At 44.2% G+C, this 230,686-nt stretch carries 214 protein-coding genes and 3 tRNA genes (2 of these 217 running past the window's edge); 106 read left to right on the forward strand and 111 right to left on the reverse strand.

The features are described 5' to 3' along the window. From G6047_RS12810 to G6047_RS12890, 17 genes are all read right to left on the reverse strand, one after another. Window positions 1-367, reverse strand: partial view of a hypothetical protein gene (locus G6047_RS12810; RefSeq protein WP_169528023.1) — the 5' portion only. 50 nt of this gene lie to the left of the window's left edge; 367 of the gene's 417 nt are visible here — the first part of the coding sequence; it begins with the start codon at window positions 365-367; the stop codon falls past the left edge of the window. A gap of 216 nt (window positions 368-583) precedes the next feature. Next, window positions 584-2,380 carry a BamA/TamA family outer membrane protein gene (locus G6047_RS12815; RefSeq protein WP_169528024.1) on the reverse strand — a complete coding sequence of 599 codons (1,797 nt, stop codon included), beginning with the start codon at window positions 2,378-2,380 and terminating at the stop codon, window positions 584-586. Window positions 2,381-2,451: 71 nt separating this feature from the next. Then, on the reverse strand, window positions 2,452-2,841 hold the full coding sequence (locus G6047_RS12820; protein WP_169528025.1) for a hypothetical protein: 390 nt from the start codon (window positions 2,839-2,841) through the stop codon (window positions 2,452-2,454). Next, window positions 2,822-3,190, reverse strand: coding sequence for a phage holin family protein (locus tag G6047_RS12825; RefSeq protein WP_169528026.1), 369 nt, complete (start codon window positions 3,188-3,190; stop codon window positions 2,822-2,824). The genes G6047_RS12820 and G6047_RS12825 overlap by 20 nt, the downstream gene beginning before the upstream one ends. Before the next feature lie 21 nt (window positions 3,191-3,211). Beyond that, window positions 3,212-3,445 carry a YtxH domain-containing protein gene (locus tag G6047_RS12830; RefSeq protein WP_169528027.1) on the reverse strand — a complete coding sequence of 78 codons (234 nt, stop codon included), beginning with the start codon at window positions 3,443-3,445 and terminating at the stop codon, window positions 3,212-3,214. A gap of 94 nt (window positions 3,446-3,539) precedes the next feature. Continuing rightward, a complete protein-coding gene (locus G6047_RS12835) occupies window positions 3,540-4,301 on the reverse strand; it encodes an MlaD family protein (protein WP_169528028.1) in 762 nt (253 codons plus the stop codon). Then, window positions 4,294-5,082: an ABC transporter ATP-binding protein gene (locus tag G6047_RS12840; protein ID WP_169528029.1), complete on the reverse strand. Its 789-nt coding sequence runs from the start codon at window positions 5,080-5,082 to the stop codon at window positions 4,294-4,296. Before G6047_RS12840 ends, G6047_RS12835 begins: the two co-directional genes overlap by 8 nt. Next, entirely contained in the window at window positions 5,079-5,909 is an 831-nt protein-coding gene (locus tag G6047_RS12845; RefSeq protein WP_235946544.1) for an MlaE family ABC transporter permease, read from the reverse strand. Before G6047_RS12845 ends, G6047_RS12840 begins: the two co-directional genes overlap by 4 nt. Continuing rightward, complete coding sequence (locus tag G6047_RS12850; RefSeq protein WP_169528030.1) at window positions 5,893-7,095, reverse strand: AI-2E family transporter; 1,203 nt, start codon at window positions 7,093-7,095, stop codon at window positions 5,893-5,895. The genes G6047_RS12845 and G6047_RS12850 overlap by 17 nt, the downstream gene beginning before the upstream one ends. A 109-nt stretch (window positions 7,096-7,204) precedes the next feature. Further along, a complete protein-coding gene (locus tag G6047_RS12855; protein WP_211165440.1) occupies window positions 7,205-7,735 on the reverse strand; it encodes a mechanosensitive ion channel domain-containing protein in 531 nt (176 codons plus the stop codon). Then, window positions 7,735-8,319, reverse strand: a complete 585-nt coding sequence (locus G6047_RS12860) for a Maf family nucleotide pyrophosphatase (RefSeq protein ID WP_169528031.1) — start codon at window positions 8,317-8,319, stop codon at window positions 7,735-7,737. The genes G6047_RS12855 and G6047_RS12860 overlap by 1 nt, the downstream gene beginning before the upstream one ends. Next, complete coding sequence (locus G6047_RS12865) at window positions 8,309-9,232, reverse strand: geranylgeranylglycerol-phosphate geranylgeranyltransferase (protein WP_169528032.1); 924 nt, start codon at window positions 9,230-9,232, stop codon at window positions 8,309-8,311. Before G6047_RS12865 ends, G6047_RS12860 begins: the two co-directional genes overlap by 11 nt. Before the next feature lie 77 nt (window positions 9,233-9,309). Continuing rightward, complete coding sequence (locus tag G6047_RS12870; protein ID WP_169528033.1) at window positions 9,310-9,840, reverse strand: KdsC family phosphatase; 531 nt, start codon at window positions 9,838-9,840, stop codon at window positions 9,310-9,312. After that, entirely contained in the window at window positions 9,833-10,579 is a 747-nt protein-coding gene (locus tag G6047_RS12875) for a Rossmann-like and DUF2520 domain-containing protein (protein ID WP_169528034.1), read from the reverse strand. Before G6047_RS12875 ends, G6047_RS12870 begins: the two co-directional genes overlap by 8 nt. A gap of 59 nt (window positions 10,580-10,638) precedes the next feature. Beyond that, window positions 10,639-11,826, reverse strand: coding sequence for a hypothetical protein (locus G6047_RS12880; protein ID WP_169528035.1), 1,188 nt, complete (start codon window positions 11,824-11,826; stop codon window positions 10,639-10,641). A gap of 72 nt (window positions 11,827-11,898) precedes the next feature. Continuing rightward, window positions 11,899-12,522 (reverse strand): response regulator transcription factor, encoded by a 624-nt coding sequence (locus tag G6047_RS12885; protein WP_169528036.1) that lies wholly within the window; start codon window positions 12,520-12,522, stop codon window positions 11,899-11,901. Window positions 12,523-12,587: 65 nt separating this feature from the next. Continuing rightward, the gene (locus G6047_RS12890) at window positions 12,588-13,931 is read right to left on the reverse strand and encodes a sensor histidine kinase (RefSeq protein WP_169528037.1); all 1,344 of its coding nucleotides are present in this window, start codon (window positions 13,929-13,931) and stop codon (window positions 12,588-12,590) included. A gap of 114 nt (window positions 13,932-14,045) precedes the next feature. Between G6047_RS12890 and ccsA the strand changes: the two genes are divergently transcribed. Together ccsA and G6047_RS12900 are read left to right on the forward strand one after the other, a co-directional pair. Beyond that, complete coding sequence (gene ccsA, locus G6047_RS12895; RefSeq protein ID WP_169528038.1) at window positions 14,046-17,219, forward strand: cytochrome c biogenesis protein CcsA; 3,174 nt, start codon at window positions 14,046-14,048, stop codon at window positions 17,217-17,219. Between the two features lie 127 nt (window positions 17,220-17,346). Next, window positions 17,347-17,766 carry a response regulator gene (locus G6047_RS12900; RefSeq protein WP_169528039.1) on the forward strand — a complete coding sequence of 140 codons (420 nt, stop codon included), beginning with the start codon at window positions 17,347-17,349 and terminating at the stop codon, window positions 17,764-17,766. A 53-nt stretch (window positions 17,767-17,819) separates the two neighbouring features. On the opposite strand, the gene G6047_RS12905 is transcribed toward G6047_RS12900, so the two are convergent. Further along, on the reverse strand, window positions 17,820-18,605 hold the full coding sequence (locus G6047_RS12905) for an anti-sigma factor (protein ID WP_169528040.1): 786 nt from the start codon (window positions 18,603-18,605) through the stop codon (window positions 17,820-17,822). After that, complete coding sequence (locus G6047_RS12910; RefSeq protein ID WP_169528041.1) at window positions 18,605-19,135, reverse strand: RNA polymerase sigma factor; 531 nt, start codon at window positions 19,133-19,135, stop codon at window positions 18,605-18,607. Before G6047_RS12910 ends, G6047_RS12905 begins: the two co-directional genes overlap by 1 nt. Window positions 19,136-19,260: 125 nt before the next feature. Between G6047_RS12910 and G6047_RS12915 the strand changes: the two genes are divergently transcribed. Beyond that, window positions 19,261-19,842 (forward strand): glutathione peroxidase, encoded by a 582-nt coding sequence (locus G6047_RS12915; protein ID WP_169528042.1) that lies wholly within the window; start codon window positions 19,261-19,263, stop codon window positions 19,840-19,842. On the opposite strand, the gene G6047_RS12920 is transcribed toward G6047_RS12915, so the two are convergent. Together G6047_RS12920 and G6047_RS12925 are read right to left on the reverse strand one after the other, a co-directional pair. Next, window positions 19,839-20,333, reverse strand: a complete 495-nt coding sequence (locus G6047_RS12920) for a GNAT family N-acetyltransferase (RefSeq protein WP_169528043.1) — start codon at window positions 20,331-20,333, stop codon at window positions 19,839-19,841. The two genes, G6047_RS12915 and G6047_RS12920, sit on opposite strands and share 4 nt — an antisense overlap. Further along, the gene (locus G6047_RS12925; RefSeq protein WP_169528044.1) at window positions 20,330-21,514 is read right to left on the reverse strand and encodes a thioredoxin family protein; all 1,185 of its coding nucleotides are present in this window, start codon (window positions 21,512-21,514) and stop codon (window positions 20,330-20,332) included. The genes G6047_RS12920 and G6047_RS12925 overlap by 4 nt, the downstream gene beginning before the upstream one ends. 109 nt (window positions 21,515-21,623) lie before the next feature. Here G6047_RS12925 and menD point away from each other — a divergent pair, with 109 nt between their 5' ends. Continuing rightward, on the forward strand, window positions 21,624-23,282 hold the full coding sequence (menD, locus tag G6047_RS12930) for a 2-succinyl-5-enolpyruvyl-6-hydroxy-3-cyclohexene-1-carboxylic-acid synthase (RefSeq protein WP_169528045.1): 1,659 nt from the start codon (window positions 21,624-21,626) through the stop codon (window positions 23,280-23,282). Here the strand turns inward: menD and G6047_RS12935 are convergent, their stop codons facing one another. After that, the gene (locus G6047_RS12935) at window positions 23,283-24,398 is read right to left on the reverse strand and encodes a C1 family peptidase (RefSeq protein WP_169528046.1); all 1,116 of its coding nucleotides are present in this window, start codon (window positions 24,396-24,398) and stop codon (window positions 23,283-23,285) included. A gap of 59 nt (window positions 24,399-24,457) precedes the next feature. Here G6047_RS12935 and G6047_RS12940 point away from each other — a divergent pair, with 59 nt between their 5' ends. From G6047_RS12940 to G6047_RS12975, 8 genes are all read left to right on the forward strand, one after another. Next, entirely contained in the window at window positions 24,458-25,297 is an 840-nt protein-coding gene (locus G6047_RS12940) for a 1,4-dihydroxy-2-naphthoyl-CoA synthase (protein ID WP_169528047.1), read from the forward strand. A 155-nt stretch (window positions 25,298-25,452) separates the two neighbouring features. Continuing rightward, on the forward strand, window positions 25,453-25,962 hold the full coding sequence (locus G6047_RS12945) for a PH domain-containing protein (RefSeq protein ID WP_169528048.1): 510 nt from the start codon (window positions 25,453-25,455) through the stop codon (window positions 25,960-25,962). Then, complete coding sequence (locus G6047_RS12950; protein WP_169528049.1) at window positions 25,962-27,467, forward strand: PH domain-containing protein; 1,506 nt, start codon at window positions 25,962-25,964, stop codon at window positions 27,465-27,467. Before G6047_RS12945 ends, G6047_RS12950 begins: the two co-directional genes overlap by 1 nt. Window positions 27,468-27,610: 143 nt before the next feature. Continuing rightward, complete coding sequence (locus G6047_RS12955; RefSeq protein ID WP_169528050.1) at window positions 27,611-28,555, forward strand: 1,4-dihydroxy-2-naphthoate polyprenyltransferase; 945 nt, start codon at window positions 27,611-27,613, stop codon at window positions 28,553-28,555. A 44-nt stretch (window positions 28,556-28,599) separates the two neighbouring features. Further along, window positions 28,600-29,277: a metal-dependent hydrolase gene (locus G6047_RS12960; protein WP_169528051.1), complete on the forward strand. Its 678-nt coding sequence runs from the start codon at window positions 28,600-28,602 to the stop codon at window positions 29,275-29,277. Window positions 29,278-29,447: 170 nt separating this feature from the next. After that, the gene (locus tag G6047_RS12965) at window positions 29,448-30,647 is read left to right on the forward strand and encodes a tetratricopeptide repeat protein (RefSeq protein ID WP_169528052.1); all 1,200 of its coding nucleotides are present in this window, start codon (window positions 29,448-29,450) and stop codon (window positions 30,645-30,647) included. A gap of 73 nt (window positions 30,648-30,720) precedes the next feature. Continuing rightward, entirely contained in the window at window positions 30,721-31,191 is a 471-nt protein-coding gene (locus G6047_RS12970) for a hypothetical protein (protein ID WP_169528053.1), read from the forward strand. Window positions 31,192-31,194: 3 nt separating this feature from the next. Further along, entirely contained in the window at window positions 31,195-31,674 is a 480-nt protein-coding gene (locus G6047_RS12975; protein ID WP_169528054.1) for a hypothetical protein, read from the forward strand. Between the two features lie 17 nt (window positions 31,675-31,691). Here G6047_RS12975 and G6047_RS12980 read toward each other — a convergent pair whose 3' ends face one another. Further along, the gene (locus G6047_RS12980) at window positions 31,692-34,154 is read right to left on the reverse strand and encodes an outer membrane beta-barrel family protein (protein WP_169528055.1); all 2,463 of its coding nucleotides are present in this window, start codon (window positions 34,152-34,154) and stop codon (window positions 31,692-31,694) included. Between the two features lie 163 nt (window positions 34,155-34,317). Between G6047_RS12980 and G6047_RS12985 the strand changes: the two genes are divergently transcribed. Together G6047_RS12985 and G6047_RS12990 are read left to right on the forward strand one after the other, a co-directional pair. Further along, the gene (locus G6047_RS12985; RefSeq protein WP_169528056.1) at window positions 34,318-35,271 is read left to right on the forward strand and encodes a CPBP family intramembrane glutamic endopeptidase; all 954 of its coding nucleotides are present in this window, start codon (window positions 34,318-34,320) and stop codon (window positions 35,269-35,271) included. Beyond that, a complete protein-coding gene (locus G6047_RS12990; RefSeq protein ID WP_169528057.1) occupies window positions 35,252-36,295 on the forward strand; it encodes an AMP-binding protein in 1,044 nt (347 codons plus the stop codon). The genes G6047_RS12985 and G6047_RS12990 overlap by 20 nt, the downstream gene beginning before the upstream one ends. On the opposite strand, the gene G6047_RS12995 is transcribed toward G6047_RS12990, so the two are convergent. Next, window positions 36,292-37,896 carry a M1 family metallopeptidase gene (locus G6047_RS12995; RefSeq protein WP_169528058.1) on the reverse strand — a complete coding sequence of 535 codons (1,605 nt, stop codon included), beginning with the start codon at window positions 37,894-37,896 and terminating at the stop codon, window positions 36,292-36,294. The genes G6047_RS12990 and G6047_RS12995 overlap by 4 nt on opposite strands. Before the next feature lie 259 nt (window positions 37,897-38,155). Beyond that, window positions 38,156-39,784 carry an acyl-CoA carboxylase subunit beta gene (locus G6047_RS13000; protein WP_169528059.1) on the reverse strand — a complete coding sequence of 543 codons (1,629 nt, stop codon included), beginning with the start codon at window positions 39,782-39,784 and terminating at the stop codon, window positions 38,156-38,158. Between the two features lie 683 nt (window positions 39,785-40,467). On the opposite strand from G6047_RS13000, the gene G6047_RS13005 reads away from it, so the two are divergent. From G6047_RS13005 to G6047_RS13015, 3 genes are all read left to right on the forward strand, one after another. After that, entirely contained in the window at window positions 40,468-41,112 is a 645-nt protein-coding gene (locus tag G6047_RS13005; protein ID WP_169528060.1) for a DUF47 domain-containing protein, read from the forward strand. 21 nt (window positions 41,113-41,133) lie between these two features. Next, complete coding sequence (locus G6047_RS13010) at window positions 41,134-42,207, forward strand: inorganic phosphate transporter (protein ID WP_169528061.1); 1,074 nt, start codon at window positions 41,134-41,136, stop codon at window positions 42,205-42,207. A 137-nt stretch (window positions 42,208-42,344) separates the two neighbouring features. Then, window positions 42,345-43,148 (forward strand): phospholipase A, encoded by an 804-nt coding sequence (locus G6047_RS13015; protein WP_169528062.1) that lies wholly within the window; start codon window positions 42,345-42,347, stop codon window positions 43,146-43,148. Here the strand turns inward: G6047_RS13015 and G6047_RS13020 are convergent. From G6047_RS13020 to G6047_RS13035, 4 genes are read right to left on the reverse strand one after another with little or no spacing between them, the layout of a single operon-like run. Continuing rightward, complete coding sequence (locus tag G6047_RS13020; protein ID WP_169528063.1) at window positions 43,145-43,690, reverse strand: DUF1697 domain-containing protein; 546 nt, start codon at window positions 43,688-43,690, stop codon at window positions 43,145-43,147. The genes G6047_RS13015 and G6047_RS13020 overlap by 4 nt on opposite strands. Continuing rightward, window positions 43,687-44,082, reverse strand: a complete 396-nt coding sequence (locus G6047_RS13025) for an energy transducer TonB (protein WP_169528064.1) — start codon at window positions 44,080-44,082, stop codon at window positions 43,687-43,689. Before G6047_RS13025 ends, G6047_RS13020 begins: the two co-directional genes overlap by 4 nt. After that, entirely contained in the window at window positions 44,079-44,915 is an 837-nt protein-coding gene (locus G6047_RS13030) for an endonuclease/exonuclease/phosphatase family protein (protein ID WP_169528065.1), read from the reverse strand. The genes G6047_RS13025 and G6047_RS13030 overlap by 4 nt, the downstream gene beginning before the upstream one ends. A gap of 3 nt (window positions 44,916-44,918) precedes the next feature. Beyond that, window positions 44,919-45,626, reverse strand: a complete 708-nt coding sequence (locus tag G6047_RS13035; protein WP_169528066.1) for a hypothetical protein — start codon at window positions 45,624-45,626, stop codon at window positions 44,919-44,921. Window positions 45,627-45,854: 228 nt separating this feature from the next. Between G6047_RS13035 and fabG the strand changes: the two genes are divergently transcribed. The 4 genes from fabG to G6047_RS13055 all read left to right on the forward strand — a co-directional run bounded on the left by fabG (window position 45,855) and on the right by G6047_RS13055 (window position 51,302). Then, window positions 45,855-46,601, forward strand: coding sequence for a 3-oxoacyl-[acyl-carrier-protein] reductase (gene fabG, locus G6047_RS13040; protein ID WP_169528067.1), 747 nt, complete (start codon window positions 45,855-45,857; stop codon window positions 46,599-46,601). A 91-nt stretch (window positions 46,602-46,692) separates the two neighbouring features. Beyond that, the gene (locus tag G6047_RS13045) at window positions 46,693-48,720 is read left to right on the forward strand and encodes a hypothetical protein (protein ID WP_169528068.1); all 2,028 of its coding nucleotides are present in this window, start codon (window positions 46,693-46,695) and stop codon (window positions 48,718-48,720) included. Between the two features lie 221 nt (window positions 48,721-48,941). Beyond that, window positions 48,942-49,367, forward strand: a complete 426-nt coding sequence (locus tag G6047_RS13050; protein WP_169528069.1) for a thioredoxin family protein — start codon at window positions 48,942-48,944, stop codon at window positions 49,365-49,367. After that, window positions 49,368-51,302, forward strand: coding sequence for an LTA synthase family protein (locus G6047_RS13055; RefSeq protein WP_169528070.1), 1,935 nt, complete (start codon window positions 49,368-49,370; stop codon window positions 51,300-51,302). Window positions 51,303-51,387: 85 nt separating this feature from the next. Here G6047_RS13055 and G6047_RS13060 read toward each other — a convergent pair whose 3' ends face one another. The 3 genes from G6047_RS13060 to G6047_RS13070 form a co-directional block, all read right to left on the reverse strand. Further along, window positions 51,388-51,789, reverse strand: a complete 402-nt coding sequence (locus tag G6047_RS13060) for a glyoxalase (RefSeq protein ID WP_169528071.1) — start codon at window positions 51,787-51,789, stop codon at window positions 51,388-51,390. A gap of 67 nt (window positions 51,790-51,856) precedes the next feature. After that, window positions 51,857-53,206: an OmpA family protein gene (locus G6047_RS13065; protein WP_169528072.1), complete on the reverse strand. Its 1,350-nt coding sequence runs from the start codon at window positions 53,204-53,206 to the stop codon at window positions 51,857-51,859. Window positions 53,207-53,369: 163 nt separating this feature from the next. Then, the gene (locus tag G6047_RS13070) at window positions 53,370-53,651 is read right to left on the reverse strand and encodes a DUF3817 domain-containing protein (protein ID WP_169528073.1); all 282 of its coding nucleotides are present in this window, start codon (window positions 53,649-53,651) and stop codon (window positions 53,370-53,372) included. A 71-nt stretch (window positions 53,652-53,722) separates the two neighbouring features. Here G6047_RS13070 and G6047_RS13075 point away from each other — a divergent pair, with 71 nt between their 5' ends. Together G6047_RS13075 and G6047_RS13080 are read left to right on the forward strand one after the other, a co-directional pair. Further along, window positions 53,723-54,232, forward strand: a complete 510-nt coding sequence (locus tag G6047_RS13075; protein ID WP_169528074.1) for a DUF6155 family protein — start codon at window positions 53,723-53,725, stop codon at window positions 54,230-54,232. A 115-nt stretch (window positions 54,233-54,347) separates the two neighbouring features. Next, window positions 54,348-55,877: a DEAD/DEAH box helicase gene (locus G6047_RS13080; RefSeq protein WP_169528075.1), complete on the forward strand. Its 1,530-nt coding sequence runs from the start codon at window positions 54,348-54,350 to the stop codon at window positions 55,875-55,877. A gap of 172 nt (window positions 55,878-56,049) precedes the next feature. On the opposite strand, the gene G6047_RS13085 is transcribed toward G6047_RS13080, so the two are convergent. Then, complete coding sequence (locus G6047_RS13085) at window positions 56,050-56,334, reverse strand: chaperone modulator CbpM (RefSeq protein ID WP_169528076.1); 285 nt, start codon at window positions 56,332-56,334, stop codon at window positions 56,050-56,052. Window positions 56,335-56,341: 7 nt separating this feature from the next. Beyond that, a complete protein-coding gene (locus G6047_RS13090; protein WP_169528077.1) occupies window positions 56,342-57,229 on the reverse strand; it encodes a DnaJ C-terminal domain-containing protein in 888 nt (295 codons plus the stop codon). Window positions 57,230-57,389: 160 nt separating this feature from the next. On the opposite strand from G6047_RS13090, the gene G6047_RS13095 reads away from it, so the two are divergent. The 3 genes from G6047_RS13095 to G6047_RS13105 are packed head-to-tail and all read left to right on the forward strand — an operon-like array spanning window position 57,390 to window position 60,774. Next, window positions 57,390-59,303 (forward strand): DUF294 nucleotidyltransferase-like domain-containing protein, encoded by a 1,914-nt coding sequence (locus G6047_RS13095; RefSeq protein WP_169528078.1) that lies wholly within the window; start codon window positions 57,390-57,392, stop codon window positions 59,301-59,303. 2 nt (window positions 59,304-59,305) lie between these two features. Continuing rightward, a complete protein-coding gene (locus G6047_RS13100; RefSeq protein ID WP_169528079.1) occupies window positions 59,306-59,902 on the forward strand; it encodes a 3'-5' exonuclease in 597 nt (198 codons plus the stop codon). Further along, window positions 59,902-60,774 (forward strand): pirin family protein, encoded by an 873-nt coding sequence (locus tag G6047_RS13105; RefSeq protein WP_169528080.1) that lies wholly within the window; start codon window positions 59,902-59,904, stop codon window positions 60,772-60,774. The genes G6047_RS13100 and G6047_RS13105 overlap by 1 nt, the downstream gene beginning before the upstream one ends. On the opposite strand, the gene G6047_RS13110 is transcribed toward G6047_RS13105, so the two are convergent. From G6047_RS13110 to G6047_RS13185, 16 genes are all read right to left on the reverse strand, one after another. Then, window positions 60,775-61,428: a hypothetical protein gene (locus G6047_RS13110; RefSeq protein ID WP_169528081.1), complete on the reverse strand. Its 654-nt coding sequence runs from the start codon at window positions 61,426-61,428 to the stop codon at window positions 60,775-60,777. Between the two features lie 60 nt (window positions 61,429-61,488). Then, window positions 61,489-61,968 carry a 4'-phosphopantetheinyl transferase family protein gene (locus G6047_RS13115; RefSeq protein ID WP_169528082.1) on the reverse strand — a complete coding sequence of 160 codons (480 nt, stop codon included), beginning with the start codon at window positions 61,966-61,968 and terminating at the stop codon, window positions 61,489-61,491. Continuing rightward, a complete protein-coding gene (locus tag G6047_RS13120; protein ID WP_169528083.1) occupies window positions 61,965-62,219 on the reverse strand; it encodes an acyl carrier protein in 255 nt (84 codons plus the stop codon). The genes G6047_RS13115 and G6047_RS13120 overlap by 4 nt, the downstream gene beginning before the upstream one ends. An 8-nt stretch (window positions 62,220-62,227) precedes the next feature. Then, window positions 62,228-63,499 carry a beta-ketoacyl-[acyl-carrier-protein] synthase family protein gene (locus G6047_RS13125; RefSeq protein WP_169528084.1) on the reverse strand — a complete coding sequence of 424 codons (1,272 nt, stop codon included), beginning with the start codon at window positions 63,497-63,499 and terminating at the stop codon, window positions 62,228-62,230. Further along, entirely contained in the window at window positions 63,496-63,939 is a 444-nt protein-coding gene (locus G6047_RS13130) for a 3-hydroxyacyl-ACP dehydratase FabZ family protein (protein WP_169528085.1), read from the reverse strand. The genes G6047_RS13125 and G6047_RS13130 overlap by 4 nt, the downstream gene beginning before the upstream one ends. After that, on the reverse strand, window positions 63,939-64,991 hold the full coding sequence (locus G6047_RS13135; protein WP_169528086.1) for a type III polyketide synthase: 1,053 nt from the start codon (window positions 64,989-64,991) through the stop codon (window positions 63,939-63,941). Before G6047_RS13135 ends, G6047_RS13130 begins: the two co-directional genes overlap by 1 nt. Then, a complete protein-coding gene (locus G6047_RS13140; protein WP_235946545.1) occupies window positions 64,988-65,707 on the reverse strand; it encodes a methyltransferase domain-containing protein in 720 nt (239 codons plus the stop codon). The genes G6047_RS13135 and G6047_RS13140 overlap by 4 nt, the downstream gene beginning before the upstream one ends. Beyond that, a complete protein-coding gene (locus G6047_RS13145) occupies window positions 65,704-66,828 on the reverse strand; it encodes an NAD(P)/FAD-dependent oxidoreductase (RefSeq protein WP_169528087.1) in 1,125 nt (374 codons plus the stop codon). Before G6047_RS13145 ends, G6047_RS13140 begins: the two co-directional genes overlap by 4 nt. Window positions 66,829-66,900: 72 nt before the next feature. Then, window positions 66,901-68,811 (reverse strand): acetate--CoA ligase, encoded by a 1,911-nt coding sequence (gene acs, locus G6047_RS13150; RefSeq protein WP_169528088.1) that lies wholly within the window; start codon window positions 68,809-68,811, stop codon window positions 66,901-66,903. 103 nt (window positions 68,812-68,914) lie between these two features. Then, window positions 68,915-69,274 carry a response regulator transcription factor gene (locus tag G6047_RS13155; protein WP_169528089.1) on the reverse strand — a complete coding sequence of 120 codons (360 nt, stop codon included), beginning with the start codon at window positions 69,272-69,274 and terminating at the stop codon, window positions 68,915-68,917. 5 nt (window positions 69,275-69,279) lie between these two features. Then, window positions 69,280-71,964, reverse strand: a complete 2,685-nt coding sequence (locus tag G6047_RS13160; RefSeq protein ID WP_169528090.1) for an ATP-binding protein — start codon at window positions 71,962-71,964, stop codon at window positions 69,280-69,282. After that, the gene (locus tag G6047_RS13165; RefSeq protein WP_169528091.1) at window positions 71,957-72,151 is read right to left on the reverse strand and encodes a hypothetical protein; all 195 of its coding nucleotides are present in this window, start codon (window positions 72,149-72,151) and stop codon (window positions 71,957-71,959) included. The genes G6047_RS13160 and G6047_RS13165 overlap by 8 nt, the downstream gene beginning before the upstream one ends. Window positions 72,152-72,276: 125 nt before the next feature. Next, window positions 72,277-72,495 carry a DUF6814 family protein gene (locus G6047_RS13170; protein ID WP_169528092.1) on the reverse strand — a complete coding sequence of 73 codons (219 nt, stop codon included), beginning with the start codon at window positions 72,493-72,495 and terminating at the stop codon, window positions 72,277-72,279. A gap of 9 nt (window positions 72,496-72,504) precedes the next feature. Next, complete coding sequence (locus tag G6047_RS13175; RefSeq protein ID WP_169528093.1) at window positions 72,505-74,052, reverse strand: MFS transporter; 1,548 nt, start codon at window positions 74,050-74,052, stop codon at window positions 72,505-72,507. Between the two features lie 112 nt (window positions 74,053-74,164). Beyond that, a complete protein-coding gene (locus G6047_RS13180; RefSeq protein WP_169528094.1) occupies window positions 74,165-75,541 on the reverse strand; it encodes a porin in 1,377 nt (458 codons plus the stop codon). Between the two features lie 128 nt (window positions 75,542-75,669). Continuing rightward, on the reverse strand, window positions 75,670-76,089 hold the full coding sequence (locus G6047_RS13185) for an IS1/IS1595 family N-terminal zinc-binding domain-containing protein (RefSeq protein WP_169528095.1): 420 nt from the start codon (window positions 76,087-76,089) through the stop codon (window positions 75,670-75,672). 221 nt (window positions 76,090-76,310) lie between these two features. Between G6047_RS13185 and G6047_RS13190 the strand changes: the two genes are divergently transcribed. The 14 genes from G6047_RS13190 (at window position 76,311) to G6047_RS13255 (ending at window position 89,926) form a co-directional block, all read left to right on the forward strand. After that, a complete protein-coding gene (locus G6047_RS13190) occupies window positions 76,311-76,919 on the forward strand; it encodes a flavin reductase family protein (protein WP_169528096.1) in 609 nt (202 codons plus the stop codon). A 229-nt stretch (window positions 76,920-77,148) separates the two neighbouring features. Beyond that, entirely contained in the window at window positions 77,149-79,458 is a 2,310-nt protein-coding gene (locus G6047_RS13195; RefSeq protein WP_169528097.1) for an oxidoreductase, read from the forward strand. Between the two features lie 64 nt (window positions 79,459-79,522). After that, entirely contained in the window at window positions 79,523-81,127 is a 1,605-nt protein-coding gene (locus G6047_RS13200; protein ID WP_211165442.1) for an AMP-binding protein, read from the forward strand. Further along, window positions 81,124-82,629 (forward strand): T9SS type A sorting domain-containing protein, encoded by a 1,506-nt coding sequence (locus G6047_RS13205; protein ID WP_169528098.1) that lies wholly within the window; start codon window positions 81,124-81,126, stop codon window positions 82,627-82,629. The genes G6047_RS13200 and G6047_RS13205 overlap by 4 nt, the downstream gene beginning before the upstream one ends. Before the next feature lies 1 nt (window position 82,630). After that, window positions 82,631-84,211 (forward strand): FMN-binding glutamate synthase family protein, encoded by a 1,581-nt coding sequence (locus tag G6047_RS13210; protein ID WP_169528099.1) that lies wholly within the window; start codon window positions 82,631-82,633, stop codon window positions 84,209-84,211. Between the two features lie 175 nt (window positions 84,212-84,386). Further along, on the forward strand, window positions 84,387-84,824 hold the full coding sequence (locus tag G6047_RS13215; RefSeq protein WP_169528100.1) for an acyl-CoA thioesterase: 438 nt from the start codon (window positions 84,387-84,389) through the stop codon (window positions 84,822-84,824). 8 nt (window positions 84,825-84,832) lie between these two features. Then, window positions 84,833-85,813, forward strand: a complete 981-nt coding sequence (locus G6047_RS13220) for a carbon-nitrogen hydrolase family protein (protein WP_169528101.1) — start codon at window positions 84,833-84,835, stop codon at window positions 85,811-85,813. Between the two features lie 29 nt (window positions 85,814-85,842). Then, entirely contained in the window at window positions 85,843-86,925 is a 1,083-nt protein-coding gene (locus G6047_RS13225; RefSeq protein ID WP_169528102.1) for a cupin domain-containing protein, read from the forward strand. A gap of 191 nt (window positions 86,926-87,116) precedes the next feature. Next, on the forward strand, window positions 87,117-88,034 hold the full coding sequence (locus G6047_RS13230; RefSeq protein ID WP_169528103.1) for a fumarylacetoacetate hydrolase family protein: 918 nt from the start codon (window positions 87,117-87,119) through the stop codon (window positions 88,032-88,034). Next, on the forward strand, window positions 88,024-88,191 hold the full coding sequence (locus G6047_RS13235) for a hypothetical protein (RefSeq protein ID WP_169528104.1): 168 nt from the start codon (window positions 88,024-88,026) through the stop codon (window positions 88,189-88,191). The genes G6047_RS13230 and G6047_RS13235 overlap by 11 nt, the downstream gene beginning before the upstream one ends. A 9-nt stretch (window positions 88,192-88,200) precedes the next feature. Continuing rightward, a complete protein-coding gene (locus G6047_RS13240; protein ID WP_317168287.1) occupies window positions 88,201-88,950 on the forward strand; it encodes a maleate cis-trans isomerase family protein in 750 nt (249 codons plus the stop codon). A 100-nt stretch (window positions 88,951-89,050) separates the two neighbouring features. Continuing rightward, the gene (locus G6047_RS13245) at window positions 89,051-89,206 is read left to right on the forward strand and encodes a hypothetical protein (protein ID WP_169528105.1); all 156 of its coding nucleotides are present in this window, start codon (window positions 89,051-89,053) and stop codon (window positions 89,204-89,206) included. A 140-nt stretch (window positions 89,207-89,346) separates the two neighbouring features. Further along, entirely contained in the window at window positions 89,347-89,571 is a 225-nt protein-coding gene (locus G6047_RS13250) for a hypothetical protein (protein ID WP_169527826.1), read from the forward strand. A gap of 172 nt (window positions 89,572-89,743) precedes the next feature. Then, the gene (locus G6047_RS13255; RefSeq protein WP_169528106.1) at window positions 89,744-89,926 is read left to right on the forward strand and encodes a hypothetical protein; all 183 of its coding nucleotides are present in this window, start codon (window positions 89,744-89,746) and stop codon (window positions 89,924-89,926) included. 80 nt (window positions 89,927-90,006) lie between these two features. Here G6047_RS13255 and G6047_RS13260 read toward each other — a convergent pair whose 3' ends face one another. From G6047_RS13260 to G6047_RS13275, 4 genes are all read right to left on the reverse strand, one after another. Beyond that, a complete protein-coding gene (locus G6047_RS13260) occupies window positions 90,007-91,470 on the reverse strand; it encodes a glycoside hydrolase family 130 protein (protein ID WP_169528107.1) in 1,464 nt (487 codons plus the stop codon). 312 nt (window positions 91,471-91,782) lie between these two features. Beyond that, window positions 91,783-92,139 carry a hypothetical protein gene (locus G6047_RS13265; protein ID WP_169528108.1) on the reverse strand — a complete coding sequence of 119 codons (357 nt, stop codon included), beginning with the start codon at window positions 92,137-92,139 and terminating at the stop codon, window positions 91,783-91,785. A gap of 24 nt (window positions 92,140-92,163) precedes the next feature. Continuing rightward, window positions 92,164-94,140 carry an alpha-ketoacid dehydrogenase subunit alpha/beta gene (locus G6047_RS13270; RefSeq protein ID WP_169528109.1) on the reverse strand — a complete coding sequence of 659 codons (1,977 nt, stop codon included), beginning with the start codon at window positions 94,138-94,140 and terminating at the stop codon, window positions 92,164-92,166. Between the two features lie 83 nt (window positions 94,141-94,223). After that, window positions 94,224-94,994: an alpha/beta hydrolase gene (locus G6047_RS13275; protein WP_169528110.1), complete on the reverse strand. Its 771-nt coding sequence runs from the start codon at window positions 94,992-94,994 to the stop codon at window positions 94,224-94,226. 349 nt (window positions 94,995-95,343) lie between these two features. Here G6047_RS13275 and G6047_RS13280 point away from each other — a divergent pair, with 349 nt between their 5' ends. From G6047_RS13280 to G6047_RS13315, 8 genes are all read left to right on the forward strand, one after another. Continuing rightward, complete coding sequence (locus G6047_RS13280; RefSeq protein ID WP_169528111.1) at window positions 95,344-96,297, forward strand: isopenicillin N synthase family dioxygenase; 954 nt, start codon at window positions 95,344-95,346, stop codon at window positions 96,295-96,297. A 112-nt stretch (window positions 96,298-96,409) separates the two neighbouring features. Next, window positions 96,410-96,760, forward strand: coding sequence for a translation initiation factor (locus tag G6047_RS13285; RefSeq protein WP_169528112.1), 351 nt, complete (start codon window positions 96,410-96,412; stop codon window positions 96,758-96,760). Between the two features lie 458 nt (window positions 96,761-97,218). After that, window positions 97,219-98,091 carry a nucleoside phosphorylase gene (locus G6047_RS13290; protein ID WP_169528113.1) on the forward strand — a complete coding sequence of 291 codons (873 nt, stop codon included), beginning with the start codon at window positions 97,219-97,221 and terminating at the stop codon, window positions 98,089-98,091. Continuing rightward, window positions 98,088-98,528: a DinB family protein gene (locus G6047_RS13295; RefSeq protein ID WP_169528114.1), complete on the forward strand. Its 441-nt coding sequence runs from the start codon at window positions 98,088-98,090 to the stop codon at window positions 98,526-98,528. Before G6047_RS13290 ends, G6047_RS13295 begins: the two co-directional genes overlap by 4 nt. 93 nt (window positions 98,529-98,621) lie before the next feature. Beyond that, window positions 98,622-99,476 carry a substrate-binding domain-containing protein gene (locus tag G6047_RS13300; protein WP_169528115.1) on the forward strand — a complete coding sequence of 285 codons (855 nt, stop codon included), beginning with the start codon at window positions 98,622-98,624 and terminating at the stop codon, window positions 99,474-99,476. 16 nt (window positions 99,477-99,492) lie between these two features. Further along, a complete protein-coding gene (locus tag G6047_RS13305) occupies window positions 99,493-100,425 on the forward strand; it encodes a transglutaminase (protein WP_169528116.1) in 933 nt (310 codons plus the stop codon). A gap of 48 nt (window positions 100,426-100,473) precedes the next feature. Continuing rightward, window positions 100,474-101,040: a DUF3575 domain-containing protein gene (locus G6047_RS13310; RefSeq protein WP_169528117.1), complete on the forward strand. Its 567-nt coding sequence runs from the start codon at window positions 100,474-100,476 to the stop codon at window positions 101,038-101,040. A 21-nt stretch (window positions 101,041-101,061) separates the two neighbouring features. Further along, on the forward strand, window positions 101,062-101,652 hold the full coding sequence (locus tag G6047_RS13315) for a hypothetical protein (RefSeq protein WP_169528118.1): 591 nt from the start codon (window positions 101,062-101,064) through the stop codon (window positions 101,650-101,652). Here G6047_RS13315 and ung read toward each other — a convergent pair whose 3' ends face one another. Continuing rightward, window positions 101,653-102,324: a uracil-DNA glycosylase gene (gene ung / locus G6047_RS13320; protein ID WP_169528119.1), complete on the reverse strand. Its 672-nt coding sequence runs from the start codon at window positions 102,322-102,324 to the stop codon at window positions 101,653-101,655. It abuts the gene before it with no gap. 98 nt (window positions 102,325-102,422) lie between these two features. Here ung and G6047_RS13325 point away from each other — a divergent pair, with 98 nt between their 5' ends. Together G6047_RS13325 and G6047_RS13330 are read left to right on the forward strand one after the other, a co-directional pair. Continuing rightward, entirely contained in the window at window positions 102,423-104,591 is a 2,169-nt protein-coding gene (locus tag G6047_RS13325) for an endonuclease MutS2 (RefSeq protein ID WP_169528120.1), read from the forward strand. Between the two features lie 118 nt (window positions 104,592-104,709). Then, a complete protein-coding gene (locus G6047_RS13330) occupies window positions 104,710-105,132 on the forward strand; it encodes a thiol-disulfide oxidoreductase DCC family protein (RefSeq protein ID WP_211165443.1) in 423 nt (140 codons plus the stop codon). Between the two features lie 52 nt (window positions 105,133-105,184). Here the strand turns inward: G6047_RS13330 and G6047_RS13335 are convergent, their stop codons facing one another. The 3 genes from G6047_RS13335 to aroC form a co-directional block, all read right to left on the reverse strand. Further along, entirely contained in the window at window positions 105,185-106,066 is an 882-nt protein-coding gene (locus G6047_RS13335) for a T9SS type A sorting domain-containing protein (RefSeq protein WP_169528121.1), read from the reverse strand. Between the two features lie 72 nt (window positions 106,067-106,138). Next, a complete protein-coding gene (locus G6047_RS13340) occupies window positions 106,139-107,404 on the reverse strand; it encodes a dicarboxylate/amino acid:cation symporter (protein ID WP_169528122.1) in 1,266 nt (421 codons plus the stop codon). Next, window positions 107,404-108,474, reverse strand: coding sequence for a chorismate synthase (gene aroC, locus G6047_RS13345; protein ID WP_169528123.1), 1,071 nt, complete (start codon window positions 108,472-108,474; stop codon window positions 107,404-107,406). The genes G6047_RS13340 and aroC overlap by 1 nt, the downstream gene beginning before the upstream one ends. Window positions 108,475-109,201: 727 nt before the next feature. Here aroC and G6047_RS13350 point away from each other — a divergent pair. Beyond that, window positions 109,202-110,035: a UDP-2,3-diacylglucosamine diphosphatase gene (locus tag G6047_RS13350; protein ID WP_169528124.1), complete on the forward strand. Its 834-nt coding sequence runs from the start codon at window positions 109,202-109,204 to the stop codon at window positions 110,033-110,035. Window positions 110,036-110,118: 83 nt separating this feature from the next. Then, the gene (locus G6047_RS13355) at window positions 110,119-110,655 is read left to right on the forward strand and encodes a hypothetical protein (RefSeq protein ID WP_169528125.1); all 537 of its coding nucleotides are present in this window, start codon (window positions 110,119-110,121) and stop codon (window positions 110,653-110,655) included. A 34-nt stretch (window positions 110,656-110,689) separates the two neighbouring features. On the opposite strand, the gene G6047_RS13360 is transcribed toward G6047_RS13355, so the two are convergent. From G6047_RS13360 to G6047_RS13405, 10 genes are all read right to left on the reverse strand, one after another. Continuing rightward, window positions 110,690-111,109 (reverse strand): protease complex subunit PrcB family protein, encoded by a 420-nt coding sequence (locus G6047_RS13360; protein WP_169528126.1) that lies wholly within the window; start codon window positions 111,107-111,109, stop codon window positions 110,690-110,692. Beyond that, window positions 111,106-112,239 carry an N-acetyl-alpha-D-glucosaminyl L-malate synthase BshA gene (bshA, locus tag G6047_RS13365; protein WP_169528127.1) on the reverse strand — a complete coding sequence of 378 codons (1,134 nt, stop codon included), beginning with the start codon at window positions 112,237-112,239 and terminating at the stop codon, window positions 111,106-111,108. The genes G6047_RS13360 and bshA overlap by 4 nt, the downstream gene beginning before the upstream one ends. Before the next feature lie 384 nt (window positions 112,240-112,623). Further along, entirely contained in the window at window positions 112,624-115,536 is a 2,913-nt protein-coding gene (locus G6047_RS13370) for a glycoside hydrolase family 3 N-terminal domain-containing protein (protein WP_169528128.1), read from the reverse strand. A gap of 2 nt (window positions 115,537-115,538) precedes the next feature. After that, window positions 115,539-116,021 carry an ABC transporter ATPase gene (locus tag G6047_RS13375; protein WP_169528129.1) on the reverse strand — a complete coding sequence of 161 codons (483 nt, stop codon included), beginning with the start codon at window positions 116,019-116,021 and terminating at the stop codon, window positions 115,539-115,541. A 129-nt stretch (window positions 116,022-116,150) separates the two neighbouring features. Further along, window positions 116,151-116,939 (reverse strand): (Fe-S)-binding protein, encoded by a 789-nt coding sequence (locus G6047_RS13380; RefSeq protein ID WP_169528130.1) that lies wholly within the window; start codon window positions 116,937-116,939, stop codon window positions 116,151-116,153. A 164-nt stretch (window positions 116,940-117,103) separates the two neighbouring features. Beyond that, a complete protein-coding gene (locus G6047_RS13385; RefSeq protein ID WP_169528131.1) occupies window positions 117,104-117,550 on the reverse strand; it encodes an LNS2 domain-containing protein in 447 nt (148 codons plus the stop codon). Between the two features lie 97 nt (window positions 117,551-117,647). Further along, window positions 117,648-118,970 (reverse strand): (Fe-S)-binding protein, encoded by a 1,323-nt coding sequence (locus G6047_RS13390; RefSeq protein WP_169528132.1) that lies wholly within the window; start codon window positions 118,968-118,970, stop codon window positions 117,648-117,650. Between the two features lie 9 nt (window positions 118,971-118,979). Continuing rightward, entirely contained in the window at window positions 118,980-119,945 is a 966-nt protein-coding gene (locus tag G6047_RS13395; protein ID WP_169528133.1) for an MlaD family protein, read from the reverse strand. Between the two features lie 57 nt (window positions 119,946-120,002). Next, window positions 120,003-121,265, reverse strand: a complete 1,263-nt coding sequence (locus tag G6047_RS13400) for an N-acetylmuramoyl-L-alanine amidase family protein (RefSeq protein WP_169528134.1) — start codon at window positions 121,263-121,265, stop codon at window positions 120,003-120,005. 206 nt (window positions 121,266-121,471) lie between these two features. Beyond that, entirely contained in the window at window positions 121,472-122,617 is a 1,146-nt protein-coding gene (locus G6047_RS13405; protein WP_211165444.1) for an N-acetylmuramoyl-L-alanine amidase family protein, read from the reverse strand. Between the two features lie 177 nt (window positions 122,618-122,794). On the opposite strand from G6047_RS13405, the gene G6047_RS13410 reads away from it, so the two are divergent. The 3 genes from G6047_RS13410 to G6047_RS13420 are packed head-to-tail and all read left to right on the forward strand — an operon-like array spanning window position 122,795 to window position 126,973. Continuing rightward, entirely contained in the window at window positions 122,795-125,440 is a 2,646-nt protein-coding gene (locus G6047_RS13410) for a putative LPS assembly protein LptD (protein WP_235946546.1), read from the forward strand. Between the two features lie 14 nt (window positions 125,441-125,454). Beyond that, window positions 125,455-126,573, forward strand: coding sequence for a dipeptidase (locus tag G6047_RS13415; RefSeq protein ID WP_169528136.1), 1,119 nt, complete (start codon window positions 125,455-125,457; stop codon window positions 126,571-126,573). 16 nt (window positions 126,574-126,589) lie between these two features. Next, a complete protein-coding gene (locus G6047_RS13420) occupies window positions 126,590-126,973 on the forward strand; it encodes a RidA family protein (protein ID WP_169528137.1) in 384 nt (127 codons plus the stop codon). A 173-nt stretch (window positions 126,974-127,146) separates the two neighbouring features. Here G6047_RS13420 and G6047_RS13425 read toward each other — a convergent pair whose 3' ends face one another. From G6047_RS13425 to G6047_RS13440, 4 genes are all read right to left on the reverse strand, one after another. Further along, window positions 127,147-127,998 carry a BadF/BadG/BcrA/BcrD ATPase family protein gene (locus G6047_RS13425; protein WP_169528138.1) on the reverse strand — a complete coding sequence of 284 codons (852 nt, stop codon included), beginning with the start codon at window positions 127,996-127,998 and terminating at the stop codon, window positions 127,147-127,149. A gap of 266 nt (window positions 127,999-128,264) precedes the next feature. Beyond that, a complete protein-coding gene (gap, locus tag G6047_RS13430) occupies window positions 128,265-129,269 on the reverse strand; it encodes a type I glyceraldehyde-3-phosphate dehydrogenase (RefSeq protein WP_169528139.1) in 1,005 nt (334 codons plus the stop codon). 125 nt (window positions 129,270-129,394) lie between these two features. Beyond that, window positions 129,395-130,381 carry a 6-phosphofructokinase gene (gene pfkA / locus G6047_RS13435; RefSeq protein ID WP_169528140.1) on the reverse strand — a complete coding sequence of 329 codons (987 nt, stop codon included), beginning with the start codon at window positions 130,379-130,381 and terminating at the stop codon, window positions 129,395-129,397. A 382-nt stretch (window positions 130,382-130,763) separates the two neighbouring features. After that, entirely contained in the window at window positions 130,764-135,215 is a 4,452-nt protein-coding gene (locus tag G6047_RS13440; protein ID WP_235946547.1) for a translocation/assembly module TamB domain-containing protein, read from the reverse strand. Between the two features lie 188 nt (window positions 135,216-135,403). Between G6047_RS13440 and tsaD the strand changes: the two genes are divergently transcribed. The 6 genes from tsaD to G6047_RS13470 all read left to right on the forward strand — a co-directional run bounded on the left by tsaD (window position 135,404) and on the right by G6047_RS13470 (window position 140,684). Beyond that, window positions 135,404-136,426, forward strand: coding sequence for a tRNA (adenosine(37)-N6)-threonylcarbamoyltransferase complex transferase subunit TsaD (gene tsaD, locus G6047_RS13445; RefSeq protein WP_169528141.1), 1,023 nt, complete (start codon window positions 135,404-135,406; stop codon window positions 136,424-136,426). Next, entirely contained in the window at window positions 136,426-137,130 is a 705-nt protein-coding gene (locus G6047_RS13450; RefSeq protein ID WP_169528142.1) for a 16S rRNA (uracil(1498)-N(3))-methyltransferase, read from the forward strand. The genes tsaD and G6047_RS13450 overlap by 1 nt, the downstream gene beginning before the upstream one ends. Window positions 137,131-137,207: 77 nt before the next feature. Beyond that, window positions 137,208-137,846, forward strand: a complete 639-nt coding sequence (locus tag G6047_RS13455) for a DUF4159 domain-containing protein (protein ID WP_169528143.1) — start codon at window positions 137,208-137,210, stop codon at window positions 137,844-137,846. A gap of 3 nt (window positions 137,847-137,849) precedes the next feature. Next, window positions 137,850-138,941 (forward strand): AI-2E family transporter, encoded by a 1,092-nt coding sequence (locus tag G6047_RS13460; RefSeq protein ID WP_169528144.1) that lies wholly within the window; start codon window positions 137,850-137,852, stop codon window positions 138,939-138,941. Next, complete coding sequence (locus G6047_RS13465; RefSeq protein WP_235946548.1) at window positions 138,941-140,116, forward strand: class I SAM-dependent methyltransferase; 1,176 nt, start codon at window positions 138,941-138,943, stop codon at window positions 140,114-140,116. The genes G6047_RS13460 and G6047_RS13465 overlap by 1 nt, the downstream gene beginning before the upstream one ends. A 1-nt stretch (window position 140,117) precedes the next feature. After that, window positions 140,118-140,684, forward strand: coding sequence for a hypothetical protein (locus tag G6047_RS13470; protein ID WP_169528146.1), 567 nt, complete (start codon window positions 140,118-140,120; stop codon window positions 140,682-140,684). Here the strand turns inward: G6047_RS13470 and ddpX are convergent. Continuing rightward, complete coding sequence (ddpX, locus tag G6047_RS13475; RefSeq protein WP_317168288.1) at window positions 140,660-141,301, reverse strand: D-alanyl-D-alanine dipeptidase; 642 nt, start codon at window positions 141,299-141,301, stop codon at window positions 140,660-140,662. The genes G6047_RS13470 and ddpX overlap by 25 nt on opposite strands. A gap of 181 nt (window positions 141,302-141,482) precedes the next feature. Here ddpX and G6047_RS13480 point away from each other — a divergent pair. The 7 genes from G6047_RS13480 (at window position 141,483) to G6047_RS13510 (ending at window position 149,552) form a co-directional block, all read left to right on the forward strand. Continuing rightward, window positions 141,483-141,566: transfer RNA gene (locus G6047_RS13480), tRNA-Ser, on the forward strand. A gap of 37 nt (window positions 141,567-141,603) precedes the next feature. Continuing rightward, a tRNA-Pro gene (locus G6047_RS13485) sits at window positions 141,604-141,678 on the forward strand. 632 nt (window positions 141,679-142,310) lie between these two features. Then, window positions 142,311-145,391: a DUF6493 family protein gene (locus G6047_RS13490; RefSeq protein WP_169528147.1), complete on the forward strand. Its 3,081-nt coding sequence runs from the start codon at window positions 142,311-142,313 to the stop codon at window positions 145,389-145,391. Window position 145,392: 1 nt separating this feature from the next. Then, entirely contained in the window at window positions 145,393-146,718 is a 1,326-nt protein-coding gene (locus G6047_RS13495; protein ID WP_169528148.1) for an SWIM zinc finger family protein, read from the forward strand. 139 nt (window positions 146,719-146,857) lie between these two features. Further along, window positions 146,858-146,931: transfer RNA gene (locus tag G6047_RS13500), tRNA-Arg, on the forward strand. A gap of 503 nt (window positions 146,932-147,434) precedes the next feature. Next, window positions 147,435-148,610, forward strand: a complete 1,176-nt coding sequence (locus tag G6047_RS13505) for an acetyl-CoA C-acyltransferase (RefSeq protein WP_169528149.1) — start codon at window positions 147,435-147,437, stop codon at window positions 148,608-148,610. 180 nt (window positions 148,611-148,790) lie between these two features. After that, entirely contained in the window at window positions 148,791-149,552 is a 762-nt protein-coding gene (locus G6047_RS13510) for a C40 family peptidase (RefSeq protein WP_169528150.1), read from the forward strand. Window positions 149,553-149,690: 138 nt separating this feature from the next. Here the strand turns inward: G6047_RS13510 and G6047_RS13515 are convergent, their stop codons facing one another. Continuing rightward, window positions 149,691-151,001: a tetratricopeptide repeat protein gene (locus G6047_RS13515; protein ID WP_169528151.1), complete on the reverse strand. Its 1,311-nt coding sequence runs from the start codon at window positions 150,999-151,001 to the stop codon at window positions 149,691-149,693. 8 nt (window positions 151,002-151,009) lie between these two features. After that, window positions 151,010-153,589 carry a DNA gyrase subunit A gene (gene gyrA, locus G6047_RS13520; protein ID WP_169528152.1) on the reverse strand — a complete coding sequence of 860 codons (2,580 nt, stop codon included), beginning with the start codon at window positions 153,587-153,589 and terminating at the stop codon, window positions 151,010-151,012. 267 nt (window positions 153,590-153,856) lie between these two features. On the opposite strand from gyrA, the gene G6047_RS13525 reads away from it, so the two are divergent. The 3 genes from G6047_RS13525 to G6047_RS13535 all read left to right on the forward strand — a co-directional run bounded on the left by G6047_RS13525 (window position 153,857) and on the right by G6047_RS13535 (window position 158,420). Continuing rightward, the gene (locus G6047_RS13525) at window positions 153,857-156,403 is read left to right on the forward strand and encodes an ATP-dependent Clp protease ATP-binding subunit (protein ID WP_169528153.1); all 2,547 of its coding nucleotides are present in this window, start codon (window positions 153,857-153,859) and stop codon (window positions 156,401-156,403) included. A gap of 108 nt (window positions 156,404-156,511) precedes the next feature. Continuing rightward, the gene (gene rimK, locus G6047_RS13530) at window positions 156,512-157,882 is read left to right on the forward strand and encodes a 30S ribosomal protein S6--L-glutamate ligase (RefSeq protein WP_169528154.1); all 1,371 of its coding nucleotides are present in this window, start codon (window positions 156,512-156,514) and stop codon (window positions 157,880-157,882) included. A 10-nt stretch (window positions 157,883-157,892) separates the two neighbouring features. Then, complete coding sequence (locus tag G6047_RS13535; RefSeq protein WP_235946549.1) at window positions 157,893-158,420, forward strand: DUF421 domain-containing protein; 528 nt, start codon at window positions 157,893-157,895, stop codon at window positions 158,418-158,420. 30 nt (window positions 158,421-158,450) lie between these two features. On the opposite strand, the gene G6047_RS13540 is transcribed toward G6047_RS13535, so the two are convergent. From G6047_RS13540 to G6047_RS13555, 4 genes are all read right to left on the reverse strand, one after another. Next, entirely contained in the window at window positions 158,451-158,741 is a 291-nt protein-coding gene (locus G6047_RS13540) for a hypothetical protein (protein WP_169528155.1), read from the reverse strand. A 113-nt stretch (window positions 158,742-158,854) separates the two neighbouring features. Beyond that, window positions 158,855-159,916: an agmatine deiminase family protein gene (locus G6047_RS13545; RefSeq protein ID WP_169528156.1), complete on the reverse strand. Its 1,062-nt coding sequence runs from the start codon at window positions 159,914-159,916 to the stop codon at window positions 158,855-158,857. A 42-nt stretch (window positions 159,917-159,958) separates the two neighbouring features. Beyond that, window positions 159,959-160,336, reverse strand: a complete 378-nt coding sequence (locus G6047_RS13550; protein ID WP_169528157.1) for a four helix bundle protein — start codon at window positions 160,334-160,336, stop codon at window positions 159,959-159,961. A gap of 148 nt (window positions 160,337-160,484) precedes the next feature. Further along, a complete protein-coding gene (locus tag G6047_RS13555; protein WP_169528158.1) occupies window positions 160,485-161,357 on the reverse strand; it encodes a carbon-nitrogen hydrolase in 873 nt (290 codons plus the stop codon). Window positions 161,358-161,812: 455 nt separating this feature from the next. Between G6047_RS13555 and G6047_RS13560 the strand changes: the two genes are divergently transcribed. Then, a complete protein-coding gene (locus G6047_RS13560) occupies window positions 161,813-163,594 on the forward strand; it encodes an ABC transporter ATP-binding protein (protein ID WP_169528159.1) in 1,782 nt (593 codons plus the stop codon). Between the two features lie 37 nt (window positions 163,595-163,631). On the opposite strand, the gene G6047_RS13565 is transcribed toward G6047_RS13560, so the two are convergent. The 3 genes from G6047_RS13565 to G6047_RS13575 all read right to left on the reverse strand — a co-directional run bounded on the left by G6047_RS13565 (window position 163,632) and on the right by G6047_RS13575 (window position 165,874). Next, entirely contained in the window at window positions 163,632-164,075 is a 444-nt protein-coding gene (locus G6047_RS13565) for a YMGG-like glycine zipper-containing protein (RefSeq protein WP_211165447.1), read from the reverse strand. Between the two features lie 121 nt (window positions 164,076-164,196). Then, window positions 164,197-165,366, reverse strand: coding sequence for a proline dehydrogenase family protein (locus tag G6047_RS13570; protein ID WP_169528160.1), 1,170 nt, complete (start codon window positions 165,364-165,366; stop codon window positions 164,197-164,199). A 193-nt stretch (window positions 165,367-165,559) separates the two neighbouring features. Next, the gene (locus G6047_RS13575; protein WP_169528161.1) at window positions 165,560-165,874 is read right to left on the reverse strand and encodes a ferritin family protein; all 315 of its coding nucleotides are present in this window, start codon (window positions 165,872-165,874) and stop codon (window positions 165,560-165,562) included. Between the two features lie 408 nt (window positions 165,875-166,282). Here G6047_RS13575 and aroB point away from each other — a divergent pair, with 408 nt between their 5' ends. The 6 genes from aroB to G6047_RS13605 all read left to right on the forward strand — a co-directional run bounded on the left by aroB (window position 166,283) and on the right by G6047_RS13605 (window position 171,845). Next, window positions 166,283-167,350, forward strand: a complete 1,068-nt coding sequence (aroB, locus tag G6047_RS13580; protein ID WP_169528162.1) for a 3-dehydroquinate synthase — start codon at window positions 166,283-166,285, stop codon at window positions 167,348-167,350. Between the two features lie 273 nt (window positions 167,351-167,623). Further along, window positions 167,624-169,027 carry an arginine decarboxylase gene (locus G6047_RS13585; protein WP_169528163.1) on the forward strand — a complete coding sequence of 468 codons (1,404 nt, stop codon included), beginning with the start codon at window positions 167,624-167,626 and terminating at the stop codon, window positions 169,025-169,027. 28 nt (window positions 169,028-169,055) lie between these two features. Then, the gene (locus G6047_RS13590) at window positions 169,056-170,027 is read left to right on the forward strand and encodes a deoxyhypusine synthase family protein (protein ID WP_169528164.1); all 972 of its coding nucleotides are present in this window, start codon (window positions 169,056-169,058) and stop codon (window positions 170,025-170,027) included. Between the two features lie 4 nt (window positions 170,028-170,031). Next, window positions 170,032-170,484 carry a DNA primase gene (locus G6047_RS13595; protein WP_211165448.1) on the forward strand — a complete coding sequence of 151 codons (453 nt, stop codon included), beginning with the start codon at window positions 170,032-170,034 and terminating at the stop codon, window positions 170,482-170,484. Between the two features lie 70 nt (window positions 170,485-170,554). After that, window positions 170,555-171,352, forward strand: a complete 798-nt coding sequence (locus G6047_RS13600) for a class I SAM-dependent methyltransferase (RefSeq protein ID WP_169528165.1) — start codon at window positions 170,555-170,557, stop codon at window positions 171,350-171,352. Between the two features lie 10 nt (window positions 171,353-171,362). After that, window positions 171,363-171,845 (forward strand): DNA-deoxyinosine glycosylase, encoded by a 483-nt coding sequence (locus tag G6047_RS13605; protein ID WP_169528166.1) that lies wholly within the window; start codon window positions 171,363-171,365, stop codon window positions 171,843-171,845. Window positions 171,846-171,854: 9 nt separating this feature from the next. Here G6047_RS13605 and G6047_RS13610 read toward each other — a convergent pair whose 3' ends face one another. The 5 genes from G6047_RS13610 to G6047_RS13630 all read right to left on the reverse strand — a co-directional run bounded on the left by G6047_RS13610 (window position 171,855) and on the right by G6047_RS13630 (window position 177,179). Beyond that, window positions 171,855-172,322 carry a hypothetical protein gene (locus tag G6047_RS13610; RefSeq protein WP_169528167.1) on the reverse strand — a complete coding sequence of 156 codons (468 nt, stop codon included), beginning with the start codon at window positions 172,320-172,322 and terminating at the stop codon, window positions 171,855-171,857. 22 nt (window positions 172,323-172,344) lie between these two features. Then, window positions 172,345-172,860 carry a DinB family protein gene (locus G6047_RS13615; RefSeq protein ID WP_169528168.1) on the reverse strand — a complete coding sequence of 172 codons (516 nt, stop codon included), beginning with the start codon at window positions 172,858-172,860 and terminating at the stop codon, window positions 172,345-172,347. A 1-nt stretch (window position 172,861) separates the two neighbouring features. Beyond that, window positions 172,862-175,435, reverse strand: coding sequence for a phosphoenolpyruvate carboxylase (locus tag G6047_RS13620; protein WP_169528169.1), 2,574 nt, complete (start codon window positions 175,433-175,435; stop codon window positions 172,862-172,864). Between the two features lie 74 nt (window positions 175,436-175,509). Then, complete coding sequence (locus G6047_RS13625) at window positions 175,510-175,989, reverse strand: Lrp/AsnC family transcriptional regulator (protein WP_091140893.1); 480 nt, start codon at window positions 175,987-175,989, stop codon at window positions 175,510-175,512. Between the two features lie 44 nt (window positions 175,990-176,033). Continuing rightward, the gene (locus G6047_RS13630) at window positions 176,034-177,179 is read right to left on the reverse strand and encodes a M14 family metallopeptidase (RefSeq protein ID WP_169528170.1); all 1,146 of its coding nucleotides are present in this window, start codon (window positions 177,177-177,179) and stop codon (window positions 176,034-176,036) included. A 247-nt stretch (window positions 177,180-177,426) separates the two neighbouring features. Here G6047_RS13630 and G6047_RS13635 point away from each other — a divergent pair, with 247 nt between their 5' ends. Genes G6047_RS13635 through G6047_RS13655 form a run of 5 tightly spaced genes read left to right on the forward strand, consistent with a single transcriptional unit; the run spans window position 177,427 to window position 182,290 of the window. Continuing rightward, a complete protein-coding gene (locus G6047_RS13635; protein ID WP_169528171.1) occupies window positions 177,427-178,092 on the forward strand; it encodes a spermidine synthase in 666 nt (221 codons plus the stop codon). 54 nt (window positions 178,093-178,146) lie between these two features. Then, the gene (locus tag G6047_RS13640) at window positions 178,147-178,647 is read left to right on the forward strand and encodes a nuclear transport factor 2 family protein (RefSeq protein WP_169528172.1); all 501 of its coding nucleotides are present in this window, start codon (window positions 178,147-178,149) and stop codon (window positions 178,645-178,647) included. After that, the gene (locus G6047_RS13645; protein ID WP_235946550.1) at window positions 178,622-180,913 is read left to right on the forward strand and encodes an acyl-CoA dehydrogenase family protein; all 2,292 of its coding nucleotides are present in this window, start codon (window positions 178,622-178,624) and stop codon (window positions 180,911-180,913) included. Before G6047_RS13640 ends, G6047_RS13645 begins: the two co-directional genes overlap by 26 nt. A gap of 40 nt (window positions 180,914-180,953) precedes the next feature. Next, window positions 180,954-181,304, forward strand: a complete 351-nt coding sequence (locus tag G6047_RS13650; RefSeq protein ID WP_169528173.1) for a hypothetical protein — start codon at window positions 180,954-180,956, stop codon at window positions 181,302-181,304. Next, entirely contained in the window at window positions 181,304-182,290 is a 987-nt protein-coding gene (locus G6047_RS13655; RefSeq protein ID WP_169528174.1) for a bestrophin family protein, read from the forward strand. Before G6047_RS13650 ends, G6047_RS13655 begins: the two co-directional genes overlap by 1 nt. Window positions 182,291-182,508: 218 nt before the next feature. Here G6047_RS13655 and G6047_RS13660 read toward each other — a convergent pair whose 3' ends face one another. After that, complete coding sequence (locus G6047_RS13660; protein ID WP_169528288.1) at window positions 182,509-183,546, reverse strand: o-succinylbenzoate synthase; 1,038 nt, start codon at window positions 183,544-183,546, stop codon at window positions 182,509-182,511. Window positions 183,547-183,727: 181 nt separating this feature from the next. After that, a complete protein-coding gene (locus G6047_RS13665) occupies window positions 183,728-183,907 on the reverse strand; it encodes a hypothetical protein (RefSeq protein ID WP_169528175.1) in 180 nt (59 codons plus the stop codon). 264 nt (window positions 183,908-184,171) lie between these two features. Between G6047_RS13665 and fumC the strand changes: the two genes are divergently transcribed. After that, window positions 184,172-185,569 (forward strand): class II fumarate hydratase, encoded by a 1,398-nt coding sequence (gene fumC, locus G6047_RS13670; protein ID WP_169528176.1) that lies wholly within the window; start codon window positions 184,172-184,174, stop codon window positions 185,567-185,569. A gap of 272 nt (window positions 185,570-185,841) precedes the next feature. Then, window positions 185,842-186,543, forward strand: a complete 702-nt coding sequence (locus G6047_RS13675; RefSeq protein WP_169528177.1) for a dihydrofolate reductase family protein — start codon at window positions 185,842-185,844, stop codon at window positions 186,541-186,543. Between the two features lie 105 nt (window positions 186,544-186,648). Here G6047_RS13675 and corA read toward each other — a convergent pair whose 3' ends face one another. Beyond that, a complete protein-coding gene (corA, locus tag G6047_RS13680) occupies window positions 186,649-187,731 on the reverse strand; it encodes a magnesium/cobalt transporter CorA (protein ID WP_169528178.1) in 1,083 nt (360 codons plus the stop codon). Window positions 187,732-187,809: 78 nt separating this feature from the next. Here corA and hutI point away from each other — a divergent pair, with 78 nt between their 5' ends. After that, window positions 187,810-189,048, forward strand: coding sequence for an imidazolonepropionase (gene hutI, locus G6047_RS13685; protein WP_169528179.1), 1,239 nt, complete (start codon window positions 187,810-187,812; stop codon window positions 189,046-189,048). Between the two features lie 49 nt (window positions 189,049-189,097). Here hutI and G6047_RS13690 read toward each other — a convergent pair whose 3' ends face one another. After that, entirely contained in the window at window positions 189,098-189,973 is an 876-nt protein-coding gene (locus tag G6047_RS13690) for a GAS domain-containing protein (protein ID WP_169528180.1), read from the reverse strand. Between the two features lie 108 nt (window positions 189,974-190,081). Between G6047_RS13690 and G6047_RS13695 the strand changes: the two genes are divergently transcribed. Together G6047_RS13695 and G6047_RS13700 are read left to right on the forward strand one after the other, a co-directional pair. Next, window positions 190,082-191,122 (forward strand): formimidoylglutamase, encoded by a 1,041-nt coding sequence (locus tag G6047_RS13695; RefSeq protein WP_169528181.1) that lies wholly within the window; start codon window positions 190,082-190,084, stop codon window positions 191,120-191,122. A 111-nt stretch (window positions 191,123-191,233) separates the two neighbouring features. Then, window positions 191,234-192,505 carry a DEAD/DEAH box helicase gene (locus tag G6047_RS13700; RefSeq protein ID WP_169528182.1) on the forward strand — a complete coding sequence of 424 codons (1,272 nt, stop codon included), beginning with the start codon at window positions 191,234-191,236 and terminating at the stop codon, window positions 192,503-192,505. 134 nt (window positions 192,506-192,639) lie between these two features. Here G6047_RS13700 and G6047_RS13705 read toward each other — a convergent pair whose 3' ends face one another. The 4 genes from G6047_RS13705 to holA all read right to left on the reverse strand — a co-directional run bounded on the left by G6047_RS13705 (window position 192,640) and on the right by holA (window position 197,948). Further along, entirely contained in the window at window positions 192,640-194,835 is a 2,196-nt protein-coding gene (locus G6047_RS13705) for an ATP-binding response regulator (protein ID WP_169528183.1), read from the reverse strand. A gap of 120 nt (window positions 194,836-194,955) precedes the next feature. Next, the gene (gene ettA, locus G6047_RS13710) at window positions 194,956-196,650 is read right to left on the reverse strand and encodes an energy-dependent translational throttle protein EttA (RefSeq protein WP_169528184.1); all 1,695 of its coding nucleotides are present in this window, start codon (window positions 196,648-196,650) and stop codon (window positions 194,956-194,958) included. 38 nt (window positions 196,651-196,688) lie between these two features. After that, a complete protein-coding gene (locus G6047_RS13715) occupies window positions 196,689-196,871 on the reverse strand; it encodes a CAL67264 family membrane protein (RefSeq protein ID WP_169528185.1) in 183 nt (60 codons plus the stop codon). An 81-nt stretch (window positions 196,872-196,952) separates the two neighbouring features. Beyond that, on the reverse strand, window positions 196,953-197,948 hold the full coding sequence (gene holA / locus G6047_RS13720; RefSeq protein ID WP_169528186.1) for a DNA polymerase III subunit delta: 996 nt from the start codon (window positions 197,946-197,948) through the stop codon (window positions 196,953-196,955). 105 nt (window positions 197,949-198,053) lie between these two features. Between holA and G6047_RS13725 the strand changes: the two genes are divergently transcribed. From G6047_RS13725 to G6047_RS13735, 3 genes are all read left to right on the forward strand, one after another. Then, the gene (locus G6047_RS13725) at window positions 198,054-198,512 is read left to right on the forward strand and encodes a type I restriction enzyme HsdR N-terminal domain-containing protein (RefSeq protein WP_169528187.1); all 459 of its coding nucleotides are present in this window, start codon (window positions 198,054-198,056) and stop codon (window positions 198,510-198,512) included. Continuing rightward, window positions 198,509-199,513 carry a glycosyltransferase family 2 protein gene (locus tag G6047_RS13730; RefSeq protein ID WP_169528188.1) on the forward strand — a complete coding sequence of 335 codons (1,005 nt, stop codon included), beginning with the start codon at window positions 198,509-198,511 and terminating at the stop codon, window positions 199,511-199,513. Before G6047_RS13725 ends, G6047_RS13730 begins: the two co-directional genes overlap by 4 nt. A gap of 77 nt (window positions 199,514-199,590) precedes the next feature. After that, window positions 199,591-200,430 carry an OmpA/MotB family protein gene (locus tag G6047_RS13735; RefSeq protein WP_169528189.1) on the forward strand — a complete coding sequence of 280 codons (840 nt, stop codon included), beginning with the start codon at window positions 199,591-199,593 and terminating at the stop codon, window positions 200,428-200,430. 94 nt (window positions 200,431-200,524) lie between these two features. Here G6047_RS13735 and G6047_RS13740 read toward each other — a convergent pair whose 3' ends face one another. The 3 genes from G6047_RS13740 to G6047_RS13750 form a co-directional block, all read right to left on the reverse strand. Beyond that, complete coding sequence (locus G6047_RS13740; RefSeq protein ID WP_169528190.1) at window positions 200,525-202,078, reverse strand: T9SS type A sorting domain-containing protein; 1,554 nt, start codon at window positions 202,076-202,078, stop codon at window positions 200,525-200,527. A gap of 114 nt (window positions 202,079-202,192) precedes the next feature. Next, window positions 202,193-202,813: an L-threonylcarbamoyladenylate synthase gene (locus G6047_RS13745; RefSeq protein ID WP_169528191.1), complete on the reverse strand. Its 621-nt coding sequence runs from the start codon at window positions 202,811-202,813 to the stop codon at window positions 202,193-202,195. A gap of 113 nt (window positions 202,814-202,926) precedes the next feature. Then, on the reverse strand, window positions 202,927-204,438 hold the full coding sequence (locus G6047_RS13750) for a S8 family peptidase (RefSeq protein WP_235946551.1): 1,512 nt from the start codon (window positions 204,436-204,438) through the stop codon (window positions 202,927-202,929). 117 nt (window positions 204,439-204,555) lie between these two features. Here G6047_RS13750 and smpB point away from each other — a divergent pair, with 117 nt between their 5' ends. Together smpB and G6047_RS13760 are read left to right on the forward strand one after the other, a co-directional pair. Further along, window positions 204,556-205,011 (forward strand): SsrA-binding protein SmpB, encoded by a 456-nt coding sequence (smpB, locus tag G6047_RS13755; protein WP_169528192.1) that lies wholly within the window; start codon window positions 204,556-204,558, stop codon window positions 205,009-205,011. Then, complete coding sequence (locus G6047_RS13760; protein ID WP_169528193.1) at window positions 205,011-205,367, forward strand: helix-turn-helix domain-containing protein; 357 nt, start codon at window positions 205,011-205,013, stop codon at window positions 205,365-205,367. Before smpB ends, G6047_RS13760 begins: the two co-directional genes overlap by 1 nt. On the opposite strand, the gene G6047_RS13765 is transcribed toward G6047_RS13760, so the two are convergent. Then, the gene (locus G6047_RS13765; protein ID WP_169528194.1) at window positions 205,368-206,009 is read right to left on the reverse strand and encodes a protein-L-isoaspartate(D-aspartate) O-methyltransferase; all 642 of its coding nucleotides are present in this window, start codon (window positions 206,007-206,009) and stop codon (window positions 205,368-205,370) included. A 373-nt stretch (window positions 206,010-206,382) separates the two neighbouring features. Between G6047_RS13765 and G6047_RS13770 the strand changes: the two genes are divergently transcribed. The 13 genes from G6047_RS13770 (at window position 206,383) to G6047_RS13830 (ending at window position 217,224) form a co-directional block, all read left to right on the forward strand. Beyond that, complete coding sequence (locus G6047_RS13770; RefSeq protein ID WP_169528195.1) at window positions 206,383-207,351, forward strand: Gfo/Idh/MocA family protein; 969 nt, start codon at window positions 206,383-206,385, stop codon at window positions 207,349-207,351. Window positions 207,352-207,361: 10 nt separating this feature from the next. Beyond that, complete coding sequence (locus G6047_RS13775; RefSeq protein WP_169528196.1) at window positions 207,362-208,249, forward strand: 3-hydroxyacyl-CoA dehydrogenase family protein; 888 nt, start codon at window positions 207,362-207,364, stop codon at window positions 208,247-208,249. Between the two features lie 61 nt (window positions 208,250-208,310). After that, entirely contained in the window at window positions 208,311-209,504 is a 1,194-nt protein-coding gene (locus tag G6047_RS13780; protein ID WP_169528197.1) for a DUF1015 domain-containing protein, read from the forward strand. Between the two features lie 46 nt (window positions 209,505-209,550). Next, window positions 209,551-210,222 (forward strand): YggS family pyridoxal phosphate-dependent enzyme, encoded by a 672-nt coding sequence (locus tag G6047_RS13785; protein ID WP_169528198.1) that lies wholly within the window; start codon window positions 209,551-209,553, stop codon window positions 210,220-210,222. 90 nt (window positions 210,223-210,312) lie between these two features. Further along, window positions 210,313-211,674, forward strand: coding sequence for an exonuclease domain-containing protein (locus tag G6047_RS13790; protein WP_169528199.1), 1,362 nt, complete (start codon window positions 210,313-210,315; stop codon window positions 211,672-211,674). 5 nt (window positions 211,675-211,679) lie between these two features. Beyond that, the gene (locus tag G6047_RS13795; protein WP_169528200.1) at window positions 211,680-212,504 is read left to right on the forward strand and encodes an ion transporter; all 825 of its coding nucleotides are present in this window, start codon (window positions 211,680-211,682) and stop codon (window positions 212,502-212,504) included. Further along, window positions 212,501-213,409, forward strand: a complete 909-nt coding sequence (miaA, locus tag G6047_RS13800) for a tRNA (adenosine(37)-N6)-dimethylallyltransferase MiaA (protein WP_169528201.1) — start codon at window positions 212,501-212,503, stop codon at window positions 213,407-213,409. Before G6047_RS13795 ends, miaA begins: the two co-directional genes overlap by 4 nt. A gap of 44 nt (window positions 213,410-213,453) precedes the next feature. Next, complete coding sequence (locus G6047_RS13805; RefSeq protein WP_169528202.1) at window positions 213,454-214,107, forward strand: hypothetical protein; 654 nt, start codon at window positions 213,454-213,456, stop codon at window positions 214,105-214,107. A gap of 4 nt (window positions 214,108-214,111) precedes the next feature. Beyond that, entirely contained in the window at window positions 214,112-214,783 is a 672-nt protein-coding gene (locus G6047_RS13810) for a hypothetical protein (protein WP_169528203.1), read from the forward strand. Between the two features lie 43 nt (window positions 214,784-214,826). After that, entirely contained in the window at window positions 214,827-215,564 is a 738-nt protein-coding gene (locus G6047_RS13815; RefSeq protein WP_169528204.1) for an acyl-[acyl-carrier-protein] thioesterase, read from the forward strand. Between the two features lie 20 nt (window positions 215,565-215,584). Next, a complete protein-coding gene (locus G6047_RS13820) occupies window positions 215,585-216,214 on the forward strand; it encodes a putative periplasmic lipoprotein (RefSeq protein WP_169528205.1) in 630 nt (209 codons plus the stop codon). A gap of 1 nt (window position 216,215) precedes the next feature. Beyond that, window positions 216,216-216,824: a porin family protein gene (locus tag G6047_RS13825; RefSeq protein WP_169528206.1), complete on the forward strand. Its 609-nt coding sequence runs from the start codon at window positions 216,216-216,218 to the stop codon at window positions 216,822-216,824. Continuing rightward, window positions 216,808-217,224 carry a hypothetical protein gene (locus G6047_RS13830; RefSeq protein ID WP_169528207.1) on the forward strand — a complete coding sequence of 139 codons (417 nt, stop codon included), beginning with the start codon at window positions 216,808-216,810 and terminating at the stop codon, window positions 217,222-217,224. The genes G6047_RS13825 and G6047_RS13830 overlap by 17 nt, the downstream gene beginning before the upstream one ends. A 55-nt stretch (window positions 217,225-217,279) precedes the next feature. Here G6047_RS13830 and G6047_RS13835 read toward each other — a convergent pair whose 3' ends face one another. From G6047_RS13835 to dapA, 12 genes are all read right to left on the reverse strand, one after another. Beyond that, window positions 217,280-217,996: a response regulator transcription factor gene (locus G6047_RS13835; RefSeq protein WP_169528208.1), complete on the reverse strand. Its 717-nt coding sequence runs from the start codon at window positions 217,994-217,996 to the stop codon at window positions 217,280-217,282. A gap of 9 nt (window positions 217,997-218,005) precedes the next feature. Continuing rightward, entirely contained in the window at window positions 218,006-219,589 is a 1,584-nt protein-coding gene (locus G6047_RS13840) for a sensor histidine kinase (RefSeq protein WP_169528209.1), read from the reverse strand. A 72-nt stretch (window positions 219,590-219,661) separates the two neighbouring features. Next, window positions 219,662-220,246, reverse strand: coding sequence for a dephospho-CoA kinase (coaE, locus tag G6047_RS13845; RefSeq protein ID WP_169528210.1), 585 nt, complete (start codon window positions 220,244-220,246; stop codon window positions 219,662-219,664). Then, complete coding sequence (locus G6047_RS13850) at window positions 220,243-221,244, reverse strand: glycosyltransferase (protein WP_169528211.1); 1,002 nt, start codon at window positions 221,242-221,244, stop codon at window positions 220,243-220,245. The genes coaE and G6047_RS13850 overlap by 4 nt, the downstream gene beginning before the upstream one ends. Before the next feature lie 85 nt (window positions 221,245-221,329). Then, window positions 221,330-223,717 (reverse strand): GEVED domain-containing protein, encoded by a 2,388-nt coding sequence (locus tag G6047_RS13855; RefSeq protein ID WP_169528212.1) that lies wholly within the window; start codon window positions 223,715-223,717, stop codon window positions 221,330-221,332. An 89-nt stretch (window positions 223,718-223,806) separates the two neighbouring features. Continuing rightward, on the reverse strand, window positions 223,807-224,997 hold the full coding sequence (gene fabV, locus G6047_RS13860; protein WP_169528213.1) for an enoyl-ACP reductase FabV: 1,191 nt from the start codon (window positions 224,995-224,997) through the stop codon (window positions 223,807-223,809). Window positions 224,998-225,039: 42 nt separating this feature from the next. Next, window positions 225,040-226,692 (reverse strand): DNA repair protein RecN, encoded by a 1,653-nt coding sequence (gene recN / locus G6047_RS13865; protein ID WP_169528214.1) that lies wholly within the window; start codon window positions 226,690-226,692, stop codon window positions 225,040-225,042. A gap of 58 nt (window positions 226,693-226,750) precedes the next feature. After that, a complete protein-coding gene (gene porD, locus G6047_RS13870) occupies window positions 226,751-227,638 on the reverse strand; it encodes a type IX secretion system protein PorD (protein ID WP_169528215.1) in 888 nt (295 codons plus the stop codon). Then, window positions 227,631-228,839 carry a bifunctional phosphopantothenoylcysteine decarboxylase/phosphopantothenate--cysteine ligase CoaBC gene (gene coaBC / locus G6047_RS13875; RefSeq protein WP_169528216.1) on the reverse strand — a complete coding sequence of 403 codons (1,209 nt, stop codon included), beginning with the start codon at window positions 228,837-228,839 and terminating at the stop codon, window positions 227,631-227,633. The genes porD and coaBC overlap by 8 nt, the downstream gene beginning before the upstream one ends. A gap of 5 nt (window positions 228,840-228,844) precedes the next feature. Further along, window positions 228,845-229,162: a DNA-directed RNA polymerase subunit omega gene (locus G6047_RS13880; protein WP_169528217.1), complete on the reverse strand. Its 318-nt coding sequence runs from the start codon at window positions 229,160-229,162 to the stop codon at window positions 228,845-228,847. 7 nt (window positions 229,163-229,169) lie between these two features. Continuing rightward, window positions 229,170-229,964 carry an outer membrane protein assembly factor BamD gene (locus G6047_RS13885; RefSeq protein WP_169528218.1) on the reverse strand — a complete coding sequence of 265 codons (795 nt, stop codon included), beginning with the start codon at window positions 229,962-229,964 and terminating at the stop codon, window positions 229,170-229,172. A 105-nt stretch (window positions 229,965-230,069) separates the two neighbouring features. Beyond that, window positions 230,070-230,686 carry the 3' portion of a 4-hydroxy-tetrahydrodipicolinate synthase gene (gene dapA / locus G6047_RS13890; protein WP_169528219.1) on the reverse strand. 286 nt of this gene lie beyond the right edge of the window, so only the last 617 of its 903 coding nucleotides appear in the window; the start codon falls outside the window, past its right edge — the gene reads right to left on this strand; it ends in the stop codon at window positions 230,070-230,072.

A 230,686-nucleotide genomic window follows, 5' to 3' on the forward strand; every position in this document is an offset into this window, starting at 1 on the left:
TTTTTGTAGAGTAATTTGCCGGAAACGCTTTTTTGTGCGCTTCGAGTTTTTCATATGGTTCATCTCCATCGTAATCTGTTATTGGGACACGTTTTCCGTTGCTCATCGAGTAACCGCGCAATCCGTTCGGCAGGTTTGAAGATTCGATCCAATCCTGACCGTTTCTTGTGTATAGATAAGTAGAAGTAGTCCTGTCAAAATAAGCCTGAAGATTCGGGTAGTAAAAATAACGAACATTGATCAATTCGTTTTCAGAAGCCACACTAGCCAAATCTGTTTTGGTTTGCTCATTGGTTACGTATGGTTGAGCCGATATCTGTAAAGTTGAAAAGGCTATAGCTGTGAGAAGGAGTGTCAAGGTTTTCATAGTTTTTGTCTTTATAATTTCTTATAGGACAAAGTAACGCCGACAATGATGCCAGATTATTACACCTTTTCACCCCGCAAATTATACGGTTTACAGTTGAACAAATAATTGCGTAAATCGGGAGGAAAATCGTGTAAATCTTCAGTCGGTTTTATCGAATTACACCTAAGTCTTGAGAATAATTCAAATTAACTGGATTCGTGTGACTTCACCACTTTATTTATAATCGACGAATTCAGGCTTCGCAAATTCAAAACTCATGAGTCCAAAATCCTCCGTACTGAAGGCATTGGTGGAATACATCCCGGCTTGTTCCGGCAAAGAAGGATAATAGGCAAACGATAGCTGGAACGAACTGAAAACCAGGTAATCGTTACTTATGATAAGGCCAACACCAATTTGCGAATAGGCCTTGCTTTTGGAAAAACCATGCTCGGCATCACCCAGCATCCCGATAGAATACCTGAAAAAAGGATTCAAGCGAAATCCCAGCAGATCCCAGGGTGAAAAAGACTGTGTCTGGGTTGTGACAAGCCATTTCTTGGTTCCGTAAAACCCGGTGCTCCTAAATCCCGGTATGCCATCCTCCCCCAAAAGCGTCAGTTCGTCTCCCCATGAATCCTGCCTGCGGTTTCCCACGACCATCCGGCCTTTAAGGAATTGCCGGAACTTCCATTTTCCGGTTTCGAGCAAAGGCGTAAAATAGTCTGCCTGTACCACAAGGGCGCTTCGATTGGAAATGCCATCCCTGAAAAATGAGCCGACTTCAACATCATAGGCGAGATAGCCAATGTTGGTGTACCGGCCTTCGGACATCTTTAATCCTGCGTAGGTCTGTTGGCCCTGATTTTTATATTGCAATCCGCCAACCAGGCCAAAGACACGACCAATAGGTACATCTTCGATGATTCCATAATTGAATAAATAATGATCCTGGATAAACTGACGCGAAGAAATTCCAAGGCCAATGAGGTAATTTTTCTCATCGGTATAAAACCTGGCCTGATCGTATTGTGGCAACGGACGATCGATGTAATTCAAATTATAATAACGGGCCGATGTAATCAGGTTTGTTGTCCGCTCGCTTTCTGAATCGCCTTTGAACAATTGAATGGAATGTCCTGCCCAGAAATCAGATGCATTCGATTTGAACGATTGGTATTCACGAAGTCCTTGCGTATCCGGAACGCTGTCCCGCCGAAACCATTGATCAATATAGGCACCGGCGCCCCAACGTGCATAAGGAGAGAAAAACGGACGCTCAACACCTATGCTTTTGCGATATTGGCCATACAAATCGATGTTGTATTTTATATCGGTCCGGATATAGGTATTCAATATGTTAGGAACCGTATAGTTAACGCTGTAAGCACTTCTTCCTTCGCCAAAATCCTGTTGGTATCTTTGGTAGACCTGATGGCCGATTCCTAGAAAATTACGCTCGGTAAGTTCGTAGCTCGCCTTTGTACCGGACAAAGCTGCATCAGGGACCAAACTCCAGGAATCCAATTCCCTAATGTCAATGTCTACCGAATCTTTATAAGGAGTAGGTATCGGACGAATAATGACGCGCCTTACGAACCGCTGTGCACGTATCAATCGTTCCGATTCCTTCACAAGCAATGAATCCAAAGGTTGTTTCCGCCTCAGCAATATAAGGTTCCAGATGGTAAGCTGCTTGGTTTTGAGGTGCATCCGGTTCCCGAACTTGGAAAGCGGCTTTTGTGGAAATCGGGTTGAATCCCTTTCGGAAAAACCAAAAGGATCGAGTGTGGTTATATTTATTTTGCGGATGATTTTTCCCTGGAATGCAGAAAAGCGGATGGCATCTTCCTGCTTTTTTTTCTGCAGCTTTTTAGGAGTCAACGGCTCAAAGATAAGTCCGTGGACGAATTTGGTGAACCGGCGTTTTTCCGAATACGATTGTATCCTTTTGTACATCGCGGCTGAATCCTGGGCTGTCTTTGTGTTTTCCTGCCCATAAACAGATAACACATTCAGTATCAGTAACAAAAAAATAAACGGCCGTTTCAGCAACATAGAATCAAATAAAGTCTGGCCGGAATTTATATAAAAGAGATGTATTACTCTCCGATTTTTAATTTCTTTAAGAATTTGGATAGGATAGGGGCACCTTTTTCCTTGAGTTTATCGGTGCTTTTATAGGCTAAACTTGTGGCACCGGTCTGAGCCAATGTTCCCACAACTTTTCCTACCAAACCCGGCGTCGAACCCATAATCAGGTTTCGCGTAAGAAATCCGGCCCCCAGGCTTAATAGACTTTTCAATAATCCGGATTTTATGTCGGAATTCGAGAACGCATCCTTGACACCGTCTTTCAATAAATTCGCTGGGGTGAATTCCACTTTCACCTCATTCCATTGTTGAATAAGTGCGTCACGTTCACGGTTGCGCTTGACCGTGAGTTCCATGATAGCTAATTGGAGTTCTTCGTTATTTTTGAGCCCCTTCATTGTCTTTTTCTTTAAAAATGAGACGAACTATGTAGTCGTTAAGGAAGTTTTCGAGGAATGATTCCTTGGTAACAATCAATATGATTCCAATGAGAAGATAAAATCCGGCAACAATCAGGAAACCATAATATAAATGACCTAAAGATTCGCCAATCCACAACGCGATCCCAAACGAAATCATGGTCACGAAAAACACAAAAATCAGGCTGATGATTATTGCCGAAGCTACCGATGAAAATACGTCCGTCCCTTTATCGATGGCCTTTAATTTATAAAGCTCGATGTTGGTTTTGGCAAATTCCTCGGCTTTCTGTGCCAGGTCTTTTACTATTTCGATTTTATCCTGCATGGCAATTTTGTTTGATCCGGTCTATTCAGCTTCCTGGGCTTCACGCTGGCTTTCGCGTTCTATTTCGTCCAGTTTTGAGGTCATCGCGTCAATCGACGAATTGTATTTGTCTTTGAGGTTTTTGAGGTAATCGCCGCCGTTATCGCGTAATTTGCGGCGCGTTTCAGATCCTTTGTCCGGTGCGATCAAAACACCCACTGCGGCTCCTACTGCGATTCCTATCAACGTACTAAGTAAAATTTTTCCGGTGCTCATACTATTGGTTTTAAAAACTAATGGAAAGTTAAGCAATGATTCCTATCCCACTTAGTAATATAATGGGAGAGTTTTATAGGATTAAGATACGATATTACTTTTTCTTCTTGTCAGATTTTTCTTTTTCTTTTTTCTCAGCGGCTTCTTCTGCAGCTTCCCTGGCCTTTTCTTCTTTTTCTTTTTTGGCTTTTTCCTGTTTCCTGAAATAACCTCGGAGCAGGAAATTATGTTTGGCAGCCTCCATGTTCTGATCCAGCTTTTTGGTACTTGTCCGAAGGTTGACAATAGTCTTGTCGATATTTCCCGCCATGGTCGTATCGCGTATCAATCGGCCTAAAGTACCGCGTCCGGAATTGATATTCGTAAGCATTTCAGATATTTCACCGGTTGCAACCGCTGCATTGTCGGCAGTAACCGAAAGGCTTTCGATGATAGCATCGGTTTCCGTCGGTTCGTTCGATGCGAGTAACTGACGCTCCTTGATTACCGGCGAAGTGGGCGCACCGCTTGAAATGGTGATTATACGGTTCCCAATAATCCCTTCGGAACCAATCGACGCTTCGGAATCTGTCCGGATAAATTTCTGCACATCTTTCTTGATCAGCATTTCCACACGCACCGTCGTATCATTCTTGATGATGATTCCTTCCACTGTTCCCACGTTGATTCCTGAAAACCGTACGGTATTTCCAACCTGCAATCCGCTTACGTTCTTAAAATAGGCGAAAACCTGGAAACGCGGATCGAACAGGTTCTTTTGTCTTCCGATGAAAAATATCGCCAGGAAGAATAACGCGATCCCGGCTGTGATGAACAACCCCAATCTCACTTTATAATTATTGCTTTTCTCAGTCATGGCTTTTGGTTTTTTTGTCAGTTTTTCTTTTTGAATCGGCAAAGAAGGAACGTATGTAATCATCATCTGAATCTTCAAATTCATCAAGGCTTCCTTCTTTATAGACTTTTCCTTCTTTGAGCATTACAATGCGGTCGGCGGTTATGCGGACACACGGAATATCGTGGGTGATAATGATGGCCGCCGTATTAAGCTTCTTTTGCAGATCGCGGATAAGTTCGCTGATTTCGACCGATGTCACCGGATCCAAACCAGTCGTCGGCTCATCATATAAAATGATTTCCGGATCTACGATGATGGTTCTCGCGAGCCCGATCCGTTTTCGCATCCCGCCTGAAAGTTCCGATGGCATTTTGTCGATGGCTTCCGGCAATCCCACGTTTTCAAGTGCCTGTATGACTTTCTTCCCGATTTCGTCATTTTTCATTTCCGGAAAGATTCGTCTTAACGGAAATTCAAGGTTTTCACGAACGGTCATCGAATCGTATAATGCCGCACTTTGAAACAGGAAACCGATTCGTTTTCTAACATCGTTGAGTTCCTTTTCTTTGAGGTCGGTGATTTCCTGGTCAAATATTTTTATCTTGCCCGATTGTGGCTTAAGAAGTTTGACCATGCATTTGATCAACACCGATTTTCCAGTTCCGGATTTTCCGAGAACGACCAGATTCTCTTTTTCATATACATCCAGATCGACACCCTGAAGCACCGGATTTCCGCCAAAACCAATTTCAAGGTCACGGATTTCTACGATTTCTTTATTTGATTTAGGTGTTTTCATCGGATCAGGTCTGTTATTTGGACGGCAACCAAATCCACAAGTATCACAAGGAACGATGCGGTCACGACGGCCGAATTTGCTGCAATCCCGACACTTTCGGTTCCACGGCCTGCATTGTATCCTTTATAGCATCCGACCAACCCGATTACCGTTCCGAAAAAGAACGATTTGAGTACGGCCGGTATAAAATCCATGAAACTTACGGAAGCAAATGCCTGTGAAATAAAAAGCGTCCAACTAATTGAACCTTTGATGTTCGCGCCCAACCAGCTTCCAATCAACCCCAAGCCATCCGCATAAAGTGCCAAAAGCGGAATCATCAATGTGGCGGCTAAAACGCGTGGTACAATGAGGAATCTGACCGGATTGACAGAAGAAACTTCCATGGCATCGATTTGTTCCGTAACCCGCATCGAACCTAATTCGGCACCCATGCTCGAACCAATTTTCCCGGCACAGATCAAAGCGGTGATGACTGGCCCCATTTCACGAATGAGTGATACGGCAACCATTCCTGGCAATAAGCCTTCGGCACCGAAATTTACCAATACCGGACGCGATTGAATGGTCAAGACCAGCCCGATTATAAGTCCCGTGACCGATATAAGCGTAAAGGATTTATTTCCGATCTCGAAACATTGCCGCAGGAATTCCCGGAATTCGAAGCCTCTTGCAAAAAAATTGCGGAATACACGCCCCAAAAACAGCGACACATCGGCCACACTGACGAGAAATTTGCGCATGAATCTTCCTTGTTCCATGGTATTGTCATGAACCGCGATGGACTGCTTGCTGGCGTAACCTCTTATTTTACGAACGCTGCTCATTGGTTTCTTCGGTTGTGGTTTTGGTGTATTCCAGTGTTGGATTTTCAGATGGCAATACCGCGGTTGTGTGTGCCGATTCTTCATCGTATCCGTAACGTGTCAGGCTGATCCGGTTCCATTGGTAATTCTTGGGCAAATCGTCCCCAAATAAATAACCCCAGGGTTCAAGCGGCTTGAAGTGATCGAAAATTACTTTGAGTATGGCAAAAAACGGAATCGCGAGGAACATTCCGGCAACTCCGGCAAGAGCGCCACCAATAATGATTCCGACAATCGAGACAAAGGCATTGATCTCTACCTTGGAACTGACAATCATGGGAACCAATAAATTGTTATCGATCAACTGGACGACGACATTGACTATGATGACGCCGAAAATAAGTGAGAAATCGGTATTGGTAGAAAGTGATGCGACTATCGAAAGAACACCGGCAATCGTAATCCCGATGTAAGGAATGAGGTTCAACAAACCCGTAATGCATCCGAGCAATATGGCGTATTCCAGACCGATAATCATAAAACCGGCACTCGTCAACACAGAAACCGCAATCATTTCTATCATCAATCCGATAATATAACTTTGGACCGATCCTTTGATTTTGATCATAATATCTTCCAGAACCGGCTGATGTGGCTTTGTAACCAATTTGGCCAGGAATTTCATGAAATGGGTCCGGTAAAGAAGGAACAGGAAAGTGTAGATTGGAATCAGCACCAGGCTCAGCAACATATCTGAAACAGAAAGAAGCGTTGAACTTACGATCTCTTTCCCCGTTTGCATCGAATCTTTTGTGGCATCATTAAGCATCTTTTGCTGTTCGCCTTTTGACAGGTTGAACTGGTCGTGTATGGCTTCCTGAAGATTCGCGATATGTATTGAGATGTTATGTTTTATTTTATCCCAGTCGTTTGCCATATCGGCAACCTGATAAGAGATAAACAGAAAAATGGCCACGACAATCAGGATCATAAATGCAACGGCAAATACAGAAGCTATGGCGTGTGGAAATTTCAGCTTCAGCCGTAAAAACCGCGCAATCGGACGCAGCAGTATGGCAAACAACAAAGCCATTCCAATTGGGACCAATATTCCCTGAGCGATGTAAATCAATCCTAACGAAAGCACAAGTATGATTAAAATACTGGCTGTGCGCAACGGAAAAGGCATATCGTAATATCCGGCCATAAATGATTGTTTAGCTTGTCGGAAAATACCAACATAGCGAAATTCATCAATTAGGAAATGGGAGCTCTTACAATGCTGTCCGTAAAAATTACAGTATTTTCATATTAAATTATTCCCCGTAAGTATCGTCGCTGTAGACTTTGACGATGGTGACTCCCTTTTGGAGCAGGAGGTTGTTGGGATACGTGATGATTTCACCTTGTTGGGTCCGGAGCAGAACATGGAACGTTCTGATGTCTTCTATTTCGGCCTCTATAGGAAAATCTTTGTCGTGTATCCGGATGATATCGCCAATCCTGAACGGAAAATTAAAAAGCAATAAAACGCCCGATGTAATATTACTCAGTATAGACCATTGGGCAAAAAAAGCCACACCAATAACGGTAATGACAGCCGAAAGCGTCCCAATGATGCTTTTGGTTTCCACACCCCAGATAATGACAAGGGCGACCAAACAAATAAACACCAGCAAAGCACTTACATGACGAAGAACAAGATTGCTTCTGTGTTCGAGAACATCACTGTCACGCGAAAACCTTTGGATTGCTTCTTTCGCCAGCATCCGTAAGGTTATGATGATGACAATCATGACCAATGTACTGATCAATTCGTGTCTGTGGTCGTTCAAAAATGCAATCATCACACAAAAGAAATTAGGTTCTTGTAAAACTTTTCAGTCGGAAGACCTACCACATTGGTATATGATCCCTCTATGCGAGAAATTGCCGTCAAACCTAGCCAGTCCTGAATACCATACGATCCTGCTTTATCAAACGGCTTGCAGGTTTCAAGGTAAAAAGCGATGGCTTCATCTGTCAGGTGGGAAAAAGTAACCTTCGTGGCATCGTTGAAAACCAGTTGGAAATCGATTTTAGTGAGGCAAACCGATGTAAAAACCTCGTGCGTCGAATCTGATAATTCCCGTAGCATCTTAAAAGCATCATCATAACCTGCAGGCTTTCCGAGCGCATGCCCGTTATGCCATACAATAGTGTCGCTTGTCACCAGGGTTTCATCATCCTTCAACTCATCTGCAAATGCCGAAGCTTTCAAAACGGCGAGATAATCCGTTATTTCAGCTGCTTTGAGATTCGGCGGATAGACTTCTTCGATCTCTTTGAGCCGGATTTCAAAATCAAGTCCAAGGTCACGCAAAAACTGCTGTCGTCTGGGTGAACCCGAAGCGAGGATTATTTTTTTATCCTTGAAAATTTCAGCCTGCATTGATTTTCATGTTTAGGGAGATGACACCAATGAGTAAAATGCCAAAAACCAAAATCCATTTAAGCAATTGGCCGCATTGGTAAAAGTCTTTTTGTTTTTCGGCCTGCCAGATCCTGACACAGAAAAATACCAGTGGCGCAATCAAGAAAACGAGTGAATAAACCACGACATAGACCAATCCAAACAAATAGGAATATAAATACCACCCTAACAGGATGACCAATACGATTCCCAAACCAAAAGAGATTTTCGCCGCCCTGTTAACCCCAATGGCAATTGGCAAGGTATTCATTCCTAAGTTGTAGTCTCCATTTACATCTTCTGTATCTTTAACTATTTCGCGCAGCAGGTTCAACAGGAATGCAAACAATGAGAAGTCGAGCAATACGCCAAATGTTGTTGCCATCATGATCCGGTTGTCATAATAAAGTGTCGGGAGCAAGTCATATAACCCTACGATAAGCACACTAAAGGCAAGCAATAGGGAAACGATGAAATTCCCAACCAACAAATACCGCTTGTATGAATTCGCATACATGTACAACAGTGACGCGACGATAATGAAAATAGAAGCAAAGCCCGGTTTTGAAATTTCATTCGAAATGTAAAATCCAAGCAAAACCCCGGTTACGGTCAGTCCAAAATAAATGTTGTAGGCAGTCGATTCAGAAATGCCGCGCCCTACAACAACGTCTTTCGGCTTATTTTCCATATCTGATTCCACGTCAAAGATATTGTTGATCACATAACCGCCAGCGGCGATGCACACGCATGAAAGTACCAGCAATAAAAACTGCCAGCCGCGAAGACCGAGCGTAATGGTTTGTTGTTCCAGAAAGACAAAATGCAATAGCAGTTGCATCAGGGCAATTAGGATAAGGTTTTGGTAGCGGATAAGCTTTAGGAATTTCAAGGCAATCAGTTTTAATTTTTATTTCGTGGATATAAAGGCTTTTCTTCCCGTCTTTTGAACTTCCGATCTTCCGGACTTCAATCAAACTTCGCATCAAAAGACAGCATCCATTTTCCCTGAACTTTCATCACCTGTTCAATAACATCGCGAACGGCACCGCGGCCTCCATTTTTATGGGAAATATATTTGCTGACCGATTTTATCTCGGGAACCGCATCCTGTGGGCAAGCCGGAAGCCCGACTTTTTTCATTACCCAATAATCCGGAATATCATCGCCCATATACAACACTTCTTCTGCGGTTATATTGTATTTGTCAAGCAGCATATCAAGGACTTCGATTTTATTGAAAGATCCCAGATAGACTTCCTGTATGCCCAGATTCTGCAAACGTACGCGAACGCCTTCATTGGTTCCGCCGGAGATGATGCAAATGCGATACCCGTTATCCACAGCTGCTTTCATGGCGTAACCGTCGCGGATGTTCATGATACGCAACATTTCGCCTTCGGTTGTTACGTGTACCGAACTATCGGTCAGTACGCCGTCAATGTCAAAAATAAAAGTTGTGATGTGATTGAGTAATTCCTTGTAATTGGTGTCAGCCATTTTGAATGGAGCGGGTTAAAAGTTCGTATAGCTCTTTTTTTGAAGCATCGTTTATAAAATCCAGATGGGCCGAAATAGTGGGTTCATCGCGACGGATTGCCGGACCTGTCTGGGCTTCGGAGGGCGAGAGGCTCATGATTTTCTGTGCCGTTTCCAAAATCAGCGGATGCAATGCATCGAACGGAATATTGTTGGCTTTGCAGATATCATCCGCTATTTTGTACATATGATTTGAAAAATTGCAGGCGAATACAGCCGATACATGAAGTGCCTTGCGCTGGTTCGTATCGATTTCAAAAACCCTTGCTTTTAGTGCTTTGGCCGCAGATTCCAATAGTGCGATATCTGCTTCATTTTCAGCTTCCACAAAAACAGGAAGGCCGCTGAAGTCGACTGATTTCGATCTTGAAAACGTCTGCAACGGATAAAATACCCCGCGTCTGTTGGTGTCAGGCAACGCATCGAACACAAGGCTTCCGGCGGTATGTACCACGAGTCTGTCAGTAAAAGGAAGTTTTGAAGCGATTTCAACCACAGATCTGTCTGAAACCGAAATGATATAAATGTCCGCAGGCTTAAGTTGCCCCAGATCATTTATGAACAGTTCCGATGGCAATGAAGACGGAAGGATTTGCGACCGATTGTAAACCTGGACAAGATTGGCATTTTCAGATGAATGAAAGCTATGCGCCAATTGCTGGCCCACATTTCCGTAACCGATGATCGAAACTGATATCATTCGGCTAAAATACTAATTTCACTTAGTTCCCTCCGAATGAAATGATGCAAAAAGCAAGACTAATTCGTAGGAATGGCCGTCAGCTGGTTCTCGCCCCAAAAACTGCTTCCAAGGCCGTTGATGTTGAACGTAGTCGGGGTGGTTCCATATTTGGTCAGGTTCGCCCACATATAATAGGTTTTGTTGGCTCCGCTGGTATTGTTGACTACAGTCTGGCCGTTAGCGATGCCGAATTCGTTCGGGCCGGAAAGTATGCCGGAAATCAATCCCCCCGACACAATATCCGGGCTTGAAGAATTTATTGTCGGTGAATCGCTGAGCGTCGACCGGATGAAAACGCTCGCGCCATTGGCAAGTATGGTACTGCCATTGAGCAGATAGGTCCCAAAAACCATCCATTTTCCCGGCGGCAAAGTAATATAGGCATTACAATAATAGCTTGCCGTTTGGCTGCCTGATGGCGTTCCGGTTCCGAATGAAGCACCTGGCCCTGTAAAAACACCTTGTTGGGCCGGTGTAATAGCGGTATTGTTGACCCAGGTTCCGACCCCGTTAACATCGCTTGAAAGCACGCGCCCGACAGCCTGTGTTCCGTCATTGATACGGATTTTGCCCGAAACGTCGAGTTTTTGGGTCGGATTGTTCGTCCCGATTCCCACATTGCCGTTTCCCTGTATGCGCATGAGTTCGTTGGAAGAAGTAGCCGAAGAAGCCGCAAAAAAAACATGGTTTGCACCAAGGTTGTCGGTCTGGTAGCGCAAGGTCTGTCCATTCACACCAAAACCATAATACTGGTTGTCATTGTTCCCGCCTTCATACATAACGATTTTGCGATTTACGGTGGTATTGGCGAATTGAAGCGGTGCATTTGGTGTCGTTGTGCCAATACCAACATTGTCGGAAAGTGTCGACGGATACAGGTAGCTTCCGTTCTTCTCCCAGTAATTGTCGGAACCGACCGAAAGTTTTGTCCATTGGCTTCCGTTCCAAAAATAATATCCGGCACCAGATCCGCCTGTAACAGCGGCGTTGGTATTGTAAACCAGCAAACCTGTCGCCGGTGTGTTTATCGGAACAACCGCATTGGTCACAGAGCCCAGATTTACCCTTGGTGGCAATAATCCGGAATTGGAAGAATCAATTTGCAAAGCTGATGAAGCATCCGGAGTGACAGTCCCGATTCCGACCTGGGCAAAATTTAAGAGCGGAATCAGCAGAAAAAGAGAGGAATAGAGGCGAAGGTTCATAAGCTACTTTTGTTTCCATAAAAGTAGACCTAGGCTAAAGAGCAATCAATCAACCGTTTGTATCATTAGCATTTACGCTTTTCCGTACAATTTGTTGACGGCTTCAGTCTTGTTCTGCACCTGAAGCTTGGTGTAGATATGATTCAAATGACGTTTTACGGTACTCAGCGAAATAAATAACCTGTCGGCGATTTCCTTGTATAAAAAGCCTTTGCTGAGTAATTCGAGCACTTCCTGTTCGCGTGGTGAAAGTATGTTTCCTAAATTAGAATTCGGAACTGCGTTGAAACTCCCGAGCACTTTCCTGGCGATGGTTGGAGACATCGGGCTTCCGCCTTCAAAGAGTTCACAAACGGCGTCGGCTATTTTATTTGGAGCCGTATTTTTAAGAATGTATCCGCTGGCACCGGCTTTAAGTGCTTCGAATACCTGTTCGTTGTCTTCATAGATAGTAAACATCATGAATTGGATCGACGGAAATTCGGGTTTAAGTTTGCCGACACAATACACGCCTGATTTTCCGGGAAGATTGATATCTGTAATGACCACTTCCGGCTGGATGATTGGGATTTGATCCAGAGCCGATTCGCCATCTTCAAAACACCCGAGCAATTTAAGCCTATCATCGGCTTCTATCACTGCTTTTAGCCCTTCGCGGATATCGGTAATGTCTTCTATGATGCAAACTCCAATCATGTAAGTGGTATTTTTTACAAATAAAACAGAAGATGGCTTATTGTGCAATGAACCGAAAGTACGATTTATTTCAAATCCAAAGGTATTTCGAAAACGATTTCGGAACCTTTGTCCGAATGGACTGACATACGCCCGTTTACGGCAGACATGCGTTTTTCCATATTTACCAGACCATTACCGGCTTTTCTGATCGTCTCCGGAAAACCGATACCGTTGTCTTTGATTATAATCGATAAGTTGTCATCTACTGAAATCCGCAGCGAAACATTCGATGCCGAAGCGTGTTTCACCACATTATGCAAGGCTTCCTTGGCCGAAAGGAAAATATGCCGTCTCCATTCGCCATTGATCATTTTTGCCGGGACAGATTCTGGTGTCCGGATTTCAAAGTCAAGATTATTGGTTTCGAGATATTCGGCCGTGTAGGTTTTGATATAGGCGATCAGGTCCTGAAGCGAATTGTTGTCTTCCTTCATCGCCCAGATAATCTCACTCAGGCTTTCCACAAGCCCGGATGCCGTCCGGTTGATCTTGAACCACACCGATTGGTCGCCTTCATTCCTGGCAAACGGCTGGCTCAGATAGGCTATTTTGGTCAGTCCGCTTCCCAGATCATCGTGCATATCCGCGGCGATGCGGCGCCTTTCATTTTCGAGTAATAATTGTTTCTCAAGCAATTCGTTCTGGACGACAAGCAGTTCGTTGGCCGCCTGTAATCTGTCGTTATTTATTGTTTCCCAACTGTTTTTGAAGCGATAACTAAGTGCTATCGAAAAAAACACGATGTCTACGAAACTCCCAAGAATCATCCATTCCGGCGGATAAATCCACATATCCGGACTCAGGTAAATGTTGGCGATGAAAGAGATGAGCCCGAAAATAAAATAACAGGCACTTCCGAGTAAAATGAATAATTGAAAGGTGATATGCCTTAGTTTGAAGCACTGATACAGCATTACTGCAGTCAATACAAAAATAAAGATCCGGATGCCCATAAAGGCGATCGGATAGGTTTTGAAATAATAGATTGACCTCAGTACAAAAAATCCGATGGCGTAAATAAGAAGCGTCGCCATAATGAAAACCCAAGATCGGAACAGGAAACTATCGGGCGATTTCGTCACTTCTATAGACTGAAGGATAAAATTAAAATAAAGCGACAGGTAGATGATCTGGGCCGGCTCATTGAGGTACGACAGCATATAATCGTCGAATTCCTTACTGACAAATGATTGCAGCAAGCCACTTCGGACAAGGGCAAAAAAGGCTGTCGCACCCAGGTAAAGCATATAGTGTATGAGTAATCTGTCGCGGCTAAACCAATAAAGTACCAAATGATACAGGAACGCCATGACAATCGCCCCAAGTATCAGGACGGACAACAAAGACGGGACAACAATTTCATGCATGCCACTAAAATAGCGAATTGTAAATAACCTCTGATGAATACAGCAAAATCGGACGGTTTAAAATGTCTAATTTGCTTACTTTTGCACTTGGTTTTCACCAGCAATATTCTCTTCATGTTAAAAAAAATAGTATCGGCGCTTTTTTCCACGCGCCTGATGGCAGTCCTCTTTATCGTTTTTGCAGTGGCCATGGCAGCCGGAACCTTCATTGAAAACGATTATAATACAGATACAGCCCGAATCTGGGTCTACAATACCTGGTGGTTTGAAGGAATCATGTTTATGTTCATGGTCAACTTCATCGGCAACATCAAACGATACAGGCTTTGGAGTAAGGAAAAATGGTCTACGTTATTGCTGCACCTGGCTTTTATCCTTATCATCGTTGGGGCATTCATTACCAGATACATTTCCTATGAAGGCATGATGCCGATACGTGAAGGCGCGACTGAAAACACGTTTTATTCAGAAAGCATATTCCTTTCCGTCATGGTCGACGGCATGCACGACGACGGCAAAAATAAGCCGGCAATGGCCAGACGCGTGTTTGAGAAAAAATTGTTGCTTTCACCTGTAGCTGATAATTCATTCACGTTGAGCAACAACTTTGACAAAAAGGATTTTTCAATCCGGTATAAAAAGTACATCATGGGCGCTACCGATACCATCATCCCAAAACCAAACGGAAGCACCTATCTCAAAATGGTCGAAGCCGGTGATGGGGAGCGACATGAACATTACCTCAAGGAAGGCGAGGTTACGAACATCCACAACCTGCTGTATTCACTGAACAAATTCACTCCCGGAGCCATCAATATTTCCACGGTGGGAAACCAGCCGACAGTCCAGATGCCTTTTGACGGACAATTTATGCGAATGGCGGATAAGATGCAGGGCTCGGTCAAAAAAGACAGCGTCCAGCCATTGATGTTCCGGTCGTTGTATACGGTAGGTGAGGCGAGGTTCGTATTTCCGGTTGCGCCTGTGAAAGGCGAAATGTCGTTCCGTTCGAATGGAAAACTCAAGGACAAACAATCGGAAGACGCCTTGATCCTAGAAGTGGAATCAGGCGGGAAGAAACAGGAAGTCACGCTTACAGGTTCACGCGGCCGTGTCGGCGCTCCACTTGCCATCAAACTCAACGACCTTGATTTTACATTATCTTACGGAAGCAAAGGCTACCAATTACCATTCACCATAAAGCTCAACGACTTCATCGCTTCTAAATATCCGGGGACTGAAAAAAGCTATTCGGCTTATGAAAGCCAGGTTACGGTCACGGACGGAGCCGATAAATTCGACACCAGAATCTACATGAATCACGTACTCGACCACAAAGGTTATCGATTCTTCCAGGCATCTTTCGATCCGGATGAAAAAGGAACGATACTTTCCGTGAACCACGATTTTTGGGGAACGTGGATTACGTACGTCGGATACTTCTTTCTGTTTGCTGGACTTCTGGCGATTTTATTCACCAAAGGGTCGCGTTTTGGTGAAATCGGGCGAAAACTCGATGCGGTCCGGAAAAAGAAGGCTAAACCTGGAACGACAATCATTTTGCTGCTGCTGAGTTTAGGGCTTCAGGCGCAACATGAACATGAAGAGTCAGGTGAAAAACCGTTATCTGCCAAAGAAATCGATTCACTTCTTAATAAATATAAGGTTTCAGAAGCACACGCAGCCAAATTCGGGCGACTTATCATTCAGGATGAAGGCGGACGGATGAAGCCTGTCAACACGTTTTCATCTGAATTGCTGCGCAAAGTTTCAAAATCAGACGAATACAAGGGACTCAATTCAGATCAGGTTTTTCTGTCGATGACCCAATTCCGTACAGCCTGGCTCAATATTCCGATAATCTATCTGGCGCGTGGAAACGAAAGGCTGCGAAAAATCATCGGCATTGGTCCGGAGGAAAAATACGCTTCGTTCATATCCTTTTTCGATGCCCAGGGCAATTATAAATTGTCGCCTTATCTTGATGATGCCTATCGTGCGTCGGTTCCGGATAAGTTCCAGCAGGATTTTATCGATACGGACAGACGCGTCAACCTGATGAATTCCGCCTTATTCGGAAGTATCCTGAGATTATTCCCGATTCCCGGAAGCGAAAACAACAAATGGGTTTCTTATCTCCAATTGAATGAAGCAGGCTTGAAAGGACAGGATTCGGTCTTTACCAAAAATATCCTTCCGATATACCTCAATTCACTATACCAGGCCGAAACGACGGGCGATTATAAAGGTGCCGATTTTTATCTGTCGGGAATTTCAAAATACCAGCACCGATATGGAAAAGCAGTCATGCCGAGCGATGAACGCGTGGATTCTGAAATCCTGTACAACAAATACGACGTGTTCAAACGATTGTTCTATTTGTACATGACCACAGGTATTCTGATGCTCTTTTTAACCATCGTCAATATTTTCCTTGAAAAAAAATGGCTGAAATATATCATCGGTTTTTTCCACGGAGTTACCATTCTGCTGTTCATCTTCCATAGCGTCGGGTTGGTTGCAAGATCTTACATTTCCGGCCACGCACCCTGGAGTGATGCTTATGAAGCTATGATATATGTTGGATGGGCGACTATGATAATGACGTTGATTTTTGGCCGTAAGTCAGCATTGACCGTAGCTTCCGGGACATTGGTCGCATCAATGATCCTGATGATTGCGCACTGGAACTGGATGGATCCGGCAATCGCGAACCTTCAGCCGGTGTTGGATTCGTATTGGCTCATGATACACGTGGCCGTTATTGTTGGAAGTTATGGGCCTTTCACCCTTGGGATGGTTCTTGGTGCCGTAAGTTTGATATTGATGTTGTTTATCAATAAGAATAACCGCAAAAAAATGGAGCTCCATCTGCAGGAACTTACTTACATCAATGAAATGACACTGACGATCGGATTGGTTATGCTGACCATAGGGAATTTCCTCGGCGGTCAATGGGCCAACGAAAGTTGGGGCCGTTATTGGGGTTGGGATCCGAAAGAAACATGGGCATTGGTATCCATAATGGTCTATGCTTTTGTGATTCATATGCGCCTGGTTCCCGGAATGCGTAGCAAATGGTTGTTCAATTTTGTAAGTGTCCTGGCTTATTATTCTATCCTGATGACGTTTTTCGGAGTGAATTTTTACCTGAGCGGAAAACATTCCTACGCAAGTGGAGATAAAGTTGTGACGCCGGCTTTTATATATTGGTCTTTAGCAATAGTAGGCACCTTAGGATTGGGATCTTGGCTTCGATATCGTCAAAACAAAAATATTGACAAATAATAAAAATCCCCATATCGAGAATTTTATTTTTAAAATATTCTCAATATGCGAATATTATAATTTCAGATTTATAATCTGTAAAGACAAAATCCAATTCCGGAATTAATTTCATAGAAAACAAATTATCATGATTTTCTATGCAGAAGATGATCCGGACGATTTGGAAACCTTCAAACAGGTGATTGAAGATCTTGGAAGGGAAGTTTTGGCTTTTACCAATATTAGGGATTTGATCCATCAAATGAAAAATCCGCCACCGGATGTGGCCATATTGTTCCTCGATATCAATATGCCCGTCCAAACCGGATTACATGCATTGGAAATTATCCGCCAATCAGACAAGTGGAACGACCTTCCGGTTATAATGCTTTCTACAGCTAATAATCATCACTATATTCTCGAAAGCCAGCAATTGGGCGCGAATCTGTTTATAGTCAAACCCAACTCTTATAAAAAGCTCAGATGCGCCCTCAAATATGCCCTGACGACAGACTGGAAAAAAAGGAAGGTGACCGTCGAAAACTTCCTGTATGAACCTACTTTATAAAAAACGGGCTGATTTTAATAATCAGCCCATTTTTTATCCAGTATCATTATGTGTTAACTGTTGACAAGGCCAAGGGTATATAATTGTTCCATTGTAGGTGATTTGCTTCCGCCGGCCGGTTCAAGTGTAATGCCGAAACCTTCTGCACCAGATGCGGCATCCATGGCAAACATGCGTAATTTATCTGTGTTGAAATTATCCATAAGACCAATGCTGGTTGGCGTAAGCGGATTCATTTTCAATGCCCAGACCTGATAAACCATTCCTTTTGGCGGTTCCGGCAATCCCGATGCGTCAACATAAACAGCTCCACTTTTCTGGTTGTAAAATACTTTTGCAGCAGATGTAGGTGAAGCCGCCTGCCCCGCAAGTGCAACCATTTTATTGGCAGGATCACGCATCACACCCAAAACCGTTTCGGTCTGTTTGTTCCGGATTTCCATATCGACTACGGTTTCCTGAAGTTTGTTTTTATCAGATTCCATGACAACGGCACGGTCTTCGGCACTTTGCCATTCCATAAATGAATATCCACCACCAAGTAGCAATATAACCGCAGCAGCCCAACCTAGCCAGGAAATACTTGATTTTCTTTGGATAGGGATAACCCCGTGACGTAAACCGATGCGTTCCTTTATTTTCAGGAAGTTTTCAGGAGACAGGAAAGGGGAGAAGCTGCTCGAGAGTTGGAGTACGGCATTCTCAATCTCCACAATTTCTTTCTCAACCTGCGCATTTGATTTGGCAAGCTCATCTATTTCACGGTTCTCATCCTCATTGAGAAGGCCGTAAACGTACAATTCAAGAATCCCTGAATCTATGTATTCATTCGTTTCCATCACACTTTTAGGAATTTTCTAAGGTCATTGATACAACTTCGGTTCTGCGTCTTTACGGTGCCCAGCGGAATCTCCAATTCGTCAGATGCTTCCTGTTGGGTATACCCCTGAAAAAACAACAGGTTGATCAACTGTACGCATTTGGGCTTCAGCTTGTTCACGAATTCACGTAAACCGATAGCATCGATTTTATAATTGAGTTTGTTTGGTTCTTCAATCAGACTTACGAAATTTTCGGCATCGAGGTTTTTTTTGCTGTTGCCATAACCTTTCGACCTTAGCTTATCTATGGCCGAATTACGTGCGATATTCAGGATCCAGGTATAGAAACGCCCTTTTCCGGTGTCGTAAGTATGTATGTTTTTCCATATTTTGACAAAGCTTTCCTGAAGTACGTCTTCGGCTTCTTCCGTATCACGGATCAAATTGCTTATTACGCTGAAAAGGCTCTTCGAATACATATTATAGATATGCGTAAATGCCTTTTCGTCTTTGTTGTTGATCAGTACGATGAGTTGATCCTGCGTCATTAGGTAAGTGGTTTATACTCAAATATAACCTTTTTAAGAATACGATTGCGTTGCATCAAATGCCAAATAAGATATAATTTATCCATAACCTCCGGACTTTCGATTAGCTTTGTCAAAAACAAATCATGAAAAAAATATTCCTGCTGCTTGTGGCAGTGACTTCGGTACATTCGTTTGCACAAAAAGAAAAAAATTCTGACCCCCCTAAAGCCAATCCCGCTATGGACAAGAACAGCATCTATCAGTTTAAAGTCGAGGATTTGAGCGGAAAGACTTTCGACTTTGCCTCGCTTCAGGGTAAAAAAGTCATCATTGTAAACACCGCTTCCAAATGCGGATTGACGCCACAATATGAAGACCTCGAAATGATTTATAAAAAATTCGAAAAACAAGGATTGGTCATCGTAGGTTTCCCGGCAAATGATTTCGCCGAACAGGAACCGGGCACAAACATAGAAATAGCTACGTTCTGCAAACAGAATTACGGCGTGACGTTCCCTATGATGTCAAAGATTTCAGTCAAGGGTGACCAAATGGCACCCATCTATAAATTCCTGACCCAAAAATCGCAGAATCTGTACAAGGATTCGGAAGTGCAGTGGAATTTCCAGAAATTTTTCATCGGCAAAAACGGGCATCTGGAGCAGGTCGTAGATCCAAGGACAAGATTGACTCCGGGCGACGTAGGCAAATGGATCCGTTCCTAATCCAATATCAACTGCATAAAAAGTAAGTCGAGCCAACGGTCGAATTTCCACGCAGCCTGATTTATTTTTCCGCACTGTAAAAAACCAAGCCTCTCGTGAAAACGGAGGCTTTCTTTGTTTTCGGCATCGATTCCGCCCACAAGACAATGGATTCCGGAATCTTTGGCAATGGAAATCAGCTGTTTCATAAGTTTAGTCCCGATGCCTTTTCCTTCCATTCCCGGGGCAACATATACCGAATGTTCAGCCGTAAACTGATAGCCTATTTTCTCACGGAAAGTTCCATAAGTGGCGAATCCGGCGAATGAATTTCCGTCGAATGCGCAAAGTATCGGATTGCCTTTTGTCGTTTTAGTCTGGAACCAATCCAATTGCTCTTCCAGCGTCTGAGGTTCATAATTATAATTGGCCGTGGAATACAGAATGGCATGATTGACGACTTTGAGGATTTCAGGAACGTCTTCTATGGTTGCGTTTCGTATGGAAATCATCCTTTGTTGCCTTTTAACCGATTGAGCATTTCAGTCGCTTCCTTTGAATCGAACCCGAGTTTGTTGCATAAATCGACGGCTTTTTGGGCAGATGCTTCGGCGGCGGCATAATCTTTCAGTTTTTCCTGAAGTTTCGCCGTCAATAAATAAGCGTCTTTAGATGGTTGCAGCATTTCGACCTTTTGAGCCCACGTGACCGCTTTTTCCAATGCCGCTTTATCGGTTACATCCTGAAGATAAATTCCGGCGACATCTTTAAGAACGTTTGTACTTTTTGCTCCATATTTGTCCGTTTTATCTATCGTCGCATTTTTATATCCATCCCAATCTTTCCGGATTTCGAAATACTGGCGGTCGTAAACGAACAATAACGAATCGCCTTTTGGCAGATTGGTTTCAGATACGAGCTTGCGTTGCGGCAGATACAAATCGGCCGATCCGGTTTCAGATCCGGGCTTCAAGGCTTCCATCATGATATTTTCCAGTTTCCGGTCGACACGTTTGCGGGATGAAACAGCCGCGTATGCCGACTGATTTTTGACCACATCCTGAAACTCACGTGAATTCAGATGCGTGATCCCATTGGCGAAAATCTTCCAGTTCATGTTCGAAACCAGTTTGTCATCCGGAACAGTGAGAAAATAGAACGATGCTGGTTCCTGTGTCGGTTGGCCGGCTTTGCGAAGCGTCGCAACATAGTCGAGGCATACATCGGCGTTTTTGGTATCTGCCATGAAAGCGGCTTTAAGACCCGGAAGCTGCTTTTTAGGGTTTGCCGCATCTGTAAGTTCCTTTTTGAATTCATCCACGGTCAGTTCGCCGCTGAACGCATATAGCAATTCACCTGTCGTGGAAAGAAAGGCAAACGTAGGGAAGGAGCGGAGTTTGTATTTTTTGATGATGGCTTTTCCGTCGGGCTTTTCGGCATCGAATCCGGAAATAACATAGGATGATTTGAGTTGTTGCTGGACGGAAGTATCTGTCAGCACCTCTTTTTTCATCTTATGGCAATGCGGACACCACGAAGCATACAACATGATAAACGCGGGTTTTCCAGCAGATGCTGCATCTGAAATAACCTTGTCAAGCGGCTTTTCCTCGAATTTGAATTCTTCCTGAGCCGTCATTCCGAATGTCCAAAACACGAGGAATAACAGTAAGATTTGGCTGGTGCGCTTCATTTTTTTGACTAATTTTATGGCCGGTTACGGCACTTCAGACAAATATAAGTTTTCTGCCGCAATCCTTTTTGGAAGCGTCCCAAATTTGACGTTCCGTTAAAACTACTTTATGGATTATCCCAAAATTCCGCTGGCGCAGAGCATTCTTCAAATCTGCCAGGCAAAAGGAGTTACCACCGTCGTAATTTCCCCAGGATCGCGAAATGCGCCGCTTACCATAGGATTTGCATCCAACCCTGATTTCAAATGCTATAGTGTAGCCGATGAAAGATGCGCGGCTTTCTTTGCACTCGGATTGGCACAGCAGCTTAAAACCCCGGTGGCTTTGTTATGCACGTCAGGTTCGGCCGTACTCAATTATTATCCGGCCGTAGCGGAGGCATTTTACAGCCAGATTCCGTTGGTTGTAATTTCGGCAGACCGTCCGCAGAGCAAAATCGACATTGGCGATGGACAAACCATCCGCCAGCAGAATGTGTTGAAATCCCACACCTTGTTCTGTGCTAACCTGACGGAAGAGGCATCGGAAGAAAACGACAAAAAAATCAACAAAGCCATCAATCGCGCCATTTCCAAAAAAGGTCCGGTTCATATCAACGCACCTTTTGAAGAGCCGCTGTATGAAACCGTGAACAAATATTCGGTCGATGCCATGATAGAAGGTTTGCCCCGAAAGGCTTCGAAACTTTCCGTAAAAGACATCATGGCCGCAACCAATATCTGGAATGTGGCCAAAAAGAAACTGATCCTTGTCGGAAGCCTTAATCCGGGTGAAATTGCACAGGAAATCCTTGAAGGCTGGGCGAAAGATCCGTCGATTGTCGTGATGACGGAAGTGACTTCCAATTTACATCAGCCTACATTCGCTTCACGCATAGACACGTTGATAACAGCATTCGGGCAAAAGGAATTCCGTGATTTCAGGCCGGATGTACTTATTACTTTTGGCGGCATGGTCGTTTCCAAGCGCATCAAAGCTTTTCTTCGCAGCTATAAGCCTGACCAGCATTGGCACATCGATCCGTTACGGGCTTACGATACTTTTGGGGCATTGTCGCATCATTTTAAAGTAGAACCGGCTCATTTTTTCGAGGCGATTTCACCTTTTGCAAAAGCGGTGAAAAGCAATTACTCCGCAAAAGCAGCCCAACTATTGGAATATCGCGGCAACAGGCATGACGTATTTACGGCTTCGGCTCCGTATTCCGATTTTACGGTTTACGAAAAAATATTATCGGCTTTGCCTGAAAATCGATTGCTCCATATCAGCAACAGCGCAGCAATACGATACGCCCAATTGTTCCCAATGAAACAACAAGTTGATGTATTCTGTAATCGTGGTACCAGTGGAATTGATGGCAGCTCGTCTACAGCTGTCGGCGCTTCTGTAGCTTCTGATAAACCAACTGTTTTGATTACGGGCGACATTGGTTTTTTGTACGACAGCAATGCACTATGGAACAATTATATTCCGTCAGATTTCAAAATCGTAATCGTCAATAATGGAGGCGGAGGCATTTTCCGGATTCTTCCGGGACATTCCGAAACACCGGTTTTCAATACCTTCTTTGAAACATCACATCATTTGACTGCAGAAAATCTGGCAAAGATGTATGGTTTCAATTATAGAAACGCGGCTGATCCAAAACAATTGGAATCGGAACTGAACGATTTCTACACTTCCGGCCAAAAAGAAATCCTTGAAGTCTTTACGCCCGAAAAGGAAAACGATAAAGTCCTCAAGGATTATTTCGAAGCGCTGGCTTGATTATATCTTCAGCGCCTTTTTTGTAGCTGGCAATAAGCCGTCTTTGTGCACCATGACAGAGATGGCTTTTAATTTCAGGTATGGGACACTCATATAAACGAACCCGCCGTTGGCAACGGATTTAGCATCTGTTCCCCACGAATTCTTCACTTTGTAATATAGGTTTCCTTTCTGGTCTTTCACCTTTCCAACAATATGCATGAGGTGATCGTCCTGTGTATCGAAATTCTCATATTCGTGCTGGCGGAATTCCTGGGTCACGTTTTTCTCTGGTTTGATTTCAGATAGGATGGCTGCTGCATCTGCTGTATTTTCCGGCAGTACGGCAACGCCTGCTTTTCCGGAGAATGTAGGTTCTGAAACATCCGTATCCAAAGCCAGCGTATAGCCTTTTTCTAGGGCGTTGTCTATGTTCTTCACAAACTCGTCAAGCGGCAGGTTGTAAAAAGATCCGTAAGCAAAATTATCTGGAATATCGAGGATGAAATTGGAATAGAAAGGAGATTGTGTGAAAGAGGTAATCGTTACATAATCAGACAAATCAAGCTTGGTCATCTCAAGAAAAGATTTTGCTGTGTATTTCTTTCCTTCGAATGTAAAATCTGCCGGTTCAACACCCATATATTTATCGAGGATAGTGGAAACTTCTGCTTTCCATTGAGCCGCATCGGGTGATTTTGAAGTGGCATTTTTCTTCGCGACTTCTTCGAGTTCCTTTTCGAGTTGCTGATGGTTGTACTTATCTGAACCAGGAGTCAAACCGGAATAGGCAGATTGTGGCATCAACCCAAATTCTTTCGCACTGTAAATCACATCGTGGGACAATCCGCCTTCACCAAACTGGGCATGGCCCTGGCGCATGACGTAATTGTAGACTTTTTTCGGATAGGTGTGGCGCACGTTGTACATTTCAGAAAGATCGACGTGTTTTCCAGTCTTGCGGAGGATTTCGGCCTCAAGAAACGAAGTGGTCGAAAAACTCCAGCATGTTCCCGTGGCATCCTGAGAAATTACAGGCTCACAAGGAATGTCTTTAACGGGTTGGAATTCATATTTTTGGGAAATGGCGTTGGCCGAAGCTAAAAAGAGTGCAAATCCGCACAGCAATTTTTTCATAAAAGGGTAAAATTAATGCGGCCTAAAAGTATTATTTTTACCCAAAAGATTTTCATAAAATGGCGGAAATTAACTGGCAGGAAGCCGGACAGTTCGAAGATATCACCTATAAAAAATCAAATGGCGTAGCGCGTATTGCCTTCAACAGGCCTGATGTACGCAATGCCTTCCGGCCTAAAACCACGGCAGAGTTATATCGGGCGTTTTATGATGCCCAGGAAGACACTTCAATCGGAGTGGTTTTGTTATCTGCCGAAGGGCCATCTTCAAAAGACGGAATCTGGTCATTCTGTTCCGGTGGCGACCAAAAAGCACGCGGCCATCAAGGCTATGTGGGCGAAGACGGAATGCACCGACTCAACATTCTCGAGGTCCAAAGACTTATCCGGTTTATGCCGAAAGTAGTGATTGCCGTTGTCCCGGGTTGGGCCGTTGGCGGCGGACACAGCTTGCACGTTGTCTGTGACCTGACGCTTGCCAGTAAAGAACACGCCATCTTCAAACAGACCGATGCCGATGTGACCAGTTTTGACGGCGGGTACGGATCGGCTTACCTCGCGAAAATGGTCGGCCAGAAAAAAGCCAGGGAAATATTTTTCCTCGGACGCAATTACTCCGCCCAGGATGCTTTTGAAATGGGAATGGTCAATGCCGTAATCCCGCATGAAGAACTTGAAACCACAGCTTACGAATGGGCTCAGGAAATCCTCGAAAAATCACCGACATCCATAAAAATGCTCAAGTTCGCCATGAACCTCACAGACGACGGAATGGTCGGGCAACAGGTGTTTGCCGGTGAAGCGACTCGACTGGCGTATATGACAGATGAAGCGAAAGAGGGGCGAAATGCCTTTTTGGAGAAACGGAAACCGAATTTTGAGAAGAAGTGGATTCCGTGATAATTGGACAATTAGACAATTTGGAAATTTGAAAATTGGGTAATGCTCGGTTTGTCCATACCTGAATTTTGACATTTGAATTTCAAAAAAAATCTAAATTATTTACACCCAATGCTCCCATCTCCAAATTTTCAAATTCACAAATTTTCAAATTAATGTTCACTAACGAAACCATCGATACTTCCAATCTTCCACGGTTTGAAGAAATTCCATTGACGAAACTCAATCTGGCTTACGCAAAAGTCATCGTTATCATGCTGACATTTTTGTTTGTGGTATTCATCGGATTGGCTATCGCAGGTTCTGTTTTCATTGACGAATGGCAACCGTTCCGTGTGTGGATTTTCTTGGGAGTAGTCTGTGCCATTGCGATTATTTCTTTGTTTGCAGGTATTTCGTTCGTTAAAAAAGGATTTGCGTTCCGCGAGCACGACGTGGTCTATCGGCACGGCATCATCGCTACGACAACCATGATAATCCCCTATAACCGCGTGCAGCACGTAGCCCTTCATGAAGGTTTCCTATCCCGGATTTTCGGTTTGGCAAAAGTCCAGGTCTTTACGGCCGGCGGGCATCAGAGCGATCTTGAAATACCGGGAATCGCAAAAGAAGAAGCGGAAAGTATCAAACAATTGCTCATGAGCAAGATCCGTAAAGAACTTTGATGCAGCCGGATTTCAGCAAACCACAACGACAATCGAGCATAGGCGTTATCGTCATGTTCGCGAACGTACTTGTGGAATATGGCAAGGCCATGGCTCCGTTTATCATCATCATGCTTATCAAGGCCGGAAGCATGACCGCATTGGTTTTCTGGATTTCGCTTCCTGCTGTTTTAGTGGTAATTGCACTGATTGCGTGGCTTCGGTTCCGGAATTTTACATTCCAGCTTGACGATATCAATAAGGAATTTGTCCTCACAGAAGGCATCCTCAACAAAACCCGAATCGTAATCCAATACGATAAAATCCAACAGGTAAATATCAAACAGACACTATTGCAACGATTGATTTCGGTGTATGCGGTAGATGTGGATACTGCCGGAAGCGTCGATAAAGAAGCAAGTATCAAGGCCGTTTCGCATCAGGTGGCTTTAGGTGTCAAGGAACATCTGATGCAGAATATCCGTAAAACATCCGTTACTTCATCGGAACAGACTTCAGATGAAACCATAACAAAAGAAGTTCAAACCGAAACGCCAATCCTCAAGATCAGTTTGTGGAGCCTCATCAAAATTGGCCTGACTTCTAATTATCTAAGGACTTTCGGAGTTATTCTGGCCTTTTTCCTCACCATTTATGAAAATGCCATGCGTGTCATGGATGGAACCGGTTACCGTCATCACGATGTTACCGGCTATGTAAAACAAGATTTTACGCTTTCTGTCGGAGCGATACTGGTTGCCGCGATCCTTATTTTATTCCTGGTCATCAACCTGTTGCGGGTCGTTATCCGATATTTCAATTATACGGTGTCAAAACAGCAAGGCTCATTGTTATTGTCTTTCGGATTGATCAACACCAAGAGTACTATCGTCAAGCCGGAAAAAGTCCAGGAAACCTTCGTCACCCAGAATTATTTCCAGAAAAAGCTCGACATCCTCGAACTGCGTATCAAACAGGCCACGAACGGACAAGGCGAGAAACACAACAATGCAATTGAAATTCCGGGTTGCGACAAAAAAGAAACCAACCACCTGCTTGAATTACTGTTCCATACGATTCCGGAAAAAGGAGTGATGCTCAAACCAAATTACCGCAAACTCGTATTTGCAATTTTCCTCTCGATTGTAGTACCTTTAGGATTATTGCTGATTTTCCTTCCGGAAGAATTTCTCATTGGTTTCTATTGGATTTTTCCGGTCTATGCAGCATTGCGATTGTTATTGCTGACGGTTGGGTTTTTCAGATACAGATTGTACATCAACGACCGGTTCATCATCAAGACGAGCGGTGCCTGGGACGTGACAGACCAGATCATTGTTCCGGAGAAGATACAGGCGGTTTCGGTTTCGCAATTGTTCTGGCATAAATCGGCAGACATTGGCTACCTGACGCTTCACACTGCTGGGGGAAATTTATCGTTCCAACTTGGCAATTACACGGTCATCAAAGGTTATGTGAATAAATGGCTGTATGAGATCGAGAGCGGAGATAGTAACTGGATGTGATTTCGGTTAACGGTTAACAGATAACGGTAAAGAGGAAACTGTCAACAATGATGGCATAAAAGTAAAAAGGAAACGAATATAAATTTATAACACCAGCAGTTCCAACTGTTACTTGTTAACCGTTAACTGTTAACCCCAAAAACATGAAACACTGGATCGAAGCCGCCCGCCTCAGAACACTTCCCTTATCGGTTTCCGGAATACTCATAGGCTGTTTTTACGCCATGTCGCAAAGTATCTTCAACTGGAAGATCGTCATACTGGCTTTGAGCACGACGCTCGGGTTGCAGATTCTTTCGAATTTCGCCAATGATTACGGCGACGGGGTCAAAGGAACCGACAACGAAGATCGCATCGGGCCCAAACGCGCCATCCAGAGCGGCGTGATTTCCCCGGCGGAAATGAAACGCGCCATGATACTCACATCGGTACTGACGATGATTTCGGCCATTGCCCTGATTTACTTTTCATTTAAGGAACAATACCTGATCTATTCCGTATTCTTCCTGTTCCTGGGCTTTCTCGCGGTGGCATCCGCTATTCGGTATACGGTTGGGAATTCGGCTTACGGCTATCGAGGATACGGCGATTTGTTCGTTTTGATCTTCTTCGGATATGTAAGCACGCTTGGGATCTACTTTATGTTCGCCAAGGAATTCTCGGCCCATTTGTTTTTGCCTGCGACCGCCGTCGGATTCCTAAGTGTCGGGGTTTTGAACCTGAACAACATGCGCGATGAAGCTTCCGACAAAAAAGCCGGAAAGAATACCATCGTAGTCAAAATAGGAGGAGAGAACGCCAAGAAATATCATTTCTTCCTGATTATTTCAGCCATGGTTCTGGTCATTGTTTTTTCTATCCTTGAAGATTTCAGGCCTGACCAATACATATACCTGATTGCTTATTTTCCTTTAATCAAGCATTTAATCCGCGTCTACAAAAACAAAGAGCCACGCGCCCTTGATCCGGAGTTGAAGAAATTGGCCATCAGTACGTTCCTGTTGTCAGTACTGTTATCGCTTTCGCTGATATCATTCATCCAGGATTGCATCGTCCAGTTTTTCACCGCCATATCGAATAATCTTTAATCCACCGTACCCATATTGATTGTTAACATTAATTATTAATTAAAATGAAAATCACCTATCTAGGTCACGCCTCACTTCAAATCGAGACCGGCGGACGTCATATAATCGTTGATCCATTTATCTCTGCAAACGAACTCGCGGCCCACATTGACCTCGATTCACTAAAAGCCGATTATATATTACTCACACACGCACACGGAGACCACATCCTGGACGTAGATGCCATTGCCGCACGGACAGGCGCACTCATCGTTTCAAATCCTGAAATCGCCGGACATTACGCTTCAAAAGGCTACAAAACCCACGGCATGAACCACGGCGGAACCTGGGAACTCGATTTCGGAAAGGTCAAATATGTCAACGCCATTCATTCCAGTTCATTTCCGGACGGTTCTTATGGTGGAAATCCCGGAGGTTTCATCATCGAATCGGAACACAAAACCATCTACATTGCAGGCGATACGGCTTTGACGTATGACATGAAACTCATTCCGTTGCGCTACAAACTCGACCTGGCCATTTTACCCATCGGAAGCAATTATACCATGGATGTCGATGACGCCGTGACCGCTTCGGATTTCGTGGCATGCAACAAAATCCTTGGGTATCATTTCGATACGTTCGGCTACATCAAAATCAACAAAGAAGATGCAAAGCGCAAATTCAGCCAAGCCGGAAAGGAACTCATTTTATTACCGGTTGGTGATTCCACCGAAGTTTAGTTAGATTTGCATTTTGAAGCTGTTTCCGGTATTCCGCTTTTAGCTTTTTTTGAAAAATGCTGTTTTGTTAACGGCAAAAGGAGCTTCTTTTAGTCGCTCTTTTGCCGTAACCCAACAACGCATTTTTCTGCAAAAGGCTAACCGCTGCAACCCGGGCTAGGCTGTATTCTATGAAAGCACCTTTTTTACTTCATTTTGCAATCGGTTTTTTTAGCCTGTCTGCAATCGCCCAAAGCGGCTATTGGGATCGCGAGCGCGCCACGACCAAGGAATTCATCGTTCCGGCCGGCGACCGCGTCATTGTAAAGACCCAGAATTTTCCGGTCGGCACTACAGAAGTCGTCTATCGCATCACCGTGCTCGACGACAACCAGAAAATGACCAATAACCTCGGCGCCGTACTCAAGGCAATCCCGGATCCATCGGGGATTTCACAAGGAACAGGTGCTTCGATCCAATTGCTTTCGACCGTATCGGGAAAAGACGAATGTACATATGCCATCTTTACCGACAAAGCCAAAGCAGATGCTTACAAAACTTCCGGAAAACCGGACGGTGCCTGTATCAGTCAACCGAACCCAATCAGTAAGGAAGCCAAAGTAATAGGTGGAAAATCGGCCTGTCTAAACAAGCAATTCCTGTATTTCGCTTTTGAAAGCGACAACTGGTTCATGCGCCAGAAAATCGTGCTCGAAGTAGTGCCATGGGTAGATTTCAAAGCCAGTACAGGCTGGACCAATGAGAACAAACTCGCCATCCTCAATCTGTGTAAAAGCTCGAACCTTGCCGGTTTGATGATCCGGCCGGACGATTTGTGCCTTTGTATTCTTGACAAATTCACCCAGAAATACACGTTTGCCGAATACAGCAATTTACTTGTGACGGAAAAATCAAAATTGTTCCGCGACTTCGGGGCAGCCTGTCTGGACAGCAAATCCACGTCGAATAAAAGCGTGCTTGAAACCGCAAGGCAGGATGCGGAGAAACACTTTACCAATAAAAATTACGAACAGGCGATCAACCTGATGCAATCGGCGATCATAGCCAGCGGAAACGGAACGGCTACCGATTACAATATGCTGGCGAAATACTATCTGTACAGCAGGCAATACCAACGTGCCAAGGCCGCTTTGGACGAAGCCGAGAAAAAGGACAATGCCGATTTACTCGTAAAACTCAACATGGCGCATTATTACCTGCTCACAGATGATTACAGGAAAGCGAAGGAAATCCACGAAAAATTCATGAAACAGAATATATCGGCCAAAGAAAGCTGGACTGACAGGACGCGAGAGGATTTCATCGACTTCAATAAAGCCGGGATCGCGAGTGAGGATTTTTACCGCATTTTGAAGTTGTTCCCGAATTAGTTGACGGATGACGGTTTTGGATTGCCGTCCTGAAATTTTGAGTAACTTCGGGTAAAAATCAGGCAGTTATCTTATGAAATACATAGCGGCTTTTTTACTGTTTTCTCTAATCGGCTGTAAACCGAAAATGCCACCTGATTTTTCCATCGTTGGAGATTTCGATGTCGACACATATAATTCTCAAACCGGAATTTTTACCAGATATTATGTGATGAAGCCTCTGGCTGTAGTCAAGATGGAATTGACGGCAGATGAAAAACAGGAACTCTTTGATTATTGTGAAAAAATTGATTTCTTTAGTTTTCCTTCTGAATTCCAATGCGATACATTGCATCCCGGTGGAATCATTCCAAGTTCATCCATAGAAATCCAGATTCGGGCAAACGGCATCATAAAAGGATCAAGAACAAGTACTTATTGTGATACCAAACTACAAATGGAAAAAGAAAAAAAACTCTATCTGCTATACGATAAGCTTTGGAATATGATTGAAAAAAAGGCCGCCTATAAATCAATCCCACCTGCAGATGTAATCCGACTGTAAACAATGAAAGTTATTGTGTACTTAGTAACAATTATACTGGTAATAGGCTGCAAGCCAGATTCCGCAATGCCGGATGATTTCAGCTTCCGGATCACACATGGAAAACAGGTATACGATTCAAAGTCCGGAATGTTGTCACGAAAGTACATTAAAAGCCATACGAAATCGGTTCGTATTGAACTGTCTGAAAGCCAAAAACAGGCTGTCTTTGACTATTATAGAAAAATAGGATTTTTAAGTTTCCCGGTTTCATTCGAGTGCGATCCGAAAAAACAAGCCTATGATCCGGGCCAGAGAGAACTTGAAATAGAAATCGTGGCGAATGGCATAAATAAAGCCTCGAAGTCAGAAAATCAATGTGCCTGTAAACTCGAAGCGAAAAAAGAACGTCAGCTTGTAAACCTTGGCAATTACATTTTCAATATTCTGGTCAAAAGCGAGGAATACAAAAAATTACCACCGACAGATTATACCCATCTGTGATTTCAGTATACTTTTAATTATCCCTGAAAATCATCATCGCCACCGCCATTCTCTCTTTGCGGACGGTTTTCCCTGTCATTCTTCTGACGGTTGAATCTGTAAGTCAATGAAAATGTCACCTGACGCACACGCCATTGCATTTCTGAATGAGAATCGAGAACGCCCGGTAAATACGTATCGGTAATCCTTTTACGCGAGTTGAAAACATCCTGTACGTTTAGGGCGACTGTCGCTTTATCTTTTAAGATGTCTTTACTGAAACCTAAGTTCATACTGGGCACACCAAGGTTTTTACCCTGAGCGGTTTTTTGCGGGCCGTTGTAGTTGAAATTCGTCTGCCAGTCAATTTTGTATGGAAGAGTCACTTTGGAAGACAGACGCGTGCTCCAGGTGTAGGCCGTATTGTCAAGGTTTTCTGTTATTACAATGCCATCAGAATCCGTATACGAATAATCGCCTTTGGTTTCTACCCGGAAGAAGTTGAAATTGGAATTGATCTTCCACCACTTATATGGGGAATAATTAAGCGTGAATTCAAAACCGAAACGGTATTCGAGCCCCAGGTTCACCGGTGTCGAAAGTATTACCGGTGTTTGCGAACCATCTTCATTAGTGACAAACTCGCCTGATTCACGTCGGATGAACTGGAATGAATCGGTAGTGCGGTTGATATAGGCCGATGTACTTAAGGTAAGCTTCTTCCAGCGTTTGAGATAGCCAAGATCGAAGGCATCGGTAAACGAAGGATCCAGATCCGGATTTCCCTTGAAAAGGTTGATATTGCTGGAATAATTGGAGAACGGGTTGATAAACCTGCCGCGCGGTCTTGATATGCGTCGGCTGTAGTTTAATGAAACTGTGCTTTCTTCAGCTATCTGATAGGTAAGGAAAGCGCTGGGGAAGAAATTGTTGTAGTGTTTGTTGTTGAAATCCTGGTTCTGCAACTGGTTGATATCGATATTGGAATCTTCCCAACGCAAGCCCAGCAAATAAGAAAACTTACCCACTTTAGAGCCGAATTGCGTATATATCGCATTGATTTTTTCTTTGTAGATCAAATGATTGGTATATCGCAAATCCGGATTATAACCTGTTCCGACTGCCAGTGTATCTACACGGAAATCCGTATCGAGGCTGTTGTATTCTCCTTTGAAACCCGCCTCGAACTGGCTGTCTTTCCCAATCGGAAGTACATAATCGGCCATGATGACGTTGCGGTTCTGGATTTCTTTGTTGGTGGTAAGCTGGTCTCCGTAATTTATAGCGGAATCGTCATGGTCCTGGTTTAGGGCAAACGAAGCATTCAAGGTAAGTTTGTGCCCTTCTTTCTTGAAATTGTGGACTAAAGTCGAGGTGTATTCCACATTTTGCTCGCCTCCGGTCTGATCGTTGAAGCGTTGGGTCTGGCCGGTGAAATTCTGATTGGCATCGTAATTATAGTAATCAACTGTTTCCGGGTTCTGGTTTGAATTGCGCCGAAGGTTGAGCGCATTGGTCCAGGTGGTCTTATCGGTCAGGAACCAGTCGAACCCGTAATTGGCATTATAACCTTTGTTGAGACGTTCGTTTTCACGGCGTTCGTCAATGTAGTTTCTGGTGGAATTATCCGCATTTAAATATCTGGTATCGACCTGCGTATTTCCGGGATTGTTTCGGTAGTTGTATCCGATGGTCGCAAAAAAATTGACTTCTTTCTGCTTGAAATTCACGTTGCCGGACAAACCGTAATTTTCAGGATCCCCGACGGTTCCTATCAAGGTTCCGTTCAATCCCATGTTCTTTCCTTTTTTGAGGATGATGTTGAGCAATCCGCCACCACCTTCTGAATCATAGCGCGCCGACGGATTCGTAACGACTTCTACTTTATCGATGGCATCTGCCGGGATAATCTTCAGGGCTTCGGTGATGTTGATGGCATTCGACGGCTTTCCGTCAATCAGTATACGGACATTTTCATTTCCGCGAAGGGCGATGGTTCCGTCCGGATCGACGGTCACAGAAGGTATGTTATCAAGCACATCGCTGACCGTTCCGCCTTTGACCATCAAATCCTGGCCCACGTTGTAGACTTTTTTATCGAGTTTGATTTCGACCGAAGTACGTTCGGCGCGTACGGTCACTTCACTCAGCATCTGTGCATCTTCCGACAGGCCGATGCTTCCCAGATTCGTATCGGAATTCAATACTTTTCCTGTCATCTTGGACGATTGGAACGATATGAATTCAAAGCTGATATCATATGTCCCGGCAGGAACATCTATGCTGAAACTTCCTTTGGAATCTGTAATGCCACCCGCAATGGGCTTGGTCTGTCCCGGCTGGAAGAACGTTATGGTCGCATATTCAAGTGGCTGCTTGCTGATTTTTTCAACTATGTTACCGCTTACCTTGATTTTTGGTCCCGAATTACCCGGTTGTGCATATATAAACGATGAAAGAAGGAGTAGAGAGGTAACGAACAGTACTTGAATGGATTTCATAAAGGGATTTTTCCGGTTGGCCCGACAGACCACAAAAATAGCCGATGGTTTAGGCGTCAGATGCTAAAGGTTTGTTAAAGATTGGTTATCAAAATGGCTATGGATTTGGCCGGAATCGTTTGAAAAATCGCTATCTTGGAGGCACAAAATTCCAAACAGCTTTATGTTTATAGAACAGGCATATAAAGGGGACAACTCGTTATGGAAAGTCATCCTTACGACCATTTTATCGGGAGGCGTATTCTTTTTGAATATCCTGGTTTTCATTTTTGTGCCCGATGATTTTCTCGAGCAGGCCTATGCCGCACAATCTGGTCCGCCGTCAATCGTCAATTTCCTTATCGTACTTTTGCCTTTCGCTTTTTTACTCGGACTGCTTTTCCTGTTGGTCAGGTTTCTGCACGAACGAAGCATCTTATCGTTGACCACATCACGCCCAAAGATTGACTTCAAAAGGTTTTGGTTTGCGTTCTTCCTGATCGTACTGAGTTCATTGATACTATTCGCGATTGAATATTTTTCAGATCCGTCGGCCATTTCGGTTTCTCTTAATATGCCGCGTTTCCTGATATTTCTGTTGATTTCACTTTTGCTGCTTCCATTGCAGATTGGGTTCGAAGAATATTTTTTTCGCGGGTTCCTCATGCAACAAATTGGGATTGCGAGTAGGAACAGATGGCTGCCTTTGGTACTGACATCGGTTTTTTTCGGCGTATGCCATGCGGCCAATCCGGAAATCAATGAAATGGGAATGTGGCTGCTTGTCTATTATATAGGCACCGGTTTTCTACTCGGGATTATTGTGTTGATGGATCAAGGCCTTGAACTCACGCTGGGTTATCATTTCGGAAATAACCTGATTGCCTCCATACTTATTTCTTACCAGCATTCGGCACTGCAAAGCGAAACCATCTTCAAATATGTAAACGATCCTGATCCGGCAGAAATGCTCCATTCCATGTTGATCGGGATGGTGATTTCCTACCCGCTGTTAATTCTCATACTTGCCAAGGTGTTTAAATGGACGAATTGGAAACAACGCTTATTCGGCAAGGTAAATCCACCGATTATTGAATCAGAACTTCAAACCCAATATCATGAAAACGCCCACCTATAAAAATGTACATCACCGTTTCAAGCTCAACGGATTCCATCTGGATGCAGACGATCTTTGCCGTGTAGCTTACAGTTTCATCAAAGAAGGCGAAGCCTATGAGCGTTCCGTCGGGACTTTTTTGCTCGATTGGTTTGACGACAGAAGCCATATCGAAATACATACATCAGGTTCTACAGGTGACCCCAAGAATATCTGGGTAGACAAACAAGCAATGGTCAATTCTGCTCTGGCCACAGGTGATTTCTTTGACCTTTCTCCCGGAAACCGAATCCTGCATTGCCTTCCGACCAAATTCATAGCCGGAAAAATGATGTTCGTACGCGGATTCATACTTGGACTTGACGTTGATTTTGTGGCACCAACTGCAAACCCGTTCGAATACAACGACCAGAAATATGATTTCGCCGCCATGGTTCCTATGCAGGCGGAACATTCAATCGACAGTTTGTCCAATATCAAAAAACTTATAATCGGGGGTGCAAGCATCAGTCCGTCGCTTGAGAAAAAGCTCATGAAAATTCCGTCTGAAATCTATGAAACCTACGGAATGACCGAAACCATCACGCATATCGCAGCCAAGAAAGTAGGTGAGGCGGCTTTCTCTGTTTTGCCAGGCGTAACCGTTTCTTATGACGATAATAATTGTCTCGTGATCCATGCACCGCGAATCTCAGAGGATGTCATCGTAACGCGGGATGTGGTCGAACTGATAAACGAAAACCAGTTCCTGTTCCTCGGTCGGGCAGATAATGTCGTCAACAGCGGTGGCATCAAGCTGATTCCGGAAGTCATCGAATCAAAATTATCGGGAAAGATCGGGCAGCGCTTTTTTGTCGCCGGCGTGCCGGATGAAACCCTTGGTGAAAAACTGGTTTTGTTCGTCGAAGGAACTCAAGTTGAAATTTCAACCGAAGTATTCTCAAACCTCGATAAATATGAGAGGCCGCGCGAAATTCGTTTTGTTCCTGCATTTTCAGAAACAGGCAGTGGGAAAATAATCCGGCGCGAAACCACAGGCGTTTAGAGACCTTTTACGTCTATCAGGAAATTTTCTGTCAGCACTTTGGGTTTGTCTTTTCCGTTTAGGAATTGCTTTTCAGGAGTCGGTTCTATACGCACGGTTTTTCCGTTTACGACAATATCTACCGGAAGAGAAAAGTGGGAGACGGTATTTTCGTATCGGTAGCTCCATTTGCCGTTTTCGTTTTCCCAAACAAGCAGCGGAATTTTAGTCGTATTCAGGTATTGCTCGAAAACCGGCCTGAGGCTTCGGCTCATTTCACGGCTGAAGTAATCACAAACCGTCCTGGTGTCTATGATTTGGTGTGCGAAACGGGTGCTGTACCTGTTGATGATTTTCCACCAGCGTTCGTCATCGTTCAGCACGTTACGGAGCGTATGCAGCATCCAGGCACCTTTGGGATACATATCGCCCGAACCTTCATTATTGACACCATATTGGCCTATTACCGGATCATAATTATGGATGTTCTTTCTAATGCCATTCATATAGGCATAGGCTTTTTCCTTGCCTTGGGTGCATTCCACATAAACCGCTTCCGAATACATAGTGAAGCCTTCGTGAATCCACATGTCTGCAATGTCTTTGGATGTGATGCTGTTGCCGAACCATTCGTGCCCGCTTTCATGGACAATGATATAATCGAATGACAACCCAATTCCGGTTCCCGATAAATCGCTGCCTTTGTAGCCTTTGAGGTAATCATTCCCGTAAGCTACGACGCTCTGGTGTTCCATTCCAAGGTAGGGCGTTTCAACCAGTTTATATCCATCTTCCTTAAACGGGTACGGCCCGAATTTATCCTCGAAACAATCAAGCATGGAATGGACTTCCTTAAAATGTTCCCTTGCTTTCGCCTCGTTTTGTTTCAGCACATAAAAATCGAGATCGAGTCCGTTGTGCGTATCGTGGATATGGGCATAATCGGCTATGTTCACGGTTATGTCGTAGTTGTTGATCGGGTTCGTGACTTCCCAGACCCATCTGGTCCAGCCGTTTCCTAAATCTGCCGAGCTTTCTAGTCGACCATTGGAAACTTCGGTCAAACCTGTCGGAATGGTAACGGCTATTCGGGCACCATTGTCCGGTTCATCGGTCTGCGTATCTTTTGACGGAAACCACAAACTGGAGCCTGTTCCTTGAACCGCAACTCCTATGAAATCCTTTCCATTCGAATCTTTTTTCCACACAAAGCCTCCTTGCCAGGGAGCGTGAGGAGCTTCGATAGGTTTTCCGTGGTAATAGAACCGAAGCACATCGGTCATACCTTCCTGCCACATTTGCGGAAAATTGATGAAAACCGCGCCAAAATCTCTTTTATAATCGAGTTTTTTTCCACGCGAGACAATGCTGTCGATTGTCATATTCTGGAACAGATCGAGCTGGATGCGTTGTGTATTTTCGGTAATAAGAAACGAAATTTCGTTATAGCCGCGAATACTTTTCTCTTTCGGGTCGATGGTGATATTGAGATCGTATTTCTTTACGTCGAAAGATGTTCGTTCCGGTCGCAATCCACCCTGAAGCGAATCTTTGCGTGTGAACGGTTGGCTGATGGCTGCGATTGACGATAAGAAAACAGCAAGAAAAAGAATACGTTTCATGTCCCGATTTTTCAGATGGGTCTAAAATACGGCAAAAATGTAACGGATGCTTAGTTAACGTGAGTTCGATATAAGAACTTCCCCTGACGCTTGAAATAGTGACTTCTTAAAAGGAAATCGGGAGCTAATTCCAGAAAACACACGTCTCCTGCGTTGGATTTTTAGCTGATAGCACCACTATCACCCAAAAATCCGTCTTGAATCCGTGTATTTTCTGAAATCCAGGCTTTGTACTTACATCGAACTCACGTTAGTTAAATCAAACCTGAATTACGCCAAGGTTGAATTTTCTTTCGATAGGAGCGTGGTTCGCGGCTTCGATACCCATGGAAATCCAGGTTCTGGTTTCTAACGGATCTATTATCCCATCTGTCCACAATCGTGAAGCGGCGTAATACGGAGAAACCTGTGCATCGTATTTGGATTTGATCTTATCGAACAATTCCTTTTCTCGTGCTTCGTCGACCGTTTCGCCTTTTGCCTTGAGTGAAGATGCCTCGATCTGCATGAGTACTTTTGCGGCCTGTGTTCCGCCCATTACGGCAAGTTCGGCATTTGGCCAGGCGGCAATGAGTCTTGGATCGTATGCTTTTCCACACATGGCGTAATTTCCGGCTCCATACGAATTCCCGACGATGACAGTAAATTTTGGAACGACCGAATTACTCACGGCATTGACCATTTTGGCCCCGTCTTTTATGATGCCGCCGTGTTCCGATTTTGATCCGACCATAAATCCGGTCACATCCTGAAGGAAAACCAACGGTATTTTTTTCTGGTTGCAGTTCGCTATGAAACGTGTGGCTTTATCGGCAGAATCAGAATAGATAACGCCACCGAACTGCATTTCGCCTTTTTTGGATTTGACCACTTTGCGCTGGTTCGCGACGATCCCGACGGCCCAACCGTCAATGCGGGCGTAAGCTGTGATAATCGTTTGTCCATAGCCAGCCTTGTATTCGTCTATTTCCGAATCATCGACAAGGCGTTTGATGATTTCCATCATATCGTATTGTTCCGATCTCGACTTTGGCATGATTCCGTAAATATCCTCAGGTTTTTCTTTTGGCTTAGCCGATTGTATGCGGTTAAAACCGGCTTTCTCATAATCGCCGATTTTGCCAACAATGCTCTTGATTCGATCCAATGCATCTTTATCGTCCTTCGCCTTGTAATCGGTGACACCGGAAATTTCACAATGTGTCGTGGCACCTCCGAGCGTTTCGTTGTCTATGGTTTCACCTATCGCGGCTTTTACAAGATAGCTTCCGGCCAAAAAAATACTTCCGGTTTTGTCTACGATCAAGGCTTCATCGCTCATAATCGGTAAGTAAGCCCCACCGGCGACACAACTTCCCATGACGGCGGCAATCTGTGTAATGCCAAGGCTGCTCATGATGGCATTGTTGCGAAAGATACGCCCGAAATGTTCCTTATCCGGGAAAATCTCATCCTGGAGTGGAAGATAAACCCCGGCGCTGTCTACCAGATAAATAATCGGGAGACGATTTTCCATGGCGATTTCCTGTGCCCGAAGGTTCTTTTTTCCGGTAATCGGAAACCAGGCACCGGCTTTGACCGTGGCATCATTGGCGACAACGATGCATTGTTTTCCGCTGATGTAACCCATGACGACAACCACCCCTCCAGATGGACAGCCGCCGTGTTCGGCGTACATTCCCTCCCCGGCGAAAGCACCGATTTCTATTTGTTTTGTTTTGTCGTCGAGCAGGTAATCGATACGTTCACGGGCCGTCATTTTACCTTCGGCATGCAGTTTTTCGATGCGCTTTTCACCTCCGCCGAGTTTTACTTTGGCGAATTTCTGGCGTAAGTCTGACAATAAAAGTTTGTTGTGATCTTCGTTGGCGTTGAAAGTAAGATCCATTTTAGCAGTGGGAATTTGGTGGCGCTAAAGTACGAAAACGATTGAGACAATTGTTCGCTTGCGATAGTAGACAATTTTTATTTTATATATGAAGATTTTCTTACTTCAAAACTTCAAATGATCACGAACGGTTTTAAATAATGAATTCACATTTGTCGGCAAAATCTATCGCTAGAAAATTAACAAAAAAGGCAGAAAAAATGTACTTATTAAAAAGCCGGATTTTTTAGGGAAACGATCGGCCCCTCCCCAGTGCCAAGTTAGCAAATCACAAAATAAAGAAGGTACAGAAAAACTACCTAACCCGAGGCGCAGCCGAACTGTATGGAACGAAGTGCAATAAAATGTTAAATAAACCTGAGATTACTTATTTGGAAAAGAAAGGAGGAAGGTACAATTTATTGTAAGACTAGCCCTGATCGCGGCGATAGCCCACAGGAACAATGGCTATTTTTTGCAAAACCGAACCGGCGTGGCGACAACAGAAGCCAACGCCGGTGCAGCAAAAAAAGCCATTGGGCCGAGGACTTAAGCCAAGAGCAGGAATATGCTCCAAACCAAAATAATTCATTACTTTAGTGTAGTAGCAGAAGCTTAAAACGGATGGAGTGGAGCCATGGAATTCTTAATATTGGCTTAACATTGGAAAGCTACCTTTGCACCATTAAAAAACCACAACAGGCATGAACCTGAATACGATCTTCCAGTTTCTGGTACCAAAAGATAAGAAGTTTTTTCCGCTTTTCGAGCAGGCGTCTTTCAACCTGACCTTACTTGCAGAAGCCTTGCACGAAGCCATAAATGCGCCAAAAGAGGAACGTGAGGAGTATTTCAAGAAAATCGAGGAACTTGAGGCCAAAATTGAAGACATCACTCACAGAACCCATCTGGAACTTTCCCGGAATTTCATCACGCCGTTTGACCGTGAAGACATCCACCTGCTTATAAAATCTATCGACAACGTAGCCGATTACATGCATGGAGCCGCGAGCCGCATGCGTTTGTACCAGGTTGAGAAAATCACAAAATCTATCCGTAAACTTACCGAGATCAACCTGGAATGCTGCCAGTTGATTGCTGTTGGCATCAAGGAACTCAAAGACCTGAACAACCATAAGAACATTGCAGACGTCTGCAAGAAAATAAACAAACTCGAAAGCAAGGCCGATATGGTTTTTGATAAGGCTGTTGCCGATATTTTCGAGAATGAGACCGATGCCAAGAACATCATTAAGTACAAGGAAGTACTTTCTGCGCTCGAATCGGCTTCGGACAAATGTAAGAGCGTCGCCAACGTGATCGAACAGATCGCAGTGAAACATTCCTAATTAGCTATTGCTTTTCCTTCTATGGATTTTACCCTGCTGATCCTGATTATAGTGCTGGCGCTGGTGTTTGACTACATCAACGGTTTCCACGATGCCGCCAACTCAATTGCAACCATTGTCGCTACCAAGGTACTGACGCCTTTTCAGGCCGTTTTATGGGCTGCGGCATTCAACTTTGTGGCTTATTTCATTTCGAAATACTGGATTGGGGAATTCAAGATAGGAAATACGATTGCCAAATCTGTAGATGAACATTTCATTACGCTTGAGGTGATATTGGCCGGATTGATTGCTGCTATTATCTGGAATCTTGCGACCTGGAAACTCGGAATCCCGTCCTCTTCTTCACACACTTTGTTAGGTGGATTCATGGGTGCTGCTGTTGCTCATGCCGGAGCTTTTTCAGAAGATGGCATAGACGTAATCAACTATGCTAAAGTAGTTCCTACATTCTTATTTATTTTCTGTGCGCCACTAATCGGTATGATCATGGCCTATTTTATAACGGTATTCATATTGAATGTCTGCCGAAGGGCCAATCCGCACAAGGCAGACAAATGGTTCAAGAAACTGCAGCTCGTATCATCGGCATTATTCAGCTTGGGACACGGAGGGAACGATGCCCAAAAAGTAATGGGAATTATCGGCGCGGCTGTAATCTGCTATAAAATAGACCTCAAAGATCCTGTTTTCATGGCTGCCGATTCCAAACACCGGTTCGATCTTTTTGTAAACGACGATTTCTGGTGGTGGGTTCCGCTTGCGAGTTTCCTTGTGATTGGCTTGGGTACGCTTTCGGGCGGATGGAAAATCGTCAAAACCATGGGTTCCAAAATCACCAAAGTAACGCCATTGGAAGGTGTCGCGGCTGAAACTGCAGGTGCCGCAACCCTATATCTTACCGAGCATTTAGGGATTCCGGTTTCTACGACACACACTATCACAGGAAGTATCATTGGGGTTGGAATTACAAAACGTATTTCAGCCGTTCGCTGGGGTGTTACGATAAACCTGCTGTGGGCCTGGATCCTGACCATTCCGGTATCGGCCATACTTGCCGGACTCATCTATGAATTATTCAGGATTTTCATGTAATCATACAATCGGCTACCAGGCCGATTTTGTATTTTAGCTCCATGCGGAATACCATTGCCCTGATTTTTTTCCTTGTTTCTTTATCGGTACAAAGCCAGATCGACGCGCTCCAACGGAACTCGACAAAACCCCGTTCAATGTCCCAACGTTGGGAGCTCGATTCAACGAGTTCCCGGGGGACATTCCTGATCACACCTTATAAGCCGATTTTTATTTTGCCTTTCCGGTATACGTCAAATCCCAACAGACAGCCTGTTTCAAGAAATGCCGATTCATCTTATGTAGTTTCCGAGCCTGTAGATTATAATCGGACGGAAGTTAAATTCCAGGTCAGTTTCAAAGTCAAGATTTTCCAGGATATGCTGTGGCGACACGCCGATCTATGGGTTGCCTATACCCAGGTTTCGCATTGGCAGATTTATAACTCAAAGATTTCCCGTCCGTTCCGTGAAACCAATTATGAACCGGAACTTATCCTCAATTTTCCGTTGCATTTCAAGCTTTTCGGGTTCGATGCGCGAATGGCGAGCGTCGGTTTCAACCACCAGTCGAATGGGCGCAGCCTGCCGTTGTCCCGAAGCTGGAACCGAATCATGTTCGTGTTTGGCCTGGAGCGAAAAAACTGGAGCATTTATGCGCGTCCGTGGATCCGGCTCAGTGATTCGGAAGATGACAATCCGGACATTTCGGACAATCTGGGCCGTGCAGACTTGAATGTGATCTATACACATGACGGCCACGTTTTTTCGCTCATCGGCAGCCACAACCTGAGTTTTGGTACGGCCGTAAAAGGAAACCTGACTTTTTCGTGGTCGTTCCCGATAAAAGGAAATTTGAAAGGCTATATGCAGGCGTCACACGGATACGGTGAAACACTTATCGATTACAATCACAAACAAACTACAGTAGGCGTAGGGCTTTCTTTAGTCGAATGGCTTTAATCTTTAGCAGATAATTCTATCAGCTTTTTGATTGTCTTTAAATTGCGTGCAGTCGTACGGATTTTAAGTTTTCGTTCGATGATGGCATTGTTGAGTTTGGTATTGGCAGCAGAATCGGCGTACCATACATAAATGACTTTACCTATGATGACGAATTCGTCGTTTTGGAAATCGACGGCTTGTAACGCTTCGTGATTTTCCGCCAAAGGTTCGTCTGACAAAAAAACTATGTAGGGCTGAACGGAATCTGTTGGTGTTTTAGCTGCAAACGGATTTTTTTCAATTGCCAGACCAAGAATTTCAGGCGTAACAACGATGACCGTAATTTCGAGCCCAAAAACTTCCGCAATCAAATCACCGATGGCCTTTTCAAGGACAACCGGATTTTTTTCATCGGATGTAAAAAGAATATTCCCGCTTTGGATGTAGGTCGAAACAGCTGAAATGGGCAAACTGGCCAACGCTTTCCGCAGCAATTCCATTTTAATGATATTCTTTCCGCTGACGTTTATGCCGCGGAGCAAGGCGATATAACGTGTCAATTTAATTGAATCGGGATTTGATAACTGCATCTTACGAGTCTCCCCTTTTGCATGGCCGGTTTCCATAGTGGGGATTTTTCCAAAACGCGGACGGCTTCTTTATCGAGTCTTGGATTTATGCCCTGAAGCACTTTAACATCTACTACTTTTCCGGTTTGGTCCACGACGAAAGACAGCAGGATTTTCCCTTTATCCTTTGTGCGTTTCTTGAAGTTGTCACCAATGTATTGGTACAACGCCTGTATGCCACCGGGAAATTCGGGCTTGAACTCAACACCTGTCAAAGAATCTGTATTTTCAGTCGCGTCATCGACATTCGTTTCCGAAGCCGGGGCTTGCTGTGCGTAAACAAACCCGGATAGCAAAAGGAACAGCAATGTAATTTTTCTCATTTGATTTTTAGTTCTGCAAGGACAGGCAAATGGTCCGATGGATATCTACAATCGCGTGAATCGCTTAAAACCGCGTATTTTTCAACGTCGATGCCTTTTGATACAAATATATAATCTATAAGCATTTTTACGGGTTCGTTGAATTTGAAACCGTTGAAGGTTCCGCTTGGCCCGAATGGTTTTTCACGACTGAACGATCGCGTATCGATTAATTCAGAAACCATCGTTTTATAGGCTCCACTCGACATTTCACTGTTAAAATCGCCTGTTACAATGACGGGAAGCTTTGATGTGTTGACCGATTTCATTCTTTCAAGAATCAGTTTGACTCCGTTGCTCCTGGCTAGTTCACCTATATGATCCAAATGTGTATTGAAAACATAAAAGCGTTTTTGGGAAGTTTTATCTTCAAAAAGCCCATACGTGCAAATTCTTGGATAGGCGCCGTCCCAGCCCTTTGAAGGTTTATCGGGCGTTTCAGACAACCAGAATGTATTTTCTGAAACCAAACGGAATTTATCCGTATTGTAAAAAATCGCGCTGAATTCGCCCTCGGTTTTGGAATTGTCGCGGCTGATGCCAAACCAGGAATGGTGCGTCATAAGGCTGTCAAGGTAATGCAGCTGATGGTATTTGCCTTCCTGCGTCCCCATGAAATCCGGATTGTTGTAATTGATCTGATCGGCTAAGAAATCACGGCGGAATTGCCAGTTGTTTTCGCCGTCGCCTCCAAAATCGACGCGGATATTATAGGTCATTACAGAAAGTTGCTGCGAAAAACAGGAAACAGCCAGAAGCAAAAAAGTAATGGAAGCCGGAATTTTTATCGTCATAAATCAACTATTGAAATACGGGCTTTCCCAACTATTGCTGCTGAACCGTTTACCCAATATATAAAAGCTGTATAAAAACGCCGCGAAAAAAGATTTGAACGCAAACAGGAATACGATGATTTTGGCCATTGGCACACGTCTGTCCAATTCTCCGGACGGGATGAGCATCGTAAAAACAATGCTGATTACAATACAGCTTACAAGGAAGTTTCCAATGTTGCGGACTGGCCAGCAAAGCCACTTCCGCCAAACGGACAACTCTTTTCCCCACTGATGCACCAAATAGTAGTAGCCGTTTGAAACCGGCACGAACAACAACGGATCGTTTATATTTTTGAGTGCGAACGCTTTTGAAGGCGCGGCAATCTTAAAACCTGAAATTTCTGTTTGGTGCGTCCTTTCCAATTGCTGGATTTTGTTCAGGGCTTCTGCCGGAATTCCATCTTTAAAATAAGAACTGTTTAAAAAACGTAATCGGTGATCAATACAGATTTTGCGAATCTGGTCCAGGTGAAAGATGCGCGTATGGTCAAGCTGTGTAATGTCGAACCTGTTCTCGGCAATTTCTTTCGAAACAACTAATCTTTGCTTTACAGCTTCACGCTGATCCTCGTGTTCGCTAAGAATCCGCATTACCTGATCGATTGTTTTTTGGCCGGCAGCACGATGCATTTCATGGAGCAGGTCTACGGTAAATGGGTGGCGTTTCATTTCTGTAGCAATTTCAGGATTCTAAATTTACTTCAATTTGATGAAAGGCAGAAACCACGCATTGTTAAAAAATCGTGGTTAAGTTGGCGATGCTCCATTTTTTTTGTTTACAGATTCACTGTTTACAAAAATTCGTAAACACGAAACCTGTAAACAAAAAATCCAACTCTTCGATGGGGAGTCACTATGACTTCTGTATCTTTGAATCCGAATAAACCAAATTGCAACATGAAATTACTTGAAGGAAAAACCGTGATCATTACCGGAGCCAGCCGTGGCATTGGAAAAGGTATCGCAGAGGTCTTCGCAAAACACGGGGCAAACGTCGCCTTTACCTATAGTTCGTCCGTTGAATCGGCTATGGAACTGGAATCTGCCTTGAACAACCTTGGCATCCGGGCTAAAGGATATCAATCAGATGCCGCCCAATTCGACCAGGCCCAGAAATTCGTTGACGATGTGCTTGCGGAATTCGGTAGGATCGATGTCCTTATCAACAATGCCGGTATCACAAAAGATAATTTGCTGATGCGTATGAGCGAGGAAGATTTCGACAAAGTGATCGACGTGAACCTCAAATCTGTCTTCAACATGACCAAGGCCGTCCAGAAGACGATGCTTAAAAACCGCGCCGGTTCCATCATCAACATGAGTTCGGTGGTAGGAGTGAAGGGCAACGCCGGACAAGCCAATTACGCAGCTTCAAAGGCTGGTGTAATCGGATTTACCAAATCGGTGGCGCTTGAATTGGGATCGAGAAATATCCGTTGCAACGCCATTGCTCCGGGCTTCATCGAAACCGAGATGACCGCCAAACTAAGTGAAGATGTCGTACAGGGATGGAGAGACAGCATTCCACTCAAACGCGGTGGAACTCCGGAAGATGTTGCCAACGCCTGTTTGTTCCTTGCTTCCGATCTTAGTGCCTACATGACCGGACAGGTTATGAATATAGATGGCGGAATGCTGACCTAAGAATCACACCTTTTTATATAAAGCTGCCTTAACGGTGGCTTTTTTTATGTCCTGCCTGCTATATTTGCACTTATTAATTTTTAACTGACCGATGACGGCAACCACTAGTGTCCTGATTATCCTTTCTGTTCTTGTTGCCGCCGGTATTGCGTACTATCAGTATATATTCCGATCGATCCAGGGAAAACGGCTTTCGTATTTGCTTGCAGGCCTGCGTTTCATTGCCATTTTCGGATTATTGCTATTGCTCATAAATCCGCGGATACTCAAGACATGGTACGAAGCTGAGAAGACACCCTTGCCTGTCGTCATTGACAATTCAGCATCGATAATTCATCTTAAAGCAGATGCACGGGCCAAGCAGGTTTTTGAAAGGATAACGTCCGATTCAAGGTTGAAACAAAAATATGATGTCCAGGCGTATCGGTTCGATTCAGAAATGGAAGCATCTGAAACCCCGGATTTCAAAGGAAGCCAGACGAGTATCGAAGCAGTGGCCAAAAACCTGTCTGCCATTTATCGCAATAAAAAATTCCCGACCGTTCTTATTTCTGACGGAAACCAGACGCGTGGAAACGATTACGTCTACCGGTTTGAAAATGGAAATCCGGTTTTTCCGGTTGTTTTGGGTGATACCGTAAAACAGACCGACATTCGTATTTCTCAGGTCAACGTCAACAAATATGCGTTCCTTAAAAACAAATTCCCTGTTGAAGCTTTTGTCCAGTATTCAGGTACAAAACCGGTCGAGACCAAATTCGAGATCCGCAACGGGCAAACGGTAATCGCTTCCCAAAACATTTCGTTTTCCGCCGACAAAAAATCGGCAGTCCTAAATTTATTATTGCCTGCGGAAAAAGCCGGGCTGCAATTGTATAAAGCCACTGTAAATGCAGTTTCCGGAGAAAAAAACACGTACAACAACACCAAGAATTTTGCAGTCGAGGTCATGGACCAACGCAGTGAAATCGCTATCGTATCGGCTATAAACCATCCGGATATCGGGGCGCTCAAACGTTCGATTGAAACCAATTCCCAACGACGCGTCACCTTACTTTCGCCGACGGATCAACAGGATTGGAGCAAATTCAATGTCCTTATAGTCTATCAACCGACTGCCGCATTCGGACCTTTGATGGATCGGCTTGAAAATTCCCAGTCGAGTTGCATGATCATTACCGGTGTCCGGACCGATTTCAACTTCCTCAACACAAAACAGAAGCTGCTTGCTTTTCGCATGAGCAGCCAATCTGAAAACTATCTTCCGGTACCGAACGACCAATTCAGTTTGTTTGAGCCCGAAGAATTGCCTTTTGTTGAATTTCCTCCGCTCGACAACGCATTCGGGACCATCAAAGCATCAGGGAATGTAAACGAATTGCTCGGATCAAGCATCCGGAATGTAAAAACCGGTTCACCGTTACTGGGATTTGCCGAAGAAAAGGGCAGGAGATGGGGCTTTTTATTGGGAGAAGGAATCTGGAAATGGAGGTTGCAGTCGTATGTCACGCTCCGGTCGTTTGAACAATTCGACCGGTTCATGGATAAATCGATCCAATATCTGTCCACGAACAACAGCCGGAAATCGCTTATCGTAAACCATGAAAGCTTTTACAACATGGGCGATCCGGTGGAAATCACGGCCCAATATTTCAACAAGAATTACGAATTCGATGAAAAGGCGCGTATCAATGTGACGCTGACACACAGGAAAACCAAAAAATCGCGTTCGTTCGACATGCTCAAATCGGGCAATTCCTTCAAAGTGAATCTCGACGGACTCGAAGCCGGCGCGTATGATTTCAAAGTCCGCGAACTCAATTCCAATGCTTCGTATTCCGGATATTTTGAATTGCTTGATTTTGAGATCGAGAAACAATTCGTCAATCCCGACCTCGAAAAACTGAACCAGCTCGCTTCCGTAACCGATGGAAAAACCTATCTGCCGGATCAGGCCGATGCATTGATTGACTTTCTTCTCAAAGACGAAACGTATAAAACCGTGGAAAAAGCAATCAGTCGACGTGTGCCGCTTATCGACAGCATCTGGTTGTTGCTTTTGATCGCAGCTTCATTGGCCGCGGAATGGTTTATCAGGAAATACAACGGAATGCTTTGATTTCTGATTGCCATGCCGATTTATATTTTTTTGTAGGTATTTACTACATTTTATTCTTTTGACATCTGACCCCGATTTTTATCTGAGTTAAGAAGCCGTTACTTTTTTGGCAGCAAATTCAGATTTTCTTCAAAATTGACCGATAATATTGTTAACATATTTAAAATACAACGCAAAAGCCGATGTTGTATTACTGTAAATTTGCGGTTAAATTATCGGTTATGAAACTTGGTTTGATCAGCACCTTCATTCTTTTTTCGGGTCTCGTCAATGGACAGCAATGGCATACGGATTTAGCTGAGGCTACCCAGGAAGCATCGGCTGCCAATAAAAACATATTGGTTTTCTTTTCGGTTGCAGATGCTTGCGATGCGTGCCGGCGATTGGACAATATTGTTTTCAAATCGGAAGAATTCCAACAATATGCGAATCAAAACCTGATCCTGGTAAAGATGGATTTCCAGGCACCGACCGATGCAGCTACAAAAGCAAAAAACCTCATGATTGTCGAAAAATACAACAAAGACGGATTTTTCCCTTGGGTCGTGGTCATCGATAAGAACGGTAAGGTTTTGGGCAAGGCGGATATGTATGACAACCAATCGCCACAGGAATATCTGCGGAAAATCAAAAACATAAACAACTAGATGCAAAAACTGGGTTTCCTCAAGCCGGCATTCAATTTCCTCTGGATTTCTTTATTGATCAGTTCCGTAAGCCGGTTGATACTTTTATTGTTTTTCTATGGACGTGTTTCACAGACACCGGATTTCCTGCTTGTTTTTCCGTTAGGGCTTCGGACCGATCTGATCCTGAATTGTTACATTATATTGCTTCCGACGTTGCTGCTGCTTTTCGTCCCTTCAAAAGCCCTGTTTAAATTGCAGCGATTTTTCAATAGCTATTTCATACTGTTCCTGAGCCTGATTTTTTTCATGGAACTCGCGAGCCTCGACTTTATAAAGCAGTACGACACACGGCCGAACCGCATTTTCCTCGATTACCTCATTTATCCCAAAGAAGTTTTCGGGACACTTTTCAAAAGTTACCTGCCCTCACTCATCTTATCGGTTCTACTCATGACGGCGTTTGTCTGGACTTTGGTCAAATTCAGGCAGCTATTGTTCGGGGTTCGGGAAGCTCGTTACAAATACAAACTCATCTGGTTTCCGCTGGTTATTTTCCTCATTGTCTTTGGGGCGCGCGGAAGCCTTACTTCAAAACGGCCGATTAATGGAAGTAATGCGGTGTTTTCTACAGACCAGCTTACGAATTGTCTCGGATTGAATTCGTTCTACACCGTTGCTTTTGCAGCCTATTCGATAAAAAATGAAGGACATGCGGACAAGATGTATGGTAAACTGGAACCTGCCGATGCCATTGCACGGGTCAAAAAATATATGAATGTTCCGGGTTCGGATTTTACATCGGACAGTATCCCGACTTTACATAAACAGCTTGCGGAAACACAACAACCATTGAATTTGGTCATCATACTTGAAGAAAGCCTTGGAGCAGAATATGTGGGTTGTCTTGGCGGATTGCCGCTGACACCGGAGCTGGACAAATTAAGCAATGAAGGCGTTTTGTTTACCAATATCTATGCTACGGGAACACGATCCGTTCGCGGTATTGAAGCCGTCGTGACTGGTTTTTTGCCTTCGCCGGCCGAAAGTGTGGTGAAATTAAGTGGATCGCAAACCAACTTTTTTACGGTTGCTGAATTGCTAAGACAATTTGGTTACGATACGAGTTTCATTTACGGCGGCATGTCCAATTTTGACAATATGGGTTCGTTTTTCAACGGAAATGGCTTTGACAGGATCATTGACGAAGATGATTTCGATGCGAAGAAAAGCGCTTTTCACGGAACCTGGGGCTGGTCAGATGAAGACGTATTGTTAAAGGCAAACGATTATTTCAAATCTGTCAAAGGAAAACCATTTGTTTCCCTTGTCTTTTCATCAAGCAACCACGAGCCGTTTGAATTCCCGGATAATCGGATAAAGTTGTATGACCAAAAGAAAAATACGGTCAACAACGCCATGAAGTACGCCGATTATTCCATCGGGAAATTTTTTGAAGCGGCTAAAAAAGAAGCGTATTATAAGAACACTGTTTTTCTGGTCATCGCCGATCATAACACACGGACTTTTGGAAAGAACCTGGTTCCGATAAAGAAATTCCACATTCCGGCCTTGCTCATTGGACCAGGTTTGGAAAAAGGAGGGAAGTATAACAAGCTTTGCAGCCAGATCGATATTTTGCCCACGACGCTTTACAAATTAGGCGTCAATGTAGAAACACCCATGGCGGGACGCAATTTGTTTACGCTTCCCGAAACCACTCCGGGCCGTTCCATCATGCAATTCAATGACATCAATGCATTCCGGGTTGAGGACAAAGTTTTGATCATGCAGCCTTTCCTGAAACCGCAGCAGTTCAGCCTTAAAAGCGATACCATCATGACACTGATGCCGCTTGACGAGGAATTCGCCAAAGACGCTCTGGGCCATGTTTCGGCCGCAGGTTATCTGTACAAAAACAATTTATACAGGTTGCGGAATCTGAGAAAAAAATAATCCGGTCATAATTGTAGCCTTGTAAAAAAAACTCTTGCTACTTATATAATAGCAAGAGTTATAAAATTGAAGGCATACTGCCGATTTACGCCGATGCCTGCTCAAAAAGCAACACCTGGTCTTTCAATCGTTCGATGACCATATTCATCATACGCTTGTTCAAACGCGAGGAATTCTTGATGTATTCTGCGTATTCGTCTACAGTAAACAAGCCAATCACCATCCCTTTGAGTGAATTCCGGAACTTGATGTCCTTTTGGATGGAATTCTCTATGTATTGAAGTTTCTTTTCGGTAGCATAGGAATTGAAGTCATTTTTGTACTTGCTGACATAATTTCGAAACACATCAAGCAACAAATCATTCTGTAATTTAAGTATCGGCCTCAGGATCTGGTTCTGGAAAGCTTCTTCCGAAGTGGAAAGATTCGATACGGTTCCAATGGCATCGCCACGGAAATCATGGATAAACAGGTCGCGCGCACTCATCGTTTTCTTTTAAAGTTAAAAAAAAAGCCGCTGTAAAAACAGCGGCTTTTCTATACTTGTTAACCGATTACTTGATGTGGAATGTGGCTTTACGCACCAATCTGCGCGCCATGTCGGAATTTTTATCAACAGAGGTATCTTCTCCTGCAGGTACGATTGTCAGACGGCTTCCGTCGATTCCTGCTTTGATAAGTACGTCGCGGATATTTTCGGCGCGTTTTCCGGAAAGTGACTTGTTGAAGTCTGTATTTCCAATTTCATCCGCATAACCTGTAATGTCAGCAGTCGCAGATGGATTGTTACGCATGTAGTTCAAAATGAAAGCTACGTTCTCTGTAGAAGCGAGTGTCGGTTTGGTACTTCCGAAATCGAAGAATACGGCAATGTAACCTTCGTTGATAAGTTCTTTGACGACTTCAGATTTAGCAGCGCCGGTAGATTGGGTCACGCCTTGTTGTACCGATTGGTTCACGAATTTTTCCAATTCATCAGGAATTCCGTTCTGGTTCAAATCTACCATTCGGCCTTTAGTATCAACAGCAACACCAGCGATAGAGTTGTTTTCTACGTCGAGGTAATCCGGAACACCGTCTTTATCGGCATCGTTCATCATGGTTTCGAGTTCGCCAATACGCTTGTCAAGCTGGTCGATCTCTTCCATGCGTTTGTCTTCGATCACACCCCAGTCGCCGTGCATTTTTTCACTTCCGAAAGAGTAGGAGAGACCCAGTTTTGCAGTAAGCAACTGACCTTGGAGGTTTTCATCCTGTGACGAATAATGTCCGTCCCATGCAAAATGCTGACGGAAATTATAAACGGTACTGACATCAAGGAATATGGCCAAACGGTCGATAACACGGAATTGTGGCGTCAGGCCAAAAACGATTCCGATGTTGTTTTCGGTACGGTCGTAATTTGAAGGCGGCGATTCAAGATCATAATCGTATCCTGTATCGAGTTTTGGAGTCATCCGGCTGTATGAAACACCAAAGTGTCCCAAAAGGCCAAAACGACCGATAACTTCTTCAAGGTTCAACAGACGTGATGCATTGACCACACCCTGAAGATCGAAACGCAATTGGTTTACTTCAAAAGGTTTACTGTCTGTTTTGGTATTGTTTTCGAATTTATCGAATGTTCCGTCAAGCCTAACCCCAAATTTCGGGCTAAGCATATAACGTGCTCCGAGACTGAATGAATTAAAGTTTATGCTCCCCAATACATTGTCCGGATTACTCGAATAATATCCTGTGGAATAAGGACGCATCCCTTTTGACTGACCGGCACTGGCTTCTATGGTCCATCTGTTGTAAGGAGTTTCTTCTCCAGATTCCTTATCTTCATTTGGGTCATTCTGCGCCGAAACATTCCCGAGGGTCAATAAGCCGATGGAAAGGAAAAGTAATTTTTTTTTCATAAGCGGTAGATGCATTTGTCCTATTTGTTTTTGGTTGAATTTCTTTAGGTTAGGCAAATATAAGGGAATAGGATGGAAATTAGGTTACGAAATCTGCAATAAATTCCTTCAAAACCCGCGGTTTGACCGATAATTTATAGCCTTTTATGAATTCAACTCCGGTTTAAGAAGCGCTTCTCAAATATTTCCAGTCGATATAAAAGGTTCCGAACGGCAATACAGACGCAAAGCAAACCAGTGCAAATTGTTTTGAATTCCAGCCTCTTTCAGATTTAAGCATGAAGGCTAATATGATGTAAAGAATAAATAAAAGTCCATGCGCCATCCCGACCGTACGCACATATTCCGGTTTGTCCCATACGTATTTCAAAGGCATGGCGACAAAGAACAAAAGTAAAAGGGAAATCCCTTCCAGAAGAGCGACAATCTTAAAAAATTTTAACATAGTATGTTGTTTTAAAGCGGTACAAAACTACGTAACATTGCACAGAAACCACAACGAAACAATCCTAAATAATGAGCCGTCGCGAATTAAAAAAATATCTTTCAGGGCTCGACCAGGAACAGTTGACAGGCCAATTTTTGGAGCTTTATGACAAATTCGCCAATGTCAAAACGTATTTCGATTTTGTTTTCAATCCGAAAGAAGAAAAACTTTCAGGCGAGGCACGGCAAAAGATTTTGCATGAATATTTCCCCGTTCGTGGAAAACGGCCTAAACAGCGATTATCTGTCGCACATAAATACATTCGCCATTTCAAATCGCTTGGTGTCGATTCTTCGGTACTGACTGAATTGATGCTTTTCAATCTTGAAACAGCCCTTAGGTTTTCTGCAAAACGCGAAACACGTTACGATTCTTTTACCACAAGTATGCTCAAATCGTTCCGCGAGCTTGTCGATTATACTTCGGAACAGGGAATTTCTACAATTTATAAAGATAAAATCCAATCTATTTCCCAAGAAGTGTCGCGGCAACGATGGAATAACAGTGAGTCCTTCAGTGAATTAGCAGATTCGTTATAAAACGCTCAACATCAATTCACAATATATTGTTCATATCTCTGTCATAAATTAACGTTAGGCTTAGTGCAAAAACCTGATTCAAGACTTATTTTTGCAAAATTGGTCAATTGAGTTAATGCAGATAGACAGCACATCCATAAACGTAGTTCCCAGAAAAGAGCTTTACGACTACCAGCGAATCGATATCGGTGCGATATTCGAACGCCTGGATACGGCACCGTCTAATTTCCATTTGTTGTATCAATTGCCTACAGGTGGCGGAAAGACAGTCATTTTCTCTGAAATCGTCCGCCGTTATCTGCAGACCTATCAAAAGAAAGTAGTCGTGCTGACGCATCGCATCGAGTTGTGCCGCCAGACATCTGAAATGCTGACCGGGTTTGGTGTCAAAAATAAAATCATCAACAGCAATGTAAAGGATTTACCGGATCAGGAAGATTACAGCTGTTTTGTCGCGATGGTCGAAACACTCAAGAACCGGATCAACGACGAGAAACTCCACCTGGATAACATTGGACTTTTAATCATCGACGAAGCGCATTACAATTCGTTCCGAAAACTTTTCAGTTCGTTTAAAAACTCATTCATTTTAGGTGTTACCGCAACACCTTTGAGCTCTAATATACGATTGCCGATGTATCATAACTACAATGAGTTAATTACAGGAGATTCAATAAAATCTTTAATCGGAAATGGATATCTTGCCAAAGCGACGACGTACACCTATGATGTTGGTCTGACATCTCTCAAAGTAGGCATCAACGGAGATTATACTGTCAAATCATCCGAAGAATTATACACGACCATGCTCATGCAGGAAAAACTCTTGCATGCGTATGCCGAAAAATCATTAGGCAAAAAAACCCTGATTTTCAACAACGGCATCAATACGTCAATGTATGTGTATGATACGTTTAGGGAGGCCGGATTTCCGATACGCCATTTGGATAATACTACCGGTTCCGAGGAAAGACGCGACATCCTCAATTGGTTCAGGCATACGCCGGATGCCATCCTGACATCGGTGGGAATTCTTACGACAGGTTTTGATGAGCCGACCGTGGAAAGCATCATCCTGAATCGCGCCACAAAGTCGTTAACGCTATATTTTCAAATGATTGGCCGAGGCTCCAGACGGCTTCCCGGCAAAAATGAATTTACTGTTATCGACCTTGGTAACAATGCCGCACGTTTTGGTTTGTGGGATGAACCTGTGGATTGGCAACTGATTTTCAGGTCGCCTGAATGGTATCTTGAAAACCTTCGCGACGATGCCGAAATCGAATTGTATTTCCGGTATCAGATGCCTGCAGAGTTGCGTGAAAAGTTCGCCAAGACGCCAAATGTCGATTTTGATGTTGATGAAGAACACCGGATCGCAATCCAGAACAATCAACGATCCAAAGTCGTTATAGACAAATCGCTTCAGCAACATGCCGAAATGTGTGTGTTTAACAGTGAGTCGCTTTACGAAGCCAAACAACTTTCAAAAGAACTTCACGAAGACATTCGTTCACGCATGAAACGATATGCGGCATGCCTGAGCCACACGAGTAAAAATTATCGCGAATGGCTGGTTGAGGATTATAAAACCAAATTGTCATTGCAGATCGGGAAATTGTTCCGTGAATCTATTGTCGACTAAACCATTGATTTTACTGAGGTTTTGTTCAAAACACTACTTTTTCAACCCAATTTAAATTGAACTATAATTTATATTATGTAAAATAGACATTTTGAACGAAACTCTTATCATCTATTCATTTCAAATTGTTTTTTTTATTCAATATGTCCTATTTACAAAGACTTTTAATCAATTATTTGAACAACGCCAATTGTCGTTTCAGTTCATCGAGATCAGAAATCAATTTATGTTGTCGCTGAAGCAATTGCCGGATCACATCGATTCCTTCCGGATTAATCTGCAATTCATATCTCCAGTACCGCAGCTTTTCCAATTCCGATAATTGCTCGTCATCTATGATTATTTCATTTTTCTCTGATTCAAAATCCATAATACCATGCGCAGCTAATTCCTCGAAGAATTCCGGATCGGTTTTATAGAACGAGCAAAACTGCGTAACGGTTATTCTATTTGACATAATACTGTTATTTTAATTCGGACAATTGATTGAAAAGCTCTTTTTGTTTTTCAGACAGATTCTTAGGAATTGCTACAGAATACGTCAGGATCAAATCGCCGAAAGTTCCTTCCTTTTTATAAACCGGCATTCCTTTTCCTTTGAGCTTCACCTTGGTTCCGTTTTGTGCTCCTTCAGCAATCTTTACTTTTACTTTTCCCGAAAGTGTCTCTACAGTTATTTCGCTACCCAGAACAGCCTGATAAACATCAATTTCGAGATTCTTATATAAATCATCACCTAAGCGTTTGAATTCGCGGTCTTCTTTGATATGGAATGTTATATACAAATCACCGGACGGGCCAGAATTGGCCCCCGGAGCACCAAATCCTTTTAGTTTTATAACCTGTCCGTCAGCCACGCCGGCAGGAATCGTGATACGTATATTCTTTCCATTGACCGTCAAAGTTTGTTTGTGGCTTTCAAGAATGTCGCGAAGATTGAGCTCGATCGAGGCCGTGTAATCCTGGCCTTTATACTGTGCCTGCCCAAAACCACGGCCCCTTGCACCGCCGAACATCGATTCGAAAAAATCCGAAAAATCACCTTGCCCAAAATTACTGTATGTGTAACCTTCATCGTTCGCTGTGGCTTGTTGCCTGTTCCTGCCCGCCTGTCCGTATTGTTCCGCATGTTGCCAGTTTTCGCCGTAAGCGTCGTATTTCTTGCGGTTTTCCTCGTTGCTTAACACTTCATAGGCTTCGCTGAGCTGCTGGAATTTTTTGTTTGCTTCGGCATCGTCCGGATTCAGGTCCGGATGTAGTTTGCGGGCCAGTTTCCGATAGGCCTTTTTGATGTCATCGGCAGATGCATCCTTATTCAAACCAAGCGTTTTGTAATAATCTATAAATGCCATACTGAAAATTTGTCCCTTAAATTTAAGCATTTCAATTGTTCATGAATGACAGATGCGCCACTATTTTTTGACTTCAGACGTTGAAAACTTCTTGTAATTTTAAAACCTCCCAAAGCGCCGGAATACAGGTTTTTTGTATTTTTAGGCATACGTACCAAACATGAGAAACAGCATTGCCGACAGAATAGCCGAATTCCTCAAGGACTTCCCTCCTTTCAACAAACTCAGTTTCGACGATCTTGTCAAAATCGCTTCGGAAATACGCGTAGTCAGTCTCGAGAAGAACCAGACACTGTTCAAAACAAATGACCAGTTACACAGCAGTTTTTACGTCGTAGCTTCCGGAATGGTGAATCTTACGGTTATTGCAGATGCCGAGGAAACCCTGTTGCACAAATGTATTCCCGGCGATATTTTCGGCTTGCGCCCGTTCTTTGCCCGCAACAATTACATGATGACGGCCAAGGCAAGAGAAGAAAGCCTCATTTATGCCATCCCAATTTCCATATTCCGACCGTATGTAGCCCAGAATCAGGAAGTCCTCAATTTCCTTCTTGAAAGCTTTGCGGCTACCAGCAGAAATCCGCTCGACCAGGATTTGAGAGGAAATCTCGTCTCAGATTCCATAAGCCTGCCGGAACAAAAGCAGGAAATGCAGTTTTTCCAATCACTGAATTACAACAAGAATCCGTTGCGTGTCAGTTCTGCCCAATTGACGCAGGAAGTCGCCACTTTGATGACGGAAAATCTGTTCGACAGCGCCATCGTCGTCCAGAACAGTTTTCCCGTCGGGATTTTGACAGATTCCGATCTAAGATCCAAAATCGCCACCGGAAGATATCCGATAAGTATCGCCGTAGATCGCGTGATGTCTGCACCCGTAATCACAGTTGGTGAAAACATATCGTTGGCCGAAGCTCAATTGCTGATGCTCAAAAACAACGTGAGCCATTTGTGCGTTACGGCTGACGGCACCGACCGTTCTGAAATAAAAGGTGTCATCTCCCAACACGATCTTATTGTAGCACAGGCAAGTAACCCCGGTGTCTTAGTTAAGGAAATCAAACGCTCGCACAGCGCCAAAGAACTGCGTCAGGTTCGCGAAAAAATGGGTGAGATTATCCGGAGTTCGATGAGCAAGAACATTCCGCTGACCCACATTTGTAATATTGCAAGTGAAATCAACATGGCACTTATCAAACGTTCTGTGGAATTATCGATCCTCGATCTCGGTTCACCACCCGCGCGTTTTGCATGGATGTCAATCGGAAGCCAGGGCCGTCGCGAACAATTGCTTTATACGGACCAGGACAGTTTTCTGGTTTTTGAAGACGTGGCCCCGGAAAAGTACCGCGAAGTCAAGGATTATTTCCTCAAATTGGCCAAGCGGGCTGTCGGCGTACTTGAAAAAATCGGTTATGCACCTTGTCCAAACGGCCATGTGGCAGGCAATCCGCAATGGTGTCATTCTCTATCAGACTGGACGAAACAATTTGAAAGCTGGATGAATGCCCCGGGCGAAAAAAGCAACCAGATCAGCAGTATCTTCTTTGATTTCGAAATTGCTTTCGGTGAACCTAAAATGGAAGAAATCCTGCTCGATGCCGTATTCCGCAATAACCGTAAGAATTCATTCTTCGATTATCTGGGTAACGATGCGTTGAGAAAACCGGCAGCCCTGAGCTTTTTCAAGAAATTCCAGCTCGAGGAAGAAGGCGAATTCCGCGATAAATTCGACATAAAACTGCGTGCCATCATGCCTTTGATTGATGGTGCCCGATTGATCTCGATAGCACAAGGTATCAGAGGCATAACCAATACGCATATGCGGTTCAAGCAATTGGCGATGTCCGATACCAAACATTCGGAAACCTACCTTAGTTGTGCCGAAGCGTTTTTATTGCTGTCGAAATACCGGACGCTCGAAGGGCTTAAAAATGACAACGACGGCAGATATGTCAACCTAGATGAACTTTCAAGGACCGATCGCGAAAAAATCAAATTCGCGCTCGAACCCATGGAAGAACTCCATGAAGTCATCAAGAGTAAATTCAGGTTAACCCAATTCTCATAAGGATGCTCGACTGGCTTAAAAATATCAATCGTGAATATCCCGGATTCTGGAAGCAATACCTGCAGAAATTCGAGCATCGCAGCAAACGTTTCGTCATCATCAGCCTTGAGAACTCGGGACAAAATCCGGACAAGGATGTGATTTTTTCGATCGGTGCCATTGCGGTGACTGAGAATTCCGTGAGCATAGGAGATGAATTTGAAGTAATAATTCCTCAATATAAATACCTGCACGACAATGATATTTCGAACGAATTCATCATTGAGAGTAAACTTGAAAAACAGTCGGAACCAGAAGCTATCGAGGCTTTTATAGATTACATAGGCAATGCGGTTCTAGTGGGTCACCGAATCCATTTCGACATCGACCTGATCAATATGGCATTGTCAAAATTGCAGTGCGGACGTCTTAAAAACGAAGCACTCGATATTGAAATCATGCACCGCAAACTCAACGATTTGCCCGAAAAACCATTTCCTCTCGATGAATTGCTGCGCCATTACAAAGTGCCCGGAACTGCACGTATTTCTGCCGCCGACGATGCCTACTCCAATGCGCTGCTGTTCCTCAAACTAAAATCCAAACTCGGAATCAACTAATGTCAAACGTAAATCTCATCATAGAAGAAAGACCGGCACGAATAGGAAGTTTCCTTGTAGGCCGATTGCTGCCATTCCGCGAAAAAAGAATGGTCGGACCGTTTGCATTCATCGATCATATGGGCCCGGCCGAACTTGGCCCGGATGAAAATTTCGATGTACCGCCGCATCCACACATCGGCTTATCTACATTGACGTATCTATTTGAAGGAAGCATCATGCACCGCGATAGTCTTGGAAGTTCGGTGGAAATCAAGCCCGGCCAGGTCAATTGGATGACGTCGGGCAAAGGCATCGTACATTCCGAAAGAACTCCGGAACATTTACGTCCATTTCCCAAAAAGCTACACGGATTACAAATCTGGGTCGCGCTTCCGAAACACCTCGAAGACATGGCGCCTTCATTTGCTCATGTCGAGGCAGCCGATTTGCCTTCGTGGACACAAGATGAAGTTGAGTTTCGATTGATTGCCGGAGAAGCTTTCGGCAGGAAATCAGCAGTTCCGGTTTACAGTGATTTGTATCTGATCGAGATAAAAGCCTCAAAAGATACACAACTGGACTTGTCCGGAAAACTCAAAGGTGAAAGCGGACTGTACATTCTTGAAGGAAAAGTTTCCGCATCCGGACATGGTTTCGGCCCCAAACAGTTATTGGTTTCCACTGAACCTGAAACCTGCGGATTCTTTATGTCTGCCGGAACGACGGTTTATCTTTTCGGAGGCGAGCCATTTCCGGAAGAGCGATTTATTTACTGGAACTTCGTTGCATCTGAAAAAGAAACCATCGAAAAGGCCAAACAGAATTGGCGCGACCAAACGTTCGATAAGATTGACGGGGAAACGGAATTCGTACCGCTGCCGGAGAGATGATCAATGTTTGCTCCATACATCGAGCAGCCTGTCATTATCCGAAACACTTCCAATCATAAAGAATTTGTTGCTTTTTAAAGCGTTCGATTTTTCTATCGGCTCTTTGACTACACCTATGTTGCCAATGTAATTTGAATGCAGGAAATACGGAATGGAGTCCTTTACGATATATCCCGTGTGGTAATCAAGTCCGATTATAAAGACAGAATTGTCAGGCTGTGTTGCCAGATATTTTTCCAGTGAAGCGAAATTGCGGAACGACTTTATATTGACACAAAGCTTTTTGATCATTTCACCAGATGCCACTTTGGCCAATTTGACGCGCTCAATTTCAAAGCCCAGATCACTCATGGTATTGGTAACGAAATAACCGCATGCAATGTGACCGGTTTTGGGTTGTCTGGTAGTTCCGTAAAAAGCCCACGGTGTTCCGTTCCAATAACAAAAAATATCGTTGCTGACCAGACTGAAAAGGTAGTTTCGCCTTTGAGTGTTAGGTGAAGGCAGCTTGCTTTTTATCGATTTCTTGAAATCACTGTAAGAGATCTCGGTTGAACATTTTTCCGGAACGATTTTTTGGTTCAGCGAAACTGATTTTTCCCTTGAGCAGAATATCAACAAAAGAAAGGTGGGAATAAACAGAAAAATTTTCATTCGGTGAGAGTTTGTAAGATTCTAACCGATAACGATTTAAAAAAAATATTGTTGTGTGGTTTATCGGTTCAGGTAAACACAACTTATAAATCTCCCGTGATGGCTGACCGAAGCAGGAAACGTATCTTCATTCTGTACAAAGACAGGAAAACCGTCCGGCTTTGAAATTTGAATCCGTGAACAATAGCCAATTTTTTCAAGCAACTTTTCACCTTCGGAACAAACCGTATGAATGCGCGATGTGTTATAAAAAGTCTTCGTCGATAAAATTTGCGATTGATACTTGATTTTCCCGTTTGCACCATCATCTAAACACTCAAAAGCGGTCGGATTGAAAAGCCTTTCGCCTGTTTCCCGATTCACGATTTTGTAAGCTGCTTCCTTCCTGCTCCACAAATCCCAGACTTTTTTTTCCGGATCAGCAGATGACAGGATCAGCTCTTTTTCAAAACCGGTAAACAGTTTGTCCAGAAAACGCGGTCGTTTCCAATTGCTCTGACGCGACGCCAAATCCAGATCGATGACGTCGTTGCCTATCATTTTTGGGCCCGTTTTTCCTCTATGATGGAAAGCGCTGCTTCGACTGTCAGCATACGCTGCATGGATTCGTTGTCTATTTCAATCCCGAAAGCGTCTTCCGTATCAAGCGCGATATCTACCAGATTGGCGCTGTTGATTTGGAGGTCTTTTACAAAATCGGTCTTTTCGTCAAGGGTTTCAAAAGCTTGCTGATTCTGTACGTAAGGTTTTACGATTGATTTTAAGGTATCGATGATTTCGGTTTGGGTCATTTCAGATGCTAATATTTCTTAAATATAACACATCCGTTGACATCGCCAAAACCGAAACTCGCCTTTGCCACAATATTGACCGGCATTTCAATTTTTTGAGTCGGGATTTTTGAAGCATCGATAAGCGCAGTTATTTCAGGATGAACGTCTTCACAATTGATATTCGGAAATACAAACTGGTGTTTTATCTGAAGCAACGATGCCACAATTTCGACGCTTCCCGATCCTGAAAGACAATGCCCGACCATGGATTTAAGTGAATTGATGTACGGGAAATCAGAACCTTTCCTGCCCAAAGCCTCGGCCCAGTTTGAAATTTCAAGCCCGTCTTTGATCGTAGCGGTCAAATGTCCGTTTACCATATCGATATCCTTTGCCGAAATCCCGGAATCTAAAATCGCATTGCGTATACATCTTTGGACAGCGACCGGATTCGGTGCCGTCATGCTTCCCTGTCCGCGTTGCCCGCCGGAATTGACTTCGCCACCTAAAATTTCGGCGTAAATATCCGCTCCCCGTTCCAAAGCACTTTCCAAATCTTCAATTACGTAAGCGCCTGAACCTGCAGCCGGGACAAAACCACTTGCCGTTTCGCTCATGGGTCGTGAACCGGCTTCAGGATTGTGGTTGTATTTATATGTACAGACTTTCAATGCATCGAAACCGCCCCAAATATATGGGCCCGAATCGCTCGTACTTCCGGCAAGGATACGTTTTGCCTTTCCGGATTTGATACGGTCGTAAGCCAATAACAACGCTTCGGTTCCTGTGGTACAGGCCGATGAATTTGTAGTGACGATGTTTCCAAGCCCTAGTTTCCCGCCTAAATAGGCACTGATTCCGGACGCCATGGTTTGTATGACGCTTGTACTTCCGAGGCGTCTGGTCTGCATATCGTCAATCTTGTAAATGCTTTCGCGGAATTTGTCGATGCCTGAAGTTCCGGTTCCAAAGATGACTCCGCTGTCAAAATCGACATCGTCATTCGGTTTCAGGCCCGCATCTTTCCACGCATCAAGCCCGGCGATAAGTCCGTACAGGATTCCGTTTGAATTGAACTGGCGTTGTTCGAGTTCGGTCAGGTAGTTTAGAATATAGCTTTCGGGAATTTGTGGTTTTCCAGAAATCTGGCAAGAAAAACCAAGTGCTTCCAATTGCGGATCGAAACGTATTCCGGAAATTCCGTTTTGGATGGAATGTAAAAACTCAGGTATGGTGATTCCATTCGGCGAACAAATCCCAATTCCGGTAATGACGACACGTTTTTTTTGAGGATTCATGGCACTATTTGATTAGTGATCATTCCGCTTAAAGTCGCTTTGCAGATTTTTTCGCCTGGTTCCGTTTCCATGATAACCTCGCACTTCAGTTTCCCGAACCGGAAATAGATTTTCCTTGAAGTTACAAAAACAGTTTCTCCGGGAAATACGGGTTTTAGGAATTCGGCTTCAGATGATGTAAAGACGAATTGCACATTCCGGTCAGTTTCATCCTTTATCAGATAAATGCCAAAAGCAGCGAGTCCAATCTGGGCCATGCATTCTATGAGGATTACGCCGGGAGTTATCGGATTATTCCTGAAATGACCTCGATAGAAATCCAGATTTTCATCAAACCTGAAACTTCCGAGAATCGAATTTTCATCTACCGAAATGATTTCATCGACAAACAGGAACGGTTCCGAATATGGCAATCTGGAAATGATTTTAGCAGATTCCATCAGAATTCAAGCAATACGCGTTGGGCCGAAAATCCGGGGCCAAAACTCAGCATAAGTCCCTTCTCCCCTTTTTTTGGTTTGCTGTCCAAGATTTCCTCAAGTACATAAAGTACCGTTGCGCTTGACATATTGCCGTATTTACGCAGGATTTCTTTTGTAGCATCGATGTTTTTTCCAAGGCCGTCGAACAATTCCTCTACGGTCTGGATGATTTTTTTTCCGCCCGGATGAAATATCAGATGATCGACATCGGCAATTTCGTAACCGTGTTTTTTAAGGAACGGATGCAAGATATGCGGAAAATGTGAAGCTATCGTATTCGGCACTTCAACATCAAGCACCATTGCAAGGCCGGAATTCGTCAGCTTAAACCCCATCATGTGTTCGTTATCATAAAAGTGGTACATTTCTTCGGCAAGAACGGTTGGGCCTTGGGCATCCTCTTCGGAAGACAACAACACACAGGCCGCACCATCGCCAAAAATCGCGGCACTGACCACATTTGCCATCGAATAATCATCAAGCTGGAATGTAGCCGTCGGGCTTTCGACTGCAATCACGGCAGCACGTTTTCCGGGATTGGCCTTGAGGAAATTCTTGGCATAAATCATCCCTGAAACACCGGCGGCGCAACCCATTTCGGTGACGGGTAAGCGAACGATATCCTGTCGCATTTTGAGTCGGTTGATCAGATATGCATCAAGCGATGGTATCATGATTCCCGTGCAACTTACGGTGATGATAAAATCTATGGAATCGGCATCCCAATTGGCTTTGAGCAAGGCTTTTGCAAGTGCGTGTTCCCCCAACCCGATGACTTCACGTGAATAGATGTCATTCTTTTCCTCGAACGATGTGGCCACGAAAACCTCCGACGGTTCCATAATGGAATAACGCCTGTCGACTGCCGCACCTTCGAAAATCATCTTTACTTTCCGGACAAAACGTTCGTCCTGCCCGTCGAGCCATCCGTCCAGAAACGAAATGATTTCCGGCGTGTCTTTATAATATTTCGGAAGTTCTTTTGAAACTGCTGTAATGCGTACGCTCATATGAAAGAAATGATCCATTGGTAACGGAAAGCCCATTTCCAGCGGATGCTATAGGTATTGAAATTTAGTTTTTTGGAGAAGTTACGAAGTTCTTTTCGTTTAAAACCCCTGAGGATAGAAATCAATCCGTCGTTTTTTGGCATTTTTCCAAGTGGAAATACCAGACAGACCAATTGAAACAACCGATAGGCCAAAGCGGAACGCTGTAAATCGTTGATGACCAATCCCATTTTCGCCTGTTTTCTAAATCGCTCCAGAATAGAGACAATTTCTTCATCCGAGAAATGATGAAGCGTCAATGTACAGATGATGATATCCGGTTTGAACGAACTGAATTCCTGGGAAAATAAATTCGTGGGATAATACCTGATGTTGGTATAATGTGTCGACAGATTCCTTGCATGATTGATGGTATCTGCATTGGCATCTATTCCTTCGAGTTTGACCGTTCTTTGTTCAGACACAGCCCATTCAGAAATATCGCGCAACATATCCCCGTTTCCGCAACCGACATCCAGAATATTTATTTGTTGATTTTTAGGAATGTTTATCAGGAGTTTGCGTACGCCATTGAGAGTTAATCTGTTGCCTCCAAGGAATCTGTTGATGGTCGCAATCTGATCCAGCGTCTTACGCAACTCATCGCCTTTCATGTCGAGATCGTCCATGATTTCAGCCTCCTGGCTTCGAAAATTGGTATCAATAGTCAGGCTCATGCTGCAACGTCTATGGGTTTGCCATGCGTAAATTTAATGATTCGCGGTAAAAGCGACGGAAACCGTTTCACCATTCCGAGCAAAAGTTTTGCTGCTGACGGATTCAGCAACGCCCGACTGAGCAAACGTCCGGTTTTGAGTCGACGGTTAAAATTCGTATGCCACAATAAAGTGTACTCTTTTTCGAGCAATTGGCGGTCAAGTCGATTTTGGCTTGATGCGATAATACATTCGCTTGCCATTTTGGCACTGTGGATAGCCATCGCCATTCCGTTTCCGCACAACGGATGGATGAGTCCGGCGGCATCACCAATCATGAGGATGTGGTTTTCGACGGCAGGTTTATCTTCAAAATTGATTTGGCTGATGGTTAACGGCTGATCGAATACACGCTTGCCTGAAGTCAATACCGATGCAAGTTCCGGATTTTGCATGAGGACAGATTGTTCAAAATCGTCCACATTCTTAAATCGTTTGAAGGATTCGAAGCTGACCAGATAACAAACGTTGATATTCCCATCTTCTACTTTCGATACGCCGCAATAACCGCCTTCAAAGTTGTGCAGGCCGACTGTATCTGCAGCAAAATATCCTTTGTAATGGCACTTAACAGCAAGCCAGGGTGAAGTGTGTGAAATAAATTTCCGGTCGAATTTCTTGTCGAGGTTCGATCGTTTGCCGTAAGCCCCCAAGACAACGGAAGCCTGTAATTTGGCATTGTCGGACAACGTCACTTCAAACGAATCATTGGAAAAACGGACTTCCTCGACCGTTGAAAAAATAAAGGAAACCCCGCGTTCGAGTGCTTTTTTGTACAGGAATTCATCAAATGCGAATCGGCTGATGCCAAATCCGCCCATCGGCAATCCACATAAAACGGAATCACCTGTGGCGGTTGAAAAATGGGCTTTGGAAATCGCTACAGGATTGAGTTCAGATACATCTGCTCCCAACCATTTCAAATACGGAAGCACTTCGTTCGACACATATTCTCCACACACTTTGTGCTTTGGATATTGGTGCTTTTCGACGACTGTAACCGAATGTCCAGCCTTCGCCAAATGCAACGCACTACACAAACCCGCAAGTCCGCCTCCAATTATGATTACCTGTTGCTGCATAAAACGAAAATAAGAATTTGCCCCAATCGGATGTTTACGGATAGGAGCAAATTCTTATATAATTACGGCAAGTTATTCTATTTTTCCTGCTTTGATTTCTTCTACGATTTCCGGGTTCAAAAGCGTGGTCGTATCGCCGAAGTTGGAATAATCGCCTTCTGCTATCTTTCTCAAAATACGTCTCATGATTTTGCCCGAACGCGTTTTTGGAAGACCGGAAACGAACTGGATTTTGTCAAGTTTTGCGATAGGCCCGATCTGGTCGGAAATAAGTTTATTGATCTCGCCTCTGAGGTTTTCCTGATTACGGGTTTCACCGTGTTCTTTGAGAATGATGTATCCGTAAAGGGCATTACCTTTTATATCGTGCGGAAATCCGACGATGGCGCTTTCTGCGACGGCCTGATGTTCGTTGATCGCATCTTCTATCGGTGCCGTTCCAAGGTTATGTCCGGAAACGATGATCACATCGTCGACACGTCCGGTAATCCGGTAATAGCCGACTTCGTCACGCAAAGCCCCGTCGCCCGTAAAATACTTGCCCGGAAATGTGGAAAAATAGGTTTCTTTATAGCGTTGGTGATCGCCCCAGATTGTCCTGGCGATAGACGGCCACGGGAATTTGATGCAAAGGCTTCCGACAACCTGGTTCTCCTCTATCTCATTGCGTTTTTCGTCCATAAGAACCGGTTGGATTCCTGGCAATGGCAACGTTGCATAAGTTGGTTTTGTAGGTGTGACGAATGGAACCGGGGAAATCATGATACCTCCGGTTTCGGTCTGCCACCACGTATCCACTACCGGACAGCGCTTCCCTCCTACATGGTCGTTGTACCAGTTCCAGGCTTCTTCATTTATAGGTTCACCAACGGAACCAATCACTTTCAATGATTTAAGTGGAAAACCCTGAACGTAATCGATGCTTTCTTTTGCCAACGAACGGATTGCAGTCGGAGCCGTGTAAAATTGTGTCACCTGATGTTTTTCTATGACTTCCCAGAATCTGCTGAAATCTGGATAAGAAGGTACGCCTTCAAAAATCACGGTCGTCGCCCCGTTCAGAAGCGGTCCGTACAAAATATAGGAATGTCCGGTGATCCAACCGATATCGGCCGTACACCAATACACATCGTTCTCTTCATAATTAAAGACATTCTTGAATGTATAGGCGGTGTAGACCATATAGCCTGCCGTGGTATGTAACATACCTTTAGGTTTTCCCGTCGAGCCGGATGTGTAGAGGATGAACAACGGATCTTCCGCATCCATGATCTCGGCTACATTATTGTCCGATGCCTCATCAAGCAACGGCTGCAGCCACATATCGCGTCCGTAAACCATGTTGACTTGTTCGTTCGTACGTTTGGCGACAAGTACTTTATGGACGCCCGGGCAATGCGTGAGGGCTTCGTCAATGATACCTTTGAGGTCGATGGTTTTGTTTCCGCGAAAACCGCCATCGGACGTAATCACCATTTTACAATCGCAATCGTTGATTCGTGTAGCAACGGCCGAAGCTGAAAATCCGGCAAAAACCACCGAATGTATCGCTCCGATCCTTGCACAAGCCAAAACTGCCACGGCAAGTTCGGGTATCATGGGTAAATAAATACACACGCGATCTCCCTTTTGTACACCTTGTTCGCGCAACACATTCGCCATTTTGCAAACGCGTTCGTGCAGTTGTGTATACGTTATATGTTGTGCTTCTTCTTCAGGATTGTTCGGTTCGAAAATGATGGCGGTCTTATTCCCGCGACGTGCCAGATGACGATCGATGCAGTTCTTGACAATGTTGACTTTCGCACCGGTGAACCATTTGATATCGGCTTCTGCCATATTGAATTCGACAACCTTTTCCCACATTTGGTACCAGGTGAAATTCTCTTCGGCGATCTTGCCCCAGAACTTGCGTGGCTCACGAACCGATTTATGATAATGCTTAAAATACTGCTCTAAATTTGCAATCTTGTAATAACTCATGTCTGATTTTTTTAGATGTGGAATTTAACCACCTAATTTTGTAAAGATAACAAACGTTATAGTCCGTCAGCATGTACTTTTGCTAAATTGTTATAGCAATGATTCACAGCAGTTCATTGACCTGTTCGACTATTTTTTTTATGGAAAAAGGCTTTGTCAGATAGGCATCGGCACCCAGCGACATGCCTTTTTCAATATCGCTTTCTTTATTTTTGGCCGATAGGAAAACGACCTTACAGTTCTTCAGTCGCTCATCTTTCCTTATTTCTGTCAGAATCGAATACCCGTCAACTTCCGGCATCATGATATCGAGCAATGCCAAATCCGGCACTTCGGATTCGAGAATGTCGAGTGCCTCTTTTCCGTTTCGCGCAATGAACACGTGGAAACCGTTTTTGCGGAAGGTATATTCGAGCGACATGACAATATTGGGTTCGTCGTCTGCAATAAGAATCTTTTTCATAAAAGCTAAGCTGGGATTTTCAGCATAAAAGTAACACCATTGGGCGAATGATTGGTCACCGAAATGCTGCCTTTGTGCATTTCTGCAATTTGTCGTGAAATGGCAAGGCCCAGGCCGCTTCCGATTGGTTTGTTTATGTTCTGGTTTCCCGATTGATAGAATTTCTCGAATATCGCTTCCATCTCTTCCGGATTCACATTGATGCCGTTGTTATAGACAGATACGATCCTCAAAGCATCCGTTTTATCGATACTGACGCGAATGTTCCCGTTCTTGGCATCGGCGAATTTGATGGCATTCGATAGCAGATTCGTCACGACCTGCAGGATCAGTTCCGGATCGTAGTTGGCCCAGACCGGTACATTTTCACCAATCACTTCAAAGAGAATATTTTGATTCGCCATGAGCTGCATCAAGGGTTCGGCAGATAAACGGACGGTTTCGCGCAAATCGCCTTCCTGCTTCTGCAATTGCTGCCTGCCCGATTCGAATTTCTCGAGATCGAGGATTTTGTTGATCAGACGGTTCAATCGGTCACTTTCCGACATGATGTTCTGGAGGAATTGCTTGCGAAGTTCTTCGGGGATTTCATCGTCATCGTGCAAAATCTCGCTCGCAGCCCGAATCGCGGTAATTGGCGTACGGAGTTCGTGCGTCACGGTATCGAGGAATTCGTCCTTTTGCCTGTCCTTGTGGATAAGCGACGTATTGGCGAGTTCGAGTTCGTTGGATAAACGACGCAGTTCCTGGGTCGTTTCGGTGAGTTTCCTGTTTGTGATGAGGTTTTCCTTTGATTCTTCGAGTATGCGCAACACTTCGGTCAGGCTGATGCGGTCTTCTTTGCTTACGCCTTCGATGAGGATTTTGGCAGATGCGGTTCCAATGTGACCTGTCAAGAGATTCTCCGCAAATTTGATCAGACGTGCATCGGCCATCGTGTCATCTTTATCGATATTATATTTCATCCGGAAGATACGCAGTGCGCGTGCCGTCCGTTCTTCTCCAAGGAACCGGACCAAAACCTTTTCGATATCACTGATGTAAGCCGTTCCTCTCCAGACGAAAGAATTTTCGTGGTTGACGATATGGCTGTCGATATTGACGAACATTTCGGCATAATTGCGCTCGCGGTAATCTCCTTTATAACTGACAGAAACCACGGCAAAACCGACGAGATTGAAAAACAAGCTCCAAAACAACGCATGCGGAATAGGTTCCAGCACAGGCATGCCGAATAAATGGAACGGCCGCAGCCACATTATTCCGAACGGCCCGTTTTCGTCTATGCTGTTGGCCGGAAAGACCACATCGATGACATATGGTACAAGTAAGGTATAAATACAGATTATGGTTCCGATGATCAATCCGGTCATCGCGCCTTTCTGTGAGCCGCGTGTCCAGAAAATCGCACCGAAGAACGACGGCGCCAACTGTGCAATGAAAACGAATGATATCATCCCGACCGAAACCAGCGAGAAGTTGACCATCAGGTAGCGGTAACTCAGGTATGACAATATAATCAGCATAAAAATCCCTAGGCGGCGGCTGCGGATGATGCGTCTGTTGTTACGCGCCTGTTCCGCCTGAAGCGACCCGATGAATCCATAAGGAATCAATAAATTATTAGACAACATGGTCGATAAGGTAATCGAAGCGACGACAATCATGGAAATCGCTGCCGAAAATCCACCGAGGAAAACCAGCATCGCGAGGAAATCGTTACCGAAAGCCTGCGGAATCATGAGTGCGTACATATCGGCGTTAAGCTGCAGCTCCTTGTCGAACATAATGTTTCCGCCCCACGCAATCGGGAAAACGAATAAATTGAACAGCAGCAAATAAAGCGGGAACAGCCAGATTGCCGTGCGGATATGCTTTTCGCGATTGTTCTCGACAACCGCCATATGAAATTGTCTCGGCAACAGGAAAATGGCGAACATGGCAAGCATGATATAGAAATACCAGTTGACTGCGCCTTCAATGCCGTGGATGGTATTTTTTTCTTTGAAACCTTCGAGTAATGAAGCTCTCTGGTAAATGTCACCGAATCCGTCGAATACAAAAAAGGTCACGTAAATCCCAAGAATCAGGAAAAAGAAAAGCTTGAGCGTCGATTCAAGTGCGACGACCGTTACGATTCCTTTACGTTTTTCGGTCGCATCCACATATCGGGTTCCGTAGAATGAGGAAAAAATCGCGAGGACCAATGCCACATAGGTTGTCGTATCGAGAAATACGTTGGAGTTATCGGGCGTTTTTGTCAGCACGTGGAAAGTCTCGGAAATCGCTTTGATCTGTAAGGCGATATACGGAATGATCGCAACAATCGTAATAACAGTGACGACTGCACCAAGCGCACGATTGTTTCCGTACCGAAGCGAAATGAAATCGGCAATGCTGGAAATTTTATTGACACGTGAAATACGGACGATTTTCTTGAGGATGTAAATCCAGGCCGGAAAGATAATGATGGGCCCGATGTACGTCGGGAAATACGTCAATCCGCTTTTGGCTGCCGTTCCTATGCTTCCGTAATACGTCCATGCCGTACAATACACCGCAAGGGAAAGTGTGTAGACATAGGCATTGTTCGTCCATTTGGAATTGCCTTTCTTCTCGGCCCATTGAGCAGCGAAAAACAGCAGCGCCAGATACGCAAGCAGTATGAGTAAAAGGACGGCGCTATTCATCGTATCGCTTAAAAATTACAAAGGATACAACGGCCGAGATAAAGAACAACGAGAAAAAATACATATAAATCACAGGCAACCCGAATACGCTTACCGAAGAATTGAACAACCACACCAACGGCATATTGAACGCCGCAAGCAGTAAGATGCTGAGCAAAATCATTTTCTGGATATGCCTTTTCTTCAAACTAAATCGTATTTAAAACCCAAAAGCCCCGAAGGGCCTGGTAATTAACAATTAATAAGTAACGATTAACAATTAGTAATTTATAAAGTACCACTCTTCATTGTTAATTGTTAATCGTTAATTTTTCATTCTTCCTTGTACTCATTGGTCAAGGCATAATAGCCGAACGTCGCCAGGCCGAGGCAGACCAAAGGTAACAAGATAAAAAAGATGATGATGCCGAATACCAGGTCATCCTGTTTTCCGGAAGAAAGTTTACCTCCGAAAATATCGATGCAATAGTAAGCTGTCGCGACCGCCAACGCAATCCAGACAATGCCAAAAAGTCTTTTAATGGTTTCCATATGTGTGTTTTAGTCGTGAGAATCGTGAGTTGTGTTGTTCTTTCTGCTCAGGTATATGAGTCCGATGATTAAAGATACGAAGGCGATGATGATCGGATACCATAAACCTTCGAGATAGAATTCCGGATCGCCGTTGTCTTTTGCCGCCGTAACAAAATAAGTCGAGATAGCCGGAAGCAGCCCACCGAAGATTCCGTTACCAATGTGATACGGAAGCGACATTGATGTGTACCGGATCCGGACAGGGAACATTTCCACAAGGAAAGCAGCGATCGGGCCGTAAACCATCGTCACAAAAATAACCTGTATGAACACCAGGAAAACTAAGTACCATTTATCCGCGGACGGAATCGTTTTGGTGGTTTTGGTATCGACCTTGTCTTTTCCTTTGTCGTCCTGGATGCGTTTCCCGTTGTCGAGATGGACGGTTTTGATTTCTTCTACAGCAGTTCCGTCAACAAAAGATTTTTTGGTGGTGTAGATGGAATCCGTCTTTGTCCCTTCGATTTCTTTAACGGAAAACGTGGTAATTGCACTGCCTGCGACTTCGGTTTTCAAAGCAAGATCTGTAGTTTCGTACATCGATTTGTAGATAGGGCGATAAAGCAAAATGGCCAGTAACATTCCGCCAAGGATGATGACTTTGCGTCCAATCTTATCTGAAAGCCAACCAAACACCACAAAGAAAGGTGTGGCAAAAATCAAGGCGATTCCAAGAAGGCTGTCAACCTGGGTCGCATCTACGGACATTACCGTCTTGAGGAAACTCATCGCGTAGAATTGTCCCGTATACCAAACGACACCCTGGCCCATCGTGGCTCCGAATAAGGCCAACAATACGAATTTGAGGTTGTATTTGTTCCCGAAGCTTTCCTTTAACGGATTGGTCGATGTTTTCCCTTCTGCCTTTGCCTTTGCAAATTCAGGCGATTCGTGCATGTTCTTGCGGATGATGTAAGAAACGAATACCATCAGGATAGAAATCCAGAACGGAACGCGCCAGCCCCAATCTTCAAAAGCTTCTTTTGAGATTACTGCTTTTGTTGTCAGTATTACCACAAGTGAAACGAACAGACCGACAGTTGCCGTAGTCTGAATCCATGAGGTCCAATAACCTCTTTGGCCTTTTGGGGCGTGTTCGGCTACATAGGTCGCAGCTCCGCCGTATTCTCCCCCCAATGCCAATCCTTGCAATAGACGAAGAATCAGGACGAGCAACGGCGCAAAGAATCCGATGGTTTCATAACCAGGGATACATCCGATGAGGAATGTCGCGCCACCCATGAGCAGCAAGGTGACCATAAAGGTGTATTTGCGTCCGATCAAATCTCCGAGTCGCCCAAAGAACAATGCCCCGAAAGGACGAACGACGAAACCAGCAGCAAACGTGGCCAGTGTGGACAGGAATGCTGCTGTCGGATTGTCTGAAGGGAAGAATTTGGTAGATAAGACTACCGCGAGGCTTCCGAATAAATAGAAATCGTACCATTCGATAAGCGTCCCGACAGATGAGGCCGAGATGACTTTCCAGATACCTTTTGTTGATGTATCACTCATTTTTTCAGTTTTAGTATTGTTTGGTTTTTAAGATTTTTAGAAATATAAATATTGATAATTTATTAAATGATTGCCGATATTAAATTATCATTTTACAATCTTTAATTAGCATTTATAAATAAATCTGTAATTGCAGAATAAATTCACCCTTTAAGGAAGAGTCGCTTTTGGTCACATATACCGGACGTGTGGAATATTGTGTCGTGATCTTGGCATGATGACCGTCGAGAAAGAAGTTTGCGCCTACATCGAACTGGCTGCTTGATTTATCCAACGCTTCGAAGTCTTTGTAAGTGTAAGCGCCGAACGGCTGGATACGAACCTTAGGTTTTTCTGCTGAACACGGCAAAAGAAACCCAGCCTGTGTATACCAGATATTTCCGGTTCCCATTGTTGGCTGCGTGTTTCCGGGACCGGCAAGTGCCGCTTGTCCTGCAAAATCGGGAGTGGCTGAACCTACGTTCATGATCCCAAGGTTCCTGAGGTAATTCGGCCCGAAATCATAATTATAGAACACACTGTAAGCCGTTATGGCCATTTTCTTTTCCTTTTTTCCGATTGGCATGTCCAGAAACGCATCGGCGGAGAGCAAGGTAATATTGTGTTTATCGATGACTCCGTTTACGGAAGTACGTGTAGCATCGGGCGCAGAATAGAATCCGGCACCCAGGTTAAAGACTTTCTTGGTTCCGACGTAGGTACCTACTTTATAAGGCAGCAGATTCGATTCGATATCAAAAAACTGATACTCGAAGTAACCTGCTTTTGACCATTTGGTATTTCCGTTGTTGTCGACAGCTACAGCAGCCGATGCATCTGTGACATCAACCGGAACCTGGTTCGTGGCAAAAGGCTTATTATAACTCAATCTGTATTCAAAGTGACCGTATTTTCCTTTGGCGAACAATCCCATCTGTCGGGCGAACTGATCTGAATTTTCAATCAACGGCCAGTTGAAAATTGGCGCATCGACAGTAAGATAGTTCAGCGTAGAGGACATCGTCATACGTGAAAGTCCCATGTAGTAATGCAATCCGCCACCGAGCGAAAGACTGAATTTGTTGGCTTCGCCTGGCAATACTACGGCGTATTCGTTCCACGCATCGGTAAAGAAAAGTCCCGGCTTCTTACCTTGTCCGTATGCGCCCGTTCCAGATGTTCCTGCTGCGCCACCATTGGTAAACGTTTGGTTGTTGATCCCAAAGTGCGTCACGATCATGTAGCGTTTGGACAATTGGGCATGAAGCAAAATCCGGAGGCGGCGGTTGCCAATGTCGGTACTTGAAGTAGCTTCTTCCCCATTTATGGAAGTCCCGGGGTTCATTTCGGTAGACCTGAGCCAGATTTGATTCCAGGCAAGCACGCGAAGGTATTTTGTGCCATCATCGTTGAGGTTGAATTTCATCCCGGCACCGTAATCGGGAGAACCCTGGGCAAATGCGGCAGTTCCAATACAGGATAAAATCAGCCCTTTTATTAGATTTCTCATAGTTGAATGAATTTGGTTGGTTTTAGACTGGAGCCAAATTCAGGATTTCAATCGTTTGAGAAAAGAATGCTATATTTTTTTGTAAATGAGTATAGGTTGATTGATTTCAGGCTCATTTTTCAATTAAGTCAATCTTTGAAACGCTCCCACTTGATCAGCATGAATTTATCGCCTAATTCCGTAATGATCATTCCGGCTCCGGACAAATGGCCTTTATCCTTTAAGTACTCTACAAGTTCCAAATGATTGAAAATCTTGTATGTAGGATGATAGTCCGTGTGCGATGGCTTCTTTACCTTGAATTCCTTAACCCAATTGCTCACCGTAACGTGTGAAACACCAATGATGCGTTCAATCTCACGGTAGCTGATTCCTTCCAAATACAACTGCAGCGCCTTGGTTACATAATAATTATCTATTCGCTTCCCAATCTTGTTTACCGTGAAATAGTAATTGCATTTTTTGCACAAATAGCGCTGCCTTTCGTTGACTACGCCGCTTTTTACGATGTTCTGGCTCTGGCATCTCGGGCATTCGGAAACAGTCATATATAAAAAATTTGCATAAATATAGCAATTTAGCAATTATACAAAAGTGATAACCGTAAAAAAATCACCATTAATTTTTCACATATATAATTTTTAAAGCTATTTATTAGGATGTTATCAACCATCAGTGGTAAAAACCCGAATAGCTAATTAATTTTTCACCTATTCCGAATATAGCTACCTGCCAAAAAAATCCGTTAATTTGTGAAAACCACCACCACATGCAATTTGACCCGAACCATTTAGATGGATCAGCTATATATAAATTGATTACCGGAGCCGTGATTCCGCGACCTATAGGCTGGGTTTCCAGTATCAGTACTGAAGGAATCGGCAACCTTGCCCCTTTTTCTTTTTTCAACGTCATCAGCGAAGATCCGCCACATTTAATGTTTTCATGTGCCAGAACCGGTGATCGAAACAAAGACACCTTAAACAACATACTCGCCAACAAACAATTCGTTGTCAATATGGTCACCGAGGAAACCGTCGAAAAAATGAATCTCACGGCCCAACTCGTTCCACATGACGTCGATGAATTCGAGCTTGCAGGCCTCACTCCCGTCCCATCGGTCAAAATAAAACCAGCCAGGGTCGGCGAAAGCCTTATTCATTTTGAGTGCGAACTCGTCCATCATTATTTCATCGAAGGCCACAGCAACGGCGGCGCGGTATTACTGGTCGGCCGAATCGTGATGATGCATTTTGACGACTCCGTTTTACTCGACGGCCATAAAATAAACCTCGACAACTATAAACCAGTTTCCCGTCTCGCAGGAGCCAACTATGCTACTTTAGGCGAATTATTCACTATAAAAAGACCGGTATGAATTTGGGCAAATCCTTTGGGACCGGGCTGACCCGCTTCACCCGAGCCGCAGGCCAACTGACCGAAGGTAATTCCTTGTTTATCCTTCGTTTTCACACAACAAAATTCCAGCTTCCGTTGGTCGCTGTTTTTAGTTGGTTCAAACAGTCGTCTAAACTGTGGGCTTTTGCTTCGCCAATTCGGCCTTTAGCCTCGTTTCACTCGCATCCCTTTTGCAAAACCGTCCAGATATGAAAATCAGCGTAATTGGCGGCGGCCCCGGCGGGCTCTATTTTTCAATCCTGACCAAAAAGGCCTTGCCACAAGCCCAGATCGACGTTTATGAACGCAATAAATCAGATGACGCTTTTGGCTTCGGCGTGGTTTTCAGCGATGAAACTTTAAGCGAATTCCTGACCCGTGATCCAAAATCATACGAACTCATCCGAAGCCGGTTTGCCTATTGGGACGACCTTGACGTAGCCCGCGATGGCGAAATTGTCCGTATCAAAGGCAACGGATTTTGCGGATGTTCACGGAAAACCCTTTTGGAATTATTGCAGCAACGTTGCCGCGAAGAAGGCGTCAACCTGCATTACGAACACAATATCACTGACGATTCGGAATTCAAAGACAGCGACTACATCATTGCTGCCGATGGCCTGAACAGTCAAATCCGCGATAGATACGCATCTGAATTCGGCACTTCAATAAAACTCCAACAAAATAAGTTTGTCTGGCTCGGTTCGACAAGACCACTTGATGCCTTTACCTATTTCTTTCGGTCGACAGATTTCGGCACTTTCGTAGCACACACCTACCAATACGAAAAAGGAAAAAGCACCTGGATTTTCGAATGTACGCCCGAAACCTGGGAAAGAGCAGGCTTCAAAACAGAAGACGAAGCAGGAACAATCGCCAAGCTTTCTGAAATCTTCAAAGAAGAACTAGACGGTCACGGCCTCATTTCGAACAAATCACACTGGCGCCAATTCCCTACGATCACCAATCAAAAATGGAGTCATGCAAACATTGCACTTCTTGGTGACGCAAAAGCCACGGCCCACTACTCTATCGGTTCAGGAACCAAATTAGCGATGGAATGCGCGATTGCTTTATCTGATGCCATCGTTTCAAACGGAACGGATAAACAAAAAGCATTCGCCCAATATGAAGCCAAACGCCGCAATCGGGTAGAAATGATCCAGCACGCCGCGGGTGTTTCACTTGATTGGTTCGAAAACATGGAACGCCACATGAAGCACGATTTCATGCAATTTGCCTTTGGGGTCATGACGCGTGCCAAAAAAGTCACTTTTGAGAATCTCGGCCTTCGTGACAAATCGTTTACAGATCATGTATTGACCGAGTTCAATTGCGCCATAGGTAACTTTAAAGTATCAGTTCCGGCCGCATTCACACCATTCTCGTTGAGGTCGATGCAGCTCAAAAATAGAATTGTCATGTCGCCTATGGGCCAATATTCCGCTGACAACGGTTTGGTTTCAGACTGGCATCTGATGCATTACGGTGCGCGTGCAACGGGTGGTGTAGGCCTCATAATCGCCGAAGCGACTGCCGTTTCAAAAACCGGAAGAATAACTATTGGTGATGCCGGATTATGGTCTGAAAAACAAATGCTTGCCTGGAAACGGATTGTAGATTTCATCCACCGGAACAGCAAGTCAAAAATAGGGATACAACTCGCACATTCCGGAAGGAAAGGTTCAGTCAAGGTTCCATCGTTTGGGCCGAATGTCCCACTTGACAAAAAAGGCTGGGAAACCATTTCGGCATCTGCAATCCCATTTCACGAAAACATGCCAACGCCTCGCGAAATGACCGAAGCTGATATGCACAAAGTCACAGCTGAATTTGTCAATGCCGCCGTAAATGCTGACGAAGCCGGTTTCGACATGATCGAACTCCAATCGCATCACGGTTATCTTCTCGCGTCATTCCTGTCGCCTTTGACCAACATCAGAACCGATGAATTTGGCGGAAGCATTGAAAACAGGTTGCGGTTCCCGTTACAGGTCTTTACGGCAATCCGTGAAATATTCAATCCGCAGAAACCAATTTCAGTCCGGATTTCAGCATCTGACTGGGCCGAGAATGGAATTTCTGAGCAGGACGTCATTGCCATAGCAACCGCATATAAAAAGGCCGGCGCAGACATCATCAACGTCTCAACCGGAAATACCGTTTCCCATCAAAAAATGCAACCCGGAAGGATGTGGCAAACGCCGTTTTCAGATTTAATCCGTAATACGGTTGAAATCCCGACAATCACTACTGGCGGAATCACAGATATAGATCAGATCAACACCATTCTGCTCAACGGTCGCGCAGATCTTGTCGCCCTTGGAAAACCGTTGTTGCTCGATGCGAATTTCGTCCGCAATGCACAGGCTTATGAAGGCTATCAGCCTGATGACATTCCGAATCAATACCTAAAAGGGACTGAATTTTTATATCCGCAGAAAAAATCAGAACGGATGGAAAAGGAAGGCATGAAACGGGCTTTGAAGCCGGAGAGCCACGGGAAAGTCAACAAGTAACGATTAACGGTTAACAATTCAAAAATAGCGTAAATAAAAAATAAAAATATCAATAAATAATATCTTGGTTTACGAGGATAATTTCGCCGAAAGACACTTGCCAGCGTTGGAATTGCAGCCTGATTACATTTGGGACGATCCGGATTTTGTGTTTCCGGATGACCTGAATTGTGTCGATAAATTGCTCGATCGCCATATTCGCGATGGAAACGGTGACAGGATTGCCATCCGGACGTTTGATTCGGTTTGGACATTCCGCGATTTATACGAAAAGTCAAATCAGATTGCTCAGGTTTTGACCTATGATTTAGGCTTTGTTTCCGGTAATCGGGTTTTGATAAGGTCGGCAAATAACCCCATGTTCGTGGCGTGTTGGTTCGGAATCCTGAAAGCAGGCGGAATTGTAGTCGCTACCATGCCGTTGCTTCGGGAAAAAGAACTGACCGTAATGTGTGACAGCGCTGAAATCTCGCATGCATTCTGCGATGAACGCTTACTTGATGCCTTGTGTGACGTTTCATCTGAACATTTAAAGAAAATCGTGGCGTTTGATGGAACAGGGCAAAATCCGTCCGAACTCGAACGTATGATGTTTGCCAAACCGACTCAATTTAAAAATTTCCCAACAAAGCAAGATTCCATTTCACTCATTGGTTTTACGTCCGGAACCACCGGAAAACCAAAGATGACGTCCCACTATCACCGCGACGTTTTGCTCATCTGCGAAGCGTTCCCGAAATATTCACTTCAACCTACGCCAGACGATATTTTTACCGGAAGCCCGCCGCTTGGATTTACATTCGGGCTTGGAGGCCTGGTACTGTTTCCGTTTTACTTTGGTGCCTCGACTTTCCTTATAGAAAAACCATCACCTGAATTGCTGCTCAAAGCCATTTCTGAACATAAAATCTCTATTATTTTCACAGCTCCGACAGCGTATCGCGTGCTGACTACCTTGGCAAAAGACTTCGATATTTCGTCATTGAGAAAATGTGTATCGGCAGGAGAAACATTGCCTTTGAAGGTCTGGCAGGATTGGTTCGATGCGACCGGGCTGAAAATCATCGACGGAATCGGATCGACCGAGATACTTCACATCTTCATCTCATCGACCGAAGAAAATATGAAACCCGGAGCCACAGGTTTGCCAATCCGCGGTTACGAAGCGAAAATCGTCGACCCAAACGGAAATGAAATCACAAACGGCGAACACGGAAGACTTGCCGTACGCGGAATCACAGGCTGCAAATACCTGAATGCGCCTGAAAAACAACTCGAATATGTAGAAAACGGCTGGAACATAACCGGCGATATCTTCCGTAAAGATGCAGATGGCTATTTCTGGTTCGTGACCAGAGGCGATGACATGATCATTTCATCGGGTTACAACATATCGGCGATTGAAGTGGAAAGCGTGCTGCTGATGCATCCCGAAATAGCGGAATGCGCTGTGACATCGGCTCCGGATGAAGAACGCGGCATGTTGGTTTGTGCCTATATTGTTCTTAGGGAACCGAAATATGCGTCGCCAGAAAAAGCAAAGGAAATCCAGGATTGGTTTAAAAATACTGCCGCTCCGTACAAATATCCCAGAATTATTACTTTTATAGAACAGCTTCCTAAGACGGAAACAGGAAAAATCCAACGCTTTAAACTTAAAAAGGCATGATCAGAAAATTACTTTTTGTATTGTCCATTTCGTCATTTTGTTACGGACAACCAGTTATTGAGTGGCAAAAATCTTTTGGCGGATCAAACGCCGACCAAGCTAAAACAATCATCCAGAGTTCAGATGGCGGCTATGTTTTTACCGGAACTACGGCTTCTTCCGACGGAGACATCAGTGGAGCTCACGGGTTGGATGATATCTGGGTCGTTAAAACCGATGCCTCAGGAGAAATGGAATGGCAAAAAACGTTAGGCGGAAGCCAATACGAATATGCTTACCGCGTATTGGAACTGACCGACGGATACCTGGTTTGTGGAGGCACCTTGTCCTGGAACGGAGATGTATCGCAAAATAACGGCCTCGTAGATGCATGGCTTGTGAAACTGGATCCGGATGGAAATCTGGTTTGGGAAAAAACAATCGGCGGGAACAATCTCGATCACGGCCTTGATATCAAGCCACTTCCGGGAGGCGGTTATATCATGGCAGGAGCCAGTGGGCCAACAGCTGCATCACCACTTCTAGACGCCTGGTTCGTTAAGCTGGATGAACAGGCGAATGTAGTTTGGCAAAAAACATACGGCGGTTCCCAGCGTGATGCCATGTACAGCGTTGTATTGACAGATGATGGCGGATTTTTGGGTGGCGGTTATACTGATTCGGCAGATGGAGACGTTACTGGCAGTCACGGCAATCGCGACAGCTGGGTGATCAAACTGGATCAGGACGGAAATCTGCAATGGCAAAAAACATTTGGAGGATCCGGTAACGAAGGAATAGACAATTTGATACGTCTCTCCGACGGCACTTACGCATTTACAGGCTCTACACAATCTAACGATGGCGACCTTGACGGAATTGTACTTTTTTCAGCCTGGTGGACATTGAAATTCGATGCCGAAGGAACTATTTTATGGAGCCGGGAACTCCGGTCTAATGGCGGATGTTCCGGATTGAGCCTGATAGAAGCAAATGACGGCTCTATTGTTACGGCCGGAAGAGCGGCCATGAATTCCCCTTATGTTTATGGAGATTTTCTGGATTGTCATGGAGATGATATGGCAATTGCCGGCTATACCGCATCGGGCGATTTGTTGTATAAAGACGTTTATGGCGGAACCGGGGCCGATTTGGGATCTATGATCGTGCAGACTTCGGACAACGGCTTTGCTTTTTGCGGAAGTTCCGGCTCGTCAGATCTTGATGCAACACAGAACCACGGCGATTACGATATGTGGATACTGAAGCTTTCACCCGCAGTATTATCTGATTCAGTTTTTACCGAGCCTCTATCATTTATGATGTATCCGAATCCATCAAAAAACTTGGTTCATCTGGATCATGAGACAGATTCTTATGAGATTTCAGACATGAACGGAAGAAAAATCCTTGAAGGCAAACGAACTTCTGACATTGATATTTCTGAGCTCACAACAGGTTTGTATACGCTGGAACTACAAACACAAAAAGGTCTTTTCAAAACCAAAGTCATAAAAAACTGAATTGAGAAAGATATTCGTCATATCGAGCCTGACCGCTCTGGCGCTGACTGCCATTTTATATTCCATCAGCTGGAAATTCATTTTCCTGCTGGTGTTTTTTATACCGCTTATTTTACTCGGGATTTATGACCTGCTTCAACCGACACAATCGATCCTGAGGAATTTTCCGGTTATCGGCCATATGCGCAACCTACTGCAAAAGATACGTCCGGAGATACGCCAATACTTTATAGAAAGCGACACCGATGGAAAACCATTCAGCCGTCTGCAACGCGACCTGGTCTATGAACGAAGTGCCAAAAGTTCAGATAACAAACCTTTCGGAACGCAGCTAAATGTCTATGACGAAGGCTACCAATGGATCAACCACAGCATTCGGGCCATCGCGTTTAAAGATGTCAATACGAATCCGCGCGTCAAAGTCGGGTCGTCCCAATGCACGCAGCCTTATTATGCGAGCTTGTTCAACATCAGCGCCATGAGTTACGGTTCGCTGAGCCGGAATGCGGTCATGGCTTTGAACGACGGTGCCAGAGAAGGCGGCTTTTACCATAACACAGGCGAAGGCGGCTTGTCTCCTTATCACTTACGCGGAGGCGATGTGGTCTGGAATATCGGAACCGGATATTTCAGCTGTCGTGATGAGAACGGAAATTTTTCGTACGAACATTTCAGCCAACGCGCGACAAAAGAAAATGTCAAAATGATCGAAATCAAGTTTTCACAAGGTGCCAAACCGGGTCACGGAGGTATTTTGCCAAAGGAAAAAGTCACCGATGAGATCGCGGATATACGATTAGTCGGCAAAGGCCATGATATTGTCTCTCCTCCTGCCCATACCGCATTTAAGACTCCGTTGGAATTGATGGATTTCGTGGAACTGCTCCGGAAAGGCTCAGGAGGAAAACCAATCGGGATGAAAATATGCATCGGGAATAAGTCTGAGTTCATTTCGATTTGTAAGGCGATGTCTGAAACCGGAACAAGATTCGACTTCATCACAGTTGACGGAGGCGAAGGCGGAACCGGTGCGGCACCACCCGAATATTCAGACCATGTCGGGATGCCGTTGCGCGAGGCGTTGGCTTTCGTATACGATTGCCTCAACGGATTCGATTTGAAAGACGAGATAAAGATCATTGCCAGCGGAAAGATCATTTCGGGATTCGACATTATTCGAGCTCTTTCCATGGGTGCCGATATTTGCAATTCGGCCCGCGGGATGATGTTCGCTTTGGGTTGCATCCAGGCTCTGGAATGCCATGCCAACACCTGCCCGACCGGAGTTGCGACTCAGGACGAGCGATTGGTGCGGGGTCTTGTCGTGGAGAAAAAGAGCGTCCATGTAACGAATTACCACAATGAAACCGTCAAGAGCGCCATGGACCTGATTGCATCGGCAGGAATTGACCATCCGGATAATGTGGGCAGAGATGTGGTGAGTATGCGGATAGATAAAACGAAGATCGCGACTTTTGAAGAGTTGTTCCCGGAATTGAAAAAAGGTTGCATGTTACAGCCGGAGAATGTTCCGGATAAATATTTTTACGATTGGAAACGGGCAAGCAGCTCCCAATTCTGATTGAAGATGGAATTGAAAAAATAGCGCGGCCGGGATTTAGTGGAAATCCTTTTGGATAATGAAGCTGGTTATGAGCGTAGATTAATACGACCAAAGGAAGCTTTAAGATGCGCATCAAAACCGCGAATTGACAAAAGATTGAAACGGAAGCCCGAACTGTCCGCCATAAAAAAACATGAAAAAATTTACAAAAACAGAGACGGTACGGTTCAAACACGTCGATTTTGCGGGTATCGTTTTTTATCCTCGGTTTCTCGAAATGCTCAACGATCTGGTCGAGGATTGGTTTGGGGAAGCTCTCGAAAGGCCATTTTCCAAAATACACACGACCAATGGTATTCCGACAGTTGACTTAAAAGTCCAGTTCAAAAAGCCGGCGCGTATTGGGGACGAACTTGAAAAGTCGCTTTGGGTAACGAATCTGGGTGGCGCATCGGTCACTTGTGGCTTTGCTTTTACCCATGCTGACGGAAGTATCTGCCTTGAAGGAGAAGTGACTTTGGTGAATGTAGGGCTTGATAAAGGGCCGAACCAAATCAAAGCCGTTCCTTTTACCGACGAGACCAGAAACCTCATTTCTGCATTCATAACTAATAATAATCACAATAAATAATAACCAAGGTGGATTTTCCAAAATTCAAAGCCGCTACAGTCCAGACTTCGCCTGTTTTTCTTGATGTTGAAAAAACGGTCGACAAAGCGATTTCATTTATCAAAGAAGCCGCTGGCAACGGAGCAAAACTGATCGCGTTTCCTGAAGTTTTCATATCCGGGTATCCGTACTGGAACTGGATCATGACACCGGTCCAGGGGAGCAAATGGTATGAGGGATTGTACCGGAATTCGGTATCGATGGACGATGTTCATTTGCAACGGATATTTGATTCGGCCAGGGAAAACGACATCCATATTGTCATCGGGATCAATGAACGCGGCGACAGTTATGGCGAAATCTACAACACGAACCTGATTATCGACAACGGCGGAAATCTTGTCGGAAAGCATAGGAAACTGGTTCCGACATGGGCTGAGAAACTGACATGGACAGCCGGTGACGGATCTTCGCTAAAAGTCTATAAAACCGAAATCGGGCCAATCGGAACCTTGGCTTGCGGTGAAAATACAAACACGCTGGCCCGTTTTACGCTACTGGCCCAAGGCGAACTGATTCATATTGCCAATTATATTTCGCTTCCGGTCGCTCCACCCGATTATGATATGGCGGAAGCGATAAAAATCCGTGCGGCGGCTCATTCGTTCGAAGGAAAATTGTTTACGATTGTCTCTTGTTCGACTATTTCCCAGGAAATCAAGGACAGATTGCGTGAAGATGTACCGAATGTAGACGAATTGCTCGATAGAAAGAATTCTGCTTTTTCCGGTTTCATCGGGCCTAATGGTGCTGTAATCGGACAACCTTTGATCGACGATGAAGGAATCGTTTATGCAAATATTGATTTATCGAAATGCATCCAACCCAAGCAAATGCACGATATTCTGGGACATTACAACCGTTTTGACATTTTTGATTTAAGGGTCAATACAGCGCCGACGAAAAAGATAACCTTTGTTGGTGAGCATTTCAACGATGATAAAAAATAAAAATAGTACTAAACAATAATTTAAATCAGGTGGAATCAAAACACTCAGATGACGTAATAGGCCGCGCCCGCGTCCAGGACACGCCCGAACTTGAAGCCTACTACAAAGAGCTCGAAACCCTCGGAGCAGGCGCGCTCTGGACAGTTGCCAACGATATCGAACCTTGGGAACCGCGAACGTCTTCCGTTCCTATGCTGTGGAAATACGATGATTTACGCGAACTCGTACTCAAATCAAGCGACCTCGTGACTCCCGAAAAAGCCGGACGACGTGTAGTCTATCTGGTTAATGACAAACGCAAAGATGTTTCGGCTGCCGTCGGTTGGCTGTACACCGGAATCCAGGTCACGCGCCCCGGAGAAAGTACCTCGGCACACCGACACAAAGCTTCGGCATTGCGGTTCATCATGGAAGGCGAAGGCGGCTACACGGTTGTTGACGGAAATAAAGTAACATTTGAAGTCAACGATTTCGTCATCACACCCAATTCCGCCTGGCACGAGCACGGAGTAGCCGAAAATGGAAAGACTTGCGTATGGCAGGACGGCCTCGACATTCCGCTTGTCAATGCACTTGAAGCCAATGATTATGCGGTTTACGACGGAAAGCAGCCTTTAATTGCACCGACGAATTTCCTTCCGCTGAGTTACGCCGGAGCCGGATTGCTACCTTCCGGACACAACTGGGACAAACCGTATTCGCCTTTGTTCAAATATGCGTGGAAAGATGTCTACCCTGCGCTGTTGGAGACGGCAAAAGTAACCGAAGATTCGCCTTTCGATGGCGTGTTGATGCACTATTCCAACCCGTTGACAGGCGGCCACGTCATGCAGACCATGGGAGCATCCATGCAATTGTTACGTGCCGGATTCAAAGGAAAACCTCACAAACACACCGGTTCCTTTGTATATCAATGTGCTAAAGGAAGCGGCTATTCCATTATTGGCGGACATCGGTTTGACTGGGCAGCACGCGACATTTTCTGTGTCCCGAGCTGGACCACACACGAACACCATAACGCATCTGAAAGCGAAGATGCCTGTTTGTTTTCGTTCAACGACTTGCCGGTGATTGAAAAACTTGGTTTGTACCAGGAATCAATTAACGATTAATAATTAACAATGGAAGCTGTTCCGGCTGTGCGCTGCAAGTCCTCATTTGGAAACCAAATTTTTATGTCGCCTTCGCGAGCTTCCGTTGGTCGCTGCGAATGCTCCTAAAAATAAAGGTTGCCAAACTCCGGGCTATCCGCTTCCATCCGGGCTAAACCAAAAAACATTAACCTATCAACACATAAACAAACTTGAAACTTCTCACCTTTTCCCATCAGTCCAAACAAAAAATCGGCGTCCTCCATGGCGATGTAGTTGTCGACCTCGAGACTCTTGGTTTCAAACATAACCTCGAATTCCCAAAATCGATGCTCGAACTTATCGACCTCGGTGAATCGGAAATCAAGCGAATCGAAGATACCATCAAGGCATCGAGTGAAAATGTAATTGCGGCATCGTCACTTCCAACCTCAGAAGTAACCATCCTCGCTCCTATACCAAAACCGCGTAAGAACATCATCGGCATCGGACTTAATTACACCGAACACGTTGCCGAAAGTGCCCGGACTTTGGACACGGACAATACGCTTCCGCAAAAGCCCGTCATATTTTCCAAACCGCCGACTGCCGTTACGGCTACCAACACAGACATCATCCACAACGAAAATCTGACCCAACAACTCGATTGGGAAGTGGAACTCGCGGTTGTAATAGGTAAAAAAGCAAAATATGTTTCCAAGGAAAATGCTATGGATTATGTCTTTGGCTATACCGTCATCAACGATATTTCGGCACGCGATTGCCGACGCGCCGGACAATGGATCGTTTCGAAAGGCCAGGATACGTTTGCGCCTCTGGGTCCGGTTATCGTCACTAAAGATGAAATCAAAGATCCGCATAACCTCAATCTTTCGCTGACTCTGAACGGCGTCGAAAAGCAAAACTCGAACACCAAATTTTTGCTGTTCCGGATTCCTGACCTGATTGAAGATTTGAGCACGGTCTTTACGCTTGAACCCGGCGATATCATTGCAACCGGAACGCCTGCCGGTGTCGGTGCGGGCCGTGAGCCACAGGAATGGATGTGGAACGGAGATGTGGTTGAAGCAACCGTAGAAGGAATCGGCACATTGACCAATCGCGTAAAAAAGCTGGATCGTGAAAAATAAATATGTGCTTTTGGTATTGGTTTTATTGAACGCAATGGTTCTTTTAGGTCAAATCTGGCCGGAAGGCGCACCGCCATTCGCGCGTAAAATCAACATTATATTTTTGATATGCAGCCTGCTTTACTTTGTGGTCGCATTTTCAAAAGGCAAAAAATAATCTTCCCAAATGAAAAAATACAGAATCGGGCAAATAGTCCCATCGTCCAACGTAACCATGGAAACCGAAATTCCGGCTATTTTCCGGGCACGCGAATCCATTCTTCCGGAAAGGTTCACGTTTCATTCCAGCCGGATGCGTATGAAAAAAGTGACCAAAGAAGAACTCGAAGCCATGGATGCGATGAGCCTCAAATGCGCCCAGGAACTTTCAGATGCGCACGTGGACGTCATGGGTTACGCCTGTCTCGTAGCCATTATGAGCATGGGACGTGGCTATCATTGTGTGTCCGAAGTCAATCTTCATCAGGAAACGGTCGCCAATGATTTCCCTACGCCCATTGTCACATCGGCCGGAGCTTTGATCAACGGACTCAAAGTCCTCGGTGCCAAAAAAGTCTCGATCATTACACCTTACATGCGGCCGCTGACTGATCTCGTGGTAGATTATATCGAGCATCAGGGATTTGAAGTCGTGGATTCCATCGCTTTGGAAATTCCTGATAATCTTGAAGTCGCGGCACAAGACCCAATGAACCTGCCCGAAATCTACAAACGGCTTGATTTAACTGGTGTCGATGTAATCGTAGCATCGGCCTGTGTCCAGATGCCATCGTTGGAAGCCATTGACTTAATCGAGAAAGAATCAGGAATTCCGGTTACATCCGCTGCCGTCTGTACTACTTATGAGATGATGAAAAAACTGGGCATTGAAGCCAAATCAACCATTGGAGGAAAATTGTTAAACGGCTCATTTTAAACCAAAATAGAAATTTTACAACATGAGGTAGGAATTCTGTAAGTCCAGCGAATACGTTTTCGTCAACTTTGTAAAACAACAACATCAAAAACGGCACAACATGGACACTACTTACAATCAGGAAGCTTACAGCGAAGACATGGATAACATCATCCGCATCAACAATTCAAACGACGATTCAGATGATTTCGATTATGACTTCGATTATGATCCGAACGAAATGTATTTTGCTCTTTTGAACGAGCCGAATGACTGACTATAACAAAATCAATTCAGGAAAACCGATTCAATTTTGAGTCGGTTTTTTTTGTCTAATGCTGTAAGTTTTGGAAAAAACTACGTAAGCCGAACGGTTTTCGAAGAGGTAACTTTAGTGTAATTCAAAAATCAATTCTTATGGCAACTGTAAATAAAGGCGCACAACAACGCCACGACGGACAAAAAAATTACGATCATTCGAACCAGAGAAATCCAGATAACGTTCGCAATGCAACCCAAAAGCATCACTATAAAGAACACGATGAAACTTTGACGAACGACGAAAACTTCAATATCGATACCAACCAGATCGATGTAAATATGGAGTTTTACGACAAAGATCAAAACGTCGAAAAGTCATAGTAAAGAACAAAATCAATGAATCAATAAATAAACACCAATCCAAATGAACGGACTTTTCAAAACCCTGATTGCTGGTTTCACCGCTAAAAAACTCGGAGGCGGATGCATAGGAACAATAATAGTATTCATCATTGTCTACTGGCTTTTAGGAAAATTCTAAATCAAAAAAGCTATGATACCGGAAGATAAAAGAAAAGCTGATGATCCGGAACTGAATCAGGACGCATCGACTTATGATAAAGATGAGTCGTTTGAAGATTCAGACGATTTCCATAAATATGACGATACGGCGAATTCGAATGCTTCTGGTGAAACCAAAGATTCAGGCAAATTCGACGGAAATAGCAACATTTGATTTTATATCAAAAAACTAAAAAAGCCGCAAATTACGTTGCGGCTTTTTTTATAAATAATAGTACTAAAAATAAATAATAATCATCCTCCTTTGACGAGTCTGTCAAGTAACAGATTCAAATTAACCGTAGCAAAACCCGAACTGTGATCGCTGAGTCCATACGGAATTATCAATTCACCATTGTGGATGATCGATCCGCACGAATACACCACATTGGGCACATAACCTTCGCGCTCGTCCGGATTTGGAATAATCAAAGGTTCTTTAAGGCGTCCGATTTCTTTTTCAGGATGATTGATGTCGTGTAAGGAAGCCCCAATGCAATAGCGTCGCATTGGCCCTACCGCATGTGTCATGACAAGCCATCCGTGGGCGGTTTCAATAGGTGAACCGCAATTTCCAATCTGCACCAATTCCCACGAATATTCCGGGCTTTGGATTTTTACCGGATTGTCCCAGATGTTGATATTATCTGAATACATCAGGTAGTTGTTCCAGCCGTCGATTCTGGAAAGCATGGCATATTTGCCGTTGATTTTTCGCGGAAACAACGCCAGGTTTTTATTCTTCGCTCCTTCTCCATTTAAAGGCGAAGTCTTGAAATCATAGAAATCGTTTGTCTGTAATAGTTTCGGCATGATATGGGAACCGTCGTACGCCGTGTACGTGGCGTAATACACAATCTGGCCGCTTTCCTTGACGAATTTTACAAACCTTGCATCTTCGATACCTTTCGATTCAAAATCAGAAATCGGAAAAATTACCCTGTCGCTAATATCGGTATCACGTGAAAAGCTTATTTTACGATAACTGTCGGAAAGAGCCAGAACCTGATTGTATTTGGAAATGACGTCTGCATCGGAAGTCTTCGATTTTGCAGCCAAAACAATCCGCTTCAACGATTCATAGTCAAAGCGCTCATCGAGTTTCTGATCGACTTCCTGTAAAAACCCGGCATCGATTTCAGCTTCTTCGCCTTTTTTGAGGAATAGTTTCTTCTGATAGATCGTCGTGTGCATCTTATCGGCCTCATCAATGTAATTTCCGGCAGGCATCACCGTAATTTCATTATGCTTATCAATCAACGCCCGACGGAAAACCACCGATGAAATATGTCCTTCGCCCACAGCCCGAAAACTGATCAGGACACGTAATTGCCCTTCTTCTATATTGCTCTGATCCGGATCCGGAACAATGGAAGGATTGAAAAACGCCGCTGATTCAATCGAATACTCATGCGTAAAATAAGACCCGATAAGGTATTTCTGGTAATCGGTCAATTGGCTGTAATCGGCTCCGGCCTTTTCGATATAAGGCTTGACACGCTCACAATGCCGCAACAGTTTTTTGGTGATATTCCTATGTCGTTTGGAAAAATCCTGAAGCAACGGCAGCGTAATCGAAGCCACGGTCTCGGCGTTCATCTCAAGAATTTTGCGCAAAAGTGAAACCGCACGTTCTTCACCGTTGAAGAAATATCGCGCGATCACCCGCTTTGGGTCGGGATACACCCGTTCGGCTTTTCTTTCAATCGATAATCTCATAAGCAATTGGGGTAAGGTTACATCCTAATTTACGAATATAAACCCAAGGGCTTCGTTACATCCTATTAAAATAAAGCCAAAATGTAAGTTTGGACTTTTTGGGCGCGTCGCCGGTTAACAAAAACTACGCAAAGGCTTGTTTTTCTAAACCGCCGTCAGGCTGTCGCCACTCGCTTTTTTGAGGTCGTTTTGAATGGCGGCTTTTTATGTAAAAAATCTACTGATCTTTTGGTTAAAAATCAGTTCCTCAAAAAGAGCTTAGACAAATGTCGCCATCCTTCGCGCGGCCCCAATCTTCGAATCGCCATCAAATCAAACTACGCCAGTACGATTTTTATTCTCGTATCGCCACAAAAAATAACACAGTAGTATATTCCAAATGAAATTGGCACCTATTATTCCAATCAAACCGGTTTCCCAAAAAAGCAAAATACAGTACAGAACAGATGGAAAAAAGATTCCGGCATACCGTTCCCACCGCTGTACAAAAGCCGGAATGATAAAGTAAAAAGCATAAAACACCAACGATAGTATTGCCCAACCAAAAACCATAAGGTAAAAAAGCTGCTTTTCACCTTCACGTTTTTCACCTGTAAGAGTCAGGAAAATCGGGATTACGGCATTCAGAAAAACAGATGCAAGATAAAAGGTAAGCATCCGTTTTTTCATGATGGTATGGAATATCGTTTTGTATTAAAAGGCGACAAGCTTTTTAAGTTCCTTTTCAAAACGCCCTTTCGGTAAATATTGGTCTTCGAGTGCTTTTGTAAAAGGAATCGGAGTATCAAGACTCGCCACGCGAACAATCGGGCCGTCAAGCCACTGGAAGCATTCTTCGGTGATCATGGCCGATAAATCACTCGCGATCCCACCAAACAAACTGTCTTCCTGAAGAATAATGACCTTACTGGTTTTCTTTACAGACGCATAAACCGTTTCTTTATCCAACGGCTGTAATGTCCTCAAATCGATAAGATCAGCAGAAATGTCCGGATTGGCTCCAAGTGTTTCAAGTGCCCAATGGACGGCTGCCCCAAAAGCAAGTATCGTCACATCCGATCCTTGTTTTAAAACAGCAGCTTTTCCAAGCGGCAAGGTGTAATAATCATTCGGGACATCCTGATAGATACTTCTGTATAACAATTTATGCTCAAAGAACATAACCGGATTCGGATCATTGATTGCCGCATTGAGCAAGCCTTTGGCATCATAAGGAAATGCAGGATACACTACTTTGAGTCCCGGAGTTTTAGTGAACCAGGCTTCATTGGTCTGTGAATGGAACGGGCCGGCCTGTGTTCCGCCACCGCAAGGCATCCGAACGACTACATCTGCTTTTTCATTCCATCTGTAATGGACTTTTGCCAGATAATTGACTATCGGGTTGAATCCTGTCGATACGAAATCGGCGAATTGCATCTCGACGATCGCTTTGTATCCGTTTATCGAAAGCCCCATTCCGGCAGAAACCACGGCGCTTTCGCAGATTGGTGTATTAATGACTCGTTCTTTCCCGAACAAATCCACAAAGCCATCGGTGATTTTAAATGCACCTCCGTATTCAGCAATGTCCTGGCCCATTATAACAAGATTCTGATGCCGTTCCATGGACTGACGTAATCCTTGTGAAATGGCATCGACAAAACGGATGTTGTCTTTTGCTTCGGTCGGTTCTATATTTTCAAAAGAATATGGAGCATAAACATCGCCTTCTTCCTCTTCAAAACTAGCTTCAATTTCTGCTTCGGCATTGGCAATCGCAAGATTTTCATCGATTTCCTGACGGATGGTATCGCGAAGCAAATCATCCATATCTTCAGTCAGGATTCCGAGTTTAAGCAGATAACGCCTGTAATTGTCAACCGGATCTTTCTGCGCCCAAATATCCATGAGTTCCTGGGGAACATATTTGGTTCCGCTGGCTTCCTCGTGTCCGCGCATCCGGAACGTCTTGAACTCGATCAGTACCGGACGCGGGTTTTCACGCATCGAAGTCACGATTTCCTGAAGCTCCGAATAGATTTCAAGAATGTTGTTGCCGTCTATGATGTGGGCTTCCATTCCGTAACCGATGCCTTTATCAGCGAGGTTTTCACAGCGGTATTGTTCATTGGTCGGGGTCGAAAGTCCGTAGCCGTTGTTTTCGATCACAAAGACTACAGGCAAATCCCAGACGGCGGCAATGTTGAGTGCTTCGTGAAAATCGCCTTCACTCGTTGCACCTTCTCCGGTAAAAACGGCGGTTACTTTTCCGTTTTTCTTGAGTTTGTTAGCCAAAGCAATCCCATCGGCGACACCTAATTGCGGGCCGAGGTGGGAAATCATACCTATTATCTTATAGTCCTGTGTCCCGAAATGGAACGACCTGTCACGGCCTTTTGTAAAACCGCTGGCTTTTCCCTGCCATTGGGAGAACAATCTGTGTAATGGAATGTCGCGGCCTGTGAACACACCGAGATTACGGTGCATGGGTAAAATATATTCGTCAGGCTCGAGAACGGCTGTGATCGCTGCCGAGATAGCCTCCTGCCCGATTCCCGAAAACCATTTGGAAACTTTCCCCTGACGAATCAGGATTAGCATTTTTTCTTCAATGAGACGCGGTTTGATGAGCCGCTTGTAAAGGAAAAGTAGTTGTTCGTCTGTCAGGTTCCGGCGTTCGAAATTCATTGGGTTTGCAATAATTTGCGGTAAATTTAAGATAATTCGCAAATAATTTACGTGGCTTCTTTATTAATTACATGAAGACGATATCAAACTGATTCTATCCATTGAAGGCAATACTCTACAATTTCCTCCCAACCCGGTTCGCCACATAAGAAATGGCTTCTTCCGGCAAATTCCTTGAAATCGACTTTGCTGCTTTTATCAGAATACTTACCTGCGATTCTTTTGGTCAGCGACGGTGGAAAAATAGTGTCCTTTTCGCCGGCTATAAATAATAAAGGAGCGTGTGGCTTGCTGAAATCGACTCTTGAAAATGATTTGAACAAAGTGTCTTTCCCGATTTTGCGGCTTTCCGGAACGGCGACTTCATCGTAGGCTTTTTGTTGTTCAGATGCCGGCAACGTATTGAAGAATGCCCTGTTATACCAATCCCTTGTTCCCAAATAAGGAGAATTTCCTTTGAGCAGATTTACGGCAGGCCAGACGATTTTTACGGTTGAAAATGGCGGAAAGACATTCTTTGGCGGCGCACCGTCTATACTGATCCCGGCTTCGGCGTGCCCGAGTTCGACCAGTTTAACGATAGCCAACCCAGCCATTGAATGTCCAATAACGATTGGTTTTTCGGGCAAAGTCTGGATGAGTTTGACAATGTTCATCACGACATCTTCGAAACCTGTTTTGGTCAAATCCGGATGGATGTGTTTGCGGAGTTCGGCCGGATCGCCATCGTGGCCGGGATTCGCTGGCGCGTAAACGTTATACCCTTTGTTCTCGAGATACGGCTTCCAGTTTGCCCAGCTGGCATCGTTCACGAACATGCCGTGGACGAGGATGATTGTTTTTGTGGTTGTCATGTTTGTTTGTTTTAGAGGTTGACTAATTTAGTTAAAACATTGATTATTAGATAATTTAATCGAATAAATTTAACTTAGGACGATGTGCCCGCGCTACTGATGCGAGCGGCTATCCTTTTGTGCTAAATGAATGCTCAAAAAATTTTGCCGGATATTTTAGGGGATGAAGCTGATATAGAGATCAGCACAAAAGATAGTAGCGGGCAGCAGGACGGCGGCTTAGAAAAACAAGCCTAAGCGTTAGTTTTTGTTAGCCGGCGGAGCGCCCATTTTTTTAATCTTTTAATGTTTCAATCTTTCAATCCTTTAATTACATTTGTTTCAGCCGCAAGGCTCTAATCTAATTTATATGCAAAATATCCCATCAGTGGACTTGCGTGATTTCCTTTCGGGTGACCCGGAACGCAAACAGAAATTTGTAAATGAAATCGGAAAAGCATACGAAGACATTGGCTTTGTAGCATTAAAAGGTCATTTTTTAGATGACAAATTAGTAGATGAACTGTACGGTGAGGTCCGGAATTTTTTCAGCCTTCCCGTAGACACTAAAAAGAAGTATGAGATTCCCGGAATTGGTGGCCAGCGCGGTTATGTTTCGTTTGGAAAAGAACACGCGAAAGGCCGTTCTGCCGGTGATTTAAAGGAATTCTGGCATTTTGGACAGTATGTGGAAAACAATCCCGCTTTGGAAGCCGAATATCCTGCGAATGTTACGGTAGACGAACTTCCCAAATTCAATGAAGTTGGAAAAGAAGCCTATCAGATGCTGGAAAAAACAGGCATTTATGTACTTCGGGCATTGGCTTTATATTTAGGCCTGGACGAATTTTACTTTGATAATTACATCAAGAATGGAAACAGCATTTTGCGTCCGATCCATTACCCGCCGATTACTGACGAACCGGCAGACGGTGCCGTACGCGCAGCAGCCCATGGAGACATCAACCTGATTACGTTGTTGATGGGCGCCCAGGGTAAAGGCCTTCAGGTGCAAAACCATGATGGCGAATGGATCGATGCCATAGCACAACCTGACGAATTGGTTATAAATGTTGGCGATATGCTGTCTCGTCATACGAACAATAAACTTAAATCTACGATCCATCAGGTCGTGAATCCGCCGCGTGAATTGTGGGGAACTTCGAGGTATTCGATCCCGTTTTTCATGCACCCGATAAGCGAGATGAAGCTTGACGTGTTGCCAGAAGCCATAGATGCCGATCATCCGAAAGGTTTTGAAGATATTACGGCTGGGGAATTTTTACATGAGCGATTGGTTGAATTGGGGTTGATTAAGAAATAGTTTGATAGACGGGAAAGTCCGGAAAGTCCGGAAAGTCCGGAAAGACCGAAAAGTTTCTACCAAAACTTGATTTTCCGGTCTTTCCGGACTTTCCCGACTCCAATAAAAAATTATGGCCAAAAAACTTACCTCCTTAAACGACCTCGGCGGATTCGTTTTCTCCACGAACAAAGATTTTGAATTCGAGGCTGTAGAAACATCGAACAAAACTCTCGATCCGAAACAGCAGCGCCTTGAAGCTCATCTCGATAAGAAGAACCGCGGTGGAAAAGTCGCGACTGTAATCACTGGTTTTCAGGGTTCTGATGACGATTTGAAAACGCTTGGTAAAATGCTCAAGACAAAATGTGGCGTCGGTGGAGCGGTTAAAGACGGCGAAATCATCATTCAGGGGAATTTCCGGGACAAGATTATGGAAATTCTGAAGGGTAAGGGATATTTTGTGAAACGGGTTGGAGGTTAACGGGTAACGGTTTACCTCACGGAGAAATAATCTAGAATACATTTTCTAATTTAAAATTGCTATCTGTTAATTCTTAAGCAATTATTGATATGCGGCAATTGGAATCACGAATAGATGTGGGACAATTATTTTAAGAATTTATACATTTTTTATGTACCTGGGTTATTTACCAGATGATTAAATTGCCACTGGGGAGGGGCCAATGGTGTCCCTACAAAATCCAGATTTAACTGAGATACAGAAAACATGTAATAAATGTTAATTTTATGTATTCTCTATTTTGTATTTGCATAGTTATTGGCGAGTTTTGGATGGAGTTAGCCTAAAAGTAAATCCGGATCTGTCTGGTTCCATTTTTCTAATACAAGTTCAATGACCATTATCTGATAATCACTTTAAGAAAACAAGCTATTATCTAATTGTCCAATTATCCAATTATCTAACTTCCCAATTATCACTTGATCCCTTCCTCCCAACTCATCATCAACCCAGACGGTACCATCTACCACATCAACCTAAAACCAGGGCAAATTGCCAATGACATCATCACAGTCGGCGATCCGGCACGCGTGGAAAAAATCACGAAGCACTTTGATTCCATAGAATTCTCGACCGTTAAACGCGAATTCAAGACCCAAACCGGATATTATAAAGGAAAACGACTGACGGTAATTTCAACCGGAATTGGCCCGGACAACATCGATATTGTATTCAATGAACTCGATGCTTTGGTCAATGTCGATTTCAACAAGCGTGAAATCAAACCGCAACACACGGCCCTGAATATCATACGCATCGGGACTTCCGGATCCATTCAGGCCGACGTGCCTTTGCACAGTACGGTGATTGCACGAAAAGCCATCGGAACCGATAATATGCTGCGTTCCTATATCTTAGGTGATAAAACAGACCCTGCTTTGGAAGATGCTTTTATCAAACACACGAATTGGGCGGCGGAAAAAGGCAGACCGTATGCCGTTACCGCATCAGAAGAATTGGCTTCTAAATTCGCATCTGAAAAAACCTTTGATGGAATTACCGTCACGAACGGCGGATTTTATGGGCCTCAGGGTCGCGTAATCCGGCTTGGCATACAAGATCAGGATTTGAATGATAAGCTCGCCTCTTTTGAAACCGGCGATTTACGCGTGACGAACCTCGAAATGGAAACGGCGGCAATTTACGGCCTGTCTGCCTTGCTTGGGCATAATGCGGTTTCACTCAGCGCCATCATTGCAAACAGGGCTTTGGAAACATTCAGCGACAATCCGGAAAAGCCGATAGCCGATTTGATTACTTATGTTTTGGATAAGATTGCAGCTGAAAAATGAAATTCGTTACTGAAGAAATAGCACGAATCCAAAAGGAAATGACGTCACTTGTGATGCATATTCCGGAGGAAATCTTTTCTGCCAAACCGAATCCGTCGAAATGGTCTAAAAAAGAAATCCTCGGGCATCTGATCGATTCCGCCCAACACAACCTGGTTCGGTTTACAGAAGCACAATATTTGCCGGAGCCTTATCTGCACAGACCTTATAATCAGGATGCATTGGTTTTGATAAATAACTATCAGCAAGCAGATTCGGAAGATTTACTGGTGCTTTGGCTCGGGTTGAATACCCGTATCAGTTATATCATCGAATCGGCTTCCGAAGCTGTACTCGAAAGAAAAGTAATCTTGCCCGACGGTTCACAGGCCAACCTCGAATTCCTCATGACCGATTACGTCAAACACCTGCAATCACATTTGAATCAAATCAAATAAATTTCACTTACAAATGCGAAGCATTATCTTAGTGTCTTAAAAATCTTTCTTTGCGACTTGGTGTCTTAGAGTCTTCGTGTCAAAAAATCTCATATGAATCTCCAGAAAATAACAATCTCCGGCGTTCCCGAACACTTCAACCTTCCGTGGCGCTTATGCATCGAAGAAGGCGATTTTGAAAATACAGGAATCGACGCCAAATGGACAGACGTTCCGGAAGGCACAGGTAAACTCTGCCAAATGCTCCGATCCGGAGAAACAGATGTTGCCGTTATCCTGACCGAAGGCATCATCAAAGACATCATTGCCGGAAATGATTCCAAAATTATCCAGGTGTATGTTGAAAGTCCACTGCTTTGGGGAATCCATGTGGCTGCTGCATCAGATTTTAAAGAGATTTCCGACCTTGAAGGAAAAATCGCGGCAATCAGCAGATACGGCTCAGGTTCGGAACTGATGTCATATGTCAATGCATCCGAACAGAACTGGCCGAAAGAATCCGTCAGATTCGAAATCGTAAACACGCTTGACGGTGCCATCGAAGCCTTGTCGAATGGAACCTCCGATTATTTTATGTGGGAACGATTCATGACACAACCCATCGTGGATAAAGGTATTTTCAGGCGAATCGGTGTTTGCCCGACTCCATGGCCGTCGTTTGTGATTGCTGTGAGGAATGAGTTTCTTGAAAAACATCCGGAGGCAATAGAAAAATTATTGTCCGTTATCAATCAAAAGTCGTCCGGATTCAAATCTGTATCGGGCATAAATCAAACACTCGCAAACAGATACGGGCAAAAAATCGAAGATATAAATCAATGGCTTACGCTGACAGAATGGTCCCGGGAAAACCTGTCGGAGGCGCTGTTAAACAAAATTCAAAATCAATTGCTCACCTTCGGAATCATGGATAAAAAGGGTACTTTTGCGCAATTAGTCCACTCCTAACCTGCCGAATTTCCGGATGATAAAAGCCAGCGAAATCTCTTTCCAGAAAATCCGGAACGCCCTTCAACTTCCAAAACCCTGGGACCTGGTAATTATTTTCCTGCTGAATATCCTCATTGCAATCCCTGTCTTTATACTGGCGCACCATTTCCTTATAGATCCGCAATGGCCATGGCAATTGGACAGAATTCTTTTATTCATAGGAATACTGGTAATCATCCAACTGATTTTGCACTTTATACGCAAAGTCATTATTTTGGGTATTGGATTATATCTGATAGCTCTCATTTGGGGAAGCCTTTTTGGAAGTTATGGTTTCAATAGTGTTTTTGAAGATTACAGATACATGGTTTACGGCATGAGCGACAGCCCTAATCCGCAGGATTTGATACTTTCCAAATTGTTGCCTTTTCCGAACAAATCCAAAATAATCAAGGCGGTCCAATACGACAATCCTAAAGTCCGTGATTTCTCACTCATGTGTACCCGGAAATATTTCAGCGACGTGAAAGGTTATGGTAGTTATTACACACTGATCCAGTGCTTTGCCGTTTTCAAGGAAATCAATTCGAGATGGAATTACGTAAGCGATCCGAAAGGACGTGAATACATTGCGACGGCTTCCGAATCATTGCCCTATTTGTCAGGTGATTGCGATGACCATGCGGTATTGATGGCCGCCTGCGTCAAATCTATCGGTGGCATTCCAAGATTGATTCATACCGGAGGACATATTTATCCTGAGATTCTCATCGGCAATAAAAAAGACCTTGAAACCGTGAATTATCTGGTCAAAAAAGTGCTTTTTCCCATTGAAAGTAAAGACAAGACACTCCATTACCATATTGACGAGCGCGGACAAATATGGCTCAACCTTGACTATACCGCGACGTATCCGGGCGGGCCGTTCATGCACGAAGAAATCCTGGGCGCACTAACGCTGAACTGATTTGTGCATCGGAGTAAATCACTATATTAGCCCAATCAAAATTGTCCCATGAAAAAATTGCTACTTCTATTGCTTTGCGGCACGCCACTTTTTGCACAGGAAACCGGCAGCCCGATCGCGGAAAAAAAGAACGAGGTGCGTCTGGATGTACTTTCCGCCGTCGCTTATGGTAAAGCCAACCTGTCTTATGAACGTTTTCTTTCTGACGATTGGTCGGTTGGTTTGACCGGAAGTTTTTCGTTTTCTGATAAATTCGACAAAGATTTCGATCGTGGGTACCGCAATACGTTGCCAAAGACCGAAATAATCCCATATGTACGGTATCGGCTGTCCGACAGTTTCAAATCGTACTATTTCGTAGAAGTTTTTGCTTCGCTGAACAGCGGTGATTACAAAGAGATGATCCGCGATTCAAATGGAGCTACTGCCATTTATCGAATCAATAAAGAAGGATATTTTGATGTGGCTCCCGGAGCTTCAATTGGCTACAAAGTTTATTTTGCAGAAAAATTCGTGCTTGAATTCCTTGCCGGTGCCGGTTTTAATCTGCTGGATCCCGATAAAAGTCCTGATGTCGTGACACGATTGGGAATCAATGTTGGCTATCGCTTCTAAAATCTACCACAAAATTCAGCTATGAAACAGTTTATAAAATATTTGTTCGCCACTTCATTGGTCCTGAGCCTTTTTTCGTGTGATGACGAGGATGGATTTTACAATGAGAAATATGTAGATACGACACAATTGGTAACTATTGATGGGGATTCGGAATTCCATGCCGGTGAAAACCTGTATGTAGGTTCGTCCATTCCACGCTACATCAGCGAACCCGGATTTTCAGACTTGCTCGATATTTATGGGACGACAGGCGGCGCAACGGCGTTTACGTTTTCTTATATTCTTGAAAAGCAAGATATCGACGGTGAATGGATATTCGTAGATTTTACAGATGTTTCCATCGATGTACAGGAAGGATCAGCCGAAAACGGAAGCTTTATCCTTGCCCATGCGGAATACTCACAAACTACCGATGAATACAACTATTATGGTGGCATTCCATTGGCATCTGCAGGAGAATACCGTCTCAGTTTCGGGGTAAACAGCGATTCGACGAATGAAGTCGAATTCAGGTCGGAATCTTCAGGAAACAACATCAACCTGAACCTGATTTCTGATATGGCCGGATTGGACGCTAATGGATATTACCATTTCACCGTGCTTCCGTAATCACCATTGAACCGGTTCCAGATTCTTTGATTTGAGGTATTCGTTGGCCTGGCTGAAATGCCGGTTTCCAAACCATTTGCCCTGATTTGCACTCATTGGCGACGGATGTCCTGAAGCCAGCACCAGATGTTTCGACTTGTCTATATTCTTTCCTTTTTGTTGGGCGTAATTTCCCCAAAGCAGGAAAACCACGTGTTCTTTATCACGCGATATGTGCGCAATGACAGCATCGGTGAACGTTTCCCAGCCTTTTTTCTGGTGGCTTCCGGGTGCACCTTCGCTTACGGTAAGGGTGGCATTGAGCAATAAAACACCTTGGTCTGCCCATCGTTCCAGATTTCCTGAATTCGGGACAGGTTTACCAAGATCACGGCGGATTTCTTCAAAGATATTGACTAAAGAAGGCGGTGTACGAACAGAATCGGCTACCGAAAAACAAAGCCCGTTAGCCTGCCCATAGCCATGATACGGATCTTGTCCGATAATGACCACGCGAACCTTATCGAACGGACAACGGTCAAAAGCAGCGAAAATTTGCCTGGCCGGAGGATAACATCGTTTGGATTTATCGAGGTATTCATTTCGGACAAAACCAATAAGTTCCTGGAAATAAGGCTTTACGAATTCATCCGACAATTCGGTTTTCCAAGATGATTCTATGTTGACATCCATTTTGTTTTTTCCCAAATATACAACGCCGGACTAAAAGCCATTTACACAAAACCTTCGATTTTTCCTTAAATTTGCACAGGCAATTGCCACCACACAGAATGATCAGCATTACAGATAAAACCCTTCAGGACCTTCAGTTCCCTACCATACTTGAAACCGTCGCTTCTTCCTGCATCACCGAATCCGGAAAGGAAAAAGCGTTGGCCATAAAACCGTTCCGGGACGAGGAAACTTTGATGGCAGCCCTGAGCCAGACTTCGGAATACGTTTCTTCTTTCCAGAATAACAATGCGTTGCCGAACCATGGTTTCGAATCGGTAGCGGGGGAATTGAAATTCCTGGCCATAGAAGACAGTTTCCTCGAAGCAGCCGCTTTCCGCAAGATTGCCGTGTTGTCTGAAACAGCGAATACGATGATCCAGTTCCTGAGAAAGTTCGACGATTATTATCTGAAATTAAAGCTCAGGTCTGATTCAGTTACGTTCACTAAAGACATCAACAAGGAAATCGATGCGATCGTGGATCAATACGGCGAAGTCAAGGACAATGCATCGCCTATGCTGGCCGAAATCCGGCAGAATATCAATATGGTCCGGGCCAAAATCAACCAGAGTTTCGCCCAGTCGCTCTCGCATTACAACAATCTGGGGTATCTGGACGACATACGCGAAAGCGTCGTGGAAAACCGGCGTGTGCTTGCTGTTCTGGCCATGTACAGGCGAAAGGTAAAAGGCAGTATCCTTGGCACTTCAAAAACCGGAAGCATTGCATTCGTAGAGCCCGAAGCAACACTGAAATATTCGCGCGAACTCAATAATCTGGAGTTTGAACAGCGCGAAGAAATTACCAGAATCCTTAAAAAGTTATCGGCTACTATCCGTCCGATGATTCCGATTGTTTCCTCTTATGAAGATTTCCTCAGCGATATCGACGTGGTGTTCGCCAAGGCCAAATATGCGCTCCGGATCAATGGTATTTTGCCTCACATAAACAAATCGCGACGGTTGTATTTCCGTGAAGCCTTCCATCCTATCCTGTTATTGACGAACCGTCAGAAAAAAGAACCGGTTTATCCACAGGATTTCGAATTGAATCCGGAGAACAGGATTATCGTGATTTCCGGCCCGAACGCAGGAGGAAAAACCATTTCGCTAAAAACGGTCGGTTTGCTTCAATTGATGCTGCAAAGCGGTTTGTTGATTCCGGTGCATGAACGAAGCGAGACGTTTTTGTTCGACCGGATACTGACGGATATCGGAGACAATCAATCCATTGAAAACCATTTAAGTACCTATAGCTATCGCCTGAAGAACATGAACTACTTCCTTAAGAAGTGTAATGACAGGACGTTGTTTCTTATCGATGAATTCGGAACAGGTTCAGATCCGGAACTCGGTGGTGCATTGGCCGAAGTCTTCCTTGAGGAATTCTATCATCGCGAAGCTTTCGGTATCATCACGACGCATTATGCCAATCTCAAAATGCTCGCGAATGAATTGCCATTTGCTGCTAACGCCAATATGCTTTTTGACGAAAAGTCCCTGGAACCGATGTATCGGTTGATTATCGGACAGGCCGGAAGTTCGTTTACGTTTGAAGTGGCTCAAAAGAACGGCATTCCGTACGGCTTGATCAATAGGGCCAAGAAAAAAATAGAAGGCGGCAAAGTGCGTTTTGACAAGACCATCGCAACGTTACAGAAAGAACGGTCGAAACTCGAAAAGACATCGCAGAACCTGAAAGAAGAAGAAACCAAAGCCCGAGAGGAAAGCCGTAAACTCGAAGACACGAACGTACGCATACGCCAAAAGCTTGAAAGTTATCAGGAATTGTACGATTCAAATCAAAAGACCATTTACCTGGGCCAGAAAATCGAGGACATGGCCGATAAATACTTCAACAACAAAAATAAAAAAGACCTTATCGGTGAATTTTTGAGGCTTGTTGAAATCGAGAATTCCAAACGTAAAAAGGCAACCCCGAAAGAAAAAAAGGCCGAAGAAGTCAAAAAGAAAGAGGTAGTCATTGAGGTCAAAGCCGTCGTAGAAGAAATCCGTCAGCAGAAAAAAGAAAAGAAAATCAAGGAAGCTGCGGCTCCAAAACCAAAGGCCACATTGAAAGTGGGAGACAGAGTCCGGATGCTTGAAGGAAAAGCCGTGGGCAGTATCGATTCGATTGAGAAAAACAAAGCGACAGTAAATTACGGCCTGTTCACTTCCAAAGTCAGCCTGGACGAATTGGAACTGGTTGAAGCCAAGAAAAAATAATTAATAATTAACGATGAATAATTAATAATTCCTTTATAATAAATTATTCTATTTAATCACCTGATCCACCCACAACGCCTTCATTGTTAATTGTTAATCATTCATTATTAATTCAACTATGAACATCCAAAACCTCCCGCAAGGAAAAAAAATAATCCTATTCGACGGAGTCTGCAACCTGTGCAACTCATTCGTGCAATATGTAATCGAGCGTGATAAAAAAGATACGTTCCGGTTTGCATCGCTCCAATCTGAAATTGGCGAAGAAATACTAAATCATATTGGCATTGACAGAAGCAAGACCGATAGCATCATCCTATACGAACCGGGAATCGCGTATTATTACAAATCGTCTGCGGCGCTCGAAATCGCAAAGTCACTAAGCGGCTTCGTAAGCTGGTCTTTCGGATTCAAAATATTGCCGACCGCATTCCGTGACTGGGTTTATGATTATGTCGCGAAGAACAGATACAAATGGTTCGGGAAACAGGAAAGTTGCTGGTTACCGACACCTGAGTTGAAAGGAAAATTCATCGATTGAAATAAAAAAGCCGGAATCATTCGTTCCGGCTTTGTCTTTATATGATGGTTTATCAATTCTTTACGATTTTCTTCACGGCTTTCCCTTGATTCGTTATGAGTTCCAATGCATACATTCCTGTAGAGAGTGTTGACAAATCAATTGCTGTATCAGTTCCTGTCAATTGCCTTGATAAAACGAGACGACCGTTAAGATCATAAATCCTGGCTTCAGAAGCGGTCGCATCTGTCAGGGAAACATTCAAAATATCTTTTGCGGGATTTGGATACACCTTGACCAACGAAGAAGCATAATCACTTACTCCAAGAATATCCGCATCGACCCTGTAACCATCCATTGCAATGAAATATTCATTAGTACAATCAAAATGACGGACGACGAGCCTGACACTCTGGCCTTGATATGCACTTAAATCCATAGTCCTGAATGATCCCTCTGGTTCGGCGAGCGTTTCCTCATAAAGCGGCTCTCCAAGTATGGCAACAATTTCTGAAACTTCATTGTAATCGTCAACTATATTCTGGATAAGTTCGGTTGTAGCCGCGTCGCCGGGAATGGCATAGATGGCAAAATGTTCTGCGAAAAAAGTAAAATCCAATGCGCCAATCTTAACCTTTGCTTCTACATTGGTCGCTCCTTCCGGAATAGAAACTACAGGAAGAAAAAGAAGATTGTCCGGAGTAAGTGCCGGATCTTCGGCATTTTCATCATAAGAAGCGGAATAGGCAAATCCGCCGTGTATGTTGAGCAGTTCCGAATTTGGAACAGATTCTTCGGTTATTCCCCACACAATTCCGTCACCGTCTGCATCGAGCGTATACATATCATCAAAATCCGAAGCCTGGTCAAAATCAAGATTTATGATATTGGTCTGGGCAGACGATTGTCCGTATGTGAGAAAGCCCAATGTGGCGATAAGTAAAATTCTTTTCATAGCTGTTATTTTCGTTTCAATCAAAATTAAAATAAAAACTTTTCAAAAAACAGGCTTTTGGACAAACAGCTCTTATTCCCGATTATCTGCCGATATGTGCTTTGGCTTACCTATAACACTTGTTGCCAATGCATTTCCAAGAACATTTGTCGCGCTGCGGAACATATCGCAAAAATGATCTATCGGCAGTATGAGTCCGATGCCCACGATCGGGATATCGAACATACCGCAAGTTGCGGCAACAACCACCAGACTGGCCCGCGGTACACCGGCGATTCCTTTGCTTGTAAGCATCAGCACCAAAAGCATGGTGAGTTGTGTTCCGATGTCGAGTGTGATGCCATACGCCTGAGCAATGAAGATGCTGGCAAACGTCATGTACATCATGCTGCCGTCAAGGTTGAACGAATAGCCTAGCGGCAACATAAAAGATACGATTCGGTTCGGGATGCCGAAGCGTTCGAGTTCACTGGTCAGCTTTGGGAACACGGCCTCGCTGCTTGTGGTACTAAAGGCGATGAAAAGCGGCCCTGCGATACGTTTGAGCAACGTGGTCATCCTTGATTTCAAAACCAGATAGCCAACAAGTAAAAGCACGACCCAAAGCGATGCGATACCTACCAGGAATGATCCGAAAAAGTAAGTGTACGTCTTTAGCAAATCGGCAAAATCACGGATTGCAAATACGGCAGCAATGGCTCCGAAAACTCCAATAGGCGCAAATTTCATCACATATCCAACCATCTTGAGTATGATATGCGCCAGACTGTCAAGTAACTTGATGATTGGTTTGGCGGCTTTCCCGATAGAGGCTGCAGCCAATCCGAAGAATATGGAAAAGATGACGATCTGCAGGATTTCATTGGTAGCCAACGCTTCAAAAACACTTTTGGGAAAGATGTGTTCGACGAAATTTTTAGCCGAAAACGCCTGTGTATTTCCCGAAACTTCAGTGGCTTGCTTGATGTCAAGATGCGGTAGGTTCAATCCTTTTCCGGGTTCGAGCACATTGACCCAAAGCATCCCGATAAGTAATGAAATGAACGATGCCGAAAAGAACCAAAGCAATGCCTTACCTCCTATTTTCCCGACTTCTGAAATATTGCCGAGCTTGGCAATCCCGACCACAAGTGTCGAAAAAACCAACGGCGCGATGATCATCTGGACCAAGCGTATAAAGACTGTCGCAAGTAATTTTATACCGTCACTAAAAGATTCGGCAGCTTCGGGCTCAAAACCCTGGCGTACATAAACACCTACGCCAATGCCAAGGACCATCGCGATAAGGATTTGTAAAGTCAGGTTTGAGAAAATTCCCGGTTTGGAAGTGCGCTCCATTATTTTGAATGCGGATAAGAGTTGTCAATCAGGTAAAAATCGGCCAGCACCATGGCGGCCATGGCTTCTACTATAGGTACTGCACGCGGAACCACGCATGGATCGTGTCGACCTTTCCCTTGTTGCATGACGATTTCACCGGATGCTGTCAGTACTTCCTGTTCACGTATCAATGTAGCCACGGGTTTGAAAGCCACGCGAAAATAAATGTCCATACCGTTGGAAATGCCGCCCTGAATTCCGCCGGACAGATTGCTTTTGGTAGAGCCATCTGGATTGAACAGATCGTTATGTTCACTGCCTTTCATTCGGGCACCACAGAATCCGCTACCGAATTCAAAACCCTTGACGGCATTGATGCTTAACATCGCTTTGCCCAATTGGGCATGCAATTTATCGAATACAGGCTCGCCCCAACCGGCCGGAACGCCTTCTATGACACAGGTCACGGTTCCGCCTATGGTATCACCTTGTTTGCGGATTTCACGAATCAGGGCTTCCATTTTTTCGGCAGTTGCGGTATCCGGGCAACGCACGTCGTTTGAATCTACGGCGTCGAGGTCGAGCTGCTGGTATGGCTTATCTATGAAAATATCCCCGACCGAAGAAACGAACGCACGGACTTTTATATGTGACAGGACTTGTTTGGCAATAGCCCCGGCAACGACTCGTGAAGCCGTTTCGCGGGCCGAACTTCTTCCGCCTCCACGGTGATCGCGATGTCCGTATTTTTCGTGATACGTGTAATCGGCATGGCTGGGACGGAATGCGTCTTTGAGATGGTCGTAATCATGGGATTTCTGGTCGCTGTTGCGGATGATGAACCCGATTGGCGCACCTGTAGTTTTGCCTTCGAAAATACCCGAAAGAAATTCAACCTCGTCTTCTTCCTTGCGTTGGGTGACTATGGCGGATTGTCCGGGACGACGACGGCGCATTTCTGTCCGGATAGCTTCAAGATCGATTTCGATATTTGGCGGACAACCGTCGATTACACCGCCTATGGCGGCTCCGTGTGATTCGCCGAATGAACTTAACCTATATAATGTTCCGAAAGAATTGCCTGCCATGTTTTGGTTTTGGACAAAAATAACGGATAATTAATAATTAACGATGAATAATTGAATTCCTAGTAGAATTAAAAGTCGCGTCATCCCGAAGATTAATTGTGAAAACTTCGGAGAAAATAGACGGGCGGAATTACGAGGTAATTTTCAAGGCAATAAAAGAATAAGTTGTTACCATTACATCACTGACAAATTTCAAAAAATAAACAGGAGCGGGTGGTTAGAAAATTTAACATTTTTTACAGGAAAAATGTACCTGGGAAATTTTCGGATTTTGTAGGGAACACCAATGGCCCCTCCCCAGTGGCAAAGTAACAATCTGCAAAATATGTCCGATACAGAAAAAATGTATAAAAAGTTAAATTGATATTTCGTGTCAGAGACGAAATTTCCTGTGCAAAAGATAAAAGCAATCTTGAAACAAATTGAATGTCTTGCCCACAAATCCCTGATCTCTATCAAATCAGGTTGCCATGTGTGAAATCACATATAAAAAATCATTTAACACAAAAAGCGTGTTAAAGCATTTTAAAATTATGATTTAACACAGAAAAAGTGTGAAACCATTTTTCAAATTTTATTTAACACAGAAAATCAATAACGAAAGAACTCAAATAAAGTCCGTAACCCAGATGCTGTAGCAACAGTTAACCATCAGTACCCATAACCTTAACCTTCGCTTGTCTTTCTTCTAAAACACAATGCTTTCATTTGTAAAACGTCAATCCAGATGAAAAAGAGAAAACCGGTAGTAGTAGTGTTGTCCGATGTCCATTTAGGCACCTACGGATGCCACGCCAAAGAGTTGTTGCATTACCTCAAATCCATCAAGCCGAAAATACTGATCCTCAACGGAGACATCATTGATATCTGGCAATTCCGCAAATCATATTTTCCAAAGACACATTTGAAAGTGGTACAGCGTATCATGGATTTCGCAGCCAAAGGCACGCAGGTGTATTACCTGACCGGAAATCACGATGAGATGTTGCGTAAGTTCAGCGACATGCGTTTAGGAAATTTACATTTGGCCGATAAACTCGTACTTGAACTCGACGGACGCAAAGCCTGGGTTTTCCACGGAGACGTTTTTGATTCCTCTGTCCAGCATTCCAAATGGATCGCGCGATTGGGTGGATGGGGTTATGATTACCTGATTCTGGTAAACCGAATGGTGAATTGGTGCCTGGCAAAACTGGGCCGCGAGCCTTATTCCTTCTCAAAAAAGATAAAAGGCAGCGTCAAAAAGGCGGTGAAATTTATATCAGATTTTGAAAAGACGGCTACAGACCTGGCCATAGAGAACGGATACGATTATGTAATCTGCGGGCATATCCATGAACCGAAGATTGTAGAAACTTCAAACAAGCACGGTAAAACGACGTACCTCAATTCAGGCGATTGGATCGAAAACAGGACGGCTTTGGAATACTATAAAAAAAGCTGGAAACTGTATTCCTATGATGAGAACAAACCTCAGGAAGACGAAGAGGATTTGTTTGAAATGGAGAATGAAATACTGTCGCTGGATTTGACCGGACGCAAAATGACAATTTCCGCCTGATCCCAAATGGAAATCATGTAACAAGAATTTTCTGTCGAAAAAATCTGATGGCTAGTTTTACAAAAACTAAAACACAAACCATCATGACAAAACGAATCTTGTTTTCAGTATTCCTTTTGGCCGGATTATCGGCAAGCACAAAAGCACAGACAATTCCTAAAAATGCCATCGGGCTAAGGCCTAATGCCGGAGACGGAATTGGGCTTGACGCTTCTTACCAACGCAAAGTTTTTACAAAAAACCGGCTCGAGTTTGATTTAGGTCTTCGCGAAGACGGACATTACGATGCCGTTAAATTCGCCGCCCTTTTCCATTGGGTATTCAAAATTGACAAAGGATTCAACTTTTACGCCGGCCCTGGAATTGGAGCCGGACACTGGAACGACGACCGCAATTATTACAACAACGGAAACGGGAATGATCCGCGCTGGTCAGATAACGGCGGTTACGGATTCGTTACCGGAGTAGCCGGAATCGAATATGTATTCTCAAACATACCGCTCCAATTGTCATTCGACATCCGTCCGGAAGTTCATTTTGGGGACGACCGTAAAGATTATGACAATGATTATCACGACCTGGTTCCCGATGTTGGTTTCGGCGTCCGATACACCTTCTAAAAAAAATCCCCGTCATCACGAACGGGGATTTTTTTTATTCGAATACAATCGGTTTCTTTGAATTGATTTTTACGATGGCGTACGGATTCGTAATAGCCATAGTCGCCATACCATCGGGTTTGGTTTCCTTGACTTTCACTACGATTTTGTCCGGGAATTCTTGTGCCGATTCCACTGTAATACTATATCCGCCGGTATTTTTTTCGCCCATGTTCAGTAAAACGAAATTGGCCGTCTGCACATCTGATGGCTGGACTTTGCCTTTGAGTTTTTTATCGTTGAGCAACATCTGAATTTCCTGTTCCGTAGTGAGGGTTTCATAGAACTGGAAATTCCCGCCTCCGTATTCGGATGTTGTCAGGACTTCAAACAATGGCTTTGTGCCAGTAGTCGCTTTTGGGGCAGAACAGGAAACAACTAAAATTACCGAGAACAGGCAGATGACTTTTTTCATGCTTTTACGTGTAAGGCTTCTTCGTACAACGCTTCGTAAAGCGGTAATATTTTGTCAATGTTGAATTGGGATGCGACTTCGCGTGCATTCTTGCGGAACTTCTGGTATATGGTTTCATTGCCGAGGATTTTTATCGCATTAGCGGCCATTGCATCTACATCGCCCACATCACTGAGATAACCTGAAATGCCGTCGAAATTCACTTCGGGCAAACCGCCTGAATTACTCGAAATCACCGGAATTCCCCAAACCATCGCTTCCAATGCGGCCAGACCGAAGCTTTCTGTTTCAGATGGCAGCAGGAACAAATCGGTATAACTTAAAATCTGGTCGATTTCGTTGCTGTTTCCAAAGAAGATGACTTTGTCCGAGATTCCGTATTTCTGGCAGAGTTTCTCAGCTTTCGCGCGTTCCGGCCCATCACCTACCATCATCAGTTTTGCCGGAAGCTGCTTTTGTACCTCGTTGAAAATCTTGATCACATCCGGAATCCGTTTTATTTTGCGGAAGTTACTGATGTGTGTCAGTATGCGCTCGTTTTCGTTGGCCATCACAGATCGCCTGCAACTGATGCTCGGATCTTTCATGTTCTTATCGAGCTCAATGAAATTCGGGATCACATGGATTTCCTTGCGGATATTGAAATGCCGGTACGTATCATCCTTGAGGCTTTGTGAAACCGAAGTCACGATGTCGGATTTGTTGATGCTGAATGCCACGGCCGGCTTATAGAACGGATGGCTTCCGACCAGAGTAATGTCCGTTCCGTGAAGCGTGGTCACGATCGGCACATAAATCCCTTCGTCTTTGAGCATCTGCTTGGCCATATAAGCCGCATAGGCATGAGGTATCGCGTAATGCACGTGAAGCAATTCGATGCCGTACAGTTTCACCATATCGACCAATTTGCTTGAAAGCGCCAGTTCATAAGGCTGATAATGGAATAACGGATATTCGGGTACGTTGACTTCGTGATAATGCACGTTCGGACTCAATTGCGAGAGACGAACCGGTTGGCTATAGGTAATAAAATGTATTTCGTGTCCGCGGCGGGCAAGCTCAAGACCTAGTTCGGTTGCAACAACGCCCGATCCGCCGAATGTGGGATAACAAACTATGGCTATTTTCATAGGTTAAAGGTAATGGAGAATTGGCAATTGGCAATGGATAATGTAAGAACTACGACAGGCACTACTGCGAGAAGTATTTATAAACCGTAAACAATCGCCTGGAAAAAATTTAACATTTTTTACATGAAATCTACAGCAGGAAAATTTTCAGATTTTGTAGGGTCACCATTGGCCCCTCCCCGGTTCCAAGATAGTGGTTTGCAAAATATACCCGATACATTAAAAATGTATCAAAAGTTAAATTCTCACCTTAAAAATCAGATAACGAGGAATAGTTAACAGATAAAAATAATGGTTAACGGTAATCGTTATTTTTGTTTATCAGACAACAGTCCGTACGAAAGATGCATTTGGCACGAATAAATAATACAAATAGCCACTATTTTATTTGGAAATAATCGCCTGCTCAATCACCTTCTGAATATCTTCACGGATGTTCTCTTTGGACAACGTATTCACAGTGGAATCCGGGAACGTCCTGTTTGAAAGGAAAACATAAACGATTTCAGTTTCCGGATCGGCCCAGGCCATAGTTCCGGTGAATCCGGTATGACCGAAGCTTTTCTCGGAAACACAATTACAAGTCGGGCCTGCCTGTTTCGGCAATTGCGGTTTGTCGAGCCCAATACCACGACGGTTTCCTTCTTTGCAATAATAGCAGGTATTGAAATCGTCAAAGGTTTTAGCTGAGAAAAACTGTTGCCCGCCGTAATTTCCTTTTTGCAGATAGAGCTGCATCAGTTTGGCCACATCCATCGCATCTGAAAAAATACCGGCGTGTCCGGCAACTCCACCTTCCATTGCGGCTTCCATGTCATGCACATACCCCTGTATCACCTGATGACGGAAATACGTATCGTTCTCCGTCGGCGGGATCATGGCCATATCGAACCGGTGCTGCGGATTATAAAGCGTATGCGTCATGCCGAGCGGCTTGAAGAAATTCCGGTTGCTCAGGCTGTCCAATGGAATCCCAGTCGCTTTCTGCAGATATTCCTTCATGATGATAAAAGCAAAATCACTGTATTTGTATTCCTTCTTGGGAAGCAGCTTACTGTCGGCGATCTTATGCAGGATTGTGTCGCGATAGTCATCACGCAAATACAGATTTTCCGTTACCTGAAGCGAAAATCCGGGTTCGATACCTTTTCTGTAATATTTATCAGATGGAAATCCGACAGAATCGAGCGTCGCCTTATAAAACGGTTCCCAAGCCTGAAGCCTCGCATAATGCGAAAGAAGTTCCTTTACGGTAATGTTCTTTTTATCGGTATGCCCAAAAAGCTGCGGCAACAATTCACCGAGTTTGCTGTCGAGCGTCAATTTTCCCTTATCGTATTGCTGCATCACATTCGGAAGCGTCGAAACGATTTTGGTCAACGAAGCAATGTCATAAACATCTGTATTTTTTACCGGAATAATATTGTCGTAGGTATGATAACCGAACGATTTCTGGTAAATGACCTTTCCCTTTCGGGCGACAAGAATCTGTATGCCGGGCGTCATTTTAGCGACGATAGCTTTATTCGCAATCATATCGATGTTTTCAAGTACCGATGAATTCATCCCGACATTTTCCGGTGCCGTGAAACCGAGTCGGTTCAACGTTTCCGTCGTCAATCCATCGCCCACTTTGAAGTTTGTCCCGATAGAAACCGGCAATTTCCCTTTGGCCCCGACTGACCCAAAAATAAGTTCCGCCGAAACAATCTGGGAAACTTCGCTGTTCTGATACGACACAATTACCGATTTGAACTTGGAATAATCGGTGACAGGCAACAACGCATATGGCTTGGCGAATACATCGAAAATGACCTCATGGTATTTGGTGATGCTGTCGAGTTTGGCCAGTTCGTCCGGCTTGAAATCGTGGTTCTTCCAGGCGCCGTCGGGTTTGTGATAACCTACGATGACCTTTTTGAAATCCTTGAGGCGGAATTCGATACTGTCGATACAAGGCTCTTTGATCTCGACCACATCGGCATATTTCTGGAGCGTGCTCAAAAAAGGCGTGCTGTCGTCGTCACCCAATCTGTAATAGGCGATCTTTTCTTTAGCAAGGTCACGTACAGGAATGGTTTGTTCGTCATTCTTGAGTACCGTCACTGCATTTTCATACAATTGATATTGCAACGCCCTGTTTTCGGCGGAATTGACATCGTTAAGCAATGTGGTTTTGTCTATCGGACGATACATATCCAACCCGACCTTGTATTTATAACTGAGGATTTTCTTGACCGATTGTGCCAGGCGTGTCTCTGAAATCAGCGAATCCTGATACGCCATGCAGATTTTCTCCAATGCCAAAGGAACATTTTCTGGAAAAAGCAGCACGTCGTTTCCTGCCAGAAAGGCTTCAAGGTCAATTTCGCCCGCTGTCTTGAAATTCGCCGCGCCTTTCATGTTCAGCGCATCGGTAAAGATCAGGCCGTTGAACCCGAGTTCGTTCTGGAGTGTATTCGTCACGACATTATAAGACAATGACGATGGAAAATTCGGACGCGGTTCGAGCGCCGGAACATTGAGGTGGGCCACCATGACAGAGGCAAGGCCTTCTGCAAATAATTTTTTATACGGATAGAATTCAACGTTCTCGAGTCGTTCCTTGGAAAAATCGACAGTCGGCAACGTGTAATGCGAATCGACAGATGTGTCCCCATGACCCGGAAAATGCTTTCCGGTTGCCAGGACGCCTTCGCGTTGTATGCCTTTCATCAGGGCCAACGCGCGGTCCGTTACCAAATCGCGGTCTTCGCCGAACGATCGGTTCCCGATGATTGGGTTTTTAGGATTGGTATTGATGTCCAGAACCGGCGCAAAATTGAAATGGACACCAATGCGTCTGCTTTGCTTTCCGTACAACTCACCAACTTTTTCAATCAGGTTCAGATCTTTGATGGCACCCAATGTCATATTCCACGGAAAACGCTGGACTGAATCGAGTCGCATGGCCAGGCCCCATTCGGCGTCGATGCCTATGAACAAAGGGATTGTGGATTCAGCTTGGTAACGATTCGTCAAAGTCGCCTGTCTTCCCGGCCCGCCCTGAAGGAACAAAAGCCCGCCGATCTTATAATCGCAGACCAATTTATCGATGGCATTGTAATGCACCGAATCGCGGTTGGAAAACGTATTGACCATGAACAATTGCCCGATCTTTTCCTCTAGGCTCATGTTTTTGTACAGACTATCGACCCAAACCGATTCTTTGATGCGTTCGATCTTGGTTTTGTGGAATTGCGAAAATCCTGTGCAGAAAGTCAATAACAGGAAAAGTAGGGCCGTATGTCTTATCATATTCAGAAAAATCGGCTGTGCCAGCTTTCGGTTGCGGGAACTTCCCAGAATTCGCGGTACTCGCCTACACTGTTCACCAGATTATTGAAAACGATAGTATTACCGGAAACCGCTTTTTCTTTTGCCATTTTCTTAAAATCGGCCAATGATTTATGGGCGATGAATTCTCCATTGCGGAATGTGACGTTCATTTTGTCGAGCAGGTCGACGTTATATTTTTTCTCCAGATGTTGGATGAACCGAACCGAATCATCTATCGAACAACCCGTCGCTGCCTGAGTTTCCTGATTGATACCGATAATGATGAATCGGTTATATTGGATTTCATACGACGCTTCAAGAGCCGTTCCGTGTGCAGCCCAGTTTTCAAGGAATGCTTCTATGCTTGATGCTATTTCTGCTACTTCTTCGTCAGAAAATTTCCGGTTGGACTGATAGATCCAGATTCGGCCTTCGTCGGGCAACGTATCGAATGGTACGTACATAATTAACAATTAACGATTAACAAGTAACAATGGATCTGAAAAACCAGAACCAATTGCTATTTTGGGCGGCAATCCCATACTTTAAAGCCTTTGACAATTATGATGATTGATCGCCAGAATAAAAATCAACTAAAGACCGGTAGCTTTTACAAGAAGTTCGGCGACGTCAAGTACTTTTACATCGGCTTCTTTTTCTTTGGCTTTAACGCCATCGGTCAGCATCGTATTGCAAAACGGACAAGCTGCTGCAATTATTTGAGATCCGGTCGAAATGGCTTCTTCGGACCTTTCGATGTTGATTTCCTTATTTCCGGGTTCGGCATCTTTGAACATCTGGGCGCCACCGGCTCCGCAACACAGTCCGTTTTTGCGCGAACGTTTCATCTCGACCAGATCGGCATCGAGTTTTGTCAGCAAATCACGTGGAGCCTCATAAATAGTATTTGCACGTCCCAGATAGCACGGATCGTGGAAGGTGATTTTCTTTCCGTTGAACGAACCGCCTTCGACCGACAATCTTCCTTCGTCGAGCAGTGTCTTGAGGAACTGCGTATGGTGCATGACTTCATAATTTCCGCCAAGCCCCGGATATTCGTTCTTTAAGGTATTGAAGCAATGCGGGCAGGCCGTCACGATACGTTTTACCTCATAGGCATTGAGTATTTCGATGTTCATGAGCGCCTGCATCTGGAACAGGAATTCGTTTCCGGCTCTTTTCGCGGGATCGCCCGTACAGCTTTCTTCGGCACCGAGTACGGCAAATGAGACTCCTGCTTTGTTGAGCAGTTTCACAAAGGCTTTCGTAATGCGTTTGGCGCGGTCATCATAGCTTCCGGAACAACCAACCCAGAAGAGTACTTCGGGCTGTTTTCCTTCGGCGAGCATTTCGGCCATTGTCGGAACTTGATCTTCTGACATACTTTTATTTTTTAGGCGTTCCGCCTGATTTTTGACACAAAGACACTAACTCAAAGAATATTTTTTTAAGGCGCTAAGAAAACTTCGCTTTGAAAGTTAATGTCGGAAATTCTTTTTGCTTTTTCCACGAAGACGTGAAGGCATGAAGAATTTCAGAACATTTATTATTCGTGCTTTCCGTCGTCGAAAACCTGTATCGTGACTTCTTTCTCAATCAGGTCTGTGAACTTTCCGCGGTAACGTGTCGCTTTTACCAAATGATTGTCGATCCAGTGATAGTTGCCACCTCTCGGTTTCCCGAAAAGGATTCCGTGGTATTTGAAACCGTGCTTCTTGAGCCAGTATTCCGTGATTTCGCGGTGCGCTTCTGTCCTTGAAGTAAAAAAGAAGATTACGTGGCCTTCATCATACCATTTGTTCAGCGTTACAAGCGCATCCGGATAAAGCTCTGCAGTTCCCATGCGCTCCGGCTCTTCATTCGGGATATCGTCGCATATTGTACCGTCAATATCAATCAGGTAATTCTTGATATCGGCTGGCAAAACCGGGCTTATGTGTTTTCCGTTTTCAGTTGCCGGTTGCAAATTGTCTTCGATCTCTTCTGTTTTCATGTCTGATTTGTTTTTAATGGGTCAGGTTAAAAACACCCTTAAGCTCACATTATAAGAGAATTTTTTATTCTTTATTTTTATTATTTATCGACTGGAATCAGTTTTCATTTTTCCAGTTCAGGCGATCCTGTTGGTTATAAGGCCACGGAGCCGCGTTGTTTTCTATATTCGACATCATGGCGTTCAGCGATTGTGGCGCTGCACTTTGTTCCATGACCAGGAATCGTCTCATATCCATAATGATGGAAAGCGGATCGATATTCACCGGACATTCCTCAACACAGGCATTGCAACTCGTACAGGCCCATAATTCTTCAGGCGTGATGTAATCGTTCAATAATGATTTATTGTCAGGGACGAATTCGCCTTTATTCGCATCTATATTTTTGCCGACTTCTTCCAGGCGATCACGTGTATCCATCATAATCTTACGCGGTGATAGCTTCTTTCCGGTAATATTGGCCGGACAGGACGAAGTACAACGGCCACATTCGGTACACGTATACGCATTAAGCAATTGCACCCAATTCAAGTCCTGTACATCGCTCGCACCGAACTTTTCCGGTACGGCATCGGCAGGAGCGGCTGCAAAAGGATCTGCGTTCGGATCCATCATTAATTTGACTTCTTTCGTGACAGAATCCAGGTTATTGAATTTCCCTTTCGGTTCCAGGTTAGCAAAATACGTATTCGGGAATGCCAATAAAATATGAAGGTGTTTTGAAAAATACAGATAGTTGAGGAATACAAGGATTCCGGTGATGTGAAGCCACCAGAACGTTCGCTCCAAAACCACGACGGTCGCTACAGGAACGCCGTTGAAAATCGGGGAAACCAAACTTCCTATCGGTGAAGCAAAATCGGTCTGGTAATGTGAAACGCCCATTTGGTTGAGCCAGACATCGGCCGCATTCATGAGCAGGAAAAGCGACATGAGCACCACTTCAAAATACAGGATGTAATTCGCGTCGCGCTTGGGCCAACCTTTTAAATCTGATTGGATAAAGCGTTTGATTTTGATGATGTTGCGTCGGACCAGGAATGTAATTACAGATAAGAGAACCAACAAGGCCAGTATCTCGAACGACCCGATCAGGAAACCGTAAAATCCGCCTAAAAACGAAAATACGCGATGCGTACCGAAAAGGCCATCGATGATGATTTCAAGTACTTCGATGTTGATGATGACAAATCCGAGATACACAAAAATATGAAGGATTCCCGCAACCGGACGGCGCACCATTTTGGACTGGCCAAGAGCTATAAGGGCCATGTTACGCCAGCGTTCGTTTGATCTGTCGGAACGATTCACATCGCGCCCCAACAGGATATTGCGTCTGAGTTTCCGGACGTTCATCCAGAAATAACCAACGCCAATGCCCAGAATAATCGCGAAAAAAATGCGGAGTACGTATTCCATCGGGAGAACTTATTTTGAAACTTTCACGCTGTCTGCCGCCGGAGCGACATAAGGCTTGTTCTTTTTGCCAAAAAGGGAAACGTTGACATATCGCGTCGGATTCAATCGCACGTCCTGCAAAAGCAATTCGAGTTCTTTTGAAGTCCTTGCCAGATTGTCGTACAATTTATCGTCTTTCATCAGTTTGCCTACTGTCCCGTTTCCGGAATTGATCTGAGCCATCAACGCATCTACCTTAGCCAGTGTAGCCTTTAGACTTTCCACGGCCTGATCTACATTCGCTTTTTCAAGTGACGTTGAAATCTTGCTGAAATCCTGGGAAACCTTGTCGAAATTGGTCAGTACGTTATCGATTTTCCCTTTGTTGTTGTCGAGGATTCCGTTTAGTGAATTGGCCGCTCCGTGGAATTGGGTCATCGTTTTATCCAATTCAGCAATCGTATGTTTTAAATTATCCTGGGTTTCCTTGTTGAGGATGTTGTTGACACTTAAAATAGTCTTGTTCAACTCTGCCAGCACTACATCAAGCTTTTGTTGCAGCGGTTCAAGCTTCTCACCTACCAAAGCCGTAAGTCCGGGAACATTTGTTCCTTTCAGTTTTTCGCCAGATTCCGCCATGTTTGAATCCTTGAGATTCGGGATAATCTGGATTTGTTTTCCGCCGATTAATCCGGGTTCGTAGATATTGACCTCACTCGATTTTGAAATAGGGAAATCTTTGTTGGTCACTTCAAGTTCCACAAGCAATTTTCCGTTTTCTGGATTCAGCGTAATTTTCCTGATTTTACCAACTACCAATCCGTTTATGGTTACAGGCGCCGATGGCAATAATCCTTCAACGTTGTCATATTCCGCATAAAAAACGCGGGAGCTGCTGAGTATATCGGAACCTTTTAAAAAACTATAACCCCAAATGAATAAAAGGATTGAAGCTATGACTAATATGGCAGTTTTTATTTCGCGGGTAACTTTCAAAGTGGTGTGTTTTGAGCATTTGAGCAAAAGTAAGATAATTATCCCAAATGCGCCGCCTTATTTAAGCGCCTCGTTGAGTGGAATCTTCTGCCCATTGCGGAATGCGACAATGTAAGCCGATGTAAACCCTTTTGCCTTAGCTTCTGCCAAACGGTCTTTAGCGCTGCCGTAGTCTGACGTTTCACCATAAAAATACTTATATAGTTTTCCGCCATCATTGCTCATGCTGACGCCACCAAGTCCGTTGAAATTACTTGGCGTCAAAGGCAAATTGCGTCCGCTTGCCGAAATCTGGACTTTAAAAATGATGGTGCCGGAAGCTGATGCAGGCTCGACCGTTTCTGCCGGAACAACTGTTTTTGGAGTTACCGATTGGGATGTTTCGGCGACAGGTTTTTCTACTGGTTTTTCCACAACCACAGAAGTCGTAGGTGTTGGCGTCGGTTGTGGCTCACGGGCCGAATCAGGTATTCGTTCCGATGGCTTTTCACCTACAGGCGCCACATTTCCATTTCCATAATATTCTTTTTTGTAGCTGACGATGGCTTTGGCAATAGATTTTGCAATTTCATCCTGGCCTTCTTCCGAATCAAGGTACGATCCGTCTTTAAGATTCGAAATAAAACCCATTTCAATCAGCACACGTGGCATGTAAGCTTTATGCAAAACCATATACGGAGCCTGTTTCACCCCACGGCTTTTCTTGTTCAGATCCTGGACAAAAATATCCTGTATCTTGCTCGCCAGCGTGATGCTGTTGTCGAGGAATTCTTCCTGCATCAGTTCCATCCCGATCATGGTTTCGGGCGAATTCGGATCAAAACCTTCGTACTTTTCCTTGTAGTCCTTTTCGAGAGTGATGACCGAGTTTTCTCGCTTTGCAGCTTCAAGGTTCGAGGCATTCTTGGTCATACCCATTACGTAGGTCTCGGTTCCTTCGGCGGCAGCATTTTTATTGGCGTTGCAATGGATCGATACGAATATGTTGGCATCGGCGCGGTTGGCAATATTGGCGCGTTCTACCAATTCAATGAAAACATCAGTCTGACGTGTATAAATTACCTGAAATCCGGAAGTTGACTCCAATATCTTTCCTACTTTTTGGGCAACTGCAAGTGAAATGTTTTTTTCGATATGACCGTTGTATGTCGCCCCGAAATCTTTTCCGCCATGACCAGCATCAAGCGCGACTTTAAACTTGCCCGATTGTGCCGAAGCAGAAAAACAGATTGCCAAAAAAAGTAGGTATATTGGATATTTCAATAGGTTCAAAAGACGATGCGGATTCGTTTTTAATGGAAGATATGTGGCGAAGTCCATTACTGAGTTTTTTGACAGATTAATTACAGATTTCGATTGATGCGAAGGGCAAAAATAATTAACAATTAATGATTAACAATGAGTAATTGACACGGAAAATGCGACAAGAATCCGAACTACATGAATAGCAGGAAACTAAATAATTCGCTATATTCCGAAAACGGATAACAGGTGTTTAAATTGCAATCGGCAAAAAGAAACTTATATCACTGAGGAACAGCCTCGTCCATACTGATGTTTTTGCCATTGCGGAATGCCACGACAAAGGCTGACGGATATTTCGACTTTACTTCTTCGCACTGTCGACGTATGGTGTCGATGTCCGAAGTCTTTCCGTAATAATACCTGTAATTTTTACCTTCCGTAGTCATGCTGACACCTTTAAGGCCTTTGAAATTCTTGGGCTGGAGCGGTAACTTACGGCTGCTTGAAGAAATCTGGACTTTGAAAACCACACCATTGACTACAGGAGCCGATTTCGATTCGGATACCGTATCTTTTGGCTCTGGTTTTACAGCAATCGTTTTGGTATCTGAATCCGGGATACGCTGGGAAGGCTTGATTTCCGGTTCGTCCTGTGATCCGCCGAAATATTCTTTTTTGTAACTGATGATTGCATTCGCGATTGCCTGTGCGATTTCTTTTTGCCCGCTTTCCGAATCAAGATACGATCCGTCGTTCGGGTTCGAAATAAACCCCATTTCAATAAGAACGCGTGGCATATAGGCTTTATGAAGCACCATATACGGCGCCTGTTTCACACCACGGCTTTTTTTATCGAGCTTGTTCACAAAAATATCCTGGATATTGTCGGCGAGGGCAATGCTGTTCTTCATGTATTCTTCTGCCATGATGTCGATTCCAATCATGGTTTCGGGTGAATTCGGGTCAAAACCTTCGTATTTCTGCTTGTAATCCTTCTCTAACGTTACCACAGAGTTCTCACGTTTTGCCGCTTCAAGGTTCGATTTGTTTTTGGTCATACCCATCACATACGTCTCGGTTCCTTCTGCCGCGCTGTTCTTGTTCGCATTGCAATGGATTGATACAAAAATGTTCGAATTGGCGCGGTTGGCAATATTGGCACGTTCGACCAATTCTATGAATACATCTGTTTTTCTGGTATAGATGACTTTGATTCCAGATGTATTTTCCAGAATCCGCCCCACTTCACGTACAACGGCAAGTGATATCTCCTTTTCGACATGGCCGTTGTAATTAGCTCCCGTGTCTTTGCCGCCGTGCCCTGCATCAAGCGTTACTTTGAATATATTCGACTGGCCCACAGATGCATTGAAGTAAAACATCATAGAACCTATAAATACTGCTTTTGCAAAGCCGGTAACTCCCATAAACCTAAACGTTAATTTTAATGGAATACAAAATCGCAATCTCATTATTTAATTATTTTTGACGGAAAATTATCTGTAAGTTTGGCCCGTAAAACCAAGCATTTCCTCATAAATCCGTACAAAATTAGCACATAAGATTTGCGACCAAACATAGTTCATATCGTTTTATCAGCAATCTTGCTAACACTTTTCGCTTCGAGTTCCTACGGTCAGGAAATCCCGCCTAAAAAAACCAGTATTTCTCCGGTAATTCCTTCTGATACTACCGTGGTAAAGGTTCCTGAAGTTGACAACATCCCGGATTCCACCCAAATCGAAGTGGCAAAAGTCCAGGATACGACAAAGCCGAAAAAAGGGGCCATTCTGAGCCAGATCAAACGCAAGGCAAAAGATTACGAACGCATCGACCAAAAGACCAAACAGATTACATTATACAATGAAGCCGAACTGTATTACGAAGACATAGAGCTAAAATCCGGCATCATAGTCATGGATTATGAAAAGCAGGAAATCTATGCCGGCCGTATCAAAGACAGCACAGGTGCGTACACCCAGTTTCCGGTTTTCAAGCAAGGCAGCAATGTCGTGGAGCCAGATTCCATAAGATTCAATTACAAGACAAAAAAAGCACTCGTCTGGAATTCAAGGACCGAGCAGATGGATTTTCGGATAAAGGCCGACATCACCAAACGAGAGAACGATTCCGTCTACTACATGAAAGGGGCACGTTTCACCACTTCCAAAGACATCGATGATCCCGAGTACTATTTTGTGACGAACAAAGTCAAATTCGTTCCCGGCCAGAAGGTCGTCGTCGGTTTTACGAACATGGTCATCGCCGATGTACCAACGCCAATCATTTTGCCTTTTGCTTTTTTCCCGATGACCGATAAAGCCCAGTCGGGTTTGTTATTGCCATCTTACGGAGAGAACAACCAGCGTGGCTTCTTTTTACAGAACCTTGGCTATTATCTGGCGCTTTCTGACAATTACGACTTAGCCGTTCTTGGGGATTATTACACAAACGGAAGTTATGCACTCCGTGGTGAATCACGTTATGCCTACAGGTATCGGTTTTCTGGAAACATTAACGTCCGATATGAAAACCTGATTACAAGTGAACGCGGATTGCCTGATTATGCACGGCAGAATATCTATAACATCCAGTGGTCGCATACCCAGGATTCAAAAGCGAGTTCAGGGTCACGTTTTTCGGCATCGGTCAACATGGGAAGCAGCAAATACTTCCGCCAGTCGATAAACCAGGTCAATGTTGGATCAACCATGAACAACAACCTGAGTTCTTCCATTTCCTATTCGAAATCCTTTGCCACTATTCCTGCCGTGAATATGTCACTTACGGCCACGCATTCGCAAAACACGAATACCGAGGAAATCAACATGACCTTACCGACGCTTCAGGCCAGTGTTGACCGTATCTTCCCTTTTGCACCCGGCGATGGACCTAAGAAAGGATTTATCAAGAACCTGAATTTCCAGTACTCGCTTCGGGGTGAAAACCGTATAAAAACCTATGATTCGTTGTTTTTCAAGCCGCAGATGTTTAAAGACGCACAAATCGGTTTGCAACACAGCATTCCAATCGCCACCAATTTTAAATTATTCAAATATTTCAGCGCTTCCACAACGGCCAATTACAACGAAGTCTGGTACATGAAAACAATCCGTAAGGATTATGACGCTACTACCAGGAAAGATACAACTACAACTGTAAATGGTTTCGATGCTTACCGGACTTACAATTTCGGAGCGAGTATCGGAACAACTATTTACGGTACGTTCAACTTTGGTTCCGACAAGAAAATACAGGCCATACGCCACGTTATGCGTCCTTCGGTTTCATACACCTATACGCCAAGCTTCGACCAGTATTATGAAAATTACACTTCTTACGCCACTGCAGAAGCCGTCGTAAAAGAATATTCCAGATTCGAAGGCGGAATTTTCGGATCGCCCGGAAAGAACCTGTCGAACAACATCGGGTTTTCCCTGAGTAACACATTCGAAGCCAAGGTGACTGAAAAAGACACCACGATAACCGAACCGCGTAAAGTCATGTTGCTCAACAACCTGAACCTTTCTACCGGATACAATGTTGCAGCAGATTCACTCGCCTGGTCGCCTTTGCGTATCAGCGGCGGGACACAGTTGTTCAAAAACAAGATGAATATCAACTTTGGCGCGACGCTGAACCCGTATGCCATAGACAATCAAGGGCGTGTTATTGACAAATTCAACATCGACAACGGCGGATCGCTTTTCCGCATGACCAATGCCAACCTCACATTGGGTTATTCGCTTGCAAGCAGTGATACCAAAAGCGGCAACAAGAAAACAGGTGATTCGCAGGGGGAACGCAATGGCGGCCGGGACGACGATTTGTTCGGGCGCAACGTAGATCCTTCTTCCAGAAATGATCAATCTGACGATGAGGAAAAAGATCCCATAAGCGAATTTTTCAAACTCGACATCCCATGGGACATGACCCTTGCCTACTCTTTTAATTATTCGAATACGGCGCGTGAAAACCGTATATCAGGTAACTCGTTAATGGTTTCGGTCAACAGCGACATTACTCCAATGTGGAAAGTAGGTGTCTCAACCGGTTATGATTTTGTCCAGAAAGGGGTCACATTCACCCAATTGCGTTTTGACAGGGATTTGAAAAGCTGGAAACTGAATTTCAGCTGGGTGCCTTTCGGAACCAATTCTTACTGGAGTTTCTTTATCGGAATCAAAGCCAGCGTGCTTCAGGATGTCAAGTATGACAAGAGAAGCGTGCCTGACCGTATCATACAATAACTACCCTAAAAGCTATGAGCAAATCACAACACTGGTCCAGACGTAAATTCGTATACACACTGTCAGGAGCCGGGGCATTGGTATTGGTCAATCCCGAATTTCTCTGGGCAGAGAATCAAATTGATCCGGGAATTGCGAAAATCGTATCCGAAACATTTGGCATCGATACCCATAACCATATCGATGTTCCCTTTGATAAATCGGCTGTCGCTCCAAAATTAGATTTGGCAGGTGATATGAAAAAATCAGGACTTTCCGCTATATGCATGACATTCGCCGTTGATCGTCCCGAACTAAAAAATCCGGGTGAAGCTTACGACAGATTCCTCAACGGATTGACCGCAATGGACGCGATTCTTGAAGCCAACGGCATAAAACGTTCGCTCAATCTGGGCGACATTCAAAAAGCCCATAAAAACAACCAATCTACCGTCATCCAATCTGTAGAAGGCGGCCATTTTCTCGAAGGTAAAATCGACAGGCTGGAGGTAGCTTATAATCGTGGCTTACGCCATTTGGGGTTGCTTCACGACAATGATGCTTCGGTGCCTTTGGGCGATGTGTTTACGAATCCGCCTCAATTTGGCGGGTTGACTTCTTTTGGGGCAGATGCAATCCGCGAAGCCGAACGGTTGGGAATACTTATAGATCTTTCCCATGCCGACAACAATACGGTCAACGGAGCTTTGAAAGTAGCGACGCGTCCGGTTTTGGTTTCACATACCGGTTTGGATACAAGATTGGGTTCCGATGAAAAGTTTGCCAAAATGATGCGACCGCGTCTCATAAGTGCCGAGCAAGCCAAAATTGTCGCTGATGCCGGCGGTGTCATTGGCGTATGGACTCATCTCGCCGATTCCGCAACTGCTTATGCCGAAAACATAAAAGCCATGGTCGATGTGGTCGGAATCGATCATGTGGCAATCGGAACCGATACAAAATTGAGTACTGCCGATACCAATCCCAGACCGGGACAATCGACAAACCAAGCCTTCAAAGACCAAAAGACCGGCTTCTATTATGCAGTGGTCGAAGCACTTTTAGGAGCTGGTTTCAATGAAGCTGAAATTGGTAAAATTGGCGGCGGGAATTTCCTGCGGATATTCGACACTGCCACAAAAAACAAACACTAACAACTTTTATATAGTTATGAGCAAGCACATTATTTTTACAGATAAAGCACCCGCGCCAATAGGCCCATACAGTCAGGCCGTGCGTTTTGGGAACACGGTTTACACGTCGGGCCAGATTGCAATCGATCCGGCGACAGGAAATATCGTAACCGACAATATCGCGAATGAAACCGTCCAGGTCATGGAAAACCTCAAAGTGGTTTTAGCCGCGGAAAATCTTGATTTCCGGAATGTGGTAAAGACTACGATTTTCCTAATGGATATGGCCGATTTTGGAGAAGTTAACCGCATTTACGGAAGCTACCTCGACGAAGCGACTGCTCCGGCACGCGAAACAGTCCAGGTTGCCGGATTGCCGAAGGGCGTTCGGGTTGAGATTTCGATGATTGCGATGGGGTAAAAGTTAGGGAGTTCGGGAGTTCAAAAGATCGGAAGAGTCGGCAAAGTCGGTAAAGATCGGAATACGAGAAGAAATTCAAATGAAAAAAGCACCCAATCATTGAGTGCTTTTTTTTGTTTCAATTGCTGAACTAAGTCTTCCGATCTTCCGAACTTCAAACTCCCGAACTTCCTTTAATTATTGACCGAATGATATGCAATCAGTCCATCAATCGGACGACGTAAAACGTTGCCCAGTTTTATCTTGTGCTTCGACAATACCTCTTTGAGTTCATCACGCAGATAAAAAGCGATGGAACCAATGAAATGTACCGGAGCCGTTTTGTGTTCTTCGTATTGTTTGATATATAAATCCACGAAGTCCTCCATGGCGTTATGGATCAGCTTCTTGCAAAACTCATTATCCTTGTGTTGGATCAGGAATTTGGCGAATGTAGCGAGGTAAGCATTCGGATTCGGTTCTTTGTACAAATTGTGCTTGATGACATCTGCCTCCAGATCATGTGCTTTTTCAAACTCAGCCGCCAGATCCTTTGGCATCTTGTTGAAATAGTACGAACGGATCAGTTCACGTCCGAAACGGTTCCCGCTGCAATCGTCCATGGCGATATAACCTAACGATTGTACCTTTTGATGCAATTCTTTTCCATCAAAATAACTGCAGTTCGAGCCTGTTCCCAGAATACAGACAATGGCCGATTCATTTCTGGGGGTCGTTGCATAAACAGCGGCATAAGTATCTTCATTGACCGAAATCACGGCATTCGGAAAATACTCTTTAAAGATTGCCGACAGGAAATTACGCATACGTTCCGTACCGCAACCCGCTCCGTAAAAATACAGGTGGGTCACGCTTTTGCGATTGTGCGAAATATCGAATCGGTCGTTGAGGCGGTTGAGCACCTCGTCTTTGCCGAGTACCTCAGGGTTTACGCCCAGGGATTGTGTGGTGAACAGCACCTTGCCGGAATCGTCGATTGCGATCCAGTCGGCTTTGGTGGAACCACTGTCTACTAATAATTTCATTGGGTTTGGGTGAGTTAGTTCAACCAAGATGAAAGTCGAAAGACGAATGACTAACGACTGTATCTTGATAAATTGACACTTTCGGATTAGTTGAAACGAAAGTGACGATTGGATTTTTCTGGTTGGTAGTAAGAACGTAATCTAAAAAATGAAACCTGAAATCAGAATGCGCCTTTGACAAGGATTTTGTCCTTCATCATTCATCTTTTCGTCTTTCATCAAAAAAAAATCCCGCCTGTCGCGCAAACAAGCGGGATTCAAAAAATTTATTTCAAACCAGCAGTGTGAACTGCAAGGTCAATCAGTTTGCTTGAGTAGCCATACTCATTATCGTACCAGGAAACCAATTTGAAGAACGTTGAGTTCAATCCGATTCCGGCTTTGGCATCAACGATCGATGTACGTGAATCACCAACAAAATCCTGTGAAACCACATCTTCATCGGTAAAACCAAGGATACCTTTGTAATCTGTTTCGGAAGACTTTTTCAAAACGGCCATGATTTCTTCATAAGTCGTTTCTTTTTCAAGCCTTACGGTCAAATCTACCGCAGAAACATCGATGGTCGGAACGCGGAAAGACATACCTGTCAGTTTTCCATTAAGCGAAGGAATTACTTTTCCAACCGCTTTTGCAGCTCCTGTAGAAGATGGGATGATGTTGACACTGGCCGCACGTCCACCTCTCCAGTCTTTTCTGGAAGGCCCGTCAGCTACCATTTGTGTTGATGTGGAAGCGTGGACAGTTGTCATCAATCCTTCTACGATACCAAAATTATCGTTGATTACTTTAGCCAATGGAGCAAGGCAGTTTGTTGTACAAGATGCGTTTGAAATTACGGTATCTGTCGCTTTTACTTCGGTATGGTTGACGCCCATAACAAACATTGGAGCATCGGCTGAAGGAGCAGAAATGATTACTTTTTTCGCACCACCTTTAATATGAGCCTGAGCCGATTCAACTGTGGTAAAAATTCCGGTACATTCGGCCACTACGTCAACCCCTACTTCATCCCATTTAAGGGTTGCAGGATCTTTCTCGGCAGTGGTACGGATGTGTTTTCCGTTGACGATCAGTTTCCCATCGACAACTTCAACAGTACCGTTGAAACGTCCATGTACTGAATCGTATTTTAAAAGGTAAGCCAGGTGATCGACTTCAAGAAGGTCATTGATGGCAACGACTTCTACGTTGTCACGGTTAAACGTTTCGCGGAATACGATACGTCCGATGCGTCCGAAACCATTTATTCCTAATTTGACTTTTGACATTTTATTTTGATTTTTATGAGGTTTATTTTAATTAACAATGAATAATTAATAATTAACAATTAAAATGGGGAACGGCGTAATCGAAAATGGTATCCATTGTTAATTATTAACTGTTAATTATTAATTTAAATCGACATGATCTCCGACACCCTCAACAACTCCCGGTCAATCTCCGAATGACCTTTGATGGCCTGCTCGAGTGGCGTCAATGTAATCTTATCTCCAAGGATACCGACCATAAAATTCGATTTTCCTTCTAACAATGTTTCAACTGCCCTTACGCCCAAACGACTCGCCAGCACACGGTCAAAACAAGACGGCGCGCCTCCGCGTTGCATATGGCCCAGGACGGAAACACGTACATCATATTCGGGCAGATTACTTTCTACGTAATCTTTAAGCTCGAAAACATTCTTGCCTATCTTATCACCTTCGGCAATCACGACGATACTTGACGATTTTCCCGATAGTTTGCTTTTCTTAAGTGAATCGAGAAGTCTCTCCAATCCAAGATCTGACTCAGGAATCAGAATTTCCTCTGCTCCTGCTCCAATTCCGGCGTTCAATGCAATATGACCGGCATCACGCCCCATGACTTCTACAAAAAACAAGCGGTTGTGGGAAGAAGCCGTATCGCGGATTTTGTCGATGACATCGATAACCGTATTAAGAGCCGTGTCGTATCCGAGCGTAAAACTTGTTCCGAAAATATCGTTGTCTATGGTTCCCGGAATACCTATTACAGGAATGTCGAATTCAGAGTTGAATACTTCTGCTCCGGTAAAACTTCCGTCACCGCCGATTACGACCAGGGAGTCGATTTCTGCTTTTTTGATATTATCGAAAGCTTTCTTACGGCCTTCCGGTGTCATGAATTCTCTGGAGCGGGCAGATTTGAGGATGGTTCCGCCTTTATTGACAATATTGTTTACACTACGAGGTCCCATTTCCTTGAAATCTCCCTCGATCATGCCTTGGTAACCGCGGTAAATCCCGACACAACCAATGTTGTGATAAGCACAGGTCCGAACCACGGATCGAATGGCGGCGTTCATTCCGGGAGCGTCACCTCCGCTGGTTAGCACACCAATCTTTTTTATTGTTTTTGACATTTATTTTACTATTAAAATGTAAATTTAGCAAAGATGCTTGGTATTTTTTACCCTAAAATTACCGGTTTAGTAGAATTTATGATTTTCAAACGTTTTCGTTGATAAGTTTTGTTTTTGGTTTTGTTTTTTGTGTAAATTATAAGGGTTTGTGTTACTGAAGCAAAAGTCGGTTTGTTTCCTGAACCATTCCTGATTGATATTTCCGACTTTATTGCTTAGTGAATCTGATGCACAAGCTATCCCCAACAATCGAAGTTTTAAAAATGCACCAAAAAAAATCAGAGTTGCCGGCGCAAGTAGAGCCAGTAGTTTTTAAGACATCTGTCCTGCTGGCGAATAGAACTCTTGACAAAAAATAGCTGAACCGTAAAGATTTCCTGTTCTAATCATCCCCAGGAATCACCGCATCAACATTGGGTTTGGGTTTATCGTCTTTCTTCTTGTCTTTTTTGTCGTCCTTTGAAGGAAATCGCATGCCATCAGGAACATAATCTGAATCAGGTACCGTATCTGTAGCCGGATCCAGGTCTATTTTGACTTTGAATACTTTGTCGACGAGTTCGCGGAAGGTGTCAAAATCTACTTCGTATGTAAAACCGACGCCTTGGGTGTAGCCAATGCCCTGCCCTAAATACGTAATGTCATTTTCGCGGTTAAATACGCGCAGATTGAGCGAACCGTCATCATTGACGCGGTATTGCACCTCAACATCTCCAACGATAGCCGATTCATTGACTCCTCCAACCGGCACTCCTACTTTTCCGTTTATGGAAATACGCTCATTGACCTGTGTCGAAACACTTACGCCTACCCGACCGTCGGTTTCGGTTCCGGGACGTCTGTCGGCAGCCTGGTAATCAAATCCGAGTTGGATGTTACTGTCCGGATCCTGAAATATATCGCCTATGAGTCCGCTGGCCGTCTCGAACAGGTTGCCTGTAAAATCACTCTGGCTCACACCTTCCGGGCTTAAGAATGTTCCTGATGAAAGCAGATAAAGGGCCTGCGTATTCCGAACGTCCTTATCGTCGAGTTTGTATTGTATCTCAGATTTGAGCACCGAACTGACCGTAGGGAAATTGATCTGGAAATCAGGTTCCGGGTTCGTCAGGTTGCCACGTACCCCGACAACGACTTCAACCGGTACTTTTTTGTTGACCGATGGATTTTCAAGCAAGACGGCCGGATTCGCCGTCGTGGTATATACCGCTTCCATATTAAGGACGGCCCGGAGCGGATCGCCTTCCCACGTAATGGTTCCGCCTTTTTTGATCTTGAATTTTTTATCGATAAGGCCGCCGTACTTGAAGTTGTAGATTCCTTCGTCGGCTACATAATTCCCGAACATATTGAAGCGCCCGAGGGTATTGATACCGAATTGTATCGACCCATCGCCTTTGGCCTTCAGGCTATGTCCTGTGTTTTTATCCAGAATGACCTCTACCTCTGCGTTTTTGTTGATGTCGAAATCAAGATCGATCTCCAATCCGCTGTATTCCTTTTGTTTGATGACGATGCCTTTTTCGATACTGTATTTTTCCTGAGGGCTTTGGAAATGAATATAGCTGCGGCTTGTGGTCGATTCGGTATTGCTGATCGGGATTTTGATCGATGTCCCTTCCGCCGATGCCGCTTTGGCTTTGATGAACAACGCATTCGTCGGGCCGGAAATAGTCGCGTATCCGTCTATGAAAGCCGTTCCGTAATAGGCTGCATCGTCGCTGTCCTGTGTGTCGAGGGCAAGCAATTTATCGGAACTCACTTTGATATCAAGCTTCCAGTCGCTGAACTTTTTGTGTTCGATGGTTCCTTCTATATTACCTTTTGTATTATACTTGGTATCGGTAATCCCGCTGTTGTGTATCAGGAATTTATCTTCAGTCACATCAATCACAGAACGAGGATCGAGCAAATAGTTCACATTGAGGTATGGAACGGTCAGCGAAGTTTCCTCGGCGTACAATCGTCCGTTTACATCAGGCTCGGCAACGGTTCCGGCAATGCTTATGTTTCCGCTCGCAAAACCTTTGATATTGCTGATGGCTTCACCACTGAGCAATCCGTCAAGCGTCCCAATATTGAACCTGTCGAATTTGAGATCGATATCCATGGCTGTCTGAGGGCCCGAAACATCGAATTCACCATCGGCACGGAACGATTCGAAATTCTTGTTCTCCAAAACGGAATTCACGTAGAACTTGCGGAAAGAGCCATCTCCGTCAATATCAAGCGACAGTTTCCCTAAATCGATATTGTTTATGGCAAGTTCGTCGATCTTTAGGGCGGCCATGGGCTGGTATACCAATCGCTGTTGCTTGAGGCTTACGGTTCCATCCATCTTACCTTCTAATACGATTCCCTGCATATCGGGCGTAATTTTGGAAAGATCGACATTGTCGAAAACCAGATTCAGGTCTTTTTCTTCCTTGCCACGCATGGTTCCGTTGAACGATGCTTTGTGGTCTTCATGAGATATCACGATATTGTCGAACCTGAAATTCTTCAAATCGCGGCTCATTATTATTTTGTTGTCAGCTGTGCCTTTTTCATTGATATGCCATTCATTCTCCTTAAATGTCAGCGCAGATTGGAGAAAACCGACCACAACATTATGGTCTTTGTCAATCGTATGATACAAATTCAGTTCATATTGGTCACCGGCATTTTTTCCGCCTTTGAAACCAGATTTGATGAACAACGTATCGCGGCTCGTAACATTGAACAGGCTGAACTCCTTTATCTTGTAGAATTTGTTGCTGATGCTGTCGATTTCGATTTGCGCATTATACACGGGATGCAGGTTATCGACATGCATCTTGATATTGTCGATGCGATTCTCGTAAGCCGTGATCTTAGGTGAAGTGAGGTCGAGCAAAAACTGGTTCGTGTTGGAATTGATGGAACCGCTGACTTTGGTACTGTCAGAAATATCTATGTCAGGCGTAAACAAATCGACAATCTTGTCGTTGACCTCGAAATCAAAATCAAGGAACTGGTTCTTCAATATTTTATTCGGACGGTAATTCGTATAAAGACTTCCAAGTGAATTTTCAATCAGCAGCTGGATTTGCGAAATCTTGTATTTTCCTGTGATTTTCCCGTTAATGATATCCGGCGAATTGACAGAAATGGTCCGCAATCCGTCAGCATCGAAAGAAGAAGTCATGATAAGATCGTCGAACACGTACAAATTTCGGCCGCTCTGATACGACGACTGGCTCACATAGACATTTCCTTTCAAATCCTCAAGACTGTTCCCGCGTACATTCATGAGGATATTTCCTTTGAGCACGGAAATCGAATCGTTCGTCACGATCTTCATCTTGCGAAGGTTTGCATAATCTATCTGGGCTTCGAAATCATAAGCGATATCTTTTTTGCCCAGGTTGGCCGATCCTTTGAAATCCATGAGCAAATTCGGATCGTTGATATAGACATTCCCTTTAAAAACCGGATCCTTGAATTTCCCGTTGACTAAAATGTTCGTATAGACATAATTCTGATATCGGATTTTATATACGTCGCCCGAGAATGACGTATTGAGGAATTTCTGTGTAAAACCCTGTCCGTCCACATCAAGGTCAAGGCTCACGATACCAAGGTCTCTTTTGCCTAAAAAGTCGCCGATATCAAAATTGTCGAGCACGATATTCCCGGTGTATTTTGCCTGGTCGATATTGTCGATGTCGGTCATCACCAAATCCGATTGTATCCTTCCGAGAGCTGTCTGCATCTCAAAATTGGCCTGTATCGATGACATCGTGATTTCTGCCGATCCCGACAAATCGAACCGACCTATTTTCTTGAGTGACGATGGAAGTTTCTTTCCCAGGACATTCGGAAGCAAACCTACCAGATTGTCATAATCGGAGGCGACCTGCTCAAAATCACCTTTCATATAAAACCCTTTTTCGGCCGTATTGAACAGGTTCTTGAACTGGACGTCACCAGAAATCCTGGCGTTGTGGTTATCTGTCAGTTTTAAATGTCGGGCCTTAAGATTGTTGAGCGTTCCATTGACTTTGGCCGATAAGCTAAACGTTCGGTTCGGCCCGAGTTCTTTGTAGAAGTAATGGATGTCGTTGGTCGAAAGCAGGCCTTGCTTGACATTGATGTCGAATTTGACCTTGTTGTTGAAATCGGCGAAATCCTTTCGGTCGTAGGTCAGCAACACATCGGCCTTGAGTAAGGATTGGGCTGTATTGGCTTCCATATTGGTCAACTTGATGTGCTTTTTGTCGTAAAGGAACAATCCGCTCAGGTTGCGCACATATAAACCGCGATGGTCGAGAAAAGCCATTTGGCGTATGTCCATCGTGACTTCGGGTCCAAAAACGCGGAAATTGGTCAACCTGCCATCGAGCCGGCTGAAATCGACGTCTTTCGGGTTCGCGCGGTTTTCATCTGTCAGAAGGAAATGTCCGTTAGAGACGACAATCTCGTTGGCTTTCATGAGGAATTTATGTCCCGATGGCTTTGCGTTGTCTTTGCTGTCGAACAATGCAATGAACCGGTCGAGGTTTGTGTCCTTTTCGCCTTTATAGGTTTTGAGGTTGAACAGCAGCTTATCTGATGCGATGCGCCCGAACAATAAATCCCCATTGTATAATTTCCGGAAACTCAAGATGTTCGTCTGGAGCCTTTTGGCATAGATCAACGTGTCTTTATGATGGTCGCGGATTAGGACCTGACGCAGTTTGACGCCTCCAAAAACACTTATCGCGATTTGATCGACCTTGATATCTGTCCCGAAATCTTTGTTGATTTTCTCCGTTACGTACGCACCAAGTCTGGTCTGGACCGGAGGCAAGGTAAGCGTTATGCCCAGAAGCAATAAAAAAAGAAATAGTCCAATGACCGTGCGGATCGCTATCCTTTTGAATCTTTTGATACTTCGCTCTGTTTTAAGTTGGCGGGACAAACCGCAATTAACGCGTGTAAATATACACAATCAGCGGTAAAAAAGTGTGCAGAATAAGGCTCGTTGACGTACTTTTGCAAAACAAATTTTGATTCCTGGAAATGCAACCAGAAGACTTTTACATTTTAGCCATCGAAAGTTCCTGCGACGATACTGCTGCTGCTGTATTGCATAACGACAAGGTACTGTCCAATGTTGTGGCCAACCAATCGATACATGCCGAATTTGGGGGCGTCGTGCCCGAATTGGCTTCACGCGCACACCAGCAGAATATTGTCCCGGCGGTGACTGCGGCTTTACAACGCGCCAATGTAACCAAAGAACAACTGTCGGCAATCGCATATACGCAAGGGCCAGGCCTTATGGGTTCGCTACTTGTGGGAAGCTCGTTTGCCAAATCCATGGCGATGGCGCTTGACATTCCTCTTATTGGGATCAACCATATGCAAGGCCATATCCTGGCTCATTTTATAGATGAGCCGGGCTTCGACAAACCGGAATTTCCGTTTTTGGCATTGACTATTAGCGGTGGCCATACACAAATTGTACGTGTCGATGCGCCTTTTAAAATGGAATTGATCGGACAGACGACAGACGATGCAGTCGGCGAAGCGTTCGACAAGACGGCCAAAATCCTTGGATTGCCTTATCCTGGCGGGCCTTTGGTGGATAAATATGCCGCGTCTGGAAATCCGGATGCGTATTCGTTCCCGAAGCCCAAAGTTCCCGGACTCGATTTCAGTTTTTCCGGCCTGAAGACATCGATTCTATATTTCATCCAGAAAAACAGGCAGATCGATGCAGATTTTACAGATAAACATATGGCCGACATTTGTGCATCGGTACAAAAAACGATTGTTGACATCCTGATGGATAAGACAAAACTGGCCGTAGCCCAAACCGGAATCGAACGTGTTGCGATTGGGGGTGGTGTTTCTGCCAATTCCGGAATACGGAAAGCCATGGAAGATGCGCACAAAAACCTCGGTTGGAAAACCTTTATCCCAAAGTTTGAATATACGACAGATAATGCCGCCATGATTGGGATTTCCGCCTATTTCAAATACCTTGACGGAGACTTTACTTCGGTTACCGAAACATCCAAAGCCCGAATCGAATTCTGATGCAATTATTCTATAATCCTGACATAAAATCCGGACAGGCTGATTTTTCCTTCGACAAGGAAGAAAGCAGGCACATCATTAAAGTACTTCGGAAAAATACAGGAGACAAATTACAGGTAACCAACGGAATGGGTTTTTTATTCGATGTCGAAATTAGCATCGCATCCGAGTCGAAATGCATCGTTAAAATTGTCGATTCACAATTCTTTGAACCGCGTCCGTACCGACTTCACCTGGCCGTCGCGCCAACCAAAATGAATGAGCGTTATGAATGGTTTCTGGAAAAAGCGACAGAAATCGGAATCGATGAAATCACGCCTTTGATTTGTGACCGATCGGAACGGAAAGTCGTCAAAATCGACAGGTTTGAAAAGATAGCCGTATCTGCCATGAAGCAATCGGCCCAATACTATCTGCCGAAACTGAATGAAGCGGTTACTTTCAAAACATTAGTGTCGGCGGAAGATGACAGCGTGAAATGTATCGCCCATTGCATCGAAAATGAAAAGCAGACACTTAAATCGGTCGTAAAACCAAATCACAAAATCACCATCCTGATTGGCCCTGAAGGCGATTTTACCGAAAAAGAAATCGAACTCGCGCTGGCTAAAAACTTTATTCCCGTATCTTTAGGCCACACACGGCTCAGGACGGAAACAGCGGCGGTTGTCGCGGCACACAGTGTGGCTTTTCTGAACGAATAGGCTATTATTTTTTATTGTTATTTTTATTATTTATTGACAATCCATCATTGTTAATTATTCATTGTTAATTAAGATCAATGCGTTTATCGTTAATCGTTTTTATCATTTCCATCGGCTTTTCCAATGCACAAGAAATCGCACTGCTCAAATATAACGGCGGCGGTGACTGGTACGCGAACCCGACGTCTTTACCAAACCTGATCAAATACGCCAACCGCAACATCAAAACCACTATCAATCCCAAACCGGCGACCGTAGTTCCTGGAAGCCCGGAGCTTTTCTCCTATCCGTTCGTCCATATGACGGGCCATGGAAACGTGGTTTTTACCGATGCTGAAATCCGGAACCTTCGCGATTACATGGACGGCGGCGGCTTTTTACATATCGACGACAATTATGGCATGGATGAATACATCAGGCGTGAGATCAAACGTATTTTCCCGGACAGGCAACTCATCGAGCTTCCCGCCTCCCACCCGATTTTCCAGAAACCGAACGTATTCGCAGCGGGGATTCCAAAAATCCATGAACACGACGGCAAGCGTCCTCAGGCTTTTGGCATAATCGATTCTGGAAGACTGGTATTGCTGTATACGTTTGAAACAGATTTGGGAGACGGATGGGAAGATCAGGAAGTTCATAACGATCCGGCCGATGTTCGTGAAAAAGCCCTGAAAATGGGTGCCAACATTCTGTACTATATTTTTACGAATTGATTAATGACAGCATCGAACAACATAGCCCAGGGAATAGTCAAAGCAGTTGCCGTACTGGCTGGTTTTTTACTGGTGTTGTATTTTTTGTATCTGATACAGTCTGTCATTACCTATATACTTATAGCGCTTATCGTGACCATGATGGGCTTGCCTGTGGTGAAATTCCTCGAGCGTAAACTCAAATTCAGGCACACGCTGGCCGTAGCCGTAACGTTGTTTTTATTCCTTTGCGTAATACTTGGCTTTCTGGCATTATTGGTTCCGTTGATTCTGGCCCAGGGCGAAAACCTGTCGCTGCTGAATACGAATGCCATCGAGCAAAGCATAGTGCAGTTGGTGGATGAAGCGACCGCGTTTCTTGAAAGTTTCGGCATGGATTCGGCAAAAGTGCTCAAAGAGGCTAATTTGACTTCTCAGCTCAATTTCAATTTCATCCCAAATTTCCTCAATTACATCCTTGGCTTTTTAAGCAGCTTTGGCCTTGGATTGGCTTCGGTACTGTTCATTTCGTTCTTTTTCCTCAAGGATTCCGATTTATTTACGCGAAGTATCAGATTTTGCCTTCCGAAAAAACACGAGGGAAAAATCCTCAATTCACTTGAAAAAATCAACCATTTATTGTCGCGCTATTTCATCGGATTGGTCATACAGCTTACCGTGGTCTTTATCTTGTACCTGATTGTCCTGCTCATTTTCGGGGTTGAAAATGCGTTGATCATCGCTTTCCTTTGTGCCGTTTTGAATATCATTCCGTACATAGGCCCGCTTATAGGGTCTGTACTGGCGGCGGTTTTGACCATGATGAGCAACCTCGGAAACGATTTCCAAAGTGTGGTGCTTCCAACGACCATTTATGTGATGATCGGGTTCTGGGTTGTGCAACTCATCGACAACAATTTAACCGGCCCACTGATTTTCTCGAACAGTGTCAACTCCCATCCGCTCGAAATTTTCCTCGTCATACTTACAGCCGGTTTCCTTTTTGGGATACTTGGAATGATCATCGCGGTTCCTTTGTACACAATCCTAAAGGTCATTGCCAAGGAATTTTTCCCCGATAATAAAATCGTCCGCGTGCTGACACGGAATATTTGATGGAAACCTTATTGCACACCGAAGTCCAGGATTGGCTCAAAAAGAATGCGGATGCAGATGTGCGCCTGCTCGCCCTCAAGAAAAATCCATTTCCTGAAATTCCGTATCCGGATTTGATGAACCAGATCCTGGCGCGTGAAAAATGCCGGCACAAACTTCCGCTTTGGTTTGGAACCGACGGGATTCTGTATCCGGAAAAAATCTCAATCGAACAATCATCTTCACAAGCCACCGCAGAATTCAAGGCTTCGCTTGTTTCAGGAGATTCTCTATTCGATGCAACAGGCGGATTCGGTGTAGACGATCATTACTTCGCCCAAAAAATGAAAACGGTCGTACATTGTGAAATGAATCAGGCGTTGTCTGAAACTGTTTCCCATAATGCCAACATTTTAGGCGATGGAAATCTGGAACCGATTTGTGCGGATAGTTCTGAATTCCTGACTTCGTCTGACAGGACTTTCGATTGGATTTATGTTGATCCGTCGCGCCGGAACGATAAAAAAGGCAAGGTTTTCCTCCTCGCCGATTGTTTGCCGAACGTCCCGGAATCGCTTGATCTGTATTTTGAAAAAGCACCAAACATTTTGGTCAAGGTTTCGCCTATGCTCGATATTTCCCAGGGAATCAGCGAACTCCCGAATGTATCGGCTATCTACGTTGTGGCTTTGGAGAATGAAGTCAAGGAAGTGCTTTTTGTGCTTGACCGGAATTTCAACGCAAAGCCACAATGGTTTACTATCAACCTCGAATCTTCCCAATCGGAATTATTTCCGTGGTCAGATTTCGATCAGTCTGCCCCAATCGGAAGCATTTCCAATTATTTGTACGAACCTGACGCTGCCATACGGAAAGCCGGTGTTTTTGATGAAGTAGGTGTAAAATTCGGGCTCAGAAAGTTACATCGGAACACGCATCTATACACTTCCGATGAATTGGTCAAGTGTTTTCCGGGCCGAAGCTTTTTAGTAAACCAGCAGATTACATACACAAAATCAGAAATGAAACCGGCGCTCTACGGGCAAAAAGCAAACGTTGCCGTGCGTAACTTTCCCGAAACCGTCGAGCAAATACGCAACAAATGGAAAATCTCAGACGGTGGCGATCGCTATTGTTTTTTCGTAACCGATTCGACCAACGATAAAATAGTTTTATTTTGCAGCAAAATTTCCTAGGATGAAACGAATTGCGCTTGCCTGTCTTTTACTTTTTTCTGCAACCTTATTTGCCCAGAAGCCTTGCGAATGGAGCGCCAACGGCAAAGACAGCCTTGGTACATACAAAGCGCTTAAAGATTATGTGGTGTACGAAAGTAATTTCGGGAGTTCTTCTACCTACGTCTTTTTGAGTCTTCAGGTGCAAAACGAAATACCGTATCTGCATTTCCAATACATCAAGAAAAGCAAGGATTTTATCGCGGCCAATTGTTTTGACAAGAATTCGAGATTGTTCCTCCAACTCGACAATGGCGTCATAGTTACCCTCAAACATATCGACCAGCAGAGTTGTGGCCAGACCCTTATGGACAGTGGGTTCAATTCCCTGATCAGCGAAGGGACTTTTGTTTTCATGAATGGAACCATCGAAGATTTGAAATCGTCGCCGGTTTCGCTGTTGCGGGTTAGGTATTCCACAGAGACGTTCGATTATCCCATGGCTAGCCAGATCAAATCTGAACTTACCAAGGAAACGTATTTTCCACAGAAATACTTCATCGATTATTTGTCCTGCATATTACCCTGATCACATTCCCATTTGAAGTTTGAAACGGCTGCTTTTTGTGGCATCTGGTAATTGTAATGCCACCATTCCGATTTAAGCACTTTAAAGCCGTGGCGTTCCATGATTTTGTTCAGCAGCTTTCTGTTCCTTCTGGCTTCCTTTGAGATATTGCGGTAGGCGAATTCAGATTCGGGGCCGAAGTGATCGAAATTCGTCCCCATGTCAAGCTCGTTTCCGTTTTCATCAATGAGCGTCAGGTCTACGGCAAGTCCGCGGTTATGGAGTGAACCTTTGGCCGGATCGGCTACATAATCCGGGTTCGGGACAATTTTCCACATCTTTTTCTGGATGTCTAACGGACGATAACAATCGAACAGTTTGATGCGATATCCTTTTTGTGCAACATCTTTATTCGCGGCTACCAATGCTTCAGCCGCAATTTTTCTCAGATAACAGGCTTCACAATCGTATACGGCAACTTTGAGGAAATTGTCTGCCGTGGCGTATTTCATGTCGAGGATGACTTCGGATGAAAGCATTTTGATATCTATAAAAGTAGTATCAACAATAGCTTGGTTATCCTGAGCCCGGACTGATGCAAGCGAAATAAGGAAAATGTAGAAAAAAAAGTAGCGCACGTTTGGGTTTTGATACAATATACAGCTTTTTTTCTACCGGTTGAAATTGCTATTTTATTGATGTATAAGGGCTTCGCGGACGGTATTTTTACACTATCAAAAAAAAACTTCTTTAAGTTGTAAAATATAACCTTAACGTTTACATTTGCATCCGCGAAAAACCCCAAGGGTACTTTGCATTGGAGAGGTGCCGGAGTGGTAACGGAGCAGATTGCTAATCTGTCGGCGTGCAAACGTCGCCAGGGTTCGAGTCCCTGTCTCTCCGCTTTAATTGTCTTAAGTTTCAATTTTTGGAAACTTTTCGGGGTGTAGCGTAGCCCGGTCATCGCGCCTGGTTTGGGACCAGGAGGTCGCAGGTTCGAATCCTGCCACCCCGACAAAGAAATCCTTCCGCACAGCGTGCGGAGGGATTTTTTGTTTAGGGCGAAAGCCAAGCTCTGCTTGAGCTTTCGCCCTAAACAAAAAAGACCGCAACGTCCAAAGGACGTTGGAAGGGATTTCTTTGTCGCCACCCCACCCAGGATCACCGTAGCGCAGCGGAGGTAATCCTGCCAAGTTCCCCGGGAATTTATCCTTAAACAAAAAATATCGAGATCCTTGCAAAACGTTGGAAGGGATTTCTTTGTCGCCACCCCACCCAGGATCACCGTAGCGCAGCGGAGGTAATCCTGCCACCAATCAAAAAAACAACGTCGCAGACGTTCCTCATTTCCTAAGACTTATCTTTCGCTTTGCACCAACAAAAAGCCATTGGTTGAGTTACAAGCACGCGTCAAGGATGGCGGCATTTGTCTAAGCTCGTGCGCGACAAGTTCCTAAGAATTCGGTGGAACTATTTTAATATTGACAGACAAAAGCCGTTGCGCACAGCGAGTGCCTCCAGCCTGACGGCGGCTATTTAAATTTTCTGATACCTTGGTGGTTCAAGCCGCCGGGACGCCCAAAAAATTACATTCCAGATATCGATTCTGTCAAACTTTCGCTATTTTTCCAAGACAATCGCACCTGAATGAAAAAACATCTGACTTTCACCGATGGCACTTCTGATAAGTTCTGGCAAATAGAAGTCGTCGGACAGGAATATACCGTGACTTATGGCCGTTCCGGTACGGCTGGCACCTCACAGACCAAATCTTTTTCAAGCCCGGAAGAATGCCTCAAAGCAGCCGAAAAAATCCTCACTGAAAAAATAAAAAAAGGATATTCAGAAGACGGGCAGCCATCTGTTACAAGCAATCCATCAAAAAAGAATGCGTCAGATGTGGCTCAACGTTATGATGATTTGGTCAGGCAAAAAAGAATCGACGACCTTTTGCCCTTTCTTACGGAAAATGCGAAGGGCAATCTCGAAATCCTCAAAAAAGCCATCCGCAAGAACCGAAAGTACTGGACAGATTATGTCGATTTGAAGGACGAACCCGAATTCCGGAAAGACAAGCAATACAATTGGGGCCAGCGCGGCGATTATCTGCAAACCCAAATCATTATCCTGAGTGCGATTGCGGTTTTTGGAAAATCTGATGTAAACTCCTGGGATGAGATTTTTGGCGTTCTCGAAAGATGTGACAGCAAAGAAGTTTCCGATATTCTTTTTTGGGCAAAACCGAATTGGATCAACGATTACCTTCTGGAACAAAAGCGCAAAAATGACTGGAGGCGTTTTAAGTACAAAAAGCTTCGGTTTCTTGAAGATAAATTGTTTATGGAATACAATCCGGAGCTTTTTGCGTGGTCGATTGCCGCATTGGACTGGAACGAGGACGAGAAAAATCCGCGCGCCCATATTGAATATATTTTGTCTGACGAAACGGCCTGGAAGCGTGATGTGAAGGAAGTTTTCCACTATGATTCGAATATCCAGAACTATATTTTCTGGGAAGACCGCAACGGAAAACAAGAAGAATCAAGGACTTGGGAAGTCATTTTTAATGAACTTATCAAACAAGGGAAACTTCCACGTGCGTGGTTTATAGAAAATGCCATCCTGATCCAGACCAAAGAATGGAACAATAACGCAAAATCGTTCTTCAGGAGAATTCTGCTCAGCCTGGATTTGTCGCCGGAAGATTTTCTGCCGTTCCAGGAAAACATTTTTGCCTGTCTCCATAACCCTGTTCCCGCTGTCACGGCATTCGGGATTGATTTGGTCAAACAGATTTTTGAACAGGAGAAATTTTCGGTCAAATCTTTTCTGGAATGGGTAGAACCGATGCTGATGCGTGCAGACTGCAAAGCTTCCGTAAAGACGACCTTGCAGATTTTTGAGAAATTGCTCAAGTCACAACCGAAATATAAAAAGACGATCCACGTATTGATTGCCGATGTCTTTATGATCCCGGATTTGAACCTGCAACAACGTGTGGCCAAAATCCTGGCAAAATCGGCATCAGCAAAGGAAACTGAATTGGTCGATAAGCTGACATCTTATTCGGAACTGATACAAGGCAGCGTACGGGCAGAACTTTCCGGTTTGTTGGGAGAAAGCCATTTTATCGCGCCTGATCCGGAACCATCTGAAAGCTACATACAAACGGACCGGAAGGAAAAAGTGCTTACTGATGCTGTTACGCTTCCGCAAAACTGGAACGACATCTTGTTTTTGTTCGGTGAATTCATTGCATCAGAAGACGTGCTGACTACGGAGATGCTGCTCAACACCTATATAGTATCGCGTCATTTGTTTCCGAACGATCAATCGGAACAATTGAAACCGTATCTGAAACAACTCGAATCGCGTTACCTTGAAGGCTATCACCGCAATTATTCGAGTGTTTTCCTTCAGCAGAAAATGCACAGTTTGGATTACCAGTTTACAATACAGGACGATAAATATGACCGAATCAATACTTTGCTGCTCATAAAGCCTTTCCTGCACGCTGTCCAATCGAGGATGAACAAGAATGTCGCGATCCCGATGCTTTCGTTCCCTTCGCATAAACCTCATTGGGTGGAACCGAAAATTCTTCTCGAAAGACTGCTTGCCTGTCAGGAAAACAATATTGCCGTAGACTGGATCGATCTTGCCATCGCCATTTCAAGAATGCCGCGTGAGAATGTAGAAGAAGCCGCACCACTACTCGATTCCGTGAACGGAGAACTGAAAGATTTGATGCGTTATTGCCTCGGATTGAGCAATGAAATAAAAATGATAGTTCCCAAAAAGAACCTGTTCGACAAGCTGTTATCAAAATTAGTAAAGGACGATACAGATACCATGCAATCTATTTGGGCTGTCGCGGCACGGACTCATGATCCGGACGGAGAATTTGCTGAATTCCGGAATACGGCTGTCGGCTCTTATCCTTTGGTGGTTTCGCCTTTTGATCCTGAGATAAGACTCATCGAAAAATGGAACGATTATAAAGATTGGAACACCGGAAAAATGATGCGCTCGCCAAGCTGGTATGTGCTCGGATTTCAGATACCAAAAGAAAAACCGGCACCCGATGCCCTATTGTACAGCCTTGATCTGGTGAACGATAAAAATTACTACACCTTTATTTCGTCAGATGCCAACGTGGTGTACTGGAACAGCCTGATGCCCCAGAATCCGGATGCACTTGCACTTAACTTATTACGTCTGTCGTGCGATATAACGGAAGGCGCCGGAAACGATATAAAAGCATTCCTTCAACTCATGGATACACCAGGCTTCACTATAACCGCGCATTCCCAAAAAGTCCTGGCATGCGCTTTTTTCAAGGATTCTAAGGAAATCCGGATGACGGCATCTGAAATTTTCGGGAATCTTATCGAAAAGCAACGAATCGATATTGGGATTCTTGGCAAATTTTGCGCTTTCCTCGCCAATAATAAATATGCGCCTTTCCAGCGATTGTCAGACAGTGTCGCCGGAATCAAGGATATCTCACGGCTTCATAATTCCGCCTTGCATCAATTTTACGACAGCCTTTTGGGCCATCTCGAATTCAAGGATAAACTGCCGGTGAATTTCAAGAAAATCGTAGAGAATTATCTTGACGTATCTTTCAAGACCGGCAAAAAACCAGATACGGCAACCGCTGCATTCTTCGACAAATACAAAGATACCGCTTCCCTCAAGCCTCTCATCAAACAAATCCTGAACTGAAATGACCGATCTTTTATACCACTACAATTCCGCTTCGACATTTTCAAGAGAAAAAGGACTCAACAAACTGGTTTTGGCGCATCAGACCGAAATTGAATCGGTCAACAACATTCCGTGCTTTTTTTGGGGAAACCTTACAGATCCTTACGTAACGGCCAAGTGCTGGAGAACGATAGCAAAGGTGGTGCGTTCGAGTTTCGGACCGATTCCACCGAGTTTGCGTGACCCCATTATTTCTGCAGGTTCCGAACGGATCCGGTTTGAAGGTTTCTCATCGTGTAACGGCGTTTATGTTCGGTTGGATATGAAACCCGAAGCCATAGACGGAGAATTCATTGCCAATGGAACCACGAATGTCGATTTCAACGACCCGATGCTCAATGCGCTCAACAGCATCCAGAAGAACGAACGCGTCACTTTATCTGTCGGGCAAAAAGATATGCAGGTAATCACAGGCAAATCCAAAGTGACGGAAAAGAAAGTGAGTCTGCCGCCTCGTTGGATCAAAGGACTGACAAGTGTTCAGTTGTATCTGGCCGATATGGATTTGAAATTCGAACTCAATAAAATCCAGGCGATACAACTGTTCCAGACGTTTCCGAAGGGAAATACGAAAGGCGAATTTTTTATTTCCAGAAAAGCCGGAAAATGTATGTTCTCGACTTTGGGCGGCAATGATTCCGTACGTATTGGCGGCGTCCACCGGTTGCGGCTTCTGGAAGGAATCCTGCCGATTGTGGATAAAATTTATGTCTACGAATCTACGGACGGACAAACCTGTGCGTTGGTCTGTGAATTGGGGAAGATGCAATTGCTGATGGCTTTTTCTCCCGATGCCTATCGTGGTTTTTCGGGTGAAGGAAAAGTATTGGATACCATGACAGAAAATCTTCCGATGGAATGGATTTACGGTATCAACAGCCTTTTGAAATCGAATGAAACATTTGACCCGACGCTGCTTTCCATTGAACATGATATTGATTTCGGGATGATGGAAAACCTCACTTCAAGCTTATCTTCCATAGGTCTTTTAGGTTATGATGTGATGGAACGCAACCATTTCTACAGACAATTGCCATTCAAGACCGAACGGATCGTAAGCATGAACCCACGACTCAAAAATGCAAAAGCCCTGATTGCCAAAGAACATATAACAATTGCAAAAAAGACCGCCGATACTATTGAGGCTTTGGTCAAAGGGACAGATGTGACGCATAAGGTTGTCATTGATTCAAATTCCGCCAGATGTACGTGTCAATGGTTCACTGAATATCAGGGAAAGCGCGGGATTTGCAAGCATGTGTTGGCTGTGAAGATGATGAATTGATATTATTTACGGCCCTGTTTTTAATCCAAAAATTGAAAATAATCCTCTAATTACCAGAGGTTAAAACACCCATAAGTTGAATAAATAAAATCTTAGTTGTCCAGTTCAATTATCAACGCTATATTTGCACCGCTTTTACGGTCGCATAGCTCAGCTGGATAGAGCACCTGCCTTCTAAGCAGGCGGTCGAAGGTTCGAATCCTTCTGCGATCACGAATGATTAGTTCCAAAAAGAAAATGCCCAAGCTGTGCTTGAGGCATTTTCTTTTTGGAACTAATCTCAAAGCGGAGCTTTGAAGGATGGCGCGCCAGCGCAATCCATTCGTGATACCTAATTCCACCTAAGTTGGTAAAAGAAACCAAGCTGTGCTTGAGGCATTTTCTTTTTGGAACTAATCTCAAAGCGGAGCTTTGAAGGATGGCGCGCCAGCGTCATCCGTAATTCATGATCCAGAGGTCTTAAAGTAGGATTCCAAGCCCCAATTGCACTCTTTTCTTTTTAACAGTATTCTCAACGCTGAGCGTTTAAGTTATACAATTCCACCGAAGCAACTTAGCTGTTACTAAAATTGGTGTTACTTAAAATCCCGTAACACTAATCTTAGTAACAGCCCCAACCATCAAATCCCAAATTCAAATAAATATTCCCAAAACAAATCAACTACAACGATATAGTAATTAGAATTCATTAAATTCGCGCCATCAAATCTAAAATCATGACTAAAAGAGTTGCCATAGTATCGGCCGTAAGGACTCCAATCGGGAGTTTTATGGGCGCGTTGTCTACCGTTCCTGCTCCACAATTGGGCGGAGCTGCCATAAAAGCGGCTTTGGAAAAAATAAACCTAAAACCCGAATTGGTCGATGAAGTCCTCATGGGCAACGTAGTCCAGGCCGGTGTTGGACAAGCTCCGGCAAGACAGGCGGCATTGGCTGCTGGTTTGCCTGACAGCGTAATCACCACAACCGTAAATAAAGTTTGCGCTTCGGGGATGAAAGCAGTAACTCAGGCTGCCCAGGCCATAATGAACGGAGATGCGGAAATTGTAGTTGCCGGCGGAATGGAAAACATGAGCCTGATTCCACATTACGTGCATATGCGCAACGGAGTCAAGTTTGGCCCGACCACTTTAGTTGACGGATTGCAGAAAGACGGATTGACTGATGCTTATGACAACAACGCCATGGGTGTCTGTGCCGATTTGTGTGCTTCGGAATATGGTTTTTCCCGTGAAGATCAGGATGCATTCGCAATCCAATCGTACGAGCGCTCGGCTGCAGCATGGAATGCTGGGAAATTCGATAACGAAGTGATTCCGGTATCGGTGCCTCAAAGACGAGGCGAACCGATCGTGGTTTCCAAAGATGAAGAATACACGAATGTAAAACTTGATAAAGTAGCCTCGCTTGCACCCGCCTTTACAAAAGAAGGAACAGTGACGGCTGCAAATGCTTCGACCATTAACGACGGTGCAGCCGCCTTAATTTTGATGAGCGAAGAAAAAGCAAACGAACTCGGCCTGAAGCCACTGGCTTTCATTAAAGGGTATGCCGATGCCGAACAAGAACCGAAATGGTTCACGACAGCTCCGGCCAAAGCATTGCCAAAAGCGCTTGCAAAGGCTGGAATAACAAAAGACGACGTCGATTTCTTTGAATTCAACGAAGCTTTTTCTGTTGTGGGATTGGCCAACGCAAAGATCCTCGGGTTGCCTGCCGATAAGATCAACGTGAATGGTGGCGCGGTTTCACTCGGACATCCGCTGGGTTGTTCCGGAGCGAGAATAATTGTGACACTGCTTAACGTGCTGGAACAGAACAACGCAAAGATCGGGGCGGCCGCAATTTGTAATGGCGGTGGCGGAGCATCGGCGATTGTATTGGAAAAATAGGTAATTTAGCGGCTGAATCCCTAGCCCGGATGCAGCGTAAAGCCTGACACAAAAAACAAGCTGGCTTTACCCCGAGATGAAGGCGACCAACGAAGCCTTTAGATTGGGTTGTAAAGCCGCTTTGTTTTTATGGCAGCTTGAAGTGTGCAGCCGGATTGGCTCCCAACCAAAATCAACCGCATGTTCGGTATATGTAACCTTGGAAATATCCCGCTGCGGGCCGAAGCCAGCGACAGAAGCGAAATCGTATCGCAGGTGTTGTTTGGCGAACAGTTCGAAATCCTTGAAAAAAAGCAGCAATGGTCGCGCATTAAACTGCATTTTGACGGGTACGAAGGTTGGGTCGACAGCAAGCAATACCAGGAAATTTCAAAATCGCTTTACGACCAGGTTTCTAAGGATGCGATTGTACTGAATTCGGATTTGGTCGAATATGTGACCGGTCCGAACAATTTCCTGATGCCTATTCCGCTTGGATCGTCTCTTTCGTTTTTGAATCACGAAGAAATCAATACGGCCCAACTTGACTTTGAAGGCTTGCGTGTTAGTGGCATCAGGCCAAAATCGAATCTGATTCCGACTTCCTTCCTGTATCTCAACTCGCCTTATTTATGGGGCGGAAAAACACCATTCGGGATCGATTGTTCCGGAATGGTGCAAATGGTATATAAACTCAATGGTTATGTGCTTCCGAGAGATGCATCTCAACAAGCTTTAGTGGGTGAACCGTTAAGTTTTATAGAGGAAAGCGAGCCCGGCGATCTGGCGTTTTTTGACAATGACGAAGGCCGGATCATTCACGTGGGGCTTATCATGGAAGACAATTATATAATCCATGCGAGCGGAAAAGTCCGTATTGACAGATTGGATCACTTAGGCATTTACAATGCGGAAACGAACCGGCATACGCATAAATTGCGGGTGATTAAAAAGGTTGTTTAAAGAGTCGGGAAAGTCCGGAAAGTCGGAAAAGCTACAGCTTTTGAACCACAAACTTTCCCGACTTTGCTGACTTTTCCGTCTTCCCCGACTTCTCAAAAAAAAACCGGGTCTCTCAACCCGGCTCATTTCAATCTATTGTTATTTCTTGAGTGACGCTTTCAAAGCATTACGCTTATCGGTCATTTCAAGGAAGCCGTATACGCTGATAAGGTTCTGGGTGATGGTTTCGTTTTCCGGCATCAATTCGTGCGCCTTTTCAAGATCCGGAAGTAAATCACGGAACATTTTTTCACGTTGCGCCTTGTATTGGTCATACTTCTTGGTATCGGCGGCAGATGTTCCCAACTTGTTCATTTTTTCAACGATATCTTTGTCCGGTTTCATACGGACTGCCGTTAAGTTGATGTACGCATTGGCGTAGTCAGGCTTGATCGCTATAGCTTTCCTAAAATATTCTTCAGCGGCTGCGTCCTGGTTTCCTTGCATGGCGACAACACCGAGGTTGTATATCAAATCTGCATTGTTGGGATCTTTGGCCAATATTTCACCAACTATTTTTTTATAATTCTCAATGTCTTTTTGCTTGAGATACAAATCAGCTTGCGTGAGCATGATTCCTGAATCGTCCGGATTTTCACGACGCGCTTCGGCAACCGCCTCAAAAGCTTCTTTTTCTTTGCCCTGCTGGACTAAGATAAGAGCGATGTTTTTGTAGATTTCTCCTTTTTTAGATGGCTCTTTTTCTTCTTTAGGGAGCGTATGCGTTCCTATTTTTACAGCTTGATCGCGTTCTGCTTTCGTGTTGAAAGGTTCCTGTTTGTCGTTTATCTTGCTCTTTGCGGTGTAAATGGTTTTTTCACCTGTGTAATTGATTTTTTTGAGCTCATTGTAATATTCCATCGCCTTGTCAAAATCCTGCCCATTTACGGAATATGATGCGGCATAATACAGATAATCTGTTTTGGTTTTATCCATGAGATAGAGCGCATACAACACCTTTGCCGCATCTTTTTCCTTTTTCTGCTCTCCTAATGCAACCGCATAGTTCAGTAACATGGTGCTCATTTGCGGATCTTGCTCAAGGATATCATCTGAAAGCAATTTCTTTCCGGTCTTTTTCTCGTACTGAACCACATCGTCACCAGATTTGGCAATGCTATAAATGGCATCGGGACTGAATTTCGAAAAGAAAGCAGTTGGGTTTTTCTGATTTTCCGGTAAGGATGCATCAAGCAAAGGCGCATAAGCTTTGTAATAAGCTACGTATAGCTTGTCACCTTCATCAGTTGCCAATGGTTCTGCCTTGGTCAGATTTTCTTTAAAGCTAGCGATGTCTTTGACGGAAGGTGCATCTTTATCATAGATTTTTTTAAGTGCCTTTAACTCGTCTTTTTGTGCAAAACTGATCAATGACATGAGCAGTGCCGCGGTAATAATTGTTTTTTTCATGCTTATTCTTATTGTGTGTCTTCTGAATCTGGTGTTTCGTGGGAATCATCGGCTGATGAAATATCATCTGATACATCCTGAACCGAATCATCGCCGGTCAATTCTGCATCGGCATCAATGACTTCTTCCTCTTTCATTACTTTGGTTACGGCGGCGATGGCATCGTTTCCTTTGATATTAATAAGTCGAACGCCTTGAGTCGCACGTCCCATGACGCGAAGATCTTCGACAGCCATACGGATAGTCAAGCCGGATTTATTGATGATCATCAAATCATCCGCATCGGTAACGCTGTTGATCGAAACCAGTTTTCCTGTTTTTTCGGTGATGTTCAGCGTCTTCACGCCTTTACCGCCACGATTGGTGATTCGGTAAACAGGTTCGCCATCTTCTTCAAGTTTAGTACGTTTTCCATAGCCATTTTCCGTGACTACGAGAATCTGTGAATTGTTGACATCTTTTTCATCAATGGCAACCATTCCGATCACTTCATCTTTCTCATCTGCCAACGTAACGCCACGAACACCGGAAGCGGTACGTCCCATAGGTCTGGTCTTGCTTTCTTCGAACCTGACAAGTTTACCGGATTTTACGGCGATAAGCACCTGGCTGTTTCCTGTAGTCAGTTTGGCTTCGAGCAATTCATCACCTTCACGAACCGTAATGGCGGCAACACCGTTTACACGCGGACGTGAATACGATTCAAGCGATGTCTTTTTCACTTGCCCTTCTTTGGTGACCATAATGACATAGTGGCTGTTCACATAATCCACATCTTTGAGATCTTGTGTACAGATGAATGCTTTTACTTTATCGTCACTTTCGATATTGATAAGATTCTGGATCGCACGGCCTTTGCTCGTCTTATTTCCTTCCGGTATTTCATAGACACGCATCCAGTAACATTTTCCTTTCTGGGTGAAGAACATCATATATTGGTGGTTCGTCGCCACGTACAAATGTTCGAGGAAATCGGCATCCCGGGTTGCCACGCCTTTTTGTCCTACTCCACCCCTGTTCTGGGTTTTGTATTCCGAAAGCGGTGTGCGTTTGATGTATCCGGCGTGAGAGATGGTGATTACGACATTTTCATCGGCAATCAAATCTTCTATGCTGACATCTCCGCCTGAATATTCGATCGTGCTTCGTCGACCGTCACCATATTTTTCGCGTATTTCGGTAAGTTCTTCCTTGATAAGTTCCATACGAAGGTCTTTACTTGCGAGCAAGTCTTTCAATCGCTGGATTGTTTTCATCAATTCTTCGTATTCTGCACGCAGTTTGTCCTGCTCAAGACCTGTCAATTGGCGCAGACGCATTTCTACGATCGCACGCGCCTGAATTTCCGACAGCGAGAAGCGTTCGATCAATTTGGCACGGGCTTCGTCTCCATCCTTGGAACCTCTGATCAATCGGATCACTTCATCGATATTGTCAGATGCGATGATAAGTCCTTCCAGTATATGTGCCCTTTCCTCTGCCTTGCGCAATTCGAATTGTGTACGACGGACGACAACATCATGGCGGTGTTCGACAAAATAATGGATCAGATCCTTCAGGTTGAGCAATTGCGGACGTCCGTTGACGAGCGCAATATTGTTGACACTGAAAGACGACTGTAATTGCGTATACTTATATAAGGTATTCAATACGACGTTCGGAACTGCATCGCGTTTGAGGATGTAAACGATACGCATACCGTTCCTGTCCGATTCATCGCGGATGTTCGCTATTCCGTCGATTTTTTTATCGTTGACCAAATCAGCCGTTTTCTTGATCATTTCGGCTTTGTTGACCTGATATGGAATTTCACTGACGATGATGGCTTCACGTCCATCGACTTCCTCAAATCCTACTTTGGCACGCATGACGATACGTCCGCGACCGGTCTTGAAAGCTTCGCGTACGCCATCGTATCCGTAGATGACACCACCTGTCGGGAAATCCGGTGCTTTGATGTGCTCCATCAATTCATCGATTTCGATATCGTGGTTGTCGATGTAAGCCAGGATTCCGTTGATGACTTCGGTCAGGTTATGAGGCGCCATGTTAGTGGCCATACCTACGGCAATACCTGAAGCTCCGTTGATGAGAAGGTTCGGGATTTTGGTAGGCATTACTTTTGGCTCCTCCAGGGTGTCGTCAAAGTTGAGCTGGAAGTCAACCGTTTCTTTATCGATGTCGGCAAGGATTTCCTCGGATATTTTCTTCATCCGGGCCTCGGTATAACGCATCGCTGCCGGACTGTCACCGTCTACAGATCCGAAGTTACCCTGTCCGTCGACCAACATGTACCGAAGGCTCCATTCCTGGGCCATACGCACCATAGTATCGTAAACAGAGGAATCTCCGTGCGGGTGGTATTTACCAAGGACTTCCCCAACGATCCTCGCTGATTTTTTATGCGGGCGGTTAGACAATACGCCCAATTCGTACATTCCAAAAAGAACACGTCGGTGCACAGGCTTGAGTCCATCCCTGACATCTGGCAACGCACGTGACACAATTACCGACATCGAATAATCGATGTAGGCGGTCTTCATTTCATCTTCAATGTTGATCGGGATTAATTTTGATCCGTCTGACATACTTATTTGTTAAAATTTTATTCGGTTTAAAATCCCGCTAATATACGTTTAATACCTGAAATTTTGTTCTCGCGCGTACCTATAACTACTGTATTTATTAACAATATATGATTCGACAGCGTTAATAAATTACAATGAGTTTAACGCGGGTATAGCTGTTTTTTTTGTCAATTAGCTGTCAGTAGATTTTGTCAGTTTCTGGCAGTGGGAATGATTTTTGACAATGCGCCGGCAAATCCTTAAATTTACTTTCCCAAATTTTATATTATGGACGATAATTTTTCACCACGGGTCAAGGATGTGATCACCTACAGCAAGGAAGAGGCGCTTCGTCTCGGCCATGACTTCATAGGTACGGAACACCTTATGCTCGGGATTTTAAGGGACGGAAATGGTAAAGCGATAAGTATTCTTAACAACCTTTCCGTAGACCTTGACCATTTGCGCCGCAAAGTCGAAATCCTTAGTCCGGCCAACCCTAACGCCGATATCAGCAACGAGAAGAAAAACCTTCACCTTACGCGCCAGGCCGAACGCGCACTTAAAACCACCTTTCTGGAAGCGAAAGTTTTCCAGAGCAGTTCAATCAGTACCGCGCATTTGCTGCTTTGCATCCTGCGCAATGAAAACGACCCTACAACCAAGCTGCTCAATAAACTAAAGATTGATTATGATGTGGCTAAAGAACAGTATCTGAACATGACTCCTAACGACGAAGAAATGATGGAAAACCTGCCGAGGAACGAATCGTACAACGACGATCCCGGACAGGACGACAGCCTCAAAGAAGGCAACTTTAACAATCCTGCTAACAAATCAAACAAAAAATCAAAAACGCCGGTACTCGATAATTTCGGGCGCGACCTGACAGAGATGGCCGAAGAAGGCAAACTCGATCCGGTCGTTGGACGTGAAAAGGAAATCGAACGTGTTTCCCAAATCCTGAGCCGACGCAAAAAGAACAACCCGCTTCTTATTGGTGAACCGGGTGTTGGTAAATCTGCCATTGCAGAAGGACTGGCACTGCGAATCATACAGAAAAAAGTATCTCGCATCCTTTTCAACAAACGCGTCGTAACCCTGGATCTCGCAAGCCTTGTTGCCGGAACCAAATACCGCGGACAGTTCGAGGAGCGTATGAAAGCGGTAATGAACGAACTCGAAAAGAACGACGACATCATCCTTTTCATTGACGAAATCCACACGATTGTTGGTGCGGGCGGAGCAACTGGTTCGCTTGATGCTTCCAATATGTTCAAACCAGCTCTGGCACGTGGAGAAATCCAATGCATCGGAGCTACAACGCTTGACGAATACCGTCAATACATAGAGAAAGACGGAGCGCTCGAAAGACGTTTCCAGAAAGTGATCGTTGAGCCGACATCTGTCGAAGAAACGATTATGATTCTCAACAACATCAAAAATAAATACGAAGATCACCACAATGTGACCTATACTCCTGAAGCAATCGAGGCTTGTGTCAAACTGACAAACAGGTATATGAGTGAGCGATTCCTTCCGGACAAAGCAATCGATGCGTTGGATGAAGCCGGATCACGCGTCCACATCACCAATATCGATGTTCCGAAACAGATTCTTGATCTCGAAAGACAACTCGAAGAAGTGCGCGAACTCAAGAATACAGTCGTCAAAAAACAGAAATACGAAGAAGCTGCCAAATTGCGCGACGATGAGAAACGTCTTGAAAAAGATCTTGCCATCGCCCAGGAACAATGGGAAGAAGATTCAAAAAGTAACCGCGTAGTTGTTACGGAAGACAATGTTGCCGATGTAGTTTCAATGATGACCGGAATTCCTGTCAACAGGATCGCACAGACCGAAAGCAATAAACTGGCTCAATTGCCCGAACTGATAAAAGGAAAAGTAATCGGTCAGGACGAAGCGGTAATGAAAATCGCACGTTCGATCCAACGGAACCGAGCCGGTTTGAAAGATCCGAACAAACCAATCGGTTCATTTATATTCCTTGGTCAAACCGGTGTTGGTAAAACCCAACTTGCCAAAGTTTTAGCCCGTGAATTATTTGATTCGGAAGATGCATTGGTTCGTATAGATATGAGCGAGTATATGGAAAAATTCGCCATTTCAAGATTGGTCGGAGCACCTCCGGGATATGTCGGCTATGAAGAAGGTGGCCAATTGACCGAGAAGGTTCGTCGCAAACCATATTGTGTCGTACTTTTGGATGAGATTGAAAAAGCACACCCTGACGTTTTCAATATGATGCTTCAGGTTCTGGATGATGGTTTCCTGACCGATTCTTTAGGCCGTAAGATCGATTTCAAGAATACAATCATTATCATGACGTCAAATATTGGCGCACGTCAGTTGAAAGATTTCGGACAAGGCGTCGGATTCGGTACTTCTGCCAAATTATCCCAGGCCGATGACAATGCGAAAAGCGTTATCGAAAATGCGCTCAAAAAAGCATTCGCTCCGGAATTTTTGAATCGTATCGATGATGTTATTGTCTTTAATCCGCTTGATAAAGCAGACATCGACCAAATCATCGAAATCGAGCTCAAAAAATTGTACGGAAGAATTGCAGAACTTGGCTACGCGCTACGTTTGTCAGATACGGCAAAAGCGTTTATTGCAGAGAAAGGCTTTGACAAACAATTCGGTGCCCGTCCACTAAAAAGAGCCATCCAGAAATATGTCGAAGATGCACTTGCCGAAGAAATCATCACTGCCAAGATAGCATCAGGTGATGAAATCTTTATGGATCTGGCCGATGACAAGGCCGTAGAGCTTACGGTAACAGTCCAAAAAGCCCAGGAACCGACAAATTAAGCTAAATATTAAATAGTTGAAACCCGTCCTCACCGACGGGTTTTTTATTGGTTTCCGATGAATATTCCCGAATCATTTCTATAACTTTGATTCAAATAAGATTTCAAAATGCCTCTTGAAAAGATACTGATCGGCAGCGAGGAATGGTGCTCCTTTCCAACTCTCGAAATACCAAAAATCAAGGCTCGTGTCGATTCGGGTGCCAAAACTTCGGCACTTCACGCCATAAATATTGCTCCTTTTGTAAAAGACGGTGAAAATTGGGTTCGGTTTGACATCAATCCGATACAGAAAAATGTAAAAACCGTACTTCACTGTGAAGCCCCGTTAGTAGGCAAACGCGTGGTAAAAAGCTCGAGCGGATACCGGGAACAACGATACGTCATAACCACCGAAATCGAACTCGATAAGCAAAGATGGCCCATAGAAGTAACGCTAACCAACCGCGATTCCATGGGTTTCCGCATGCTTTTAGGACGTGAAGCCATGAACGGCAGGATGCTCGTAGATCCATCGAGCCAATATTTACTGGGCGAGCCTACAATCGAAAACCTTCGTGAATTATACCGAAATGCAGTCAAGGCAAAATCAGGTCTTCGGATAGGTTTATTAGCAAGTAACCCGGAATTATACAGTAACAAACGAATCATGGAAGCCGGCGAAATGCGCGGCCACGAAATGCATTTCCTCAATATCAAGGAATGTTACATGAAGCTCGATGCACACAACCCTGAAATCCATTATCGCGGCGGCCGAATCCTGAATGACTTTGATGCCATAATACCCAGAATACGCCCAAGCATTACTTTTTATGGTTGTGCCTTGACGCGCCAGTTTGAAGCACTTAAGGTTTTTTGCCTTAATTCAGCTAAGGCCATTACACAATCCCGCGACAAATTGTTTTCGCTCCAATTGCTGCTGAACAATGAAATCGATATTCCCACGACAGGTTTTGCCAATTCACCTTTGGATACAGATGACCTGATAAAAATGGTCGGCGGAAGTCCGTTGATTGTGAAACTGCTCGAAGGCACACAAGGCAAAGGTGTCGTCCTGGCGGAAACCAAAAAAGCCGCTGAATCTGTAATCAATGCATTCAAAAGCCTTAATGCCAACATTCTGGTCCAGGAATTCATCAAGGAAGCCGACGGGAAAGATTTGCGCCTGTTTGTGATTGACGGAAAAGTAGTCGCTGCGATCCAACGGGAAGCACTTCCTGGAGAATTCAGGGCCAATATCCACTTGGGCGGAACCGCATCTGTGATAAAACCGACCCAGGAAGAAAAGAAAATCGCCATACGTGCCGCAAAGGCTATGGAGCTCAAAGTTGCGGGCGTGGATATTATCCGTTCGAGCAAAGGGCCGTTGTTATTGGAGGTAAATTCTTCGCCCGGCCTTGAAGGAATTGAAGGCGCGACCAACAAAGACGTGGCCGGAGAAATGATCCGTGCGATTGAAAAAAATTTCAAGCTAAACTAAATCGTATCGAATGGAATTACTCCAGAATACCTATGTTGACATTATCATCAGATGCATTCTGGTTTATCTGTTTATGCTTGTGGCACTCCGGATTTTCGGAAAAAAAGAATTGTCCCAACTCAATCCGTTCGACATCATCCTGATATTACTCATCAGTAACAGCGTCCAGAATGCTATGGTGGGAAATAATACCAGCCTGAGTGGTGGACTGGCAGCAGCGGCTGTATTGTTCACCATGAATTTCATCCTCAAAAAACTGCGACAGAAATCAGGATTGTTCGATAAGATATTCTCCGATAAACCCGAAATCCTGATTCACAACGGAAAACCAGACTTTAAAACCCTTGCCCGACTCGACATCGGCAGCGATGAACTGCTTGAAGCGATGCGTGAACACGGCGTAGACCATTATTCCGATGTTAAACTTGCGATGTTGGAACCAGATGGAAACATCAGTATCATTTCGGGTGAAAAAAACCTGCGTCAGACCCATTTCAAAAGACGCCGATCGAGAAAAAACCTGTCGCCGCTCCAATAAAAAAGAGCCCGAAAGCTCTTTATATTCTCCTTAAAAATTCCCAGGGCCTGTATTCACCATTGGCTGGTCGTCCGCAGAGGAATGATTAGTATTCGATTCATATTTTCTATTGCCGAATTCCTGATGGTGGGCGCGTTGGGATCGGCCTTCAAAATTGATATCGTTACCAGATACGTCTTTATCGGCTCCAATATAAGGTTGGTCATTTGTGTCGGCTTCTTGTCTTTCGCCTCTCTCCCAGCCCATGGTTTGTTGTTCTTCCGGTTGCTGCGAACGCATATCTTGCTGATTGCGATCCTGGTTGTTGTTACGTGTGTCCATTACAGTTTCTATTTTGTAGTTGGATACAAGTTACCGTTACTGCATTGAAAAGTCGTTGCATGATTGTACACGACTCTTTCAACATTGGCTTTGGGAAAATCCTTACCGATTGATCAAACCGCCGGTTCCTGCTGGCTTAAGCAATGGAAACTTCCGAGACCCCAAATCAAATCCGTCGAATCTATTCCAACGACTTTGCGGGTTTTGAAACAATCCTGAAGAATCGATAATGCCTTTTCATCGTTTGAATCGCGGAAAGTCGGGACGATGATGTTTTCGTTCGAGATGTAAAAATTCGCATACGATGCCGGCAGACGCTGATCTTCCCAAATGACCGGTTTCGGCATGGGCAACTCAATAATATTCACCTGTTTTCCGGTTTCCAGACGCATGGTTTTCAAGGTATCGAGATTTTCCTGAAGCAGCTGATAGTTTTCATCCGATTTATTTTCTTCGACGACCGTTACAACGGTATCTTCATTGACAAAACGCGTAATGTCGTCAATATGGCCGTCGGTATCGTCGCCTACAATTCCATCGCCAAGCCAAAGAATATGTTCGACTCCGTAAAAGTCAATCAGGTATTTTTCGATTTCAGATTGATTCAAATGCGGGTTGCGGTTTTTGTTTAGCAGACAGGCCGTAGTCGTCAGCAATGTTCCCTTTCCGTTGAACTCGACGCTTCCGCCTTCCATGACGATTCCGGGATTGAAAACCGGCATTCCCAGTGCTTTTCCGATTTCCGTCGGGATCACATCGTCCAGATCGTACGGCGGATATTTATCGCCCCAGGCATTGTAGCCCCAATCGACGATGGCTTTTTCACGTGTATCGCGGTTGACCAGGAAAGCAGGCCCGTGATCGCGGCACCAGGCATCGTTCGTAGGATGAAAATAGAACTTTACATTGTCCAGCAATTTCCCGATTCCCGAAACGGATTTCCCATAAGTCGAATTGTACAGGCTCAGCAAGGCAAACTCGCGCATTTGCTCATCGGCTACATTGATACAGACTTTTTGATGGGATGCCACACGAAGTATGAATTCACTATATGGATTGTAAATAGTGTGCAACTTTCCGGGCCATGAAGCTTCTTTGTGCGGCCATGAAAGCCAGAGGGCTGTTTGTTTTTCGAATTCGGCGGGGAAATGGAAGTTGAGTTGTTTTGGAGTCATTGAGTCGGAGAAGTCAGGAAAGTCGGAAAAGTCGGGAAAGTTCTATCGGGTATTCGACAACTTATTTTTTGTTATGGTTCTTTTTAGTGCGTTTATCATAATCAGGATTTCTTCACATTTATGATAAATCTGTTTAAAATCTTCATTTGAAATGATATTTCGTTTTTGGGCCAGAAACAAGCAGGAAACAACTTCGATATCTGACCGCAAAGCATAATTCAAAAATCTATTGAATTCAGGATTAGATTGACTTGTTGAGCCTTCAGCGATATTCAGCGCAATCGAATCTGTCGCTCGCTTTATTTGAGAATTCAGAATATATAATTCTTCTTTCGGAAATTTTTTACTAATCCTGTCAATTTCCAAAGAAAGGTCAATGGCTTTTTGCCAGACTAACAGTCGTTCAAATTTAAATGGCATATATCAATTTTTAATGGCGTGTATAATTAAAATTTCAAGTCACTTCAAACTTTTCAGTTTTACTGACTTTTCGATCTTTCCGGTCTTTCCCGACTTTCCCGACTTTCCCGACTTTCCGGACTTTCCGGTCTTTCCGGTCTTTCCCGACTCATTCATCAATAAACCGTCTCGTAATCGGCTGATAACTATCAATCCGGCGATCACGTAAAAACGGCCAGTGCATACGGAAATAATCAGATTGTTTGAGGTCAAGATCCACAACCGTAGTTTCTTCTTTATCGTGTGAGCCCTGGTACAAAATTTTTCCCTGGCCATTAGTGGCGAAACTTCCGCCCCAGAATTTCATCGCGCCGTCCTGTTCAAAACCGACGCGGTTGACGCTGATTACGGGAACTCCGTTTGCGACGGCATGTGACCGCTGAATGGTTTGCCAGGCATTGTATTGATCCTGATTGGTTTCTTCATCCTGATCCGTAGCCCAACCTATAGCCGTAGGATAGAACAATATTTCCGCGCCCATAAGAGCTGTGATACGGCTGGCTTCCGGATACCATTGGTCCCAGCAGATGAGGATTCCGATTTTGGCGAATTTAGTCTGGAACACTTTGTACCCGAGGTCGCCCGGAGTAAAGTAGAATTTTTCATAGAAAGCCGGATCGTCCGGAATATGCATCTTTCTGTATTTTCCAAGATAAGATCCGTCAGCATCGATTACGGCAGTCGTATTGTGGTATAAGCCTTCTGCCCTCTTTTCAAATAAAGATGCTATTACCACTACGCCCAGTTCTTTGGCGATTTCCTGGATGGCGTTGGTGCTTGGTCCCGGAATCGCTTCGGCTAAAGCAAAATTATCATAGGATTCCACATCACAGAAATAAAGCGATGTGAACAATTCCTGAAGGCAAACGATCTGTGCGCCTTTTTGTGCGGCTACGCGGATCTCGCGGATGGCCTTATCAAGATTAGCCTGTTTGTCTGACCCGCAGGTCATTTGGACAAGGCCGACTTTTACATTGGACATGCTAAACGTTTTAGGCCGCAAAATTAATCAAACGAGATTGGGAATTAATACGGAATGATTAATAATTAACAACTACTTGAAGGTTAAGGTGCTTGGCCCATTTTGATTTCGTGTTACGCAATTTCGTGTTACGTGATTTTAGGTAACGGTAAATCGCGTAACACTTTTGGTTTATGCCCTAAAGCCTGGTGCACTTTAGCTGTTCGTTTCAAAATATTACGGTTCGCGTGAGACCCGAGGCTTACGCCTGTTGGCGAAGCATATGAAGGCATCTGCTTGAGCTCTTTGCGAGCTTTTTCTGCTGGTAAAAGCGAGTGTCGACAGCCCGACGGCGGCTTGTTATGGGAATCGTTTTGACAAATGTTCGTTGCCGCCGGCACGCCCAAAATATTATAATCACTTTTAGATTTGGCAGTCTCATACTTAATTACCTTTGTGCTGCTTAAATTCTTACCATGGCACGCCGCATTGAAAACGATCTTCCCAAAGTCAGGATAACCGCAAATTCCCTGTCACAGGCTATGCGGATTTTTAATTACGGCGGAAGCCACAAATGGAAATTCTACGTTGGTCTTGTATTTCTGTTGCTGACCGGCGCATCGGCACTTGCCTTTCCCAAATTGCTCGGCATTCTGGTAGATTGCGCCAAAGAAAAAGATTTGTCACGGGCGAATACCATTGCATTGGCACTTGTGGGGATTCTGGCATTGCAGGCTTTCTTTTCGTTTTTCCGGTTGTCGTTGTTCATCGACTTTACAGAAAACACACTTGCGAACATCAGGCTGGCTCTTTACAAAAACCTGATCCGGTTGCCCATGACGTTCTTTTCCCAGAAGCGCGTGGGTGAACTCAATAGTCGGCTAACCGCAGACATTGCGCAGATACAGGATACGCTGACAACCACGATCGCGGAATTCCTCAGGCAGTTCATTTTGATTATCGGTGGCATTATTTTCCTGGCCATCATCAGCCTGAAACTGACGGCGATGATGCTGGCCATAGTTCCATTGGTTGCGGTCGCAGCAGTGATTTTCGGCCGGTTCATCCGCAAATATTCCAAAACGACACAGGATAAGATTGCAGAAAGCCAGGTTATCGTAGAAGAAACGCTTCAGGGCATTTCGAACGTAAAGGCCTTTGCGAACGAATGGTATGAAATGGCGCGTTATTCGGCAAAAATCAAGGAAATCGTAGCCATTGCAATCAAAGGCGGAAAATACCGCGGCTACTTCGCGTCTTTCATTATCGCCTGTCTTTTCGGTTCCATCGTGGCCGTCGTATGGTTCGGCGTGACATTGATCATCGACGGCCAGATGAAAGACATTGGCGAATTGATTTCGTTCGTGCTCTATTCCATTTTTGTAGGTGCTTCTTTTGGCGGGATTGCCGAATTGTATGCACAGCTCCAAAAAGCCATAGGAGCCACCGAACGGGTTTTTGAACTGTTGGAAGAACATCCCGAAGACATCGATGCGCTTCCCGGAAATGAAATCGTGCGCATAAACGGTGAAGTTCGGTTTGACAACGTTGCCTTCCATTATCCGTCACGGCCCGAAGTCGAAGTCCTCAAAAACGTAAGTTTTACGGCTGTCCACGGACAAAAGATAGCGCTCGTTGGGCCAAGCGGTGCCGGGAAATCCACAGTCGCATCCTTATTGCTTCGCTTCTACGACATTACCGGCGGACATATCTTCATCGACGGAAAAGACATATGCGATTACGACCTCGAAACGTTAAGGGGAAATATGAGCATCGTGCCACAGGACGTGATTTTATTCGGCGGAAGCATCCGTGAGAATATCGCTTACGGAAAACCGGATGCTTCGATGGAAGAAATAGAAACGGCCGCCAAACGGGCAAATGCATATAATTTTGTAGCCGGATTTCCGGAGAAGTTCGAGACTTTGGTCGGGGAACGCGGCATCAAATTATCGGGCGGACAACGCCAGCGGATTGCTATTGCAAGAGCCTTACTTAAAAATCCGGCGATCCTGATCCTTGACGAAGCTACATCATCCTTAGACAGCGAAAGCGAAAAGCTGGTCCAGGAAGCTTTGGAAGTGTTGATGGAAGGAAGAACCAGTATCATCATCGCACATCGTCTGGCAACCATCCGCAACGCCGATAAGATTTTGGTGCTGGATCAGGGACAAATCATAGAACAAGGCACGCATGCGGAACTTATCAATCGGGATTCGGGGCTTTATAAAAACCTGAGCAATCTTCAGTTTAGCTAAACCATAAAAAAAACCGGATACAAATCCGGTTTTTTTATTAATTCTGTTGTTCTTTTTTCTTTTTCTCCTGATCGATTATCGCCCCGGTACCAGCTCCAAGCGCGGCACCTGAAACCCCGCCGATCACAGCTCCACGGCCCGACTTTTTCTTGTCGATCAAAGCACCGGAAACCGCTCCGACTCCAGCTCCAATCAATGCTCCCGTAACCGGGCTGCTCAAACCTTTGCGTTTGGCTTCCTGTTGTTGGGCCGGCGTCATGTTATTGACTACGACCGGACGTTGGCTGGCACGTTTGGCTTCGGCTACGGCATTCATGGAATCGATGGTTTTTTGTTTGGCAGCTTCCATTTTTTGTTGTTCCATTGCCAGTTTTATGGAGTCGAGCGAACGTTGTTGCGCTTCTTGTTTCTGTTGGGCTTCAAAATCTTTACAGGCCGTCATTCCCATGGCGATCACTGCAATTAAAAACAATCGTTTCATGTTATTGAATTTTAGTTAGTGAGATAAAATTCAACAAACACGATGGCAAAGCTGACCAAGAAAATGTTAAAAAAGGCTGTAGACTGGAAACTATGCAACGCCAGCAGGCAATCCTGAAAACTTATAGTTTTTTACGGCGGTCGCGTTCTGTTTTGAGCAATGTGAGTTCGCGGCTGGTTTGTCCGGCGACGGAAGTGTTTTCTTCGGCACGCCTGATCAGGTACGGCATCACATCGCGCACCGGCCCAAACGGAAGGTACTTGGCCACATTGTATCCGGCAGCCGCCAGATTGTAACTGATATTGTCGCTCATGCCGTACAATTGACCGAACCACACGCGGTTATCGTTTTTCGCAACTCTATGCTGAAGCATCAAATCGATGAGCTTATACGAACTTTCTTCATTGTGTGTCCCGGCAAATACGGCCATTTTATCCAGATGGGAAATCATGTACGAAACACCCGCATCATAATTTTCATCGGTAGCTTCCTTGCTGCTGCAGATTGGCGTGGGGTAGCCCTTTTCCTCTGCCCGCTTGTGCTCTTTTTCCATATAGGCACCGCGGACGAGTTTCATACCTATATAGAAACCTTCGGCCTTGGCCTGTTCGTGAAGTTTTTTGAGATAGTCGATGCGGTCGTGCCGATACAATTGTAAGGTATTGTAAACGATGGCTTTTTCCTTATTGTATTTGCGCATCATATGGGCCACCAAATCATCGGCGGCATCCTGCATCCAGCTTTCTTCGGCATCGATGAGCAGCGCGACGTCTTTGGAATGCGCGTCTTTACAGACGATATCGAATCGTTCCACAACCCTGTCCCATTCCGCTTTTTCCGAATCCGTCAACGTTTGGCCCTCGCCTATTTTGGTATACAGATCCAACCGGCCGAAACCTGTCGGCTTGAAAACGGCGAATGGAATCGCAAGCTTTTCTTTGGCAAATTCAACCGTTTTGAGTGTCATTTTCAAAGCGGCATCGAATTGTTCCTCTTCCTCTTTTCCTTCTACCGAATAATCAAGCACGGACGAAACGCCCTTGGTAAACATCTTATCAACCACCGGGAGGCAATCCTGTTCGTTCACGCCTCCGCAAAAATGGTCGAAAACGGTGGCGCGTATCAATCCTTCGACAGGTAAATGTGCCTTGATGGCGAAATTCGTAACGGCCGTCCCGATACGCACAAGCGGCTGGCTGTCTATAAGTTTGAAAAGGAAATAGGCTCTGTCGAGTTCGGTATCGCTTTTAAGGGCGAAGGCAACCTGGGTGTTGTTGAAGATTGGTTCCATGCAGAAATTTACGGATTGTACAAATATAAGTGCCGGATTTGGAGAATGGGTTATGATTTTTCAAAAAATCTGCCCAAAAATAATTTTGCTGACAGGACCAACGGTTCAGCCCGTGATTCAATCCTTTCAAAGTGTTACGCGATTTAGTGTTACCTAAAATTGCGTAACACTAAATCGCGTAACAGAAATGCTTTTATTCCGCTGCGTGCTCTCCTTTTTCCCCAAGTTCGACGATATCGCCTTTCTTGAATAAAATTTTCTGCAATGTGAGCCGCCACTTTTCATTCTTGCGCAACAGAAATTCCAGGTCCATTCCAAAATGTTTGAATTCTTCCTGTTGGGCGTTGGTCATAATAGCTTTGGCATCTTTGTCTTTTTCGAGGGAGATGCGTTGCTCGTACCAGCCGATGGCTTCGGCTTCTTCACATAACGAAGTGATCATTCGCGCAAAAGTGCGGGTTTCCTGAGAGAGTTCCTCAGCAGGTTCATGGTATTGGTTCGTTGGCATATGTATATGTATTAAGTCTGTATTGAAGGTACGGCTTTTCTAATCCTCTTGGCTACTGAAGGCGAAACAAAATCGTGTAAATCCTTAACCAAGGAAAAAAATGAAATCATTTGTTTTAGCAAGCAGATCCAGACAAACATTTTGCGGCTTCCGTTTTCTTTTCACTGCTTTTTAAGTTTCTAAATCTGTCCGGCTTTTTTGCACTTTCCCGACTCCAAAACTTCCGAACTTCCGATCTCCCGACTTTCCCGACTTTCCCGACTCCAAAACTCCCGATCTTCCGATCTCACGAACTTTCCCGACTTTCCCGACTTTCCCGACTCCAAAACTCCCGATCTCCCGAACTTTCCCAACTTTCCAACTCCCGAACTTCAAACTTATTTCCGTTCTTTGCCCAAAATTCCCTCTATGCAATCCATCCAGGCCAACGGTTACTCCATATTTTTCAATGATTCAGGCTATGGGGAACTGAATTCATTATTGGACGATCGTTCCTTTTCAAAGATTTTCATCCTCACAGATACGAATACACACGAATTCTGCCTTGCCCATTTTTTAGCGAACGTTGCAACCGAAACGCCTATCGAAGTCATCGAAATCGAACCCGGTGAACAAATGAAGACCATCGAAAGTTGCGTTGAACTGTGGACGACGCTCACCGAACTCGGAGCTGACCGGAAAAGCCTGCTGATAAACCTTGGCGGCGGTGTCGTAACCGATATGGGCGGATTTGTGGCCGCTACCTATAAAAGAGGCATACCGTTCATCCACGTCCCGACGACACTTTTGGGAATGGTCGATGCATCGGTCGGAGGGAAAAACGGCGTCGATTTAGGTTCATTGAAAAATCAGGTCGGAGTCATCACGCCTCCTTTGATGCTTATTATCGATACAGATTTCCTTCATACATTACCACCTCGTCAGATGCGTTCCGGTCTGGCGGAAATGCTGAAGCACGGATTGATTGCCGATGCGACATATTGGAACGCTTTTTCAGATATGGATACGGTTGATTCGGTTGAATTGGACGCATTGATCCATCGGTCCATCGAAATAAAAAATACTATAGTGCTTCAGGATCCGACGGAAAACGGGATTCGCAAAGCGTTGAATTTTGGGCATACGCTGGGTCATGCCATAGAAAGCCTGTATTTGTCAGACGTAAATAAGCCCGAATTGCTGCACGGTGAAGCAATCGCTGCCGGAATGGTGCTTGAGGCGCATATCAGCCTGCAACTGGATTTGTTGTCCGAGCAGGCATATACACAAATCAAAAACCGGATTTTTTCCATGTACGATAAGCTGGTTTTAGCCGATGAAGAACTCGGCTCCATATTGGAACTGCTGCAGCACGACAAGAAAAACGAGTTCGGGAAGATTCTGTTTGTGCTGCTACACGGCATCGGAAATATACGGATAGACCAGACGGTTTCCAATGAGCTGATTTTCAAATCGTTCGAAGATTACCATTCTTAATATTTTTTTAATAAATTCGGTTGTTTATCCGATACGTTTTTTTTTACATTTGCCTGAATGAAAATTTCGCAGAATCCAGTCAAATTCGAGCCTCCATCCCTATCGTCGGGCGGCCTTTATATCCTTCGAGATTACGCTTGGAATGACAAGTCCGTTTCTGGAAACTGCATCCGCATTAACGAAAAACTCCCTATCATATTTGCCAACTTACGGGTTTGAAGACAGATACAATCTTCTGTTTTTGAACCTTTTTAATTTTATTTACGGCATTACATGAATACAAAATATTACGATCTGATCAATCAGACATTTTACTTTCCGCAGGAAGAATTTACGCTCAACAAAGACCACCTCATGTTCCATAACATCGACCTGATGAAACTCGTCGAACAATACGGAACGCCGCTTAAATTCACCTATCTGCCCGCCATTTCGAACAACATCAACAAAGCGAAAGGCTGGTTCCGGAAGGCGATGGAAAAAAACGATTACGACGGCAAATATTACTATTGCTATTGCACCAAAAGTTCACACTTTGAATTCGTGATGAACGAGGCTTTCAAGAACAATATCCATATCGAAACGTCATCGGCATTTGATATCAATATTGTCGAAAACCTGTTGGCTACGGGCAAGATCAACAAGAATACGTATGTGGTCTGCAACGGATTCAAACGCGAGAATTACATTGAAAACATTGCCCGTCTCATAAATAACGGGCACACCAAAACAATTCCGGTCATCGATAATTACGAGGAGCTGGATATGCTGATGGAGCAGATTCCAACCAAAAAAATCAAAGTCGGTATCCGTATCGCTGCGGAAGAAGAACCAAAGTTTGAATTTTACACCTCCCGACTTGGTATCGGATACAAAAACATCGTACCTTTTTACAAGCGGACGATTGCCGAAAACAAACAGGTCGAGCTTAAGATGCTCCACTTTTTCATCAACACCGGGATTCGTGATACGGCCTATTACTGGAACGAACTGCTCAAGTGCCTTAAAGTGTACATCAGCTTAAAACGCGAATGCCCGACGCTTGACAGCCTCAACATTGGCGGTGGTTTCCCAATAAAGAATTCACTCGCTTTTGAGTACGACTATAAATATATGGTCGAGGAAATTGTGAACCAGATCAAGAGTGCTTGTGACGATGCCGAAGTTCCGGTGCCTCACATCTTCACTGAATTCGGGTCGTTCACAGTCGGCGAAAGCGGCGGTGCCATTTATGAAGTCGTTTACCAGAAACAACAGAATGACCGTGAAAAGTGGAACATGATCGATTCGTCTTTCATTACCACGTTGCCAGACAGTTGGGCGATTTCAAAACGTTTCGTGATGATGGCCGTCAATCGTTGGAACGACACATACGAGCGGGTTTTACTCGGTGGAATGACTTGCGACAGTGACGATTACTACAACTCGGAACAACATATGAACGCCGTGTATCTGCCCAAATACAACAAGGAAAAGCCGTTGTACATAGGATTTTTCAACACGGGCGCTTACCAGGAAACCATTGGCGGATTCGGAGGATTGCATCACTGCCTGATTCCGCAGCCGAAACATATTTTGATAGACCGTGACGAAAACGGCATAATCGGGACCGAAGTTTTTTCTCCCCAGCAAACATCAGACGATGTCCTGAAAATTTTAGGATACGATAAAAAATAATTTATTTTTGAATCATAATACGAACACAATGACCAAAGGACCAATTAGCGAATTTATCCAGAAATATTACCTGCATTTCAATGCGGCGGCATTAGTCGATGCGGCAAAGGCATATGAGCAGCAACTGGCCGATGGCGCTAAAATGATGGTCACTCTGGCCGGAGCGATGAGTACGGCGGAACTCGGAAAGATATTCGCCGAGATGATCCGCCGCGACAAAGTCCAGATCATTTCCTGTACGGGTGCCAACCTTGAGGAAGATATCATGAACCTGGTCGCCCATTCACATTACGAACGCGTCCCGAATTACCGTGACCTTACGCCCCAACAGGAATGGGATTTACTCGAAAGAGGCCTGAACCGTGTGACCGACACCTGTATTCCGGAACACGAAGCCTTCCGTCGCCTGCAAAAACACATCTACAAAATATGGAAAGATGCAGACGACAAAGGCGAACGCTACTTCCCGCATGAATTCATGTATAAGATGTTGCTTTCCGGCGTTCTGGAAGAATATTATGAAATCGACCTAAAAGATAGCTGGATGTATGCGGCGGCTGAGGAAAATTTGCCTATAATTGTTCCGGGTTGGGAAGATTCGACTATGGGTAATATATTCGCATCCTACGTAATCAAAGGGGAACTCAAGGCTTCGACCATGAAGTCAGGCATCGAATACATGACGTTCTTAGCGGATTGGTATACTAAAAATTCGTCGAACGGCGTAGGTTTCTTCCAGATTGGCGGTGGAATTGCCGGAGATTTCCCAATTTGCGTCGTCCCGATGTTATACCAGGATATGGAAATGCACGATGTTCCGTTCTGGAGTTATTTCTGCCAGATTTCGGACTCGACAACAAGTTACGGTTCTTATTCGGGTGCCGTTCCCAACGAAAAAATCACGTGGGGCAAACTCGATATCAATACACCCAAGTTTATCATTGAATCAGACGCGACGATTGTTGCGCCATTAATTTTCGCTTACCTCTTAGACCTCTAAAACAATGAAAAGAATTATTGTCGACTACAACAAACTAACCAACGAAATCCTGACACTGCTCGTGGAAAAATTCCCGGACGGGTATGATGATTCGCACATCGTCCGTTTCCGCAATGCACAAAACGAACTTGTAGAGGCCGTCGAAGTACGTACCGATGATACCATTTACCTCGTAAAAGTCAGCACCAAATTGGCCAGCCGTCTCGAAAAAATCGAAGAAGACAGCGACATCGATGACGTAGTGGATCCAATCGACAGCATCAAAATGGATATCGAAGATGAAGATGCACCAAGTGATGACGATGACGATCTTGATGATGTTGAAGATGACGACGAAGACAAACCAAAGAAACGTTCAGCAGACGATGACGGGGACGACGACGACGACGATGACTTCGATGATGAAGATTCGGATACATCGGATGACGACGACGACGATGACGAAGACGACAGATAAATGTAAGGAACCGCAATGGTTCCTTTTTTTATACCGGGTGTTTTGAGTACATTCGGCCAAAATGTACTACATGAACCTCGATAACAATTACCTAGAATACAATAAAAAAGCCTGGAACGACAAGGTACAATACCATGTGGAATCTGAATTCTATTCCCATTCCGAATTCCTAAAAGGCCAGACTTCGCTCAAGAAAATCGAATTGGATCTGCTCGGGGATGTGAGCGGAAAAAAAATTCTGCACGTGCAATGCCATTTCGGGCAGGATACGATTTCCCTGGCAAGAATGGGCGCTGAAACGGTCGGTGTCGATTTTTCAGAGGATGCTATCCGCGTAGCCAAAGAAGCTGCAGCAATCACAAATGCCAATGCCCGGTTTATCTGTTGTGATGTATACAGCCTTCCGGAAAACCTGAATGAAACGTTTGACATCGTCTTCACCTCTTACGGAACCATTGGCTGGCTGCCGGATCTGGACAAATGGGCCAAAGTGGTTTCCCGTTTTTTAAAACCTGGCGGAACATTTGTATTCGCGGAATTCCATCCGGTTGTCTGGATGTTCGACGGTTCTTTTTCAAGAATCGAGTATGCGTATTTAAAAGACGATGCGATTGTCGAAGCGGAAGAAGGTACTTATGCCGATTCCGATGCACCACTCAAAAACACGACCGTCAATTGGAACCACGGTTTGTCTGAAGTAATAAGCCGTTTATTGCAAAATGGATTGACTCTGACCGATTTCAAGGAATACGATTATTCGCCTTACAATTGTTTTTCCGGTATGGACGAGTTTGAAAAAGGCAAATTCAGGATTGAAAAACTAGGCCGCAAGTTACCCATGGTTTATTCATTGATAATGAAGAAATAAGAGACTTTAGATGATTTCCTCTTTTCCTCCTTTCCTGCCCGATTCCCCAAAAATCCTTATCCTCGGAACCATGCCCGGAGCCATGTCGTTGCTTAAACAGGAATATTACGCCCATCCGCAAAACAGTTTCTGGAAAATCATGTTTACGCTGTTTTCAGGATTACCGGTTCCTTCAGATTTCGAGACTAAGAAAAAACTGATCCTCGATAACCACATTGCACTCTGGGATGTACTCGAAAGTTGCGAGCGAAAAGGCAGCCTGGATTCACAAATCAGGAATGCAGTAGAAAACAAGATTCCAGACCTGATCAAACATAACCCGTCAATACGGGCGATTTTTTTCAACGGACAGGAAAGCCACAAAATATTTGTCCGGAAATTTGGTAACGAAATTGACTTGCCCAGAATTGTTTTACCTTCAACGAGTCCGGCGCACACTATGAAATTTGACAAGAAATTAGAAGCCTGGTCTCAGATTGAAGAATTTTTGTAATCACCAAATCTACACTTGTCCTCTTCTGGGAAATTCCGGTTTTGGTGGATTTATAAATACATCTCGGTGAAATTCCATCAACATCCTGTCTGATGCCAATCTGACTCTAATCTGGGACTCGTTTGACGAAAAATTCACTGTATTAATTTTCAAAGAGAATGTTCCATTAAGCGCTTTTTCAGTCGAACTCAATTGTGCGCTCCAAACCTTTTCTCCTGCAATTTTTGATATTTTAAGACTGGCAACTATTTTTTTGCTTCCGTTTTGAAGGATAATAGAATCGCCTTCAATTGTTATCGTTTGCCTGACACCGTACATTTCTTCAATCGGTTCGCTATGGAACAATTCCTTGCCGTCGAAAGTTACAGTGTCTGCTTGCCAGTTTCCTTCAAGATTGGGTTTTGATGATTTATAAAATGAAAAGAAAACCACGAGAGCCAGCAAAAGACAAATAAGGACTACACGGATTTTCTTCATTTCAATTCAGATACACACCCGATTATAAATACCTCTCGCGATACACATTCAAATGATGGTTCATATGGCCGATTATCGCAAACCCAATCGCCCGAACCGATAGGATATTGCCATTCGCACTCCCTTTTCTGGTCAAAGCTTCTTTGGAAAAACTTTTGAACAGCGTGAGGTTTGATTGACGTACTTCGGATAATTCCGTCAGCAATGCATTCAAATGACGCGATTGTCCGTCGCTTTCATCGGCATAATCATTTTCTTCAAAACCTGGCAATTCTGTTTTATCATTACGGGCAAAAGCGAGGGCGCGATAGGCAAAAATGCGTTCGGAATCGATTAGGTGCTGGATGATTTCCTTAATGGTCCATTTTCCTTCGGCATATCTGTAATCAAATTTATCCATAGGGATTTCACGCACGAACCGGATGAACCGATGCAGCGAAATCTCCAGTTCCTCGAATAAATCCTCATCGGTCAGCGTGTTCATATAACCCGCCATATACGGGGCGAATTCATCTGGTGTAATTTCTGTAAATTTCATATCAGGCGGAATTTCTGCTTGCATTCGTATTTCCGAACAACGCTCTGGTCACGAGTTTTTCGTAGACAGAGACCAATTCTTCATCCGGATTTTCCTGCATATTGAGCTGTTGGATGCGAAGCAACGCATATTGCTGGATTACGAGAAGCGGCAATACGATTTGTTCGCGCATGGCAATCGAAGCTTTGCCTTCGGGGTAATTTTCCATCAGTTCTTTATGTCCGGCGATTTTCAAAAGCAGTCGTTTGCTTAGTTCATATTCGTTGAAAATATTCTGCCAGAACGAGCCGAATTCCGGATCATCCTTCATATAAGATGTTAACGGAAAGAATGATTTAGCCAAAGACATCATACTGTTTTCCAATAAAGTGCGAAAAAACAAAGAGTTGTCAAACAACGTTTGTACGTCATCCCATTTTCCTTCATCCTCAAATTTCTTCAATGCCGATCCAACGCCATAAAAACCAGGGACATTCTGTTTGAGCATACTCCACGAACCGACGAACGGAATCGCACGCAAATCTCCAAAGTTGAGTTTGTCCGATGTATTTCGTTTGACCGGACGGCTGCCGATATTGATCATAGAGTAATACCTGAGTGCGCTCATTTTCTCCAGATACGGAAGGAACTCCGGAAGCTGTTTAAACAACGTATATTTCTCATAACCGGCCTGAGCCAAGTCATCTAGTATCTTCTTATCGTCTGCCGATAAATTGTTGCGGCCTTTATCAAACAACCTGTTGCTGATTCCGGCACTCAACAGGTTTTCAAGATTGAAGCGGCACGAATCAGGCGTCCCAAAATTGGAACTGATGGTTTGCCCCTGAACCGTAATCTGGATTTCGTGGTTTTCGATATCGGAACCGAGAGACGCATAGAACTTGTGTGTCTTTCCGCCACCTCTTGCCGGCGGGCCGCCGCGTCCGTCAAAGAAAATCACTTCTATGCCGTAACTGCGCGACATTTCGGTTATCTGTTCTTTGGCTTTATAGATACTCCAGTTTGCCATTAAATAACCGCCGTCTTTGGTTCCGTCAGAGAAACCCAACATTACGGTTTGCCTGTTTCCGCGTGATTTCAAATGTGCGGCATAGGTTTCATTGGTGTATAATTTTTCCATGATTTCACCCGCGCGTGACAAATCTTCCACGGCTTCAAGCAGCGGAACAATGTCAACGGTGGGGTTTTCCCAGCCACTAAGCCGGAACATGGCAAGTGTTTCCACAACATCAAGGGCGCTGTCGTTATTGCTGATGATATATCGGTCGCAACCCATTTCCGTATTGCGTTTCTGGATTTCACGAATGGCGAGCATCGATTCCAATGTCGATTTCGCATCGGCATCTGACAGTTCATAGACATTGACAGACTTTGTTATGTTACCGGAAGCCGCCATTCTTTCGTCCTGAGGCAACTCGAGATAGCCTTTTGGGAAATGATCGGGAAATTCCAGAACCAATGCTTTCAATGCCTTATCGTGTATTTTACTGTTCTGTCGGATGTCAAGCGAGGCAAAGTGAAAACCGAAAACATGGAGTTTATTCAGCAACGAATCGACTTCTTCCAGATAAAGCGACTGATTCTGTTCGACGACAAGTTTACGTACAGCCAGCAAGCCATCGCGGAATTCATCTGAAGTGATAAACAATTCCCCGTCTGAATAATATACCGATTGATAAAGCTTGGATTCAATATCGGTCAGTAACGTATCGACACCCGAAAAAGTCAGTCTGCGCTTGAGTTTCCGGATATCGCGGTAATAACTTTTCAGGATTGATGACCGCAACCTGTCGGCCACTTGATAGGTGATTTCGGTAGTCACGAACGGATTTCCATCGCGGTCGCCTCCTGGCCAGAAACCCAATCTTAAAATCGGGCCGCCCATGGGTTTTCCCTGATAAATGCTTCGGGAGATAAAATCGACAAGTTCGCCGACGGTTTCATAGAACACGTTCTCCAAATACCAAATCAGGCTGACGGCTTCGTCATAAGGTGTCGGTTTTTCTTTTTTGATGAAAGGCGTCTTGCCGAGTTGGGATAACAATCGTTTGATTTCAAACAGGTTGTCGTCTGAAATCGCATCGGTCAAATCTGTGATGATTCCCAAAACCGAACCCGGATAGAATTGCGTCGGATGTGCCGTCAGGACCGGACGTACTTCAAAATCGTCGAGTAAATCCTGGAGTTTGGCCTGAAGGCCGGCAGCTTCGGCTGTATCTTTCGCATCGCGCATCGAGCCTTTGCCTTCAAGATTGTTGACTTTGGAGAAAGCTGCGTCCTCAACGGCATCAAAAAGAACGATCTGCCTTTCGACATATTGGACGAACCGGAACATCATGTCGATCTTTTCCTTTTCCGTCGGGTTATCCATATAGCGCTCGACAAAAAAGTTGAAGATTTCTTTTGGCGATTCCTGTTTGGAAAAACCTTTTTCGCAGACTTCCGTAAAAAGCGGAAGCAATGATCCCGTATTGTCTATGGCATCGAATGGCAGCGTGATGAAGACGCTGTTGTATACATTGTATTTTGACCTGACATTCCTGTCGAATTGTTCTAATCTTGAAAGCGAATACATAGCTGTAATTTGGGACTTAATTTAATGAAAAAACCCCGGATGTTACCGTCCGGGGTTTTATATCATGTAGCATTTTACATATTCTTAAAGATGGTGTGCATCAATCTTTTCTTGTCGTTGATGCTTTCTTCAAGTGAAATCATTGTCTCTGTGCGGTATACACCTTCAATGTCGTCGATCATGAAAATGACGTCTTTGGCGTGCTTGGTATCTTTGGCGCGTATTTTACAAAAGATATTGAACTTTCCTGTAGTAACGTGGGCCACCGTAACGAACGGTATTTCATTGATTCGCTCCAAAACGAATTTAGTCTGTGATGTATTGTTCAGGAAAACACCTACATAAGCAATGAAAGAATACCCAAGTTTTTCATAATCAAGAGTCAGTGACGATCCCATGATGATGCCTGCATCTTCCATTTTCTTGACACGGACGTGAACGGTCCCTGCCGATATCAAAAGTTTTTTGGCTATGTCTGTAAAAGGAACCCGAGTATTGTCAATCAACATATCGAGGATCTGGTGATCGACCTCGTCTAAACGGAATTTGCTCATAACGTATATTTAATTTATTGGATTCTGTTTGACAAGAAGAATGACTAAATTCTCTTTCCATTTTCAAACCTTTGGTTGCCCAGCATAAAATTGGCTTTTTCGCCAACTGCCGGATACAATCCTGATTCACTTTGGAATAACGCACCTTCTGCCTCATAGGATTCGTGTGAAAAATACACGTCGCAATTTGCCGAATCCGCAAAATAGGCGTTAAAAAAGAGTTTATTTTCAATCAACTCCTCCTTGTATTGAGCAACAAAATTCGTAATTAATTCCTTACCATCATAATTTATTTTGACATTTTTGAATCCAAAATCAAAAAAAACCATCATATTTTGAGGAATAATTAAATATTCTTCAATAACGTTATCAACTACAACGATTTCGTTAAGTTGAAAAATTCCCGCAAGTATCGACTGAAATGTAAGTTTTCTGCAAAATTCGCGATTATAATCGTCGGGATAATGACCCGATTCTATCAAAACGGTCGGACAACCTTTCATCTGAAAATTATCTCCAACGCAATTCGGATTGAACGAATCATCGAACCTTCCTACTTTTCCGGGAATGATTTCTTGAAGCGATTGGTTCATCGCAATGATCACCTCAATAGCTTTCTTTCTGGTGTCGTTTATTTCGCGTTCCGCATTATAAGCAGGCGCTAAAAAAGACAAAGTAGCTGGTTCGCCCGTCTCTCCTACTCCAAAAATACTGCGCTGGTCGTGGAGATTGAAACTGAAATCCGGCCTGAAACTTTCAAACAGATTCGCAAGGGCACGACTTTCCGGTTGGGAGAAATTGATAAAGTCCCTGTTGAGATCAATGGAATTCGCATTCTCACGTGTATATCGCAGAGCACCGTCGGGATTAAGCATCGGCACAAAACAAAACGTGAAAGCATCCAGAAGTGATTGCGCAGACGCATCTGAATCAAAAAAATCAAACAAATCGAACAAGGCTTTCGTAGCCGTGGATTCGTTTCCGTGCATCTGCGACCACATCAGGATTTTGAATGGCCCGTGACCGATAGTATACGAATATAAAGCTCGTCCCTCTACCGAATTACCAATCGTTCCAACCTTGCCTTTTCTTGAATCAAGCAGCAACAAAGGCTCGATATCTTCAAGGGTTATATATCGGCCAAACAGTGAATCAGCCTTATAAATGTCGGTAATCGCTGCAAAATCCATGTGTCGTGTTTACTGCAAAAGTACGAAGCCGCCCTAAAATAGAAAACCCCGGCTAAAATCACGAATCGCCAGGGTTTTCAGAACCAATAAAACAAACACAAAATATAATTTGATAAGAGCGTCTTTTGCATTCATTTACGTAAAAAGACGAAGCCGGGTTTTTCGATTTCATCTTTTTTTAATTTTTTCCGATTGACCAACATGACTATCGATTAAGGCTATTTCATACATTTGATAAAAATATCCTATGATCCGGCGGTTGCTCTCTTTTTTCCTTCCCATTACCATTGTCCGCCGCAAATCTGATTACAGCAAAGACCTCGAAGTTTCGTGGGCGAACGGTGAATTGGTGCTCGATTCAAGGAATACGAATTATTCCTACGGAAGCCTGCAACGGGTTTTGAGACGCGGGTTAAAGGAAATCGGGTTTGAAAAAGTAGCCCGGATGCACAAAATACTCGTGCTTGGCGTGGCCGGCGGAAGCGTCATCAAAACATTGGTCCATGAAATAAAGACGACCGCCTTGATTACCGGAGTCGAAATTGATGCGGCTGTAATCGAACTCGCGAATTCCTATTTCGGCCTTGATAAAATCCCAAACGTGAAGATTGTGATCGACGACGCTTTTGAGTTCGTCCTCAAGACAAAGGAATTGTATGATTTGGTCATCATTGATGTGTTCCAGGATACGACCATGCCGAATTTTCTTTTCGAGAAGTTTTTCGCCATGCGGATTGCAGCTATTTTAACTCCCGACGGCTACATCCTGTTCAATACCATGACACTCAACGGAGAACACGACAGCCGCAATGAAGCGTATGTCCAGCATTTTTCAGACGGGCCGTTCCGCGTCAAACTGATTCCAAGGATAGAACATCACAACGAACTGATCGTAGTCCACAAAACCGGTTAATATTTATTGGAACAAGGCGGAAATCCGTATATTTAAAAGAAGAATATGCCGCACATGGACCACAACCACCAGCAACTTATCGAAGAATTCTATGCCGCTTTCGCAGCCCATGAACCGGAAACCATGGCAAGCTGTTATCATCCGGAAGCGCATTTCACCGATCCGATTTTTGGTACACTCCAAGGCCGCGACATAGCCGATATGTGGCGCATGCTTCTGGAACGCAGTAAAGGCCAACTGAATATTTCATTTTCAAATATTACCGCCGATCACATTGAAGGCAAGGCGAATTGGATTGCCTCTTATGTCTTATCATCGACCAGACGAAAAATAGAGAATCATATCTCTTCCCGATTTATTTTCCGCGACGGATTGATCGCCGACCAAAAAGACACCTTCGACTTTTACAGCTGGAACCGGCAAGCTTTCGGGTTTAAAGGCTGGCTGCTGGGAAAAACTACATTTATGCAAGACCGCGTCCGTCAACAAGCCATTTCGTCTTTGAGAAAATGGCAATCAAAAAAACGCAATGCCGAGCGAAACAACGGCAACTAAAGCATCATTTATCATGGAAAAAGCATTCCTGCCACTACTCTATCTGGTCTGGTCAGACGATTTGCTGTCGCAGAAAGAAGTCAGTATCTTAAATACTTTCTTTACAGAAAATACAATATTGACTGATTCTGAAAAGAAAAACCTACTGTCATTCATAGCTGTTTCCAATCCGCCGACACGCGAAACATTGGCTTTTTGGAAAACCGAGATTTTTGATGAACTGACCCAAAGCCCTCAAATCCGGAGTCTTTTTGGCTTATCGCTTCAATTATCCGGCAACGATGCGCGGTTCGAAAACCTCAAACCGGAATTCCTCGAACTGGAAAACCAATTGGGGATTTTGGGAGAAGAAGCGCTGCTGACATTCCGCTCTGCTGCAAATACACAGACATCAAATCTCGAAACACTAAATTCATTCGATGTCAAAGCCTTGCAATCGATTCTTGAAGGCGACACAGCCGGTATTGAAAAGCAAGTCCGCGACCTGTTGCAACGGCCGGAATTCAAATACGCAAACACCCAGGAAACGGATTCATTCCGCGAAAAAGTCCTGGATTGGTGCCGGATTCTCGCCAATGAAAAATTAGGTTCCATGGCATTTCCAAAGGAATTCGGCGGCGGCGGAAACATGAAAGCCTATTTCGCCATCATGGAAGCCCTGAGTTATCACGATTTAAGCCTCGTGATCAAATTCGGGGTGCAGTTCGGGCTTTGGGGCATGAGCGTGTATTTCCTCGGAACCGAAAAACACCATATAAAATATCTGTCCAAAATTGGGACACTAGAGCTTCCGGGTTGTTTCGCGATGACCGAAACAGGCCACGGTTCCAATGTAAAAGGTTTGGAAACGACAGCGACTTACGATCATAAAAACCAGTCGTTTGTCATCAACACGCCGCATCCGAAGGCAAAAAAAGAATATATAGGCAATGCCGCCGTCCACGGACAAATGGCTACGGTTTTCGCCAAACTCATCATTGATGGAAAAGACTACGGTGTCAATACGTTCGTGGTTCCGTTGCGCGATACATCGGGCAACATTCTCGACGGAATCGAAATTGGCGATTGCGGGCGCAAAATGGGTTTGAACGGCGTCGATAACGGAACTATAAGATTCCATAACGTGACGATTCCGAAAGAAAACATGCTCGACCGGTTTGCATCGGTAAATAACAAAGGTGAATTCGAAAGCCCGATTCCAAGCGACAACAGGCGTTTTTTCACCATGCTCGGCACACTCGTCGGCGGACGCATCGGCATCCCAAAATCGGCATTGTCTGCGATGAAAACCGGATTGACGATTGCCATAAAATACAGTGACAACCGTAGGCAATTCGGCCCTGACGGCGGATCTGAAGTTCCCATCTTAAATTACAGAATCCACCAAAGACGATTGTTTCCGCATCTGGCAAACAGTTATGCCTTTCATTTTTCATTGCGTTACCTGACTGACAGATTCATGCAAAGATCGGAAGCCGATGCCCAGGAAATCGAGGCACTCGCAGCCGGAATGAAAGCTTATGTGACCTGGAACGTACGCGATTCGCTTCAGGAATGCCGTGAAGCCATGGGCGGAAAAGGCTATCTGAGTGAAAACCGGATCGGCGATTTAAAGAACGATACCGAAATCTACACCACATTCGAAGGCGACAATACCGTGCTGATGCAACTCGTCGCCAAAAACAGATTGGCTGAATTCCGCAAAGAATTCGGAAAGCTTGACATTGGCGGAATGATCACTTATGTTTTCGATTCGGCCAAAACAGCATTATCCGAAAAAAATCCATACACGTCACGACGCACCGATGACGAACATTTAAAAGATCCGGAATTCCACTTGGCTGCTTTCCGGTATCGCGAAAAAAACCTGCTTTCATCCGCGGCCATGCGTATCAAAAAACTCGTCGATGGCGGAATGGATGCTTATGATGCGTTCAATGTGGTACAGCATCATATGATAGATGTGGCGAAATCGTATCTGGAAAGAGTCATTCTTGAACAATTTCTGTCGAAAATAGAAACAGTTTCTGATGCATCAGTCAGACAACAACTTGTTCGGCAACAGCAACTTTTCGCCTTGAATCTGCTCGACAAAAACAAATCGTGGTTTCTCGAAACCGGCTATTTTGAACCGCCAAAGTCAAAGGCAATCAGAAAAGCGATCAATCAGTTGTGCTGGGAAATACGCACCGATGCCGTTGCCCTGACCAATGCTTTTGGAATTCCGGATTCTCTCCTGGGAGCCACAGTTTTGACCGAAAAATAATCACAAAACCTGTTTTTGCTATATTTACAAAAACAAGTTTATGATTGTACGTATACTTAGCAGCATTCTGGTTCTCGTAGCGGTTTTCATGGGAATCAAACAAGGTTGGGCGATGATTTCGGGCAAACCTGAAATGCTGGAATTCTTTTCACGCTTTGGGTTCGATAGCCGCGCGGTGATGCTGAACGGCGGGATTACGCTGCTCGCCTCGGTACTGATTCTTTTTCCAAGGACTTTCGTTTTGGGAAATTTTCTCATGGCGGCCGGAATCTTACTTATCATCTGCCTCGAACTATTCCATAAAGACCTCAAAGGCGCAGCTATCGAATTGCCTTTCCTGGTTATAAATCTGGCACTTCTCTATCTCAATCACCCGCTAAACAAAAACTGATGCATACCGGCAAACAATACAGGCTCCTTGAATTCCTGATGTGGACGCGTCGGGATATTTATGTAGTGCTGATCCTTTCGATAATCCCAACTGTCATTTACGAAGTCTTCCATTTCAAATGGGTGGCTTTGCCTTGGGTTCCGATTGCGATGGTCGGTACGGCAGCCGCTTTCATCATCGGTTTTAAAAATACACAGACATACAACAGACTTTGGGAAGCGCGTCAGATTTGGGGTGCTATAGTAAACCAAAGCCGTTCTTTCGGAATGATGACACGTGATTTTGTCGATGCCGATGCCGAAACCATCCGACAGATTATCTACAGACATTTCGCCTGGCTCACGGCCTTGCGGTTTCAATTGCGTGAAAAAAGAGCCTGGGAAAACTCAGACAAACCTCATTTTAAGGAGTATCGCAAAATCTATCGCGTTCCGGAATGGGAAGATAAACTTGAAGATGAACTGTCGCTTTATGTTTCCGATGAGGAATTAAAAAAGGTTTTGACCCATAAAAACAGGGCGACACAACTCATCGCCTTGCAGTCGGCACAATTCAAAAAATTAAAGGGCGAGGGAAAAATCAGCGGGCTCGAATATATAGAACTCGAGCTGATGCTTTCCAATTTATATGAACAACAGGGAAAATGTGAACGCATCAAGAACTTCCCGTATCCAAGACAATTTGCGAGCCTGACGTTGTTCTTCGTATGGCTTTTCGTGGGCTTACTGCCTTTCGGAATGCTAAACGAATTTGCGAAACTCGGGGAAATCTATGTGTGGTACACCATTCCGTTTTCGGTTTTCGTCGGGTGGATATTCACCACGATGGATAAAGTTGGGGAAGCTACCGAAAACCCGTTCGAAGGCGGCGCGAACGACATCCCGATGGCGAGCATGAGCCGGACGATTGAAATCGATATGCGTGAAATGATTGGCGAAACGGAGCTTCCGGCTGGGATTGCTGCCGTCAATAAAATATTGATGTGATTTGAGTTTTGCGGCAGCCTGCGGCGCCAATTTGACACAAAGACGCAAAGACGCCAAGCCACAAAGTTTTTTAATTAAAGAGGGTCTCGAAGAAAGTCTTTGGCTTATTATGATTCGCTTGTTGTGGTAGTTGGGAGTTGCAAGTTTGAGTAAAATATAGATACTTCGTGCCTTTGTGTCTTCGTGCCTTTGTGTCAAACCGCGCCAAAGGCGCAACGCTAAAAAGAAAATTTACCCCACGCAATTTTCGGATCATATTGTAAAACGCCATTCGAAACTTCAAGAGGCGAATCGATATTATTCGTATAAAGCCCACCTGTTCCCAAACCTTGGGGCACAGAAACACCCAGGCTGTACGTCCATTGCGCGATTGCATTGAGACCGATGTTGCTTTCGAGTGCAGAGGTAATCCACCACCCGATTCCATATTTTGTACACAGGTCTATCCAATGTTGCGTACCGCGGATTCCGCCAATGAAACTCGGTTTGAAGATAAGATAGTGCGGCTTGATGATTTGAAGTAATTTTTCCCTTTCACCGAAATCTGAAATGCCTATCAGTTCTTCATCCAACGCTATTGGAATTGGGGATTCGAGACATAATTCAGTCATCGCTCCAAGCTGTTTTGGCTGGATTGGTTGCTCTATGCTATGGATTTTAAATTCAGAAAGTTGCCGTAATTTATCTAAAGCGTCCGTTGCTAAAAAACCGCCGTTGGCATCGACACGGATTTCTATGGTTTCTTCATCAAAATTGCGTCGGATGAAACGCAAAAGCCCGAGTTCTTTTTCAAAATCAATTGCGCCGATTTTAAGTTTGATGCACTTGAAACCCTGGCTGATTTTATCTGAAATCTGCTCCAGCATAAAATCTTCGGTTCCCATCCAGACCAGACCGTTTATGGAAATGGAATCTGTTCCCTTAGTAAATTCTGACGGAAACAATATCATGGAATCGTCACTTTTCAACGACCGAAAAGCCATTTCGACCCCAAACTGTATCGACGGAAAATCTGTCAACGAATCCCAAAGCTGTTGTTCACCCAAATGGATATTGTCGCAAACCCATTGGAGCTTTTGGGCATAATCCGGACGGTCATCGGCACTTAATCCGCGAAGCAATCCGCACTCGCCAATACCGCGTTTTGCATTTTCTTCAAGAATCAGGAACCAGGTTTCTTTGGTTTGCAGGATACCGCGTGAAGTTCCGGCGGGACGTTTGAATTCGAGATCGTATTTATGGAAAGAAGCTGAAATCAATTTGAATTACTAATTAACAATGAATAATTAACGATGACTTCGTGCGGATTAGATCACCTTACACATAATAATCTACAATTATAATTAGCTCAGTCCGGCTAAAAAGCCTCGGGTATTAATCATTAACGTTAATCGTTAATTAAAAAAAGGAAGCTCTCGCCTCCTTTAAAATCAGTTTCTAGATTACCGATTTTTCGTTTTCGTACTTCTTGGCAGCACGTTTTTCCTTCCAAAGTTCCCAGCTCGCTCCCGTTACCCAATAGAATACAAAGGATACCAAAAAGAACATAAGCCAGAAACCGATCGTGAAGATCGTCAGGAACAACAAGAAACCAAGGTACTGTTGAAATTCAAACATGTTTTCCGGAATTTTTTGAATTATACGCAAATGTAGGTTTTTGGTTTTTCACGGACAAGATGGAATTCGATTTTTATTAAAAAAGTATTGTACGTAAATTTGGGCGTTGTTAACGGTTAACGGTTAACAGATAACAGTTGTAGAAAAAGCCTGACCTTTCGTCATTGACCGAAAGCTTAATCTTTGTCTGCTCAATAGTCACCGTTATGTATTAACCGTTAACTGTTATCCGTTAACTGTTAACTAAATCAACAATCAATCATAATGGAATACCGCATAGAAAAAGACACCATGGGCGAGGTAAAAGTACCGTCCGACAAGTATTGGGGCGCACAAACAGAACGCTCACGCAACAATTTCAAGATTGGACCGGAAGCTTCGATGCCTAAGGAAATCGTGGAAGGTTTTGCCTATCTCAAAAAAGCGGCGGCATACGCAAATCACGATCTTGGTGTATTATCTGCAGAAAAACGCGACGCCATTGGTGCCGTTTGCGACGAAATACTTGCGGGAAAATTGGCTAGCGAATTCCCGCTTGTCATTTGGCAAACCGGCTCAGGAACGCAATCGAACATGAACGTGAATGAAGTGATCGCCAACCGCGCACAGGTTTTGGCCGGCTTTAAAATTGGCGAAGGCGAACAAGTAGTCAAAGCCAATGACGATGTCAACAAATCCCAATCGTCGAACGACACCTACCCGACCGGAATGCACATTGCCGCTTACAAAGCCGTGGTTGAAACGACATTGCCTGGTGTTGAGAAACTTCGCGACACGCTAAAGGCAAAATCAGACGAATTCATGAACGTAGTCAAAATTGGCCGTACCCACTTGATGGATGCGACACCGTTGACGCTTGGACAGGAACTTTCAGGTTACGTAGCCCAATTGAACTACGGAATCAAGGCCGTTAAAAATACGCTGGCCCACCTTTCGGAACTGGCTCTTGGCGGAACAGCCGTCGGTACAGGCCTGAACACACCTGCCGGTTATGATGTAAAAGTGGCTGAGTATATTGCCAAATTCACAGGCCATCCGTTCGTGACGGCTCCGAATAAATTCGAGGCGCTGGCTTCTCACGATGCGATTGTAGAATCTCACGGCGCATTGAAACAACTGGCCGTTTCACTGAACAAGATCGCTAACGATGTGCGCATGCTCGCATCCGGCCCACGCTCAGGAATCGGGGAAATCCTTATTCCGGAGAACGAACCCGGGTCTTCCATCATGCCCGGAAAAGTAAACCCGACACAATGTGAAGCGCTGACGATGGTTTGCGCCCAGGTTATGGGTAACGACGTGGCCATTTCTGTCGGTGGCATGCAAGGTCATTATGAACTCAACGTTTTCAAGCCTTTGATGGCCGCAAACTTCCTGCAATCGGCACGACTTCTTGGTGATGCTTGTCTGTCTTTCGAAGAACATTGCGCATCTGGCATAGAACCGAATTACAAACGAATCAAAGAACTCGTCGATAACTCACTCATGCTTGTCACGGCTCTCAATACCAAAATCGGTTACTACAAAGCCGCCGAAATCGCTCAGACCGCACACAAAAACGGAACGACTTTGAAAGATGAGGCTGTACGTTTGGGTTATGTGACCCCTGAAGATTTCGATGCGTGGGTGAAACCTGAGGATATGGTTGGCAGCCTCAAATAATTAATAATGAACAATTAATAATTAACAATGAAGGATACTTGTTGATTATTGAACTTTGAGGAATTGGCCTGTCGGGAAACTGACGGGCTTTTTTATTTCGCCTTTTTGAGGCTATAGCTGAAAATAAAAACTGTTACGCTTTTTAGTGTTACGTAAAATAAGGTAACAGAGAATTGCGTAACACATAAATGTGTCGTCATAATCTGCAAAAGTTATCTGACGACCCGATTAATTTCCAATCCGTTTATCCTAACTTTAGAAAAAAGTCAATCATGAAAAGACCACATACCATCTGCTTGATGGCGACGTCAATAGACGGGAAAATCCTTGGCCACACATGGGGAAAATCACCAGCCGCCAAAAAATTGCTCAGCAAGTTCGAGGAAACCCATGAAGCCATCGGCATCAGAGCCTGGATTGTTGGCCGCACTACTATGGAAAAAGATTTCACCCATTTCGAGAATCCTATATATGAACAAGGCACCGATACTATCGACAGGACAGATTTTATCGGAAATCACAATGCTGCATCATTCGCGATAGCTTTGGACGAACATGCCAAACTCGGTTGGAAAAGCGGCACCATACTGGGTGATCACGTGATTACTATCTTAAGTGAAAAAACAGACGACACCTATCTGCGGCATTTAAGATCCGTAGGCGTATCCTACATTTTTGCCGGAATCGAATCGATCGATCTCGAAATCGCCTTACAAAAACTCTATTCGAAATTCGGCATTGAAAAACTAATGGTAGAAGGAGGCGGGAAACTCAACGGCAGTTTTCTCGATGCCGGACTCATTGATCAAGTCTTTCAGTTGCTGCTTCCGGTAATCGACGGAAAAACAGATACAAGTACTTTTTTTGAAATCGACAATGAAAAACGTGAAGACCTCTCGACGTTGCTGAAGCTGGAAAGTTTTGAGAAGATGGAAGACGATGTGTTGTTACTTAAATATAGTGTGAAGAAATAATGTCCTTTGATTTTGATGCGTTTCCTATGAAACAGCAGGAAATTCGTAGTCAGAGATGGGAAACCCGGAAGTCCAGTTGTAGAATTTTGTCGTATCAGCCATAGATCAGAACCATTTTTTTCTTCGGAAATACGTCGTCATGCCAATCACGCAAATAATCATGATTCCCCAAATTACATAATATCCGTTTTGCGTCTTGAGTTCGGGCATATTGTCGAAATTCATTCCGTACACACCGACGATAAAGGTCAATGGCATAAAAATGACCGAGAAAATCGTCAGTGTCTTCATGATCGCATTCATACGCTGGCTCTGTGAAGCATAATATAAATTGGATGCCGTTTCGACCGAATTCAAATCGTTGTCTATCTGATCCAGGATTTCGAGTGCCTTTTGATGCAGCCGGCCGAAAAACACCAGGCTTGTGTCTTCAAAACCTTTGAAATCTGAATCTTTGTCCATATTCTTAAGGTTGTACAATGCATCGCGCAATGGGATGACCGATCTTTTCAAAAAGTTGAGACATTCCCGAACTTTTTCTATTTTTTCAAGCAAGATGCGGCCTTGTTCCGATTTGGAATCGATGAGCAGCTTTTCAATATCATCTTCGAACTGTTCCAGCGTGATAAAGAAATTTTCCATGACGGCATCGAGCATCAGGTATAATAAATAGCCATTTTTCTTGCGTCTTACCACACCCGCGCCGGTTCGGATGCGTTCACGGATATGCGAAAAGAAATCGCTTTTTCGCTCCTGGAACGATATGAGCAGGTTGCCTTTGAGCAAAAACGAAATCTGTTCCACCCGGATCACATCGGTTTCTTCTTCTGCCAGGACAGATTTTATGCTGAAAAAAAGCACTTCATCCAATTCCTCCATTCGCGAACGTTTGGCCACATTCACCACATCGCCCGTAATGGCCGGTTCTATTTCGAGCATCGTGCCGAGTTCGCGGATCAAATCTGTCTGGTGAAGCCCGTGTACGTTGAGCCATTTGACATCGTGATGTTGGTTCGGATCTGAAATTTCTTTCTGGACACGCTGCAGGTTTACGTCTTTGTATTCTTCGTACCCTTCTTCGTTGTAGATGAAAAGCTGCATGGCAACCGGCTCGTCCTTGTACATACCGGTGTATTCAAAGAAATTCGGCTGGACTTTGCGTACTTGTTTATATTTGATGCGTCTCACGCTGGTATTAATTTGATTTAAAGATAGCGTATTTTCGATTTTTACGGCCTAATTTTACCCAATGAATCTCCCCTTTTTATGTCAGTACTGATTACCAACATCAAGCAATTATTACAGGTCCGGCCAGATAATCCGAAAATTCTCGATGCTGCAGCCATGCGCGAACTTCCGATACTCGAAAATGCCTGGCTTTTGATTGAAGATGATGTGATTGCCGGTTTTGGTACGATGGAAAGCTGTCCCGATTCATCTGGCAGGCAAGTCATCGATGCAAGCGGAAAGATTGTCCTTCCGTCCTGGTGCGACAGCCATACGCATTTGGTCTACGCCGGAAACCGCGTCCAGGAATTCTCGGACAGGATTCACGGAATGACCTACGAAGAAATTGCGAACCGCGGCGGCGGAATACTCAATTCGGCCAAACGACTCAACGATACTTCTGAAAATCAATTATATGAAGAATCGAAAATCCGGCTGGAAGAAGTCATCCGTCAGGGAACCGGAGCAATAGAAATCAAATCGGGCTATGGGCTAACGGTCGATGGCGAACTCAAAATGCTTCGCGTGATCAAACGGCTCAGGGAGAATTATGGTATCGCGATCAAGGCGACTTTCCTTGGCGCGCATGCTTTTCCGACTGAATTCAAAACCGACCATGAAGGTTACATAAACCGTATCATAAACGAAATGCTGCCGTCCATCGCAGCAGAAAACCTTGCGGATTATATCGATGCATTCTGTGAAACCGGTTATTTCAGTGTATCTGAAACCGAAAAAATCATCGAAGCCGGAATGAGGTTTGGACTCAGGGCGAAAATCCACGTGAATCAGTTTACGGCAATCGACGGAATCGAAATGGCTGTAAAACAAAACGCTTTGTCGGTCGATCATCTTGAAATTCTCGAACCGAAAGATACCGAAGCACTCAAAAAATCCGAAACCATAGCCGTAGCCTTGCCGTTGTGTTCGCTTTTCATCAGTATTCCGTATACGCCTGCACGTGAACTGCTCGATGCCGGTTTACCGCTGGCCATTGCTACCGACTATAATCCGGGAACGGCTCCGTCCGGAAACATGAACCTGGCCGTGGCTTTGGGTTGCATCAAAATGAAACTGACGCCGGAAGAAGCGATCAATGCGGCGACACTCAATGGGGCTTATGCGATGGAATTATCTGAAACCCACGGAAGCATCGGCATCGGCAAAAAAGCGAATCTTATCCTCACACGGCCTTTGAGTGATTATGCAGAGATTCCGTATTCGTTTGGGAGTAATTTGATTGAATCGGTTATCCTTTCGGGAAAAGTAATCCAATAAAAACAAAAAAGCCCGGCTAAACCAGGCTTTCTTATTCAGTACTATTTTCTTATTTCAGTGTAAATGATGTTTTGGAAACCAATTCGTTCTTATCGAAGATATTTACGAAGTATGCTCCTTTTTCAAAGTCTTTGCCCGCAAGTAATTCGCAAACATCGACGGCTTTGTTTTCATAATTCGTAGTCGTCGTGAACGAATAGGTCAGTGTCTGGTCTCCGAAATTTACGGTTTGCTTATCGCCAAGTACGTTGTTCTTTGGATCGATTACCTGTACATAATAGGTTTTTTCCCCAGATTTTGCAATCTTGTTTTCGGCAACCGTAAAACAAACTTTCAGTTTATCGACACGACGGGCGCGTTCTGTTTCTACCAATTTACCTGAACTTCTTTCCTTGACGGCTTGTGTACGCAGGTTCATTACGGTAAGCTGTGATCCTTTTTCAACCGTCTTGGCCAGGTTTTCGTTCTGGATAACCAAGGTGTCGTTGAATTTCTTTTGTTCACCCAATGCTTTCACCGTACTGTCACGCTCGACTACAAGACCTGCATTCTCTTTTTTGAGCGTTTCGACCTCAACCATGAGATTCTTCATTTTGCCTTCAAGTTCGCGATATTGCGCGCGGTATTTTGAAAGTGCGGCAACATCTCCTTTGGATTTCTCCAGCTCTGCCATAAGCTTAACTACTTTTTCACGCTCGGCGATAAGTTCGTCAGACATGGATGTGTTTTCGGCAATGGCCTGATCGTAAGTAGCTTTAAGCGCCTCGAGATCTTTCATTACAGATTCTTTTTCTGTAACCAAAGTAGTTTGGGTTGTTTTGGCATCGCTGCTCATTTTCCACATGTATGCCAGGCTACCGGCTAATAAAATGGCAAGAATTACAATGATTGCCTTTAATTTGGAATTGTTGTTTTGACCTTCCATAGCTTTCTATTAGATGTTATTTTAACAAATTTATATTATTAAAGATAGTCACCAACTATGTTAACGAAAGTTTAAAGGAATATATTATTTTTGGCCAAATGCTTTTCAATGGAAAAATTAGTGCTTCTGCGGCAGGCCGATATTGCCAAATTGACACGCCACCGCAGTGGTGAAGTACGCTTTGGCGAAAAGATGCAATTGGTTCCGAAAGGCGCCGATTGTGTCGATTTTATTTCGCAAAGCGATGCGCCATATGTGTTGTTCGGAATTCCCGAAGACATAGGCATACGGGCGAATTTCGGTCGTTCCGGAGCTGCTTCGGCATGGCAGACCGCATTGGAAAGCATCTGCAATTTGCAACACAACAAATTCTGCAAAGGAAACCTGATACTGGCGCTAGGTCATTTGGATGTCAAAGCTGAAATGGAAGAAGCTGCCGGCCTCGATTTACTCCATTCACAGGATCGGGTCAAACTGGGAAAAATAGTACAACGCATCGATCGTGAAGTTTCCCATTTGGTATTTACGATCCAGAAAGCGGGGAAGATTCCTGTTATCATTGGTGGCGGACAGAACAATGCCTACGGGAACATAAAAGGTTCTGCCCTTGCCTACGGAAAACCGGTCAATGTGGTCAATTTCGATTCACAATCGGATTTTCGCATACCTGAATTCCGTCACAACGGAAATGGGTTCAGATACGCCTTTGACGAAGGTTTCCTCAAAAAGTACTACATCTTTGGCCTTCACGAAAATTACGTCTCAAAACAGGTATTGCAAACACTGCGTAAAATAGAAGACCGTATCCGTTTCACGACTTATGATGAAATCGCCGTTCGCCAGGAAAAGCGTTTTGACGAACAGATGCAATTTGCGCTCGCCTTTATCTGCAATGACAATTTTGGGCTTGAAATAGATTTGGACGCAATTCCGGATGTAGCCAGCAGCTCGATGACGCTGAGTGGATTTTCGGTTTTGGAACTACGCCGGTTCGTTAGTTTTTTCGGCCGGCATCCACGCGCATCGTATTTACATATTTGTGAAGGGGCGCCGGAATTGGATGATGTCAATAAGAAGCACCTTATCGGTAAGCTTATCGGATATCTGGTGACGGATTTCATTAAGTCGAGACAACCGGCGGAAGAATAAACTTATTGTTATTGGCATTATTTATTTTTACAGAATGGGTCAATTCACCGTTAACCCACCTTTTCACCTATCTTTGCACCGCCTCCGAATCATAGCGCAGGCGATCCAAACATGAAATTCGAAGATCTCAATCTTTCCAAATCCATACTTACAGCCGTTTCCGAAGAAGGTTACACCACCCCGACCCCAATCCAGCAACAAGCGATTCCCGTAGTACTCGAAGGACGCGATATTGTGGGTTGTGCCCAGACTGGAACCGGAAAAACGGCCGCTTTTGCCATCCCGATCATCCATAACCTGCATCGTCTTGGGAATTCAAATTCGCGTCATAAAGTGATCCGTGCCCTTATTGTGACACCGACACGCGAACTCGCCATACAGATTGGTGAGTCGTTCGATACGTACGGAAAATATACCAATCTGCGTCAACTGACCATTTTTGGCGGCGTGTCACAGGTCCCACAGGTTGACCAGTTAAAACGTGGTGTTGACATATTGATAGCGACTCCCGGACGTTTGCTCGATTTGCACAAGCAGGGCTTTGTCGACCTAAACCATCTGCATGTACTGGTTCTGGATGAAGCCGACCAGATGCTTGACATGGGCTTTATAAACGATGTCAAGAAAATCGTCAAACTGACTCCGGACAACCGTCAGACGTTATTATTCTCTGCAACCATGCCGATGCAGATACGCGAGTTGGCCGAAATGTTCCTTACCGATCCCGCCAGTGTGCAGGTCGCTCCTGTCTCATCTACAGCCGAACGTGTTGAACAACGTATCTATTTTGTCGATAAGTCTGAAAAGAGAAACCTATTGTATCATTTGATCCGCAATGAAAAACTGGATCAGCTACTCGTTTTTTCCCGCACCAAACACGGAGCCGATAATGTAGTGCGTTCACTCCGCAAAAAAGGTGTGGCGGCAGAAGCGATCCACGGAGATAAATCCCAAAACGCAAGACAACGGGTCCTTGAAGCGTTCAAGAATCGCGAAGTGGGTGTTTTGGTAGCTACGGATATAGCTGCACGTGGAATCGACATTGAACAGCTTCCATTCGTCATAAACTTTGATTTACCGAATATTCCCGAGACGTATGTTCACCGAATCGGGCGAACCGGAAGAGCAGGAAAAGAAGGCATTGCCATTTCATTCTGCGGGCCAGATGAAGCGCCGTATTGGAAAGACATCCAGAAACTCACGAAAGTATCGGCAAAGATCATCGAAGATCATCCGTATCCTTGGAAAGAAGGTTCGGCACAATCAGAAACACAACAAAAACCTTTGAATACAAAAGGACAGAGAAGTGGAAAAGCAAAATCCGGAAATCCGAATTCAAGAAAATCGGAAGCTTCGAAACAGAATAAGAAACGCTGGTACTGACAATTAACGATTAACAATTAATAATTAACAATGTCGGCTATGACCGCCTTTCTTTCAGAGCGGACTTAGTTTACACCGGAAACGCTTATTATTCTCGTGAAATAATTAGTAATCGTTACTTGTTAATTATTAATTCAATTCTCCTTTTTATTGATCTGCCCCATGATGACCTGAAATAGCTTTACAGGCTCAAATGGCTTGATGATAATGTCGTTCATTCCGGCAGATATGGCTTCCTCTGTAATTTCACCTTTGTCGTAAGCGGTCAATGCAACGATTGGGGTTTCGATACCCATGGCACGGATCCGTCTTGTGGTTTCAAACCCGTTGATTACGGGCATATTGATATCCATCAGGATCAAATCGTACTTGTTTTTCTTCTGGAGCATGGCAAGTGCGGCAATCCCATCGTCTACAATCTGGCATTTGAAACTGTGGTTTTCAAGGATTTTCTTGGTCACCATCTGATTGATCTTGTTGTCTTCTACAACCAAAACGTTGAAAATCTGGCCGGAAGTCAAATCGACCTCGATGTTGTTGACAATCTCATTCGCCTTTTCCGGATTGTGTTCCAGCGGAATGGTAAAACTGAATGTGGTTCCTGCGCCTTCGGCACTTTCCAATTGTATCTCGCTCCCGAAAAGTTCAATGAGTTTTTTGACGATTGACAAGCCGAGCCCGGTTCCCTGATAATCACTTTCCTTGCGTTCGATCTGGACAAACTTCTCGAAAATCTTATCCTGATCTTCTTTCGCGATCCCGATCCCGTTATCTGAAATACTGAAATGGATAAAATGCATATTGCCTTCTATCTTTTCCTGTTTTGCTGAAATATGGACCTCGCCGTTTTGGGTGAACTTGAGCGCATTGCTGACAAGATTCATGAAAATCTGGGACAAACGAAGCTTATCTCCAATCAGGAATTCAGGGATTTCCGGATCCGTTTCAAGAATAAGCGTATTTCGGTTTTTGGTAGCTATGAACTGCAATGAATCGCGAATGGTCGCCAATTCATCAGAAAGATTGAATGTCAGGTGTTCCAGAACCACGCGTTTCTCCTCGATTTTATTGATTTGAAGGATGTCGTTTACAAGCGACAACAGATACTTGGCGGAGAACTTGAGCGAATTCAAATGCGGGCTGTTCTTCAACTCTTTATGCTCGTCTGAAATCATGTTGGTAATTCCGACAACGCCATACAAAGGCGTCCGCAATTCATGGCTGATCGTAGAAACGAATTGGGTTTTTAACCGCGCGGCTTCCTCGGCTTTTTCCTTGGCGATGCGAAGTTCTTCATTAGTAAGCAGCAACTCGGCGTTCTTTTGTTTTCGGAACAAGTTGTTTTTGTACAGCAGATACGTCAATAGCAAAAGGGCCAGCAACGTTATCACGAACAGGATTACAATTATCTGTGATTTTTTAAGGCTCAGCGACTGGATCTCCTTTTCGGCTTCAATACGCTGGACGGCACGCTTGTATTCGTCGAGTTCGAGATTCTGTCCTTCGTTGGCCGCCACCTGGAGTTTATCCTGGTTGTAGATCGAGTCTTTTATCTGGCCGTAAAGATCAAGGTATTTGTAAGCGTTGCGATAATCGTTTTTCTTGTAAAGAAATTTTGAATACTCCTGATACGAATAGGACAAATCCAATATTTCACCTGTTTTTGCTGCAGTTGACATGGCCTTCCTGAAATACTCAGCCGCTTTTTCGTCCTTATTTTTATGTGACAGAAGCATGGCATTCAGTAGCAATCGTGCTGCATCAAGGCTTTTTCTCCCGAATTTATCAAAATGCTGGTTTACGTATTCCAGATATGGTTCACCTTTTTCAAATTGCCCAATGTCGAAATAAGCCCAACCCATATTAAGCTTGGTGAATACCATTTGGGCCGTATCTTTTATACGCTCGCTGAAGTATAGCGAACGGTCATAATAGAAAAGTCCTTTCTCGTATTGCTTTTTCTCAAAACAATACATGTTTCCAAGGTTGTTGTTGAGCCAGTTTTTGAGCGAATCATTTTGGGTCTTATTCGCGTATTCAAGGCCTTTGTTGTAATAATTGATAGCCTTATCCGGCTCTGACAGTTCGTCGTAATTACCGGCAATGGTGTTATATGCCGTAGCGATAAGATAAGCATCATCAATAGCGACGGCACGTTTTAAAGCTTCGCGCGAATATTGTAGGGATTCCTTGAATTTGAGTTCGACCAGATAGTTGTCGGCAATGTCCGTAAGTTTTGTGATTTCACGTTTTTCCGTATCCGTAGATTGGGCCTGCGCGCAGAAAATGCCGCAAAGAAACGCGAGGGACAACAGGTTGCGCAATAACATTTGGTCGGTTTGGTTATCCAAATATACAGAACAAGTCGTTACCTTTTTTGTCCGGACCAAAAAGTTTGGATAGTTGAACGACCAAAAAAAATCCCGCTGTATTGTAGCGGGATTTGAATTTTAATTGCGGATGAGTTTGCGGTACTTGATTCGTTTCGGAGTAAGATCGACACCCAGCCTTTTCTTTTTGTTTTCCTCATAATCGCTGAAACCGCCTTCAAAGAAATACACTTCGGAATTTCCTTCAAAAGCCAGAATGTGTGTACAAATCCTGTCGAGGAACCAACGGTCGTGGGAAATGACGACGGCACATCCGGCGAAATTCTCAAGGCCTTCTTCAAGCGCACGAAGCGTATTGATATCGAGGTCGTTCGTCGGCTCATCCAAAAGCAACACGTTTCCTTCTTCTTTGAGCGTCATGGCCAGATGCAGTCGGTTTCGTTCACCACCGGAAAGCATCGATACCTTTTTATTCTGGTCGCTTCCGCCAAAATTGAAACGACTCAAATAAGCCCTTGAATTGACCTGCTTCCCGCCCATCATGATCAGTTCCTGACCGTCTGCGAAATTTTCCCAGATGGTTTTTTCCGGATCTATGTTCGAATGCGACTGATCGACGTAAGCGATCTTAACCGTATCTCCAACGGCAAATGCACCTGCATCGGGTTGCAATTCATCCATGATCATTTTAAAGATCGTCGTTTTTCCGGCTCCATTCGGCCCGATGATACCGACTATCCCTGCCTGTGGCAATTTAAAGTTCAGGTTGTCATACAATAATTTTTCACCGAATGCTTTGGCTACGTGATCAGCCTCGATAACGTTGGTTCCGAGACGCGGCCCGTTCGGGATATAGATTTCGAGTTTTTCATCGAGCTCTTTCTGGTCTTCATTCAATAATTTGTCGTAGTTCTGAAGACGAGCTTTTTGTTTGGTCTGACGTCCTTTTGCTCCCTGACGAACCCATTCGAGCTCGCGTTCCAGGGTTTTTCGCCGTTTGGAAGCCGTTTTTTCTTCCTGCTCCAATCGTTTTCCTTTTTGTTCGAGCCAGGATGAATAGTTTCCTTTCCACGGAATGCCTTCTCCCCTGTCGAGTTCGAGTATCCATCCGGCCACATTATCAAGGAAATAACGGTCGTGGGTGACGGCGATGATGGTTCCCGGATATTGCTGTAAATGTTGCTCTAGCCACAATACCGATTCGGCGTCAAGGTGGTTCGTCGGTTCATCAAGCAACAATACGTCTGGCTGTTGAAGCAAAAGACGACACAAGGCTACCCGGCGTTTTTCACCACCAGAAAGAACTTTGATGGGCGTGTCCGGATCCGGTGTACGCAACGCATCCATGGCCACTTCGAGTTTGTTGTCGATTTCCCAGGCTCCTAAAGCGTCAATTTTATCCTGAAGTTCGGCCTGTCGATCCATGAGTTTTTGCATTTTGTCTGCATCTTCATAGACTTCGGGCAATCCGAATTGATCGTTTATCTTGTTGAATTCCTCCAAAACAGCCATGGTTCCGGCAACGCCTTCACGGACGATTTCGATTACGGTTTTATTTTCGTCGAGTTGCGGCTCCTGCTCCAGATAACCAACGGTGTAATTCGGGGCAAAGACCACATCGCCCTGATAATTTTTATCGACACCAGCAATGATGCGGAGTAATGACGATTTACCGGATCCGTTCAGACCCAGAATCCCTATTTTTGCACCGTAGAAAAAACTGAGGTAAATGTCTTTTAAGACCTGTTTGTTGTTAGCCGAATACGTCTTGGAGACTTTCGACATGGAGAATATGACTTTTTTATCGTCGGACATGGAGGTTATTTTTTATTGGTATTTTTATTTTTTATTGATCAGACACGGCCTTTGAGTGAACTGAAAACCCAGGCGTTGGCTAAAAAACCAAGACCGACGGCTCCGAATCCCCAACCTGCGACATCAGTATATCTGAAAATTCCTAATCCTATCAGTAATAATCCCATGAGGACCATAATGAAAGTGGCCCAGCCAAGGATTGTGTTTTTGTTCGTTTTCATTTTATTTTTTAAGGGCTGTAAATATCGGAATTCCTTCGGTTAAATCAATCATTGGAAATCCTAAATCGACAAATGGAATCGTCAGTCAAAAATCCCTATCAGCATCTCTTTCAAAAGGTCGCCGTTAGTCAACGATGCGCCTACGCCTTTGCTTCTTATATCAATTTTCCGCAGGTTGTTTACAATGCCGCTGACCTTTTTCATAGGATAGTTTCGCGCAGCCATTTCATAATCCTTGATGAAATACGGGGATACTTTGAGTACCGATGCCGCCGTTTTCTTGTCTTTCAATCCATGATACTGAAGCAACTGGACAAAAAACTGGAATACAAGGCTCGTCGTGACAACCATTGGATTATCCTTTGGATTGTCCGCAAAATATTTGGCAATCTGATACGCTTTCAACCGATTGGCTTCACCCAAAGCCTTTCTTAGCTCGAATACATTATAGTCTTTGCTGAAACCGATATTTTCCTGGATATCTTTGGTCGAAATGATGTTTCCTTTAGGAATCACGAGTGCGAGTTTGTCCATTTCATTGCTGATTTTGGACAAGTCGGTTCCGAGGAATTCCGCGAGCATCGCACACGCTTTTGGTTCTATACCATAGCCGCGCCCTTTCAAAACGCGCTCTATCCATGATGAAACCTGGTAATCGCGAAGTTTGGCACTGTCGAAAACAACACCGTTCTTCTCAAAATTCTTGAGGACTTTCTTTCGTTTATCTACCGTTTTGTATTTATAGCAAATGACGAGTACCGTGCTCGGCGTGGGATTATCTGCGTAAGCTTCGAATTTTTCGAAAGTCTTGACCAATTCCTGGGCTTCTTTGACCACTACGAGTTGTCTTTCGGCCATCATCGGATAGCGTTTTGCAGACGATACGATGTCGTCTACCGAAGTATCCCGACCATACACCACGGTTTGGTTGAAACCTTTTTCTTCCTCGGCCAGCAAATTATTTTCGAGATACTCGCTGATTTTGTCAATATAATATGGCTCTTCGCCCATGAGCAGATACAGCGGCTTTACCTTTCCGGCCTTAATGTCGCTTACAATTTTCGCTGCTTCTTCCATAAATGATGTGTCCCGTCAAAAATAAGCTTTACACCTTGTATGGAAAACAATTTCCGGATGAAGTTTTAAACCAACGACGATGGTAAAATTTCGTTTCTTTGCAGCATGCGTGAATTATCGTTTCCTGCCTATCAGTTCCGATATAAAAAAGACAACGGACAGACGTTGATCTTTTGTGAAACACGCAAGAAATTCGTGGTACTTACACCGGAAGAATGGGTCCGCCAGCATACAGTGAAATTCCTGTTGAACGAACTCAACTACCCGACAGGTTTGTTAAATGTAGAGCGATTGATAAATCTGAATGGATTATCCAAACGATACGACATAGTTATCTATAATACAGATGGTTCCGTTTTTTTACTTGTAGAATGCAAAGCACCTGAAGTTATGGTTGGCCAGCATGTTTTCGACCAGATCGCCCGTTATAATCTGTCAATGAAAGCGGATTATCTGATGGTGACAAATGGTCTTTCGCACTACTTCTGCAAACTCGATTACACGAATGGACGATATAATTTCTTAAGGTCGCTTCCATCCTATCCTAAACCAAAATCCATATGAGCCAATCATTGCGAATCGCCATTGTCATATTGAATTGGAACGGAGCCGGATTGCTTCGGAAGTTCCTGCCATCTGTGGTAAATTATTCACCTGATGCCGAAATCTGGGTTGCCGATAATGCTTCTACTGATGATTCGGTCGCTGTACTGAAATCGGAATTTCCATCGGTCAAAATTGTAGTCAACAATAAAAATTACGGTTTCGCCGGCGGATACAACGAGGCCTTGAAATCTATCGATGCCGATGTGTATGCGCTTGTCAATTCAGACATCGAAGTCACAAACGGCTGGCTCGATTCCGTAAGGTCCAGATTTGAATCGAATCTCGAAACCGGTATCATCCAACCTAAAATCCTTGATTATAAAAACAAAGGCCTATTTGAGTATGCAGGTGCTGCAGGTGGCTTCATAGATAAATTCGGGTATCCGTTCTGTCGCGGGAGACTTTTTGACACCCTGGAAAAGGACGAAGGACAATATAATGACGACCATACCATTTTTTGGGCGAGCGGCGCGTGTTTCTTTATCCGGAAAACCATTTTTGATAACCTTGGAGGTTTTGATGAGGACTTTTTTGCACATCAGGAAGAAATTGACCTGTGCTGGCGTGCTTTTAACTCAGGCCATGAGGCTTTTTATATTTCACAATCTACAGTTTATCACCTAGGTGGCGCCACATTAAATGAAGGACATCCGCGAAAAACCTACCTCAACTTTCGGAATTCACTGTTGATGCTGGCCAAGAACCTTCCGTCGAAAAGGCTTATTCCTGTCATTTTCATTCGGCTTTGCCTGGACGGAATCGCTGCGATTCGCTTTTTGTTTCAAGGGAAAATCAGGCATTTTTTTGAAGTCGCCCATGCACATTTCGGATTCTACAAGCGGCTGCCATCAACTTTAGTAAAAAGAAAAAATTCACAATATGATTCGTACTTTGCCGTTAAAAATTTAATATTTTCCTATTTTATCCAAGGCAAAAAACGCTTTACGGATTTATTTTAACAATAGTTTAAGCCCTTCTATTTCTGTTAAAAAAAGTGTTGGGCTATTTTTGTAAAGAACCTAATTTAGAAATCAAGATGAAAAAAGCACTTCTAGCTTTATCTGTAGTAGCTCTGTCATTGAGTTCGTGCGGAACTAAAAAAAAGCTCGCCGAATGTGAGGCAAAGAACAAGGAAATTCAGGATTTGCTGAACACGGCAACCGTCAAACTCAATACCTGCCTTTCCGAAAAAGAGGCGCTTAACAGCCAGATCGATTACCTTAAGAAGAACAATGCTGATTTGATGAATACGGTGGGGAATGTGACAACCTTATCTTCTAAAGGCGCTGCAAATCTGGAAAAATCTCTGGAAAGCATGAAGGAGAAAGATTTGAAAATCACAAGACTTCAGGATGCGCTTACACGTAAAGACAGTGTTACGCTGGCTTTAGTCACAAGCCTGAAACGAGAAGTCGGAATAAATGACCCTGATATCCAGGTCAATGTTGAAAAAGGAGTGGTATTTATTTCAATCGCCGATAAGTTGTTGTTCAAAAGTGGCAGTTATAATGTAAGCGATGGCGCGAAAGCAGTATTGGCTAAGGTCGCCAAAGTGATCAATTCCAAGCCAGATTTTGAATGTATGGTTGAAGGTCATACAGACAACGTACCTTATGTTTCCAATGGAACGTTGCTTGACAACTGGGATTTATCCGTGAAACGTTCAACATCAATTATCCGTGTTCTTACAAAAGACCTTGGAGTTGCACCTAAACAGTTGATCGCTGCCGGACGTGGAGAATATATTCCGTTGGTTGAAAATAACACTGCCGAGAACCGCGCCACAAATCGTCGTACCAGAATTGTCATCCTTCCAAAAATTGATCAGTTCTATGATATGATCGAAAAGGAAATGAAAAACCAGCAAGGGAAATAATAATGTTCCTTTCCAAATAAATAGCCAACGCCCCGTTAATAGCGGGGCGTTGGCGTTTAAACAAATGGTAACAGGTATTTCTTTTTCCGATAAATTATTTCTTGATGAACCTTATGGTTTCAGATTCATTGATTTTTAGCATATAAACTCCCTGAGTGAGTACGGAGACATCTATCGGCTTTTGAAAATCAGATACGGTTTCCAAAACTTTTTGCCCAATTGTATTGTAAATTTTCACTTGGGAACTCCTATCTATTCCAGACACGAATAATTGCGAAGTGGCAGGATTGGGATAAACCATAATAACATCCGAACCAATATCGTTTGTTCCCAGTGGCGCCATGTTTATTTTGGCCAGAAACGGATAATGATTGTCAGGCTGTTCAGGCTCGTGATGTATTGAATCAAAATCTGCCGATCCCATCGACATTCCAGCAACAAAGACATCTCCCTGCATATTTATACTCAATCCATTCACACTTGAATAGTCACTGCTTACGGTTTTGGCCGCGGTAACGATTCCTTCTGGATCATATTTAACCAGTATGCCATTATTAGTGAAAAGCGAAATATTTGTATTAATTCCATTACCCCAATCTATTTGCGAGGCCGATTGCCCACTGACATAAACATTTCCCTGTGAGTCCAGATTTAGGAAATTCCTGTCGCCTAAAATAAACCGACCGTTTGCCGGAGTATCCCGGGCCCATTGAACGGCTCCTTCTGAATTGAGTTTGAGCAGATAAAAATCAGTAGCCGCTTCACTCTCCAAAGTAATCCCATCTATGACCAGTGTTCCAAAAAGGGCTGATGCAAAATAAATTTCATTCTCAGATTTGGTAACTACGTGTGGCTCGCTGCAAGTAATGTCTTCAATGACTTTTACCCATTGAAAAATACCTTGGGGATTATACTTGGAAATATAAACGGTGTACGGGAATTCAGTATCCAACGGTACACCTGCAAATTGCGCATTGAAATCAATGCAGGAACCTGCCGCATACCAATTACCTTGCTCATCGACACTGACCGATGAAATCCTGCGAACGGAAACCTGTTCCACCTGCATTCCCGGAGTTCCATCCGGACTGTACTTTTTGAGGAAACTTTTGAAGAAATCACTGTAACCTATTATGATATTATCATCTGCATCAAGCGTCAAGGCCCGGAATTCGGCTATTTCATTATACCAGTTACCTCCCATATCTGCGGGTTGAAGCCAATCATACCAAAGTAATTCCCCATTGCTATTGAATTTTGCAAGTACGTGCTGTTCGCCTTGAGAAACAGTACTGAATTCAACATCCTCGATGGTCATTTGATTGACGAATTTGAGGGCGACAATAATATTATGCTGGCTGTCTACAATAAGATTATGTGTCTGTACGTGTCCGGAAATCGTCTTTGAGAAAAACAGCTCACCATCCGGATTGTATTTATTGATGAATTGATTTCCCAGAATATCGTTGTAAATAAATGGCTCGTCTTTAAACCCGGCATAATATAAATTGCCAGATTGGTCATTTGCAACGCTGTATCCAATCAAATCCGGATTGTACTGCATTTGTACCAAAGGAAACTTCACCCACTCATACGTTTGGGCACAAAGACAAAACGGAAACAGTAACAATAATAGAATTCTCTTCATCACATAAAATTTTGATAAAGATATATGCCGTCAAATCAACCAAATGATAACTTGCTTAAATGACTGAAACAAAATAGTATGTTATGATCCTGATTGAGAATTCGAATATTAACTTTAAAAAATATCTGGGTCTCCTTTGCCTTCCCGGACAACAACAGGCTCGTATCCAGACAAATCAATTACTGTTGAAGCCTCATTTCCTCCGTACCCACCATCAATCACGACGTCAACTAAATTCTGCCATTTTTCAAAGATGAGTTCCGGATCTGTAGAATACTCAAGAACCTCATCATCGTCGTAAATGGAGGTCGAAACGATAGGATTACCGAGCTGGCGTACCAATTCCAAAACAATATTGTTATTCGGAACGCGAATCCCAACTGTGGTCTTTTTCTTGAACTCTTTGGGTAAATTATTATTCCCAGGCAAGATAAAAGTATAAGGTCCGGGCAACGCACGTTTCAATAATTTAAATGTCGAAGTGTCTATTTGCTTTACGTAATCTGAGATATTGCTCAAATCGGAACACACAAAGGAGAAATTGGCTTTTTCCAGTTTTATACCTTTTATGCGTGCGATTTTCTCAAGAGCTTTAGTGTTGGTGATATCGCAACCCAAGCCATAAACCGTATCTGTGGGATAAATAACAAGTCCACCTTCACGCAATACTTTGACTACTTTGGCAATTGCCGACTCCGAAGGTTTGTCTTCGTAAATTTTTATGAATTGAGACATAGTATCTTTTTGTAAATCTACTGCTGAATAGAACAATATTGATACTATCAAGGTACAAAATCCTTTACAGAATCAAAACTACAATCCGGGTTCATCCCTTGTTTGTCCCTTCATTATTGGACAGCCAAATTTGCATTTATATTTCCATAGCCGAACTGTGTATGCTTTACCGGATAAAAATTCCCCGAACTTCTCATTCGCGTCAATACCTGAGCCCTTGTCCATGTGGGATATCGTGCCCAAACCAATGTTGCGATACCGGCCACAGTTGCCGTAGCCACAGATGAACCACCAATATAATCTGAAGCATTATTATAATAACTATTGACAGGAACATGGTTATCTGAGACACTTCTCTCCATGGGTGTTGTAAATTCCACCTTGCTTCCGCTGTGACAATCGGAACAGGCCTGATATATACCTTCTTTCACGCCGGTTACGGCAACGGTTTCCGTCATGGATGCTGGAAATATCACACCTACAAAATTAGTATAGGAAGTTGATGTACCTGCCGCACAAAAAATAAGTTTGTTCTTGCTATAAGCATATTTCACAGCATCTTCTATTTTACTTACCGTGATTATATGTCCCATAGACATTGAGATAATCCGGACAGAAGCCATATTTGCCAGATAAGTAAATGCATTCTTCACCCCATTCTGTTCATGATAGCCATCAAGCAAAACATTAGATGCGGCACGACAGGAAATTATGTTACAGTTATAGGCAACTCCCGTTGGCATCGCATTATCATTTCGTGGGGCCGAAATTGTAGAAACCATGCTCGTGCCGTGTCCGCAAAGATCAGATGAACCATCTGTAGTTGTCGACCAGGGCCATATAGAATCCACATAGAATCCAAATTTAGAAATACTGCGATTCGAGGAATAGCCATCCGCAAAGGAACTTCCCAGTAAACTTTGTTCGGAAGAAACACCGGTATCGATAACTCCCACCGTGATGCCAGATCCACTACTTAGATTCCATGCCTGAGGAATTTGGACAGACGTAAAACTCCACGGCACTTTTGCATTCGGAGCTGTCACGCTATAATCTGCAATGGGAAGTATGGCTGTTGTATATCCGCAACCGGATGATGAAGAGGAACTCAAAGTGCTCCTGTTCTGTGCCATCAATCCTGTAAATGAATAATCCGCCGGTTCTATATAACGAATACCGGCCATTCGTCTTAAAGCGGCAACGGTACTTTCTTTTTTGATGATGACATCAATCTGGCAAAGATAATTCTCAGATTGTACCAAAATGTCCGCAATCGGCCTTTGTTCCATTTCTGAAATTTTCAAAAGAAGCTGATTCTGTAACTGCATATGCTGCGGGAATTTACTCCTGTCGAAATCAGCGGCTGAATTTCCAAACCCAATCGTAAACAAAAAATTTCCATGATAACCGGCGCTCCAGATCATGTGATCATCGGAACGTTTCCAATTATATAAGGTCTGGCTGTCCAATACCTTATTGATGCGTGAATCAATTTCTTTGATGGTTAACGGAATCGTGTCCCGCGCAGATCGTGATTCAATTCCGGACTCATCCTGGTTCGAGCAATTCACCAAAGTCAGCGAAAGCAACAATGCACAAAGCATCGTCAAAAGGCGTGTATTCATATCTAAAGGCTTTAAGTTGATGCCGCTAAATTATCGTTTTAAAAACCATCAAGCCGATTTTAACCGTTTAAGTTCGGATAAATCCCTGAACGCACATTTTGATTATATTTGCACGCTATGCAAAAAACGGTGAACATCCAGAATAAAAGGGCCAGGTTCGATTATGAAATCCTCGAAACCTACACGGCCGGAATCGTACTTACCGGAACCGAAATCAAATCCATCCGCCTCGGGAAAGCCCAGATCACGGAAGGTTTCTGTGAATTCCACAACAACGAGCTTTTCGCCATAAACACCTCAATCGAAGAATATGCGTTCGGGAATTCGTTCAACCATTTTTCAAAATCGGAACGCAAACTATTACTCAACAGGCGCGAACTCAAAAGCCTCGAACGCAGCGTAGACCAGAAAGGCCTGACCATAATTCCGTTGCGGTTGTTCACCAATGAAAAAGGAATCGCGAAACTCGACATTGGTTTGTGCCGGGGTAAAAAGACATACGACAAACGCGAGACACTCAAGGAAAACGATACCAAACGCGACCTCGACCGTATCAAAAAAGAATACCGCTAATGAAAGAAATGCTGAAAGAAGCCCGTGAAGCCATCGGCCTAAAGCAGCATGAAGTCGCACGCCTTTTAAAGATCGATCCGGCCTTACTGAGTAAATTCGAGAGTGGCCAACGCATGCCGACACGCGACCAGATAGAGAATTTCGCCGAATTATATCAATGCGATCGTCAGGAATTAGTGACACGGTGGTTGACCCAAAAATTGTTGGATACGATAAACGAAGAACCGCTTGCAACCAAAGCACTCAAACGCGTCCTATCCCAATTGGATACTTCCGAAACGGAATCTGCTGAAACAGACATCCAGAAAGTACTTCGCGAAATGGAAGCCATCAAAGCCGAACTGCGAAAAAAATAATCAGTTTTTATTCTCCAGGAGCGGAACGAACCGGAATTCCCCAAACTCGTGTTTCTCAAACTGAGTTTCATTTTTCCGGATCAGCAACGTCATGATTTGATGTTCGTTACCAAGCGGAATCACAAGCCTTCCTCCTACTTTCAACTGCGCCATCAATGGGGAAGGAATAATAGGCGCACCGGCTGTGACTATGATTGAATCGAATGGCGCGTGGTTCGGCAAACCTTTGTATCCGTCGCCAAAAGACAAATGTTTCGGACGGATTCCCAGTTTGGGCAAGAAAACCGAAGTCTGCTTGAACAGCTCATTCTGTCGTTCAATACTATACACTTTTGCTCCCATCGCACATAAAATCGCAGTCTGGTAACCGGATCCTGTTCCGATTTCGAGAACCTTATCGTCTTTTTTCACCTGAAGCAACTGAGACTGGAAGGCTACGGTAAAAGGTTGCGAAATAGTCTGGCCGGCGGCAATGGGGAACGCTTTGTCCTGATACGCGAAATCGGCGAAGCTGGATTCCAAAAATAAATGACGCGGAATACGGGAAATCGCATCTAGCACACGCAAATCTGTGATTCCTTTTTCTTTTAACTGGGAAACCAGTTGGTTGCGCAGGCCTTGGTGTTTGGCAGTATCTTTCAATTTGGGGACCTAAGTTTTTGCAAATATAATAGAATGTTGATTTGAGATTTGAGGTTTGAATCTAATGGATCTGTAATTTTTAGACCATCATTTTTAGTCCTTCATCATTTGTCTTTCCTCATTCGTCTTTAGAAGCATATTCCGGCTGCCACTATTAGTCCTCGCAAACCGTCCGGCTTTTTGAGGCGTTTTTGAGAGCTTCCGTTGGTCGCTTCAAAAACACCCAAAAAACAGGGCCGCTTTACTGTGGGCTAACCGCTTGTATCCGGGCTAGGCAATCTATTTTAATTACCCTTTTCGTTTTTCTTTCGTCTTTCGTCATTCGACATTTGACATTCGACTTAAAATCCTATTTTTGCTCAAAACAACCTGTATGCTTAAAGTCGGAGTTTTGGGTGCCGGCCATCTTGGCAAAATCCACCTGCGTTTATTACAGCAATCTGATAAATACGAATTGGTCGGCTTTTACGACGACAATCCGGACCACGCCGAAAAGATTTCCCTGGAATTCGGTTATAAACGTTTCCACACCATTGCCACCCTGATCCACGCCGTAGACGTCATCGACATCGTTACGCCGACGCTTTCGCACTACAAATGTGCACGTGTCGCCATCAAATCCGGCAAGCATGTGTTCATAGAAAAACCTATCGCCAATACCGTTGAAGAAGCCGAGGAAATTATTGCACTCGCAAAAGAATTCAACGTCAAAGGCCAGGTCGGGCATGTGGAACGTTTCAATCCTGCGTTCATCGCCACGCGCGACATGATCCATAATCCAATGTTCATTGAAACGCACCGCCTCGCCGAATTCAATCCGCGCGGTACCGATGTTCCTGTAGTTCTCGATTTGATGATCCACGATATAGACGTCATCCTCAGCGTTGTAAAATCTCCGGTAAAGGCCATTCACGCCAGCGGGGTTTCGGTCATTTCAGACACACCGGACATCGCCAACGCCCGTATCGAATTCGAGAACGGATGCGTCGCAAACCTCACGGCAAGTCGTATTTCATTGAAAAATATGCGCAAATCACGCTTCTTCCAAAAAGACGCTTATATCTCTGTAGATTTCCTCGAAAAGAAATGTGAGGTCGTCAAGATGAAAGACGCGCCTGAAAATCCGGGTGACTTCGATATGATCCTCCAAAACGCCGAAGGTGTCCGTAAGCAAATCTATTTTTCCAACCCGGACATTTCCCAGAACAACGCCATATTGGATGAACTGGAAACCTTTGCGGATGCCATCGTGAACAATACACAGCCGGTCGTAACCCTTGAAGATGGAACCGAGGCACTTCGCGTGGCTTACCAAATCATCGACTATTTCAATAAAAAATAATATCAAAATAATGAATACAATTGCTGTAATTGGCGCCGGAACCATGGGGAACGGAATCGCCCATACGTTTGCGCAAAGCGGCTTCACCGTTAAACTCATCGATGTATCTGAAAAGAACATTGAAAAAGGCATGGCGACCATTGCGACCAATCTGGACCGGATGGTTTCAAAAGGCACTATTTCTGAAGAAAAAAGAACCGAAACCATAGCCAATCTGATTACTTACACAGATTTAAAAGACGGAGTAACCGGAGCAGATTTAGTTATCGAAGCCGCAACCGAAAATAGTGACCTCAAGCTCAAAATATTCAGCGACCTCAACCAATACTGCAGCCACAATACGATTCTTGCGACCAATACATCTTCGATTTCCATTACACATATCGCTTCTGTAGTGGCCCACCCGGAACGCGTCATAGGGATGCATTTCATGAATCCGGTGCCTATTATGAAACTGGTTGAGATTATCCGCGGGTATTCGACATCTAACGAAGTCACCAAAATTATCATGGAGCTTTCTACAAAGCTTGATAAAGTACCTGTTGAAGTCAATGATTATCCGGGATTTGTCGCGAACAGGATCCTGATGCCGATGATAAACGAATCGATTGAAACCTTGTACAACGGTGTCGCCGGAGTCTATGAAATCGATACGGTCATGAAACTCGGAATGGCGCATCCCATGGGGCCTTTGCAACTCGCCGACTTTATTGGACTTGACGTGTGCCTGGCTATCCTGAATGTAATGTATGACGGTTTCAAAAATCCTAAATACGCTCCTTGCCCACTCTTGGTCAATATGGTCCGCGCCAAAAAACTCGGTGTAAAATCCGGAGAAGGCTTTTACGATTACAGCGAGAGCAAAAAAGCCGAGAAAGTCTCATCACAATTCTTGTGATCGTTTTTTCACCAGCCTTGTACCCATTGTTAATTATTAACTGTAATTGTTAATTCGAATTTTGCCTAACATAGTTCCCTTCAAAGCCGTTCGTCCATCCCGCGACAAAGCATCGCTGGTAACATCTCGGCCCTATGAAGATTATGGAGCAGCGGAACTGGCGGCCCAACTTGATTTCAATCCGTATTCGTTCCTGCACATTTTGCATCCGGGTTTTGTCAATGTACAAAAGGAAGAACCACAGAAACGTTTTGGCAATGTGCGCGATAAGTACCATGAATTCAAGCACTCCGGGATTTTGCTTTCGGAAGAATATCCGATGTATTATCTGTACGAAACCAAAAGCGGCGACAGGACTTTCACGGGAATAATCGGCGGGATTTCACTTGAGGATTATCGCGATGGTAACATCAAACGGCACGAAGACACACTCGAATACCGCGTCGCCCATTTTAGTGATTATCTTGAAATGACAGGTTTCAATACGGAACCTGTGTTGATTTCCTATCCGGAAAAAAAAGAACTTGCCGATTATATTGCTCAAAAGAAAAACAAGCGCCCGCTCTATCATTTTTCGAGCCCGAACAAAGATTTGCACACACTATGGCGTATCAAGGAGCCTTCGGATATTGAATTGGTGAGAAAGGCTTTTTCAGAAATCCCATCCTTATACATAGCTGACGGGCATCACCGTATCGCATCGGCCAACGAATTATGGGAACGACACCCTGAAAATACAACCGCGGGTTTTGTCATGGGTTTTATGATTGCCGAACCCGAGTTGCATATCTATGAATACAATCGGTTAATCCGGAATCTGGAACATTTGGATAAGGCGGAACTTTTACACAAACTGGAAGCCTCATTCGTTATTGAAAACCACGGTCGCGAATTGTGGAAACCGACTCGAAAAGGGCAATTCGGAATGTATATGGGAGGTGAATTCTTTGCCTTATCTGCCAAAAAAAATACTGCAGCGACCGATGCCGATTTACTCAATGATGTTGTTTTTTCAGCTATTTTCCAGATTACGGACTTAAGGAACAGCAGCCGTATCGAATACCTGCCGGGAAATGTGCCCATAACTAAAATCATCGAAAAAGTTGACAGTGGCGAATTTGCCGTGGGGTTTTCGTTGTTTCCGATTGCATTTGAAACCATTCGGGCAGTTGCGGACAGGAATGAAATACTTCCACCAAAAAGCACTTATATTGAACCTAAGTTCAGGAATGGACTGGTGATTTATGAATTGTGAGCTGTTGTTGATTTGTTTATGTGTTGATTTGAAATACGGGAATTGAATGTCTATATCCGAGAATCTTTCTGAAATAAAAAAGTCGCTTCCGACTCAGGTTACGCTTGTTGCGGTTTCAAAGACAAAACCGGTTTCTGCTATTCTTGAGGCTTATAATTCAGGACAACGCATCTTTGGGGAGAACAAAATACAGGAAATGGTCTCGAAATTCGAAGACTTGCCAAAAGACATCGAATGGCATATGATTGGGCATATACAGACAAACAAAGTCAAGTTCATGGCGCCTTTCGTAGCTTTGATTCATGGAGTCGATTCATTTAAATTGCTTCAGGAAATCGATAAACAGGCCCAGAAAAACAATAGGATCATTCCGTGCCTTTTACAAGTTCACATTGCGACTGAGGAAACCAAATTCGGGCTTGATGAAACCGAATTGTTTGATATTCTGGATTCTGCCGAATTTAAAAACATTAAAAATTGTACGATCAAAGGTTTGATGGGAATGGCTTCGTTTACAGATGATGAAACTCAGGTGACATCTGAATTCCAATCACTTAAAAAAATATTTGACGCTATATCGAAACTTCCTGTGACCGATAATTTTTCTCCCGAAATCCTCTCTATGGGAATGAGCGGCGATTATAAGCTCGCAATAGCATCCGGAAGCAATATGGTTCGGATTGGAAGTAGTATATTTGGGGAAAGAACTTATTTTTAGTCCGAAAAGTCAGGAAAGACCGAAAAGTCGGGAAAGACTGAAAAGTCCAAAAAGACAGGAAATCTAAAAATCCAAAAGTCCAACAATCTATTGTACGCCATTCTCGACATAGAAACTACCGGCGGTGCCTTTAATGAAGAAGGCATTACCGAGATTGCAATCTACCGCTTTGACGGGCATGAAGTCACAGACCAATTCATCAGCCTTGTCAATCCCGAAATCCCGATCCAGCCTTTTGTGGTCAAACTCACCGGTATTAGCAATGCCATGCTGCAATCGGCGCCCAAATTCTATGAAGTCGCCAAACGCATCCTTGAAATTACGGACGGCTGTATCATTGTAGCCCACAACTCTTCTTTCGATTACCGTGTTATCCGCACCGAATTCAGGCGGCTTGGTTTTGACTGGCAGGCACAGACACTGGATACGGTCGAACTTGCCCAACGATTGATTCCAGATATGCCTTCGTACAGTCTTGGCAAACTCGCACGGTCGCTTGGCATTCCGGTCGCAGACAGGCACAGAGCCAATGGAGATGCGATGGCTACCGTCAAGTTGTTCAAGATGTTGCTTGAAAAAGATGTCGAAAAAGAAATCGTAAAGACATTCATCAAGACCGAAGTAGAGAAAGGAATGGTTCCGAGGCTGATGGATTTACTCGACAAAGTGCCTTCAAGAACCGGAATCTACTATTTGCACAAAGAAGACGGCACGATCATTTACATTGGCAAAAGCCGCAACATGCGCAAACGGGTCAACCAGCATTTTACCGGAACAACAGCCAAATGCAAGAAAATACAGCTCGAAACCTACGAAGTCACGTTCGAGGAAACGGGAAGCGAATTGGTTGCTTTGCTCAAAGAAAGCCAGGAAGTCAAGGTACACCGGCCAAAATACAACCGGTCACAAAAAAAGACGCAGTTCCAATGGGCTATGTATTCGCATTTGGACAAATCGGGATATTTGCGGCTCAGCGTTGAAAAATTCGACCGGTCCAAAAAAGAAATTACGGCTTTCAATTCGATTGTCGAAGCCAAATCGGCCATGCATCGCATCACGCAACGCTATGAGCTTTGCCCAAAACTGACCGGAATAGACGATTCAAAGGAAAACTGCCATTCGTATACGCTCAAAACCTGTGACGGTGCTTGTGTCGGGATGGTTTCTGCAGCAGATTACAATGTTCGCGTAAACGGTTTTATTGCCGATTATACATTTACCGATGAAAACATGATTATCCTTGATCGCGGCCGAAATGTTTCGGAACGAAGTGCAGTACTGATTGAAAACGGCGTGTATAAAGGATACGCCTTTTTCGATTTGAACTACCAGGTCCGCAATGCCGATGTGCTACACAAAATCCTTGTCGGGATGGAACACAATAGGGATACGACTGCCATAATCCGGATGCATCTGCGTAAAAACCGCAACCTGAAAACCATCCGGTTCTAAAAAGTATGCAGCAGGAAGGCACAAATACAGGTTTTCGGTACAGGCTTCACACCATAATCTACGAAGCCGATACACGGGCCGGCAAACTGTTCGATTTGATTTTGCTGGCACTGATTGTATTGAGTATCGTGGCCGTGATGCTTGAAAGTGTCGTCCCGATCAAGTATCGATACGGAAAGGAACTGCAAATTGCGGAATGGATCATTACCGCTTTTTTTACCCTTGAATATTTTGGCAGGCTGATCTCTGTAAAAAAACCGGTGGTCTATGCGCTGAGTCTTTACGGTATCATCGATTTACTGTCGGTGCTTCCGGGATATATTGACCTGATTTATCCGGGGGCGCATTTTTTGGTGGCATTGCGAGCTGTACGTTTACTTCGGATTTTCCGTATACTGAAACTCGTGCATTTCGTCGGAGCCGGAAATCAATTGGTGGAAGCGCTTAAGAAAAGCCGGAATAAAATTGCTGTTTTCCTTTATTCGGTCATTGTATTGTGCATTATCCTTGGAACCATAATGTATATTGTCGAAGGCCCGGAAAGCGGATTTACGAGCATTCCGATGAGTGTTTACTGGACAATCGTCACGCTTACGACCGTCGGTTTTGGGGACATTACGCCCGTCACTCCTTTGGGTCAGTTCATTTCAACCATCATTATGATTTTGGGTTATGGAATCATTGCCGTTCCTACCGGTCTTATAAGTGCGCAGCTGATAAAGAACGAACCTACAAGCCTCAACACACAACGCTGTCGCAACTGCAACGCCGACCATCATCGCGATGATGCCATATATTGCTACAATTGCGGATATAAGCTGAATTTATGAGTGATAAAAAATACCTCATAACCATCGTAGGCCCTACCGCAATTGGGAAAACCGCGCTTAGCATCAGACTGGCACATGAGTTTGATTGCGAAATACTGTCGTGTGATTCGCGTCAGTTTTATAAGGAAATGACAATTGGCACTGCGGTTCCCGATGCGGAAGAACTGGCAGCGGCAACACATCATTTCATCCACAACAAATCAATTACAGACGAATACTCGGTTGGGGATTTTGAAAAGGAAGCAATTGCCCTACTTGACCATTTATTTACAAAACGCAATGTCGCCATCATGGTCGGCGGTTCCGGATTATATGTGGATGCGGTACTCAAAGGTTTCGATGAATTTCCGGAGATAGATAAAGTTATAAGAGAAGAAATAACGAAACAATTCGAGCAACACGGAATTTCATGGCTGCAGAATGAAGTCGGGAGCAAAGATCCGGAGTATTATCAATCGGTCGACAGGCAGAATCCGCAGCGTTTGATGCGCGCACTCGAAGTCTGCATCGGAACCGGCCTTCCCTATTCTTCTTTCCGCAACCGCAAAAAAAACACCCGGAATTTCGAATCGATTGTCATTGGCCTTGACACCAATCGGGATGTTTTATATGACAGAATCAATTCCCGTGTAGACATTATGATGCGTGAAGGCTTGCTGGCCGAAGCCGAATCGATGCTTCCGTACCGAAATTACAATGCATTACAGACAGTAGGTTATAGAGAACTTTTTGATTATTTCGACGGAAAAACGTCACTTGAAACTGCCATAGAAGAAATCAAAAAAAATACGCGACGCTTTGCCAAACGCCAGTTGACGTGGTTTCGCAAAAATCCGGATGTGAATTGGTTCGATATCGGACTTGATGAAGAAATTGTAAAATTCATACTACAAACAATTTCCTAACACAACCTTTTTTCTTTTCTGCGTCATTAGTAAAACCAAAACCAATGAATAGATATATTTCGGCTCTACTCCTTTTGGGCCTTGTATCATGCCAGGATCGATATGATGCAGAAAAACGTATTCTTCTGGATTTACACGTAACGGATCAGCAGGGAAATTCATTAGCCGGAAAGCATATGGAAATTTTTGCCGATGATGGCAGCGATTACTATATAGGCGGCGACAGCGACCTCATTACGTACGGAAATACAGATAGCAACGGAAATATACGATTGGTGTTTCCGGTTCGGGAAAACTACGCTTCGGTCTATGCGCTGAATTTTGAAGGAGATGATGAATTCGAGCAAACATCCTATACGTTAATCAAGGAAAGCGATTGTGTTGACTATAAAGTTCCCGTTTCAGCACTGACGCTTTTACGTGCTGAAGAAACGGTAACACTCTCTATCGAATCGGTACCTGTTTCAAACCAGCAGCTGTTTTGGCTGACTATAGAAGGGCCTCATAGTGGCAACATAGCGTATAGTATGCCTGAATCCGACTTCGATTCCAATTCGTATTACTATTCCGATTTTCAGGTCGCCAAAAACAGTTCTATCCTTATCAAATACATTACAAATTTGAACGGAGCGCTTACAAGGCATGAACAAACGGTTGAAATAGGAACCGAAGATGTGCAATACGTCCTTAATTATTAGCCTTATGAAAAAGATAACTACACTTTTAGCGGTTCTGTTTTTTATATCGGCTTTTGGTCAGGAAAAAAAAGAAAAAGCGTGGAAAAAAGATATTCATGCAGATCCATTATTGCGCGCATATGTTTTTTACCCATTGGCCACGGGAAATAATACATTGGCAAAAGCACACCGTGAAAATCCGGGTATTGGAATCAATATGAGCTTTGTAAGTATTTACAATTTTCATATTGGCGCCGGTTATCATTATACTCAATATCTTGTAACGGATAGAGCGCTTGCAGGGAATTTCCGGCATTCCAATTATTGGGGATTGTATCCTTTTGTTTCTTATGAGCTGCCTGTGCATAAGTACGCTTCGATTTGGCCCGAAGCTGGATTGGGCTATGCCAAGATTAAACAGACGTATTCAGGTGAGCGTGTCAGTAATCAGGAAGGTGCTGAATTTAGACTAAGTTTATTTGCCGATTACCGATTTTCCAGATACTTCTCAATTTACACCGGAGCCAATTACATCTACAGTAAGATGAGAATTGCCGCCAATCCGGAGATACGTGACTTCTACGGCTCTTTGAGTCAGTTACAATTCTGCCTGGGTTTTCAGTTTGAAGGACGACCGAATCATCCCAAAGAAGATTGGCAGGACAACAAAACGGATTCCAACATACAGAATCCATAAAAGAACGGTCAATAAAGTATCTTGCCCGACAAAAATTCAAATTATGCCTATCTCAGCGGAATTCACATCTGTTTTAGAAACCCAACACACCATAAACTTCACCGAATGTTATCCGAACGGTTTTTTACGATATACCGATTTGTGCAACATTCTTCAGCTTGCCGCCGGTGAACATGCCGAAATGGGCGGCATCAGTTTTTCTGACATGCAGGAATTCGACCAGGCTTGGGTCATGAGCCGTATGCGGATTGAGATTGACCGATTGCCACGCTGGAAAGACAAAGTGGTCGTAAAAACATGGATCGTCAACCTTGAAAATTCGCGATCGGTTCGGGCACTTGAGTTGTATTGCAATGATAAGAAATTTGTTGGGTGCGAAACATTCTGGGCGGTTTTCAATACAAAATCGCGTCGGCCGGAAGCGTTGGCTCTGCCTCATGAACACTTTGAGAAATTCAATGACAGGTTTTCAACCGAAGAACGGGTCAGGCGTATTGAGCTTCCTGTCGATATGAATTCCGTAGGAACGAAAAAAGTGGTCATGTCTGACATCGACATCGTCAACCATGTAAATAATGTAAAATACCTGGAATGGTGCCTTGACATGGAACCTTCGGAAATCGTTTTATCGGGAAAAATCAAGGCTTTGGACATGAATTTCATGAGTGAGGTTTTGATTGAGGAGGATGTTGAAATCAATAGATCTGAATCTGAAAGAAAAATAACAGGCTGCATTTTACGCAACCAAAAACCGTGTTTTGCCGTCGAGATTCAAATTTAATCTTAATAAATTAATACGACATGAAACACATCCTTTTTATCCTGACTGTTTTGTTTCTTTCCTCATGTACCAGTGATTCTGTCAGTGCTGAATTACTGATAGTTCAATTACATCTGGTCAATTCTGATGCAAGCGCGGCCAGCGGAATAAATGTTAGTGTCAGTTCTTCAGACGGATCTTACGAAGACGCTCTTGTACACGGAATCACCGATGAAAACGGCAACGTACAATTGGTATTCCCTGAATTGGAAGACAAGGAATATGCTGTTTCATTCCTTGAAAATGAGGTCTATCTGGAGCATCAGATAACAGGTCTGCAGCACGGCGATTTTTCTAATTATACCTTTTCGCCTGAAAATTATGTTCTGTATAAAAAGGCTGAATCGGTAACATTACAAATCATACCCCATAGCATTTCCGAAGCTTCGATACTTTCCGTTTGGGTTATTGGAGACGTTATCCCGGAATCTGTAGACTGGCACCCGGAACCAAGTATTACGGATGACTATTACTTCCGGACGCGCTACACGGTTTTAAAAAACAGCAATGTCACCGTGCATTATCTGATACAAAACTTAGGAACAATACAGGAATTGACCGTCAATGTGTCTATTCCCGATTCTGATATAACCTACAATCTGGACTATTGATATGAGACATTTATGTTCTGCTATGCTCTTGATTGTGGCCTTTGCAAGTCATGCACAAGATGAAAAAATACACTTCAGGCCTATATTTCGGGCGAATCTTGCTTTCCCATTAGCTGTTGGCGACAACTATATCAATCGGGAAAACAATGACGGAGGCGGCGGGTTTGTATCAGTTTATTTGCTCGAGTATCGCAAATTCCAGCTTGGATTGGGAATCGGAGGGATAAATTTTACCGGAAAGCAACGATATGACGGTTCGGAAAAAAGCAATACGTATATGTCTGGCGGCCCTATGTTGCGTTATGAAATACCCATTTCCAAACGCATTAAAGTTTACCCTGAAGTTTCAGCGGGTATAGGACTTATTTTCAATGACTGGGAAGAGCCTGGCGCAAGCGATATCAAAGGCGGGTTCTTGCTTTCATATGGCTTTGGAAGAAAATTTTCCCTCATAGCCGGAAGCGCATATCAGTATGGCAAAATAAGCGTCGAAACCCGCAGTGACGTCAAAAATTATTACAGTGACTTCAGGGATTTCCAATTTTATTTCGGAGTACAGATCGATTTCAAACCCCGCACAAAAACTTCAGGAAATGAAAGCAAAAACTAATCTTTTGAAACGGGTAGCATTATTTGTTTGCGCTGGAGCGGCATTATTGCTTATGGCATTTACCTGCGATGATGATTTGGACAGGAACTATGTTTTTTACAATCATTCCGGTGAAATGCTCTATCTGTACGAGAATTATGCGACCGATTCCATCATGCCTGCCGATTTAACGACAGAACCTGGCAGAACCGTTTCAATTGACGAATTACAGGAAGAACATTTCGCTGATATAAATTTCTCCGACGGCAAAAAACTGGATCTTCTTATCTTTAAAAAATCGACTGTCGATTTATACGGATGGCCGACTATAAGGGAACAGAATATTTACGACAAGCGTTTCTTCATTAGCCTCGACAGCCTTACGCAATTGGATTACAAGGTTAAATATTACGGAGATTGAAAACTTTGAAAAGTCAATCCAAAAAAAATCCCCGACTCATGATCGGGGATTTTTATTATTTCTCTGTTTTATTCTTGACGACCAATCGGAAACCTTCGCCGTGGATGTTCAGGATTTCAACATCTTCGTCCGGCTTGAGGTATTTTCTAAGCTTCGCGATGTAAACGTCCATGCTTCGTGACGTGAAGTAATTATCGTCTCTCCAGATTTTTGTCAGGGCTAATTCCCTTGGCATCAAATCGTTTTCGTGAAGCACAAGCATTTTTAAAAGTTCATTCTCCTTAGGAGACAATTTGATCGGCTCTTCGTTCTTGAACGTCAGGAAACGCAATTTTGAGTTTAGGTGGAAATTACCTATCTGGAACTCGAAACGCACGTGATCGTTCTTGACATCGGCAGATTTGCGTTGGATGATGGCCTTGATTTTCATCAGCAATACTTCTGAATCGAACGGTTTGTTCAGGTAATCGTCTGCTCCAACTTTGTAGCCTTTGAGCACGTCTTCCTTCATGGATTTGGCCGTAAGGAAAATAATCGGCACATCTTTATTCTTTTCACGGATTTCCTTAGCCAGCGTGTAACCGTCTTTATACGGCATCATCACGTCAAGGATGCAAAGGTCGTAGGTATCTTTTTTAAACTTTTCGAAGCCCTCCATTCCGTTTTTGGCAAGCGTCACGTCAAAATCATTGAGTGTAAGATAGTCTTTGAGGATGGCGCCAAAATTCTGATCGTCTTCGACCAGGAGGATCTTCTTATTTTCGGTTTCCATAGTTTTAGCTTAATTGATTAATGGTAGTTTTATGATGAAGGTACTTCCCTTTCCCTTTTCACTTTCAACAAATATTTGGCCGTTGTGATCGTCTACGATCCGTTTGACATAAGCCAGGCCGAGCCCATGTCCTTTTACATTATGTATGTCTCCCGTGTGTTCGCGGTAGAATTTCTCGAATATTTTTTTCTGCGTCGCTTTACTCATCCCAATTCCGTTGTCCTTTACTTTTACAATTACGAAATCTTTGACGTTTTCGGTTGTAACCAGAATTTCAGGAATGCCCGGCGTATATTTTACAGCGTTCTCCAAGATGTTCACGATAACGTTCGTAAAGTGTACATCGTTGAGCAAGACCGTTGACCTGACTGCTTTTAAATCTGCATCGATACTACCTTGCCTGTCTTCGACAATAAGACTGACATGTTCTATCGCTTCCTCGATTATTTCGTTCAGGTCGGTTGATTCCTTAGCAATGTCAAGCTCTTTTTTCTCGAGTTTTGAAATCCTGAGGACATTTTCGACCTGGGCGTGCATCCGTTTATTTTCATCGCGTATCATTTGCAGATAGCGTTTCACCATTTCCTGGTTCTCAATGACCTTAGGATTCTTGATGGCATCTAGTGCAAGGTTGATGGTTGCAATAGGCGTCTTGAATTCATGTGTCATATTGTTGATGAAGTCGGTTTTGATCTCCGATATCTGACGCTGCTTGATCAACTGGTTCAATGCACTTGAATAGGCAATGATGATGATGAGTGTAAATACGATTGACAAAATTGTGATTCCGATAAGTTCCGAAAACAGGAACTTCTTCTTTTGAGGGAAACTGGCGAGTAACTGATACTTGTAATTCCCGTCTTCATCACTGAAAATCGGAATGGAATACGTGTCCTTTTTATCAAATACGAAATTCTCAGATTTGACTTTTGTTGCCAATCCATTGCCGTAAACACCGAATTCAAAAGGTGTCTTTACACCAAATTGTTCGAGTTCGCGCTTAAGCAAATGATTGAGGCTATCGGCTGGGATACGCTGTTCAATGGGTTGCAGTTTTGAGAGATCCTTATACATCTGGACAAACTGCAATTCATTGAATTCATCCAAAGGGCCGGATTTCTCTATTTTGATATCCGGATTTATCTGACGTCTTACAGAACCGTCATCTACCTTTCGCCCGTTGTAAATCTCAGTGGTACGTTTACCAGAGAAACTTTGCAATTTCACACTATCGGGTAATTTATCAAAGAACGATGGGGTAATCTTGTAATCTTCGGCAAAAATATTATTGGAATAAATTATGGTCTCGTTTGTGCGCCTATCTCTCTGGAAATAATACGTTTCGAGGAAATCTTTGTTCCCCGGCATTTTTCCGGTACTGTCATAAACATGTTTGGCCTGACCAACGAATGCGTTGTATTCCTTCTTTTCAAGCTGTTCGGCAACATTACTCATTACCTGCTTCACGTGGAAGCGAAACTGCTCGTCGTTATTTTTGAACGAGGTATTGAACCAGTAGACCTGAACGAGTATTATCCCTATGAGAGACAGGCTCATAAGCCCCACCAGCACCCGAAAGAACAACTTATTCATTATTCACAAATTTAACATTTTAACATTTAGTCATTTAAAGCATTAACCAAACATTAACAGAGTACTGATTTATTAAAGATTTTTCAGTGATTTTAAGATTTCGTCGAATTGCGTGCGTGTCTTTTCCAAATCTTCATTTAAAATGACATAATCGCTTAGGGCAGCTTTCCTGTCATCGTCCCATTGATTTTTCATTCGTGCCAGGACAGATTCACGCGTAATCGAATCGCGTTTCATTACTCTTTGGATTTTGCTTTCGACAGATGCAGTAACCGTAATGATGGCATCACAATCTTTGTAAGAACCGCTTTCAAAAAGAATTGCCGCTTCACGCACAACTATAGGATACTGTTCGTGCTGACTAAGCCACTTGGCGAAATCCTGACGAACCGCCGGATGAATGATGCCGTTAAGTTGTTCCAGTTTTTCAGGCGAATTAAAAACTATGGCCGCGAGTTTTTTCCGGTCAAGTGAAGTGCCGGAAATGACCGATGCGCCAAAAGAATGTTCGATGCGGCTTAAAATATCAGGTCGCCGTGTGACTTCTTTAGCCTTTTCATCGGCATAATAAACCGGGATATCGTTTTCTTCAAAGTACAGCGCCACGGTTGATTTTCCGCTGCCGATTCCACCTGTCAACCCTATAATCTTTGTCATGTCGATTTAAAAAATAATTCGGGAAATACTTCATGAGGCCTTTTTTTCAAGACCCGGACGTTGATATACGACTTCAAAAAGCCGGTGCCGTAACCATAAAACTGAATCGATATGGCAATTATTGCAAGCACTCCAATCGTAAGGCTTTTAGTCGAAAGTATGGCAATCAAAAGGGCAATCATAAAATAGCTGATCGTCGCATAAAGCAGATATGGAAATCCAAGGAAGAACAATACTACCGATGCCAAAACTCCTATCAAAAACAAAGAGGGCATCCAATACGTCACTTTTGAAAATTCCGGATACCAGGAATCCAGTATCGGCCTGGCCTTACCGAATTTATTGACCTGTTTGTAGAACTTGCCCCAATCGATACGTCTTTTGTGATAGACGAATGCCGATGGAAAAAGCCTTGTCTCAATTCCCATTTTCCAAAGCCTGATGGAAAGATCCGGATCTTCTCCTGGGTGTATGTTACCGAATCCGCCTGATTTTTCAAAAGCGACCTTAGACAGCCCCATATTGAAACTGCGTGGCTGGAACCGTGATAATTTCTCTGATCCACCGCGGATTCCGCCCGTTGTCACAATAGATGTCATGGCGAAATTTATCGCTTTCTGTACATTTGAAAAACTTGGCAAGGCAGCATCGGGGCCACCAAAACAATCCACATAATGTGTAGCTAATTCTTCACTGACCGTTTTGAGGTAATGTGGTGGAATGATACAATCTGAATCGAAAATCAGGAAGTAATCTCCTTCTGCCTTTTTCATCCCGAAGTTACGTGAATCACCCGGGCCTGAATTGGTTTTGTTGTAATACGAAATTTTCAGCCTGTCAAAATACTTCTGGACGACAGACCAACACGGAAACGTAGAGCCATCTTCCACGATCACGACCTCGAACGGCTTATCGAAATCCTGGAGCAGCAGGCTCTCCAAAAACTCCCGTATTTCTTCGGGACGATTGTACACAGGAACGATAACCGAAAATAACATAACTCAAATTTTAACAAATATAAGCCGAAAACGGGCATAAAAAAACCATCCTTCACGGATGGTTTGATATTGTATTATTAAGATTTTACTCTTTTATGAATCGCTTGGTTATATACTGCGAACCACTTTTTATCCTGAGCAGATAAACCCCGGCAGAAAGTGATGCCGTATCGGCTGAATGCCAGTCCGGTGTAAAATGTGCTGTTACTTTTTGGCCGAGCGTATTGAAAATCTCAACTGAATCTATAGGCTCTGAAGTTTGTAAAGACAGTATATTTTTGACCGGATTGGGAGTTACGGAAAACAATTGCTGAACGGCATCGGCAGTTCCGAGCGTCGGGTCAAATGCACCTACACGGAAAGTCCCGACAACATCGTTTGCATATTCCCAAACCCGCACGTGAAGAAGAGTTCCCGGTGTAAGTCCTGCGAATGTCAGACTGGAAAAACCTTCCATACCCAAAATTCCACTATCATCATTACATCCTAAACTGATAAGGCCGCCACCGCATGTTCCGGTATATACAGCCATTCCGGTATCGCTCAAATCAGAACCTTCCGCAGATTGGGTCTGTATCGTGATACTTCCGCTGGCCGGTACTTCTGCAGAGAACCACACATCGCCACCAAAATTGAACTGGGCACAGCTTACGTTTGGCTCGCCAATGGTTTTTGTAGCACCTTCATTAGTAGCGGTAACTGCAAATTCAGCAAACGTAGCACCTACTTCAAGTGGAAACGCAGTGCTGCAATCGTCATTGGCCACAGCCGCAGGAGCAGTCGTAAAAGTGAATACGGCCGAATAGTCGCTCCAGACATCTCCATTGCACATTCCCTGCACATAAAAATCATAAGACGTTGCCGGCTCAAGATCATTGATCAATAAAGAACTATTGACATCCGACATAGCATCTTCTTCAGAAAAAGCAGCACCAGCAGGAAGCAGGACCACATTCCATTGTGTCTGACCACAACCTGCAGCCCAAACCAATATGGCACTTGTTGAGCTGAACGCAGAAACGCCAAGCCCGGTAGGCGCAGCACAACCTACTTGTTCCAAAATCGTGATGTCATAATCTTCCGTTTCTCCATATCCGTAATTCCCGCAAGGATCTATGCTGAATGAATCTGTATTCCAGGCATCACGGACGCGCATTCTGTGAACACCCGGCATCGCGTCGCAACTTACGGTGAAGTTCAGGCTTCCAGTTTGAAATGAATCGACATCATCAACCCCGCCAAGTCGTTCTTCTTCGGCAAAAAATCCGTCATCGTTATAATCTATCCATGCGGTATGATGTTGCTGCCCGTAAGAACCTACCGTAACCTGAAGTGTGTAATTCCCGCCTACGTTAAGTTCGGCGGTGTAGTTTGGCTGTCCTGTAAAGTAGGTGTAATAGGGGTTTATCGGTTCAGTCCCTGTATTGTTTGAAAGTGTCGTTCCCGGAATGACAATATTTGATATAAGATCGCCATCTGTTTTACCATTATCATATGTCGGCTGGCAATAACAATTCGCAGCTGCATTCATTTCTACCTGAATCGGTTCGCTGAAGGCAAATTGACTACCACAGGAAATCTTGCAACGATAATAGGTATCGGCAAATTGAAACGTGGTATACAAGTTTGATGTTTCTCCTGTCAGGTCTGCATAATCGACACCATTTTCAGACGATTGCCACAAATAGCTGATTCCGATTGATGCCGTATTTCCTTCTACGGATAATGTCACGGGAACGCCAAGACATACCGGATTCGCAGAGGCAACCGTTGTTCCGCCATCCGGTTGTCCGCTACACGGAGCCGGAGGCGTAAAGGTGAATTTACGACCTGTCAGGTTTGCCCCGGATGTGATCATTGTAGAGACAGTCGAAGAAACTGTAGGTGTTGTTCCCGGAATCACACTGAGATAAGAACCGGCATCGTTTATACCGACTGATGCGGAAGAAGGATCGGCTGTAGTGATTGTTCCATACCACATTTCAATGACACCGGTCGTTTCGCTCAACCGAACCTTAAAAGAGCCCACATTTCCATTCACGCCGCCTCCGCTGGAAACCACGATATTATCCCAACCGATGTCAAGTTTACGATTTGGCGCTACACCGGTTACCGTGTATGAAATAGTTCCGGTATTGCGATTATGATCGTCCCAAAAAACGGCAATGGCCGGAGCCTGGTCGTCCGTGTTGAAATAGTCGTTATTGAAAGCCGCGCCATTCATGGCCTGCCCCAAACGGATAAGTCCATTCGTACTGATACTGAATAAACTATACGTTGTCCCGGCGTATGGGAAATTGAATCCTGTAAGGGTAATTTCCTGACTGCTGTCATCACCCTCAACTGTTGAAGAAATGCCACCAACCTGTGTGTATGCCTCGGTGCTGGCCAAAAATTGATACTGTGAGGCGACCTGGCAAAAGCCTTCGGAAACACAAAATAAAAATAAGAATGCGAGTAGTTTTTTTGTCATGGGTTACGTGTATTTTGCTGCCTAAAGTACATATTATTCCATAAAAAAACCATCCCGAAAGATGGTTGATTTTCAGTAAGTAAAAAGTTTTATTTAATGCTCTCGATGGCAACCATTTCATTGGCTTCCTTGTCATAATCGACACCGCCCATCTCAAATCCGAAAAGCTTATGGAATTCATGGCTGTATCCTTTAAGATCGCCCAGTTCCGGGAGCGTTTCGGTATCAGCTTTTTGCCATAATTCGGCAACTTTAGCCTGTATTGCCGGATCCATTTCATAATCGTCTATGCGAATGCGGCCTTTTTCATCTACAGGAACTTCTCCTCCTGTATATAATCTTTCGCGATACAAACGGTCAATTTGTTCTATTGTACCTTCATGCGTCCCGGCATCTTTCATCACTTTAAAAAGCAGCGAAATATAAAGCGGGATTACTGGAATTGCTGAACTGGCCTGTGTCACCAGCGCTTTGTTGACCGATACATACCCTTTTCCGTTCAGCGGTTTCAATTTATCCGTAATGGTAAATGCACTGGCTTCAAGGTTGTCTTTCGCACGCCCGATCGTTCCTTTTCTGTAAACCGCTTCGGTAACTTCCGGCCCAATGTACGAATAAGCGATCGTAGTCACGCCTTCTGCCAAAACACCGGCGGCCTGCAATGCATCGATCCACATTTCCCAATCTTCTCCGCCCATGACCACTACCGTATTATCTATATCTTCCTGTTCGGCAGGTGCGATGGAAACCTCAGAGACTTTTCCGGTGTGGAAATCAACCGTTTTATTGGTATACGTCTGGCCGATTGGTTTTAGTGCCGACCGATGCAAAATACCCGTTTTCGGATGCAAACGAACCGGAGAAGCCAAACTGTAAATAATCTGGTCAACCTGACCGAGGTCTTTTTTTATCAGGTCGATTGTCTGCTGCTTGATTTCATCGGAAAAAGCATCGCCATTGATACTTTTGGCATACAATCCTTTTTCATGGGCAAATTTTTCAAACGCCGCAGTATTGTACCAGCCTGGTGATGCGGTTTTTCCTTCAGATGGTTCTTTTTCAAAGAAAACACCAATCGTGGCTGCACCTGATCCAAACGCCGCCGTAATCCTCGAAGCAAGCCCGAAGCCAGTCGAAGCGCCAATGACAAGTACTTTTTTAGGGCCGTCTATGTTTCCGTTCGATGTAACGTAATCTATTTGTTCGCGTACATTCTGCGCAGCTCCGTCCGGATGGGCCGTGAGGCAGATGAAGCCTCTCATTCTAGGTTGTATGATCATAAAAAGAAGTAAAATTTCCTTAACAAATATAGCTTGGATTTTTTAGTTGAGCAAAGCCCTTGCATGATTAATGGCCGAATCTGAAAGCTCGGAACCAGATAACATTTGAGCGATTTCATTCACACGATCATCGGCTGAAAGCAACCGGATTTGTGAACTCGTCTGTCCATCTGAAACCAACTTGAATACTTTGTAATGATAATCGCCTTTGGCCGCAATCTGAGGCAAATGCGTAATGGAAATAAGCTGCATATGGGCACTCATCTCTTTCATGATCTCCGCCATCTTGTGCGCGATTTCCCCCGAAACGCCCGTATCAATCTCATCAAAAATCAGCGTGGGCAAATTGCTGTATCTGGCAAGTGTAGCCTTGACGGCAAGCATGATACGCGACAATTCACCGCCTGAGGCAACTTTTCTGAGTGGTTGGAACCCGATTCCTTTATTGGCCGAAAACAACAATTCAATACTGTCCTTCCCAAAATCATTAAGCTGTTCCGATGGTTTCAAATCGATGAAAAAACGCGCATCGGGCATCCCCAATTGTTGCAATATAGTTATCAATTGTTGGCTCAATTCTTCAGATGAGCCGATTCTTTTTTGATGAAGTGACGCAGCCAGGTTTTCAAGTTCAATTGACAATTGCTGATTTTCATTTTCAAGCCGGTTTATTACAGACAGAAGTTCTTCGGTCGATTGTGTCTGTTCCGAAAGTTGTTGTTGTATGCCGATGAGTTCCGATACGGTAGAAACCTGATGCTTCTTCTGCAAATCCATGATTACCTGCAACCGGTTTCCAACACGCTCCATTTCTGCCGAATCTTTTACGATGCGCTGGCTGCACCGGTCCAACTCCGATGCTATGTCGGAAATTTCGATGCGAACACTTTCAATACGGTCGTTAAACGACTGGTATTGTTCTGAATAACCGGCTATTTTCTGAATCGATTGTTTAACTTCCGACAGTGTATTCCGCAACCCGAATTCATCTGAATCGATCAAGGCGGAAGCGCGTTCGAGGTTTTCCTGTATGGTTTCGGCATGGCTGAGTTCAGATAAAGTCTGTTCCAGGATTTGCTGTTCGTCTTCTTTTAAATTGGCCGCATTCAATTCTTCTAGCAGGAATTCGTGATAGCCTTGCTCTTTCTGTCGTTCGGCCAATTGTTGCTGTAGATCGCGAAGCTTTTTTGATTTGTTCCGGAACGAAACCAAAAGCCCGGAAAACTGCTGGCGCAAAATCACATTTCCGGCAAAAGCATCGAGTAATTCAAACTGATACGCATCGTCGGAAAGCGACAAGGTCTGGTGCTGGGAATGGATGTCGACCAATTTCTCCCCCAATTCCTGCATCTGTTGCAAATTCACCGGACTGTCATTTATAAAAGCACGGGATTTTCCGGTCGGCAATATTTCACGCCGAATGATGGTATTGTCATCGTAATCGAGATCGGCACTTTCAAAAAAAGAGTTGAGGCCGTATTTTTTGATATTGAAATGAGCTTCGATGACACACTTTTCCGTTTCATCTTTCATAGAAGACAAATCAGCGCGTTTACCCAAAACAAGCCCTAAAGCACCAAGCAAAATGGATTTTCCGGCACCGGTTTCACCCGTAATGATAGAAAACCCGGGCTTGAGTTCAAGCGACAATTTATCTATCAGTGCAAAATTGGAAATGCTGAGCTGTGTGATCATGGCGTATAAAACTAAAAAAAAGGCAGTTAAAAAAGCTACAGGCAACAAAAGGAGTTATCTACATTTTTATCCCCGACCATTTACTGGAATTCAAAGGGGAAAGTTTGTTGAGCCTGTCAATAAGAGGTGCAATGGGAATACTGGGGCCGCCGGAATATATCGATACCAGCTCGTCTGATTTCGAGTCGAAGAAAACCCGTGTCAGGAATGCATTCGGCCGCGCGGCATTCACCTTTGCCAACGTCTCCATAGATGCGGCGATTGCTTCTTTTGCAGCCTTTGGATCGATTGACATTTTATCGAGACCATTGCGGTGATACTCGTACATGGTGTCGTGGAAAGCACTATACGTACTGGAAAGTAAGTCGTTTATCAGGAAATACCGGTTCTGGTTTCCGTCAGATTGTTTCCAACCCTTATAATTTGTATTTGAAGCTGCATTGGCAATATCCTGGGCATTTTCAAAATACGACTGGCCTCCGTTGGGAGAAAAAGTATCGGCATCTATCCCAATCATGATAAAACTGTAAAAGGCCAGTACAGACACGAGGTTAGAATCAAAAGTGCCCGGATTGAATATCAGGTTCTGAAATTCGGTATAATCGAAATTGAAATCCTTGTCGTTGAAATTGAAAACCGGCGAAGAATATGTAGAATCGAACACCGGACGCGCCGACTGAACCTGTATACTGGCTGCAAACTGGTTGTTGCTGTAACTCGTTACGGTTATATACATGGAGCACGATATGCGCTCGTTTTGGTTGAAGCCTTGTCCCGTCCAGTCCGTACGGTTGACAAAATCACTGATAGAATTTTCAAGTGTCTTGAACACTTGGTTATTTGTCAATCCTGCCTGGTCGGCATTGATGGAAACGGTACAGTTAAGTTCCTGTGCCTGCAATGAAAGCCCTGTAAACAGGAATAATGACCAAAATATATTACGCATAATGAGCAATTACCTTATTGATTATGTCAGCCGCGACCTCTTGCTTGGTCTTCAGCCCATGGACTTCACGATTGAATCCTGAATCGATGAACGTCACTTTATTCGTATCATGCCCGAATCCGGCTCCTTCATCCCGAAGCGAATTGAGTACGATCAAATCTAAGTTTTTTTTCCTGATTTTGGCCTCGGCATTTTCTATTTCATTTTCGGTTTCGAGAGCAAAGCCGATCAGGAACTGATTTGCTTTTACAGCACCGAGCGACGACAGTATATCGACCGTTTTTTCCAGTTCGATGCTGAATTCCGCCTGTGTCTTTTTTATTTTCTGGTCTGCTGGGAATTTCGGACGGTAATCGGCAACAGCCGCAGCTGCGATGGCCGCATCACAGGAACCGAAATGTTCATGGCATGCCTTGTACATTTGAGCTGCCGAGATAACTCGGACGGTTTCGATATTGGAATCTGAAACAGAAAGATGCGTCGGCCCGGAAACAAGGATGACCTTTGCTCCCATTTGCGCTGCAGTTTTCGCAATATCGTAACCCATTTTGCCCGAAGAATGATTCCCTATGAAACGCACGGGATCGATAGCTTCGTATGTCGGGCCTGCCGTAACGAGTATCTTTTTTCCTTTGAGCGGAAGTTTTGCTGAGATTTCGGCTTCAATGAAAGCGACGATGTTTTCCGGTTCTGCCATTCTTCCTTCACCACTCAATCCGCTGGCGAGTTCTCCCGACTCAGCAGGAATGATATAATTCCCGAATTGTTGCAATTTGGAAAGACTTTCCAGTGTTGACGGATGTCGGTACATATCCAGATCCATCGCAGGTGCCACATAAACCGGGCATTTTGCCGACAAATAAGCCGCCATCAGAAAATTATCGGCCGTGCCACCCGACATTTTGGAAAGTGTATTGGCTGTTGCCGGAGCTATGACCATGATATCTGCCCAAAGCCCGAGATCGACATGGTTGTTCCACTCTTTTCCAGGATCGTCTTCTTCATAAAAAGACGTATAGACGCGATGTTTGGAAAGTGTCGATAACGTAAGAGGCGTAATAAAATCGGCAGCTGCCGGGGTCATGACTACACGAACCTCGGCACCTGCCTTTATAAATAACCGGACGAGCCAGGCGGTCTTGTAAGCGGCAATACCGCCGGAAACACCAAGCAGTATTTTTTTACCGTTTAAGACAGACATGCCTCTTATTTGGTTGTATCGCGGTGATAAATCTTGTCATCAAGCCATTCCTGAACCGCCAATGCGTGTGGCTTTGGAAGTTTTTCATAGAATTTGGAAACTTCGATCTGCTCTTTGTTTTCAAAGATTTCCTCCAGGCTGTCGTTGTACGTGGCGAACTCCTCCAGTTTCTCGGTAAGTTCTTTCTTGATTTCAGAATTGATCTGGTTGGCGCGTTTTGCCATAATCGTGATTGCCTCGTAAATGTTACCTGTAGATTCCTCTATCTGGCTCTTGTTGTAGGTAATGGTATTTACCGGTGCATTCGTCTTCTTTAAATCCATGGTCAATTTATTTGGAAAATTGTTTTAAGTCGTTCTCTATTTTCGCCATCATTTCGTCGGCGTCTTTTTTGTATTCGGTTCCTGAATTGAATTTCATCAGGCTCGAATAGGCTGCTTTTGCATTATTTAGTCGTTCTTCCATTTTGGAAGGTACGCTATTGATTGCCAATTTGTACATGGCATCCAACTTATAAAACAACGCGCCTTCTTTGAATTTCGATCCCGGATAATCAATCATGAAATTATCGAAAGCGACGATTGCCGATTTGAAATCCGATATCTTATGGTAATTTTTGGCAATTTCGTAAGCCTTCTTTTCTAATTTCTCCTGAAGCGCTTTTACCGATTCATTGGCTTCTTTGATGTAGGTCGAATTTGGATATTTGTCCAAAAATGCCTGGAATTTATCAAGCGCCTTATTCGTGTCAACCTGGTCAAGGTCATAAACCGGGGCAAGCTGTGCGTAACTTTTGGCTGATAAAAATGCAGCTTCTTCTGCCTTTTCACTTTTCGGGTAACTCGCCACAAAACTCTCGAATTGATAACCTGCCAAATAGTACTGCTCGCTTTTGTAATAGGATTGGGCAAACATGTAAAACATTTTTTCTGCTTGCGGCTTTCCCTTGTAATTCGGGGCCATTTGCTCGAACAAACGGATTGCTTTGGTGTATTTACCTTTGTCGTATTTTTTCTCGGCAGCAGTATATTTAAGCCCCATGTCTTCCGACTTAAGGGCTTTTTGATATTCACTGCAAGAGACAGTAAACACGGCAATCAGTAACAGGCATGCGAATCTTTTCATTCTAAAGCTTCGGGGATTTCTCATTTTCAGCGGGTTTGGGCATTCCCAAAAACCAACCGCAAATTTAGTTATTAATTCAGTAAGTCAAAATTTTATTTACACGTATCAGATTGCCTTCTCAGAAACCTGTGATTGGAGCTTTTTTGTAAACGAATCCAAGCGGTTTGCAAGGTCTGCATCGGCGCTGACCAACGGCAACCGGACCACATTCGTGCTAAGCCCGAGTGATTTGAATACTTCTTTGATGCCGGCCGGGTTTCCCTGTTCGAAAATCATGTCGATGGCATCGGCGATTTTGTAATGCAATTCATAGGCTTCATCTACGCGGCGTTGCAATCCGAGACGGACCATTTCTGAAAACAAAGCCGGAAAACCTTCTGCAATGACCGAAATCACACCACTTCCGCCAGCCAGAACCATAGGCAAGGTCACCATATCGTCTCCTGAAATCACTAAAAATCCGTCCGGTTTTCCCTGGATCAGTTTCATGGCCTGGACAATATCACCTGCAGCTTCTTTAATACCAATTATATTTTTGAATTCCTTTGCCAGTTTGAGGACCGTTGCCGGAAGCATATTACTTGCCGTACGTCCCGGAACATTATACAGAATTACAGGAACAGGAGACACCTGGGCAATGGCCTTGAAGTGTTGATAGATTCCTTCCTGAGTCGGTTTGTTGTAATACGGTGAAACTGAAAGTATGGCCGTAAATGCAGAGA

This window comes from Flavobacterium silvaticum (assembly GCF_012911565.1).
Taxonomy (GTDB): Bacteria; Bacteroidota; Bacteroidia; order Flavobacteriales; family Flavobacteriaceae; genus Flavobacterium; species Flavobacterium silvaticum.

What these genes read in the sequence shown, in the direction of transcription:
- G6047_RS12820 (WP_169528025.1), bottom strand. Translation starts at nt 2,841, where the DNA reads ATGAAGGGGCTCAAAAATAACGAAGAACTCCAATTAGCTATCATGGAA.
- G6047_RS12825 (WP_169528026.1), bottom strand. Translation starts at nt 3,190, where the DNA reads ATGCAGGATAAAATCGAAATAGTAAAAGACCTGGCACAGAAAGCCGAG.
- G6047_RS12830 (WP_169528027.1), bottom strand. Translation starts at nt 3,445, where the DNA reads ATGAGCACCGGAAAAATTTTACTTAGTACGTTGATAGGAATCGCAGTA.
- G6047_RS12835 (WP_169528028.1), bottom strand. Translation starts at nt 4,301, where the DNA reads ATGACTGAGAAAAGCAATAATTATAAAGTGAGATTGGGGTTGTTCATC.
- G6047_RS12840 (WP_169528029.1), bottom strand. Translation starts at nt 5,082, where the DNA reads ATGAAAACACCTAAATCAAATAAAGAAATCGTAGAAATCCGTGACCTT.
- G6047_RS12845 (WP_235946544.1), bottom strand. Translation starts at nt 5,909, where the DNA reads ATGAGCAGCGTTCGTAAAATAAGAGGTTACGCCAGCAAGCAGTCCATC.
- G6047_RS12850 (WP_169528030.1), bottom strand. Translation starts at nt 7,095, where the DNA reads ATGGCCGGATATTACGATATGCCTTTTCCGTTGCGCACAGCCAGTATT.
- G6047_RS12855 (WP_211165440.1), bottom strand. Translation starts at nt 7,735, where the DNA reads ATGATTGCATTTTTGAACGACCACAGACACGAATTGATCAGTACATTG.
- G6047_RS12860 (WP_169528031.1), bottom strand. Translation starts at nt 8,319, where the DNA reads ATGCAGGCTGAAATTTTCAAGGATAAAAAAATAATCCTCGCTTCGGGT.
- G6047_RS12870 (WP_169528033.1), bottom strand. Translation starts at nt 9,840, where the DNA reads ATGGCTGACACCAATTACAAGGAATTACTCAATCACATCACAACTTTT.
- G6047_RS12875 (WP_169528034.1), bottom strand. Translation starts at nt 10,579, where the DNA reads ATGATATCAGTTTCGATCATCGGTTACGGAAATGTGGGCCAGCAATTG.
- G6047_RS12880 (WP_169528035.1), bottom strand. Translation starts at nt 11,826, where the DNA reads ATGAACCTTCGCCTCTATTCCTCTCTTTTTCTGCTGATTCCGCTCTTA.
- G6047_RS12885 (WP_169528036.1), bottom strand. Translation starts at nt 12,522, where the DNA reads ATGATTGGAGTTTGCATCATAGAAGACATTACCGATATCCGCGAAGGG.
- G6047_RS12890 (WP_169528037.1), bottom strand. Translation starts at nt 13,931, where the DNA reads ATGCATGAAATTGTTGTCCCGTCTTTGTTGTCCGTCCTGATACTTGGG.
- ccsA (WP_169528038.1), top strand. Translation starts at nt 14,046, where the DNA reads ATGTTAAAAAAAATAGTATCGGCGCTTTTTTCCACGCGCCTGATGGCA.
- G6047_RS12900 (WP_169528039.1), top strand. Translation starts at nt 17,347, where the DNA reads ATGATTTTCTATGCAGAAGATGATCCGGACGATTTGGAAACCTTCAAA.
- G6047_RS12905 (WP_169528040.1), bottom strand. Translation starts at nt 18,605, where the DNA reads ATGGAAACGAATGAATACATAGATTCAGGGATTCTTGAATTGTACGTT.
- G6047_RS12910 (WP_169528041.1), bottom strand. Translation starts at nt 19,135, where the DNA reads ATGACGCAGGATCAACTCATCGTACTGATCAACAACAAAGACGAAAAG.
- G6047_RS12915 (WP_169528042.1), top strand. Translation starts at nt 19,261, where the DNA reads ATGAAAAAAATATTCCTGCTGCTTGTGGCAGTGACTTCGGTACATTCG.
- G6047_RS12920 (WP_169528043.1), bottom strand. Translation starts at nt 20,333, where the DNA reads ATGATTTCCATACGAAACGCAACCATAGAAGACGTTCCTGAAATCCTC.
- G6047_RS12925 (WP_169528044.1), bottom strand. Translation starts at nt 21,514, where the DNA reads ATGAAGCGCACCAGCCAAATCTTACTGTTATTCCTCGTGTTTTGGACA.
- menD (WP_169528045.1), top strand. Translation starts at nt 21,624, where the DNA reads ATGGATTATCCCAAAATTCCGCTGGCGCAGAGCATTCTTCAAATCTGC.
- G6047_RS12935 (WP_169528046.1), bottom strand. Translation starts at nt 24,398, where the DNA reads ATGAAAAAATTGCTGTGCGGATTTGCACTCTTTTTAGCTTCGGCCAAC.
- G6047_RS12940 (WP_169528047.1), top strand. Translation starts at nt 24,458, where the DNA reads ATGGCGGAAATTAACTGGCAGGAAGCCGGACAGTTCGAAGATATCACC.
- G6047_RS12945 (WP_169528048.1), top strand. Translation starts at nt 25,453, where the DNA reads ATGTTCACTAACGAAACCATCGATACTTCCAATCTTCCACGGTTTGAA.
- G6047_RS12950 (WP_169528049.1), top strand. Translation starts at nt 25,962, where the DNA reads ATGCAGCCGGATTTCAGCAAACCACAACGACAATCGAGCATAGGCGTT.
- G6047_RS12955 (WP_169528050.1), top strand. Translation starts at nt 27,611, where the DNA reads ATGAAACACTGGATCGAAGCCGCCCGCCTCAGAACACTTCCCTTATCG.
- G6047_RS12960 (WP_169528051.1), top strand. Translation starts at nt 28,600, where the DNA reads ATGAAAATCACCTATCTAGGTCACGCCTCACTTCAAATCGAGACCGGC.
- G6047_RS12965 (WP_169528052.1), top strand. Translation starts at nt 29,448, where the DNA reads ATGAAAGCACCTTTTTTACTTCATTTTGCAATCGGTTTTTTTAGCCTG.
- G6047_RS12970 (WP_169528053.1), top strand. Translation starts at nt 30,721, where the DNA reads ATGAAATACATAGCGGCTTTTTTACTGTTTTCTCTAATCGGCTGTAAA.
- G6047_RS12975 (WP_169528054.1), top strand. Translation starts at nt 31,195, where the DNA reads ATGAAAGTTATTGTGTACTTAGTAACAATTATACTGGTAATAGGCTGC.
- G6047_RS12980 (WP_169528055.1), bottom strand. Translation starts at nt 34,154, where the DNA reads ATGAAATCCATTCAAGTACTGTTCGTTACCTCTCTACTCCTTCTTTCA.
- G6047_RS12985 (WP_169528056.1), top strand. Translation starts at nt 34,318, where the DNA reads ATGTTTATAGAACAGGCATATAAAGGGGACAACTCGTTATGGAAAGTC.
- G6047_RS12990 (WP_169528057.1), top strand. Translation starts at nt 35,252, where the DNA reads ATGAAAACGCCCACCTATAAAAATGTACATCACCGTTTCAAGCTCAAC.
- G6047_RS12995 (WP_169528058.1), bottom strand. Translation starts at nt 37,896, where the DNA reads ATGAAACGTATTCTTTTTCTTGCTGTTTTCTTATCGTCAATCGCAGCC.
- G6047_RS13000 (WP_169528059.1), bottom strand. Translation starts at nt 39,784, where the DNA reads ATGGATCTTACTTTCAACGCCAACGAAGATCACAACAAACTTTTATTG.
- G6047_RS13005 (WP_169528060.1), top strand. Translation starts at nt 40,468, where the DNA reads ATGAACCTGAATACGATCTTCCAGTTTCTGGTACCAAAAGATAAGAAG.
- G6047_RS13010 (WP_169528061.1), top strand. Translation starts at nt 41,134, where the DNA reads ATGGATTTTACCCTGCTGATCCTGATTATAGTGCTGGCGCTGGTGTTT.
- G6047_RS13015 (WP_169528062.1), top strand. Translation starts at nt 42,345, where the DNA reads ATGTCCCAACGTTGGGAGCTCGATTCAACGAGTTCCCGGGGGACATTC.
- G6047_RS13025 (WP_169528064.1), bottom strand. Translation starts at nt 44,082, where the DNA reads ATGAGAAAAATTACATTGCTGTTCCTTTTGCTATCCGGGTTTGTTTAC.
- G6047_RS13030 (WP_169528065.1), bottom strand. Translation starts at nt 44,915, where the DNA reads ATGACGATAAAAATTCCGGCTTCCATTACTTTTTTGCTTCTGGCTGTT.
- G6047_RS13035 (WP_169528066.1), bottom strand. Translation starts at nt 45,626, where the DNA reads ATGAAACGCCACCCATTTACCGTAGACCTGCTCCATGAAATGCATCGT.
- fabG (WP_169528067.1), top strand. Translation starts at nt 45,855, where the DNA reads ATGAAATTACTTGAAGGAAAAACCGTGATCATTACCGGAGCCAGCCGT.
- G6047_RS13045 (WP_169528068.1), top strand. Translation starts at nt 46,693, where the DNA reads ATGACGGCAACCACTAGTGTCCTGATTATCCTTTCTGTTCTTGTTGCC.
- G6047_RS13050 (WP_169528069.1), top strand. Translation starts at nt 48,942, where the DNA reads ATGAAACTTGGTTTGATCAGCACCTTCATTCTTTTTTCGGGTCTCGTC.
- G6047_RS13055 (WP_169528070.1), top strand. Translation starts at nt 49,368, where the DNA reads ATGCAAAAACTGGGTTTCCTCAAGCCGGCATTCAATTTCCTCTGGATT.
- G6047_RS13060 (WP_169528071.1), bottom strand. Translation starts at nt 51,789, where the DNA reads ATGAGTGCGCGCGACCTGTTTATCCATGATTTCCGTGGCGATGCCATT.
- G6047_RS13065 (WP_169528072.1), bottom strand. Translation starts at nt 53,206, where the DNA reads ATGAAAAAAAAATTACTTTTCCTTTCCATCGGCTTATTGACCCTCGGG.
- G6047_RS13070 (WP_169528073.1), bottom strand. Translation starts at nt 53,651, where the DNA reads ATGTTAAAATTTTTTAAGATTGTCGCTCTTCTGGAAGGGATTTCCCTT.
- G6047_RS13075 (WP_169528074.1), top strand. Translation starts at nt 53,723, where the DNA reads ATGAGCCGTCGCGAATTAAAAAAATATCTTTCAGGGCTCGACCAGGAA.
- G6047_RS13080 (WP_169528075.1), top strand. Translation starts at nt 54,348, where the DNA reads ATGCAGATAGACAGCACATCCATAAACGTAGTTCCCAGAAAAGAGCTT.
- G6047_RS13085 (WP_169528076.1), bottom strand. Translation starts at nt 56,334, where the DNA reads ATGTCAAATAGAATAACCGTTACGCAGTTTTGCTCGTTCTATAAAACC.
- G6047_RS13090 (WP_169528077.1), bottom strand. Translation starts at nt 57,229, where the DNA reads ATGGCATTTATAGATTATTACAAAACGCTTGGTTTGAATAAGGATGCA.
- G6047_RS13095 (WP_169528078.1), top strand. Translation starts at nt 57,390, where the DNA reads ATGAGAAACAGCATTGCCGACAGAATAGCCGAATTCCTCAAGGACTTC.
- G6047_RS13100 (WP_169528079.1), top strand. Translation starts at nt 59,306, where the DNA reads ATGCTCGACTGGCTTAAAAATATCAATCGTGAATATCCCGGATTCTGG.
- G6047_RS13105 (WP_169528080.1), top strand. Translation starts at nt 59,902, where the DNA reads ATGTCAAACGTAAATCTCATCATAGAAGAAAGACCGGCACGAATAGGA.
- G6047_RS13110 (WP_169528081.1), bottom strand. Translation starts at nt 61,428, where the DNA reads ATGAAAATTTTTCTGTTTATTCCCACCTTTCTTTTGTTGATATTCTGC.
- G6047_RS13115 (WP_169528082.1), bottom strand. Translation starts at nt 61,968, where the DNA reads ATGATAGGCAACGACGTCATCGATCTGGATTTGGCGTCGCGTCAGAGC.
- G6047_RS13120 (WP_169528083.1), bottom strand. Translation starts at nt 62,219, where the DNA reads ATGACCCAAACCGAAATCATCGATACCTTAAAATCAATCGTAAAACCT.
- G6047_RS13125 (WP_169528084.1), bottom strand. Translation starts at nt 63,499, where the DNA reads ATGAATCCTCAAAAAAAACGTGTCGTCATTACCGGAATTGGGATTTGT.
- G6047_RS13130 (WP_169528085.1), bottom strand. Translation starts at nt 63,939, where the DNA reads ATGGAATCTGCTAAAATCATTTCCAGATTGCCATATTCGGAACCGTTC.
- G6047_RS13135 (WP_169528086.1), bottom strand. Translation starts at nt 64,991, where the DNA reads ATGAGCGTACGCATTACAGCAGTTTCAAAAGAACTTCCGAAATATTAT.
- G6047_RS13140 (WP_235946545.1), bottom strand. Translation starts at nt 65,707, where the DNA reads ATGAGCCTGACTATTGATACCAATTTTCGAAGCCAGGAGGCTGAAATC.
- G6047_RS13145 (WP_169528087.1), bottom strand. Translation starts at nt 66,828, where the DNA reads ATGCAGCAACAGGTAATCATAATTGGAGGCGGACTTGCGGGTTTGTGT.
- acs (WP_169528088.1), bottom strand. Translation starts at nt 68,811, where the DNA reads ATGAGTTATTACAAGATTGCAAATTTAGAGCAGTATTTTAAGCATTAT.
- G6047_RS13155 (WP_169528089.1), bottom strand. Translation starts at nt 69,274, where the DNA reads ATGAAAAAGATTCTTATTGCAGACGACGAACCCAATATTGTCATGTCG.
- G6047_RS13160 (WP_169528090.1), bottom strand. Translation starts at nt 71,964, where the DNA reads ATGAATAGCGCCGTCCTTTTACTCATACTGCTTGCGTATCTGGCGCTG.
- G6047_RS13170 (WP_169528092.1), bottom strand. Translation starts at nt 72,495, where the DNA reads ATGGAAACCATTAAAAGACTTTTTGGCATTGTCTGGATTGCGTTGGCG.
- G6047_RS13175 (WP_169528093.1), bottom strand. Translation starts at nt 74,052, where the DNA reads ATGAGTGATACATCAACAAAAGGTATCTGGAAAGTCATCTCGGCCTCA.
- G6047_RS13180 (WP_169528094.1), bottom strand. Translation starts at nt 75,541, where the DNA reads ATGAGAAATCTAATAAAAGGGCTGATTTTATCCTGTATTGGAACTGCC.
- G6047_RS13185 (WP_169528095.1), bottom strand. Translation starts at nt 76,089, where the DNA reads ATGACTGTTTCCGAATGCCCGAGATGCCAGAGCCAGAACATCGTAAAA.
- G6047_RS13190 (WP_169528096.1), top strand. Translation starts at nt 76,311, where the DNA reads ATGCAATTTGACCCGAACCATTTAGATGGATCAGCTATATATAAATTG.
- G6047_RS13195 (WP_169528097.1), top strand. Translation starts at nt 77,149, where the DNA reads ATGAAAATCAGCGTAATTGGCGGCGGCCCCGGCGGGCTCTATTTTTCA.
- G6047_RS13205 (WP_169528098.1), top strand. Translation starts at nt 81,124, where the DNA reads ATGATCAGAAAATTACTTTTTGTATTGTCCATTTCGTCATTTTGTTAC.
- G6047_RS13215 (WP_169528100.1), top strand. Translation starts at nt 84,387, where the DNA reads ATGAAAAAATTTACAAAAACAGAGACGGTACGGTTCAAACACGTCGAT.
- G6047_RS13240 (WP_317168287.1), top strand. Translation starts at nt 88,201, where the DNA reads ATGAAAAAATACAGAATCGGGCAAATAGTCCCATCGTCCAACGTAACC.
- G6047_RS13245 (WP_169528105.1), top strand. Translation starts at nt 89,051, where the DNA reads ATGGACACTACTTACAATCAGGAAGCTTACAGCGAAGACATGGATAAC.
- G6047_RS13250 (WP_169527826.1), top strand. Translation starts at nt 89,347, where the DNA reads ATGGCAACTGTAAATAAAGGCGCACAACAACGCCACGACGGACAAAAA.
- G6047_RS13255 (WP_169528106.1), top strand. Translation starts at nt 89,744, where the DNA reads ATGATACCGGAAGATAAAAGAAAAGCTGATGATCCGGAACTGAATCAG.
- G6047_RS13260 (WP_169528107.1), bottom strand. Translation starts at nt 91,470, where the DNA reads ATGAGATTATCGATTGAAAGAAAAGCCGAACGGGTGTATCCCGACCCA.
- G6047_RS13265 (WP_169528108.1), bottom strand. Translation starts at nt 92,139, where the DNA reads ATGAAAAAACGGATGCTTACCTTTTATCTTGCATCTGTTTTTCTGAAT.
- G6047_RS13270 (WP_169528109.1), bottom strand. Translation starts at nt 94,140, where the DNA reads ATGAATTTCGAACGCCGGAACCTGACAGACGAACAACTACTTTTCCTT.
- G6047_RS13275 (WP_169528110.1), bottom strand. Translation starts at nt 94,994, where the DNA reads ATGACAACCACAAAAACAATCATCCTCGTCCACGGCATGTTCGTGAAC.
- G6047_RS13280 (WP_169528111.1), top strand. Translation starts at nt 95,344, where the DNA reads ATGCAAAATATCCCATCAGTGGACTTGCGTGATTTCCTTTCGGGTGAC.
- G6047_RS13285 (WP_169528112.1), top strand. Translation starts at nt 96,410, where the DNA reads ATGGCCAAAAAACTTACCTCCTTAAACGACCTCGGCGGATTCGTTTTC.
- G6047_RS13295 (WP_169528114.1), top strand. Translation starts at nt 98,088, where the DNA reads ATGAAATTCGTTACTGAAGAAATAGCACGAATCCAAAAGGAAATGACG.
- G6047_RS13300 (WP_169528115.1), top strand. Translation starts at nt 98,622, where the DNA reads ATGAATCTCCAGAAAATAACAATCTCCGGCGTTCCCGAACACTTCAAC.
- G6047_RS13305 (WP_169528116.1), top strand. Translation starts at nt 99,493, where the DNA reads ATGATAAAAGCCAGCGAAATCTCTTTCCAGAAAATCCGGAACGCCCTT.
- G6047_RS13310 (WP_169528117.1), top strand. Translation starts at nt 100,474, where the DNA reads ATGAAAAAATTGCTACTTCTATTGCTTTGCGGCACGCCACTTTTTGCA.
- G6047_RS13315 (WP_169528118.1), top strand. Translation starts at nt 101,062, where the DNA reads ATGAAACAGTTTATAAAATATTTGTTCGCCACTTCATTGGTCCTGAGC.
- ung (WP_169528119.1), bottom strand. Translation starts at nt 102,324, where the DNA reads ATGGATGTCAACATAGAATCATCTTGGAAAACCGAATTGTCGGATGAA.
- G6047_RS13325 (WP_169528120.1), top strand. Translation starts at nt 102,423, where the DNA reads ATGATCAGCATTACAGATAAAACCCTTCAGGACCTTCAGTTCCCTACC.
- G6047_RS13330 (WP_211165443.1), top strand. Translation starts at nt 104,710, where the DNA reads ATGAACATCCAAAACCTCCCGCAAGGAAAAAAAATAATCCTATTCGAC.
- G6047_RS13335 (WP_169528121.1), bottom strand. Translation starts at nt 106,066, where the DNA reads ATGAAAAGAATTTTACTTATCGCCACATTGGGCTTTCTCACATACGGA.
- G6047_RS13340 (WP_169528122.1), bottom strand. Translation starts at nt 107,404, where the DNA reads ATGGAGCGCACTTCCAAACCGGGAATTTTCTCAAACCTGACTTTACAA.
- aroC (WP_169528123.1), bottom strand. Translation starts at nt 108,474, where the DNA reads ATGGCAGGCAATTCTTTCGGAACATTATATAGGTTAAGTTCATTCGGC.
- G6047_RS13350 (WP_169528124.1), top strand. Translation starts at nt 109,202, where the DNA reads ATGAAAAAGAGAAAACCGGTAGTAGTAGTGTTGTCCGATGTCCATTTA.
- G6047_RS13355 (WP_169528125.1), top strand. Translation starts at nt 110,119, where the DNA reads ATGACAAAACGAATCTTGTTTTCAGTATTCCTTTTGGCCGGATTATCG.
- G6047_RS13360 (WP_169528126.1), bottom strand. Translation starts at nt 111,109, where the DNA reads ATGAAAAAAGTCATCTGCCTGTTCTCGGTAATTTTAGTTGTTTCCTGT.
- bshA (WP_169528127.1), bottom strand. Translation starts at nt 112,239, where the DNA reads ATGAAAATAGCCATAGTTTGTTATCCCACATTCGGCGGATCGGGCGTT.
- G6047_RS13370 (WP_169528128.1), bottom strand. Translation starts at nt 115,536, where the DNA reads ATGATAAGACATACGGCCCTACTTTTCCTGTTATTGACTTTCTGCACA.
- G6047_RS13375 (WP_169528129.1), bottom strand. Translation starts at nt 116,021, where the DNA reads ATGTACGTACCATTCGATACGTTGCCCGACGAAGGCCGAATCTGGATC.
- G6047_RS13380 (WP_169528130.1), bottom strand. Translation starts at nt 116,939, where the DNA reads ATGTCAGAAGATCAAGTTCCGACAATGGCCGAAATGCTCGCCGAAGGA.
- G6047_RS13385 (WP_169528131.1), bottom strand. Translation starts at nt 117,550, where the DNA reads ATGAAAACAGAAGAGATCGAAGACAATTTGCAACCGGCAACTGAAAAC.
- G6047_RS13390 (WP_169528132.1), bottom strand. Translation starts at nt 118,970, where the DNA reads ATGGAATACGTACTCCGCATTTTTTTCGCGATTATTCTGGGCATTGGC.
- G6047_RS13400 (WP_169528134.1), bottom strand. Translation starts at nt 121,265, where the DNA reads ATGGACTTCGCCACATATCTTCCATTAAAAACGAATCCGCATCGTCTT.
- G6047_RS13405 (WP_211165444.1), bottom strand. Translation starts at nt 122,617, where the DNA reads ATGGGAGTTACCGGCTTTGCAAAAGCAGTATTTATAGGTTCTATGATG.
- G6047_RS13415 (WP_169528136.1), top strand. Translation starts at nt 125,455, where the DNA reads ATGAGCAAATCACAACACTGGTCCAGACGTAAATTCGTATACACACTG.
- G6047_RS13420 (WP_169528137.1), top strand. Translation starts at nt 126,590, where the DNA reads ATGAGCAAGCACATTATTTTTACAGATAAAGCACCCGCGCCAATAGGC.
- G6047_RS13425 (WP_169528138.1), bottom strand. Translation starts at nt 127,998, where the DNA reads ATGAAATTATTAGTAGACAGTGGTTCCACCAAAGCCGACTGGATCGCA.
- gap (WP_169528139.1), bottom strand. Translation starts at nt 129,269, where the DNA reads ATGTCAAAAGTCAAATTAGGAATAAATGGTTTCGGACGCATCGGACGT.
- pfkA (WP_169528140.1), bottom strand. Translation starts at nt 130,381, where the DNA reads ATGTCAAAAACAATAAAAAAGATTGGTGTGCTAACCAGCGGAGGTGAC.
- tsaD (WP_169528141.1), top strand. Translation starts at nt 135,404, where the DNA reads ATGCAACCAGAAGACTTTTACATTTTAGCCATCGAAAGTTCCTGCGAC.
- G6047_RS13450 (WP_169528142.1), top strand. Translation starts at nt 136,426, where the DNA reads ATGCAATTATTCTATAATCCTGACATAAAATCCGGACAGGCTGATTTT.
- G6047_RS13455 (WP_169528143.1), top strand. Translation starts at nt 137,208, where the DNA reads ATGCGTTTATCGTTAATCGTTTTTATCATTTCCATCGGCTTTTCCAAT.
- G6047_RS13460 (WP_169528144.1), top strand. Translation starts at nt 137,850, where the DNA reads ATGACAGCATCGAACAACATAGCCCAGGGAATAGTCAAAGCAGTTGCC.
- G6047_RS13465 (WP_235946548.1), top strand. Translation starts at nt 138,941, where the DNA reads ATGGAAACCTTATTGCACACCGAAGTCCAGGATTGGCTCAAAAAGAAT.
- G6047_RS13470 (WP_169528146.1), top strand. Translation starts at nt 140,118, where the DNA reads ATGAAACGAATTGCGCTTGCCTGTCTTTTACTTTTTTCTGCAACCTTA.
- G6047_RS13490 (WP_169528147.1), top strand. Translation starts at nt 142,311, where the DNA reads ATGAAAAAACATCTGACTTTCACCGATGGCACTTCTGATAAGTTCTGG.
- G6047_RS13495 (WP_169528148.1), top strand. Translation starts at nt 145,393, where the DNA reads ATGACCGATCTTTTATACCACTACAATTCCGCTTCGACATTTTCAAGA.
- G6047_RS13505 (WP_169528149.1), top strand. Translation starts at nt 147,435, where the DNA reads ATGACTAAAAGAGTTGCCATAGTATCGGCCGTAAGGACTCCAATCGGG.
- G6047_RS13510 (WP_169528150.1), top strand. Translation starts at nt 148,791, where the DNA reads ATGTTCGGTATATGTAACCTTGGAAATATCCCGCTGCGGGCCGAAGCC.
- G6047_RS13515 (WP_169528151.1), bottom strand. Translation starts at nt 151,001, where the DNA reads ATGAAAAAAACAATTATTACCGCGGCACTGCTCATGTCATTGATCAGT.
- gyrA (WP_169528152.1), bottom strand. Translation starts at nt 153,589, where the DNA reads ATGTCAGACGGATCAAAATTAATCCCGATCAACATTGAAGATGAAATG.
- G6047_RS13525 (WP_169528153.1), top strand. Translation starts at nt 153,857, where the DNA reads ATGGACGATAATTTTTCACCACGGGTCAAGGATGTGATCACCTACAGC.
- rimK (WP_169528154.1), top strand. Translation starts at nt 156,512, where the DNA reads ATGCCTCTTGAAAAGATACTGATCGGCAGCGAGGAATGGTGCTCCTTT.
- G6047_RS13535 (WP_235946549.1), top strand. Translation starts at nt 157,893, where the DNA reads ATGGAATTACTCCAGAATACCTATGTTGACATTATCATCAGATGCATT.
- G6047_RS13540 (WP_169528155.1), bottom strand. Translation starts at nt 158,741, where the DNA reads ATGGACACACGTAACAACAACCAGGATCGCAATCAGCAAGATATGCGT.
- G6047_RS13545 (WP_169528156.1), bottom strand. Translation starts at nt 159,916, where the DNA reads ATGACTCCAAAACAACTCAACTTCCATTTCCCCGCCGAATTCGAAAAA.
- G6047_RS13550 (WP_169528157.1), bottom strand. Translation starts at nt 160,336, where the DNA reads ATGCCATTTAAATTTGAACGACTGTTAGTCTGGCAAAAAGCCATTGAC.
- G6047_RS13555 (WP_169528158.1), bottom strand. Translation starts at nt 161,357, where the DNA reads ATGTCCAATGTAAAAGTCGGCCTTGTCCAAATGACCTGCGGGTCAGAC.
- G6047_RS13560 (WP_169528159.1), top strand. Translation starts at nt 161,813, where the DNA reads ATGGCACGCCGCATTGAAAACGATCTTCCCAAAGTCAGGATAACCGCA.
- G6047_RS13565 (WP_211165447.1), bottom strand. Translation starts at nt 164,075, where the DNA reads ATGAAACGATTGTTTTTAATTGCAGTGATCGCCATGGGAATGACGGCC.
- G6047_RS13570 (WP_169528160.1), bottom strand. Translation starts at nt 165,366, where the DNA reads ATGGAACCAATCTTCAACAACACCCAGGTTGCCTTCGCCCTTAAAAGC.
- G6047_RS13575 (WP_169528161.1), bottom strand. Translation starts at nt 165,874, where the DNA reads ATGCCAACGAACCAATACCATGAACCTGCTGAGGAACTCTCTCAGGAA.
- aroB (WP_169528162.1), top strand. Translation starts at nt 166,283, where the DNA reads ATGCAATCCATCCAGGCCAACGGTTACTCCATATTTTTCAATGATTCA.
- G6047_RS13585 (WP_169528163.1), top strand. Translation starts at nt 167,624, where the DNA reads ATGAATACAAAATATTACGATCTGATCAATCAGACATTTTACTTTCCG.
- G6047_RS13590 (WP_169528164.1), top strand. Translation starts at nt 169,056, where the DNA reads ATGACCAAAGGACCAATTAGCGAATTTATCCAGAAATATTACCTGCAT.
- G6047_RS13595 (WP_211165448.1), top strand. Translation starts at nt 170,032, where the DNA reads ATGAAAAGAATTATTGTCGACTACAACAAACTAACCAACGAAATCCTG.
- G6047_RS13600 (WP_169528165.1), top strand. Translation starts at nt 170,555, where the DNA reads ATGAACCTCGATAACAATTACCTAGAATACAATAAAAAAGCCTGGAAC.
- G6047_RS13605 (WP_169528166.1), top strand. Translation starts at nt 171,363, where the DNA reads ATGATTTCCTCTTTTCCTCCTTTCCTGCCCGATTCCCCAAAAATCCTT.
- G6047_RS13610 (WP_169528167.1), bottom strand. Translation starts at nt 172,322, where the DNA reads ATGAAGAAAATCCGTGTAGTCCTTATTTGTCTTTTGCTGGCTCTCGTG.
- G6047_RS13615 (WP_169528168.1), bottom strand. Translation starts at nt 172,860, where the DNA reads ATGAAATTTACAGAAATTACACCAGATGAATTCGCCCCGTATATGGCG.
- G6047_RS13620 (WP_169528169.1), bottom strand. Translation starts at nt 175,435, where the DNA reads ATGTATTCGCTTTCAAGATTAGAACAATTCGACAGGAATGTCAGGTCA.
- G6047_RS13625 (WP_091140893.1), bottom strand. Translation starts at nt 175,989, where the DNA reads ATGAGCAAATTCCGTTTAGACGAGGTCGATCACCAGATCCTCGATATG.
- G6047_RS13630 (WP_169528170.1), bottom strand. Translation starts at nt 177,179, where the DNA reads ATGGATTTTGCAGCGATTACCGACATTTATAAGGCTGATTCACTGTTT.
- G6047_RS13635 (WP_169528171.1), top strand. Translation starts at nt 177,427, where the DNA reads ATGATCCGGCGGTTGCTCTCTTTTTTCCTTCCCATTACCATTGTCCGC.
- G6047_RS13640 (WP_169528172.1), top strand. Translation starts at nt 178,147, where the DNA reads ATGGACCACAACCACCAGCAACTTATCGAAGAATTCTATGCCGCTTTC.
- G6047_RS13645 (WP_235946550.1), top strand. Translation starts at nt 178,622, where the DNA reads ATGCCGAGCGAAACAACGGCAACTAAAGCATCATTTATCATGGAAAAA.
- G6047_RS13650 (WP_169528173.1), top strand. Translation starts at nt 180,954, where the DNA reads ATGATTGTACGTATACTTAGCAGCATTCTGGTTCTCGTAGCGGTTTTC.
- G6047_RS13655 (WP_169528174.1), top strand. Translation starts at nt 181,304, where the DNA reads ATGCATACCGGCAAACAATACAGGCTCCTTGAATTCCTGATGTGGACG.
- G6047_RS13665 (WP_169528175.1), bottom strand. Translation starts at nt 183,907, where the DNA reads ATGTTTGAATTTCAACAGTACCTTGGTTTCTTGTTGTTCCTGACGATC.
- fumC (WP_169528176.1), top strand. Translation starts at nt 184,172, where the DNA reads ATGGAATACCGCATAGAAAAAGACACCATGGGCGAGGTAAAAGTACCG.
- G6047_RS13675 (WP_169528177.1), top strand. Translation starts at nt 185,842, where the DNA reads ATGAAAAGACCACATACCATCTGCTTGATGGCGACGTCAATAGACGGG.
- hutI (WP_169528179.1), top strand. Translation starts at nt 187,810, where the DNA reads ATGTCAGTACTGATTACCAACATCAAGCAATTATTACAGGTCCGGCCA.
- G6047_RS13690 (WP_169528180.1), bottom strand. Translation starts at nt 189,973, where the DNA reads ATGGAAGGTCAAAACAACAATTCCAAATTAAAGGCAATCATTGTAATT.
- G6047_RS13695 (WP_169528181.1), top strand. Translation starts at nt 190,082, where the DNA reads ATGGAAAAATTAGTGCTTCTGCGGCAGGCCGATATTGCCAAATTGACA.
- G6047_RS13700 (WP_169528182.1), top strand. Translation starts at nt 191,234, where the DNA reads ATGAAATTCGAAGATCTCAATCTTTCCAAATCCATACTTACAGCCGTT.
- G6047_RS13705 (WP_169528183.1), bottom strand. Translation starts at nt 194,835, where the DNA reads ATGTTATTGCGCAACCTGTTGTCCCTCGCGTTTCTTTGCGGCATTTTC.
- ettA (WP_169528184.1), bottom strand. Translation starts at nt 196,650, where the DNA reads ATGTCCGACGATAAAAAAGTCATATTCTCCATGTCGAAAGTCTCCAAG.
- G6047_RS13715 (WP_169528185.1), bottom strand. Translation starts at nt 196,871, where the DNA reads ATGAAAACGAACAAAAACACAATCCTTGGCTGGGCCACTTTCATTATG.
- holA (WP_169528186.1), bottom strand. Translation starts at nt 197,948, where the DNA reads ATGGAAGAAGCAGCGAAAATTGTAAGCGACATTAAGGCCGGAAAGGTA.
- G6047_RS13725 (WP_169528187.1), top strand. Translation starts at nt 198,054, where the DNA reads ATGCGTGAATTATCGTTTCCTGCCTATCAGTTCCGATATAAAAAAGAC.
- G6047_RS13730 (WP_169528188.1), top strand. Translation starts at nt 198,509, where the DNA reads ATGAGCCAATCATTGCGAATCGCCATTGTCATATTGAATTGGAACGGA.
- G6047_RS13735 (WP_169528189.1), top strand. Translation starts at nt 199,591, where the DNA reads ATGAAAAAAGCACTTCTAGCTTTATCTGTAGTAGCTCTGTCATTGAGT.
- G6047_RS13740 (WP_169528190.1), bottom strand. Translation starts at nt 202,078, where the DNA reads ATGAAGAGAATTCTATTATTGTTACTGTTTCCGTTTTGTCTTTGTGCC.
- G6047_RS13745 (WP_169528191.1), bottom strand. Translation starts at nt 202,813, where the DNA reads ATGTCTCAATTCATAAAAATTTACGAAGACAAACCTTCGGAGTCGGCA.
- G6047_RS13750 (WP_235946551.1), bottom strand. Translation starts at nt 204,438, where the DNA reads ATGAATACACGCCTTTTGACGATGCTTTGTGCATTGTTGCTTTCGCTG.
- smpB (WP_169528192.1), top strand. Translation starts at nt 204,556, where the DNA reads ATGCAAAAAACGGTGAACATCCAGAATAAAAGGGCCAGGTTCGATTAT.
- G6047_RS13760 (WP_169528193.1), top strand. Translation starts at nt 205,011, where the DNA reads ATGAAAGAAATGCTGAAAGAAGCCCGTGAAGCCATCGGCCTAAAGCAG.
- G6047_RS13770 (WP_169528195.1), top strand. Translation starts at nt 206,383, where the DNA reads ATGCTTAAAGTCGGAGTTTTGGGTGCCGGCCATCTTGGCAAAATCCAC.
- G6047_RS13775 (WP_169528196.1), top strand. Translation starts at nt 207,362, where the DNA reads ATGAATACAATTGCTGTAATTGGCGCCGGAACCATGGGGAACGGAATC.
- G6047_RS13785 (WP_169528198.1), top strand. Translation starts at nt 209,551, where the DNA reads ATGTCTATATCCGAGAATCTTTCTGAAATAAAAAAGTCGCTTCCGACT.
- G6047_RS13795 (WP_169528200.1), top strand. Translation starts at nt 211,680, where the DNA reads ATGCAGCAGGAAGGCACAAATACAGGTTTTCGGTACAGGCTTCACACC.
- miaA (WP_169528201.1), top strand. Translation starts at nt 212,501, where the DNA reads ATGAGTGATAAAAAATACCTCATAACCATCGTAGGCCCTACCGCAATT.
- G6047_RS13805 (WP_169528202.1), top strand. Translation starts at nt 213,454, where the DNA reads ATGAATAGATATATTTCGGCTCTACTCCTTTTGGGCCTTGTATCATGC.
- G6047_RS13810 (WP_169528203.1), top strand. Translation starts at nt 214,112, where the DNA reads ATGAAAAAGATAACTACACTTTTAGCGGTTCTGTTTTTTATATCGGCT.
- G6047_RS13815 (WP_169528204.1), top strand. Translation starts at nt 214,827, where the DNA reads ATGCCTATCTCAGCGGAATTCACATCTGTTTTAGAAACCCAACACACC.
- G6047_RS13820 (WP_169528205.1), top strand. Translation starts at nt 215,585, where the DNA reads ATGAAACACATCCTTTTTATCCTGACTGTTTTGTTTCTTTCCTCATGT.
- G6047_RS13825 (WP_169528206.1), top strand. Translation starts at nt 216,216, where the DNA reads ATGAGACATTTATGTTCTGCTATGCTCTTGATTGTGGCCTTTGCAAGT.
- G6047_RS13830 (WP_169528207.1), top strand. Translation starts at nt 216,808, where the DNA reads ATGAAAGCAAAAACTAATCTTTTGAAACGGGTAGCATTATTTGTTTGC.
- G6047_RS13835 (WP_169528208.1), bottom strand. Translation starts at nt 217,996, where the DNA reads ATGGAAACCGAAAATAAGAAGATCCTCCTGGTCGAAGACGATCAGAAT.
- G6047_RS13840 (WP_169528209.1), bottom strand. Translation starts at nt 219,589, where the DNA reads ATGAATAAGTTGTTCTTTCGGGTGCTGGTGGGGCTTATGAGCCTGTCT.
- coaE (WP_169528210.1), bottom strand. Translation starts at nt 220,246, where the DNA reads ATGACAAAGATTATAGGGTTGACAGGTGGAATCGGCAGCGGAAAATCA.
- G6047_RS13850 (WP_169528211.1), bottom strand. Translation starts at nt 221,244, where the DNA reads ATGTTATTTTCGGTTATCGTTCCTGTGTACAATCGTCCCGAAGAAATA.
- G6047_RS13855 (WP_169528212.1), bottom strand. Translation starts at nt 223,717, where the DNA reads ATGACAAAAAAACTACTCGCATTCTTATTTTTATTTTGTGTTTCCGAA.
- fabV (WP_169528213.1), bottom strand. Translation starts at nt 224,997, where the DNA reads ATGATCATACAACCTAGAATGAGAGGCTTCATCTGCCTCACGGCCCAT.
- recN (WP_169528214.1), bottom strand. Translation starts at nt 226,692, where the DNA reads ATGATCACACAGCTCAGCATTTCCAATTTTGCACTGATAGATAAATTG.
- porD (WP_169528215.1), bottom strand. Translation starts at nt 227,638, where the DNA reads ATGCGTAATATATTTTGGTCATTATTCCTGTTTACAGGGCTTTCATTG.
- coaBC (WP_169528216.1), bottom strand. Translation starts at nt 228,839, where the DNA reads ATGTCTGTCTTAAACGGTAAAAAAATACTGCTTGGTGTTTCCGGCGGT.
- G6047_RS13880 (WP_169528217.1), bottom strand. Translation starts at nt 229,162, where the DNA reads ATGGATTTAAAGAAGACGAATGCACCGGTAAATACCATTACCTACAAC.
- G6047_RS13885 (WP_169528218.1), bottom strand. Translation starts at nt 229,964, where the DNA reads ATGAAAAGATTCGCATGCCTGTTACTGATTGCCGTGTTTACTGTCTCT.